Source organism: Mycolicibacterium austroafricanum (assembly GCF_000612725.1).
GTDB lineage: Bacteria > Actinomycetota > Actinomycetes > Mycobacteriales > Mycobacteriaceae > Mycobacterium > Mycobacterium austroafricanum.
Genome location: NZ_HG964451.1, coordinates 1 through 230,686, shown reverse-complemented (window position 1 = coordinate 230,686; position 230,686 = coordinate 1). Strand labels below are relative to the sequence as shown.

Sequence of the window (230,686 nt, the reverse complement as noted above, 5' to 3'; positions counted from 1 at the left end):
CGAAAAGGGCACGTCACACCGCATGCTGGCCTACGATCTTGATGTGGTGGCGGGGGACTGGCTGCCGCAGGTTCCTGCCGCGACGATCGGTCGGCCCAGGATCGCCGACCGCGTCGTGCAACGGCCGGGGGTGCTGCGGCGGCTGAAGGCAGCAGGTCATGGCGATCTGGTGGTGATTTCCGCGCCCGCCGGATACGGCAAGACGACGGCGGCGGCGCTGTGGGATTTCGAGGACGACCGCCCGTTCGCCTGGGTGCGGATCGACCATCTCGACAACGACCCCGCCCACCTGTTGCTGCACGTGGCGACGGCCGTCGTCCGGCTCACGGAGACCGACAGCGATCTGCTGCGCTATCTGCGCGGACCGGGACGACCCCCGCTCACCCACCTGGTCCCCGCCGTGGTGCAGGTCCTTGAGGACTGCGGACCGCTGGTACTCGTGCTCGACGACGTGCACAAGCTGTCGGCTCCCGACGCGGTGGCCGCGCTGCAGATGTTGCTCGACGAGGCCCCGGCCACGACAACGTCGGCGCTGCTGGGTCGGCACATGCTGCCGGTGGGGCTGGCAAGACGTCGGCTGCAGCGCACCGTCGTCGAGATCGACCAGGAGGTGCTGCGGCTCTCCGCCGGGGAGGCCGCCGAGGCCCTCGGCTCGGTCAGCGGCCCGCACAGCGACGCGACGGTCGCGGCCGTCGTCGACCTGTGTGAGGGCTGGGCCGCCGGGGTGATCCTGACCGCGATGGCGCTACGGGACGGCACCGCGCTCGAAGCCCTCGCCGGACGCAACAACCTGGTGGTCGACTACGTGGTCGAGGAGGTCATCGACCGGCTCGACGACGACACCGCCACCTTCCTGGTCGAATCGTCGGTGCTCGACCGCTTCACCGCCGAGCAGCTCGACACGGTGCTGGGCCGCAGCGACTCCGCGCACATGCTCGAATCGCTGTCCGGCTCCGGTAATCCGTTCCTTATCGCGCTCGATCACCAACGGGTGTGGTACCGCTATCACCATCTGTTCGGGGACGTGCTCCGCGGCAGGCTGCGCGACTTCGCGCCGGCGCGATTCCGTGAGTTGGCCACGCGTGCAGCGGATCTGCTTGAACGCGACGGTGACATCGACGGTGCCCTGCTGCAGGCGCTGGCCGCCGGGCACCGGGCCCGCGCGGCTGCCCTGGTGGGCCGTGAGGCGGTCCGGCTGGGCTTCGACGGCCGCGCCGGTGTGCTGGCCCGCCGGCTCGCCCTGCTCGACGCGCGCACGTTCGCCGAGCACCCCGACGCGGCGGTGGCGCGCGCCTGGCTCGGTGTCACCACGGCCGACGCCGAGCTGATCCACCGCTCGCTGATGCTCGCCACCCGCAGCGATCACGGGCAGCCGCTGTCGGATGGCACGCCGTCGGTCAAAGTGGCTGTGGCACTCATTAGTTCGCTCGTTGGCGCGGGCGGGGTCAACGACGTCATCCGGCAGGCGGACGTGGTCCGCGTGGCCGGGGACAGACTGGTGAACCCGTGGTGGGGAGCGGCCACCGTGATGAAGGGTGCCGCCGAAGCCATGCGCGGGCAGGTGGCGCGGGCCCGCGTGCTGCTGGAGTCGGCGCTTCCGGTCACCGGTGACCTGCCGGGTTTTCAGGCGGCGGCACTGGCACATCTGGCGTTGCTCGATCTGGGCGCCGGCGACGACGACGGCGCGGTGGCGCGCAGTGAGGCCGCCAGGATGCTGGTGGACAAATACGATCTGTGCGACGTGGTCCCGATGATCGTGGTGTACGCGACGAGCGCGGTGATGGCGGCACGTGTCGGCGACGAGGCGGGCGCCCGGCGCGCGGTGGCGGTGTCGGAGACGCTGTTGGGCCGGTTGGGTCATCTGTCCGCGCGTACAGCGCTTCTGGGTCACGGGCTGCTTGCGTGGACGGCCGCGGTGATCCAGGATTCGGAACTGCTCGGCAGGCATCTGGGCGCGGCGGAACGCACCTGCCACCGCGAGCCCGACGCCGTGGCGTTGGTGCAGCGGGTCGATCGTGTCAAGGCCATGGCGGCGGGCGGTACCCGCCCGCTGACCGCTGCCGAACTGCGCCTGCTGCCGCATCTGGCCGGGCACCTGTCGCTGCAACGGATCGCCGAGGAATTGGTGATCGGCCGCGAGACCGTCAAGAGTCAGGCGACGTCGATCTACCGCAAGCTCGGGGTGTCCTCACGCAGCGAGGCCGTCGCCGAGGCGAAAAGGGTTGGCCTGATTTCTGATTGAGGTTCAGCCGCGAGTCATCGTCGCGAGATTGCGCCACAGGTTGCGCAGGCTGTCGGTGCCGCCGAACAGCGTTGTGAAATGGGTGGAGTCGATCAGCACGATGTCACCGGCCCTGTCACCGTCGGGCGGCATCCAGATCACCGCGTTGAACGCGGTATTCCCGGCGTCGGTGAACGGATGAGGTCGGTTCATGTCGATCGGCTGGCGCGCCAGCACACGCAGGCTCGCGCCTTCCGGCGCCGTCAGTTCGTAGTGGGGCAGGTGCTGGTGGAAACTCAACGTCGGCACGTCGGCCAGCAGGCCTAGCTCGTCGAACTCCTGAAATGTGGTCAACGCAACCGGTTCCCGTGTTCCGGGCGGCACGGCGGGTCGCAGGCCCCAGATGTTGTGCACCGGAACGCCGAGGGCACGCATCAGGGCGCGGGTGTAGCGGGTGAATCGTTGCTGGCGCGGTACCAGCCGGTCACCGTGGTGTTCGTATTCGACCTGCCGCTGGGCGAGATCGTCGGTGAATCCGACGTCGTGGTGGGGTGCGAGCAGCAGGCAGGTGCCCTCTCGGCGCAGCCATTGGCGGATCGCTTCCACTTCTTCCCGAGCAGGTTCGAGCTCGGAGTCGAGGTGGTCGAGACCGAACACCATCAGGGTGTCGGTGTCGGCCAGGATCCGCTCGTCGATGAGTTGCGGATAGCCGGCCTGGTCGACCCGCTGGTATACCGCGACCGGGTGCCCGGTCACCTCGCCGGCCAGGTTCTGGAATGTCACGGTGGAGCGGTGGAACAGTTCCAGGGTTCCGGCGATGCCCTGGAGGAAGTTCGCCGCCTCGAACTCCGGTGTCTCGTAGGCGGGATACACGACGTTACGGACCTCGGTCAGGGTCGAGAACCGGTTGCTCATCGCCGCGGGATCACGTTGCGCCTCCCAGGGATAACTCCACGTCCAGTAGATGCTGATGCGGCGCCGGCCGTCGTGCGGACGGGGGATGTGGTTCTGGTTGTAGGTCCGGGCGGGTCGAACGGTCATCGACGGTCCTCATCGTCGAGAGTGGTCAGATAGCGCAGCGCGGTGAGCCTCGGCAGGAAGAAGTAGGGGCCCCCGCGAAGGGTGGTGAAGGCCGGAATTCCCTTGTGAACCCTGCGGATCGGCCGCTTCGGGACCCTCTTTCACCTTGGCGATGATCGAGAAGCCGTGACAGGCGGGGGTGCGGGGATAGGTCGGTCCGTAGCGGCCGCGCTCCAACTCGAAGTAGCCCTCGGGGGGAATCGCCACCGCCGCGGGCCTCGACCAATCATCCTCGTGTACCGCCATGGCCGGCCTCCCGATCGCTGTCGATCGGAACGTAAAGCGACCCAGCGGACCTGTCGTCCCCCTATCTGGGGGAACCTGGAGGCCTGGGGTCATGCCGGGCGGCGTGGCTGCTAGGGACAGCCGGGTGGCGTGACCCCAGGCGTATCGGACACTACGCGCGGCGCGGCGATAGTCCAGCGGTTGCAGTCGTTTTCACCCGTTGTGGGGGATGTCCCGACCTGGCGCCGCTGCCTACGCTCACCGCAGCCGGCCGTGAATCCATGTGGCTGTGCACGAACCAACGCAGTAGGAGTGAGCGATGCGCTTGGTTTACCTGTGCGTGGTGCCGGTGGTGGTGTCCACCGGGATCGCGCTCGCTCCGCCTGCCGTGGCGGACTGCACCAGCGCCGGCGGCACGACCATCTGTTCCCAAGGTGAGGTGCGCGGGGCAACCGGAGGGGGCGGGCCGTCGGGGCCCTACGTCCCGTACCCGTGCGACCTCGACTGGTACGACTGCGACGAGTGGTGGAACGTCGACTTCGACGTCGACGTCGATCCTGGTCCGCCCGGCATCGGAGGCCCCGGTCGTCCCGATATCGGCGGGCCGGGCCGCCCAGGCGGCGGTCGTCCCGGCGGCGGCGGAGGCATCGGCGGAGGCCGCGGACGATGACTACAGAGGAGAAGCACATGTCGCTCCATCCCCTCGGCCCGCTGACCGCTGCGCTGGCGTGCGCGGCGGTGCTGTGCGCGGCGCCGGCCGCGGCCCAGCCGCCACCGCCGAACTGCTCCTCGGCCGATCTGACCGGGGTGATGACCGGGGTGATGGCGGCGACGTCGGCGTACCTGTTCACCCACCCGCCGGTCAACGACTTCTTCACCGGCCTCAAGGGTCGCCCGCCGGACGAACGCCGGGCGGCGCTGGAGACGTTCATGAACGCCAACCCGCAGGTGCAGGCCGAGCTTCGGGGCATTCGTCAACCGATGGTGGATTTCCGCAACCGCTGCGGCGGTTGACGGGCCTACGATCCCTGTGTGACTTCCCACATCGCGCGGCGGATGGTCGCCGCGGCCGTCGGTGCTGCCGGCGTCCTCTCAGCCGTCGTCCCCGCCCACGCCCAGCCGCCGAACTGCACGGCGGCCGACCTCGCCGGCATTATGACCGGCGTCAGTGCGGCCACCTCGGCGTACCTGTTCACCCATCCTCCGGTCAACGAGTTCTACACGTCGATCAAGGACATGGCGCCGGAGCAGAGGAAGGCCGCGGTGGTCGCGTTCGCCGACGCCAACCCGCAGGTGGCCGCAGAGATGCGCGGCATCCGGCAACCTCTTGTGGATTTCCGTAACCGCTGCAATCCCGCCTGACCTCAACGCCGTTCGACGGCCTGAGCTCAACGCCGTTCGGGGGAGACGGCCTCGGCCAGCGCGGCGGGGATCCCCGGCACCCGTCCCACGGCGTCCATCAGGCCGTGCGCACACAGGTCGGCGATGACGTCGGCGTCCAGCGACGCGTCCATCAGTCGCTGCCGGCACATCTCGAATGTGAACGCCAGCCAGCCGTAGACGGTTGCGCGCAGGTCGCGTTCCAGCTTGGAGTCGATGCCGCCCCCGACAGCGGTGGTGATGCGGTCGATGATCCGGTTGGCCTGACGGTCGTTGTCGATGTCCTCGATGCCGCGCAGAAGCGGATCTGACCGCCCCATCCCGAGGTAGGCCGCCCAGGCCTCGTGCGGATGATGCTCGTCGTACTGCAGATAGGCCAGCACACCGGCGCGAAGCTGTGCGAACAGCGTCTGCCCGGGCTGCGGAGGGGTGTTCGTCGCAAGGAACAGCCGCTCGGTCTCGGCGCGCACGACCGCGGCGAAAAACGTCCGCTTGTCAGGAAAGTAGTGGTACATCAACGCGCGCGACACGCCGGCGCGCTCGGCGATCTCGTCGATGCGCACCTCGTCATACGGCCGCTGGCCGAACACCTCGGCGCCGAGGGTCAGCAGTTCGGTACGGCGCTCGTCGGGGGACAGTCTGCGCCGTGGTCCAGCCATGGACCGATACTACTTGGCACATGTACAACAGCTGCGTCGGCATCGCGGGCGAGTCGCTTTTCGCGGAATCCACCTATCAGGTGCTGCGAATCGCCTGCAGTAGAAGCGTTTCCATGCCCGCCTCCGCACACGCCGCCCTGATTACTTTGGACTCTTTCCGCACCGGTCACCGGCGGACACACTGAGGTCATGGATGGTGAACAGCATTACCACGACGTACTCGCCGAGCTGAGGCCAGAGCATCGCGCCCTGCGCCAGATGATTCCTGGGGTCTATCAGGGCTTCAACGCGATCAGCGAGGCCTCGCTCGCCGACGGCGCGCTGAGCCGAAAGGTCAAGGAGTTGATCGCGATGACGATCGGCATCGTCCAGGGCTGCGACGGCTGCATCGCGTCGCACGCCAGGGGAGCTGCCCGCGCCGGGGCCACCCTGGAAGAGGCGGCCGAGGCGATCGGTGTGAGCATCATGATGCACGGCGGCCCGGCCACGATCTACGGCGCGCGGGCGTTCTCCGCGTTCACCGAGTTCGCCGGCAAGCCGGCGGCCACCTGAGGTCCGTCAGAGCGCGCGCAGTGTCCGCTGATACCTGCGCATCCCGCTGATCCAGCGGTCGTAGTCGCCGCCCTTGTTCCGGTACATCTCGAGCAGTTCGGGGTGCGGCAACACCAGGAACCGGTCGGTGCGGATGGCCTCGACCGTCACGGCCGCGACGTCGGCCGCGCTGATGACGCTCCCCGACTGCTCGATCGACGACGCGCCGAGCCGCGAGTCGGGGTCGTCGGTGCTGCGAATCGCTTGCAGCAGAGGGGTATCCACGCCGAGTGGGCACACGCAGCTGACACCGATGCCGTCGTCGCCGTAGGTGATCGCCAGCCACTCGGCGAACCCCACCGCGGCGTGCTTGTCACCGCGTAGCCGGCGGCACCCAACTGCGTCAGCAATCCGGCGGCCGAGGCCACCGACACGAAGTGCCCCGACCCGCGCGACTGCCAGTGCGGCACCACCAGCCGGGCCGCGCGGATATGTGCGCGCAGGTTCACGTCGAGGATGACGTCCCAGTCGGATTCGGTTCCCAGGCCGGGCTTTCCGGTGATTCCGGCATTGGCGACGTAGATGTCGACGGGGGTGAACTCGCGGGCGGCGAGCGTGATCAGGCCCTCGATGTCGGCAATGTCGGACGCGTCGGCGCGCAGGGCCGCGGCCGCACCACCGGAGTCCCGGATCGCCGAGGCGGTGGCGTGCGCACCGGACTCGTCGAGGTCACCGACGACCACCCTGACGCCGTGCGACGCGAGTTCGGTGGCTATCGCGGCGCCGATCCCCGAGGCGCCTCCGGTGACGATCGCTGTCTTGCGTGCAAGTTCCATGCCCCGAGTGTGCCGCGAGCGTGCGCAAAGTAGGCCTCAAAGGCGGCGTGTCGGCCGCAGACACGCACGCTCGCGCTTGATGGCGCTTGATGGCGCCCACACGCGGCTCAGCCGAAGTGGACGCCCTGGGCCAGCGGCAGCTCGGTCGAGTAGTTGACGGTGTTGGTCGCGCGCCGCATGTAGGCCTTCCACGCATCCGAGCCGGACTCGCGGCCGCCGCCGGTCTCCTTCTCCCCGCCGAACGCGCCGCCGATCTCCGCACCGGATGTGCCGATGTTGACGTTGGCGATTCCGCAGTCCGAGCCGTCGGCGGCCAGGAATCGTTCCGCCTCCCGCATGTCGAGCGTGAAGATCGACGACGAAAGCCCCTGTGGCACCGCATTGTTCAATGCGATGGCCTCGTCCAGCGTCTCGTAGGTCATCACATAGAGGATCGGCGCGAACGTCTCCTTGTGCACCACCGCGCTCTGCGCGGGCATCCGCACCACCGCGGGCGTGACGTAGAACGCGCCCTCGTCGCCGACGTCGACGCGCTCGCCGCCGGTCACCGTCCCGCCTTCGGCCGCCGCCTGCTGCAGGGCCAGCACCATGTCCCGGTAGGACGCCGTGTGGATCAGCGGGCCCACCAGCGTTCCGTCGGCGAACGGGTCGCCGACCGGCAACTGCTTGTAGGCCGCCACGATCCGCGACACCAGCTCGTCGGCCACCGAGGAGTGCACGATCAGCCGGCGCAGCGTGGTGCACCGCTGACCGGCCGTGCCCGCCGCCGAGAACACGATGCCCCGCACCGCGAGATCGAGATCGGCCGCCGGGGTGACGATCGCAGCGTTGTTGCCGCCCAGTTCCAGCAGCGCGCGACCGAAGCGAGCAGCCACCCGCGGGCCCACCTCGCGGCCCATCCGCACCGAACCGGTCGCCGACACCAGCGCCACCCGCGGATCGTCGACCAGCTTTTCGCCGACCTCCCGCTCACCCAGCACCAGCCGGCCGACCGCCGCGGGCGCGCCGACGTCCGCGCAGGCCCGCTCCAGCAGCGCCTGACACGCCACGGCGGTCAGCGGGGTCAGCTCCGAGGGTTTCCACACCACGGTGTCACCGCATACCAGCGCGACACCGGTGTTCCACGCCCACACGGCGACGGGGAAGTTGAACGCGGTGATGACGCCGACCACGCCGAGCGGATGCCAGTTCTCCATCAGCCGGTGCCCGGGGCGTTCGGAGGCGATCGTGCGGCCGTACAGCTGCCGCGACAGCCCGACCGCGAACTCGCAGATGTCGATCATCTCCTGCACTTCGCCCAGCGCCTCGGAATTGATCTTGCCGGCCTCGATGGTCACCAGTGAAGCCAGTGCGGCCTTGTGCTCGACGAGCAGCTGTCCCAGCCGCGCCACCAGCGCGCCGCGCACCGGGGCGGGTGTGGTCCGCCACGTCGAAAATGCCTCCGCCGCAGCGGCAACCGCTGCGTCGGCGTCCGCCGCCGACGCCTGCGGCACGCTGAACAGCACGTCCCCGGTGATCGGCGTGCTGGCGGGCAGCCCCTCCGCGCCGGGCGCGCCGAGGGGCACCGTGGCGCCGACGGCGGCCAGCGCGTCCCGGACACGGGTGCGCAGCGCATCCGCGGTGGGCAGGACGGGGGTCACAACAGTGGTCATGAGGACGCGACTTTCTCGTAGAGGTCGTAGGGGTCGTGGATGTGATGGCCGATCTGCCCGGCCATCCAGTCGAGGCTGTAGTCGGTGGTGTCGCCGCCCGCGCCGGCCACGGCGTCGGTGTCCAGGTTGGAGCGGAAGATCCCGGCCGCCGAGGCGGGCAGAAAGTCTTCGTACACAACAGGTCTCGACGGGTTGCCGCCGTAATAGTAGGCCAGCCCGGACGCGGCCATCTCGGCGTCGGTGGCGGGGAAGTGCTCACCCCACACCGCCGAAGGGTCGGCGCACGCCATCGCCGCGTCGTAACGTGAACGGCCCAGCGGCGTAAGCGCGATCCCGCGTTGCTCGACCTCGCCGAACCGCACCCGCAGCGTGCCGTCGACCACCTCGCCGGAGGGCGTGCGGAACCGCCGCGGTTCGGCCAGCGCCCGAAATGACGTCTGCCGCAACAGCACCTGAGGACCTGGCGTTCGCGGTGGCCCCTGGATGTGGTCGATCATCGTGACGCCGCGCTCGGTCATGGCGTGCTGCAGCTCGTCGATGTCGAGGACCCGTGGGGTCAGGTGGTTGATGTGGGTGGAGGTGACGCCCGCGATGTCGGCGGCGACGGCCGAGACCGCAGCGAGTTCGTCATACCAGGCGCGGTCGATCGGCTCGCGGGACAGCGCGAACGCCGACACCGCGGCGGCGACGAACTCGGCAGCCTCATCCGGCGGACAGCCGCCCGAGGCGGCGATGCGGCGCGCCGAGGCGATCAACGCAGGGTCGAACAACTGTCGCCCGGCCACGAACCGTTCGACCCGCCCGCGCAGGTCCGCGCTGAAGAATCGGGTGTCGGCGCTGGCCAGCATCGAGGTGAACACCCGAAAGGGGTTGCGGGCCAGTTCCTCCGGATCGACCGGCCGGAACGCCGTGGACACCACGGGCACCGGGGACGCGGCCTCGCGCAGGTCGTAGAAGCCGACGGGGTACATCCCGAACGCCGAGAACAGGTCGGCCACCTGTGCCAGCTCGGCGGCGGAGCCGACCCGGATGGCGCCGTGGCGTTCGGCGGTGACGCGCTCCAGCGATCCCAGCCGCAGCGCCGGCGAGGCCGCGGCGTACGCGGCGTTCACCGCGGAGCTGACGTCGACCAGGGTGTGGTAGGCGGGCACCTCGGCGCCGTACATCTGTGACAGCCCGGCGGCGAATTGCGCCCGCAACTGCCAGGTTTCGACGCTACGCATTCGCCCTCCGATACAGTGCGGCCATGACCGAACCCGCAGATCCGCAGCCGCTCGACGAGATCGATCGCGTGCTGGCCCGCGAGCTGGTCGCCGACGGTCGGGCGACGCTGGCGCACCTGGCCGCGACGGCCGGTCTGTCGGTGTCGGCGGTGCAGTCGCGGGTCCGCCGGCTGGAATCGCGCGGGGTGGTGTGCGGATACACCGCCCGCATCGACCCCGAGGCCGTCGGCAGCAAGCTGTCGGCGTTCGTCGCCATCACCCCTCTCGATCCTTCCCAACCCGATGATGCACCCGCGCGGCTGGAACACATCCCGGAAATCGAGGCGTGTTATTCGGTGGCCGGCGAGGACAACTACATGCTGCTGGTTCACGTCGAGTCGGCGCGGGCCCTGGAAGGTCTGTTGCAGCGAATCCGCACCGCGGCCGACGTGAAGACCCGCAGCACGATCATCCTACAGAAGTTTTACAGCGGTCGGCGACACATACCGGACTAATTACGATTACGGGCGTCGCGGCGGCTGAAGTTTACGACAGAGTGGGCTTTGCGTCGGAATCGACCCGATCGAGAGCCACGCGTCCCCCGGGCCACACTTCGAGTGCTGATTGAGCGGGGCGAAGGCGGGCGAATATCCGTTAGGTAAGCCTTTCCTATTTCCTCCTGGGCCGCTACTCTCACCGCCGTGAGCGACATTCTGCGCGACTTCGGCACTGACAACCTCGTCGACGCCGGAGTCCGGCTGGTCAGGCCCGTCGTCGAGCACGTCTACACCGTTCTCGTGCGCGCCGGCGTCCTCGTCATCGACGACTGACGTCAGCAGGTCGGCGTGTAGCCGGACGACAAAGTCACGACTTGGGGCTGCTGCCGCCCGCCTTCTTCGCGGGAGCCTTTTTCGCCGGTGCCTTCTTGGCCGGTGCCTTCTTCGCGGCGGCCTTCTTCGCCGCGACCTTCGCCGGGGCCTTTGCCGCGATCTTCGCCGGGGCCTTTGCCGTGACGGCCTTGCGCGGCGGGGCCGCAGAAGGCTTCTCGGCGTCGGGCTTCGAGTCGCTGAAATGCCGCGAAACCACGACCTGCCCGACGCCGATGGCCGCTGCCACCGGCCATTCGATCGCACCGAGGGCGGCCAGCGCGCCCAGCACGCCGAAGAACGCGAGCTGATCGGGCGGTGGGACCGCGATCCGCCCCACTATCGGGAGCCGGATCGAGAACTTCTCCGCCTCCTTGACGAGTTCGGAGGCGTCATGGTGGGAAGCGACGAACGACCGCGCCTTATCGAACATTTCGTCCCCCGTTCAACTGAAGGTCCCCGAATGCACCCACTGCCGAGGCTACCTTTCGGGCGTGTCTGACTTCTCGCGTTCTGCCGGCCCCGACACGCTAATCACTGCCGGTGTCCATCTGCTGACGCCGCCGATCCGTGCCCTCTACGCCGTCCTCGTCCAGGTCGGCATCGTCGTCGTCGACGATCAGGACTGACTCGTCGTCGTCGACGATCAGGACTGACTCGTCGTCCACGACGGTGACTGATTCGTCGTCCACGACGGGGACTGACTCGACGACGTCGGCCACGCGCTTGCGCACGGCGTCGGTGGCGCGGTGCAGCAGCTCCGGCGCCGTCGCCGACAGCAGCGATGCCACCGCCGTGGCCGAGAACGCCTGACCCCATCCGACCGGGCCCACCGGCGTGCATCCGAAGACCTGGCTGACGCCGGGGGTGCTGATGACCCCGGCCAGGGTGGCGAACGAACCCAGCGCCGTCGCCACCACCAGCGGGCTGCGGGAGTCGATCAGGGTCTGCGCCAACTGTGACGACACCAATCCGATCAGCGCGACGGTCGAGGCGCGCTGCGGCGTGCCCGTCATACTCGCCATCGCCCAGGCCGAGGTGGCCCCGACGGTCGTCGCCGCGCCGCGGACGCCGATCGCCCGCCACATCGCCGCCTCGTCCAGGTCCACCTGCCCGGTGGTGTCGGTCTGGCGGCTGACGGCCAGCGCCGCGGCAGGCAGCGCGTCGGTCAGCATGTTGACCAGCAGCATCTGCCGGGCGTTGAGTACGGAGCGCCCGGTCAGCACGCTGGTGACGAGCGCGAACGCGATCTCGCCGGTGTTGCCGCCCAGCAGCATCGACACCGCGGACTGGACCCGAAGCCACAGCTGCTTGCCCTCGTCGAGGGCGTCGAGCAGTGCCTCGATCCGTCCGTCCAGCAGCACCACGTCGGCGGCGGTGCGGGCCGGATCGCTGCCGCGTGCGGCCACCCCGAACCCCACACTCGCCGCCCGGATCGCCGCGGCGTCGTTGGCGCCGTCGCCCACCATGGCCGTCACCATGCCGATACGCTCCAGCGTCTGCACCACGTCGATCTTGTGCTCGGGTGACATCCGGGCGTAGACGATCCGTGACACCACCGCCTCGGCGCGCTGCTCGGCCGACAGGCCCTCCCACTCGACACCGGTCATCACCTGATCGGCGGTGACGTCGAGGCCGAGTTCGCCGGCGATGACCATCGCCGTCACCGGATGGTCGCCGGTGATCAGCCGGACTCCGATGCCACGGTTGCCGAGCTCCTTGAGGACGTCCTGCGCACTCGCCCGCGGGGTGTCGGCCAGCCCGAGCAGGCCGATGGGGGTCAGCTCCGACCGGCACAAGTCCTCGAACGCGGCGGCATCGGCGCCCGCGGCGGCGGCCTGTTCCGGGGTGAGCTGACGCTCGCCCACCGCGATCACCCGCAGGCCCTTGGCGGCCATGTCGTCGATCGCGGCCACCGCCGGGCCGTTGGCCTGGGCCAGCGCGGACGCGAGCACCTCGGGCGCGCCCTTGATGGTGAGCCGGGTGCCGACGATCGCGGCCGCGAACGGCCGGCCGGCCTGGAACGGCAGGAACGCGTCGCGTTCGATCGCCGTCGTGTCCGCTGCGTCCTCGTCACCGTGGACGGCACGACGGATCGCGTCGTCGGTGGCATGGTGGGCGCGATGACCCGGCCGGACGAAGATCGTGCTCAGGGCCGCGTCGAGCGCCTGTTCCTCGGTGAAGCCGTCGACGGGGTGTACCGCCTTCACCCGCAGCCGGTTCTCGCTGAGCGTCCCGGTCTTGTCGAAGCACACCACCTGCAGGCGCGCCATCGCCTCGATCGACTGCGCGTTGCGAATCAGCACCGACTCACCGGTGAGGCGCCGGGCCGAGGCCAGCTGGGCCAGCGTGGCGACCAGCGGCAACCCCTCCGGCACAGCGGCCACGGTCAACGCGACGGCACTGCCGACGGCCTCGCGCAGCGGGGTGCCGCGGGCCAGGCTGAGCAACCCCACCAGGGCACCGCCACCCACGCTGAAGGGCAAGGCACGCTTGGTGATTCGGCTCAGCTGGCGCTGCAGGCCGATCTCACGCGACTTGTCCGGCGCCATCGCCAACGCGCGGCGCATCTCGGTGCGCGACCCGACGGTGGTGACGACCGCCACCGCGGTGCCTGCCACCAGCGTGCTGCCCGCGTAGAGCATGCACGCCCGCTCCGCCAGCGGGGTTCCCGGTGTGGGATCGGTTTGCTTGGGCACCGGCAGCGACTCGCCAGTCAGCGACGACTCGTCGACCTCGACGCTGGTGGCCTCGATCAGTCGCGCGTCGGCGGGGACGACCTCGTCGGCGTGCACCTCGATGATGTCGCCCGGCCGCAGCCGGCTCGCCGGCACTCTCTCGTGGCCGCCCCGATCGAGCGGACCCACGAGCCTGCGGGCCAGCGGCTCCTCGACGGCCATCAACCGCTGCAGGATGCGTTCGGCGTGCAACTGCTGCTCGGCCGACAGCGCGGCGTTGGCCAGCAGCACACCGCCGACCAGCGCGGCGTCCAGCGGTGAACCCAGCAGGGCGCTGGCCACCGCCCCGGTGGCCAGCAGCGGCGTGATCGGGTCGGCGAGATTCGTCCGCATCTCGGCGACGAAATCGCGGGTCAGATGCCACGACCAGGTGCCGGCGCGCCCGAGCGCGCGAAGCGGCGGCAGATCGGTCAAACCTGTTGAATCATCATCGGGTATTTCGTCGGGCGGCCGAGGTAACAGGCGCTGCACCTCCGCGACCGGGAGGGCGTGCCAGTCGTGCGCGGTCTCCGGCTCCGGCGGGGGGGTCCCGGAACACCTTGCTGCCCGCGGTGAACCCCGACCACAGCGCGCCGACCACGCCGACGTTGACCGACTCCGGACCGCTGCCGGGAACGCTGGGGATGAGCATCAGCGCGCCGAGCGCGGTGGCGGACACCGACAGCCGGACACCCCTGGCGGTGACGGCACGCGCGGTCGGCAGCGAGTGCAGGATGCGCCACACCGACAGCAGGTCGGGCACGAACACGTCGGCCCCCCACGGCGGCGGCCAGCCGGGACGTTCCAGCCCGATCGTCAGGTCGGCGTCCTGGTTCGCCGACAAATCCGGCGTGGTCAAAATCGCGACGGTGGCGCCGTCGGCTCTCAGTTCGTCGACCGCCGCGACCAGCGCGTCGTCGATCGAGCCGTCGACGGGATACAACCGGTCGAAGCCCTGGGCCAGCGAGCGCAACCCATCGTCGGCGATCGACACCACCCGCGGTTTGGTGCGTCGCGCCTCGGTGACCACGGCGTTGGCGAGGGGATCGCGCACCGGGCTGACCAGCGCCTTGCCCGCCCGGCCGGCTCCCGGGATGGTGGAGAGCTTGTGCCAGCCGGGCGACAGGCCGTCGGATTCGAGCGCCGCCCGGACGGCTTCCCAGGCATGGGCGCGCCGCGAATTCGTCACTCCCACAACGCGAGTCACCGTGAGCTTGTCGGTGTAGAGCGCGCGGGGGTCGATGACGATCGCATCGATCCGGTCCAGATGGCGCAGCGCTCGCGGTCGGACGACGACGACGTCATGCTGGTGGGTCAGCCCCCGGGTCATCGCGGCGCCGAACGCCTCGCGCGCGGCGCGCGACGGCTTGGCCGCGGTCACCAGGGCGGCACTGCCCGCGATCGTGGGGTTGCGGGTGACCGCGCCGATGATCGTCGCGGCGGCCAGGCCGGCTTCGCCGATCCGTTCCGCATAGCGCTCACTGGGACCGTAGTCCCACTCCAGGGTGCCGCGGTCGGGCAGGCCGCCCTCCGGCGGGTAGGCGGCCAGCCTCGGTTCGTGGCGGCGCCAGGCCACCCGGGCATCCCACGCCTCCGCGGCGAGCATGGTGCGCGTGGCGGCCTCGGCGGCCGCGGACGTCGGCGAGGCGGTCAGTGCCGAGGCTGCGGCGTTCATCAGGCTCAGCAGCAGGTCGGTGCTGTCGCGGCCGAGCCTGTGCTCTAACTGACGGCGCAACTGCGGGACGTTGGCGGCCATGGTGGGAACGACCGACAACAGCTCGGTCACCCTCGGCACGCGCAGCGCGTTGCCGGTCACCGACAGGCCGAGGCCGGCGACGGCAGCCAGCGCGCCGAGCGTCCGGGCGGCCAGCAGCGCGTCGTCTCCGGGCAGGGTGAGCGGGCGGTGCCGGTCGCCGCAGGGCCCGGTCCGGACGCGACGCTCGGCATCGGCCACCACCTGTGCCAGGTCTTCCGCGGGTCCTTCGGGATGGGTGGTGACTATGACGCGCGCCACCGAGCGGTTGATCTCGGCGTGCTTGACGCCGGCGACGGCGTGCACGGCGGCGAGCACCTCGTCGGCGATCGCGTCGGCGTCGGGTCCGCTCAGACCGCAGATCTCGATCCAGTGGTGCGAGTTCAGTCGGCTGCTGCGCTTGACGGGGTGACCGCCGAGGGCCTCGGCGGTGATGGCGGCCGCGGTCTGCACTGCCGTCGGTGCACCGGCCGCCGCGTCCTGGACCAGCCCGGCCGCCGCGCGGGCGGTCGACGCCGCGCCTGCCGCGACATCGGTGACCACTCCGGCGGCGGTGCCCGCGACGGCCCGCCCGGCGCCGATGGCGGCGTCGCCCGCCAGAAGCGCTGTCCCCCCGGCGATTTGGATGAGCTTCAGTGGCGCGCCGAGCAGGCTCATGACGGCCGCCCTGCACTGCGCCACGGCATCGTCGGGTGCATTGCCCGCCTGGATCGCGTCACCTCGACCACCCACCGTAGGACCAATTCACCGGCGACCATCTGCCGGTCCGACCGCTTCGCGATGAGTGCCCTTCCCTTCGTGGTGCCACACCGACAAGTCGTCACTCGCCGCGACGACGTGCCAGATGTTCAATCGTAGGCGCGCAAAGACCGCGGTGACGGTCGAAGCAGTCGGCACGACCACCTCGCTGGGCAGTCGATCCTCGCCATGTTCGCCGGATCCGGTGAACGGCGACTTGCGGTCGTGTGGATCGGAGGTGAACACCGGCGAGTGTGTGCCGGGAGACACAGTCGGGCGGCACACCGATAGCCGGATGATTATCGGTTCAGTGGGCTGCTGTGCCGTAAAAAATGAGCTAAAATCGGCGTGTGACCGACATTTGTATGCCACTCCATGCTTCCGTGCGGCCGGAGGCGGACGCCGAAACCCACCGCGTGGGTCCCGATGACGTGCATCACGTGCTGGCCCGCAGCATTCTGGCCGACGGCCTGGACCTGGTGCTCGACATCGACCGCTCGCACGGCTCACATCTTGTCGACGCCCGCACCGGGCGCAGCTATCTCGACATGTTCACGTTCTTCGCGTCGTCGGCGCTGGGCATGAACCATCCCGGGCTGGCCGGTGACCCCGAGTTCCGCGCCGAACTGGCCGCCGCCGCGCTGAACAAGCCGAGCAACTCCGACGTCTACAGCGTTCCGATGGCCCGCTTCGTCGACACCTTCGCCCGCGTGCTGGGTGATCCCGACCTGCCGCACCTGTTCTTCGTCGACGGCGGCGCGCTGGCCGTCGAGAACGCGTTGAAGGTCGCCTTCGACTGGAAGAGCCGGCTCAACGAGGCCAGGGGCCTCGATCCTGCGTTGGGCACCAAGGTTCTTCACCTCAAGGGAGCCTTCCACGGCCGCAGCGGTTACACGATGTCGCTGACCAACACCGACCCCAACAAGGTGGCGCGCTTCCCGAAGTTCGACTGGCCGCGCATCGACGCGCCGTATGTGCGGCCCGGCGCCGATGTCGACGCGCTCGAGGCCGAGTCGCTGCGCCAGGCGCGCGCCGCGTTCGAGGCCAACCCGCACGACATCGCGTGCTTCATCGCCGAACCGATCCAGGGGGAGGGCGGCGACCGTCACTTCCGTCCCCAGTTCTTCGCCGCGATGCGGCAGCTGTGCGACGAGTTCGACGCGCTGCTGATCTTCGACGAGGTGCAGACCGGCTGCGGGATCACCGGAACCCCTTGGGCCTACCAGCAATTGGGGGTGTGGCCCGATGTCGTCGCGTTCGGCAAGAAGACCCAGGTGTGCGGTGTGATGGCCGGCGGCCGCGTGGACGAGGTGCCGGGAAACGTCTTCCACACCAGCTCGCGGATCAACTCCACGTGGGGCGGCAACCTCGCCGACATGGTGCGTGCGCGCCGGATCCTCGAGGTCATCGAGGTCGACGGACTCTTCGACCGCGCCGCCGAGAGCGGACGGTATCTGCGCGACGGGCTCGACGGGCTGGCCGCCGAGTTCCCGGCGCTGGTGCGTGACGTGCGCGGCCGTGGCCTGATGTGTGCGTTCAGCATGCCCAGCGCCGCGCAGCGCGACGCGCTGATCGCCGGGCTCTGGGAGTGCGGTGTGATCATGCTGGGCTCCGGCCCGGACAGCGTGCGGTTCCGGCCGGCGCTGACGGTGTCGGCGGCCGAACTGGACGCCGCGCTCGACGCGGTGCGCGCGGTGCTCAGGACGATGTGAGATCCGCCGAAATTGCATTCCGCGCGGGGAAAACCGCGAAATGGCAACGTGGAATGCAATTTCGGCGCCTAGGACGATGTGAGCCTGCGGATCGTCGAGCGCAGCCGCGGCAGGTCCGCGCCGCCGACCAGCTCGCATCCGTGCAGTTCGGCCAGTTTCCGTGCCGCCGGGGTGAATTCGTGATTGGTGACGACCATCGTCTGAGTGCAGTCCTGCATCGGCGCGCCGGCGACAACCTCCTGCACCGCGCCTGAGCCGACCGGCCGTGACTGCCGTTTGCACTGCACGGCCAGCCGGTGGGGCCGATGGCCGACGATCAGGTCGACGCCCCAGTCGCCGGTCAGCGGCGTCATGATCACCGGAACCCCGCAGCTGCGCGCGATCCGCGCGATGTGGTCCTCGAATTCGGTGCCCGACATGTCCGCGTCGACGGCCCGTTCGCGGGCGCCCGGGGTGGTCGCCCCGACGACGGCGGCGCGGACGAATCGCGGCGTCGCGACCGTGGCCATCGGGGCCAGCAACGCCACCAGCACACTCCACCCGGGTCCGGCGCCGGCCAGGTAGGCAGTGCTGCCCGCGGCGAGACCCCACGCCATGAACAGCTTCCACCGCAGCCTTGTCACGGCCGCATCGTAGGCAACGGCCCCGACAGGTCGGGTTTACCCGCGCAGGTCGGGTTCACCTGCGGAGGCCGGGTTTACCTGCGCAGGTGGGGTTTACCTGCGGAGGTCCGGTTTACCTGCGCAGGTGGGGTTTACCTGCGCATGTCGGGTTTACCCGCGCAGGCGCCGGGGAACTCCCGGCAAACCACCTGCCTGCTTGAACCGGAGACCACGCGATGACGGATCTGTCCCACCACAGTCGCGAGCTGCGCCGTGGTGCCGACTATTCCGAGCCCGGCGTGCGCGACGCGGTCCGGACCGGGCTGGGCTTCGCGGCCGCAGGCGCGACGTTCCTCTTCGTCGCGATGGTGTGGATCGGGACATGCACCGGGTCGCTCGCCCAGGCCGCCGGTTGCGGCGCGTCGCAGCGGGCGATGCTCGCGCTCGGTGCGCCGGCCATCCTGCTCGTCGGTGGTCTGTGGTCGATCGTGCGCAGCTTCCGGCGTCGCGAGCACAGCGCCCGGTGGGCCCGGCAGACCGCCGGGTGGATCCTTCTGGCTCTGATGGTGCTCAGCGCCGTTTTGAGTCTTCCTTCGCTGCCCTGGCGGTAGCACACTGGAGGGGTAGTTCTAAGGAGTTACCGATGAAGGGTCCCAACGATCCCGTCGACCATGTGCGGACTACGCGCCCGCACGCAGGTGAGTCGATGAAGGACAACAAGATCATGCCGGGGCTCGTGGTGATCGGTCTCGCGCTCGTCAGTTTCGTCTCTGCCCTCGCGGCGTTCGCCACGGTCAATCACGACGTCGGCGTCATGCTCGGCGCGCTCGGCTTGGCGGGCTTCGTGGTGGGCGGCGGCTGGCTGATGATCGAGCACCACCGCGTCCGCCACCTCGAAGACCTCTGGTACGCCCAGCATCCCGGTGTGCCGCGGCAGCGGCCCAACAGCTGAGCGGCTTAGGCCACGTGCGGCTTAGGTCGCGAGCGGCTTAGGCCGCGAGATTGCGCTGAGGGCCGTGGCTGCTCGGTTGTCCACAGCCCTGGCCGCAATCTCGAGGCCTAACGCCGCAACTTGTCTGCGCCGTCGACGAATATCCGCCGCATGGGCAGGGTGTTCATCGGTAGCGAGGCGTTGGCCGCGGGCGCGCTGACGCGGTCGGCATTGCGGTGGAATTACCGCCGCATCTTTCCGGACGTGTACGTGCCCGCCGCGTCCCAATTGTCCTTGCGGGACCGCACGATCGCTGCGTGGCTGTGGTCGGGTCGTGGTGCCGTGATCGCCGGCGCCGCGGCAGCGGCTCTGCACGGCGCCAAATGGGTCGACGCCGAGGTGCCGATCGAATTGATTTGGCGGTGCGGTCGCCCGCCGCCGGGGGTCGTCGTCCGCAACGAGCGGATCGACGGCGACGAGGTCACCGGTATCGCAGGCATGTTGGTGACGACGCCGGAGCGCACCGCGTTCGACCTGGCCCGGCACCTGAGGCGGAACCCGGCGGTGGCACGGCTCGACGCGCTGGCCAACGCGACCGACGTCAAGGCCGTCGACGTGTTGACCCTGGCGCAGCGCTACCCCGGGGCGCGCGGGATGCGCAGGGCCGTCAAGTCGCTGAGTCTGATGGACGGTGGCGCGCAGTCGCCACGGGAGTCCCGGCTGCGGTTGCTTCTTGTCGACACCTGGCTCGATCCGGTGCGGACTCAGATCAAGGTGGGGGAAGGCCGCGACGTGGCCTACCTCGACATGGGCTACGACGAGCCGATGATCGGCCTCGACTACGAGGGTGCCCACCACAACGAGGACCGCAAGACGTACGTGTACGACATCGGCCGCGCCGAGCGCATCGAGAGTCGGGGCTGGATCGACATCAAGGTCGTCAAAGAGCATTCGCCGGAATTCATCCAAGCCCGGGTCACTGAGGCCTTCGCCCGGCGCGGTTACACGCCGAGATTGCGGCCGTTGCCGCGGAAGCGACGGCGGCGACGGCCCTGATGGCAATCTCGCGGCCTAAGCCCAAGCGGCCTAAGCCCGGGTCACTGAGGCCTTCGCCCGGCGCGGTTACACGCCGAGATTGCGGCCACGGCCGCGGAAGCGACGGCGGCCACGGCCCTGAAGGCAATCTCGCGGCCTAAGCCAAAACGCCAACGCCAACGCCCAAGCCCAGGCCCGGGTCAGTGAGGCCTTCGCCCGGCGCGGTTACACGCCGAGATTGCGGCCGTTGCCGCGGAAGCGACGGCGGCGACGGCCCTGATGGCAATCTCGCGGCCTAAGCCCAAGCCGAGGCCGGGTCACTGAGGCCTTTCGCCCGGCGCGGTTACACGCCGAGATTGCGGCCATGGCCGCGGAGGCGACGGCGGCCACGGCCCTGATGGCAATCTCGCGGCCTAAGCCCAAACGCCCACGCCCAAGCCCAGGCCAGTCAAGACCAAGCCAGCCAAGCCCAAGCCAAGCCAACGCCCAAGCCAAGCCAGGCCAGGCCAGGCCAGCCACGCCGAGCAGCGGCCCCACCGCCAAACAACAACGGGCCCAACCGGTTTCCCGGCTGGACCCGTCGAGGAGGAGGCTCTACTGGTTGGCTTCCTGGCGCTTCTCGGCAGCGGCGGCGCCGGCGCGGGCCGACTCGGCCTCGGCTTCCTTCTTGGCGGCGTCCTGCTGCGCGTCGGCCTTGTCCTGCTGGGCCTTGCCCTCGCGGACCATGTCGTCACGACCCGTGACGGTACCGACCGTTTCCTTGGCCTTACCCTTCACGTCCTCGACGATGCCCTTGATGCCTTCTTCGGGGCCACTGTTCTTCTCGGTCATGATTGCCTTTCGCTCGATCGGTGAATGGGGCTTCGGTGCCCCTTCGGTGAGCCACTCCAAGGCTTCCCGGCCCGATCGAGCGCTAAACGGTGACCGGAACCACGCTCAACCGCAACGCGCAGAGGGTTTGGCCGACACCGCTGGTGGGGTATGACAGCGGCACCATGAAGACAACCCGAGCGGCCGCGTCACTGCATCATCGGCGCCAAGATCAGGAATGCGGCGGTATAAAGCGCCACGCCCGCCAGCAGAAGGACCGCGAGAACGATCCCCACGATCACCAGGATGCGGCGCAACGGGTCGGTGTTCTGGTCCATGGTCCTCGGTTACCCCGCACCGGTCGGCAGCTAACGGAAGCCCGGAGCGTCCATGGATAACGGCCGATCAGGCTGGGGTAATCTCGCTGGGAAGCTTTTGGGAGGTCAGATGGCCGATGTTGCGAGCCACATCAACGGGCGGCGTCAAGGCGCGCAGTCGGTAGAACTGCGCGTCGCGGCAACGCTGGAGAATCTGGCGGTGCTGCGCACGCTGGTGGCCGCGATCGGCACCTTCGAAGATCTCGATTTCGACGCCGTCGCCGATCTGCGGCTGGCTGTCGACGAGGCATGCACCCGGCTGATCCGGTCCGCGGTGCCCGACTCCACCCTGCTGGTGGTGGTGGACCCGCAGCCCGACGCGCTGGTGGTGCACGCGTCGACGACCTGCGACAGCACCGACATCCTGGCGCCGGGCAGCTTCAGCTGGCATGTGCTGAGTTCGCTGACCGATGACGTCAAGACGTTCTCAGACGGCCGGTCGGTGGGTGACGGTGAGGTCTTCGGCATCTCCATGACGACAAGGCGAGCGAGTTCGTTGCAGTGACCCGGTCGTCGTCCCAGGGTTCGTCGTCACGATCGGGCTCGGAGTACGCGGACGTTGCCCCGATGTTCCGCGAGCTGGCCGAGCTCGAGGAGGGGACGGCGGCGTTTCAGCGTCAGCGTGACCGCATCGTGGAGCGCTGCCTGCCGTTGGCCGATCACATCGCCCGCCGTTTCGACGGCCGCGGCGAGCCGCGTGACGACCTCGTTCAGGTCGCACGCGTCGGGCTGGTCAACGCCGTGATCCGGTTCGATGTCAACGCCGGTTCGGATTTCGTGTCGTTCGCGGTGCCGACCATCATGGGTGAGGTTCGCAGGCACTTCCGTGACAACAGCTGGTCGGTGAAGGTGCCGCGCCGGCTCAAGGAGCTGCATCTGCGGCTGGGCGCGGCGACGGCCGAGCTGTCGCAGCGGCTGGGGCGGGCGCCGACGGCCACCGAGCTGGCCGCCGAGCTGGAGATGGACCGCGACGAGGTGGTCGAGGGCCTGGTCGCGGGCAGCTCCTACAACACGTTGTCTATCGACAGCGGCGGCAGCGGCAACGAGGATGCGCCCGCGATCGCCGACACGCTCGGCGACGTCGACCTGTCCCTGGATCAGATCGAGAACCGCGAGGCGCTGCGGCCGCTGCTGGCGGCGCTGCCCGAGCGCGAACGCACCGTGCTGGCGCTGCGGTTCTTCGAGTCGATGACGCAGACTCAGATCGCCGAGCGGGTCGGCATCTCGCAGATGCACGTGTCCCGGCTGCTGGCCAAGTCCCTAGCGCGACTCCGCGACCAGTTGGAGTGAGCGCGGAGGCTCCTGCTGTACCACGGTGAGCGCGGTGGGCACGTCGGCGCACGTCGGCAACGCGTGGTCCGGGTCGCAGATGCGCAGCAGGCGGTCGACGGCCTTGCTGGGCACCAGCGCCCACCGGATGTCCTCGCTGACGCATTGCACGTTGAGCGTGTGCAGCGCCGAGAAGCCGGCGGTGGAGAAGAACGTCAACCCGGAGAGGTCGACGACGAGCCAGTGCGCTCTGTCGGAATGGCGAAGCGCGTAGCCGACGAAGTCGATGCCGTTGGCCGCGTCGAGCTCGCCGAGTCCGGACACGATCGCCGTGTCCGGTTGCGGCCAGCGCGTTTCGAAGCGCGCCGTGTGGCAGACGACGTTGTCGGAGACGGGGGCCGGCGGCGCCGGGTGTTGATCTGGGACGTGAGGCACGGTTGGGCTCCAATCTGGAGTGCGGATTTCGTGCTGGGGTTCACGTCAAGTGGGCCCTAGATTCTCAAAGCCTGCGTGACCGTTCGGTCGCGTGTGACGATGACGTTTCCAAAGGCTGTGAATTCAACCTGTTCGCCACCCTACGCCCCTGCGATGATCGTGGACAACGATTGATGGAGGTTATTAACAAATCCTCAGCCGAGCCTGACGCCCGCGTCATCAGTTATCGAGAGTAGGGCCAAAGCTACTGTGACACAGGAACTTTCGACGGGGGTGGTGCTCGCCGCCGGTGCGGGCACCCGGTTCGGGATGCCGAAGGTGCTGGCCGGTGACGGCGACTGGTTGCGTCGTAGCGTCGCCGCGCTGCACGACGGCGGCTGCGGCGACGTGGTGGTGGTGCTGGGCGCCGCGGTCGTCGACGTCCCCGCTCCCGCGCGTGCCGTGTTGGCCGCCGACTGGGCCGACGGGCTCAGCGCGTCGGTGCGCGCCGGGGTCCGTGCGGCAGGCGATGCTGCGGATTTCGTTGTGCTCACCACCGTCGACACCCCGGACGTGGGGGCGGCGGCGGTGCGGCGGGTGCTGGCGGCGGCACGCACGTCGACGTCCGGCCTGGCCCGCGCCTACTACGACGGGCGCCCCGGGCATCCGGTGGTCATCGCGCGCAGGCACTGGCCTGCTCTGCTGGACGCGCTGACCGGCGACGTCGGCGCGGGGCCGTTTCTCGTCGGGCGCGACGACGTCGTCGCGGTGGAATGCGCGGATCTGGGCAGCGGACGCGACATCGACGCCCGCTGACGGGCGAACCCGGCGCAGGAGTGGGGGAGGGTCAGCCGAGCATCGCCGCGGCGAAGCGCTCGACGGCTTCCGTCCCGGTCCGGGCGGCCTGCTCGTGCCCGGGGCGCGCGCGGGTGGCGATCGCCCCGGTCGACGGGTCCAGCGTCACCTCGGCGAGCAGCTCACCGGTCGTCGGCTCGCACACCGCCCAGGAGTACAGCGTCTCCGAAGACCATTGCGCGGCAAGGTGATCGACGTAGTCGGCACGATGCTCGCCGAGGTCGGCGAGCGCGGGCCGGTCGTCGACGCGGTCGTCGGCGCGCAGCCCGCGGAGATACCAGGCGCCGGCGTTGATCTCGACGGGTTCCACCGGGACAGCTTGCCATGCCGCGGAAAGACCGCGGAAAGACCGCGGAAAGACCGCCGGAAAGGCCGCGGAAAGGCCGCGGAAAGGCCGCGGAAAGGCCGCGGAAAGACCGCGAAAGGCCGCGGAAAGACCGCGAAAGACCGCGAAAGACCGCGGGAAGGGCGCGGCCCCGCTCCCGTGGCAGTCGCCGTGGCAGCGGGGCCGGTCCCACCCCTCGTTCGTGGGTTCTGGGGCAGACCCTAGCGAACGCGGCGCCACCGCATGGTTCTTTGACCGATGCAACAAAAAACGGGGCGTCATCGCAAAGATGACGCCCCGTTTTCGGGAAAGCTATTCGGCGCTCTTGAGCTCGCAGACCACGGTGCCCTGGGTGATGGCCGCGCCCGCCTCGACGGACAGGCCGGTCACCACACCGTCCTTGTGCGCGGTCACCGGGTTCTCCATCTTCATGGCCTCCAGCACCACCACGAGGTCGCCGGCCGCCACGGTCTGGCCCTCTTCGACGGCCACCTTGACGACGGTGCCCTGCATCGGAGCCGTCACCGCGTCACCGGAGGCCGCGGTGGCGCCGCCGCCGCCACGCTTGCGCGGCTTGGGCTTCTTGCGCAGGGCGCCGTGTGCGGGCGCGCCGCCGCCGCCGAGCGCGAGGTCGCCGGGCAGCGACACCTCGAGGCGACGGCCGCCGACCTCGACCACGACGGTCTGGCGGGGGATGGTGTCTTCCTCGTCGATCGGGTCACCGCCGGTGAACGGCTCGACAGTGTTGTCCCACTCGGTCTCGATCCAGCGGGTGTGCACGTCGAACTTCTCGCCGTCACCGATGAACGCGGGGTCGGCGACCACGGCGCGGTGGAACGGGATGACGGTCGCCAGGCCCTCGACGTTGAACTCGGCCAGGGCGCGCCGCGAGCGGGCCAGGGCCTCGTCTCGGGTGGCGCCGGTGACGATCAGCTTGGCCAGCATCGAGTCGAACTGCCCGCCGATGACGGAGCCCGTCTCGACGCCGGAGTCCATCCGCACGCCGGGGCCGGTGGGGGCCTCGAACTTCGAGACCGGGCCGGGGGCGGGCAGGAAGCCGCGGCCGGCGTCTTCGCCGTTGATGCGGAATTCGAAGGAGTGGCCGCGCGGGGTGGGGTCCTCGGTGATGTCGAGGGCTTCCCCGTTGGCGATCTTGAACTGCTGCAGCACCAGGTCGATGCCGGAGGTCTCCTCGGTGACCGGGTGTTCCACCTGCAGGCGGGTGTTGACCTCGAGGAACGAGATCAGGCCGTCCTGGCCGACCAGGTACTCGACGGTGCCTGCGCCGTAGTAGCCGGCTTCCTTGCAGATCCGCTTGGCGGACTCGTGGATCTCCTTGCGCTGCGCGTCGGTCAGGAACGGCGCGGGCGCCTCCTCGACGAGCTTCTGGAAGCGGCGCTGCAGCGAGCAGTCGCGGGTGCCCGCGACGATGACGTTGCCGTGCATGTCGGCGATGACCTGGGCCTCGACGTGGCGCGGCTTGTCCAGGTAGCGCTCGACGAAGCACTCGCCGCGGCCGAACGCGGCGACGGCCTCACGGGTGGCCGAGTCGAACAGCTCGGGGATTTCCTCGATGGTGCGGGCGACCTTCATGCCGCGGCCGCCGCCGCCGAACGCGGCCTTGATGGCCACGGGCACGCCGTACTCCTTGGCGAAGGCGACGACCTCGTCGGCGTCCTTGACCGGGTCGGGGGTGCCGGGCACCAGCGGGGCCTCGGCGCGCGCGGCGATGTGGCGGGCGGTGACCTTGTCGCCGAGGTCGCGGATGGACTGCGGGCTGGGCCCGATCCAGATCAGCCCGGCGTCGAGGACGGCCTGGGCGAAGTCGGCGTTCTCGGACAGGAATCCGTAGCCGGGGTGGATCGCGTTGGCGCCGGACTTCGCGGCGGCGTCGAGCAGCTTCTCGAACACCAGATACGACTCGGCCGAGGTCTGCCCGCCCAGGGCGAACGCCTCGTCGGCGAGACGGACGTGGGGTGCGTCGGCGTCGGGCTCGGCGTACACCGCCACGCTCTGCAGTCCGGCGTCTTTGGCTGCGCGAATCACCCGGACGGCGATTTCTCCCCGGTTGGCGACAAGCACCTTGGAGATCTTCGAGCTGGCGTGACTGGCCACTGGCGCCTCCTGATGGCGTGGTTCTGTTGGCCGAAAACGGCCATCTCTAAGAAACGTCTTTAAGAATCTATCGGGCAGTTTAAGCGCCAGCACAGCGCCCCCGCCAAGCGGTGCCGGTTACCGCCGAGTAGGGACGGTCCACGTGCGGTTGCGGTACCCAGCCTTGGGTTCACGGTCGCTGCGGCGCGTCTTCGCGGGAGCTGTCCTCGTCACGCCGGCCGGGCGTGTGGTGTCGCACCCCGTTGCCGCCGGCGCGCTTGGCGGTGTACATCGCGACGTCGGCCTGGGCGGTCAGCCAGTGCATCGAGTCGACGATGTTGCCCGCGTCGAGCGCGTCGACCGCGATGCTGGCGGTGCCGACGCTCGTCGTCAGGCCGTACGGCGTGAAGGTGACCGCCTCCCTGGCCCGCTCGCCGAGGTCTTCGGGCACCGCGGCGGTGACGACGTCGGCGATCAGGAATTCCTCGCCGCCGACACGGCCGATGATCGCCGAGTCCGGCAGGTTGGCGGTGAGGGCCTGGGCGACGGACACCAGCGCGTCGTCGCCTGCGCTGTGCCCCAGGGTGTCGTTGAGCACCTTGAACCGGTCCAGGTCGAGCATCGCGAAGGCCAGGTAGCCGCCGCTGCGCTGGCCGTCGAGCACCGCGGCGACCACGGCGCGCTGGAAGGAGCGACGGTTGAGCAGGCCGGTGAGCGGGTCGCGGTCGGACTTGATCAGGTCGATGCCCAGCGCGTGCACCATGATCTGGATGGCCAGCGGAACACCGGCGTTGAGTTCGACGACGAGGAACAGCATCGACACGGCCAGCACCGCCTGGCCGTCGGCGACGAGCCGCGGCACGTGCACCGCGGCCACGGCCAGCGCGACCACGAGGTTGGCGGTCACCAGCCGGGCCGAGTGGAAGAACGCCAGATAGCCGCCGGACACGGCCAGCGCCGCGCTGGCCATCAGCCCGATCGCGGGGTCGGCGGCGGTGAAGCTGCCGAGGGCGATGCAGACGCAGATGGTCAGGGCGAACCCGATGGACTGGTTGCGGGTGGGCCAGCGCGACAGCCACAGCACCAGGTACGCCAGGCCGGCCGCGCCGGCGACCACCCCGAGCGCGAGGAGCAGGGCGTGGCTGGTCGCGGCCGGGCCCCACAGCGCGTTGGCGGGCACCAGGACGCCTGAGGCGGCGATGACGGCCATGAAGATCTGCGCTGGGCGGGTGAAACCGCGGGCATGCATGTAACTGGACAGCCAGTCGTACTGGTCTGGCTGTCGCCACCAGCGCCCAATCGCGCCCACCGAGCCCCCGCTCAGGTCATCGAACCGACCAACCCCGGTGCCTTCCATACGGATTGCGGGGTTTGCTCAAGCGTAGTGGCAGCTACACCCGGTCGGGCGCAGAAGGTGAATTCGGTTCGCTAGGCGGACAGTGGGCGGGGGCCACTCACCAGCTGCCCATGCCGGGGCCGGGCTTCCAGCCCGGGTGGAACGGCCGGGCGCGGGTGCCGGGAATCCGGTCCGGGACGGCCTTCTTCGAGTCTTTGATTTCGCCCTGGGCAAGGATGACGCCGTCGGGGCCGCGGACCTCGCCGAACGTCGCGTCGCCGGACACCGATCCGGCCTGGCGGCTGCTGACGGTGCGGTCGACGCCGATCTCGTCGGCCGACGCGGTAGCCGACGACAGTACGGCGAGCGCGGCCGGCGCCGCGAACACGGCGCTCCATGCCACGAGTTTGCGTGCGCGAGCGCGCCTGCTGGTGGTCTTCGGCATCCGGGCCCCTCCCTGAACACCCCGTGGTGGGGGTGCTGTCGAGACCTGGATGTGGTCGAGCGCAACCGGCGGAGCCGACCGCGCCAGGCCGTTCGCGGTCACTGGCGATATCGCGTGCGGGGCGGAAGCGTTACGCGCCGGGCAGCCGGTCGAGCAGGCTGCGGGCGGCGGTCGCCACGCGTTCGCGGTCGAAGGTGATGACGACCTCGAAGCGCCGGTCCGTGCCGGGAAGCTCGCGGGCGATCAGGCCGACGCAGTTGTCGGAGCCGATGACGACGATGATCCACTCCTTCGCGAGCGGATCCGCGGGATCCAGCGGCACCCCGCGGATTCCGGATCCGAGATCCTCGGGGATGTCCACGCCGAACACCGCCACCAGCGGCGAGCGTTCGGCGATCGCGGTGTACATGGCGCTTGTCGCGGACTGGAAGAAGTCGTGCTTCTGCACGGTGGTCAGCACGATCGGCGGGCTGTCGGCGGTGATGGTGCGGCGCTCGAGGTGCCGGGACAGCTCCAGCAGGTTCCGTTTGCGCACGACGCGGCGCGCAATGCCTGCTGTCGACGCCTCGAAGACCGAGCGCGTGCCGGGTTTCGCGGGCGAGGCCGCAGAGGTGGGCAGCCGTACGTGGGCGGGCTCGGCGGCGCGCGCTCCGCGGTAGCCGAACAGGTAGCCCTGGCCCAGCGTGGCGCCGTAGGCCAGGGCCTGCTCGAGGTGCGCGTCGTTTTCGATGCCCTCGGCGAGAATCGTTGCGCCCGTGCGTTCTTGGTGGGCCAGGACGGCGGCGATGGTGCGGGCCTGGTGTTGGTCGGCCTGAGCCTGGATCATCGCGAGGTCGAGCTTGAGGATGTCCGGGGCGACGATGTCGAGCACGGCCAGTGAGTCCCGGTGCGCGCCGATGTCGTCGAGGGCGATCGCGAAGCCGTGCGAGCGCAGCGCCGCCACCTTGCGCAGCATGGCCTGGGGGTTGGCCAGCAGTCCGCGTTCGGTCAGCTCGAAGACGACGCGGAATTTGTCGGCGGCTGCGGCCAGCGCCGCGTCGCAGGACGGGTCGGCGAGTGCGGTGGCGGGTTCGCAGTTGAGCAGCAGCAGCATCCCGTCGGTGGACGGGCCGTCCAGCGCGCCGCGCGCGGCGGCGCCGATGCATTCGCAGTCGAGCAGGTCGAGGGTGCCGATCCGCTGCGCGCGATCGAAGACCTCCTCCGGGTTCATGCCGTTCAGGGCCGGCCAGCGGGCGAGTGCCTCGTATCCGACGACGGTCTCGCCGGGAAGGGAGACCACGCTCTGGAAGACGGGGACGAGCCCGGCGCCGGTCGCGGCGTCATCGAGATGGTCCGTCATCGCCAGCCCTACTACGAGTCGGGGAGGGTTGCTCCAATGCGACGATGGTAGGCGTTCAGTCGGGCCTAAAAGGCTATTTCAAGCGGTTTTTGATGCGGGCGAGCATCGCCGACATGCCGCGCAACCTTAGCGGGCTGATCAGTTTGGCCAGTCCGAGGTCGGTGTAGAAGTCGTCGGGTACGGCGAGGATGTCCTCGGCGGACTGCCCGTCGAGGCCGGTGGCCAGGATCGCGGCGAATCCGCGGGTGGTGGGCGCCTCGGCGGGTGCGCTGAAGTACAGCCGCACGTGTGCGCGGTCGTCGGCGTCGACGTGCAGGAACAGCGGCGACTGGCATTCGGGCACCGGTTCCATCGCGGCCTCTTCGAGCTCGTCGGGCAGCGGTGGCAGCTCGCCGGCGAACTCCAGCAGCAGCGCCAGCTTGTCTTGTCCCTCAACCTCTTTGAAGTCGGAGACCACTTCGGCCAGCGGCGCCGGCATGGCGCTCATGCGGTGCCGGGCTCTTCCCCGACCGCGACGGGCACCCGCACCGCGTTGCCCCATTCGGTCCAGGAGCCGTCGTAGTTGCGTACGCCGGGCTTTCCGAGCAGGTGGGTGAGTACGAACCAGGTGTGGCTGGAGCGCTCGCCGATGCGGCAGTACACGACGGTCTTGTCCTCGGGCTTGAGGAAGCCGTACAGCTCCTCCAGCTCGGCGCGGCTGCGGAACTTGCCGTTGTCCAGGGCGGCCTTGGCCCACGGGATGGACACCGCGGTGGGGATATGGCCGCCGCGCAGCGCGCCCTCTTCGGGGTAGTCGGGCATGTGGGTGCGTTCGCCGGTGTACTCCTGCGGGGAGCGCACGTCGATCAGCGGCTGCGTGCCGAGGATGGCGAGGACGTCGTCCTTGTAGGCGCGGATCGGGGCGTCATCGCGTTCGACGACGGGGTAGCCGGTGGTCTGCTTGCTCGGCACATCGAGGGTGGTGTCGCGGCCGTCGGAGATCCACAGGTTGCGGCCGCCGTCGAGCAGGCGGACGTCGGGGTGGCCGAACAGCGTGAAGACCCACAGCGCGTAGGCGGCCCACCAGTTGCTCTTGTCGCCGTAGATGACGACGGTGTCGTCGCGGGAGATGCCCTTGCGGTTCATCAGGTCGGCGAACTGCTCGCCGGTGATGTAGTCGCGCACGTGGGGGTCGTTGAGGTCGGTGTGCCAGTCGATCTTGACGGCGCCGGGGATGTGGCCCGTGTCGTAGAGCAGCACGTCCTCGTCGGACTCCACGATGGCCAGACCGGGCCGGCCGAGGTTGCCCGACAGCCAGTCGGCGGTGACGAGCCGTTCCGGGTGGGCGTAGGACTGCAGGGCGGGGCTGGGGTCAGCGGGTAGCGGCACGTGGACGAGCCTACCGGGGAGGTGGGGCCTGGTTTTGGCCGACGGCGTGTCCAATTTTTCAGCGTTGTCGACGTCAGTCCGTGGGATGGCTCCATGTCCGCAGTTGCTCGGCGATTGCCTCCAGGTCGCTGATCGTTCCCGCCGTCACGCCGATGACGAAGTCGAACCGGTCGTCCTCCGGCGCGTTGATCCGTAAGCCGTTGAGAGCAAGAAAGGTCCGGCACGCAGTCCACGCGAGCCGTTTGTTTCCGTCGACCAGCGCATGATTGCGCGCCAACGAATGCACCAGTGCAGCAGCTTTTCCGAACAGCTCCGGGTAGGCGTCTTCGCCGAGTACCGACGTGCGGGGCCGCGCCTGTGCCGACTCAAGCAGGCCGTAGTCCCTGACGGACACGTCGGGCCCGACGGCCGCGCGTGCGATCTCCAGTAGGTCCTCGAGGTCGAGGTATTCGATCACGCGTCCTTCAGGCGTTCCAGGAGACCGGCTTCCTCACGCAGCACCCGCCGCAGCGCCGTCGCGACGCGCGCCTTGTGGGCGTGCCGATCGATGTACTCGTCGATGGCCGACAGGGCAACCGCCTGCATCGAGCGCCCCTCGGCGGCGGCCTGACGACGCAGCGCTTCTGCCTGTTCGTCGCTGGGGCGCAGGGTCATTCCCATGAACGAAAATGATACCGGTGTGATACCACGGCGGCCTAGGGGCTGACGCTGGTCGTGTCCGTCTGCGCAGGGGCTGTGTGGTGAAGCGCGTCGGGGCCCATCGCGAAGCTGATGACGCTGAGGGTGATCAGGACCAACGCCGCGACGCCGGCGATCTTGGTCGACAGCTCGACGTGAAAGAGGCCGTGCCGCATGTCTTCCCGGGCCTGCCGCAGCGCGTCGAAGCTGGCGTAGCGCAGCGGGTTCTCGACGAAGTGGTGGCACGCGACCGCAAGGCCGAGCGTCAGGGTGAGCACGCTGGCGTAGAAGTGCACGTTCGGCGCCATGACGACGGCGAGCAGCACGATCACCGGCCAGTGCACCAGGTACAGCGCGTAGGAGAGGTCGCCGAGGTAGGTGCTGGCGCGGTTGCGCAGCAGGCCCTGGAAGCCGGGTTCGCGTCCGACGCCGGCGGCGACGACGAGCGCGGTGCCGGCCACCGGCAGCAGCGCCCATGGGGCGGGGAACCCGACCGAGCCGTCGATGAGGAACATGGCGGCGACCACCAGGGCGACGCCCGCCCAGGACAGCACGGGCCGCACCAGGTCGGGGATGCGGGCGAAGGTGCCGACGGCGGTGGCCAGCAGGGCGCCGACGCCGAGTTCCCAGGCGCGGGTGGCGGTGCTGAGGTACGCCCACTCCGGAGACGACGAGGTTTCGTGGAGCGCCCAGCCCAGGGATGCGGCGACGACGACCCCCATCACGACGGCGGTGGTGGTCAGCCACCGGGCATGACTCCATGCGCCGCGCACGGCGATCAGCGTGATCGCGACGATCAGCACCGGCCAGACGAGCAGGAACTGTTCCTCGATCGACAGCGGCCAGTAGTGCAGCAGCGGCGATACCGAATCGATGGTCGCGGGGACGTCGGTGCCGGAGGCGGCGAAATGCCAGTTGGCGACGAAGAAGAACGCGAACAGCGCGTCGAAGGTGATGTCGCGGACCGCGGGTTGCGGGAGGAGGTACGCCGAGGCGACGACGGTGAGCACCAGCACGACGGTGGCGGCCGGGACGATGCGGCGCAGCCGGACTGAGTAGAACTGCGGCAATGACGGGTCACCGTGCTCGGCCGAAGCTTTCAGCAAATTCTCAGTGACGAAGTATCCGGTGATCACGAAGAACACGTCGATGCCGACGAAGCCGCCCTGCGGAACGCCCCACAAGTGGTGGGCGATGACGGCCAGCACGGCGACGGCGCGCAGCCCCTGAATGTCGAGCCGATAGTTTGCTCGTTCTGCACGTCGGCGACGGCGACCCGACGCTTCACGCCATCGATCAACCCGTGTAACCATGCGATCTCCCCCGGGTGGCAATAGTGACTGCGTTGCTTCGGTTTTTCGCTATTCTCCTCGCTTCGCGCGCATCGGCAACACGAAGGTGCGCCACGTCACGCGTGACGATCCAGGAAGTCATCCGAACGTACGACGCTGCGCGCTTCCTGCGCGGTTTCTGTTGATGTACTGGGGATTCGGGCATCGGCGCCGCGGCGGCCCTACTGTGTTCAGTGCACCAACAGAAACGTCCAGCAAAGTCGCAGCGACGGAAACCCCGCCGGGGTGTCCCCGGCGGAATCGGGCTCTGTTGGGCAACTTTCGAGTGACAGCAAGGGGCTGGCAGTGAACAAAGCAATTGTCGGGGCGACGGTGACGACGTGCGCCGTGTTGGCGGGGGCGGTCGCCGCGGCGGGGCCGGCGGCCGCGCACGCCGATGACGCGCAGATCCAGTACAAAGAGCCGAACGCGATGTGGGTGATGCCCAATCTGAAGAACGAGGTGCTGTTCCGGGCGGAGCAGGATGTCGAAGCCGTCGTCGAGCAGCTGCCGCTGACGTTCAAGACCGTGGCCCCCAACCACGAGGCGGTGTACAACCTGGAGGACTGGGTGGTGTGCGGGGAGTCGCCGAAGGCGGGCACCGCGCTGTCGAAGCAGAAGACGAAGTCGGTGACGCTGTTGGTGGAGCGCCCGGGCGGGCAGCACTGCGGCGCGTAGGCACAGCACCCGGCGAATCGTCGTCAATAGCTTTGGCTGTACATCCAGCTACCTCTAAGCTTTTGGCATGGAGCTCAAGGGGTTCAAGAGACAGCAGCGAAAGCTCGCGGTTGCAGCGGCAGCCGCCGGTGTGTTCGCGGCAGGGATCGGCATCAGCGCGCCTATTGCGGCGGCGGCGCCCACCGAGGGGGAGACCTGGACGATGGGCAGCTACCGCGGCGAAGTCCTGCAGCGCGCAATCGATGACGTCATCGCCAATGCCGGCGAGCAGAACGTCCGATTCAACCTCTACAACCGGGACCTGACAAGCCAGGTGATTTACAACTACACCAACTGGGTGGTGTGCGGGCAGGCCCCGCGGGCGGACAGCACCATCGAGGTCGGCGCGAAACCGCGGACGGTGACGTTTGCGTTGGCGCGGCGGTACGTCGGCTGCTAATCGCCGTGGCCGTGGCGTAACCGCGGTTCGCGCTACACCCTGTCAATCGCGCTGTAGCGCGAGTCAACTCATCGTGGGCCACTCCTGGCTTTGAGGCTAGGAGTGGCCCATCGCTTTTGTTCGGGTTGCAGACGTGCCTGATGGCACACCGACTGGCACACCCCGTTATGACGCCGGTGTTTTGCCTGTCCTGCTACCTGGCGTCGACTTTCCTGGTCCGCGGGTGGTGGCTGCCCCCAAGGGTCGGTTGCTGCAGCGTGGGGTAACGGCCCATTCAGGCCGTGGCAAACCAGAATGCCAGCGCACTGCGCGTCTCGCCGCGCCTAGCGCTCGCCGTGGCAGGCGTTATCCGCTCATAGTAGTTTCGATCGAAAATACCTGGTAGAGCCTGCATTTTTCCCGCATCCCCCGCGCGCCTCGGGTAGCAGTTGTGGTTGACACCACATCCCTGCGGTGGGATGCTGTCAGCTAACGCAATCTGGGGGAAGGGGTGCGGGGGATATGTCAACAATCACCGCAAAACTGTCGAACGCTGGAACCAGGCTTCAAGTGGGGACCGCGGCATGCGCGGTGGCTGCCGCTGCGGTGCTGACGCCTGCGGTAGCCGCTCAGGCCGATCTCACACTGCCCGCGCCCACGGCGCCCGCTTTGTCCGAGATCGCGTTGGCGCCGGCGCTCACCTCGGTGGGTATCGCCCAGCAGGGCTCGTGGATCTGGTTCGGGCCGACCAAGGATGACGGGCCGACCTACAACCCGGTCGTCGAGTTCTTTCCGCTGGCTTTGGTCCCGAACTTCCTGAAGCCGTTCTTCTCGTGGTTCGCGAACATCAACTTCACCGCGTGCTTCTTCGGCCTCAATGCCCGGATCGGGCCGTACGGCAGCTTGTCGGTCGGGTTCAGCCGAGGCTGCTGAGTTCGTTCGCAGAGGGGACTGCCCGCCGGGGCAGTCCCTTTCTGTATGTGCAGCTACCGCTGCCAGAGATCCGAGATGGACAGCCCGGTGCGGCGCACCAGCCGGTGCACCAGCGGCAGGCTGAGGCCGATGACATTGGATGGGTCGCCCTCGATGCGGTCGACGAACCATCCGCCGAGCCCGTCCAGCGTGAACGCGCCCGCGACGTGCAGCGGTTCGCCGCTGTCGATGTAGCGGGCGATCTCGTCCTCGGTGGGTTCGCCGAAGTGGACCTTGGTACTGCGGGTGTCGGCCTCGGTGTGGGTGATGACGCCACCGGTGATGCGCAGCAGCGCATGCCCGGTGAGCAGATGGCCCGCCGAGCCGGCCATCGACTTCCATTGCGCCCCAGCGGCTTCCGCGGAACCCGGCTTTCCCCGCAACGTGCCGTCGAGGAACAGCATCGAATCGCAGCCGATCACCACGCAGTCGGCGAGCAGCTCGTCCGGCAGTTCCGCGGCGACGCTGAGCGCCTTGGCGGTGGCGAGCTTGGCCACCACCGCCTCCGGCGGGAGATCCGGGTCCAGCGCGGCGAGCAACGCGTCCTCGTCGACGGCGGACACGATCACCTGCGGGTCGATGCCGGCCTGGCGCAGCACGCCCAGCCGGCCTTTGGATGCCGACGCCAGCACCACCCGCGTCATCGCTTCTCCTCGCTGATCACCTCGCGACTCTATCGGTGCCTGAAGATGCGGCGTGTTAAGCGCTGGTAGACCCGTCCCGCCCGTATGTCTCGACATCGACGGGATGGTCGAATCTCCTTGACTCAGGAAACAGATTAATTGTTGGTTTCGCGGGATTAACATTCGGATTCACCGCGGCGAGTTCCGGCCCGATATAGCGCTTTCCAGCCGGGGCGTATCGCCGCAGAAGCGCTATCGGTGCTGGTAGAGCCGCATGATTGGCAATTTCGTGACGCGGGTCACCGTCCCGAATTCTGCTTTTGACACCCGATTTGGGGTCTGCGATATTGCGAACAACAAATCCGGGACAAAGGAAGCAGGGCGGGCGGATATGTCTACTGTTGCCGCGAAATTCGCGACTGTCGGCACGAGATTTCAGGTGGGCGCCGCCGCGTGCGCCATTGCGGGGGCGGCGGTGTTGACGCCCGCGGTCGCCGCTCAGGCGGACATCGTCGCGCTGCCCGTACCCGCGGCACCGGCCTTCTCCGATGTCCTGGCGTCCCCGGTGATCACGGACTTCATGGCCGCGCCGGCACTGGGCGCCGGCACCGCTGCCGAGCAGGGTTGGTGGTGGTTTTGGGGCCCCGGTCCCGGGGAGGACGGCCCGACGACGTTCTTCGAATTCACCCCGCTGGCGCTGATCCCCAACTGGATCAAGCCGCTCTACAGCTGGTTCACCCAGAACATCGACTTCTCGACGTGCGTCTTCGGAATCACGCTGTCGATCGGTCCGTACGGGACGACCAAGCTCGGCTACAGCACCGGCTGCTGATTCTCCTTCTGCCACAAACGAATAGCTCCAGGCCCGGATTCGCGGCCTGGAGCTATTCGTGTGTCTTTCGCGCAAGCGACTCGGCAGGACTGATGTTCTACGCGCAAGCGGCTCATCAACGCCGCATGTGCATGCGTTCCCAGAGGGTTGTGCGCTGCCAGCTGGTGACGTCGTAGCGCAGCTTGTCCACCGGGTGGCCCCACATGTTGAGTTCCTGCGGGCCGGGGTCGCCGGCGGCGCCACCGCCGGCGCCGGCGAGCACGGTCACCACTGCGGCCAGCTCTTCGAGGGTGGGCTCGCCCTTGACGACGTTGAAGTGCGGATCCGGTTGCGGCGGGTCATCGATCGTCATATCCCGCGGGTCGGAGACCTCGACGATGTCGGCGTCATGGTTCATGGCTGAAAGTCCTTGTCTGAGAAGCGGGTTCGCTGTGGATCAGAGTGGGATGTTGCCGTGCTTCTTCGGCGGGGTCTGAACCACCTTGCGCTCCAACAGCTTCAGCGCGGTGGCGACGTAGCCGCGGGTGTGCGACGGTAGGATTACCGCGTCGACGTAGCCGCGCTCAGCGGCGATGTACGGGTTGACCAGGGTGTCCTCGTACTCCTGCTGCAGCTGCAGGCGCAGCGCGTCGACATCGTCGCCATTGGCGGCGGCCTCGCGCAGCTGCTGGCGGTAGACGAAGCCGACCGCGCCGGAGGCGCCCATCACCGCAATCTGCGCGGTGGGCCAGGCCACGACGACATCGGCGCCCATGTCCTTGGAGCCCATTACGCAGTAGGCGCCGCCGTAGGACTTGCGGGTGATGACGGTGACCTTGGCGACGGTGGCCTCGCCGTAGGCGTAAAGCAGCTTGGCGCCGCGGCGGATGATGCCGTTGTACTCCTGATCGGTACCGGGCAGGAAGCCGGGCACGTCGACCAGCAGCACGATCGGGATGTTGAAGCAGTCGCAGGTGCGGATGAACCGGGCGGCCTTCTCCGAGGCGTTGATGTCCAGGCAGCCGGCGAACTGGGTGGGCTGGTTGGCCACGATGCCGACCGGGCGACCGTCGACCCGGCCGAAGCCGACCACAATGTTGCCCGCGTACCCGGCCTGCACCTCGAGGAACTCGTCGTCGTCGAGGATGCGGGTGATGACCTCGTGCATGTCATACGGCTGGTTCGGCGAGTCCGGGATCAGCGTGTCGAGCTCGAGGTCCTCGTCGGTGAGGCTCTCCTCGATCGGGGCATCGGCGTGCGGGGCCGGGTAACGCGGCGGCTCGGCGTAGTTGTTCGGGGGCAGGTAGGACAGCAGGTCCCGGACGTAGTCCAGCGCGTCCTGCTCGCCGGAGGCCACGTAGTGCACGGTGCCCGACTTGGCCATGTGGGTGTGGGCGCCGCCGAGTTCTTCCATGGTGACGTCCTCACCGGTGACGGTCTTGATGACGTCGGGGCCGGTGATGAACATCTGGCTGGTCTGGTCGACCATGATCACAAAGTCGGTCAGCGCGGGGGAGTAGACGTGCCCGCCGGCCGCGGCGCCCATGATCAGCGAGATCTGCGGGATGACACCGGAGGCCTTGATGTTGTTGTGGAAGATCCGGCTGTAGAGACCGAGGGAGACCACACCCTCCTGGATACGGGCGCCGGCACCGTCGTTGATGCCGATCAGCGGGCGGCCGGTCTTGATGGCCAGCTCCTGGACCTTGACGATCTTCTCGCCGTAGACCTCGCCGAGGCTGCCGCCGAACACGGTGGCGTCCTGGCTGAACACGCAGACGTCGCGGCCGTCGATGGTGCCGTACCCGGTCACGACACCGTCGCCGGTGGGCCGGTTGTGCTCCAGGCCGAAGTTCTTGCTGCGGTGCTTGGCCAGCGCGTCGAGCTCGACGAACGAGCCCTCGTCCAGCAGCGCCAGGATGCGCTCGCGGGCGGTGAGCTTGCCCTTGGCGTGCACCTTCTCCACGGCGGTCTCACCGACCGGGTGCTGCGCCTCCGCGGCGCGCTTACGCAGGTCGGCCAGCTTCCCGGCAGTGGTGTGGATGTCGATCTCGTGGGAGGCCGCAGGCTCAGTCACGCTGGTCATAGGTTCCGATGCTAACGGCGTCGACTCGAGGTGTCGCGGGTGGCCCTTACTAGTCCCTTAGAAAGTCTGCCGGCGGCCGTCGCGACGTGGCCGACGTTGGTAGCCTGCGGTGAGTTGCGGGGGCAACGTAGGGGAGGGCTCGCCTTATCTTGTCCGGCAGGCACCGGGTGCGTTCCCGCAGATTCCGCGCCGTGCTGGTCATCGTCGCGCTGGGCTTCGCGGTAGCCACGCTCGTCATCCGCGCGCTGCCGCTGCCCAACAACCTTGCCTTGGTCATCGCTGTCGGTTCGCCGTACGTCGTGCTGGTGGCGCTGCTCGGCTTGGTGGTGGCGGTGCTGAATCGGCTGATGGTGCTGTCGATCGTCGCGGTGGTGGTGACCGCGGCCAGCGTCGCGGTGCAGATGCACTGGTATTACGGCGGGCGACCGGGCGGCGGAGCTGCTGAGCACGTGGATGTGCGGGTGTTGTCGGCGAATCTCCGCTACGGGCGGGCCGATCCTGCGAAATTTGTGGAACTGGCTAGGAACAGCGCGGATGTCATCACGGTGACGGAGCTGACCGCCGAAGCCGTTCAGCGGTTCTACAGCGCCGGCATCGGCGAGGTATTTCCGCATTCCATTCTGTTTCCCGCCCCGAATGCCGGCGGGAACGGGATCTGGAGCCGCTTCCCGCTCACCCCGCTGTCGCCGACGCGGTACTGGAACTCGGGCATGGTTGCGGCACGGGCGCACATTCCGGGAGTGTCGATCGACCCCGCGGTGGCCAGCGTCCACATCACCTCGCCGATGGGATCCTTCGCGAGCTGGCGAAACGGGGTAACGGCAACCAAGTCTCGATTGGCAGGCCTAGCGGAGGCCGTCGGGCAAGGTGCGGTGATCGCCGCGGGTGATTTCAACAGCACACCCGACATGCGACAGTTCCGCGATCTCATCGCGGACGGGTATCGCGACGCCGTCCAACACACCGGCGAGGGCTTCACGCCAACCTTTCCGTCGGACACGGTACTCCCCCCGGTGATCACCATCGACCACGTACTGACACGTCAGGCGAACGTGACCTCGATCCGGTCCGTCGACATCGATGGCACCGATCACCGTGCGCTGCTAGCCACCGTGGAAGTTCCCATCGCAAGCAGTCGATCCTGAGAAAAGATAAAACAACTGCGATGCCAGCAAATACGCGAGCCGCCCCCAAATGCGGCCAATAGAGGTGCGCCGAAAGTTCGTCGCAAGCTGCTTTCGGCGCGGGGCTGCCAATTCAGGAGACGCGCAGGTCGCAGCCTGTTTTCGCGGGTGCGGAAGTTTGTTTCGCAACAATCCGCGTTTCGGTTGACAGGCCCCCCGGAGTCTGACATATTTTCAGCTAACTCAACCGGAGGGAAATGAGGGGGACATGTCTACTGTTGCCGCAAAACTGTCGAGCGTGAGCACCAAGTTCCAGGTCGCCACCGCGGCCACCGCCATCGCAACCGCCGCGGCGCTGACGCCGGCAGTGGCCGCCAACGCGGACATCGCGCTGACAGCGCCCGCCGCGCCGGCAATGTCTGAGCTGGCCAACATCGCAGCCGCACCCGCCTTGGGTGCGGCATCCATCGCGCAGCAGGCCGGCTGGGTCTGGTTTGGGCCCGCGGACCGCGAAGGCGCGCCGGAGCGGACCACCATCTTCCAATTCAACACCGCGGCGCTGATCCCCGGCTTCATCAAGCAATGGTTCGGCTGGCTCGGGCAGCTCAACTTCCAGGCGTGCATCTTCGGTATCAGCGCGGTGATCGGGCCCTACGGCACCTTCAGCGCCACGATCAGCCGAGGCTGCTGATCCTCCGTTCTTGCGCTTTCGCTAGGTGGGACTGCCTACAATGGCAGTCCCACCTGCGTATTGACGCCATGTTCGAGGATCCGCCTACCACGGGAATCTACTGAGTGAATAAGTTTTCGCGACGTCCGTCCGGGGATGAGCCGAGCGGCGATGACGATGCTGAACTGTTGGGAGCCGAGGACGCGCAGCGGCATCGCTGGCTCCACCATAGGCACGGAGCCATGTGGACCGCGGTGGTTTTGCTCGTCGTTGTCGGCGCGTTTGGCTTGTGGCTAGGGGTTCGGGCCTTCGACGCAAAGTCAAGTTTGGAGCAAGCGCGCGACAGCGCCCAGCAGGCCAAAGATGCGCTGCTTGAGGGGAACACCGAGGACGCATCGCGGTTCGCTGACGACGCACAGCACCATGCCGAGGCGGCTCGGGACGCGACGCGTTCGGTGCCGTGGAGCGTCGCTTCGGTTCTTCCGTGGTTGGGCAGCCCCTTCAAGACCGGACAGCAGATATCCGACGTTGTCCTCGGTTTGGCGACCGACGTGCTGAAACCTTCGACAGATGTTGGTGTCTCGATCTCACCGGATCGGCTATATGCGAATGGGCGCGTCGATGTGCAACTCCTCCGTAGCGAGGAACCACAGCTGAGCAAGCTGTCTGAGGATGCGGCTCGGCTGAACTCCGAGGCAAACGCCATATCGGACCCAGGGTACATTTCGATTCTGGGCGATGCGCGGTCGCAACTGCAGGAACAAACTTCTGACATCGCCGGGCTCCTGGAAAACACCGCACTTGCCGCACGCCTCGTACCTTCGATGATGGGTGCTGACGGTCCGCGAACATACTTCATGGGATTCCAGACCAACGCCGAAGCCCGTGGCACAGGAGGCTTGTTGGGCGGCTTCGGAATTTTGCGGTTCGATAACGGCGTTCCCGTGGTCGATGAACTCGGCCCAAATACAGAACTTGACAAGCAGTTCACAGTTCTCGATTTAGGGCCAGAGTTTCGGCAGGCTTATGGGTTCACCAATGCAACCACCGACTATCGCAACAGCAACCTGAGCTCGCATTTTCCTTACGCGGCGGAGATATGGAAGTCGATGTGGGCACAACAGTCGGGGATGAATGTCGACGGCGTTGTCGCGATCGATCCCATCGCGCTTAGTTATATCCTGGGGGCTGTTGGCCCCATCACGATGCCTGATGGTGAAGTTATCACTAAAGACAACATCGTCGAATTGACGGAATCGACCGCTTACATCAGGTTTCCACGCGACCCTGAAGATCAGCCCGCTCGTAAGAAATACCTTCAAGACATCGCTCAGCAAGTGGTCACTAAGATGACGGGGCCGATAGAGTCGCCGCGGGCCCTACTGGATGCGCTTGGCAAGGCGGTCAGCGAACGCAGGATTGCGGTCTGGAGTGTGAGTGCCGTGGACCAAGAGCTGCTCGAGAAATCTCCGCTTGCGCATATTGTTCCTGATAACGCTGCTCCGTACGCGGGGGTGGTAATTAACAATCTGGGCGGTAACAAGATGGATTACTACCTCGAGCGCGAGATTGAGTACGTGGCTGACGGATGCAGCGGAGACACGCGGATGTCGACGGTTACGGTGCGATTGAAGAACACGCTGGCACCGGAGACTCCTCTGCCAGATTTCGTCGCAGGACTGGCGGGGATAAATCGCGACGTTCCCTTCGAAGTGCCCAAGGGGACTATGGTTTCATCGGTCAAGCTACTTGCTACGGCAAATGCATCGATGGTGAGCGTCCTCGCGAATGGAGAACGAGTACCGGTGTTTGACGGCACCGAGCGGGGACACCCCACCTACGAAGTCCAAGTACTCATACCGCCAGGCCAATCCGGTGAGCTGAGTTTCCGGATGTCCGAACCGACAGTCCCGGGGGCGGCGCGTGTTCCTATACAACCCTTGGTGGACAACGTTGTTCCCGTAGTATCGGTGCCCGAATGCTCTTAGTGAGCTGGGACATCACATCGGATAAAGGAGCGGCACAGGAGCCGAAGCAATCAGCAGTGGAGGAGTGGCTTTGAACTTGCAGGACTTCCTAAAACTGCTGCGCGCTCGATGGATCACTGTCTGCGTGACGGTTCTGGTCGGAGCGCTTGGAGCCATAGCCATCACTTTGCTAACGACCCCGCTTTACGAGGCATCAACAAGGCTCTTTGTGAGTACCACAGCTGGGTCCTCGGTCTCTGAGATATACCAGGGCAACCGTTTCTCCCAAGAGCGCGTCATCTCGTACTCGGAGCTGCTCATGGGTCAAACGCTCGCTCAGCGAACGATTGACAAACTCGGCCTCGACATGGATGCCGAGGAACTGCAAGAAAATGTCAAAGCGAGCGCTAAACTCGATACGGTCTTGATAAACGTTGACGTACTTGATCCGTCACCCGTTCGCGCCCGTGATATCGCCAATACCCTTTCCGACGAGTTCGTTGCGATGGTGCGGGAACTCGAGACTCCCGAGAACGGCGCAGCCCCCGATGCGCGGGTAATTGTTGAGCAGCGTGCGTCCATACCTGACGAACCTATAATCCCTAAGACCGCACGTAATATTGCGATCGGTCTATTGTTGGGTGCGCTGTTAGGGACTGGCTTTGCAATTCTTCGCGATATGCTCGATAACACCGTGAAGGACCGAGAGGTTCTCGAAGAGATCACTGGTGCTGGAATTGTCGGCAGCGTCCCACTAGACAAGGATCGGCGAAAGCAGGCCGCAATCTCATTTGATCGGGACAACTCGGGAATTGCTGAAGCTTTTCGTAAACTTCGAACCAACCTGCAATTTCTCGCGGTCGATAACCCCCCACGGGTCATTGTTGTCACCAGCTCTATGCCAAGTGAGGGTAAATCTACGACGGCGATAAACATCGCGTTGGCGCTCGCAGAAGCCGAACACAACGTCGTTCTTGTAGACGGGGATATGCGTCGTCCAACGTTGCACAAGTACCTCGACCTCGTCGGTGCTGTCGGTTTCAGCACTGTGTTGAGCGGCGGAGCTGCCCTTGAGGAAGCCCTACAGAAGACCCGCTTCCCCGGGCTGACAGTTCTTACCTCGGGAGCGATACCGCCCAATCCAAGTGAGTTGCTCGGTTCGTTGTCGGCGCGCAAGTTGCTTAGCGAGCTGCGTGCTCAGTTCGACTACGTAATCGTGGATTCGACCCCACTCCTTGCAGTTACGGATGCGGCAATCTTGGCTGCGGGTGCTGATGGCGTACTCATCATGGCCCGATTTGGGCAGACCAAACGTGAACAGCTGACGCATGCGGTAGGCAATCTCGAAGGTGTGGGGGCGCCGCTGCTCGGCGCGGTGTTCACGATGGTGCCGACGCGGGGGAGCTCATCTTACAGCTACAACTACAGTTATTACGGCACCGACGGTCCGCAACGGTCAGTTCGAAGCGGTCTAGCCGCGCTGGACTCTGCGCCTTCCGATGCAAATGTGTCGAAGTCAGCTGGGACGGACGCGCAGCATGCTGGTAGAAGGCGGAGACGAGCAACCGATTAAGTTGTGGCGGGGTCGATTGAAGTGGTCGAGATAATATCGTTGCCACTGGCCTGATTTGTCCCCGTCGGAGTGCGATGAGTTCCTGTCTCCGGTATTGTCCGGATCTGGGTGGATATGGGGAGACGAGTTTATGCGCACCACTCATGGTGAGCGGTCTTTGGACGCTGGATGGATCCACGAACAGTGAGTGAGATCGATCCTCGGCGCCAGGTATCGGCCGTTATTAGGGCGTATAACGAAGGCCGGCACATCGGTCGGTTACTGAAGGGGCTTGAGGAGCAAACTGTCAAGCTCGACGAGGTCATTTTGGTCGACTCGGGCTCTACCGATGACACCGTGGCTATTGCCGAGGCGGCCGGTTGCACAATCGTGCGTATCGGGAAAGACGAGTTCTCGTTCGGCAGAGCGCTGAACCTCGGCTGCGCCGCAGCGCGGGGGGATGTTTTACTCTTCGCGTCCGCGCACGTCTACCCCGTGTACGACACGTATGTCGAGCACATCGTCAGCGCATTTGACCGGGAAGGCGTAGCGATTGCCTATGGTCGGCAAGTGGGCGATGAACGAACGAAATTTTCTGAATCGCGGGTGATGCTGAAGTGGTTTCCCACTGACAACATCTGGGATCAGGGTCACCCTTTTAGTAACAACGCCAACGCCGCGGTACTTAAGTCGGTGTGGGAGGACTCGCCATATGACGAGTCGCTTACCGGTCTGGAGGATCTCGACTTTGCACAAAAGGCTATCGACAAGGGCCACCGAATCGCGTATGTCGCAGATGCTCCCGTCGTTCACGTTCATGAAGAGACTTGGAGCGTTACCCGAAATAGATATCGCAGAGAGGCCATTGCCTACGCGCGCATCGTTGAGGGGTCGGAGATGTCCCTGCCGAAGGCCATAGGGCTCGCCGTATCGAACATCGTCGGTGATTACGTTGACGCCACGAAGGCGAAGCGACTTCGCGGCAACGTGTTAGGAATTCCGCTCTTCCGTTCTGCGCAGTTCATCGGGGCGTGGGAAGGATTCCGGCAGCCCAACAACCTGTCGGCTCGGTTGCTCGAACGCTTTTACTATCCAGCCGATTCAAAGAGCTACGAATTGCCGCCAGCGCCCGGTCGAAAAATCGTTTATTCCGAAGACATCTCGATTACTCACAAGTAGCAAGTAGAGAGCAATGAGCCGCACCGTCGCGATCGTCCCCATGCGTCACAATAGTGAGCGTGTACCCGGCAAGAACTACCGATTGCTGGCCGGAAAACCGCTGTATCACCACGTCGTCACCATGCTGGACTCGGTAGCCGAAATAGACGTCGTCGTCATCGACACAGATAGCGATTTCATTATTGATGATTGCGCCGAGAACTTCCCCTCAGTGCAGGTGCTCCTGCGCCCGGAGCACCTTCGAGACGGCGCCATTGCAATGAATGATGTGTTACTCAATACCCTTGACCAAGTCGAGGCCGAAGTTGTCCTCCAGACGCACTCAACCAATCCGTTCCTCAGAGCTGAAACCGTCTCTTCGGCTCTTCGGCTGTTCAGTAAGCCTGATCGCGAGTTCGACTCAGTTTTCAGCGTCACGCGTCTGCAGGCTCGTCTCTGGGACGCCGAGACACGACCGGTCAATCACGATCCTTCAGTGCTGCTTCGGACACAGGATCTGCAGCCCCTGTTCATCGAGAACTCGTGCTTCTTCATCTTCACGCCCGAGTTGCTTCGCCAGCGCGGCAACAGGATTGGTGCACGTCCGTTGATGATCGAAATGGCGGCTCTAGAGGCGGTGGACATCGATGTCGAGGACGACTTCTCGTTAGCCGCCGCGATCGCCGAGCGCAGTGGGATCGGCATATGAGTCCGCCGCTGATATTGGTGACGTGTCGACAGATGCAGGTCGAGCTTCCGCGCCACCGCAAACGTATCGAAAGCCTCGGATATGAGGTGGTTGCTCCGGAACTCGGTGGGCGCCAGCAGTTTACCGCCGCCGAACTCCTCGAGTACGGCAGTCGTCTGGTGGGCATTGTCGCGGGCGACGATGAACTAAGCCGGGAGTTCTTCGAGGGCGCAACGCGGTTGAAAACAGTGATCCGATGGGGTATCGGAATGGACTCCGTAGACCACGACGCTGCGCGCGAACGGGGAGTAACGGTACGAAATACACCAGGCGTTTTCGGCTATGAGGTCGCTGACGCGGCGTTCGGATACATCCTGAACCTCGTGCGGGGCTTCATCGAGGTTGACGCCGCCGTTCGCCGCGGCGATTGGCCGAAGGTCGAGGGCCTGACGCTGGCTGGTGCCCGACTGGGGATTGTGGGCTTCGGCGCCATCGGACGTGAGATTGCTAAGCGCGGATCAGGATTCGGTATGGACGTGGTCGCGTTTGATCCATTCGTTGACGTTGAACCCGCAGGTGCGTCGATGGTCGACTTGGATACGCTGTTGTCCACTAGTCGATTCATCGTCCTGGCGTGTCCGCTTACGTCGGAGACGCACCATCTGATCGACGCCGACACCTTAGCCTTGGTGAGCCAAGACGCCTATATCGTGAACGTTGCAAGGGGTCCGGTCGTACTCGAAGCCGATCTGATCGACGCTCTGAAAAACGGCAGACTTGCGGGCGCTGCCCTCGACGTGTTCGAAGTCGAGCCGCTTCCTCTCGATAGTCAACTAAGAGCGCTGCCGAATGTTGTTCTTGGAGCGCATAATGCGTCGAACACGCGTGAGGGTGTCGTGCGTGCGAGCAACACCGCCGTCGAGTTTCTGATTGAAGAGCTCGCCAGGTGACTGGCGCGGTCATCGTGACGGGAGCTGCGGGAGGTGTCGGGGCGGCGTTGTGTAAGCGCTTGCGCGATGATGGTTATCTTGCGATCGGCATCGACCGCTACGCTGCCGATGAAGCTGACGTGGACCTAAGATGCGATCTGCGTGAGTCCGACCAACTTGTCGAGTTGGGTCGAAAGCTGGCCAGCGACTATGAGCTGAAGGCGGTCGTGCATAACGCCGCGACCCAGCCGATCGCCGGCGCGGGCGAGACATCGTTCGCCGAGTGGGTAGATGCATTTCGGGTCAATGTCATCGCAGCCGATGCATTGGTTTCCGGCACGCGGGAAGGCCTAGCGTCTAACGACGGCTCAGTTGTGGTGGTGAGTAGTGTGCATGGGCGTGCCACGACTGGTGGCGTCACTGCCTACGCAACGACAAAGGCAGGGCTGGAGGGGTGGGTGCGATCAGCGGCGTTGGATCTGGGCCCATACATCCGCGTAAACGCCGTCGCACCGGGAGCCATTGACACCGCGAAGCTTCGTGAGGGGTTCGCGCGCTGGGGCACGGAATCAGCTGAGGCACGCAGAGAAGTTCTACGCCAGCGCACGGCGCTGCGGCGTATCGGGGAGCCAAGTGATGTCGCGGGGGCGGTGTCCTTCTTGATTGGTGATGACGCCCGATTCGTCACCGGTGCCGTGCTGGTCGTCGACGGTGGAGCGACTGCACGTCTCGGGTCCGAATAGGTGGCTAGTACATGGCTGAATTAGCGGGGCAGCGCAACAGCCTTCACTCGCGGGTGGGATAGTCGTGGCTCGACTGGGAACCACCGGTAGAGCCGCGGTCACTTATGTTCTGCTCGCTGGCCTACAGCGAGCTATTTCGCTGCTGGTCCTCCCATTCATTTCGCACGCGATGAGTCCCGAAGAGTTCGGTGCAGCGTCGATGCTCACTGCAGCGTCGATGCTTGTTACTGCAGTGATCGCCGCTCCGCTCATCCAACTGGTTATTCGTGCTGCGGCTCGAAGCGACGGCAATGGTCCTGCTCTGCTTCGCGTGGCTGGCAGCTACTGCTATTTCCTGCTGCCGGTTGGCGTCGGGCTAGCGGCTACGGCGGCTGCATTGCTAGTGCCTGAATTTCTCGGTGTGGCGGGCTCCATCTGGGGTATAGAGCTTCTCGCGATCGGCTTCCAACCTGCGATGGCGACATTTGCGCTATGGGTCGTACAGGCCCGGGAGGATCTCCGCCGGTTCGTGTGGCTTTCGTCAACGTTTGTACTGGCGACCGCTGTATCCAAGTTAGTCCTGGTTGTTGCGCTGCATTTGGGTGTGTTGGGGTGGGCTCTTTCTGACCTGTTCAGCGCGGCTTTGTCTGCAGCACTGGCCATTTCACTAGTTCGCTTGCCCCATGCCCGAGTTACCTCCGAACATGTTCGGACGACGATAAGGTTCACATTTCCGCTAATTCCCCACACCGCATCAATTTGGGCACTCAATTCGCTCAGTCGGCCCGCGATGGCTGCGGTGTCGTCCCTCGATCAGGTCGGTCTCCTATCGTTTGGGTTGAGTCTCGCATCGGTCGCGAGTCTCATTCTTGCGGAGATCAACCGGGCTGTTCTTCCCCGGTTTTCCCGTGAGACGTTCAGAGCGCCGACTAGTGAAACAATGGCGCCAGTTGGTTGGCAATTGACTGCGGCCTTTGTCATACCCGCGATAGTTGCTGCTGGGATAGCCGCCGCTGGTCGGTGGGTCTTCGCAGAGCCGTACTGGCCTTCATTTTTCCTGACAGGTGTGCTGTTGGTCGGTCAAGCCGCTTACGGGCTCTACCTCATACCGATGAACTACCTGACTCAAACAGCTGGACTTCCTAAGTACAGTTGGCTCGCGTCCGGCGCGGGAGCGATCCTCATCTTCGTCTGGATTCTCGTTCTCGGCGATAGATTTGGCGCGGCCGGCGTCGCATACGCAACCGCGGCTGGATATGTCGCGATGGCCGCTGTTGCAATGATGGTTGTCTACGTACTCAAGCTGGATATTGCTTGGAGTTCGTGGCTCAGACACTGGCCGCAGGTCGCCCTCGGTGCGGCAGGTCTGGCCTGTAGCGTGGCCGCGCTAGCGTCGCCGTTGGGTTCGGCGCTGGCGTGGATATTGACAGGGGGTTGTCTCCTATTCGTACTAGGTGCGGTGGTCCTCGCGGCACGGAAAAGGTCTGGATGAGGTCGGGGCTTTTCAACCATGCCTGGCCCATAACGATTAGGGTCGTTGACATCACGGGGGAGGTAAGCGAATGATTGTGAGCTGCGACAAGGGGGGATTACGTGCGGTCGTGCTCTCGACTGCGTTAGAAGCAGCAGCTGGATTACGACGGTCGATCGACACGAGCATAAGATAATGGCCGCGACGACCGGAGCCGGGCAGCACCATCTTATGCTTCACCGAGCGGACGCTGTCCGTCCGGATTGGATTGTGATACTCCTGCCGACTGTGATCGGGATACGCACGTTCGGTGCGGGAGCATCAGTGGTCATCACGGGCCTTTTGGCCGCGGTCGCTTTTCTGCGAAAGCCGGATGGTAGGTTCCGCCTGCAGGCTGGCCCACTATTGTTATTCGGCCTAGCCTTAGCGATTGTCTACAGTCGGCCCGCGAACATCGGGCCCTTGCTTACGCTTGTGCTGGTGGCGACGATCGTAGTGCGCCTGGTAATGACTACCGACGCCCGTAGAATCATTGGCTCCTTAATCGACGGATGCGGATTATATTTGTTCGCGAACGTCTTGCTATATGCGGCGGGTATGCAGTCCCCTACTGCAAGCAACCGCATCGGCGGCTTGGTCGAATCTACTGGGTTCGTTCGAACCGTATTTCCGCTGTCATGGTCGATCAATATTCCGCCGATTATCGCTGCGGTGTATATAGCTTCTTCGCTCTTCCTGCTACGTGAAGCTGGCTGGCCGCGCCGTACCGTTCGGCTGATCTTCCTGCTGGCTGCCGTGTTCGTATTGCTCGGGGCGGGCACTCGAGTTCCAATGGCTATCGCTTTTGTACTAGCGGCTGCGGTGGCGTGCTTTCCGCTAATTACGCGCTGGATTGCGCAGGTAGCAACCCTATTAGCGGCAGTTTCTGCTTTTGTCCTGCCGGCTATAATTGGCTCTATTCAGTTTATCGTAGGACCGCTTATGTCGTTGATTCCGGGGCGGAAGTATGACGCTGAATTGATCGGATCCCTGAATGGTCGGGATTACATCTGGGATCGTTCGATCAGCTTCTGGCTCGAATGGGTGAGCGATCTTTCGAGTATTTTGGTTGGGTTCGGGGTGAATGGTCAGTATAAATCAGGCGCTTCGCTCACCTACCGCGAATGGATTGCGTCAATCGTAAGAAATCCCGAACTTGCATACGTGCACAATTCTTTCCTGCAACAGTTGTTCGATGGCGGAGTTTTGGGCTGGCTTCTCCTTGTAATTGCCATATATTGGACGAGTGTAAGATTATCTAGGCGTCGAATTGCTTGGGGCTATCTGGGCATCAGTGCTATTGTCGCGCTCGCGGTTCTACTATTATGTGGCATGACAGAGGTGGCAATAGCGCCGGGAGCGGCGCAGGAGAGTTTTTGGCTGCTAGTAGTTCTCGTTGGAGTTGCGTGTCAATGGGATGGGAGTGCCGCTGATGGCGGTGCCGCAAAGGCCGATGACGACTTACAGGCGCAAGGAAACTCGATGCCGCGATGATTCCGCGAATCAGGTGCCAGGCGTTTGACGCAGGCCGCACTTAACCTCGATCGGTTGGCAGATCGGAGTACCGTTTCTGCAGCGTGGGAGTCCATGATTTGTGCAGCATCCGGAACTGAAAACCGCGGTTCTCTGCGTCGCGTAAGCGGTCGTCCAACAAGTCGCCGTGGACTTGTTTTACATACCGGACCTCATCGCCAGCGGGCACGAGGTCGGAAAAGAACGCCGGGTGTGCATCGCGTATCGATTGCATGAGTTCCGGGTAAGTGTGGCGGTCTGAGTTCGCCCAGAAGCCGGTGTCACTGGGCGCACGTCCGTCGAACCCCCACAGTCGGACATCGCTGCTTAATGTGCAACCCAACGGAAGCAGTGCGTTGTTCAGGACATTTCCCAGCCGGGGAAGACCGAACTGCTTCGTAAGATCCACTGAGATGTCTGTGTGCTCGCCCCAAGGGACTGGTGCCAAGAGCGACTCGACGTCCCGAAATTCAGAGCGGACGACCACATCGAACATAGCCGGATACACGAACACTGTGCGGCCATTCGATTCTAGTAGTCGCCGCAAAGCATCCCTACGAAAGGCGAGGGCGTGCGGAGTGTGTCCGAAATGATAGATCGCATCCCCTGCGGTGAGAAAAGCTGGGGAAAGGTGGTGCCAAAGCTCTGGATCCCGAACAATCGTGTTGCAGACCACGACGATTCCGTCGTCAAAAGAGCGCTCGTTAGCTAGCTGTAGCGATGGGCCAGTTCCAAAGAGATAAACGGGTTTAGGGCCACTACTCTGTTGTTTTCGAACATGGTGCACAAAAGTCCTGCGAGAGGCACGGAGGATGTCACGTCGGGGGGTGCCGGTAATCGCAGCACCAAGGTCCATCAGTGTCCAACCATCTGTGGGGTTCGTCTGATAATCGAGGTCCGCGACCCACCGTATGTGTTGCACAGCAAAGCTCCCGATGGCCGTTGAATCAGCCGCGACGACCGCTGTGTAACGCAGGTACGAAAGAGGAGCTGCTCTAGATGTTCGTCGGATCTTGAGTGGCTTATTGATATGGCTGAACAGAAACCGCAGACGTGACTCGACTTCGCCCGCCTTAGAAGGCGACGCTCCTCCGGTTACGACCAAGACTTCAGGTCGGCGGATGGGGGTTCGGACGATGTCCAATCCGGAGTTGACGAACTTTCTCAAGACACGGAGAAGCCGCACACGAGGCGGCGATGAATAGCGGGGGCTCATCGCATCAGTGGCAGAAAATATCGCAATAGAGTGATCGCCAATTTAATCTCTCAGTCAGCTCAACGGTAGGTTCGTCAACCTGCGGGAAGCGCACAACACTCTGGCCCTTTCAGGCACGGCCACACCGATGGAAGAACCGTGACGAGCGGGTGGCGAACTTCTGTAAACACAACTCAGCGTCGGCCTCTATGTGAAAACCCAAAATATTTCCCCAACAATCAGCTACGTCCGATGGCGGATTGCGGAAGAGTCCACGCCAGCGGTGGCGGGTGCCGTACTCGACGATTGGTTCCCAAACTGAGTACACTAGGTGATATCCGTGTTCGGCCACATACGAACTACTGTCGGTCAATGAGTAGCCAAGGGGAACGGTTTTCCGGTTCTCGAACTCGTAGAGAACGAACCGTGGTGCGTAACTCCAGTCGAAGCCCTGTAGCGCGAAAAAATCGAATCCCTCAATGTCGACCTTCAAGAAATCTACGCGATCGATACCGCGTGCAGGGAGATCTGCGGCCAGGGTGACGACGTCTACGATCGCTGTAGGTTCATGTGACTCATCAAACGCAGCGAGAGTGCTGATGCCGGTCGACACTGATGATGTAAAGAGGGATGCAGATCCCGTGGATTTGTCTGACACCGCGGCAGTCGATAGTTGAACCCGGCTGTCGGTGCCGACAACATGCTCGAATTGCGCACGGTTGTTGGGGTCCGGCTCGTATGCGACTACAGACCACCCTTTTTCCAAGAACATAGTAGTAACGGCACCGTGGTGGGCGCCAACGTCGACCAGCACTGAACCGGGCCCGGTGGGGGCGAGTTTGGCGATTATCTCGGCCTCGTCGACCCAATTCCGCATTAACAAACGCTTCATAGCGCGCAGCCGCGTGGCGACATGATGTGGGAGGTGGGATATTAAGGCTGACCGCATCGACGACACCCGTGAAATCTAACACGTTGATCTTGAGTCCAACTGTTGCAGATCGCGCCTGGGATTCAGATCGAAGGCACGGGCAGAAAACGGAACGCGCGGACGAACCGCAACGTGACCCGATGGATGCGAACCGCTGTGGGTATCATCGGAGCCAACGAGATACCACAGGGGATTTCCATGCGCTGCGCTGAACGGTTGACAGAATCGTTCGCCTATCACGGTGAGGGGCCTTTCTGGGATTCTCGTAGTGGTCGGCTCCTCTGTATGGATGTTCTCGCGCCCGCTGTGGTCGCGGTCGGTGGTGACGGTGTGGTGGAGCGCTACGCGGTGCCCGGTCGGGTTGCCACTGTCATTAGGCGTCGAGTGCAGGCGGGCTTCATCGTGGCAACCGAGCACGGGCTTGCCGTCGTAGACGATTCACTCTCGAATTTCGAGAGCATCGCGGAGGTGGTCGATGATCCCACGGTAAGGACCAACGACGGTGGATGTGACCCATTGGGCAACTTCATTATTGGCACGATGGCGCACGATGGTCGACCAGGAGCGGGTGCTGTCTACCGCGTGACACCGGATCGGGAGGTCACGCCGCTCCTCTCCCCAGTCTCTATCTCGAACGGGGTCCAATGGTCTGCGGATGGGACACGCGTCTTCTACGTCGATTCCCCGACGCGTCGCGTCGACTTGTTTACCGTTGATCCTCAGTCTGGGGCATGGCTAGACCGTAGGACACACATAGATCTTGGCGATGTCGTGCAAGGTGTTCCTGACGGGATGGCGATTGATGAGGCCGGCGGCCTATGGATAGCGCTATGGGGTGCTGGCGCTGTCAACCACTATGACGAGTTTGGTCGACTCGTAGAGACGATCGTTATACCTGGTGTAAGTCAGCCAAGTTCGTGCGCTTTCGGGGGTGATGATTACCGCGTCCTCTTCGTTACAACGTCGCGTCAAGGGCTACCGCGTGCTCACGAACCAGACGCTGGCGCGGTGTTCGTAATCGGTGCAGGGATCCGCGGGGCTACCCAAGGTGAGTTCGGCGGTTAGCCCAGCCTAGGTTTGGCGGTCGAGAATTTTTGACCACCCATGACCAGTACTTGTGCGTACTTCGTCGACGCGTTTCTCAAGGCTCCTCCGGTCAGCTGCTAGCACACGCAGAATCGCTTCGTACCAATCATTTTCGTTATCCACCAACCCGGGCCAGTCGGAGCCGTACAGCTCGACGATATGTTCGTGCCTTGGTGCGACAACAGGCACGCCGTGCTCCAAGCTGCGAACGGCGACACCGCTCTGGAAGAACGAATCATAGGGAATGACAACGCAGTTCGATGATTGGAGCAGTGAGTCGAAAGCTCCCTCGGATACGAATCTGTCGGATACCGCCCAGCCTTTTACTGGAGGCCACCCTCTTCCGTGAATCTCCAGACGGAACCCTCTGGCATTGTCTCTGGCGATTGCTTCGAGGGCTCCGACAGCCCGCGTCTGTTTGTACTGTCCGAGAACCCTAATTGTGTGGTTACCTACGGATACAATTGTGGGCGAATTGTGTTTGGTTGGGCTGGTGAGGATCGGGTGCGGTGCAATGACGCCCGAGATGCCACACAGCAGTTGCCCGGTCTTCTGCGCCAACTCCGTGTGATAGATAACCTGACTGTGCGTGGTTATGATCGCCAATTTGAACAGATGTCGCGACAGGCGTGAGTGGCCGAGTTCGTGGCGAAGTGGCGTCGGGTCATGCAGGATAAAGTGAACTCTATTACGTCGGCATAGAATCCAGAGCGAAAGCGGGTCGAGGTATCCGAACATCGGCCAAGTAACAATGATCAATTGGCCTCGGATGGATAAACCGAGGCGAGTGCGCTCAATCAGACTGGCGGCCGCAATCCGCAGTCTCTCTTTTATGCCAGATACTCCATCAGCTTGGACGACGGGGATCATGCTGACGGAGTGATAACCCGCGACCTTTAGCGTGTTGACAAGTTCACGTTCGTAGTGCCTTAGAGTCGATTTCAGCGGGTTTAGGATTAGTATCTCGTTGTCGCTCATACGAAAGGCCAATGAGTGCTTTCTTAAGAGGTCGGCCAGTACTTCTTGACCAGTTCGGCCGTGGACTCGATATTGGCCCGGCTCGATGCGCCGAAGACGATCGATTCGATGTTGGGTAGATTCGCCACCCATTCGATCGCCTCATCGGGGCGGATGGCCCCGGAGGCGAACACGGACATCGCCACCGCCCGGAACTTTCGATTGCTCAGGGCGTCGATGTAACTGTCGATACCCCCGGACATGCGGAACCCGATTTTGTTGATGTTTGAGCAGACGATCGGGTTTTCGACCCCGACGGTGTCTAGAGCGTCGAGTAGGCGCGGCATGTTCATCGTGATGAAGCCTGGGTCCGCGTCGTATTTCTTTGTTACGTGCTCGGCGAAGATCCGGAAGGCCTCGGTGAAACCCATACCGAGTAGGAAATCGACCACGACGTTCTGCAGGAACACGACCGGAGTCTTGAGGTCTACGAACATCTTCATCTCGGCGTCGATCAGAAGTGTGATCACGCCTTCGATATCCTTGCGGGCAAACGACTTTCCACCGCGCATAGCCGCATCGAGGAAGCCGCCATCGGGAAGGAACTGGCGGATCGCACCGAAGGTGCCGACCTCGGCCATCGCGTTTGCGTACTTATGGGCATAGGGCATACAAGGAAAGAACTGCTGCTTGTCGTAGCGTTCGGGGTTTGCCCGGATTCGGTCGGCCACATCGGCGATTCGGTCATGCGTAGTGCACATGAACGTCGTCACCCCGGCGTCGTAGGCGGCGTCGAGCACCGAAATGATGGCGTCGGTCGACTGGAACCGCATTGCCTGGGCGCGTGCCTTCTCTTCTGACATATGGTTAACGCCGAAGAACTGGTTGTCACCAAAAAGGAGGCGATCCATTGTTCATCTGTTCCTTCCGACGCGCGTGCCACCTGCACGACGGCGGTGCCTGAACCAACTCAGCACCCGCGGAATCTTCTCGGGCGGCCGGTCACGATCGTCGCTTTGACTGCCGAGGGTGCGAACGCTGCCGTCCACGCTGTGGAGGATTGCATACAGCAGTTCGTCGGTGATGCACGCCTCGGTGAAATCCGAAGAACCGGACACGGCGTGCTCGCTGACCCGCTTCAACCACGTGTCCAGTTGGGCTGAGTATTCCTCGCCGCGAACGTAAAAGTCGACGTCGTTGGTAAGTTCGGTCGTGTAGCGAACCGTCCAACCCTTCCCGTACCCGTTTGGTGCCAGCGCGTCGTCGCGTAGATACACCTGGACTTCCTGGCGGTCAGCGAAGATCTTGCCGTTAGTGCCCCAGATCGACACCCGCGTCGTCATCTTTCGGTGCGATTCGTCCGACCAACTGACCGACAACTGGCCGCTCACGCCGCTCGGCCATCTCACTGTTGTGAACACTTCGTCTTCAGTCTCCGAGGAAAAGACCTGTCCGAGAACGGTTCCGGAAACAGACATGGGGCGCCCGAAGTACCAAGTCATCAAGTCGGCCGGATGCGCCGCGTAGTCATAGAGTGCGCCACCGCCTTCGTCCTTCTTGCTCCGCCATGTGCTGCCTTTGGGTTTAAGAACTACCGGTCCGTACGCCTCACCGAGAACGTGCGTCACACGTCCTAGGACACCAAGGTCGAGCAGTCTCTTGACCTCGGCGAATGCTCCAACATGGCGGTTGTGGTAGCCAACCTGAGTGACCAGACTCTTCCGGCGCGCTAGGTCAGCCAGGGCGGCTGAATCCGCTGGATCGAGGCAAAACGGTTTCTCGCAGAACACGTGGATGCCGCGCTCGAGGCAGTCGCGCACCATCGGCGCGTGGAACTTCGACGGCGTGGAGATCACCGCGGCATCCATATTGGTCGACTGCAACATCTTCTCGAGGTCGGTATAGGTGTCTACGCCGGTGTACTTGCCAAGAATGTCAAGAATGTAACTGCTTGAATCGCATACGCCGACGACCTTGACGTCATGATGTGCATTGATGATCGAGAACTGAGACAAACCCATTTTCCCGAGGCCGATGATTCCGACGTTGACCATTTTCCCCTTCAGACTCGTTCTTTGCGCAGCCGACGCCGCCGTAGGCTCTTTCGCAGCAACGCTTCGTACTGCCCCGCCACATGGTCCCAGGTGAATTCACTTTCGAATCGACTGAGCGCGTTCCGGCTCTTGGCCTCGGCTAGATCCCGGTCGCCCAGCAGGACGTCGATGCACCTCTCGGCGTCCGCGGCGGAGCTGAAGAAGAGCCCGGCATCTCCCGCCACCCAGGTGTTGTACTTGTTGTCGTGGGCAATTACCGGATTGCCAGCGGCCAGTGCTTCGACGAGAGAGGGATTGGTTCCGCCCACGGTGTGCCCGTGTAAATATCCGAGCGAGTGGTAGCGAAGGGCTTGCACTGTCGCCGGATCGTAGATGGCGCCTAGGAAAGCAACTTCGTCGCTGGCGACATCGAGTACCTTCTGATGATACGGGTCAGAATCACCGTCATAGTCCCCGAGGATGGCGAGCTGGACTCCGCGCTTCTTCGCTGAGAAACCTTGAACGAGTTCAAGTATCGAGTTCTCCGGGATTGGGCGAGCGATGAGCGTGAGGTAGTTGTTTGGTCTCAGGCCCACGGCTTCGACCGAAACTGTTGGCGCGTCGTCGATTCGATATCCGCCGTACGTAATCGTCGTGATCTTTCGAGCAGGAGCGCGGGTCCGCAGGTAGGTGTTAAGTTCCGGGTGATCGGCGATCAGTTCGTTGCCGAAGAGGGCCGCAAATCGCTCGTTCACGTAGAGGATGGCCTGCCGAAAGAGGCCCCATCGTTTGCGCGACCATTCGATTCCATCCATGTTGATAACATTTGGAACTCGGTACACGCGCTGCAGGATGTTAAAGATTCCGGTGTTGTAGCCGAAGGTCAGGCACACGTCGCGGTGCTTGACGGCGTGACGGATCGAAAGCCAGTCGAATTTGGCGGTGCCGGTCCAGCCGAGATCCGGCACGGAGATGTTCACTCGGTCGATGCCGTTCCATTCGTCCTCGTAAATGGGGCCGCCGTGGTCCGTTTGGCAATACACGATGGCGCGCCAGCCGTGGTCGACAAGGTAGCGTGCGACATTCTCTGCCGCGGTTTCGAACCCACCGTAGTTCGCCGGCACGCCGTGTGTTCCGAGTATCCGGACAGTCGGGCGGTCATCGGTCAGGCTGGGCATGAATCCTCATTGCAGGAAGTGATACACGCGCGAGCACAAATTGTGCGGCGTTGCACCAAGAGATAGTTGGTCGAATATCGAGTGGGAATGCTGATGTATTGCGTGGTTGATCAGTCCCTACGCTTATGCACGAATACTTGGGCGTCGTAAACATGGATACTTTCGATTCGATTATCGACGGAGACTTTTCCTCGGTCGATTGAACCAATCGATACCGCATCAACGAGTTGTTTGACGACCCCCGCCATGCCGTAGTCGTGACTTTTAAATCGTGTCTGGATCGCAGCACCCTCCACGCGCATATAAAGCTTCTCCAGGGTCGGACGATACTTCGGCGGAACTTTGGCTGCGATCGGGCGTGCAGCGCCCCGCACAGAACGGCGGACACGCTCGCGAATACCTGCCTCGCGAGGATCAGTGACCTGGTCAGTCCCGAAATCGCCAATCGCTTCGCGACGCCCAGTGTAGCGATGCCCGTCCGCCCAATCGCTCCAATAGGCGCAACCCCAATCGTCGATGACGTATATACCGCCAGGCTTTAGATGATGACGGAACAGATGCCAAAAAGAGTCGCGGGTGTACTCGCCAAGGTGCGAGGCATCATCAATGATGATGTCGAAGCCCTTAGGCGCCACTTCAGAGCCGATGCGGTTAAGAACCGCCGTGTCCTGCTGGAATCCTTGATATACGTGGATGCGCCCAGAGTCATCATCGACAGGAATGTGGTTTAAGTCCAGCCCTGCTATCTGCCCGTACGGAAACAGATCTCGCCAGAGATACATTGAGCCACCGCGTTGAACGCCCAGCTCGAGAAGTGCAACCTCTTCTCCGAACAGGTGCCCGAACTCCCGCGTATAGCGGTCGAGGTAGAGCTCTGACTTGTCGGTGTCGTATTCCCCCAGATCGATCACGACTTTAGGCTAGCCCCAATGTGCGTTACCCGCCACGGCCGGGCGGAGTTGGACATGCGGCGAGGCTAGATCGCGGATCCGAGAGTGACACGTGACCAGATGTCGGTCGCGGTGCTGCACACGTCGGGGCCGCATCGGGTGCCGAACGAACCTTCAGGTTGATGCCCAACCTGTATGGCCCCACGTTTTGCGTGGATAGCGAATCCGTCGCACGGTGTTTTGTTTAGATTGTTGCGGTCGGCGCTCGTCACACAGCAGTATGCGGCCCTGAATTCACCCGCGTCGGAAGCTGCGAAAGAAGGCTTGACTGGGGTGCGTTGTTCCTGACCGCCTTGGAAGGAGTGCGCTAGGGCCACGCAGGAGATGACGTAAGCAGCTCGACCTTGCGGCAGTCTCGGGACAAGCCACAGGCTGGCGTAGCCGATTTGTGGCGACGGGCAGACTCGCGAAGACTAGACGCAAGTTGACTATGGACTACGCGATCTATGACCCCGACATCACCACGACCATGGTGGTGAACCCCTATGACGACCCGAGCGGCCTCACGTACGTTTCGAACTCGTCTCTCGCGTACTACGGCGGGAAGTTCTGGGCGGTGATGGATGGCACCACTGAGGGCATGACTGAAGGCTCTCCGGGCCAGCAGATCTATCTCACCACGTCAACCAATGGGATTGAGTGGACGCCGGCAATCAGACCGTTTGGGGACAGTGCGTACTGTGAGAATCCGATCGGCGGTCCCGCCCTGCAATGGCAGCCGAACTTAGTAGTCGTGGGCGAAGAACTTTGGTGCACTTGGACTGCTGCAGACGGGTATGTGTCGAAACTCGCTTCGCCAATGGGCAAGTGGACGAACTTTCGCTTCGAGTTCGATGGATTGGCGGCGATCACTTCTCAAATAGCGTCGGGCGACCTCACTCCCGGGCGGAGCGCGCGTGCGAGCTATGGCGGGATATCCGACTGGTTGCCATTCTTCAGTCAGAACCCCATCTTTCTGGCTGATGGTGTTCTGGTCTGCCCGCTCACCATTTACAGCCGAACGGAGTCGAATCAGACGCCTGCGGCAGACAGTTTCCTACGCTCGCTGAAGTTCAATGCACTCATGAGCACCACCGATGGCAGTACTTGGTCGATGACTTTGATCGATACATCGGCCTTCGGGGATTTTTGTGCATGGGAGCCCTTCGTGGTGCAGAGCCGGGCTGGCCATGTCTACGTGTACAGCCGCAACCTGAACACCCTCGCTGCGGATCCCGACTTCCTATTGGTCGCCGAGAGCAAGGACGGAGGTAACACCTTTTCATCCTCGGTGTCGACGAAGCTGCTGGTGCCGTCCTCGCGTGGTTTTGCCCGCCGTATCTCGGCGAGTCGGTGGGTGATGGTGCATGCGGATCATCCACAGAGATCTGACCAAACACCTAACCAGAGGTTGTCGCTGACTGGCCGGCGTAACGGCTCCCTGTTTGTGAGCAGACAGGGAGTTGATGATTTCGTACCAGGGGTCAACTTCTCTGGCAAGGACACCTCAATGAACTACCCGCAGTTCATAGCGGGACCAGACGATGCCTTGTACATCAACTACACCAGTGGAGTAGGTGTGGACATTCGTCGGTCATTGCGAGTTGTCAGGGTGTCACCGTTGCCTAGGGATGACCTTGCCTACGTCCATCCCCGAAGCGTGAACATCTATGCCGACCGTTCTCCGACCCGTCCTGCCCGTCAATCAGACAGTGCCGGAATGTATTACGACTTCGACGCGCGTAGCCAAGTTTTGTCACGGATCTCGCTCGTCGCGTCATCAGGCGTGACATATACAGCTTGGCTGGAATGGGACACAGGTGGCGACGCCATCATGGATAGCCGTGCAGCTGGTGCTGAGACGTTTGGCCAGGTTCTACATCTTGATGGGCTTGCGATTCGTTCGCTCAATTTTCGACACGGATTTACGCTGAAGCCCGAAACGCCAACCTTCGTTGCGGCTACTGTTGATAACTCCGCTCAGACAGTGCACCTGTACGTGGGAAGCGGGGGCGATATCCTCATGTCGACAAGAGGCCATTTCAGGTCTGTTCGCTTCACCAACCAGCCAGCAGATGGTGACACCATGAACCACCCCGGGTTTGATGCACACCTTCTTTCGAGGGAAGGTTGTTCGCATTATGCCGAGGAAGTACGACGACGAGTTCAAGGCCCGGGCGGTGCGGTTGGTCACCGACCATGCCGAGGAGTACGACAGCCGCACGGCCTGTATCAGCGCGGTGGCCAAGCGGTTGGGGGTGTCCTACGAATCGCTGCGCCGCTGGGTGAACCAGGCCGAGGTGGATACCGGGGTCCGTGACGGTGTGCCCACCGATACGGTGCGCGAGTTGCGCGAGCTCAAGCGTAAGAATCGTGAGCTTGAGGAAACCATCGAAATCCTCAAGGCGGCAACAAGTTTCTTCGTGCGGGAGAGCGACCCGCGACACCACTGATCTGTGCGTTCATCGCCGAGCATCGTGCTCGGTTCGGGGTCGCTCCGATCTGCCGCGTGCTCACCGAGCACGGCTGCCAGATTGCCCCGAGAACCTTCTATGCCTGGCTGACCCGACCCCCGTCAGCGCGGACCCTCTGGGACACCGTGATCACCGAAGTGCTGGCCGGCTTCTACGAACCTGACGAGCACGGCCGCCGGAAACCTGAGTCGTTGTACGGCGCCACCAAGATGTGGGCTCACCTGCAACGCCAGGGCATCGCCGTGGCCCGTTGCACCGTGGAACGCCTGATGCGGGCCAACGGCTGGCGTGGGGTCACCCGCCGCAAAAAGGTTCGCACCACGATCGCTGACCCGGCCGCGGCGCGGGCAGCCGATCTGGTCAAACGCCAGTTCCGGGTGCCCGCCCCCAACGTACTGCTGGTGGCGGACTTCACTTACGTCCGCCTGGCCAGCGGAGCGTTCGTATACACCGCGTTCGCCATCGACGCCTTCGCGGGCCGGATCGTCGGGTGGACCTGCTCAGCCAGCAAGGAAGACAGGTTCGCGCGCCAGGCGATCCACCATGCCGCACAACTCCGAATAAACGAAGGTAATCCGTTGTTGGGCAATACTATTCACCACAGCGATGCAGGCTCGCAATACACCTCCGTGCGGTTCGGCGAGACCCTGGCGCTGTCCGGACTGGTGGCGTCGATCGGCACAGTCGGGGATGCCTTCGACAACGCTCTGGCCGAGACGACGATAGGGCTCTACAAGACCGAAGCCGTCCGCGACGACTCACCGTTCCGGCGAGGTCCGCTGCACCGCCTGACCGACGTCGAACTGCTCACCGCTGAGTGGGTGCACTGGTACAACACCGACCGGCTCATGCACCGCCTGGGCCGCATCCCACCGACCGAGTACGAGACCATCCACTACGCTACAAACACAGCCCAGCCAGAGGCTGCACACCAGTAACCAGGTGTGCATCAAACCCGGGGCGATTCACCATCACGATCGATGGCGTCATATACACCTTTAGTCTGAGCCCTGAACGGGACAACGACGTGGCGATCGGCGCTTTTGTGGGAGGAACGATTGTCAACCTCTGCAGCAAGCTGGTGGCGAACTCGGTAATGAGTACAGCTCCGGGTGCCAATCGTTTGATCATGGCGCGCAGGGATATTGCCGAGTTCACAGTAACTTGCGGATCGCCGCACATTAATAACGAGACGTCAATCCCCCTGAGCGGAGGTCACGTTGGCTTCGGTAGCCCCGTCGGCCAGTCGAAGCTTCGTAGCTACGCTGGGAAGATGTATGACGCGCGAATATATGACAAGCCGTTATCGGCTGAGAATTTGTCGTACGTATACAACAAGTGGGCTGCGCGATTTGGATTGAGTCTCTTGCATGACGCCGGCATCGACCCCGGTGGTCCAGTGTTGTGCCTCGATCCCGGCAACCCCGATCCGCAGATGTTCGTCATGCCGGGAGGGGCCGGACCGGCGCGTTGCGAGCGGTTGGGCGCGAACCTCCTGCGCATTCATGGCGAAGGGTCTGCGGGAGTCGAATTGCCCTATGAAACAACTCAATTGAGAATTCGATACAAGTTGTCCGGCATTCCTGTCCGGGGGGAGAGGTACGTGATTGCAACGTTCGGTAGCGTGGCGCAACCCTTGCGGCTGCATATCGACGCGGCGAATCCCAGAAATCTCTACGCCAACGATGTCCTGGTGGCTGCAGTAGACAAACCGACATCCTTCAACAACCTGATAATCACCTTGTCCAACAACAAGGTTGCCGTTGGCAGTCTCAATTTCAATTTTCCCGCCATGCCCCGCTGCTATCTGGGCAGCGCATTCCCTGAGAACTCACTGCCTGCTTCGAGGAGCATCGATTACGATGTCTCGGCGATGAAGGCTGTGCAACCGCGGAATCCAGATCCATGAGTTTGTGCGGGCAGGCCTCGGCATTCGACGGGCTAATCCGCTTTCTCCTAGCGCAGCGCCAAGCCATTGTGGCGCAACCGCTCCGGTCACTCGATCCGTGCAGTTGGCCGCTGTCCCGCCGAGCCTACAGCCGACTGGACATAGGCGGCTAGGAACTTGTCGACGTCTACCGGGCCGTAGCCTGTGGATTCGATCTTGCTTAGATCCAGAGCACTGTTGCGTGGGCGGGGCGCTACGGAACCATTTGCAGATGCGAAGTACTCCTCAGTGCTAATTCCCTTCACCCTGTTCGCGTCCTGGCCGGCAAGGCTGAATACCTGCCGCGCGATATCCGCCCATGTGGTGGGTTCGCCGGACCCGGTCACGTTATATGTCCCGTATGGGGCGCGCGTCTCGAGAAGGTGCCGTATTGCCCGGGCCAAGTCCGAACTGGAGGTCAACCGCCCCCACTGGTCGTTGACTACGGATGGATTGATCCCTCGTTGAGCTAGCGACAGCATCGTACGTACGAAATTGCTGCCGTCGCCGATCACCCACGAGGTGCGAACAATGTAGTGGTGCGGCACCGTGGCCACGACGTGATCCCCGGCAGCCTTCGTCTGCCCATAGACTCCCAGCGGAGACAACGGGTCGTTCTCCTTGTACGCTCGGGTGGTGGTGCCGTCAAACACATAGTCGCTGGAGATGTGTACAAAGATGATTCCTTTTGCAGCAGCGATTTTCGCGAGCTTGGAGACGCCGGTAACGTTGGTAGCCCATGCAGCTTCGCGTCCCTCCGGCGTCTCTGCCGCATCTACCGCGGTGTAAGCCGCGGCGTTAATCACGACGTCGTACTCGCCCCATCGTCGAGCCGATGCGATGTCCGACGTGGTCAGGTCAAGATCGTAACGCCCAGCGAATTCGACGTGTGAAGCAGCGCCGTACACTTCGCGCAGGGCTCGCCCCAACTGTCCATTGGCGCCAAGGATCAGGATCTTCCGCGGTGGAAGTGGGGCAACGTCTGCCAGTCGTGGATGGGCTCGATCCTTGGCGGATAGTTCCGCCCGATCCAGGGGGATCGGCCAATTGATTGCAACGGTCTCATCGGCAAGATTGAGGAATGTGTACACCGCGTCGGGGGAGTAGTGATCGTTGACTAAGTAGATGTAGGCGGTGTCCGGTTCCAGCGTTTGGAACGCGTTGCCGACTCCGCGGGGGACGAACACTGCGCGGGATGGATCGAGTTGGGCGGTAAACACCGTCCCGAATTCCGGCCCTGTCCGTAGATCAACCCATGCACCGAAGATGCGGCCGGTTGCGACCGAGACGAACTTATCCCACGGCTCGGCGTGGATACCGCGCGTTGTCCCGACCACGTCGTTGAACGACACGTTGTTTTGGACGGGCTCGAACTCCGGCAATCCGGCGGCGATCATCTTCTCGCGCTGCCAGTTCTCTTTGAACCAACCACGGTTGTCGCCGTGTACCGGTAGCTCGACAACCACCAATCCCGGGATCGGGGTCGCCTCCACGCGTAACACTTTGCCGTACAACGTCACCAGGCGCTTCCTCTGCTCACTGCCCGAGCCTGGCGTAGAAGGCCTCAGTGGCGTCCTTAGTAGGAGCCCACCATTCTTCGTTGTCCTGATACCACGCGATGGTCGCCGTCAGGCCATCCTCGAAGTCGCGGTAACGCGGCTGCCAGCCGAGCTCCTCACGCAGTTTGCTGGGGTTGATGGCATATCGCAGGTCATGGCCGGCGCGGTCCGTGACGTGGTCGTAGGCATCCGCCGGTTGGCCCATTATGGTGAGTATCAATTCGACGACTGTCTTGTTGTCCTTCTCGCCGTCCGCGCCGATCAAGTACGTCTCACCGATGCGCCCGCTGTCCAAGATGGCCAGCACCGCTGAGGAGTGGTCGTCGGCATGAATCCAGTCGCGCACATTGCGCCCTTGGCCATACAACTTTGGTCGAAGCCCCCGAAGCACATTGGTGATCTGGCGGGGGATGAACTTTTCGACGTGTTGATAAGGGCCGTAGTTGTTGGAGCAGTTCGAGATCGTCGCAGGTACGCCGAATGACCGCACCCACGCCCGGACCAACAGGTCGCTGCCAGCCTTTGTCGCCGAATATGGCGACGACGGGTTGTACGGCGTCTCTTCGGTGAAACGATGAGGATCACCCAGTTTCAGGTCGCCGTACACCTCGTCGGTTGAGATGTGGTGGAAGCGGGTGCCGTGCCTGCGTGCGGCCTCCAGCAGGGTGAACGTGCCAACCAAGTTGGTGCGCAGGAACGGACGCGGATCATCTAGGGAGTTGTCGTTGTGGGACTCGGCGGCATAGTGGACAACCGCGTCGGCGCTGCTCATTAGGTCGTCGACCAGTTGGCCATTGCTGATATCCCCGTGAACGAACTGGACACGGTCGTCGGGCAAACCGGCCAACGAGGCCCGGTTACCGGCGTAGGTCAGTTTGTCGAGGACAATCACGGTGTGGTCGGTGTGGTTAACCACGAAGTGGGCGAAATTCGAGCCGATGAAACCTGCACCCCCGGTCACGAGCAGTCGTGCCACTAGCGGCGCCTGTCCAGCAGATCCAGGAGGTAGGCGCCATAGCCCGATTTGATCAGCATCTCCGCTCGCTTACGCAGCTCGTCGTCACTGAGATACCCTTGCCGCCAAGCGATTTCCTCGGGCGCCCCGATCTTCAGGCCGGTGCGCCGTTCCATCGTGCGCACGTACTCGGCGGCGTCGGTCATCTGGTCGAACGTCCCAGTATCCAACCATGCGGTGCCCCGCGGCAGCATCTGAACCTGCAATCGGCCCTGCTCGAGGTAGGTGCGGTTGACGTCGGTGATCTCGTATTCTCCACGGTCACTCGGAGTAAGTGCCGCCGCGATGGCGACGACATCATTGTCGTAGAAGTAGAGCCCTGGCACGGCGTAGTTGCTCTTTGGCTTCTTGGGCTTCTCCTCCAGTGACACCGCCAGACCGCTGGCGTCGAACTCGATCACTCCGTAGGCCGAAGGTTCAGCCACCCAGTAGGCGAAGATTGCACCGCCATGGACGGTGTTGAAGCATCTGAGTTGTGTCCCCAGCCCTGGGCCGTACAGCAGATTGTCTCCCAGAATAAGTGCGACACTGTCGGAACCGATGAAATCCGCGCCGATCGTGAACGCTTGGGCGAGGCCATCCGGTGAGGGCTGCTGGGCATAGGTCAGCGAGATCCCGAATTGGGAGCCGTCGCCGAGCAACCGCTTGAAGCTGGCGGCGTCGTGTGGCGTCGTAATCACCAGAATGTCGCGGATGCCCGCCAGCATTAGTGTCGACAACGGGTAGTAAACCATCGGTTTGTCGTAGACAGGTATCAGCTGCTTTGAAACCCCGAGCGTGATCGGATGCAGACGCGTGCCTGCACCTCCTGCCAAGATTATCCCCCGCACCGCGCCATCGTCGCATATCGGTCACTATGGGGCCTTCCGTGTGCGGCCGAACGCCCGTGTCGCGTGAGAAGGTCACTATCGCCAACTACTATTCGGTCGCGCAATAATCGCGCATCTTGTGGGGAGCGGCCTATTCGCGACCTCCGCACCGGTTGTCCGGCGACATGTACTGCACGTGCCGAAATGGCAGTGAGGGGACTGCTCTGCACATTCTTTTTGTCTGTACGGGAAACATCTGTCGATCGCCGATTGCGGAGCGGCTCGCGGCTGCTCATGGGCGAAGGCTGCAGATTCCGGGGTTCACCGTGTCTAGTGCAGGAACTCGGGCGGTGATTGGCCACGAGGTGCACCGGGAGGCGGCTCTCGTGCTTGAGCAGCTGGGTGGTGATGCCTCCGGCTTCGCTGCCCGGCAACTCACGTCCAGAGTCGCTTCGGGTGCTGACCTCATAGTCACCATGACGAAGGCGCATCGAGACGGTGTGCTGGAACTCGTTCCGAACAGACTGCACCAAACCTTTACGTTGAGCGAAGTATCCCTGCTCGTTTCCAATTGCGGCGCGGAGACGGTCGCAGACCTCTCGGCAATGCGCCCCGAGCTGACCAACAGTGAGCTGCTGGACATCCCCGACCCAATTGGTCAGAGCTCCGAGGTTTTCGCGGCTGTCGGGTTGCGGATTGCGGAATTGTTGGTCGCTGTCGTTGACCTCTGTTGGCGGTCGTCTCCTCGCGTCGAATGATGATCGCTGCGCAGGGCGGCAGTGGCCCGCTCCAGAACGACGAGCGGTCGGGTCTCGCCGACTCTTGTGCGTGAGCCACCGTGGCCTCGTTGCTGCACGGCTTTCGGACGTAACGCGTACGTGAATTTTGGGAGTCTGAACGGGCTCTCCGTGTTACGTTGCTGAGCGAACTATCCATACGCCTTGAGAAGTGCGGTCGCGTTGGGATAAAGTTCCTGCGCAAGGGGGAAAACGTGTGGGGGAATACGTGACGGCGGTTAATGATCGGCTGGCAGTCGCAGCAAACATCGTTCCGATACCGAACAGGCTGCCAGCGTGGCAGCAAGGTTACGCGCGGCGCCTCGTAGCGATCGATTTGTTGGGCGTTCTGCTAGCGGTGGGGTTGGCGCAGTGGCTTCGGTTCGGTGGGCTGAGCGGCGAGGTATCGGCTTATCGATACATCGATTACACCGTTGTCTCCGCTGCGATCGCGGCCCTCTGGATGCTAGCCCTGTCCATTAACCGTTCTCGTTCACCGCGCGTGATCGGAGCCGGCGCCGAGGAGTACCGCCGCGTCTGGTTGGCCACGTTGTCGGTGTTCGGCGGCGTCGCCATCATCTCGATGCTTTTCAAACTCGAGATCGCCCGCGGTTACCTCGTGATCGCGCTGCCCGCCGGCCTTATGTTCCTCGCCCTCGGTCGCTGGTTCGCTCGTCAGGTCGTCGTCAGGGCTCGCAAGAAGAATGGCAGTTGTATCACCCGCGTTCTGGTAGTCGGCAGCCCATCTGCAGTGCGTGACCTCACCAAGTCTTTGGCTCGAGAACCGGGGTCCGAGTACCAGGTGGTCGGCGCATGCCTGCCCGGCCCTATGCGGCGCGACCGGGTCGACGTCCCGGGCGTCGGAGCTGTGCCCACCTATGGCGACGAATCCGACGTCGTCGACGCGGTCCGCATCACCGGCAGCCATGCCGTCGCCGTCACCGCCACCGAGCGCCTCGACGGCCGCGGCATCCGCGACCTGTCCTGGGAGCTCGAAAGCCTCGACATCGACCTACTCGTCTCACCCGGTGTTGTCGATATCGCAGGCCCACGCTTGCAGATGCGCCCGGTCGCCGGACTGCCACTGATCCACGTCGAAAAGCCGCAATACAACGGTGCCAAGCGTTTTCAGAAGCGGTTCTTCGACATTGTGTTTTCCAGCACCGTGTTGCTCTTCGGGCTACCCGTCCTGCTCGCGGTCGGCGTCGCGGTGAAGTTTACTAGCCGGGGGCCGGTCTTCTATCGTCAGGAGCGAATCGGCCTGGATGGCAAGCCGTTCCAGATGATCAAGTTCCGCACCATGGTCGATGGTGCGGACAAGATGGTCGACAAACTCGCGGCTCAGAACGAGAGTGAAGGCGGCGTGCTCTTCAAGATCCGCCAAGACCCCCGCGTCACCCCAGTGGGGCGGCTCCTGCGCAAGTACAGCATCGATGAGCTGCCCCAGTTCATCAACGTGCTCAAGCGCGACATGAGTGTCGTCGGGCCGCGCCCGCCGCTGGCGCGCGAAGTCGAGACCTACGACGACCACGCGATGAAGCGCCTCCTCGTCCGGCCCGGCATCACCGGCCTGTGGCAGGTCAGTGGACGATCCGATCTCTCCTGGGAAGATTCGGTTCGTCTGGACCTGTTCTACGTCGAGAACTGGTCGATGATCTCTGACTTGATCATCGCGATCAAGACAGTCAGGGCGATGCTCAGCCATTCAGGCGCGTATTGAGGTAGGCCATCCGGCGAGTCCGCGGTGTGCGACAGAGTGCGTTCCGCAGCTTTTCCATGTCGGGGACGCGCCCTATCAAAGTGGATGATCCCCCCGGCGGCGCCGAAAGCTGCTGGCACCCGAAGCGTTGGAACACTGACGGCGCCATTAAGGGATGACAACCCGCCACCCGTGCCGGTCAGGCGGGACAGTGGGCTGGTTGGAGCGGAAGGGGCTAACCCTTACTTTGCCGTCGCCGCATCAGCGTAGCGCGACACTTAGCCCGGTCCACTCGCGTGATTCCGGAGTAGCACGGACCAGACAAGAATCATGAAGCAAATATGACGCCCGCGTAATCCGCTGCACCGCCACCCACAGCGTCCCTACAGTTTCTTCCAGAATCTGTCCGGGGGGCTGGAGTATGCAGGCGAATTTCGACGCGGCGGCCCGCGCGCCCAGCGATAGCCCCACGGTGCCGCGGTTGAATGCCGAGACATCGCCGGCACGCGGCGATACCCCGAACTCGTCCCGATGGTTCAAAGATCTGCGCAAGGAGCCCGGGCACCGGACTGTCACCGTCGTCTTGGACCTCGCGGCAGCCGCGTGCTCCGTGGTGCTGGCCCTGTGGTGGACCTCCGGCCCGATCTTCGAGCGCCACATTGCGATGTGGGTCTGGGAGTTCGTCCCGATCCTCGTGCTTGTCCTCGCCTCCCGGCGGCTGTACCGGCACAGGCTCAGTCCCCACTTCCTCGACGAGCTGGAACCCGTGCTGACGTCAGTGTCGGTGGCCGCACTTGTGACCCTGGCCTTGGTGCTTCTGGAGGAACCCCGCCTCGCCGCGGGCGAGGCGCCCGGCGACTACGTGCGCCCCGGCGAGGTCGCAGTGAAGCTGTGGGTGTGTGCAGCCGTGCTGGTACCCGGTGTCCGTCTCGTCAGGTCACTGACGCAGCGCTACCTGCGCCGTCGTTTCCGGTTCGGAACCAATGCCATCGTCATCGGCACCGGGCCGCTCACCCGTCAGCTCATCCATCGGATGCGCCAGTCGCCGGAGTACGGGCTGCACCCGGTCGGGGTGCTTGACGACACGCCGCCGGGCGGCGGCCTGCCCGACGTGCCCTACTTGGGAACCACCGCCGATCTCGAGAACGCAGTGCGCCGCACGCACGCTGACGACCTCATCGTCGCGCCGTCGTCGACGCCCGATGAGCGGCTGGCGCTGACCGCCCAGCACGCCGAGGAGCTCGGCCTGCGGGTCCGGGTGGTGCCCCGGCTGATGGATGCCGTCGGCGTCAACGCCCGCGTCGAACACCTGGGCGGCATCCCGCTGCTGGTGCTCAACCGCGCCGATCCGAAAGGGTGGCAGTTCGCCGTCAAGCACGCGTTGGACCGCTCACTGGCCGCGCTCGGTCTGCTGCTCATCTCGCCGCTGTTCCTCACGCTCGCGTTGCTGGTCAGACTCAGCTCGCCGGGCCCCGTGTTCTTCGGCCAGGACCGCATCGGCCGCGACGGCAAGGTCTTTCGCTGCCTGAAATTCCGCACCATGCGGCCCCCGGATCCCGCCGACGCGGGCTTCACCCCCGACGCGGGCGCCGCGCCCGGGGGAGTGGAGGGAGACGACCGACGCACCCGCATCGGCAGGTCATGCGCAAGACGTCGATGGACGAACTGCCTCAACTGATCAACGTGGTGCGCGGCGACATGAGCCTGGTCGGGCCGCGACCCGAGCGGCCGCAGTTCGTCGAAATGTTCGACATACAGATCCGGCGCTACGGCCAGCGGCATGGCGGCAAAGCCGGGATGACGGGCTGGGGGCAAGCGCACGGCCTGCGCGGGCAGACCTCGATCGCCGACCGCGCCGAGTTCGGCAACTACCACATCGAGAACTGGTCGCTGCTGCTCGATTTCTGGATCCCGATCCTGATTGTCCTGGCCGTGCTGCGGCCTGCCGAGGACTGACGTCGCCGCCATCGCTTCTGGCATCCGGCGTAGCGAGGCGGCCCCGCTCCCGCCCCGGATTCATGATCAACGTCATGCTCCCGCGCAGGATCGCCGGATTGATGATCGGGAGACCATAACTCCGGTTAGATTTGCTGGCAGCGGTCGCGACGTTTGGGGGGTGGTTTCGCCATGAAGCCGGCTCATGTGGGCCTGATCCCCGACGGTCTGCGGCGGTGGGCCCGCGCCAACAACACGACGTTGACCGACGCCTATCGACGCGGCGCGGAGACCGTCGTCGAGCTCCTGCTCGCGCTGCACCGCAACCAGGTGCAGACCGCCACGGTGTACAACCTCAGCCGCGCCAACCTGGCGCGTCCCAGCGACGAACTGGACGCGGTGTACGCCGCCTCCACCTACTTCCTGTCCACGCTGATCCCCGCCCGCTTCGACCCCGCCGAATGCGGTGTCCGCGTCCACGGCGACCGCAGCCTGCTGCCCGACGCATTCGTCGCCGCGGCCCGCGACATCGAAACCGCGATGACCGGCGACGGGTTCCGCGTCAACGTGCTGGCCGGCTACGACGCCGCCGACGAACTGCGCGCCGCCCACCAGCGGGCCCTGCGCGACGGCTGCGACATCAACGACGCCTTCGAGATCGGCGAGGTCGACCTCGTCATCCGCACCACCGCGGAGCCGCTGCTCAGCGGATTCCTGCCGATGCAGAGCCAGTACGCTCAGCTGCTGTTCCTCACCACCCCGCTCAACGAGCTGACCGCGCAGCACATCGACGGCTTCATCGAGGACTACCGGCACTCCCCGCAGCTGCGCGGACGGTGAGGCCGCGATGACGTCCCCCCGCAGCCCGCTGATCATCGGCGCAGGCCCCGCCGGCCTGACCGCCGCCCTGGAGCTGATGAACCGGGGCGTGACACCGCGCCTCTACGAAGCCTCGGCCGAAGTCGGTGGCCTGGCCCGCACCCCGACCGACGGCGACTGGCGCATCGACCCCGGCGGGCACCGGTTCTTCACCCGCAACGAAGACATCATGGACCTGTGGAAGTGCCTGCTGCCGCACGACCAGTGGCTGGTGGTCGGGCGCCGCTCGGCCATGCTTGTCGGCGGGCACTACGTGCGCTACCCGCTGCTCGGCCGAGACCTGTTGACCCAGATGGGATATCGGCGCGGTCTGCGCGGTCTCAGCAGCCTGGCGTGGTCGCGGCTCAAGCGCAACTTCCGGCTCAACGACCGCGACGAGAACTTCCGGCAATGGGGTGTCGGCGAATTCGGCAGGCACTGGTACGAGATGTTCTTCGACGGCTACGTCCGCAAGACCTGGCTCACCGAACCCGAACACCTCACCAGTGACTGGGCCAACCAGCGCATCAAGCCGATCGGCTGGCGCCGCAGCCACGACTCCGACCCGGCGTCGCGCGACGTGTTCCGTTATCCACGGCTCGGACCCGGCCAGCTGTGGGAAGCCGCCGCCGGCACCCTGGCCCACAACGGCGTCGTCCCCCGGCTGAACTCGCCGGTCACCAAGCTCGGCTTCGACGGCGCCACCTGGACCCTCGAGCTCGCCGACGGTGACACCGCCACCGGCGACGCGGTGTTCTCCAGCATGCCGCTGCGGCTGCTCGTCGATGCGCTGGAACCCGCGCCGCCCAAGCACATTCGCGCGGTGGCCGCCGCCCTGCGGCACCGGTCGTTGATCACCGTCGCCGTCGGCGTCGACACCCGCCGCGACATCCCGTTCAACTGGGTCTACACCCCCGGCAAGGACTTCCACTGCGGCCGGATCCAGAACTACCGCCGCTGGTCCAACGACCTGGCCCCCCGCGGCTTCGACGGCGCCTTCCTCGGATTCGAGTACTTCATCGCCCCCAACGGTGACCTGTGGAACGCCGACGACGAACACCTCACCGAGCTGGTCACCCAGGATCTGCGCACCCTCGGCTTCGGCGGCGCGGCCGTCGCACGCGTCATGATCGTCCGCTGCGAGTTCGCCTACCCGATCTACGACCCGGTACGCGACCGCAGCGTCGTCCGCATCCGCGACTACCTGCGGCAGCAGTACCCGTCGCTGTATCCGATGGGCCGCAACGGCATGCACCACTACGACAACCAGGACCACGCCATGCTCAGCGCCATGCGCAGCGTCGCGCGGGCCTTCGGCGAGAACGTCGACCCGTGGCAGGTCAACACCGATATCGGCTACCACGAATACGGCCTGCTGCGAAAGTAGGGCCCGCCCCGGGCCCGGCCCCGCCGTCCCGCAGACGCCGCCGCGAATCCCCAGTACAGTGCTGCCGTGTTGCGTCCTGAAAGTTGGACTGGACTAGCGGGTGGAAGTCCCGTCCCGGTAGGTACCGGAGCGCCGGGTAGCAGGCCCCGGTTCGTCGTGGAGACGCGGCGGGCTGAGCGGGGTGTCGAGAGCCTCTTCGGAGGGAGCAAGTGTGCGGGCCGTAGCGTTAAGCGAACTCTGCAGCCTCGTCAAACTCACAACGGGAGAGCTGAGCCGCTCATGTCACGGCGAAGGCCATGTCCGGCGAGCCCTGGTCCGGGGTTAGCTCGTCGGGTCTCTCCGGGGTACGGGAGATGGCACGTGCACACAGTCTGGTTCGGAACAGGAGAGACCCGTCTGCCCCGCCTTCGTCGGGCAAAGACCAAGGGTATAAGCCGATGGTGAAATCCCTTGGAGGGCAGCGGGAGTCCGATGGGGTCGTAGTACCGCTGATCGGCGTGCAACATAACGCGCCGGGAGGGAAGGGCCCTGACTTTGATCACGCGGGTGAAGCGGGTAAGTGCGAGGGCATGACCGGGATGTCTCGGTCCAACCACCCCGGCAGGCGATTGCCTGTCGTAGCCGACGAGGAGCCGCTTGCGGTGTCGCCGGTGAAAGTGCGACAACTGCAACGCACGCTATGGGCTGCGGCCAAGCAGTCGCAGGGTCGGCGTTTCCACGCCCTGTATGACCGTGTCTACAGGGGTGACGTCCTGTGGGAGGCGTGGGAGCGGGTGCGTAAGAACAGGGGTGCGGCCGGGGTGGATCGTGTCACCTTGGTCGCGGTGGAGGAGTACGGCGTGGACCGCATGTTGCGTGAGTTGCGCCATGACCTCCGCGAGGGTGTGTACTGTCCGGCGCCGGCGCGTCGGGTGGAGATCCCGAAACCACGGGGCGGTACGCGGCCGTTGGGGATTCCGACGGTGCGGGACCGGGTGGCCCAGGCGGCGGCCAAGATCGTGCTGGAACCGATCTTCGAGGCGGACTTCATGTCGTGCTCGTATGGGTTTCGGCCGAAACGGTCGGCCACGCAGGCGATGGAACGGCTTCGTGTCGGCTTCATCGAGGGCTCCCAGTTTGTGGTCGAGTTCGACATCGCCAATTTCTTCGGCGAGATCGACCACGACCGGCTACTGGCTGAGGTCAGCAGACGGGTCTCGGACCGGCGGGTGCTCAAACTGCTGCGGTTGTGGCTGCAGGCGGGAGTGATGGTGGACGGGGTGGTGTCGCGGACGGTCGCGGGCACTCCGCAGGGCGGGGTGATCTCGCCGTTGTTGGCCAACATCTATCTGCATGTGCTCGACACCGAACTCGCTCGACGCAATGTGGGTGAGTTGGTGCGCTACGCCGATGACGGTGTGGTGTTGTGCCGCAGCGCGGCCCAAGCTGAGCACGCTCTGGCGGCGGTGGGGGAGATCCTGGCGTCGTTGGGGTTGCGGCTACATCCGGACAAGACGAAGGTGGTCGACCTGCGTGAGGGCGGTGAGGGCCTGGACTTTCTGGGTTGTCACTTCCGGGCACGTATGTCGGGGCGGTTGTGGGAACAGAGGCGCATCGTGCGCTACTACCTGCACCGCTGGCCCAGCCAAACGGCGATGGTTCGCTTGCGGGAGAAGGTTCGTGAGCGCACCGGCCGTAACCGGGTCGGATTCGACATCCGTGATGTGATCGCGGTGTTGAATCCGATCTTGCGTGGCTGGGGCAACTACTTTCGCACCGGCAACGCCGCCGACAAGTTCCGCCAGATCGACCACTACGTCACGCGGCGCCTGAAGGAGCTTCTGATCAAGAAGCGCGGTCGGAACCTGCGTGCTGGACAAGCCGATCAGTGGACTGAAGAGTGGTTCAACGGGCACGGCCTGCACCGCCTGCGCGGCACTATCCGCTACCCGAAGGCAGCGTAACCATGCACAGAAGATCATCGGTAAGCCGTGTGCGGGAAAACCGCACGCACGGATTGAAAGGGGGATGGGGAAACGGATCCGCTCTGCGGACACCGCGCCCCTGACTACCAATGGGCTACCCGGAAAATGTGCTGGCCACCGACGAACACGTCGTCCTGCACCGCCACCCGCACTGGGGGAGACTGACCATCCCGGCGCTGATCCTGATCATCGCGTCGGCGGCGGCCGCGTTCCTGGCCGGCTACGTCAACACCCTGAACTGGGAGCAGAACGCCAAGACCATCGTGTTCGCCGTCATCGCGGCGGTCTGGCTCATCCTGGTCGGCTGGCTGTCGGTCTGGCCGTTCCTGAACTGGTGGACCACCCACTTCGTCATCACCGACCGCCGCGTCATGTACCGGCACGGCCTGCTCACCCGCTCGGGCATCGACATCCCGCTGGCCCGAATCAACAGCGTGGAATTCCGGCACGGCCTCGTCGACCGGATGTTCCGCACCGGGACGCTGATCATCGAGTCCGCGTCGCAGGATCCGCTGGAGTTCCAGGACATTCCGCGCGTCGAGCACGTCCACTCGCTGCTCTACCACGAGGTGTTCGACACCCTGGGCTCGGAGGAGTCGCCGAGCTGAACCCGCTTCTCTAGTCTGGGGGAGGTGTTCGACGGTCGGCGGTGCGTGTGATCCGGCGTCGTCACCTTCTGATCCCGGGGGCGACGGCGGCGCTGGTGCTGCTGCTGTTCCTCAACGGCCTCACCGGAACGTTCCTGTTCGCGCATTCGAAGGTGGACCCGCTGGCCCGCGCCGACGCGATCGTCGTGCTCGGCGGTGAACACGACGGCCGCGAAACCTACGGCCTCAAGCTGGCCGAGCAGGGCTACGCGCCCGTCGTGCTGCTGTCGAATCCGTACCACGCCAAGGACAAGGTGATGACGAAGGCGTGCGCGCCGCGCACCGACATCCGGGTGATCTGCCGGGCGCCGGAGCCGTCCACCACCCGCGGCGAGGCGATGATGACCCGCGAACTTGCCGACAAGTACGGCTGGACCACCGTGATCGTCGTCAGCTGGCGCTACCACCTGCCGCGCGCCCGCCGGATCTTCGACCAGTGCTTCACGTCCCCGACCCGCCACGTGATCATGCGCGACGTGCCCCGCAAGTACCCGTTCTCCGTCGCTCAGTGGCAGTACACCTACCTCTACCAGTACGGAGGATGGGTGAAGGCCGAGATCCTCGGCTGTCCCTGATATCACGCTATCATTGGCTAATGGCTCAGATTCTGATCCGCCAGCTCGACGAAGATACGAAATCCAAATTGCAGCGCATGGCCCGTCGGCACGGCCGCAGCACTGAAGAAGAGGTTCGCGAGATCTTGCGAAACGCTGTTCGTGGCGTCGACGAGGCGCCCAGTCGGCTCGGATCCCGCATTGCGGCTCGGTTCAGCGGAAGGGGACTTGACGTCGACATCCCCGAACTGCGTGGCAACCCCGTGCGCCCCGCACAGTTCGACTGATGATTCTGCTCGACACCAATGTGCTTTCGGCACTGATGAGGGACAGGCCCGATCCCGTAGTCGTGGACTGGCTCGACAGCGAGCCGGCGGAATCCATCTGGACCACCTCGATCACGATCTTCGAAATCCGTACCGGAATAAGCGTTCTCGCGCAGGGGCGGCGCCGGAGTGCGCTTGACCACAGCTTCACGCAGCTACTCGCCGAGGATCTCGACGGCCGCGTGCAAGTCTTCGATCTCGCCGCCGCGGTCGCTGCTGGTGAGCTCGCGGCAGAACAGCAGCGAAACGGCAGAACCGTCGAGATTCGCGACGTCCAGATCGCGGGAATCGCCGCATCCCGGCGGGCGGTGCTCGCGACCCGGAATACGCGGCACTTCGAAGCGGCGGGGATCGAACTCATCAATCCGTGGGCGTGATGACGGCGATGTACTACTAGAACTTGTAGTACGCCGTCACGCCCGCCCGCAGCGCCAGGTATCCGGCCAGCGCACACGTCACCCCCACCGCGCAGTACACCGCAAGTCGCTTGGTGACCCGCAGCGCGGTCGGCAGGATCGCGCCGCGGTCCAGCCAGATCGGCGGCGCTACGCCGAGCGCGACCATGCTCGCCGCCGACCCCAGCACCCCGAAACTCACCAGCGCGGTCAGCGACGCCGAATGCTTCTGCGCGCCAAAGGCACCCATCAGCGCGCACACCGCCGCCGTCCACGCCAGCCGGCGGCCCTGCCGCTGTGCCACGAACGTCCCGAGCGCGGCCCCCGCGGCGCCGCCGAGCGCGACCAGCATCCACGTCACCGCGCCACCAGCCTGGCCGCCGCCAGCCCGCACAGCAGGCCGGCGATCGCCGCGGCCGGCGTCAACGTCAGGAACGCGATCGACAGCCGCGGCGGCTGACTCACCGTCGCCACCGCGTAGGCGCTGAGGCTGGCCGCGCTGGCACACACCCCGACCGCGACGCTGTGCAGCGCCGACGTCACCCCCACCGCCATCAGGTAGGTCGCCACCAGGAACGCCAGCCCGACCGTCACGATCGTGGAGATCAACAGCTGTTTCGGCTGCGGCCAGGCCTGGGCGAGGGCGTAGCGGATCAGGGCGCCGAGCGCGCCGCCGATGACGAGGGCCCACGGCGGCGCTTGGAAGCGGCGGTGTCGACCCGGCACGTAGTCAGGCTATGCAAAGACCGTCGGTCCGGCAGCGCCGGTTTACGAGGTCTTCGACACCCTGGGCTCGGAGGGATCGCTCGGGCGCTGCTTCCAGCGCCGACGGCTGGGCCGCATCGGGGTGACGTTGTCCGGGCCGTTCGGGTGCCGCAGCTCGTACTCGTCCTCGAGCACCTCGGCGAACCCGCCGCCGGTGAGCGTGGACTCCAGCGCCTTCTCCGGGTTGCGCGCGAACTCGTCCGGGAACACGAAGCGACGGAACGCCCAGAACCGGAACGCCATCTGCAGCAGGTTGCCGATGATGTAGGCCGAGACGAAGTCGGCGACGTTCTCGGCGGCCAGCGACACCATCGGCACCCGCAGCATCAGCACATAGCTGGACACCCACAGCGGGGCCATGCTCAGCAGCACCCCCACGCCGCTGACCCCGAAGAACAGCAGCGCCTCGTGGTGGCGTTCGCGGCCGCCGCGGTCGCGGAAGCTCCATTCCCGGTTCAGGATGTAGGACGCGATCACCGCGACGATGCCGGCGATGATCTTCGCCGTCACCGGCTTGGGCTCCAGGATCGTCAGCTTGAGCGTGAAGAAGATCGCGGAGTCGATGACGAAAGTCGTCGCGCCGACGATGGCGAACTTGATCAGCTCGTGGTGCCGTTCGGCGTAGGGACGGATCGGGCCGGGAAGTCGGCGGATCGTCGCATCGGCAAAGGACACAAGGAGCCAGTTTACGGAACCGGGTGCCCAGATGCCGCATCGCGCCGTCACCGCAGGTCAACGGTGTGGTGTCGGGCGTGGCACCATGTACGCCGTGTCACGAACCCCCGCCTCGCCTCCCGTCGTCGCCATGATCGGCGGCGGTCAACTGGCCCGGATGACCGCCCAGGCCGCTATCGCGCTCGGTCAGACGTTGCGCGTGCTGGCGGTCCGCAGTGATGAGTCCGCCGCCCAGGTCACCCCGGACGTCGTCCTCGGCTCGCACACCGACCTCGATGCGCTGCGCCGCGTCGCCGACGGGGCGACGGCGTTCACGTTCGACCACGAGCACGTGCCACCGGCGTTGTTGGAGCAGTTGGTGGCCGACGGGGTCAACGTGCTGCCGCCGCCGTCGGCGCTGGTGCACGCGCAGGACAAGCTGCTGATGCGTCAGCGGCTGTCGTCGCTCGGGGTTCCGGTGCCGCGCTATACCGCGGTCGGGTCGGTGGACGACGCGGTCGCGTTCTGCGCGTCGGTGGGCGGGCCCGTCGTCATCAAGACGGCGCGCGGCGGTTACGACGGGCGCGGCGTCATCATGGCGTCTTCGGTCGCGGAGGTTCGCTCCGTGGTCGCGCAGTATCTGGACGACGGCGTGCAGCTGCTGATCGAGGAGCGGGTCGCGATGCGCCGTGAGCTGGCCGCGCTGGTGGCGCGGTCGCCGTTCGGGCAGGGCGCGGCGTGGCCGGTGGTCGAAACCGTGCAGCGCGACGGGATCTGCGTCACGGTGCTGGCGCCGGCGCCCGGGCTGTCCGACGAGTTGGGTTCTGCCGCTTCGGAATTGGCGCTGTCGGTGGCTTCGGCGCTCGGGGTGGTCGGGGTGCTGGCCGTCGAGCTGTTCGAGACCGTGTCCGGCGGCCTGCTGGTCAACGAGCTCGCGATGCGCCCGCACAACTCCGGGCACTGGACCATGGACGGCGCGCGCACGTCGCAGTTCGAGCAGCACCTGCGCGCGGTGCTGGACTACCCGCTGGGCGACACGTCGGCGTTGGCGCCGACGGTGATGGGCAACGTGCTGGGTGCTTCGGTCACGCCCTCGATGTCGATGGACGAGCGGGTGCACCACCTGTTCGCGCGGATGCCCGACGCCAAGGTGCATCTCTACGGCAAGGAAGAGCGGCCGGGACGCAAGATCGGGCACGTCAACATCGTCGGCGGCGCCGAGTCGGTGGAGTCGCTGCGGGAGCGTGCGGAGCGGGCGGCACACTGGTTGTCGCACGCAGAGTGGACCGACGGATGGGATCCTCACGCATGACGCCTCGGGTGGGCCTGATCATGGGCAGCGACAGCGACTGGCCGGTGATGTCGGAGGCCGCCGAGGCGCTGGCCGAATTCGACGTGCCGTTCGAGGTCGGCGTGGTCTCGGCGCACCGCACACCGGCCCGCATGCTGTCGTATGCCGCCGAGGCCGCGGGCCGCGGTCTTGAGGTGATCATCGCCGGCGCGGGCGGGGCGGCGCACCTGCCGGGCATGGTCGCGTCCGCGACGCCGCTGCCGGTGATCGGGGTGCCGGTGCCGCTGGCGCGGCTGGACGGCCTGGACTCGCTGCTGTCGATCGTGCAGATGCCGGCCGGGGTGCCGGTGGCCACGGTGTCGATCGGCGGCGCGCGCAACGCCGGGTTGCTGGCGGTGCGGATCCTCGGCGCTGCCGATGGTGCGCTGCGGGATCGGATGGCCGCGTATCAGGTCTCGCTGGAGCAGATGGTTTTGCAGAAGGACGAGGCGCTGCGGCAGAAGCTATTGGGGGACTGAGCTTCTCCTGCGCTGCTGCTCGCGTTGGGCCTGCTGCTGCGTTGAGTCTGCGGTGAGGGCGGGGAAGTGCGGGTGAGGGCCGCCGCTGGTGCAGTCTCAATGCAGCCTGTGGATAGCTTCAGCGCCGTCAGCGCCAACCGTGCCACGCTGCGGCTGTGGGGGTGTTCATCGGCAGTGTGGCGCTGAGCCGTGGCGCGGTCAGCCGTCATGAGCTGCGCGCGCACTACCGCAGGATCTTCCCCGATGTCTACGGGCCCAGATATCGCGCGCTCACCCTGGCTGACCGGACGACGGCGGCGTGGCTGTGGTCGCACCGGCAGGGCGTGGTCTCGGGGCTTGCGGCGTCTGCGATGCACGGTGCGAAATGGGTAAAAGACGATGTACCAATCGAATTGAACTGGCCGAACCACCGCGCGCCAACGGGGATCGTCACCCGCGATGATTCGCTGCTCGACGACGAGATCACCCGTATCCGGGGCGTGGCCGTGACGACGCCGGAACGGACCGCGTTCGACCTCGCCCGAAGGGGAAAGGTTGGCGAAGCCGTCGCGAGGCTCGACGCGCTGGCGCGTGCCACGCACTTCAAGGTCGACGACGTGCGCGAGCTCGCCGGCCGTCACCCACACAATCGCGGCCTCCGGCGGCTTGACGGCGTGCTCGATCTGGTCGACGCGGGCGCGGAGTCACCGCAGGAAACGTGGCTGCGACTCTTCCTGATCGAGGAGGAGTTTCCGCGGCCGAGCACGCAGATCCCTGTCCTGGGGCCTTCCGGTTATCCGAAGTACTACCTCGATATGGGCTGGGAGGACATCAATGTGGCCGTCGAGTACGACGGCGAGCACCATCGGAACGATCAGGCCAGCTACCGCAACGACATTCTGCGGCTGGAGTACATCCAGTCGGTGGGCTGGGTTGTCGTCAGGGTCGTGGCGAAAACCAAGCCAGAGGACATCAAGGCCCGCGTCGCGGCCGCCCGTGCATCGAGACTGCGCTGACAGCGGCAAAGTCCGAGTGGGGCGCGCCCTCAGCGCAGTCTCAAATGCCGTCAGCGGACGAATACGCCCGTTTGGACGACAAGCCCGTCCGGCCGCCGATGCGGGTCCGGTCTCACTGACACCGTAGAGGCTGCCTCGGGCGGGTCGATGTAGCACAAATGGTGCTACGCTGTGGTGTGGAGCGAATCGGAGTCAGGGAGCTACGACAGCACGCCAGCACGTGGGTGGCCAAAGCGCAGGCAGGTGAGACGATCGAAATCACCAGTCGCGGCCGCTTGGTGGCGCGCTTGACACCCGTGGCGGATGCTCTGGTCACTCGAGAAGCACTTATCGACTCCGGCCAACTTGTGCCCGCGGCAAGCCCTCGTCGAATGTTCGATCGCGCACGGCTTGTCGACGCCGCGCCGCTTTCAGCCCTCCTCGATGAGCAACGCGCGGACCGGTGATCTATCTCGACACTTCAGCGATGGTCAAACTCGTTGTGGCCGAGCCGGAATCCGAGGAACTGATCGATTGGCTCAACGAGCGTCTCACGCACGCCCCGATAGTCACCAGCATCATCGGTCGCGTCGAGCTGCATCGGGCCGCGTTGCGTGCCGGGGCGGAAGCGATGGCTGCGGCTCGTGAGGTGCTCGATGGCGTCGACACGCTCGTGCTGACCGAACCCATTGCAGCGTTGGCGGGCACCATGGTGCCTGCCGAGTTGCGCACACTCGATGCTCTGCACCTGGCGACGGCCGAGATTCACCGGGAAGGCCTTACCGCGATCTGCGCATACGACCGTCGTCTCGTCGATGCCGCCCGAGCCCGCAAGCTCCCGGTGGTAGCGCCGGGAGTTTCGGTGTAGGACCAGGTTCAGACATCCTCGGTGCGGCCGCTCGGCAACTTGCGCGCCCACACCCTCTCTAGTGGAACGCTCCGCCTCGTACGTAGACGATGCTGTGATCGAGGGTTGCCTCCGCGACGTAGCGGCGCGTGCCCGAATAGCTCACGTATGAGAGCCAGTAATAGCCGTTCCCGATCACCCAGCTGTCGTAGTTGAACGTCTGGCCCGGGCTGTACTGCGCGATGACCGGCCCGTTCGTGCTGGGGTCGTTGCGGACGTTGACCAGGGTGACGACGGTCCCGGTGCCGCTCTTGGTCCCGCTCGTGGCGCCGCCACCCCCGCCGCCGCCTGAGGTGCCGGACTTGCGCCAGTAGCCGAGGTAGCCCTGGGAGAAGAACTGCGAGTAGCCCGACTGTCGTTCTCCGACGTCGCGGTGCCAGCCGCTGTTCTGGTCGAACGTCTTGCCGTTGTGCCAGATGCCGATGTGACCATAGCTGGTGGTGTAGGTGCCCCCACCCCAGACCAGGATGTCACCGTTCTGGAAGTTCTTGTCGGTGTGCCAGGTGAAGCCACGCGCCGCCAACTGGGCGCCACCGGTGCCGCCGGCGCGGTAGTCCACCGCATTGCCCCACGCTGCGGTGGTGATGTTGTGGACCTGCCGGAGGAACTGGCTCACCAGCGAGACGCACTCACCGGCGTACGTCCCCTGCGCGTTGGCCACCGTCTTGCCGTAGTTGTTCGACACGAAGGAGGCGACCCGCTGGGCGAAGGTCGGGTCGGAGGGCGGTGGGGGCGGCGGCGGGGTCGGCGCCTTGGCGCTGATCGGTGCCGCGATTTGGACTGTGGCGCTGGCCAATCCGTCGCTGGCGGCGACGGTGAAGCGGACGGTGTCTTCGCCCGGGGTGCCGTGGGCGTTTTCCCGGGCCTGGGTGGTGGGGGTGAAGGAGAACGCACCGGTGGTGGCGTCGACGGTGACGGTGCCGACGTTGGAGTCGACGCCGGCGGCCAGGCCGTAGGTCAGTGCGAAGCCGTCGGGATCGGTGACGTTGACGCGCCCGGTGACCTGGCCGTTGGCGTCGGCGACGCCGGTGATGGTGTATGCGGGGCTGCCGGCCTTCGGGGCACGGTTGCCCTCCGGGGTGACGATCCGGACCCGCACCGTGACGGTGTCGGTACCGCCGTGGCCGTCGTTGACGGTCACGGTGAAGCGGTCAGATCGCTTGAACGGGCTGCTCGCTGCGTCGCGCGCGGCGGCGGTGGGGGTGTAGACGAAGCTGCCGTCGGCCTTGACGACGACATTCCCGCGCGGGGTTGCGCCCGGCCCGGTGAAGGTGAGCGCGTCGCCGTCCCGGTCGGTGGCGCTGATTTTGCCGGTCACCACACTGTTCGATGGATTGCCTTTTCCGACAATCGCTTTCGCTCTCGGTGCGGAGTTGGCGGGGCGGATCGTGACGTTCAGGTAGGTGGTGATCGAGCCGCCGTAGCCGTCGCTGACGGTGATGGCGACCGTGTCCCGGTCCTCGCCGCTGGTGGCTGCCGCGGCGTGGCGGGCCGCCGCGCTGGGGGTGTAGGTGAACGAGCCCCGCGAGTTGACGGTGACGTTGCCGGAGCCGACCGGCGCGGCGGTGAAGGTGAGTTTGTCGCGGTCGGGGTCGGTGGCGCGGACCTGGCCGGTGACCTTGGCGGTGAACCACCCCGGCGAGCTGACCCGAGTCGAGGTGATCGACGGCTGGCTGTTGGGCACGGCCGCGGTGAGGGCCGATGTTCCGGCGGCCGCGGACTTCTGGGACGCGGCCGACTCGGACGGGCGACGTGCCGCGGCCCACAGTGCGAGCACCAGCGGCGAGTCAGTGGGCGCGTCCGGATTCGGCGGGACAAGGGGCGCCAACACGGTCGCCAACAGGCCGGTGACGGTCGTGGACTCCGTGGTCGGCGTCGCGGCTGCGACGTCGGAGATCACCGCCACCGGTGCGGCCAACGGTGTCACCGTCGTGGCGTCGACGACGGGTTCGACGTCGAGCGCATCGGTCGGCACGGCCTGCGCCTCAGCCTCGGCATCGTCCAGCTCCGACAGATCCACCGCCACGGGTTCGTCGTCCTCGGCGTCCCCGGACTTGTCCTCGGCGGTGCGCGTCAGCGATGACACCGCGGTGTCGCGGTCCGACGAAGCCGGGGCATCGTCGTCCGTCGGTGGTGCCTCGGTGTCGTCTTCGGATTCAGTGAGGACGTCGTCAGTCGGCTCGTCACCGTCCTCGTTGTCGGACAGCGACTCCTTTTCAGTGTCGGTCTCCGCATCAGTTCGCGTCGGAGTGACGGACTGCCCGGCGTCGGCCGGCGAAGCCGTGGCAGTGTCCGTGCTCGGCGATGATGACGTGTCCGGATCGGCCCACGCGATGCCCGGCGACGAGGCCACCGCGGCGCCGATCCCCAATGCCACCGCTAAAGCACCGACTCTGCCGATATACCGACCACCGCCCACGACTGTTCCCCCTGAGAGAAGGCGCGGAGATTGCCGAGCTTTGCCACTGCCGTCACGAGGTGCGGTATCGAACCACGGTACAGGCCTTTGATTAGCGCAATTCGGTTTCCCGCGGCTATTTGCTGATGCACGAGGAAACTACCATCGCAGGCGTCAATATCGGCGCAACGAATCGAAAGTTCGGCCGTTCGGAGGACAAGCCGTCCTGCCGAAATCGCTTTCCACGCGCGTCAAGTCGACAAACTCCGCGTGGAATGCGATTGCGGCGGAAGTTCGGTCGAGTTATGACGCCCGCAGCACCACGACCGGCTCGGCGGACTGCACCGGAGCGGCGACCTGAATGTGTCCGGTCTGCGCGGCGTGCGTCCCGGCGTCGACGACGGCGGAAGCGCGCAGCCAGCGGGGAGTAGCGTTCCAACCACACTCACAATGCGCGGTACGGCGGAAGGCTGGGCCCTCGATGTACACCTGCATGACATCGAAATTACCCACCGACGCTGAGAGCGAACCAACCCTGGGACTGAGCTTTCCCTGAGAGCCCGGATTCCCACCGCAAGGTGAGCGCGCTAAAGTTACTGGCGAGTAGCAAGGAGATGATGATGGCTAGTTGGGCCGGGAATCCGTCGTTCGATCTTTTCCAGTTGCCGGAAGAGCATCAGGAGCTGCGGGCGGCGATCCGGGCGTTGGCGGAGAAGGAGATCGCTCCCCATGCCGCCGACGTCGACGAGAACTCGCGCTTCCCGCAGGAGGCGTTGGACGCGCTGAATGCGTCCGGGTTCCACGCGGTGCACGTCCCCGAGGAGTTCGGCGGTCAGGGCGCGGACTCGGTGGCGGCGTGCATCGTCATCGAGGAGGTCGCCCGGGTCGACGCGTCGGCGTCGCTGATCCCGGCGGTCAACAAGCTGGGCACCATGGGGCTGATCCTGCGCGGCTCCGATGAGCTGAAGAAGAAGGTGCTGCCCTCGATCGCCTCCGGTGAGGCGATGGCCTCGTATGCGCTGTCCGAGCGGGAAGCCGGCAGCGACGCCGCGGCCATGCGCACCCGCGCCAAGGCCGACGGCGACGACTGGATCCTCAACGGCGCCAAGTGCTGGATCACCAACGGCGGCAAGTCGTCCTGGTACACGGTGATGGCGGTGACCGACCCGGACAAGGGCGCCAACGGCATCTCCGCGTTCATGGTGCACATCGACGACGAGGGCTTCACGATCGGCCCCAAGGAGCGCAAGCTCGGCATCAAGGGCTCACCGACCACGGAGCTGTACTTCGAGAACTGCCGCATCCCCGGTGACCGCATCATCGGTGAGCCGGGCACCGGCTTCAAGACCGCGCTCGCGACGCTGGACCACACCCGCCCGACCATCGGGGCGCAGGCCGTCGGCATCGCGCAGGGCGCACTCGATGCGTCGTTGGAGTATGTGAAGGACCGCAAGCAGTTCGGCAAGTCGATCAGCGAATTCCAGGCCGTGCAGTTCATGCTCGCCGACATGGCGATGAAGGTGGAGGCCGCCCGGCTGATGGTGTACTCCGCCGCCGCCCGCGCCGAGCGTGGCGAAGGCAACCTCGGGTTCATCTCCGCGGCGTCGAAGTGTCTGGCCTCCGATGTCGCGATGGAGGTGACCACCGACGCGGTGCAGCTGTTCGGCGGCGCCGGCTACACGGTGGACTTCCCGGTCGAGCGGATGATGCGCGACGCCAAGATCACCCAGATCTACGAGGGCACCAACCAGATCCAGCGCGTCGTGATGAGCCGCGCCCTGCTCAAGTGAGCTGACCGCGGAATAGCGTTCCCGGTTGCGACTGTGGGCTTTTCGGCAGCCAGGAACGCTATTCTGCGGGAAACGGGCTCAGGCGTGGCGAAGCTGTCCGGCGACCTATCCGGCAGGGCTGAGAACATGCTCGGCTTTGCCGAGATCGCACCGTACGGTGCTGGCGACTAAAACCTTTCGACGCTTCGTCAAAGACGCGGCCCCGGCTATTCATCATGGGCGCAAGGATGGGCTGCTCCTCGAGCGTGCGCTCAATTCGAGCAACCTCCTCCATGGGCCTCCATGGACATGGCTCCAGCCAACCTGTCGAAGCGACGAACAGCGAGCCCGATCCGGCACCCTGCTCGTCATTGCGACCCACTGGGTACCACATGGCTGCTTCGGTGTGGCGCATCCGATCAACCACCTTGCTGACAGGGCACCCGCAGCCGGCTTTCCAGCCGGTGAGAGGTGTGCACGCCGGTTTTCATGGATGTGTCGGGCGTGTGAACGTCACGTGCTGCAGATGGCCGGGAAGTCAGTGAACTGATAAGGCGACCGCATTGATTCTGCCTTCCGCCGCTGGCCGAGCCGCGCTCTGATCCTCACTCCATTCGCTTCCTGCATACGGTGTGTTGGTAAGGCCAGGTGAAGAGGTTAAAAAACCTCGACTTGTAGTTTGCGAAAATTGTCATACAATGACACGAGGTCCTTCACCGGTGACGGTTCACGGCGGGACTTGTGTCGGATTAAGTGATTCTGGCAAACGGATTGGTCGTGTTCGGGGGGCTCAAGATGTCGGTGTTATCCACGTCCGTGGGTCGAGTGGCGGAGCGCGGTACGCGGTGGGAGCGCACGTATGCAGTACGACTGCTCATCACCGACGTCGCTGTCGTAACGACAGCCGTCCTGCTCGCGCAGTTTGTACGCTTCGGCTATACCCCAATGCCTGAGAATTCGGCCAGTGCACGCTCGACGGCGTTTTCTGCGCTCTTCATCGTGCTCTGGCTGGCCGCCTTGACCATCTTCCGATCTCGTGCCAGCCGAGTTGTCGGATCGGGCATCGACGAATACCGACGCGTCATCAGCGCGTCGTTCTGGACTTTTGGCGCGATCGCGATCGTCACCCTGCTGCTGAGCCTGGAAGTCGCTCGCGGTTACTTGGCGGTAGCTTTGCCGGTGGGAGCCCTGGGGTTGTTGGTGACCCGAAGTCTGTGGCGATCAGAGCTGGCCAAGGCCCGTATGCGCGGCGAGATGCAGACTTCAGTCGTCGCAATTGGGAGAAAGCGCGAGGTTACGCTCCTGGCTGCTGAGCTGACCAAGAACCCCGTGCACGGATACCGCATCGTGGCCATCGGTATCCCGGGATACGGAAGCCCGTGCGGCGAGACCATTGAGGTCAATGGTCAAATCATCCCTGTCGTGGGCGACGAGTCGGCGGCCATGGCCGCCATCACCGACTGCGCTGCCGATTCGGTGGCCATCACCGATCCGGAGCACTTCGGCGTCGAGGGCATCAGCAATCTGACCTGGACTCTCGACGCGCTGGACGTCGACCTGGTGGTGTCCCCCGGCGCCATGGACGTTGCCGGCGCTCGGCTGCTGATGAGGCCGGTGGCCGACTTCCCGTTGATCCACGTCGAGAAGCCCCAGTATCGCGGGACGGCTCGATTCACCAAGCGAGCCTTCGATTTCGCATTTGCGTTGGCTGCGCTGATTGCTCTTTCTCCGCTGATGTTGGCCGTGGCGTTGGCGATCAAACTGACAAGCCGAGGTCCGGTCTTCTATAGAGCCGAACGGATCGGCAAAGACGGCCGGCCTTTTCCGATGATCAAATTCAGGACCATGGTCCAGGATGCCGATACGCGGGTGGATGAATTGTTGGCGCACAACGAAGTTGCCGGCGGTGTGTTGTTCAAAATGCGAGATGACCCGCGGGTCACGCGGATCGGGCGTTGGCTGCGTCGACTGAGTATCGACGAGTTGCCTCAATTCATCAACGTACTTCGGCAAGACATGAGCGTCGTCGGGCCGCGTCCACCGCTACGACGCGAAGTAGAAACTTATGACGGCAAGATCAGCCGCCGCCTCCTGGTCAAGCCGGGCATCACCGGGCTATGGCAGGTGAGCGGACGGTCCACGTTGTCATGGGAAGAGTCGGTCCGGCTCGACTTGTCTTACATCGAGAATTGGTCTATGGCAGTGGATTTGGTGATCATCTTCAAGACCGCGCGTGCTGTGGTCGCCGGCCACGGCGCCTTCTGATGGCGAAGAGCGCAGCAGTGATCGAAATCCGTATCCCCGATGCAACCCGTTAATGATGCCGAGTTGCTCCCCCAATGTTGTTGTCCTCAGGAGGGAAAAGTGAAGAAAGCACTAATCACCGGCATCACCGGTCAAGACGGTTCATATCTCGCTGAATTGCTGCTGAACAAGGGGTACGAGGTACACGGTTTGATCCGTCGATCGTCAAGCATCAATACCTCACGCATCGATCACCTGTACGTCGATCCGCACGAGCCGGATGCTCGACTGTTCCTCCATTACGGTGATCTGACCGACGGCACGCGCCTGGTGACGCTTTTACAGAGCATCGAACCTGACGAGGTTTACAACCTCGCCGCACAGTCACACGTCCGCGTGAGCTTCGATGAGCCAGAACACACCGGCGACGCCACCGGTATGGGCAGCACCCGACTCCTTGAGGCGGTACGCATCGGACGCGTTGACTGCCGGTTCTATCAAGCCTCCAGCTCCGAAATGTTCGGCGCGACGCCGCCTCCCCAGAACGAGGAGACGCCGTTTTATCCGCGATCGCCGTACGGTGCGGCCAAGGTGTACTCCTATTGGATGACGCGCAACTACCGTGAGGCCTATGACATGTATGCCGTGAACGGAATCTTGTTCAACCACGAATCCCCGCGGCGCGGCGAGACTTTCGTGACTCGCAAGATCACCCGTGCGGTGGCCCGGATCAAGGCCGGCATCGACCAGCACCTGTATTTGGGCAATCTGGACGCAGTTCGCGACTGGGGATATGCCCCGGATTACGTGGAGGGTATGTGGCAGATGTTGCAGGCCGACGAGCCGACCGACTACGTGTTGGCAACCGGTGACCGTTACACGGTGCGAGATTTCCTGCAGGCCGCATTCGCACACGCTGGTATGGACTGGCGCAGGCATGTCCGCTTCGACGAGCGGTATCTGCGACCCACCGAGGTTCACGCGCTGGTGGGCGACGCGTCGAAGGCCGAGCGCATCCTGGGCTGGAAGCCTGCTGTTCGCACACCCGAGCTCGCGCGAATCATGGTTGACGCCGACATCGCTCAGCTGGAGTGCGAGGGAACGACGTGGATCGACCAGCCGGCGTTGAGCGCGTAGGAGCTACGGCCACGTGACGTCCATCGACTTTAGTCCGGGGCGATTGGATCGCTCGACTCCGACCTTTGTCGCCGGTCATAGGGGCATGGTCGGATCGGCGATCCGCCGGAAACTCGAGGCTGAAGGATTCTCCAACCTCTTGCTTCGTTCGCGCGACGAACTCGATCTGACCGATCGAGCCGCCACGTTCGATTTCTTCCGGCGTACGCGACCTCGACTCGTGGTGTTGGCTGCCGCCAAAGTCGGCGGGATCGTGGCGAACAACACGTCGCCTGTGCAGTTTCTGTCTGAAAATCTGCAGATTCAAGTCAACACTCTCGACGCTGCGCTGGAGGTGGGAGTTCCGCGGCTACTGTTCCTCGGATCGTCGTGCATCTACCCGAAATTCGCCCCCCAGCCCATTCCCGAGACGTCACTGCTCACAGGAACGCTGGAACCCACCAATGATGCCTATGCAATCGCCAAGATCGCCGGCATCCTTCAGGTCCAGGCGGTGCGGCGGCAGTATCGGCTGCCCTGGATCTCCGTCATGCCAACGAATCTGTACGGACCGGAAGACAACTTCTCGACCACCACATCGCATGTTTTACCGGCGTTGATCAGGCGATACGACGAAGCTGTGGTCGCCGGTAGTTCGTCTGTGACCAACTGGGGTACGGGGAGCCCGAGGCGTGAGTTCCTTCACGTGGACGACATGGCGTCAGCATGTCTGCATCTGCTCGAGAACTACGATGGCCCGCAACAAGTTAACGCGGGCACCGGGGAAGACCACACCATTCGCGAGATTGCAGACATGGTTTCGGACGCGACCGGATTCGCCGGCGAAACGTTTTGGGATCCCGCCAAGCCGGACGGGACGCCACGCAAGTTGCTCGATGTGTCGCTGCTCCAGAGCACGGGTTGGAAGCCGTCGATACAGCTGGCGGACGGCATCACCGATACGGTGCGATGGTTCCGATCGCACCGATCCATGCTTCGTTGCTAGATTCCGTTGATGCACGCCACGCAATCAACACGTCTGTGGCAGGTCGTCGTATGCGCGATCTCTGCGCTGTGTGTCGTCTCGTGTAGTGATGCGAGCGAAAGCGAGCTGGCCACAACGGACTACCCGCCTATCGTCGTGCCGCCCGCGCCTATGGCGGAGCAGACTTGGCAGCAGCGAGGCCACATCGTAAGCGAAACGTCTTTGAGTGACCTCAAACCTATTTTGGCTGGATCCCAGGGTCGCGCATGGCGGGCCACCTATAAGTCAGTTAATGCGACAACGGGACAGCAGACCGAAGTCATGGGTGCGTTCTTCATACCCGTCGGCGATCCGCCGGAAGCCGGGTGGCCAGTAATTGCGTTGGCCCACGGCACTACAGGGGCGACCAATAACTGCGGCCCCTCGACAGAAGCCGATCTGCGCGGCGACGCCAATGTGGCGGCAGGGTTCTTACAGGCTGGTTACGCAGTGACGGTTACCGACTACGAGGGGCTGGGTAGTAGTGGTCAGCATCCCTATCTCGAGCCGCGGACCGCTGCGTTCAATCTGATCGACTCAGTACGCGCGCTACGCGCGCTCGACCCGGCAACTTCTGATCGATGGCTCGCCTATGGCGTTTCGCAAGGCGGCCAGGCAGCTTGGGCGGCAGCTGAATTCGCCGGCTGGTACGGCACAGGTCTCACTCTCAAAGGCGCCGTGGCGCTGGCACCCGCCGCAAATATCGTAGGATTTTCCGAATTGTCCTTCCGGCATGAACTCACACGCGACCAACTGATGATCGCGCCCATGGTCATCGCGGGTTTGGCTCGGTACGACTCGACGGTCGACTTGCCGCAATTTCTGAGGGGAGATTCGCTCGACGATTTAGGTTCCCTGACTGGCTGCTCCACAGTTGACGCGGTCGCGCGTGCGGCCACCATCTCACCCCAGGACGTCGGCCCGACTACTGCAGTGCAGATGCAGGTCCTCACTGACGCTCTGCGCAGAATCGCGCTCCCGCAACGGCCGACACAGGTGCCGCTGCTAGTGATGAACGGAATGCAGGACCGACTGGTATTCCCTCAATGGGTCGCCGACGCTGTGGCACGCAGTTGCGATCTCGGCGAAAGGATTCAGCATCGAGAGATCGCCGAGGCAGGGCATTCCGACCTGAAAGTGGATGACACCGTGCGTGACTGGATCAACGATCGATTCGCCGGCACGCCGGCTCCCACCAACTGCTCTGAGGACGCTGGATGAGAATCACTGTCGTGGGTATCAACTATGCCCCCGAAGTCACCGGAATCGCTCCCTACACGACCGGCTTCGTCGAAGGAATGGTCCGCGCAGGACACGATGTTTTTGTTCTCACCGCGCCTCCCCATTACCCGGAATGGCGGATCTCGCCCGGGTATGAGCACGTGCGGCAAGCGGAGGAGATCAACGGAGCACTCGTTCGCCGTGTCCGGCTAGGGGCTCCAGTAAGGCCCGGAGCGCGCGGTAGGTTGATGCTGGAAGCCGGTTTTGCCCAGGGGGTGGTCAGAGCCCGGTGGCGGCGGCCGGACCTCGTGGTCACGGTCAGCCCCACCTTGCTCTCCGCTGCGGCCGTCATTGCCAGGGCGCGGTTGACAGGTGTGCCGTGCGGCGTTGTCGTCCAGGACCTCTACGGTAAGGGAGTCGTGGAAACCGGCGCGATGAGCGGGCCACTCGCCAAGGCGGCGGCACGCTTCGAGGGAACGGCACTCAATGGCGCGAACGGCGTGGCGGTGATCCACGAGCGATTCGTCGACAACGTGGTCGCTCTCGGAGTGGACCGATCCAAAGTCGAGGTCATCCGCAACTGGACTCATATCGCACCTGAGGTCGAGGTGGCGCCCGCAGCTGACATCCGCGCCTCTCTCGGGTGGCAACCCAACGAGATCGTCGCTGTTCACACCGGCAACATGGGCGTGAAGCAGGGTCTGGACAACGTCATCGAGGCGGCCAAGCTTGCTAGCGCCGCAGGCGGGCCCCGCGTCCGGTTCGTCCTCGTCGGCGACGGAAATCAACGGGCGCGACTTCAAGAGCGGGCCCGCAACGTGGCACAAGTGGAATTCGTCGACCCGCTTCCAGAGAGCGAATTCCGACGCGTCCTGAGCGCAGCCGATGTGCTTCTGGTCAATGAGAAGCCGGGCGTGGGAGAGATGGCAGTGCCTTCCAAACTCACGTCGTATTTCGTCAGCGGTAGACCAGTGGTTGCGGCAACCGATCCTTCGAGCGGAGCGGCACATGAGATCAACGCCTCGGGTGCAGGGCACCTCGTGGCCGCCGGTGATCCCGCAGCACTACTGTCGGCAGTGATCACCGTCGGTAGTGACAGCGAGGCTGCTGCCCGGCTGGCGGCCAACGGACGGACTTATGCGCTGAGCACCCTGAGTGCAGCCAAAGCTGTCGACCACTACGACGAATGGTGCCAGTCACTGGTCGCGCGGTAACGCGCTGACCGAGTATCCGTACCGAGTATCCGGACTCGCCAGCACACTCAGCCCGACATGCCGGATCGCCGGCTACAGCGCGCTGAGAAGGTTGTCAATCCGTAGGGCGAAGCCGCACATTGCTTCACGCCCGGTGCGCACGCGCGTCCCCGCGCCGCGGAAGTTAGCTGTATTAGCGGTGCGGTGTCCTAAGTGCAGCAGAGGTCTTCTGGTGCCGCCCCGCAGTAGATTTGCCATTTGCCGCTGAATTGGTAAAAGTTCGCTTGACGCATGTTTGCTTACGAAACAACATGGTCCTAGCTGCTGAAAAGTGGCTCGTCATTTCACTGTGTGTATGTGCTGACGACGGTGTATGAATTTGCGGTAGAACCCATCTGATCTTGCGGCACCTGCTGACGACGAGGTGATTGGCCATGAGTTTGCAGAAGTCGGACACCCGGGCGCTGGTGCCCATCAATTGCCGCAGCGGCGTGCACGAATTGTCTGTCGCCCTTGCGCCGCAGCGCGCCACGACGGTTGCCGCCCTCGCGGTCACCATGGGTGTGCTCGCCGCAGTCGTCCACGCGCCGATTGCTTCCGCTGCGCCGGATGACACCGCGTCGGCTAGCGAATCCGGCGAAACGTCCACAGGGCCGGCGCGAACGAGCCTAGTCGGCAAACGGGTGGATAGGGGCACCCTTACCGGGCCGTCGAACGAGAACAAAAGCGTAAGCTCCGAGACCCGCAAGAGTCGGTGGGATCGTTCCAGCAAGGTCACCACCCGAGACGCAAACGACAACGACGCTGCGGGCAAACCCGATGACGCGAGTCCCGACGTGTTGCACGACGAGTCTGATTCCGCTCTCGTGCAGTCGAATACCCCCGGTACTCCCGGTTCTTCCGATCTGGTCGGGGATCAGAATGACATCGCATTCCGCGCCGGTCACGTGAATACCGGGAGCGAAGACTCCCGCGAGATCGCGACCGAGACCGAGACCGAGGCCGAGATCGAGACCGAGACCGAGGCCGAGACCGAGACCGAGACCGAGGCCGAGATCGAGGCCGAGACCGAGACCGAGGCCGAGATCGAGGCCGAGACCGAGATCGAGATCGAGACCCAGGCCGAGACTGAGACCGAGATCGAGACCGAGATCGAGACCCAGGCCGAGACTGAGATCGAGGTCGGGCCCGCTTCTACGGAGACAGTCGCGATACCGGTGAGCGTGCCGGACGACACTCTCGCGAAGTCGACCCCGTCGGGCCCTGCGCCGAAGACCCCTGCCGAATCGCCGCTGCTACTAGCGATTCTGGCGTGGGTTCGGCGGCAATTTGGTGTGCCAGATCCCGCCGCCGTGAAACCGGTTGGTCACAGCATCGTCAGTACATCGACACCGAGCGCTTCGGCTTTGACAGCAGCGCCGGTCGGTGACGCTACGGCTTACCTACAGAACTTGTTCGACTCTCTGGCCCCGGGCCAGACGCTGACACTTCCGCCAAGCGTCTACCAACACAGCGGAAATCTCTACGTGCGGGTGCCAGGCGTAACTATCGACGGCGCCGGGTCGGTGCTCGAGGCAACTAATCCCGCCACCTCCGCGGTCGTTGTCATTGCAGACAACGTCACCTTCACCAACTTCGACATCCGGCAAGCCACCGGTCAAGCTCGTAATGACAATCCGTATCGGGCGGGGCTTGTCGTCGGCAACCGGGGCGTGACGATCCGCAATGTTTCAGTCACCGGCGGGTCGACCGTGGGTATCTTCGTCATCGGCGCCAGTTACTTCCTTCTGGACAAAGTTACGGTGCAGGACACCGCGTCCGATGGCATCCAGATGTACGCGGGTGCGAACAACGGCGTTGTGAAAGACGCCAGAGTGCTGCGGACCGGTGACGACGGAATCGCCGTGGTGTCCTATCTGGGCGATCCCATCTGTACGAACATCAGGATCATCTCGCCCTACGTGGACGGTGCTTGGAACACGCGCGGTCTGGTGGTGTCGGGCGGTTCGAATATCACGTTCTCCGATATCACCGTCAAAAACACCGCCTTGTCCGGTGTTTTCGTCGGATCGCAGAAGGGGACACTGCCGACGGCAGCGGTGAGCAACATTGTCGTCGACGGCGGCACGATTACCAACGGGAACTACTCCATGGGCTACGCGACGGGCGCGGTGACGGTCTACAACGACAACCCCCTCACCACTGTGCGCGGTGTACGAGTGACAAACCTCACCATCATTGACACCCCGCAGCAGGCGCGCAGCCACATCCTTCATCTGAACAACGGTGGTGGCGGGATCAGCAGCGTCGTCTATTCGAACATCACCGTGCAGGGACGTACCGACCTGCCGGTGATCCTGACGAACATGAAATCCGGTTACACGCTCATTAGCCCGGATTTTTCGTGAAGTGTTGTGATTTTCGGGGTGTAGATACGCGAAAGTGCCTGTCCTGCAAGGAATAATTGGACTTCTCTACGGTTCAATCGTTCCTACGGGAAGGCACCTCGCAGGTGAAGAATATCGTGGCCGCAGCGCGGGTGAAAGTGTCCGCCGATGGGCAGGGCGTGGTGTCGCATGCCGGGATGGGCTTGCTTCGTGAGCTTGCCGATCTGACGGGGTTATCGTCGCAGGTCACCGCCGTGCTGGCTGACACCTACCGGGGCCCGTGGGTGTACGCACCCGGTGAGGTGTTCGCCGATCTGGCCGCAGCGGTCGCCGACGGGGCCGATTGCATCGATGCGGTCGGCCAGTTGTGTGGGGACCGTGAACATGTGTTCGGCGCGAAGGCCTCGACAACCACGATGTGGCGGTTGATCGATGAGCGCATCGACGCCGCCCACCTGCCCGGGGTGCGGGCTGCACGAGCCGGCGCACGGGCCGCAGCATGGGCGGCTGGAGCCGCCCCCACTGGTGAGGGCTGGCTGCACATCGACCTCGATGCCACCCTGGTCATCGATCACTCCGACAACAAGACCGGCGCCACCCCGACCTGGAAGAAAACCTATGGTCACCATCCGTTGCTGGCGTTTCTGGATCGTCCCGAGATCGCCGGTGGGGAAGCGCTGGCCGGGCTGCTGCGCACCGGTAACGCCGGCTCCAACACCGCCAGCGACCACATCATCGTCTTGCACCACGCGCTGGCCTCGCTGCCGCCGCGATGGCGGCCCCGCCCAGGTAGTCCACCAGATTCGGATGCCTGCCGGGTGCTGGTGCGCTGCGATACCGCTGGAGCCACCCACAAGTTCGCCGACGCCTGCCGCACCGCCGGGGTGGGATTTTCCTTCGGATACCCCGTCGATGCGCGGGTCCAGGACGCGGTCGACACCCTCAACCTCGGCCAAGCCTGGTATCCGGCGATCGACACCGACGGCGGCATCCGTGACGGCGCCTGGGTCGCCGAAGCCACCGGCCTGGTCAACCTGAGCAACTGGCCCGCTGGCACCCGGCTGATCCTGCGCAAAGAGAGGCCCCACCCGGGTGCGCAGCTGCGGTTCACCGATGCCGACGGGATGCGGGTCACCGCATTCATCACCGACACCGAACCCGGCGTCATTGCCGGTCAGGTCGCCGGATTGGAGCTGCGGCACCGCCAGCACGCCCGCGTCGAAGACCGCATCCGCGAACTGAAAGCCACCGGGCTACGCAACCTGCCCTGCCAGTCGTTTTGGGCCAACGCCGCCTGGCTGGAAATCGTGCTGGCCGCCGCCGATCTGGTCACCTGGGCCCGGCTGATCGGCTTCGGTGACCACCCCGCACTGGCCCGCGCCGAGATCGCCACCTTCCGCTACCGGATCCTGCACGTCGCTGCCCGTATCACTCGCAGCGCCCGCCAGGTTCGCCTCCGTATCGACGCCACCTGGCGATGGGCATCAGCGATCGCGACCGCCTGGCAACACCTACGCACCGCTTTCGGATAACCAGCAAATCACTCGACCCACCGACCACGAAAGACCAGGCCCTGGGAAAGCCCGCCCCACCCGGCGACACGGGACACCCCACCACGCCCGCCACCCGACAACGACCACCCAGCAACACAATTCAGTGACCGAGCGGACCCGTCATCAACTCGATGCAAAATCGAGGTTAACATCCGCCTCAACGGCGTCTCTGTCACAACAAGCAAAATCACTGCGGCGTCTCTGCCCAGCGTGGGTTCTTGCTCGATTTTGAGCCGCCTTCTGGGCATATGTAAGACGTCGAATCGACTTTACGGCGTGCAGGTCGACACGACATTGCGATTCTGATTCAGCTCAAGACTCAGGCGATGACACCGTTGTATTGTCGTGCCGTCTGCGCCTGATGCTCCTCGAATGCCACACGCACGCGATCGGACAAAGCGGCAAAAGTCGTTTCATCCAGTGAGACGATGGCCGCCACAGCGGCGGCGACCCCGTCGATGTCGCCCACCGTAAAAACGTTGTCTTTCAGGCCGATTCGAACCATCTGTTCGCCCACCCAGCCGGCGTTCCAAGCCAGAGGCACACAGCCGACGCTCATGGCCTCGTAAAGGACCAGCGGCTGTGCCTCATGCTGGTAGGAGGACAAGAACAGAAAACAGCGCGCCCGCATCAATTCCTGCATTTTCTCATCGCCGTAACGGGGTCCGACTGCGTCGAAAGGGATATCGAGCTCTCGTGCCCTGGCCAGCGTCTCCTCAGCTTCAGCGGACACCGTGCCGATCAAACGGATAGGAATAGCCGTCTTCTCGGCGACTTCCAGTACCGCATTCAGTCCTTTAGCAGCCGACAAGTTGGAAAGATGGACGACGCCGGCGCGGTCTTGCTGCCTCGCGGAAGGTGGAACGCGGGGCATAAGACCTGCATTGTCCACAACAAAGACACGCCGAGGATCGATGCGCCACATCGCGGATAATTCGCGTCCCATGGTGTCATCGAGTACCGCGTGACGCAGCCCCGTTCCCGCCGCGGCGAGCGTCCACCTGAACAGCCGGGACCGTTCCCGGATGTAGCGGGCCGAATGGTGAGTCATCGTCGTCGGCAGCCGCCGTATACGTGCCGCCAGGAGCGGAGGGCATTCGAGTAACAGGCCGGAGCCGCCGGAGGCGACGACAACGACACGATCTACCCGCGCGCACAACAGGATTGCTGCGGCGGCACACAGGCATCGTACTCCTTTAATGAAAGCGCCTGTGTGAGTGTTGAATACGATGAGCGCATGGTTGTCATTGCGCAGTGCATCGATGAGCCAAGAAGTAGCCTGGGCGCGTCCGTCGACGGGTGGCGGCTTCGGACCGACCACCATTACCTTCACGTTGCGCTACCGCCTCTCGAACAGCAGATCCGCCTGCTGCAGCCCCCATGCTCGGCTGGCGCCGGGAACCCGTGCCACGCCTGTGAGCTCAAATCCGGCCGCGAGCAAATGTGCCACCACTGCCGAAGGGTCAGCCTGCCCGTCGTAGAGGTGGGCGAACGAGACTTCCACCAGGACCGCGTCGGTCTCTGCGAGAAGTTGCGGTATACCTGCCAGGACGTCCAGTTCGAAGCCCTGGACGTCGATCTTCACGAGCACCGGTCCCGCGAACGGGCCGGTCAGCACTTCGTCGCCGACGCAGACGCTCACCGTGTGGGTGGCGATCTCTTTGAGAGGTCCGACGGCCGCTGCCGTCGCCGGGGGGAGCAGTGACGAACTGTCAGAAGCGGCGGTCACGTGCAACGCCATGCTGCCCGGCGCGGATCCAAGCGCGACGTTCAGGATGTCGAGTCTGCACGGCGCCAAAAGGGGGGCGAGGCCGGCAAGTCGTTCCCCGGAATCTGGCAATGGTTCTACGCAGACCACTTGCTCGGCACCCAGACTGCCGGAGGCCCAAACTGCGAACTGTCCAAGATTCGCTCCGATGTCGATGACGGTCGTGAACCGTCGTCCGGCAAACAGATCCGAATGTTCTATCGACGGTGCGACGCGCTTGCGCAGCAAAGGCCATCGAGTTCGTCGGCGGGCAAGCCAAAGCAATTTGCGAGCTCGCAAGGCCAAGAGGTCGGCGTCTGGACGGCTTCGGACACTCATGGCGATGATCGTATGGGTAACGGGCCGCGCTTTTCTTGCCGTCGTATGCAACAGTTGCCGTTGACCGGTTGGATCCGCAACGGGGGAGGACTTTGCCAGCGGCGGAGTCGTGCTCGGTCACTCGTTCGTCGACGGTCAGTTGCGACGGTCTGTGCTCGGTGCGGAACTGAGGATTGAAAGGGGTCGCCATGGCCATGCGCATCTCAGTACCGATGAGGTTCGCCCAACTCATTGACCGCTTTGACCAGGACAAATATATGTCTGTGGTGAGTCGGATTCTGGTGCGCGGTGGTGTGATCGTTGAAGGCCGACCGCTGTGGATTGCGCCGGACGTGTTCTGGGATTGCGACTGGCCAGGGGCCATCACCGTCGGGGATCGCTGCGTGATCAGCAGGCAAGTCGTTCTATTGACTCACGACTTCAGCTTAGACCGCGTGGCAGAGGCCAGGCTCGGGGTTTCCAACCGTGAACTGACCTATCGTGGGGCGGTTTCGATCGGCGCTCTGGCGTTTCTTGGCTTGGGAGCCATCCTGATGCCGGGTGTGTCGGTAGGCAGAGGGGCAATCGTGGGAGCCGGATCGGTAGTCACCAAGGATGTGCCACCCGACACGGTCGTCGCCGGCAATCCTGCACGGGTCATCGGAAGCACAGAGGATTACTGGACCCGCAGCTTCAGCAGATTTCAATGGCAAGACAGGCGGTAGGAATGTGCCCGGGCGCAATATCATCAAGTCTGTGGGAGCAGGCACGTGTCGCGTCGGGCGACTCGACGCGCACGCAGCGGGATTCCCCGTTTGGATTCTCCTCGGGCCGCTCGTTCCTGCTTCAACCGAAGACATCTCCGCCACGTTGGCCGCAATGGCCGCTTGCGGCCCCATGTTCCGGGTCGGATTGCGACCGAGGCCATCGTCGCTGTGTTGGAGAGTCACCGACGAATTGGCCGATCACGGCTTGCACACCACAACGCTGGACGAGCGCGGCTCAGTCGAGGAGATGGTCGCATCGCTGCGCTGCGGCAGCGATGCTGTTCACATCGGTGTCCGCGTGTTGTCGAGCGGCCACTACCTTGTGCGCATCGACCACGGAATCGGTGATGCTGCGGTCATAGTGGAGATTTTAGCGGCGTTGTCGCAGGCCAGCCGGCGGACAGGTTTCGTCGAACCGCGCCCAGTGGTCACCACCAACCACCCGTTCTATCCCGCCATTGCCAACGCGCTCAAAAAGCCTTCGGCGCTGTACCGTGGGTTCCGGCGCGCCGTGGTCGGTCATGCGGCAAAGCCCGACCGCGCACCTGCACAGGCTCCGCCGGGGCTGGGCCACCACCCCTCCGCCCGGGCCGATGGCGCCAGCCATGTCTTCGTTAAAAGCGATGACGATTTCGTCGCGCAACTCAAGGACTACCGACGGCGTGCTGCCACCAAAGTTTCGCTTGCGGCCATTCTGATCGCGTCGATTTCCGAGGCCATGCGCGCTCAGGGAGTCGACATCGGCGATGACGTCGAAGTAGTCGCAGATTTACGAAAATACCTACCTTCCGGCCAAGCCACGCTCGCCAACTTTGTGTCCGTCGTCGCGGTGCCATGCCCGAAGGGTGCATCGCCTCACGACGTCGGAATAGCCCTGGCCGCCGAGGTCGACTCGACGACTCCGTTGGCGAAGGCAATTGGCGCACTCGGCGTCGGAGCCCTTGGCCGGTTCCGACGGCGAGGACGAGGAAAACCCGCAGAGGCTGAACCGATCCCAGGGCAACGCGTCATGCTGAGCTTTTCCGACGTGACGAAGTTGCCAATGGACACGCGAATCCGCTGGTCTGATCCGGACACGGCCGAGATGGCGGTCATGTTGCCGTTCACTAGCCCAGAACGTGTCTCGTTGTGTCTCGTCTCTTTGCGCGGCCGGCTTCAAGTCACGGCGGTGTTCTCGGCGCGGCTGGTGGACCCTGCCAGGGTGCGGACCGCCCTCGAGCGTGCGCTCTCGATGGATCACATCGAGAGTTTGAACTGAACCGCGAGTACGTACCGAGTGCGGCCATGCGGTGATCTGGCAAGCAGCTATATAGCTGAGATAGGGCTCTCATCAGAGCTTTGTCATTTGCGGTGTGGACTCCGCTAACCTACATTTGGTTCAGGGGGTGGAGGCTGTGGGAGTCATTAGAGAAGCGGCACCGACGTGGTGCTGACGGTGTCCATCGGGATTCGGAGCTCATGAGCGCAGAAGGCCTCTTCCTGCGCTCGCGGCTCTCTGCCTTGCTTGTCGGGTTCGCTGCTGGTGCGTTGTGTGCAGCGTTGGTGATGGTAGGCGGCTCGCGGCTTTTCGGTGAGCCGGCCGAGTCAGTTCCGACCCTTCACCAGGATTTTGGAGCCGCGGGCTCGTCAGGAGTGCGACAGGCTGACAGTGGTCAGCGATGGGCTGCGGCCAGTAACGACGTCACGGGCGCGGCGCTGCAGACCATCGATGGGAGGCTGACCAACTCTGCCGAGTCTGCAAGTCCGGCAGCAGGTTATCTGTCGGCGGACCTAGGCGTGCCGGTCACCGAGATGGCGGGCACATTCGAGTTCAGTGAAGGCTCAACGCGAGATGGATCTGTGGCGTTCGCCGTGTTCTTGGACCCGATGCCCGAGACACCGGTGGGGCGTTCGACATTCACTTCGCCATGTCATCTTGTGATCACACCGCTGAAATTCGATTTCGGCGTAGCCAACGACGGCGTGATCACCGTGCTGAGCAGCGAGCAGTTCTCCGAGCCTTTGGACTTCGGAAAGCCATATCACGCCGGGGTAGAACTCGACTACACCAATTCGCTCGCGCGCATCAACGCCCCTGACGGGCGTAGCTATGTGGTGTCCGATCCGCGGATCGCCCTCAATCGAGCGAACGTGGCGACATTCGAGGTGTACCAACAGAATGCGAATACGGACGATCGGGCCAGCTTTCGCACCGTTTCAGCATCCTAATCCGGTCGTCGCGATCGCGACTCAACCACACGGAGGGCCTGCGTGGAGATCCAAGAATTATGGCGGGTGATGACTCACCGATGGCGCGTGGTGTTGACCACAGTCCTGGTCTGCGTCAGCGTCGCGCTGGCTTGGGCGCTGGCGGGGCCTGTCACCTACACCGCTGCCGGGAATGTCGTCATCTCCACATACGGCAGCTTGGGTACCGCCAACGACGCTTTCGCGGGTGAACAGGTCTCCCAGCAACGCGCTCCAACATATGCTCAGTTGCTGCGCGGACCCGAGATTGCCGCCCGCGCCTCTGCCTTGCTCAACGGAGAGATCTCGCCGAAGACCATCGATGACGCCGTTGACGCGCGCATCGTCTCGCGTATACCGCTTGTGACCGTGACCGCCACTATGCCTTCTCCCAACGATGCGGTGCGGGTGGTAGTAGCGGTGGAACGGGCATTTCAGCAGTACGTGAACGAGATAGAACGCCCTGGTCGTGATGGATCTCTGACGGCGGTCCGGCTCAGTGGCGATCCCCCCTCGGTCGTGCGCAACGGAAACCCAGTTCGGGATGCGCTGCTGTCTGTCCTGCTCGGCCTCATTCTGGGAACGGTGCTCGCGGTGTACAGGGACAGGACCGATCCGATTGTGCGCAGCCCGGGTCAGATCGCCGGGCTAGGCTTCCGGCACCTGGGCTCGATCGATGTCTGTCAAGGTCATCCTGTGGCCGGGGATGCGTTTCGCAGGCTGGCGGTGGAGTGTGCTCGATTGGATTGCAGCGCCGACATGGCCGCACGGGTCATCCTCGTCACCGGTTGCGAACCCGGCGACGATTCGCCGTCACTGATAGCGGCCGGCCTAGCCAAGGGCATAACCGATTGCGGTCGGCCGGCTGCACTGGTGAGCGCTTCGCCTGGCGATGGCACGTCCCGTGGGGGGCTGTCGGATGTGCTGGAAGGAGAGCAGTCTTGGTCTGACTGCGTTTCGGTCGGGCCGGCGGGCGTTGCCGTCATGGATTCGGGAACCAAGGGCGGCGCCCTGGATCGAATAGTCTTGGCGATGGGTCCAAAGGCTCGCCTGCCGGAGCCTTCCAAACCGGGCGTTTGCACCGTCATCGAGGGCCCGTCCATCGTGCACTCGTCGATCACTGTCGCGTTGACGGCTGTCGTCGACCGCGCGCTCATCGTGGCGACCCGCGGCCGAACCAAAGTTGATGACCTCCTCGAAGCAAAGTTGACGCTGGAAGCAATGAACACGCCGATCGCTGGGCTCGTTCTGGCCAGACCGGTGAAGCCGCGCCCCGAATGGCGGCCTTCCCCGGTCACCCGCAGGGAGCCTGCTCAGGTGACGGATCCACAGAACTACCACCAGGCACCGACAGCGGCCAGGCAGTGACCGAGAACACGTCAGTGCAATCTGCGTCGACGTCACCGGGTCACGCTTCGTCACCCGTGCAGAACGGCGGGTCGAGCGCCCTCCTCACGTCCCTTGACCAGGTACTCTCCAGCGGCAGCAATGCACTGATGGTGTTCTCGCTGGCGAGAATTTCTTCCGTTGAACAGTTCGGTGTGGTGGCGCTGCTCGTGGCGGGTGTGGCGGCGGTGCTCGGGTTCAACCGGGGGGCGCTCGGTACCCCGTTGCTGCTGACGAGCAATCTGCAGCGGCACTGGGTGGTGGCCGAGGCGCGCTATGCGTCCAGCTGGGCTTTAGGTAGTGGCGTGCTCGCCGCGGCCGCGGTTGCGACGGTCGGAGTCGCGTTCGGCCAATCCGGTATCGGTCTGGCATTCGCCGCGTGCATCCCCGTCGTTCTAGTGCAGGACGTCCTCCGATTCGCTTCAATTGCGGTGGGACAACCGATGATCGCGGTCCGTAGCGATGCGTTCTGGGCAGCCACGATGACGGTTGTCTTCGTGGTTACGCTGTTCGAGTCCCTGGGCACGTCGCCGCTTCTCGTCATTTGTGCGTGGGGCACCGGCGCAGTGGCGTCGACTTTGTTCATCGCTATCCCGCTGCAGGTGACGTTGCCCCGCGAACGGCTTGGCGAGTGGTGGCGGAGGTACCGACGCGCACGATTGCGGTTCGGGGCGCTTTACACAGCGATTCAGGCCAGCGCTTTTTTCGTCACGTTGATCGTGACGGTGTTCATCGGGAGTGCGGCCGCCGCGGGAGTCCGTGGCGCGGCAGCGATTTTCGGTCCGATAGCAATGCTAGTCTCCGCGCTACCGTTGGTCTTCATCCCTCATGCCCGGCGCACAGCCGGTCCTGCGGCCAGTCAATGGCGAGTACTCATGCTGGCGTCGATTGTGTCGTCCGGCTTCACCCTACTCGTCACGGTGATGCTGGTGTTGACGCCATCCTGGCTGGGTTCCGCATTATTGGGGGACACCTGGGGTCTGGCGCACTCACTCATTCCAATGATTGGAGTTGAGTCCGCCGCAATGTGCTGGATCGTCAGCGTGTACAGCTTCTTTCAGGCTCAAGGCGATAGTCGACGGGTGGTCCACCTCAACGTCGTTCAGTGCCTACTCCAGTTGACCCTTTGCCTGGGCGCGGCGTTGTTTGTCGGTACGGCGGCCGGAATCGCTGCTGCGCTCGCGGTTTCGGGTTTGGCAAGCACGCTGATAGGGGTGGCGTTTGTCGTCGGGCCGGTTCGCGCCGGACGCAGCTCCGCGGCATGTGGCCCGAAGCTCTCGGCAACTTCGGAAGTGACAGCGTCGTGAAAGTCAGACCGAGGGACACGTTGATTGTGCTGCTTGCTGGAGTAGTGGGCGTGTTGTCGGTAGCGGTGTTACAGAAATCGGACCGGACCGCGGTGAATGCCGGTGCTGTCGAGCCCGTGGCCGCAGGCGGCCCGACGAGCGTCACGAGGCAACAAACGGCCGTGCCGACGCTGGTTTTCGTGGGTGATTTCACCAACGGTTCGAATGAGGGCGGGGAGGGCGCGCAGAACTGGACAGCTCTCGTCGGACAGAAGATCAGCCGGAGTACGCCGTTACGCATCGTGGCTGACAGCAGCGGGGGCGGAGCGGGCTACGTGGTCCGCGGTCTGAGTCCTACGTTCGCAGATCAGGTGAAGCGTCTGGTGACAGCCGATGCGAAAGTCGTAGTTGTATCGGGAAGTAGAAGTGATGTCGTGGCCAGCCCGGCTGATGTCGCGGCGGCGGCGCTGGAGACCTTTGCGTTGGTGCATGAGCTCGCACCGCGGGCGAACCTCATCGTGGTGGGACCTACCTGGGGTACAAGTGAGCCGTCCGAAGACGTGTTACGGATTCGCGACGCAGTTCGCGATGCGGCGGCGGTATCCATGGGCTACTTCGTCGATCCGCTGCAGGATCGGTGGTTCACCAGTGGATTACCCGGACTCATCGGCTCCAACGGCGTTCATCCGACTGACGCGGGTAACGCGCACATGGCCGAGCTGATGGAGCCTGTCGTCAGCGCTGCACTGATGCAGGCACGGTGACCCCGCATGCGAGCGCGCATCGAACGACATCGTCAGAGAGGGGAATAGCCTTGACCGTCAAGAGAATTGTGCTCGGCAGGTCGTCCAAGGCGTGGACGATCGTGCTCGGGGTGGCCGCGGTCGGCGCGCTGATCGGCGCGCTGATCGGGTTTGGCGGTCAGACGGTGTACACCGCCCACGCGTCGATGTACGTCACGCCGCCGGCCAGCAGCACTCCGACCGACGCCGTGATGGCCGGTCAGTACGCGGCCAACAGGACGCAGCTGTATCTAGAGTTGATAGGAAGCAACGAGCTGGCGCGCCGCGTTGCCAGTAACCTGGGCATATCCGAGTCGCCGCTCTCTCTGGCTGGCAGTGTTTCAGCGACGAGCGTGCACCAAACCTCGATCTTGGCTTTGGAGGCACGTGGATCAAGTCCCGACGAGGCCCGGTCTTTGGCGAACGCCTACGTCAAGGAGTTGCCGGCGTATGCGCAAGCGGTAGAACGGAACAGCGGTCTTCGTGAAGAACCACCGATGGCGCCGGTGGTCTTGCCGATGTCTGTTTCGTCTAACAAGTCGGGGATCACGCCATGGCTGCCGGTGCTCGGCGGCGCCGCCCTACTCGGCATTCCCGCAGTGTTGACCGTATGGTCGCTGCGCCGACGCCACCCGGTGGTCCGCGACGTCAAATCCGTGAGGGCCGCGCTGTCGGTGCCCTTCGTCGAGGCGGTCGGTGATGAAGCTGAAATCAACCGCGTGATGACCATGCTTCTGACCACCATGGGCTCCACACGTCTTCTACTTATCGCCAGTCCCCGCAACAAAGTGTCCACAGCACGTTTCGTCACACGGATCGGTGAAGCGCTCGACCATGCCGGAATCTCCTACGATCTGATTTCAGTTTCGGACTTGGCCGATTTCACAATCGGTAACCACTCGCAGAACCTGGTCGTTGTCGATGTGCCCGGAATGTTGGACCAGTCGCCACGCCTCGAGAATCTGACCAATCGCCCGGTATCGGCCGTCATCGTCGCCCGGCGCGGTCAAACACTCCTCGAAGACGTCGTCGACTTGCAGCGCCACTTCGCTGTGCTCAAGTTCGAGGATGTTAAGGGAGTGGTGGTCGAGCGGTTTTCGAAAACGACCCGGGCGGCCCGCGGACCCACCGAAGTCGGCGCACGCGTCGATGGTCAACCGTGGCCGACTATCGACGTCCTCGAGGAGGACTCGATCAGGCAAAGCGGCAGAAGGCGCAGTTCAAGATGACGAGCACGGCTCTGCTGGTCCTCGCCGCCGTCGCCGCCGCCGTCGCTTTGTGGTGCAGTTTCGCCCGCACCAGTGCTGCGCTGCCGCCGACCGTGCTCGGGATCATTTTTCTGGTCATTTCGGTCGGTGGCCCGGTATGGGAGTGGAGCAAGTGGGCAGAAGGTGCCGGCCTACCGCCCAACGTACCGGCACCGGCATTCGGCGAGGCCGTCGCCGCACAGGCGTTCTTATGGGCGTCTATCGGCGCATCGCTGTCGGCCCTGCTGATCCCACAATCGCGTCGCGCCTCGGTGCCCACGGGCACGGCTGGCTCGACATGGGCGCCGCCCAGATCGCTGTCGATCGGACTGCTGATCCTCTCGAGTCTGTCGTTCGTCGGCTGGGTGATCGGCAGTGGACCCAGTTTCTTCCGCCGAGAGGTCTACACGCAATCCGACGGCAACGACTTTCTGCTGCGAGCTAGCTTTCCCTTCGGCGTCATCGTGGGTCTTATCGCCCTTACTGTGGTAGCTGTCGAGAAAGACCGCCTGCTGCGAGCGCTGCTGATCGCCGTTGCAACCCTGGAATTCGTCGGCTTGATCGGAATCGGCTCCCGCACCGCTCTGGCATTCCCGATTATTGGGGCGGTACTGGTGATTCGCAATGAGGTCAAACGGCGCAGAATCCACCCACTCGCCGTCCTCTCCGCGACGTTCCTCCTCTTGCTTCCGATCGCAGGTTTCGGCGTGGTGAAACAGGCTAGATCCATGCCTCATGGGATGTTCAACATCCCCACCGTGGCTCACGCCTACTTTTCTGACGCGCTGGCGTCAACAGATTCGTTCCTACTGCCCCTCAAACAGCTCACCGCATCGATCTTCGCGGCCTTCCCCATAGGTGAACAGTCCGCGACCTACGGCGTCGGCCTCAACGTTCTGGTTGCCAACGCCAACGTCTTGCCGGGAACGGGGCAGGCGATGGAATTAGAACGTTACTGGCCATACGAGTGGATCCCGCTGTGCTTCGCGGGAACATGGTATGGCGCGGCTGGGTGGGCGGGGCAACTCATCTTGTTTGCTGCAGTGGGATGGATGACCGGATACACCGCCTATAACCTGCAGCGTGGTCGTTTTCGCTTCCTATCAGTTCTGCCTCTAGGAATGGCTATCCTGATCGGACTGCTGTCGATTCAATACCCCTCGCGAATGGTGTGGCGAGTGATCTCCTTGGCCGCAACAGTTTTGGTGATGTCGTACCTCACGCGCGACCGTCGCCAAAACCACCCGCCCGGCATCCCCAATTTCGATCTCATCACGTCGTCTCTCAGAGTGCACCAGTCCCGTCCCGAAGTGAAGGCATGACATGCGAAACGTCGAGTCGGCCAAGGCCTGGGCGATAGCGGGTACGGTCGCCGCCGTCGCAGCTGTGTCCCTACTGGCTACTTCCATCGGTGTCGCGATCGCACGCGACGACGCACTCCAGCCACCGCCGCTCGCCGTGTCGGCGTTCGACACGCCGAAGAAGGTGGTGGTCTTCGGCGACTCACTGACGGCAGGCAGTGTCGAGGGCGGACTCGGTCAGCGAGGCTGGCCGGAACTGGTCTGGCAGCAACTGCGGGAGGAGGGGATCGACGTCCTCCCCGAGGTCTCGGGTCGCGGGGGATCGGGTTACGTCAAGCGCGGTGCGGCCGGTACGACCATCAAGGAAGAGGCCGCGCGACTAGTGAGCCCCGACGACGACGTGATCGTTTTCTTCGGTGGTAATAATGATTTCGGTGAGGAGGGCGAAGCTGAAGCCATACACGAGACGTTGACGAAGGCGCGAGCTACTGCGCCTGATGCCGAGATTGTCGTAGTCGGCCCAATCTTGCCGATCAAGATCGAACAGACACCCCAGACAATGTTCGCCTTCGAGAATCTGCTCACCATTCGTGACACTCTGCGCCGGGAAGCTGAGTCTCTGGGCGCGGTTTTCGTGGATCCAATCGAAGAAAGGTGGTTCGTCGATGCGCCTGAGTTGATCGGAGCCGACAACGTACACCCGACCGACGCCGGCCATGAGTTTATGTATGACCACTTGCTGCCGGCTGTGCGTTCAGCTCTGAAGGACGGCTGACCTCAATCGTGCACCACCAAGTCGGGTAGAGGCGCCGTACTGGACGTGGCGCGGAGCAAAGGGCCGAACTGGTTGCTGGCGCCACCGTTGACCAACGCGTTTATGCTCGAGAACACTGGAGCGCCACGGCTTCCGGCGAGAGTGATCGGGCCGTAGCGTCCCCCCACCACGTTGGCCGTAGTCGACCGGATCAGCGGAATCGTCACCGAGTCACCGATCCCGTTGACGAAGACCTCCGAAACCGAGTGCCCAGCGATCCACTGAGCTGACGGCTGGTCCAGCACCGGCCAGCGTTCTGAGATCAGCGAACCGGTCCCCTGGTCCGCGTAGACGATCCGCAGGTCTGCCGGATCCAAATTCTCGTTGCCGAACTTGCACCGGGTGATCACCATTCCGCCGCCGGCGTTGGTGTCCGAAGGAGCCGGGACGAACCAGACGTCGATACGAGGGGAGCCGTCGGGCGGGCCGAAACGGAGGAAGTCGTTGTTCTGGATATAAGTGTTGTTTCCGCCCATCGACAGCTTCACATGCACGCGATTGGCCAGAAAAGCGTTGTCGGATATGGTCGTCCCGTCAGATAGGCCTGACATTGCTATCCCGATGGTGCCGACGTAATCGACGCCGTGGAACACGTTGTTGCTGATCTTCCAATACGGATGGTCCACGCTGTTGGTCGAGATCGAACACCCCCGGTACCCGATGAACGCACAATCGTGGACTTGGTGTAGATCGGCCACATTCGCGCCGGCGTGAGAATTGCGCACATGGCCCCTGCCGCCATCGAAACGAATCCCGCCGAGTTCCAGCGAATTCCACCTCTGATTGGAGTCGATGAAGTAGGTTTCCGGCCCAAGGCCAACAGTCGTTGTACCCTGTCCTGCGCCAAGTATCACGGGGTTGGGGTGATCAATGCCGTGGCCTAGGTAGAGGTACCGTCCGGGCGGGATATACACCGGCTTGCCCGACGCGACTGCAGCCCGAATCGCCTCAGACGAGTCTGTGTGCTGCGTGGGATCCGCACCTCCGGCAAAAGCCGGATCGGTGGCAATGGCGAAACCGTAGATGGGTATTCCCGTCCGGCGGTCGACGGTTGGGCACCGCGCTGAGAGGGCGCCCTCATCCGGATCGACGTCAGGCGACCGATCCGACCCAGGTGGGCTGCACGCCGACGCGACACCGACCCCGGAGGCGGCAAGGAGGAGTCCGCGGACGAAACCGCGACGGGAGGGAGCCGGGGGGCTGTCGTCGTCTGCGCCGTGAATCCTGGCCGCTACCACGATCATGGACTCTAGCGGCCGTTGCCGCCTACCGAATACGGGTCAGCCATCTGGCAAGGCGGTCACAGTGGGTCACCTCCCACAGTTGTGGCTCTACCGGCCAGGGCCCAATTCCTGACGGCAACCCACGCTCACATGTGGTGAGGCCCAGCCTCCCCACACCGTCGATTCCGCGGAATTGCCGCCTCCCGAGACTCGCGGTCGGCGGTAGGCTTCCATCCGTGGCGCAAGACGATCTCGAACCCCGCGTGAGCGCGCTCGAGGAGCAGGTGCGCGATCTGACCGGTCGCGTGCGTGGCACCGAGCAAGATGCCGCAGCCGCTCGCGTGCTGGCCGGTGCGGCGGACCGCGATGTCAGCGAGATCCGGGGAGAGCTTCGGGACTTTCGTCAGGCCACCACGACAAGCTTCAATGCCCTCCGGCAGGACTTCGTCGAGCTCCGGCAGGACTTCGGCCACCTGCGCCGGGAGTTCGGCGACCTCCGCGGACATGTCGATCAGGGCTTTGCCGAGATGCGTGGCCGACTCGACGCCGCCGCAGCCGGCCAGCAGCAGATTGTGGATCTGCTCACCACGATCATCAACGAACCCGGCTCACGCGCGGAATAGCGTTCCTGGCTGTCGATCGGCCCGCGATCGCAGCCAGGAACGCTATTCCGCGGGAAACGGACTCAGGCGTGACGCAGGTGCGTGATGTCGCCCGCCGACACCGTCACCGTCGTGCCGTCGTCGTCGATCAGCAGCCGTCCGTCATCGTCGATACCCGTTGCGACGCCGACGATTTCGGTGTCGCCGGGTAGCACCGCCCGCACCTGCGCGCCGATCGTCGTGCTGGCGTTGCGGTAGTCGGCGGCCAGCCCGGGATCGCCTGAGCGCCAGCGATGCAGCTGCCTGCTCAGCTCCTGCAGCACCGTCGCGGCCAGCGCGGTGCGATCAGCGTCATGGCCGAGCATCATCAGCGACACCGCGTTCGGGTCGGGCAGTTCGTCGGCGGTGAAGCCGACGTTGAGACCCAGGCCGACGACGATCACCGGCGCCGACACCTCGGCGAGAATGCCCGCCAGCTTCGCGGTGCCGACCAGAATGTCGTTGGGCCACTTCACTCCTGCGTCGACGCCGTAGTTCTCCCGCACGACGTGCGCGACCGCCAGCCCGGTCAGCAGCGGCAGCCAGCCCCACCGTTCCGCCGGAACACCCGTGGCGTTCACGCCGACCGACATGGAGATCTGCGAACGCGGCGGCGCCGACCAGCTGCGGCCGTGCCGGCCCCGGCCCGCGGTCTGATGCTCGGCCAGCAGCACCGCGCCGGCGATGTCCTCGCCGGCGGCGGCGCGTGCGATCAGGTCGGCGTTCGTCGAGCCGGTCTCCTCGACGACGTCTACGCGCCGCCACTCGGTGTCCGAGATGGCGGCGCGCAGCCGGTCGATGTTCAGTTCTGGACGGTCAGGTGCAGGCACGTGCCCGAGCGTAACGGTGCCGGATCACCGGTAGTTGAAGCTGGTCGTGCCGTCGTCGAGGTAGGTGACGTAGATGGCGTCCTGCGAGAACGGCACGAAGCCCGAATTGAACAGCGACCCTGTCGACAGGCTGGGAGTATTGGCCCTGGTGGTGCGGTAGGAGTAGATCAGCGTCTCCCCGTCGGCGGTGTACACCTCGATGAGCGTGCCCGGTGCGATCGAATCCTCCGGCCACAGCCAGTCGGGCACCTCGCCGAGAATGCCGCCGGAATCGAACGAACCGTCCACTTCTTCGGCGTCTCGGCCCCCCACACTCACCTTCAGCGGCATGTCCGGCGACGCATCCAGCGTGAGACGCGCGGGATACGGGTTCGGCCCGAGGATGATGCGGCGGCGGCGCTCGTCGATCATCACGCCCTTGTTCAGCTGGCCGGGGAGGTCGAGCATCGGATTGGTATCCCACGGTTCGGTGGAGGTGTTCGCGCCGATGCCGAGAACCCCCACATAGCCGCCGGCCTTGTTGTAGTCCTCGAAACCTGCCGCGGAGTACAGCGCGACCACCTTGACGTCTGTCTCGTCGATGACGAGATCGTCGCCGAAGTCGATGGACGTGCGGTAGACGTTGAAGTCGTAGGTGAACGATTCGCCGTACCCGCCTTCGTGAGTGGGCCCGGGCAGGCCGAGATCCTCGAGTCCGATGTACCGCGGGTCGATGACCAGGCCGACCGATCCGGTGTCGAGGAGGACGGGAACGCGGGGTCCACCGTTGACCGACAGATAGACGATCGGCTCGGTCTTGACGCTTCCGCCGTGTCGCCACATCTGGATCGGGAGAATCTCGTACACGGTGCCGTTGTCGCCGGCGTCCTTGACCAGGTCGATGATGTCGTCGGCCGCCGCCCGGGGCCCGAACCATCCGACAACGACAATCAGCTTCTCCGCGGACTCCATGGCGTCGCCGGCCCGGATGGGCAGCCGAATGCTGTTCTCCAACCGGATGCGGGCGATGGCATGGGCGAACGGCTGATCGGCGGTCGCAGCGAACTCATCCTGCAGGCGGGCGTGATTGTCCATCCACTGCTGCAGATTCGTCTGTGCGCCAGCGAGCATCATCTGCGGAAGAATCGCGGCGAGGCCCGCCAGGATGTTGCCGTCGCCCCAGGTGGCGGCGTAAAGATCATCGCGTGCGTCGGCCAGCTGGTCGATCGCCAACTCAACGGTGTCGGTGTCCTCATCCTCGTCAGGCTCGGCACCGTCCTCATCGACGGGTTCCTGGTCGACGGGTTCCTGGTCGACGGGCTCCTCGAGCTCTTCGTCCACCACCGCCGCGGTGTCGACGGTGACCAGGTTCTCGGCGCTGGACTCCCGGACGCTGGACGGCACGTAGTGCGGTCCCGACGTCGCCCCGTCCTCGGTGACGTCCGGGCCGTCGTCCTCGGAGGCCTCGGAGGCGTCGGCGACCTCGTGTTCGTCTTCGTCGTCCTCGATGGCGCCCGGGTCGTCGCCATCGACCTCGAGGTCGGCGTCAGCCGTGTGATCGGCATTGTCCGCGTCGTCGGCGCGGTCCTTGTCCGGCTCCGGTTCAGAACGCGACGACGTTTCCTCGGACGTGGAGGCGGCGGTGCTTTCACTGCTGCTCGCACCGGTGTCGTCGGGCGCCGCCTGGGCGACGGCAGGTGCGACGAGAAGGATTCCCGCGGCGATAGCGGGGGAGGCGACTACAGTCAGAGCCCAGCTACTGAAGTTCATGCGCGAAAGTAGACCACGGCGCAGAATGAATTTATGACGCCTCCGCTATTTTCCGATGGAGATCGATGATATGTCGGACTTGGCAGAATAATTCTCCAGGATGAGGGCGCATATCCGATGAATCTTCGGCAGCGCTCGACGCTGCGAACCCCAGCCTCACCTAACAGCGGTGGGAACGCCGGTGACGGTCCAGCAAACAACTCTTGAATGATTCGGTGGGCCGATCCGCATTGCTGCAGCAACTATCCAGATAGCGAAAACGACCATGTCGTCAGCCTGACAAAGGCGCCTTTGGGGATTCGAATCGGGCCGGGGTCGGCCGCCGGGGCATTCGTTGTGCGGACCGTTCGGTTAGCCTGAGCTACCGCGCGGTCGCCGGCGGCAGATCACCTTCGGAGATTGCCGCGTTTGTGAGTTCCACGGTCTCGAAGTCCTGCGCGCGTTCGCCATGCTGGACCGTCGCGCGGTTGAGCGCATCGAATCCCAGCACAAACGCGACCATCGCCACAAGCCGCCCACGCATTGCCGAACGCCCACTCCCAGGTGGTTGCCGCAGGTGCCGTCACGAGCCAGTACGCAGCGACGGTGACCAGCGGATACCCGCACAGCACATAGAATCGACCGTCGTTGCTGGCCAGCCACCCGGGGTGACGGCGGTTGTGCAGATGCCAACCCGTGAGCAACACGATCAGCAACACTGCGGTGATGGTCGACTCCATTGACGCCCCCTGCCCGGCGAGCTCTTGAAATTTCATTTTGCAAGAGCTTCTGTTTGCCAGATCTGAAGACGGCCGACGCGCAGCCGATAGTTGCGCCTGAGTCGAGAACAGCCTGGTAAGAACAAACGATAAGGTCAGAGTGACGTTCTCGTCAACAATTGGCAGAATGTGTCGGCACCAATTTGGAACCACCAGAGTTTCGCTACAACAGCATCTCGGTGTCGAGTTTTAATTAACGGTGCCCGTGTGACGGTTGTGGCAGGAAACTCACAGAGATTCAGAAACGAATGCTGCCGGTGGCCGGCTCGATGGTCTCCATCTGTACAGCCGCCCTGGCGTGCTCGGCGGTGACGCCGTTGAGCGCGGTGAACCCGGCCACGAAGGACATCACCGCGGCCAGCGCCCACGCGTTGCCCATCGCCCATTCCCACGCGGTAGCGGTCGGCGCGGTGGTCAGCCAGTACGCGGCGACGGCGACCAGGGGATACCCGCACAGAATGTAGAAACGGCCGTTGGCGCTGGCCTGCCAGCCTGCGTGGCGCCGGTTGTGCAGATGCCATGCGCCCAGCACGACGATGACCGCGATTGCGGCGGTGGTCGACAGCATCTGCGGCCCTCCTCGCGCTGTGGCTCCTCTGCTGGCTGAAAGGGCCCGGCTTAGCCAAAATATTCCGCACCCGGCACAAAAAGTGTGCGTGAGCAACCTGTGAACAGTGTGTGGCTTCGGAAACGATATGGTCACAGAGTCGTGCGCGTCAATTTCTCGGTCTCGCGCCGACGCTCCACCTGAGCCGGGTCGGGATTTGCCACAAGTACCAGAGACGCGCCTACCGCGTACAGCGCGAGTAGCTGGTCGACCACGTCGTCGGCGGTGTCCCAGCGTGCCGCCGACATCACCCGGTCCGCCGCCGTGAGCCCCTGCGAGGCCGCCGACGCCCGCGCGGCGGCGAGCACCTCGTCGGCCGACCGTCCCTCCAGCGCCGGCCCTGGCTGCCGCTCCGGCACGATCTGGTCGCCGTGCACCCGCACCGCCGTCGCATAGTCCGTCAACCCGACCGGCAGGTCGGGCACAGGCTTGCCGAACGGGTCCAGCGACAGCACCGCGATCTCACCGGAACCGACACTGGCGTCGGCGTCAGCCAGACGGTCGGCCGTGCACATGGCGATGTCGGCATCGCCGGACAGCACGGCCTCGGCGCCGATCCACCAGATCCCGAACAGCACCGCCGCGGTCTGCCAGTGCGCGGGCAGCAGCACCGCCACCCGGCTGCCCGGCATCGCCCCGAGCTCGTCGCGCAGCAGGTTGCCGGTCTTGGCCGCCCAGTTGGCCAGCGTCGCCGTCGACAACTCGATGCGCTCGCCGGTGGCGTCGTCGTAGTAGGTGATGCGCGGGCCGGCCGGATTGGCCGCCATCAACGGGTCGAGGATCGCCGAGCTGAGGTTGGTCACGTCAGTTGACGCACTCGGGGTCGTTCGAGCCCGCCGTCAGGATCGGCGGCGGCGCGGGCACCGTCGCACCGGTATCGGTGACCACACCCGACGTCGACGGATCGGCGCCCATCAGCGTCACGTCGCTGCCGTCCAGGCCTGCGCCGGGACCGGTGTAGTCGGCGGCCAGCACCACCCGCACCGAGCCCTGCGGCACCTGCGCGTTCTCGACCACCGGCAGCCCGCCCAGCTCCTGCGCGACGGCCTGCGCCCCGAGGTCGTCGGTCTTGGCGGCCTGCACCTGGCTGGCGGTCACCTTGGCGCCGTCGTTGTTGCCGACGTTGCCCTTGGTGAAACCCTTGCCCGACAACACATGTGACACCGCGGCGGCCAGACCGTTGATGTCGGTGTCGTTGACGACCTCGACCGTGGTCTTGTCGTTGCTGTAGGTCAGCTCCTCGGTCTTGCCCTCGTCCTGGTCGTGCAGCAGGCCCGTCACCCAGTCCTTGACCGCCGCCGGGTCGACGCGCACCACGCTCTGCATACCGTCGTCGCTCCAGCCCGCCTCCTCCACGATCGGGATGGTCGCGAACGCGATGTTCCCGCCGGCCAGCTTCTGCAGCTGCTCGACGAAATCCATGATGTTCCAACCGTCGGAGAGCACCACCGACCGCTGGACCGCGTCCTCCAGGTTGTTCAGCGTGGTCGGGCTCGACAGCGTCTTGCTGGAGATCACCTCGTGCGCCATCGACGCCATCACCGCCTGCTGGCGGGCCACCCGGTCCAGGTCGCCGCGCGGAAGGTCGTGCCGCTGACGCACGAAGCTCAGCGCCTGCGTCCCGTTCAGCTTCTGCCAGCCCGCGGGGAAGTCGGCACCCGAAAGCGGTTCGTAGACAGGCGCGTTCAGGCAGACGTTGACACCGCCGAGGGCGTCGGTGATCAGCGCGAAACCGAGCAGCCCGATCTCTGCATAGTGGTCGACGGTGACGCCGGTCAGGTTCGCGACCGTCTTGATCAGTTGCTCGCGGCCGGCCGCCTGCGCCTCCGGCTCGGCCACCGCCGGATCCACGCCCTGCTCCTCGACGAGTTCCTTCATCTTCTCCAGGTGCACCGAGCCGTACACGCCGTTGATCTTCAACTTCCCGATCCCCGGCGACTCGACGTAGGAATCGCGCGGGATCGAGATGGCCGTCGCCGACTGCCCGTTGTTCGGGATGCGGATCAGGATGATCGTGTCGGTGTTGGTGGACACCTCGTCGCCGGCGCGCAGCATCGCGCGCTCCTCGTCGCTCAACGGGTTGCCGTGCGCGTCGGTGCGGCTGTCGGAACCGACCAGCAGGATGTCGATCGCGCCGTCCTCGCCACCCTCGCCCAGGGCCACCGGGTTGATGTGGTTAATCCCCGATTCGAACGAGCGGATCTTGCCCCACGCGATGCCGGTCCCGAGCACGACGACGACTGCCATGGCCACAGAAATGGCGCGGACCAGGTGAGCAGCAGGCATTTGCCCAGGCTACTTGCGAGCGGCCCGCATTCGTTGCAGCCGGCATCGGCGTGCCAAACTCGTGACGTGACCGGCCGAATCGTGATCTCAGGAGCGGGCGGCCTGGTGGGACGCGTGTTGGCAGGTCAGGCCCGCCGTGCCGGCCGTGACGTGGTGGCGCTCACATCGGCGCAGTGGGACATCACGGATCGGGCGCAGGCCGAGCGTGTCATCGCCGCCGGCGACGTGGTCGTCAACTGCGCCGCGTTCACCAAGGTCGACGCCGCCGAAGCCGAGCCCGACCGCGCGCACGCGGTCAACGCCGTCGGCGCCGGGAACGTCGCGCAGGCCTGCGCCCGCGCCGGGGCGTCGCTGATCCACCTGTCCACCGACTACGTGTTCAGCGGCTCCCGCCGCCGGCCGTATGAGATCGACGACGAGACCGGCCCGCTTTCGGTGTACGGGCGCACCAAACTGGCCGGTGAGCAGGCGGTCCTGGCCGCGCTGCCCGACGCGTACGTGGTGCGCACCGCGTGGATCTACGAGGGCGGCGCCGGCACCGACTTCGCCGCGGTGATGCGACGGGCGGCCGAGGGTGACGGCACGGTCGAGGTGGTCGCCGACCAGATCGGCTCGCCCACCTACGTCGGCGACCTGTGCCGGGCGCTGCTGCAGATCGCCGACGGCGGCGTCCGCGGGCCGGTGCTGCACGCCGCCAACCTCGGCGCGGTCAGCCGATTCGACCAGGCGCAGGCCGTGTTCGCCGAGCTCGGCGCGGACCCGTCGCGGGTGCGGCCGGTCGGCAGCGATCGGCATCCGCGTCCGGCGCCGCGCCCGGCCTACTCGGCGTTGTCGTCGGTGAAGTCCGCCGAGGCGGGGTTGACCCCGCTGCGGCCCTGGCGCGACGCGTTGGCTGAGGCGCTCGCCACAGTGGCCGGGTAGTTACTCTCTACGCCGTGGAACTGGTGATGCCTGCGTGAGCGACGAACTGTTTGTCGTGACGGTGACGTACTCGCCGGGCCCGCACCTGGATCGGTTCCTGGCCACCCTTTCTCTTGCGACCGACCGCCCGGTGACCGTGATCATGGCCGACAACGGCTCCACCGACGGCGCACCCGAAGAGGCCGTCGAGCGCTACCGCAACGTCAACCTGTTCCGCACCGGCGACAACCTGGGGTACGGCACCGCCGTCAACCGCGCCGTCGCCGAATACGGGCTGACGTCGCGCTCCGACTTCTTCATCGTCGCCAACCCCGACGTGCAGTGGGGGCCGCGCAGCATCGACCTCCTGCTGGAAGCCGCGGCGCGCTGGCCGCGCGCCGGCGCGCTGGGCCCGCTGATCCGCGACCCCGACGGCGCGGTGTATCCGTCGGCGCGGCACCTGCCGTCGATCATCCGCGGCGGCATGCACGCCGTCGTCGGGCCGGTGTGGCCGTCGAATCCGTGGACGACCGCCTACCGTCAGGAGCACGCCGACCCCAGCGAACGCGAAGTCGGCTGGTTGTCGGGATCCTGTCTGCTGCTTCGCAGTTCGGCCTACTCGGAGATCGCCGGCTTCGACGAGCGCTACTTCATGTACATGGAGGACGTCGACCTGGGCGACCGGCTCGGCCGCGCGGGCTGGCAGAACGTGTACGTGCCGTCGGCGGAGGTGTTGCACGACAAGGGCCATTCCACCGGCCGCGACCCCGCCCGCAACCTGGCCGCCCACCATGTCAGCACCTACACTTTCCTGGCAGATAGGTACCCGAGATGGTGGCAGGCGCCGCTACGCTGGGCGTTCCGCGGCGCACTGGGGGCGCGGGCGAGTCTGGTCGTGCGCAACTCGCGCCGTAAGACTCGTCGGACATGATCGGGTGCAGGGGAAAGGGCGACGCTTGTGGTCAATCCAGCTGAGGTCGATGCGGTCGTGTTGGTCGGCGGCATGGGCACGCGCCTGCGTCCGCTGACGTTGTCGGCGCCCAAGCCGATGCTGCCGACTGCCGGGTTGCCGTTCCTGACGCATCTGCTGTCGCGGATCGCCGACGCCGGCATCGAGCACGTGGTGCTCGGCACGTCGTACAAGGCCAACGTGTTCGAGTCCGAGTTCGGGGACGGCTCCAAGCTCGGTCTGCAGATCGACTACGTCGTCGAGGACGAACCGCTTGGCACCGGCGGCGGCATCGCCAACGTCGCCTCGAAGCTGCGCTACGACACCGCGGTGGTGTTCAACGGCGACGTGTTGTCCGGCTGCGACCTGCGCGCGCTGCTGGACTCGCACGCTTCCCGCGACGCCGATGTCACGCTGCACCTGGTGCGTGTCGGGGACCCGCGCGCATTCGGTTGTGTGCCAACCGATTCCGACGGCAATGTGACCGCGTTCCTGGAGAAGACGCAGGACCCGCCGACCGATCAGATCAACGCAGGCTGCTACGTGTTCAAGCGGTCGGTGATCGACGCCATCCCCAAAGGCCGTGCGCTGTCGGTGGAACGCGAGATCTTCCCGCAGCTGCTGTCCGACGGTAAGCGGGTGTGCGGCTACGTCGACGCCACCTACTGGCGCGACATGGGTACCCCTGAGGATTTCGTGCGCGGCTCGGCGGATCTGGTGCGTGGCATCGCACCGTCGCCGGCGCTGCATGGCCATCGCGGGGAAAGCCTTGTGCACGACGGTGCTTCGGTGGCCCCCGGCGCGCTGCTGATCGGTGGCACGGTGGTCGGGCGCGGCGCGGAGGTCGCCGGCGGGGCCCGGCTGGACGGCGCCGTGATCTTCGACGGCGTGAAAATCGGTGCGGGCGCGGTGATCGAGCGCTCGATCATCGGCTTCGGTGCACGCATCGGGCCTCGGGCGCTGATCCGCGACGGCGTGATCGGTGACGGCGCGGACATCGGCGCGCGCTGCGAGCTGCTGCGTGGTGCACGTGTGTGGCCGGGCATCACGATCCCCGACGGCGGCATCCGCTTCTCGACCGACATCTAGTTCCCGAGCCGCGAACGTGCATTGACGGTAGTGGCTTCGGCCTACCGGCTACCGTGAGTGCACGCTCGCGGGTGCCCGGCTGTGGATAACTTCGCGCTCAGGTCCACCGATTGTCGGTGGCACTCCAGAGGCTCGGTTCATGGGTGGGGTGATTCTGGGCAGCGAAGCAATAGCGGACGGTCTCGTCACGTCGGGCCGGCTCCGATATGGGTACAGCCGGCTGTACCCGAATGTGTATGTGCCTCGGGGGCAACCGCAGTCGCTGATAGACAACACCGTCGGTGCGTGGCTGTGGTCAGGGCGACGCGCAATCGTCACCGGCCGAGCCGCGGCAGCGTTGCACGGCGCGCGGTGGGTCAGCGAAAAGGCGCGTGTCGAATTGAACTACAACTGCCGGCGCCCGCCGAAGGGAATCGTCTGCCGCGACGAACGCATCGGGTGTGACGAGGTGATACAGGTCGGCGAACTCGCGGTGGCCGCAGCGCACCGCACCGCATTCGATCTCGGCCTGCATCTGCCGCTCAACAGTGCCGTCGTGCACCTGGACGCGCTTGCCAACGCGACGGGGCTCACGCGCGAGCGAGTGCTGCCTCTGCTCGACGAGTACCGCGGCGCGCGTGGGATGAAGAAGCTGCGCACCGCACTCGATCTGATGGATGGTGGGGCGCAATCGCCGCGGGAGACGTGGCTTCGGCTGTTGTTGACGAAGGATTTCCCTCGGCCCACCACGCAGATCCCGCTGTTCAACAGCCGCGGTGTGCCGTTCGCCTACCTCGACATGGGTTGGGAGGACCTGAAGATCGCGGTCGAGTACGACGGCGAACATCATCAGAAGAACAGGGACCAGTACATCTGGGACGAGCAGCGGCTGCGGTTGATCCGGGCGCGTGACTGGCTGCACATCAAGGTGATCAAGGAAGACGAGCCGGATGACGTCACCGCCCGGGTCAAACGGGCGTGGGCGCTCCGCGAACGTGCATTCGCGGTAGCAGAACGCGTGTCGTAGCTACGGTGGGTGCACGTTCGCGGGAGATTAGCCAGCCGCGGCGGCGGCCAGCTGGGTGAGGCCGAAATCGCAATCCCGCGGCAACTCGTCGATCGGCCACCACCGCAGATCCAGTGACTCGTCGCTGCGGGTGATCTCCGCACCCTCGGGCGCCCGCACCACGAACTGCACGTCGAGGTGACGGGTCGGCACACCCAGCGAGCACGTCACCGGATGCACGTGCAGCGCCGCCGGTTCCGAAGTGATCGTCAGCCCGTCGATGCCCGACTCCTCGGTCGCTTCCCGCAGCGCCGCCGCCACGATCGTCTCGTCCTCGGGCTCGCAGTGACCGCCGAGCTGCAACCAGCGCCCGATCCGCGGATGCAGGGTCAGCAGCGCGTGCCGCCCGCTGTGGTCGAGCACCAGCGCCGAACCCGTGATGTGGCCCGGCACGCAGTCGCGGAGGCACGCGTCCTCGCGGGCCGCCAGGAACGCCAACACCGCGTGCCGCAGCGAATCCTGCGCGGGGTCGGCCGGCCGCCAGGTGGTCAACGTGTCGACCGTCGATTGGTGCAGACTCATCCGGTCCCTCCGCGAGCAGACGTGAACTCGCATGCCTTCGGCCCAAATAGTGCGAATTTGTGTCTGCTCGCCGAAGAGCTCACCGCCGCACCAGCAGGTCATCGGTCGGCACCGGGTCGCGCGGGGCCACCGGCGCCTCGGGGTAGCCGATCGCGATGGCGCCCAACGGTTCCCAATCGTCGGGCACACCCAGCTCGGCGCGCACCAGATCCGGCGCGAAGATCGTCGAGCCGATCCAGCAGCTGCCCACCGAGCGCGCGGCCAGGGCGACCAGCAGCCCCTGCACCGCGGCGCCCGCCGCGACCGTGAACATCGTGTGCTCGGCCGCGGTCCGCCGCGCGTCGGGGTAGGAGTGCGCGCCGTCGGGAACCATGAACGGGATGACCAGTTCCGGTGCGTCGTAGAGGATCTGGCCGCGGTTGACCCGACGTTCCACGGACTCCGGGTCGCGGCCGTCGCCGAGCAGGTCGGCGCGCCAGCGGTCCTTCATCTTGTCCAGCAACCCGACCCGCACCGACGCGTCCTGCACCCACACGAAACGCACCGGCCGCGTGTGGTGCGGCGCGGGAGCCGTCAGCGCCTCACCGACCGCGGCCTCGATCACGTCGCCCGGCACCGGCTCGGAGTTGAAGGTGCGCACCGACCGTCGCAGCAGCTGTGCCTGCGAGCGACCCAGCGCCAACGCCTCCTCGGTACCCAGCCAGAACAGGTCCTCCTCGCCGGCGCGCACCAGATTGCGCGCCGACGACCCGTCGTCGCGCAGCGACAGCCCGCGCACCACCGCGACCGGGACCGCGGTCAGCTTGCCCTTCACCAGATCCGCGGCCGCGGCGATCTCGTCGGCGACCGCGATCTCGGTGACGATCAACTCGTTGCCGTGCTGATCGCGTTCGCCCGCATAGGCGTGCAGTACCGTCAGCCCGGCCGCGCCGATCGCGACGTCGGTCTGGCCGGTGCGCCATGCCCGCCCCATCGTGTCGGTGACGACGACCCCGACGCGCACCCCGAGCCGTTCCCGCAGCGCCGCGACCAAGGCGGCCGCGCTGCCGTCGGGATCGACCGGCAGCAGCGCCAATTCGTTGGACTCGACGTTGGAACCGTCCACCCCGGCGGCGGCCTGCACCAGCCCCAGCGCGTTCTCGGTGATCAGCGTGCGGCCCTTGCGCGCCAGCACCCGCACTGCCTCGCTGTCGATCAGCTTGCGCCGCAGCGCATCCCGCTCTTCGGGATCCGCCGGCGCGGCGACCATGCGGCCCTCGGTCTTTGACAGCACCTTGCTGGTGACGACGAGCACGTCGTCGTCCTGTAGCCACGGCGCGGCCTCGGCGATGGCCGCGGACAGGTCGTCACCCGGCCGGAACTCCGGCAGCCCCGGGACGGGCAGCAGTTCCACCCGCGCCGACGTGCCGTGATCGGTCACGGCGACACCCCGGCCAGTTCCATTCCGGCGCGGACCATCTCGGCGGTGGCGGCGGGATCGGTCATCAGCAGCGGAATCGAGCGCACGGCGACCCCGTCGACGGACGCGTGATCACCGGAGTGCACGAGCCAGCCGTCGAGGATGCCGGTCGACGAGCGCGCACCGAAATGGTTGCCGACCGCTTCGGAGGTGCTCGGCACCCCGATCACCGTCAGGCATGCGTCGGCCATGCCGCGCAACGGCTTGCCGCCGATGATGGGGGAGTAGCCGATCACCGGGGCCTTCGTCGACCGCAACGCACCGCGGATACCGCCGACCGCAAGGATCGCGCCGACACTCACCACCGGATTCGATGGCGCGATCAACACGATGTCGGCATCTTCGATCGCGTCGGTGACGCCCGGTGCCGCGGTCGCCTTGTCGGCGCCGACGAACGCGAAACTCTCCGTGGGGATCTGCGCGCGATGGCGCACCCACCACTCCTGAAAGTGGATGGCGCGCTTCTCGCCGTCCTCCGGATCGGTGACCACGACGTGGGTTTCGCTGCGGTCGTCGCTGGCCGGAAGCAGCCGTGCGCCGGGGGACCACCGGCGGCACAACGCCTGCGTGACATCGGAGAGCGGATAGCCCGCCCGCAGCATCTGGGTGCGCACCAGATGGGTGGCCAGATCGCGGTCGCCGAGGCCGAACCAGTCCGGCTGCACTCCGTAGGCCGCGAGTTCCTCCTTGGCATGCCAGGTTTCGTTCTTGTGGCCCCAGCCGCGTTCGGGGTCGATGCCGCCGCCGAGGGTGTACATGCACGTGTCGAGATCGGGACAGATTCGTACCCCGAACATCCACGCGTCATCACCGACATTGACCACAGCTGTCACTTCATGCTCATTGGTATCGTCAGTGCCGAACTGCCCCAACCCCAACAGATGTTGGACACCGAGCAAGAAGCGCGCACCGCCGACGCCACCGACCAGAACCGCCACCTTCACAACGAACGAGACTAGGCGGTGGAAGAGAGCAACGGCGTCGCGGGAGGGAACGTGATAGACACGCCACAGCGCGACGCGCCGAAAACAAGTCACGGAATGGTATGAATTCCTGTTCTACCGCTTGACCGAGGCAGCTAACGCGTGTGTAATCACACCAGTGTCATTTCGCGGTTCTCCGGCCGGTTTCGGTGCAGCAGACCGAGATTCGATCACTTGTTCGAAATGGGATGGCTGCACACCAATTGTGCGGCTGGCAGATACGGATCTACGAGACCTGTGGAGGAGGGGAACATGGCATTTGAACAGGCCGATTTCGGTGATTCGATTCGGTTCGACAGCAGGCTCCTCGGCTCGGTGGGAAGTGCGCCGCACATCCAGACCGGACCGGCACCAAGTGGAGCAGGCGGGCGCCCGCAATTGAGTTTGGTACCCGATCATATTGAGCAATTCGGTGACGATTCCGGTATTCCGGACGAGGATCAATGGCAGGAGCGCGCATTGTGCGCCCAGACCGATCCCGAGGCCTTCTTTCCGGAGAAGGGCGGCTCCACCCGCGAGGCCAAGCGAATCTGCCTGGGCTGCGAAGTGAAGGACGCCTGCCTGGAATACGCACTGGCCAACGACGAGCGCTTCGGCATCTGGGGCGGTCTGTCCGAGCGTGAGCGCCGTCGCCTCAAGCGCGGCATCATCTGAACTTCGAGCGCGCCCCGCGCGCTCAGCAGCCGCTAGTCGTCGTCCAGGGTCGGATCGATGACGGACGGCTCCACCCCCAGATAGGTGGCCACCTGAGCCACCAGCAATTCATGCAGCAACTCGGTCAGCTCGTCGGTGTCTTTGGCCCGACGCTCGATCGGCTTGCGGAACAACACAATTCGCGCGCGAGTGGAGTCACCTCGCACGTCCACCCCCGCAGGGATGAGTCGGGCCAGCGCGATCGGGCCGTCCGCCACCACCTCGGCCGGCCACTGCACACTGTCGGGATCCTTCGGCGCGATGCGCGGGATCTCGTCGACCGCCACATCGAGCGTCGACACCCGCTCATGCCAGCGCCGCTCGATGGGTTCGTAGGCTTCCAGCACCGCCATGTCGAAGCGTTCGGCGCGGCTGCGCCACCCCGGGACGGTCGGAGGGAGCAGCGGTCCGCGCATCTCCCGGCCCCGCCGCGACCCCCGATGGTGGCGCCTCGTCACGAGAAAGATCGTAACGGTTGGGCTTCGGGCGCCCTGTGGCTGCGCGTGTCCGCAGTGGCGCGGACGAAATTGCACGATAACCTTCCGCTGTGAATGTTCCCCGTCGCTGCTGCCGGCCTGGGTGCCCGCACTATGCGGTCGCGACGCTCACCTTCGTCTATTCAGATTCGACGGCTGTCGTCGGCCCGTTGGCCACCGTGTCCGAGCCGCACTCGTGGGATCTGTGCGTCATGCACGCCGGCCGGATCACCGCGCCCCGCGGCTGGGAGCTGGTCCGGCACGCGGGCCCGCTGCCGTCGCACCCCGACGATGACGACCTGGTGGCGTTGGCCGACGCGGTCCGAGAAGGACGCGATGCCGCGCCCGTCGCAGGCTTCACCGTGGGCTTCAGCGATCCGGTGACCGGTGCCCACGGTGGCGCGCTGATGGCGCCGCCGGCCCGTCGCCCCGAGACCAACGGCCGCCGCCGCGGCCACCTGCGGGTGCTGCCCGACCCGACCGACTGACGACCCGCCGCCAAAACTGCATTCCACGCGGGGTCTCCCCGGTTTTGACACCCGTTGAACGCGATTTCGGCGGGAAGGAGCCTGGCGTGGCGGCCGCCGTCGACGGCTAGGCTGAACACCAACAGTCTCTTCGGCCAAGGAGCTCTATGTCTCGTCCCGCCGCGGCGGTGCAGCGCGTCATCAAGGCATATGACGTGCGTGGACTTGTCGGCGAGGAAATCGACGAGAGTTTCGTGCGCGACGTCGGCGCCGCGTTCGCGCGGCTGGTGCGCGACGCCGCCCAACCCGCCTCGCAGATCGTCATCGGCCACGACATGAGGGCCAGCTCGCCGACGTTGTCGGCGGCCTTCGCCGACGGTGTCACCGCCCAGGGACTCGACGTCGTGCGCATCGGCCTGGCCTCCACCGATCAGCTGTACTTCGCCTCCGGGCTGCTCGACTGCCCCGGCGCGATGTTCACCGCCAGCCACAACCCCGCCGCCTACAACGGGATCAAGCTGTGCCGGGCCGGCGCCAAACCCGTCGGCAAGGACACCGGCCTGACCGTGATCAGCGACGAGGTGATCGCCGGCGTCCCGGACTACGACGGCCCGCGCGGCCGCGTCTCCGACCGCGACGTCCTCGCCGACTACGGCGAGTTCCTACGTTCGCTCGTCGACATCTCCGCGGCACGCCCGCTGCACGTGGCCGTCGACGCCGGCAACGGAATGGCCGGCCACACCGCACCGGCCGTGCTGGGCCCGATCTCCTCGATCACGCTGTCACCGCTGTACTTCGAACTCGACGGTGACTTCCCCAACCACGAAGCCAACCCGCTGAATCCGGCCAACCTGGTCGACCTGCAGAACTTCGTGCGCGAAACAGGCGCAGACATCGGGCTCGCCTTCGACGGCGACGCCGACCGGTGTTTCGTCGTCGACGAGACCGGCGCGGCCGTGTCGCCGTCGGCGGTGACCGCGCTGGTGGCCGCGCGCGAACTCCAGCGCGAGATCGGCGCGACCGTCATCCACAACCTGATCACCTCACGCGCGGTACCCGAGCTGGTGACCGAGCGCGGCGGCACGCCGGTGCGCTCGCGCGTCGGCCACTCCTATATCAAGGGGCTGATGGCCGAAACCGGGGCCATCTTCGGCGGCGAGCACTCCGCGCACTACTACTTCCGCGACTTCTGGGGCGCCGACTCCGGCATGCTGGCCGCGCTGCACGTGCTGGCGGCCCTCGGCGAACAGGACCGTCCGCTGTCGGAGATGATGGCCGACTACCAGCGCTACGAAGCCTCCGGCGAGATCAACTACACCGTCGCCGACGCTCCCGCGATCGTCGACTCCGTGCTGCAGGAGTTCGCGTCCCGCATCTACGCGATCGACCACCTCGACGGGGTGACCGTCGACCTCGGTGAAGGCCGCTGGTTCAACCTGCGGATGTCCAACACCGAGCCGCTGCTCCGGCTCAACGTCGAGGCCCGCAGCGCCGACGAAGTCACCGAACTCGTCGACGAGATCGGCGGCTACATCACCTCGGGCGTCAAGGAATCGACGTGAGCCCGAGCCCGCTGTCGGCGGCCGACGTGGACCTCGACGACACCGACGGCCTGCTGGCCGCCGATCGTCAGGGTTTGTTGCGTGCGGCGTCGATGGCGGGCGCGCAGGTTCGCGCCACCGCCGCCGCGCTCGACGAGGGTGACCTCGACGCGGTCCGCTCCGACGCCCCGCCGCGCACGATCGTGTGGGTGGCCGGGCACGGCAACGCCGAGACCGCGGGCAGCATGCTGGCCGCCCTGCTCGGCGGATCGATCGGCACGCCGATCGTCGTCGTCGCCGAAGCGCCGCCCTGGATCGGGACCCTCGACGTGGTGATCCTCGCCGGCGACGACGCCGGTGACGCTGTGCTGGTGTCGGCCGCGGCCACCGCCGTGCGCCGCGGCGCACGGGTGATCGTGGTGGCCCCACAGGAGGGACCGCTGCGCGACGCGACCGCCGGACGCTCGGTGGCGCTGCCGCCGCGGATGCCCGTGCCCGACCACTTCACCTTCGCCCGCTACCTGGCCGCCGGGCTGGCCGTCCTGCAGGCGGTCGCCCCCGGCTACTCCGTCGACCTCACCGCGCTGGCCGACGCACTCGACGCCGAAGCGCTCCGAAACAGCGCTGCCCGTGAGCTTTTCACCAACCCCGCCAAGGGGCTGGCCGACCGGATGCAGAACCGCGACGTGGTTGTCGCCGGTGACTCGGCCGCGACGGTGGCCCTGGCACGCCATGCGTCGGTGGTGATGTTGCGCGTCGCGCAGCGGACGGTGGCCGCGGCGGAGCTGGCCGACGCCCTGGTGGCGCTGGGGTCGGGGTGGGGCCGCGGAGGCGATACCGGCGCGGCGTCGATCTTCCACGACGAGGAGATCGACGGCCCCCTACCGCAACGCACCCGCACCATCGTGTTAACTTCCGATGCCGAACGGTCTGCGGTCGCGGCGCGACTGCAGGGGTTCGACGATACTCAGATCGTTACCGCCAACGACGTCCCCGACGTCGCGGCGACAGGGGGGGATGGCGAGCCGGGCTCAGCAACGACGCCCGGATCCACGCGTCCCGAACAACAATTGGCGCTGCTGGCCCTCCGCCTGGAGATGGCGGCGGTCTATCAGCGCCTGGTTCGAGGTTGAGACGAGTGCATCTGCTCAAAGGCGCGGTACGGACCTATGCATGGGGTTCGAGGACTGCGATCGCCGAATTCGTGGGGGCGCCAAGCCCCACCGCGCATCCGGAGGCCGAGCTGTGGTTCGGCGCCCATCCGGGGGACCCGGCATACCTGAAGACCGATGACGGAGACCGGTCTCTGCTCGACGCGCTGCGCGCCGACCCGGAAGGCGAGCTGGGCGCCGCGGTCCGCGGACGCTTCGGCGACACGCTGCCGTTCCTGGTGAAGGTGCTCGCCGCCGACGAACCGTTGTCGCTGCAGGCGCATCCGAGCACCGAGCAGGCCGTCGAGGGCTTCGCCCGGGAGGACCGGCTGGGCATCCCGATCTCGGCGCCCGACCGCAACTACCGCGACCGCAGCCACAAGCCCGAGATCATCGTCGCGCTCAGCCAATTCGAGGCACTGGCCGGATTCCGGCCGGCCGCACGGTCCGTCGAGCTGATGCGTGCACTCGGCGTCGCCGACCTCGACCCGTTCATCAGCCTGCTGCACGGTCAGCGCGATGAGGACGGCCTGCGGGCGCTGTTCACCACGTGGATCACGTTCCCGCAGCCCGATCTCGACGTGCTGGTGCCCGCGGTGATCGACGGGGCCATCGGCTATGTGCGTTCCGGTGAGCGCGAATTCGCGCGCGAGGCCAAGACCGTGCTCGAGCTCGGTGAGCGCTATCCCGGGGATGCCGGCGTGCTGTGCTCGATGCTGTTGAACCGGCTGTCGCTGGCGCCGGGAGAGGCGCTGTATCTGCCCGCCGGCAACCTGCACGCCTACCTGCACGGGATCGGTGTCGAGGTGATGGCCAACTCCGACAACGTGTTGCGGGGCGGCCTGACACCCAAACACGTCGACGTGCCCGAGCTGTTGCGGGTGCTGGACTTCACCCCGGCCGAAGACGTGTACGTCCGGCCCGAAACCGTGCGCGACGGAACGGAAATCGTCTACCCGACGCCTGCGCCGGAGTTCTCGGTGTCGGTGCTCGGCATCGAGGGTGAGCGCCTGGGGCACGAGATCGACGCGCCCACCTGTCACGACGGCCCGCAGATCCTGCTCTGCACGCAGGGCGCGGCCACCGTGCACGCCAAAGCCGATGCCGTGGTACTGGAAAAGGGCGCGGCGGCTTGGGTTTCCGCCGACGACGGGCCGATCAGGTTGGTCGCGCAGGAGCCCACCCGGCTGTTCCGGGTGACCGTCGGGATCTAGCCCAGGCCGTCATATTGTGCCGGACCGCACGCCCGACCAGCCGCGCCGGCACACCGGGCAGGTGGTCACGTTCGTACACCGTGACGCGGTCACAGACGTCCGACAGCACGCGGGCCGCGCACAACCCGCCGAGGCTCGCGCCGATCACGATCGCGTGTTTGGCGGTCTCAGTCATTGAAATCCACGGTAATGGGTAGATTCCGCTGAGGCGATGACGACGAGAGGGCGGTCGATGGTTCAGGAGCCGGGGGCGCAGACGGTCGGCAGGCGACGGACGAAATCGGTGGAGCAGTCGATCGCCGACACCGACGAGCCCAGCACCAGGTTGCGCAAGGAACTGAACTGGTGGGACCTGACCGTCTTCGGGGTGTCGGTGGTGATCGGCGCCGGCATCTTCACGATCACCGCGTCCACTGCCGCCAACATCACCGGCCCGGCGATCTCGCTGTCGTTCATCATCGCGGCGATCGCGTGCGGGCTCGCCGCGCTGTGCTACGCCGAGTTCGCCTCGACCGTGCCGGTCGCGGGCAGCGCGTACACGTTCTCGTATGCGACGTTCGGGGAGTTCGTCGCGTGGATCATCGGCTGGGACCTGATCCTCGAGTTCGCCGTCGCCGCCGCCGTCGTCGCCAAAGGCTGGTCCAGCTACCTCGGCACCGTCTTCGGTTTTGCCGGCGGTACCACGGAAGTGGCTGGTTTCCAACTGGATTGGGGTGCGCTGGTGATCATCGCGCTCGTCACCCTGATTCTGGTCATGGGCACCAAGCTGTCGGCGGGCGTCAGCCTGGCTATCACCGCGGTCAAGGTCTCGGTGGTGCTGCTGGTGGTCATCGTCGGCGCCTTCTACATCAAGGCGGAGAACTTCTCGCCGTTCGTTCCGGCACCGGAGGAGGGCGGCTCGGGCGGAACGGGCACCGAGCAGTCGTTGTTCTCGCTGCTGACCGGCGCCGAGGGCAGCCACTACGGGTGGTACGGCGTGCTGGCCGGCGCCTCGATCGTGTTCTTCGCGTTCATCGGGTTCGACATCGTCGCGACCACCGCCGAAGAGACCAGGAACCCGCAGCGCGACGTCCCGCGCGGCATCCTGGCCTCGCTGGCCATCGTCACCGTGCTCTACGTCGCCGTCGCGGTGGTGTTGACCGGGATGGTGAGCTACACCGAACTGCGCGACGCCGAGACGCAGAACCTGGCCACCGCGTTCTCGCTGAACGGGGTGGACTGGGCCGCGAAGGTGATCTCGATCGGCGCGCTGGCGGGGCTGACGACGGTTGTGATCGTGCTGGTGCTGGGGCAGACACGGGTGCTGTTCGCGATGTCGCGCGACGGGCTGCTGCCCCGTCAGCTGGCCAAGACCGGCGAGCACGGGACGCCGGTGCGGATCACGCTGATCGTCGGCGCCGTGGTGGCGGTGACCGCGACGGTCTTCCCGATCGGCAAGCTCGAGGAGATGGTGAACATCGGCACGCTGTTCGCGTTCGTGCTGGTGTCGGCGGGCGTGCTCGTGCTGCGGCGCACCCGCCCGGATCTGAAGCGGGGATTCCGTACGCCGTGGGTGCCGCTGCTGCCGATCCTGGCGATCGCCGCATGTGTGTGGCTGATGCTCAACCTCACCGGGTTGACCTGGATCCGCTTCCTGATCTGGATGGCGATCGGCGTGGTCGTGTACTTCCTCTACGGCCGTCGGCACTCGCTGGTCGGCCGCCGAATGGGCTGAGCCTTCGGAGGTCAGCGGCACCGCTTCGCCGACCGCACCTGCCCGCGTCTTTGGGCCAGGGACCTTGGTCACATCAGCGAACGACGTTTGGTCACTGTCCATCGCGACGGGCGTCAGTACATTGCAGTGGGGGCAGTTTGGTACAGCGGTGGCGCCACCCGTCGCGGGTGGAGCGTGCCGGCGGGGTAGTGGTCCGCCCTTGACGTCGTCCGCGGCACCACAGGGGGTTTTACGTGAGCGTTTCTGGAGCTGAAGTCGGCGAGGACCGCTACGCATGGGTGTCGAAGGCCCGGTGCGCCTCCGCAGATCCTGAGGGTCTTTTCGTTCGCGGTGCCGCGCAGAAGGATGCAGCGAAGATCTGCCGGGGCTGCCCCGTCATCGCCGAGTGCGCCGCCGATGCGCTCGACCACCGCGTGGAGTACGGCGTGTGGGGCGGCATGACGGAGCGCCAGCGTCGAGCATTGCTGAAGGCACACCCCGAGGTGGTCTCCTGGGCCGCCTTCCTGGCCGAACAGAAGCGGCGCGCGGAAGCGGGGTGACGCTGACGGCAGGGCATCGGCTCGAGGATCTCCCGGCCGCTGCGGGCCCGCCGCCGCGGGCCCGCGCCGTCAGCGTCCAGCGCCGCCGTCAGCGGGCCGCCAGCGTGCTGAATCCTGATCACTGGTGTCGAGCCTCGATCGCCGGCGTGCGCATTTGTTCCGCCGAGCGTGCGCTTCGTTCGCCAAAAATCGGCATGTCGCGCCGCAGACTCGCACGCTCGCACTCCAATGGCGTTTACAAAACAGCTGTCTGTGTCTAGACAGGCGACAAAATGCGCTCTATAGTCAACGGCACGAGGTGACCGTACTCACAAAGCAAGGAGGCATTGGGGTGACCGCACCAGAAATGTCCAAGCCCGACGTCGAGCAGTGGCGCGACAAGAAGCGCTACCTGTGGCTGATGGGCCTGATCGCACCGACCGCGCTGTTCGTGATGCTGCCGCTGATCTGGGCGCTCAACCAGTTCGGCTGGCACGTCGCCGCGCAGGTGCCGCTGTGGATCGGCCCGATCCTGCTCTACATCCTGCTGCCCGCCCTGGACCTCAAGTTCGGTCCCGACGGCCAGAACCCGCCCGACGAGGTGATGGAGCGGCTGGAAAACGACAAGTACTACCGCTACTGCACCTACCTCTACATCCCGTTCCAGTACGCCAGCGTGATCCTGGGTGCCTACCTGTTCACCGCATCCGATCTCGGCTGGCTCGGCTTCGAGGGTGGCCTCAGCTGGCCCGCGAAGATCGGCCTGGCGCTGTCGGTCGGTCTGCTCGGCGGAGTCGGGATCAACACCGCGCACGAGATGGGGCACAAGAAGGACTCTTTGGAGCGCTGGCTGGCCAAAATCACTCTGGCGCAGACCCTTTACGGGCACTTCTACATCGAGCACAACCGCGGCCACCACGTCCGCGTCGCCACCCCGGAAGATCCCGCGTCGGCACGCTTCGGTGAGACGTTCTGGGAGTTCCTGCCACGCAGCGTCTTCGGCAGCCTGAAGTCTTCCTGGGAGCTGGAGGCCAAGCGACTGGAGCGGGCCGGCAAGAGCAAGTGGCACTGGTCCAACGACGTGCTCAACGCGTGGGCGATGTCGGCGGTGCTCTACGGCGCATTGATCGCAGTGTTCGGCTGGGCGCTGATCCCGTACATCCTGATCTCGGCCGTCTTCGGCTTCACGCTGCTGGAGGCCGTCAACTACCTGGAGCATTACGGCCTGCTGCGCAAGAAGCTCGACAGCGGCCGCTACGAGCGGTGCGCGCCGGTGCACAGCTGGAACTCCGACCACATCGTCACCAACCTGTTCCTGTACCACCTGCAGCGCCACAGCGACCACCACGCCAACCCGACGCGTCGCTACCAGACGCTGCGCAGCATGGAGGGCGCCCCGAATCTGCCCAGCGGCTACGCGTCGATGATCGGGCTGACCTACTTCCCGCCGCTGTGGCGCCGGATGATGGACCACCGGGTGCTCGCGCACTACGGCGGCGACATCACCCAGGTCAACATCCAGCCGAGGGTGCGGGACAAGGTTCTGGCCCGGTACGGAGCGGCGGCCGACGAGCGCTCGCGCGAGGAGAAGAAGGCAGCCGACGAGCGCTCGCGCGAGGAGCAAGGAGGCAAGGCGTGACCGCCTTCCGTTGCCCCGGCTGCGATTACGTCTACGACGAGTCCAAAGGTGAACCCCGCGAAGGGTTTCCGGCAGGCACCGCGTGGGCCGAGGTGCCCGACGAATGGTGCTGCCCGGACTGCGCGGTACGCGAGAAGATCGACTTCGAAGAGATTGGAGTTAAGAAGTGATGAGCGCTGGCGCGAAGAACCAACAGGAAACGAGTGACTACAAGCTGTTCATCTGCGTGCAATGCGGATTCGAGTACGACGAGGCCAAGGGGTGGCCCGAGGACGGGATCGAACCCGGCACCCGATGGGACGACATCCCCGACGACTGGAGCTGCCCGGACTGCGGCGCGGCCAAGTCGGACTTCGAGATGGTGGAAGTCGCCCGGCCGTGAACGCTCCTTCGTCCTCCGCGAGCGCGCGCCGATGCGCGCGACGCACCGAGCGGAGCCGTGCAGACACGCGCGCTCGCGGAACACGGCGAGCCAGGGGACCGCAGTGACGGCGAGCGCGGGGCCCGGAACCATTACAGTCGCGCGTGTGGGCCTCTCCAACGACAAGCGCGTCAGCTACGCCGAGGCCTCGCGGGTGCTGCTGCGGGACTCCATCCTCGACGGGATGCGGGAGATGCTCCTCACCCGCGACTGGTCGGCGATCACGCTGTCCGACGTCGCCAAGGCCGCCGGCATCAGCCGCCAGACCATCTACAACGAGTTCGGCTCACGCCAGGGCCTGGCGCAGGGCTACGCGATGCGGCTGGCCGACCGGCTCGTCGACCAGATCCACGGCGCCATCAACGGCAACGCCGGTGATGTCTACGCCGCGTTCCTGCAGGGCTTCCGCGACTTCTTCGTCGAGTCCGCCGCCGACCCGCTGGTGATCTCACTGCTGACCGGGACGTCCAAGCCCGATCTGCTGCAGCTCATCACCACCGACAGCGCACCGATCATCAACCACTGCTCGTCGCGGCTCACCGAGTCCTTCATGAGCAGCTGGGTGCGCGTCAGCCAGGAGGACGCGGGCGTGCTGGCCAGGGCCATCGTCCGGCTGGCGATGAGCTACATCTCGATGCCGCCCGAGGCCGACCACGACGTGGCCCGCGACCTGGCCCGACTGATGACGCCGTTCGCCGAGCGCTACGGAGTGATCGACCCCTAGATCGCCGGGTGAGCGACGGCCGTGACCTGCCGTCGCACCGGAGGCGCTACGGTGTCATAGACGCCCCTGGCCGGCAGAGCGCCGTAGCGCCTGTCCCGCGAGCCCGCAGGCCGGGGTTGTTCGCATGGATGTCGCATGCGCGAATCCGTGCGCTCACACGCAATTGACGAACCACAAAGGGGCTCTACATGACTGCTCTGACCGCCGATGTCCGCAACGGTCTGGACTACAAGGTCGCCGACCTGTCGCTGGCCGAATTCGGGCGCAAGGAGATCCGCCTCGCCGAGCACGAGATGCCCGGCCTGATGGCGCTGCGCCACGAATACGCCGAGGTCCAGCCGCTCAAGGGCGCGCGGATCTCGGGCTCGCTGCACATGACCGTGCAGACCGCGGTGCTGATCGAGACGCTGGTGGCCCTCGGTGCCGAGGTGCGCTGGGCGAGCTGCAACATTTTCTCCACCCAGGACCACGCCGCCGCGGCCGTCGTCGTCGGCCCCAACGGAACCCCCGAGGAGCCCAAGGGCACCCCGGTCTTCGCCTGGAAGGGCGAGACGCTCGAGGAGTACTGGTGGGCCGCCGAGCAGATGCTCACCTGGGAGGGCAAGCCGGCGAACATGATCCTCGACGACGGTGGCGACGCCACCATGCTGGTGCTGCGCGGCGCGCAGTACGAGAAGGCCGGCGTGGTGCCGCCCGCCGAGGACGACGACCCGGCCGAATGGAAGGTCTTCCTGTCGCTGGTCCGTGAGGGCTTCGAGAAGGACAAGACCAAATGGACGAAGATCGCCGAGTCGGTCAAGGGCGTCACCGAGGAGACCACCACCGGTGTGCTGCGGCTGTACCAGTTCGCCGCCGCCGGTGAGCTGGCCTTCCCGGCCATCAACGTCAACGACTCGGTCACCAAGTCCAAGTTCGACAACAAGTACGGCACCCGGCACTCGCTGATCGACGGCATCAACCGCGGCACCGACGTGCTGATCGGCGGCAAGAAGGTGCTGATCTGCGGCTACGGCGACGTGGGCAAGGGCTGCGCGGAGTCGCTGGCCGGCCAGGGCGCGCGCGTCGCGGTCACCGAGATCGACCCGATCAACGCGCTGCAGGCGCTGATGGACGGCTTCGACGTGGTCACCGTCGAGCAGGGCATCGCAGAGGCCGACATCGTCATCACCTCGACCGGCAACAAGGACATCATCACCCTCGACCACATGAAGGCGATGAAGAACCAGGCCATCCTCGGCAACATCGGCCACTTCGACAACGAGATCGACATGGCCGCGCTGGAGCGCTCCGGTGCCACCCGCATCAACATCAAGCCGCAGGTCGACCAGTGGATCTTCGAGAGCGGCAAGTCGATCATCGTGCTGTCCGAGGGGCGCCTGCTCAACCTGGGCAACGCGACGGGCCACCCGTCGTTCGTGATGAGCAACAGCTTCTCCAACCAGGTCATCGCGCAGATCGAGCTGTGGACCAAGAACGACGAATACGACAACGAGGTGTACCGGCTGGCCAAGCACCTCGACGAGAAGGTGGCGCGCATCCACGTCGAGGCGCTCGGCGGCACGCTGACCAAGCTCACCAAGGAGCAGGCCGAGTACATCGGCGTCGACGTCGAAGGCCCGTACAAGCCGGAGCACTACCGCTACTGACGTGGCAAAACTGCTGAGAGCGGTGACGCTCGGTGTCGCGCTGGCCCTGACGGCATGCCAGGGCCAGCCGGTCTCCGACGAGGCCGGCGAGTCCGGCGTCACCGCGTCTCGGCCGGCCCCGCAGGTCCGGCACGACACCGAGGAACTGGCCAAGACGTTTCCCGCGCTCGGCGTGCCGGTGTCGGCGTCGTGGATCACATGGGACAACAGCGGCGAGGCGGAGAAGCCGAGAACCAAGGTGGTGTGGATCGACGCCGTCGTCGAGGTGGTGCCCGAGACGATGAATTCGCTTGTCGCGAAGAACTATCCCGAGGACAGCGGGTACGTGCCCGCGGTGCAGAAGGTGCTCGAGCCCGACTTGCCGCCGGGGCCGTTCCTCACCGGCATCGAGCTCAACATGGCGTTCGCCGGCGACCGCAGGAGCACCCGGGTGTTCCTGGATCCGCCGCACAACGCCGTGGTGCTGCAGTCCTACCGCATCGGGGCATGAGGGATTTCGTCGCCGGTGGGCGACGATCGCCACGCCGGAATCGCTGGGTGGTGGCGCTGGTCGCGGCATGCGCGGTGGCGTGCTCACCGGCCCCCGCTGTCGACGTCCCGAGTGAGATCCACAGCGATACAGCGCCTTTGACGAGACGCTTCCCGGCGATCGGCGTGCCGGAGGCGGTCGCCTGGGTGACGTGGACGAACGCGAGCCGCGACGTGCCCGGCCCGACGACCTACTGGATCGACGCGGTGATCACGCTGCACCCGCAGGCCGCCGCCGCGCTGGCCCGCGACACCACCGCCGAGGGCAGGATGCCCGACGTCGCCGAGGCGCTGCGGTCCGCGGTGGGGCCGGGCCCGTTCGTCACCGGCGCCGCGCTGAACGAGGCGCTGAGCACCGACGGCTGGACGGCGACCGGCTACCTCGACCGCCGGCGAAACCAGCTGGTCCTCAACGCCGTCGACGACTAGCGATCCCGTCGCCGGGCGACGACTGTCACGCCGGAATCGCCGAGAGACCCAGCTGGCGGTAGACGTTGGCGCGCCAGATGGGCGCCTGCGAGTTCACCACGATGCCGCCCAGAGCCCACCCGTGCAGCTGCCCGTCGCCGATCACGACCGTCAGATCGGCCTGGGGGTCCTGGGACAACACCTTGTCGCGGAACGCGATCACGCCGGGGAGCAGCTTCTCCACCGTCCCGATGTACACGGTCGTCGGCGGCAGGCCGGTCAGGTCGGCGCCTGCGATCGGGTTGACCCGCGGATCGTCCATGTCCCAGTCGCCGTTCCAGCGCGGGCCCTCGCCGGGTGGCGCCGGCCGCGGCAGAATCGGGTCGTCGATCGCGTCGATCTGCGGCCCCCGCAACGTCAGATGCAGCGCAGGCGAGACCAGCACCATCCGCGACGGCTGCGCCTCGGACACCACGCAGTGCACGTCAATCCTGCAGCGGCGCAACATCTCCTGCACCGCCAGCACCGCATACGAGCCACCCGACGAGTCCCCGTACAGGCTGACGTTGTCCACGCCGTGCGCGTCGATGAGCATCTTCAGGTAGTCGGCCATCGGCGGCACCAGCGTCGCTGCGGTGCCGGTGCTCTTCGGCGGCGCCATCGGATAGATCGGCACCAGCACCGTGGCGCCGGTCTCGCGCGCCATCTGCGCGTAGTCCGACCAGTGCAGCACGGTGGCCTCGGCCTCGAACCCGCCGCCGTGCAACGCCACCACGAATTCCCCCGACGGGTCCGGCGAGGCCAGCTCCCACACCGTCCACCCGTTGTAGGTGCGCTCGGTGACGGCCAGCCCGCGTACCAGCTGCGGCGGGGGAGCGATGCTCGTGGACCCACCCGCGATGCCGCTGAGGATCTTGATGCCGGTCTCCTCGTTGATCCAGCGCAGCGTGCGCAGCAGCCCGACGACGAACGTGTCGCCGAACGACGGTGGGCCCGTCGTGATGGTGCGAGGACCCGAAGCGACGTCGTCGAGCCCGAGTCGGCGGTAGATGTCGGGGCGCACCTTCGGCCCCTGCGAGTTCGCGGCGATGCCGCCCAGCGCCCAGTCGTGGACCTGCCCGCGCCCGATGACGGTGGACACCGCCCCGCCTGCGGCCGACCACTTGTCGTGCAGCAGCAGCGTGTCGGGCAGTGCCCATTCCAGCTCGCCCACATAGAGCGTCGTCGGCGGGAGCGCGGCCAACACGGCGTCCTCGAAGAACAGCGGGCTGACCATCGGATCCTGCGGGTCGAGGCCGTCGCTCCAATGGTTCACGTCGGTGTAGAAGTCGAGGTTGCGGACATCGATGATGGGGTCGTCGACGTCGTCGATGTCCGGATTCGACAGCGAGCTGTCCGGCGCGAGCGACAGCAGCACCATGCTCGCCGGGACGGGCCGGCCGTCGAGAACCAGCTCGCGCACCGCCGCCATCGCCAGTGCCGACCCGGCCGAATCGGCGTAGACGCCGACGTTGCCGGCACCGTGGATCGCGATCTGCCCGGAGATGAACCGCGCCATCGCGGGCACCACCTTGACCGCCGTCCCGGCCGCGGTGGTCGCCAGCGGATACATCGGCACGATCACGGTGGCGCCGGTGTCGCGGGCCATCGCCGCATAGTCGAGCCAGTGGGTCACCAGGGGTTCGAGGATGAACCCGCCGCCGTGCACCGCGATGACGGTGTTGCCGGTCGGGTTCGGCGGGTGGAACTCCCACACCCGCCAGAAGTCGTCCTCGGACACCTCGTACTCGGTGCGCCGCACGTCGAGCCCGTACTTCACGAACCAGGGCGGATTCGGGCTCTCCAGCGCCTGCCCGATCAGGCCGTAGATATCGATGCCGATGAGGCTGGAGAAGCCGCGCAGCACCCGCAGGCCGACGACGGTGACCTGATCGAAGAAGCTCGGCGGGGCGGTGTAGACGATCTCGTCGGCCGCGGCGGCGACGGGCGCGGTCGTCTCGGTGTGCGTGTCGCGCCGCGCGGCGCCCGTCACGGCCAGTTGCGCCGCGACGGCCGGGGCGGGCCCGGGCTCGGTGTCGGCGGGCGGGTCCAGCTCCGCCGGGTCGCTGTCGACGACCGTCGTGATCGTCTCGGAGTAACCGGAAGGCTCGTCGTCGTCGTCCTCGACGACCTCGTCGGAAGCGACGTCGTCGGAAGCGACGTCGGTGACGTCCCCGACGGACTCGTCCGGGGCGGGCTCGTCGGCAACGGGCTCGTCCGGGGCGGGATCGGTCGCCTCGCCGGGATCGGTCGCCGCGGTGTCGGTCGTGTCGTCGTCGCGCGCCGGCCCGGCCTCGCCCTGCGACGACGCGGTGCCGGCGCCGCCCGTGTCGTCGGCCGCGGCGACCCCGCCACCCAGTCCCATGAACACCGCCGCGCCGACCCCCGCCGCGACGGCCAAACCCGCACCTTTGCCAACCCTTTTAGGTCCCCGCACTTGTAGAACTATGGGTGGACAATTCAGGGTCGTCAATGTTTGCCTGCGGATCGGTCGACGGCGTTGGTCTAGGCTCGCCGGGTGCTCATCGTGATCGAGGGAGTGGACGGCGCAGGCAAGCGCACCCTGACCAACGGTCTGCGCGCCGCGTTCGAGTCCGACGGCCGCTCCGTCGCCACCCTGGCGTTCCCGCGGTACGGGGTGTCGGTGCCCGCCGACCTGGCCGCCGAGGCGCTGCACGGCGCGCACGGTGACCTCGCAGAGTCGGTGTACGCGATGGCCGTCCTGTTCGCAATGGACCGCGCCGGAGCCCGCGACGAGATCGACCACCTCAAGTCGGCCTATGACGTCGTGCTGCTCGATCGCTACGTCGCCTCCAACGCCGCCTACAGCGCGGCGCGTCTGCACCAGGGTGTCGACGGCGACGTGGCGGCCTGGGTCGGCGACCTCGAGTACGGACGGCTGCGCCTGCCGAAGCCGGATTGGCAAGTGCTACTGGATGTTCCGACGGAGCTGGCGGCCCAGCGGGCGGTGAGCCGGGCCGCCCGGGAAGCGGACCGGGCCCGCGACGCCTACGAGCGCGACGACGGGCTGCAGCGCCGCACGTCGGCCGTCTACGCCGAACTGGCGGCAGCGAACTGGGGCGGCCCGTGGGTGGTGGTGCCCCCCGATGTCGACGCCGCCGCGCTCGCCGACAGGCTCGTGTCTTCCCGCTGAACGCCCGGTAACGGCGCGAACTTTCGCGTGAGCAGATAAGCTTCGACCCCGGGGGAAGCCGCCTCGGCGGCAGGTCGCAAAGGGGGAGTTCTTGCGCGTTCAAACTCGTACACGGGCCGAGTCACTGCAAACCGTCGATGATCTTCTCTCCTGCCTCCGCTCGGCCAGCCAACGCTACGACCGGGGGCGCCCCGAGGCGGCGAGGTCGTTGGCGCGATACCTGCGCGCGTTGCTGGGCCGCGCGGACGGCTCCGATGCACTGGACGGCTTGCGCGACAAGCTGACCTGGGTCGACACCGCCGGTGTGGCCAACCCGAAGACGCCGTGCTCGATCTCCCGGCTGACCCTGATGAGCATCCGCAGCAGGCACCACGGCGCCGAGGAATACGTCCCGAAGTTGGCCATGTACCCGCCGGTGCCGATCCGCACCAGAAGCGGTGACCAGATCTTCAGCGGATCCCGGATCCCGTTCCAGGACTGGTGGACCAACCCCGTCGTCACCGATGCCGACGGATCCCGGTATTCGCGCAAGCAACTGGTGCTCGCGATGAGTGGCGAAGACGACCCCGAGGCCGAAGCCGCCCGCATGTCGTTGGAACACAGCGAGTCGCTGGGTTGGGTGCTCGGCGAGCCCGGTTCGAGGCCGCTGTGCGGCAGTCCCGTCGTCGCCAGCATCCGACAGATCGCCTACGAAGTGCTGCAGTCGATCGCCGAGCAGCGCGACGTCATCGACGCGAGCGGCTAGATACCGCTCAACACGCAAAACGCCCGGTGTGGTAGCCGCGGTTTATCGCAATCTGGTGACACCATGGACACCATGAGGCAAAGGATCCTGGTAGTCGACGACGACCCTTCGCTCGCCGAGATGCTCACCATCGTGCTGCGCGGGGAGGGATTCGACACCGCGGTCATCGGTGACGGCACCCAGGCGTTGACCGCCGTGCGCGAGCTGCGGCCCGATCTGGTGCTGCTCGATCTCATGCTGCCCGGCATGAACGGCATCGATGTGTGCCGTGTGCTGCGTGCGGACTCCGGCGTGCCGATCGTGATGCTGACCGCCAAGACCGACACCGTCGACGTGGTGCTGGGCCTGGAGTCCGGCGCCGACGACTACGTGATGAAGCCGTTCAAACCCAAGGAACTGGTGGCCCGCGTGCGCGCCCGGCTGCGGCGCAACGAGGACGAGCCGGCCGAGATGCTGTCGATCGCAGACATCGACATCGACGTCCCGGCCCACAAGGTCACCCGGCAGGGCGAACAGATCTCGCTCACGCCGCTGGAGTTCGACCTGCTGGTGGCGCTGGCACGGAAACCGCGCCAGGTGTTTACTCGTGATGTGCTGCTCGAACAGGTGTGGGGTTACCGCCACCCCGCGGACACCCGTTTGGTGAACGTGCATGTCCAGCGACTGCGGGCCAAGGTTGAGAAAGACCCGGAGAACCCGCAGGTGGTGCTGACCGTTCGAGGAGTGGGATACAAGGCCGGACCTCCGTGATTGGACGGCTCGCCGTCGTCGTGATTGGACGGCTCGCCTTGCTGGGGCGGCGGTCGTGATCGACTGGCAGTCGTCGTGATCTTCGGTTCGCGGCGACGCATCCACCGCCGGTCGGCCCCGCTGATCCGCGGACTGGGTGCGCTCGGTCGTGCGCTGAGCCTGGCGTGGCGACGGTCACTGCAGCTGCGGGTGGTCTCGTTGACGCTCGGGCTGTCGCTGGCCGTGATCCTGGTCCTCGGCTTCGTGCTGACCAGCCAGATCACCGACCGCATCCTCGAAGTGAAGGTGGGCGCCGCCATCGAGGAGATCGAGCGGGCCCGCACCACCGTCAGCGGCATCGTCGGCGGCGAGGAGACCCGCTCCCTCGACAGCAGCCTGCAGCTGGCCCGCAACACGCTGATCGACCGCAAGGCCGACGCCGGCGCGGGGCTCGCGGGCACGTTCGACGCGGTGCTCGTCGTCCCCGGTGACGGCCCCCGCGCCGCCACCGCCGCCGGGCCCGTCGACCAGATCCCCGCCGCGCTGCGCGACTTCGTCAAGGCCGGACAGGTCAGCTACCAGTACGCCACCGTGCACACCGACGGCTTCTCCGGACCGGCGCTGATCATCGGCAGCCCGACGTCGTCCCCGGTGACCAACCTCGAGCTGTACCTGATCTTCCCGCTGAACAACGAGGACTCCACGATCGCGCTGGTGCGCGGCACCATGGCCACCGGCGGCGTGGTGCTGCTCGGGCTGCTGGCCGCGATCGCCCTGCTGGTCGCCCGCCAGATCGTGCTGCCGGTGCGGTCGGCGTCGCGGATCGCCGAGCGGTTCGCCGAAGGGCATCTGACCGAACGCATGCCGGTGCGCGGCGAGGACGACATGGCGCGGCTGGCGGTGTCGTTCAACGACATGGCCGAAAGCCTGCACCGCCAGATCACCCAACTCGAGGAGTTCGGAAACCTGCAGCGCCGGTTCACCTCCGACGTCAGCCACGAACTGCGGACCCCGCTGACCACCGTGCGGATGGCCGCCGACCTGATCCACGACCACGCCGAGGACCTCGACCCGGCGTTGCGGCGCTCCACCGAGCTGATGGTCAACGAACTCGACCGGTTCGAGTCGCTGCTCAACGACCTGCTGGAGATCTCCCGCCACGACGCCGGCGTCGCCGAGCTGGCCGTCGATGCCGTCGACCTGCGTTCCATCGTGCAACGCGCACTGGACAACGTCGGACACCTGGCCGAGGAGGCCGGTGTGGAGTTGATCGTCGACCTGCCCGCCGACGAGGTGATCGCCGAGGTCGACGCGCGCCGGGTCGAGCGGATCCTGCGCAACCTCATCGCCAACGCCATCGATCACGCCGAGCACAAGCCGGTGCGGATCCGGATGGCCGCCGACGTCGACACCGTCGCCGTCACCGTCCGCGACTACGGCGTCGGTCTGCGCCCCGGTGAGGAGAAGCTGGTGTTCAGCAGGTTCTGGCGCGCGGACCCGTCGCGGGTGCGCCGCTCCGGAGGAACCGGCCTGGGCCTGGCCATCAGCATCGAGGACGCGCGGCTGCACCAGGGCCGGCTCGAAGCGTGGGGTGAACCCGGCAAGGGCGCCTGCTTCCGGTTGACGCTTCCGCTGGTGCGCGGGCACAAGGTCACCAGCAGCCCGCTGCCGGTCAAGCCGATCGACGTATCCGGCGCGCCGAGCCGCCGGGTCCGTGAAACGGCAGGGGAGAGCGTGTGAGACGCATTGCCGCGCTGTGGCTCTGCGCGCTCATGGCTTTCGCGGTCGGCTGCGCCGGAGTGCCCAGCTCGTCGTCGCCGCAGGCGATCGGAACCGTCGACCGGCCCGCGCCGCCCAGCCTCCCCAAACCGACCCCGGCCATGGACCCCGACGTCCTGCTGCGCGAATTCCTCAAAGCCACAGCCGATCCGGCGAACCGGCACCTGGCGGCGCGCCAGTTCCTCACCGAGTCGGCGTCCAGCACCTGGGACGACGCCGGCAGCGCGCTGCTGATCGACAACGTGGTGTTCGTCGAAACGCGGGCACCCGAACGGGTTTCGGTGACCATGCGCGCCGATATCCTCGGGTCGCTGTCCGACATGGGCGTCTTCGAGACCGGTGCAGGCGCGCTGCCCGACCCCGGCCCGATCGAACTCGTCAAGACGCCGGACGGCTGGCGCATCGACCGGTTGCCCAACGGCGTCTTCCTGGACTGGCAGCAGTTCCAGGCCACCTACAAGCGGCACACGCTGTACTTCGCCGACCCGACCGGCAAGACCGTCGTACCCGACCCACGCTACGTCGCGGTGTCCGAACCCGACCAGCTGGCAACCGAATTGGTGAGCAAGCTGGTGGCAGGACCCCGACCCGAGATGGACAAGACGGTGCGCAACCTGCTCGGCTCGCCGCTGCGGCTGCGTGGCCCGGTGACCCGGGCCGACGGCGGCAAGACCGGGGTGGGCCGCGGCTACGGCGGCGCCCGCGTCGACCTGGAGAACCTGTCCACCACCGATCCGCACAGCAGGCAGTTGCTTGCCGCGCAGCTGATCTGGACGCTGTCGCGGTCCGGGATCAACGGGCCGTACGTGCTCAACGCCGACGGCGCCGCCCTCGACGACCGGTTCGCCGAAGGGTGGGACACCGCCGACGTCGCGGCGACCGATCCCGGTGCCGCCGACGGCGCGCCGGCCGGCCTGCACGCTCTGGTCGGTGGATCGCTGGTCCGCCTCGACGGGCAACGGGCGCCGCGGGTTTCGGGCCAGTTCGGCCAGATGCCGGGGCAGACCGCGGCGTCGCTGTCGCGGACCGGGCAGGAGGTCGCATCGATCGTCACGCTGCGCCCCGGCGCGCCCGACATGGCGTCGTCGCTGTGGGTGGGGCCGTTGGGCGGCAACGCATCCCAGGTGTTGGACGGCCGCAGCCTGACCAGGCCGAGCTGGTCGCTCGACGACGCGATCTGGACGGTCGTCGACGGCAACAACGTGGTGCGCGTGATCCAGGACGCGTCGGGGCAGCCTGCCCGCATCCCGGTCGATGCGAGCGCAGTCGTCACGCGTTTCCCGGGTGCGATCGCCGAACTGCAGCTCTCGCGCGACGGCACCCGCGCCGCCATGGTGATCGAAGGCAAGATCGTCCTCGCCGGGGTCGAGCAGACCGCAGGCGGAAACTACGCGCTGACCTACCCGCGGCGACTGGGTTACGGGCTGGGGGAGACGGCGGTGTCGCTGTCGTGGCGCACGGGCGACGACATCGTCGTCACGCGCACCGTTGCGCAGAGCCCGGTGTCCTACGTCAACCTCGACGGGGTGAACTCCGACGGGCCCAGCCGCAACCTGCTGATGCCGGTCAAGACGGTGGCCGCCAACCCGTCGGCGGTGTACGTCGCCGACGGCCGCGGGATACTGCAGCTGTCCGGTTCGGCCGCCGAAGACCCGGGGTGGTCGGAGGTGCGGCCGTTGATGTCGGCAGGCGCGCTGCCGGTGCTGCCGGGCTGACGTGGAACGTGTTGCCCGAACGGAGAGGTGCAGATGGCTGTAGAGATTCCCCGGAAGACGGTGCTGGCGGGCGCGGGGCTCGGGCTGGCGGCGGCCGCGGTGGCGGCGTGCTCGGGCGGGACGTCGAAACGTCCGGCGGGTGAGGAGCTGACCTCGACCGCCGATGTGCCGGTGGGGTCCGGGGTGATCCTCGGCGATGTGCTGGTGACCCAGCCGGTGGCCGGCGAGTACAAAGGCCTGTCTGCGGTCTGTACGCACAACGGGTGCCTGGTCAACGAGATCGCCGACGAGACGATCTACTGCCCCTGCCACGGCAGCATGTTCAGCCTCGACGGCGAGGTGGTCGCCGGTCCGGCGGAGCGGCCGCTGGAGCCGGTGGCCATTCACGTGCAGGGGGAATCGATCGTCCTCGGGACCTAGCTCGGCTTTCGCTTGGCTCTGGCTCTGGCTCTGGCTCGCGGGCTTGCTCCGCGAGCGTGCACTGACGGTCGTGCCCAGCCGAAGATCACGACCGTGGGAGCACTCTCGCGAGTCTCGGGCGGCAAACGGGCGCTGGGGGAGTGTGGCGGTGGCATCGTGCGGCTCGTTTTGCCGTTTGATGCTGGTCCCGGGGCGCCAGCTACTGCCAGGAACGAAACGATGCTGTGGCGAGCGGAGAAACGTTGATCCAGGATGTGCTGGTACTGGCCCATTCGAGGAACTGACGGTGTGGGAGCTGCCGGCGATCAGTAGAACGTCGAGGTGACATTGGAGATACGGGGCGGCGCGTTATCGGCCGACACTGCCCTAGTGCTTGCCCGCGGTACCCGCAAGATGCAGTTTCGCGGAACGCGCAGAACCGCTTAGTGGAGGCTCCTAACAACCGCGGTGCCGTTCAACGCGGTTTGGTTCGGATGTCAGACTTCGTCCATTTCACGGTGTGCTGGAATTGATGCGGAGTATGGGGTCGGACCGACGGTAGCATCGCGGTACATGGGGTGTGCACTCGCTTCGACGGTTGCCGACGTGGGCCGATGACAATGCCGCCGATTCCGCCGCCCGGTGGCCACCTGTCGTGGCGGCCAAACGACACGCCGCCTCCTCCTCGTGTCGGGATGGCGTCGGCTCGGAGTCGAAAACCATGGATTCTGATTGGTGTTTCGGTGTCGGTTGTGCTGGTGCTGATCCTTGGACTACTTGTTTGGCAGGAGACTTCGCGCGAAAGTGGCTCGGGTACCGGCGATCCATCACGCATGGCCGATGACCGAATTGATCGGAGTGTTGGGTTGCTGCGTGAGAAGGACCCTGTGTGCGATCACTGGCATCAGGCCGCCGATGAACTGAATGCCCGCACCGAGGTGTGGAGCGAGGTCGATGATTTGACTCCCGCCTCTCGTTGGACTCCCGAGCAGAAGCGCATTTATGCAGATGTCGGTGAGGCGATGACCGCGTCATCTGATCGTTTTGAGTCAATATTGCCACAGGCGCGAAACGTCACTATCCAGGAGCTCATCGCCCAAGTTATCGTTTATCTGCGCAAGTACGTCCAGGCACTTCCGGAATACGTCGAATCCGATCGTCGGTATGCGAGCATTGCGATGAATTTCGTCAACGCAGTGACCTACTCGTGTAGTGCAGTGCCGCTGGTGGAGGATATGGCGGACGATGAAATTCTGGTGTCGACGGTAGCGCAGCCAGCGTTGCTCGAGGACTTCATGCCCAGCCCAGACCAGATCTGTGCTGAATATCTATCGGTCGTTGAGTTGCAGAATACCGTGCTCAGCGGATGGGCGGAAACGGATGCGACTGTAGCTGCTGCGCAATGGACTGAGAAGGAGCGTGCTCTCAATAATGCAGCGCGCGAAGTCCTCTTGACGGACTCAACTCGGGTGCGGGAGATTGCGCGCAACGCCGAAGGACGCGTGATTGGGGACCTGATTGCGCTGCAAAGCTCATATATGAGGGCTTTTGCAGACGCGATTCCTACCTACGCGCCGGACGATGTCTGGCTATGGAGAGTATCCACCGGCATCGGCGGTGGACTGGGTGCAGCTTGTGGGGCCAACACATGAGTTGGTGGAACACCGAACCGCATAACGGTGAGTACGGCTCCCAGACTGTTTCGCCTCCAGCGTGGCCGTGCGTCGACGAAGAATTACTGTCGAATGCGGCGGCTGGTTTTGAATCACTCGCAACCTATTTGCGGACGTCAGTCATTCCCGAGCTTCAGAGGCAAATGATGGCGCTCTCGGATGCTTGGGATGGAGCGGGTTCGGAGGCTGCACGGAACGAGGCGAGCGCGATTATCGATGGGCATGAAGCTAACGCCGCTATCGCTGACACGCTCGCGAAAAAGCTGCGAAACATGGAATCCTCGGTGATTAAGACCAAGGTAGCAGCCAATGCGAATGCAGACACCACCCAGCAGGCATGTGAGGAAATCCGAGATTCATACAGCGACAAACCAGGTGTCGCTCAACCCCTGATCGAAGCACGAATTGGAGAGGGATACCGCGACAACGTCGATCTGGTTGCGGCCAATACGACCGAGTTGGCGCGAAATATCGGCGTGCCCGAAGGCACTCCTGGCGCAGATGGAAAAATGCCTGCCAGTCAGGGAGAGGCGTCCGCACCGGAGCCGTCGGAGACGTTGGGCGGCAATAACTTCGGGCTTCGAAGGCCTGATGTTCAGCCGATCTCTTATTACGCGCCTCGGAACAGTGGCGGGATTGGCCCGGGCGGCAATGCTCCAGCGCAGGGCTATCCTCCGCCCCAGCCGAAAAACCCCGGCGCCTCACTGACTACTCCGGGGGAACAGGCCGTGCCTCCCGCCGCTGTAAACCCAAGCTCAAGCGGTACCCCTTCGATGGGTGGCGGTAGCCCGTCCAGCGGAGGGGGTGGATCTGCCGGCGGTAGTTCGTTGGGGTCGGCCTCCGGCTCCGGCTCAGGAACGGCGCCTGGCTCGGGCTCTGGTTCCGGCTCAGGATCCGGTTCCGGTTCCGGTTCCCCGACCGCCGGAGCATCCAGCCAGCCCACAGCGGCATCAGCTGCTGGGGGAGACAAGGTGGCTGCCGCGGCCGGCCGGTCACCAGCCGGCGGCTTCACTTCACAATCCATGGTTTCCCAGCCGTCTGCACCGCTGGGCGCTCCAGCTCCTGCTGCCCAACCGGCGCCGCCACCCGCACCAGCGCAGCCCTCGGTGCCGGCGGCGGCTTCGTCGGCAACAGCCGGTCCCGGTCTCTCGGGCGGCGGGTTCGGAGGCGCCGCTGCCGGCGGTCCACCCGCAGGTTCCGCACCGACGAGTCCTCCCGTGCCCCTTGGTCCTCCGACAACGCCAGCCCCTCCGGCGCCCTTGAATCCCGGGGCCAACGCGGCGCCGCTGGCTGCCGGTAGCCCGGGCGTCGCACCCATGGCGGCCAGTGCAACCTCCGGCGCCGCCGCACCTGCGCCGATCCCGGTATCGGCAGCGCGTGCGGAACGTGAGGCCATCGCCGCCGCCGCGACGGCGGGAGCACTCCGCCGTCGCAACCAGGGCAACGATCCGACGCAGATGGCGCGCCGAATCGCGGCGGCGCTCAATGTCGGAATCTGGGACTTTGGCTTCTACTGGATCACGGCGGTCACCAACGATGGCCCCATCGTCGTCGCCAATAGCTACGGCATCGGGTACATACCGGAGAAGGTCTTCCTGCCGGACAACGTCCGCATGGCAACCGCGGACGAGTCGATCACCGCGGGCGAACGCGGTCGATGGGCGACATATCCAATCCTGGCGGTGCAAGGTTGGGCACAGCATTACGGCCAGAGCCTGCGGTGCGTCATCGCGACGGAAGACCAGTTCCAGGGATTCGATCCCGGGGCGCCGAAGATAGTTCTGCTGCCCGACGACATCCCCGACAGTGGCACGATGCAAGGCCGTTCGCGGTTGGAGGTTATTGCCCCCGCCCCCGCCGCCAAGCTCGCTGCAACAAGCGATGAGCACCTCATGGAGCTCTTGCCGCCCCCGCAAACAGATGAGTCGCCACCCGAAACCGACTTGGCGGTCGCGTGGTTCGAGGTATCCAAGCCGATGATGAGCAGGTCGACTGGTCGAGGTGAGGCCCACCTGAAGGCGATGCTGACCTACGCCGCGAGCGCGATGGAAGACGCTCTGTAGGCGGAACCACCGGCATCGGCGGAACTGTTACCACGGCGGGGTCCCAGTTCAGGGCCGATGTCTCAACGCGCAATGGAGGCGGATTACCCACTCGTCGCCTTTCTGCCGCACCTTGAAATCGAGGCTACCGGACCTGCGACACCCCTCGGTGCACTGAAATATGGCCTCCGCGAGCGTGAAGCCAGGGCTGTCAATCACCCTGGAATCACAGCCAGGAACGCTATTCCGCGGGAACTCGCGCACGACTCGCGGCAACGACACCCAAAAGACTGTCGGAGGCCGGCTCCACACTGGCGGGCATGCTCGATCTCGTCCTACCGCTGGAGTGCGGCGGGTGCGACGCCGCCGCCACCGCGTGGTGCCCGGCGTGCGCGCGGGAGCTCACCGTCAAACCCGACCAGCCGCACCTCATCACCCCTCGGCTCGACCCCGGGGTGCCCGTGCTGTCGCTCGGGCGCTACGCCGGCCCGCGCCGGAAAGCCATCGTCGCGCTCAAGGAGCACGGCCGCACCGACCTGCAGGCACCCCTCGCGGCAGCCCTCGCTGAAGCCCTCGACCATCTGCTGACCTGGGGCGTGCTCGACGTCCCGGTCACGCTGGTGCCCGCACCGACCCGGCGCATGTCCGCCCGCCGCCGCGGCGGCGACCCCGTCACCCGCATCGCCCGTACCGCCGCGGCCGGGCTCCCCGGCGTCGCGGTCGCGCCCGTCCTGCGCTTCAAGGCGTTCACCCGCGACTCCGTCGGCCTCTCGCTGGCCGCCAGGCAACGCAACGTCACCGGCCGGGTGCGCCTCGCCGGGCGCGTCGCAAACCCCATCTCAGACCCCGTCGTGGTGGTCGACGACGTCGTCACCACCGGTGCGACCGCCACGGAATCCGTCCGTGTCCTGCAAACGTCCGGAGCCCACGTCGTCGCTGTGCTCGCGCTGGCGAACGCCTGACCGCCGGAACCCGATTACCCCGAGGTCAATCGCACGTGAAGAACTGAGAACAGGTCGGGCGAATTAGTGGCACGCCAGGTGAACAGCGACTACCGTCGGCACCAATCAACCGTGAACAGCTCACGGCGGCGCTCAGAACGCGAGGCGCCGGTATCGCGGCAGCGATAGGAGGTGAGTAGTCGACACCTTGCACCGGCGAGCGGCGAGACCAGGTATGCCACGTCGGTGCGTTGCCTCATCAGTCGGGCACGCGAGGGCGTGCGATCGCGCGAGAGAATCGAGTTGCCAAGAATGTCAAGTTATTCCGTGGACGCCGACAGCACGATGTTGATGGACGAACAGTCGTCCGAACCCACTCCGAAAGCCGAGGTGGCGGTCACCGGTCGCAACGTCGAGGTACCCGATCACTTCCGCTCCTACGTCGCCGAGAAACTGTCCCGCCTGGAACGCTTCGACCGCACCCTCTACCTCTTCGACGTCGAGCTCTACCACGAGAAGAACCGGCGTCAGCGCAAGAACTGTCAACACGTCGAGATCACCGCCAAAGGCCGCGGCCCCGTGGTCCGTGGCGAAGCATGTGCCGACAGCTTCTACGCGGCTCTGGAATCGGCGGTGAGCAAACTCGAGGGCAGGCTGCGCAAGAGCAAGGATCGCCGCAAGATCCACTACGGCGACAAGACGCCGAGATCGCTGCGCGAGGCCTGCTCGCCCGAGCAACTGGAAGGCGTGTTCACCCCGCCCGCCGAAGCCTCTCTGCCACTGGACGGCCAGTCGGCGCAGCCCCTCGACGAGCATGAACCGGGCCGGATCGTGCGCGTCAAGGAGCACCCCGCCACCCCGATGACCGTCGACGACGCCCTCTACGAGATGGAGCTCGTGGGCCACGACTTCTTCCTGTTCCACGACAAGGAGAGCGACCGGCCCTGCGTGGTCTACCGCCGGCACGCCTACGACTACGGATTGATCAAGCTCGCCTGAGCCCCTGAGCAGCCGGAATCCCCCGCGACCGCCCTCGCGGGGGATTTTCGTCTCCACTCGCGGCGCGACGGAGACGGATAACCTGGGATTTCGGCGCGTCACCTACGATGGTCACCGTCTATTGCGAAACGCATCCGGCGAGGAAAAAGGGTATTCAGCGTGCTGTCGAAGTTGCTGCGTCTCGGCGAAGGCCGCATGGTCAAACGCCTCAAGGGGGTGGCTGACTATGTCAACACCCTGTCCGACGACATCGAGAAGCTCTCCGACGCCGAACTGCGGGGAAAGACCGACGAGTTCCGGGCCCGCCTGGCGGGCGGCAAAGAGGACCTCGACGACGTCATGCCGGAGGCGTTCGCCGTCGTCCGCGAGGCGGCCTGGCGGGTGCTCAACCAGCGTCACTTCGACGTGCAGATCATGGGCGGCGCCGCACTGCACTTCGGCAACGTCGCGGAGATGAAGACCGGTGAGGGCAAGACCCTGACCTCGGTGCTTCCCGCCTACCTCAACGCGCTGCCCGGCAAGGGCGTGCACATCGTCACGGTCAACGAATACCTGGCCAAACGCGACGCCGAACAGATGGGCCGCGTGCACCGTTTCCTCGGCCTCGACGTCGACGTGATCCTGGGGACGTTGACGCCCGACCAGCGGCGCGCCGCCTACAACGCCGACATCACCTACGGCACCAACTGGGAACTCGGCTTCGACTACCTGCGCGACAACATGGCGCTGCGCCTCGAAGACTGCGTGCAGCGCGGCCACCACTTCGCGATCGTCGACGAGGTCGACTCGATCCTGATCGACGAGGCCCGCACCCCGCTGATCATCTCCGGGCCCGCCGACGGCGGCTCGAACTGGTACACCGAGTTCGCCCGCCTGGCGCCGCTGATGAAACCCGACGTGCACTACGAGGTCGACATCAAGAAGCGCGTCGTCGGCATCAACGAGGCCGGTGTCGAGTTCGTCGAGGACCAGCTGGGCATCGAGAACCTCTACGAGGCCGCCAACTCCCCGCTGATCAGCTACCTGAACAACGCGATCAAGGCCAAGGAGCTCTTCGAGCGCGACAAGCACTACATCGTCCGCAACGGTGAGGTGTTCATCGTCGACGAGTTCACCGGCCGCATGCTGGTGGGCCGCCGCTACAACGAGGGTCTGCACCAGGCCATCGAGGCGAAGGAACACGTCGAGATCAAGGCCGAGAACCAGACGGTTGCCCAGGTCACGCTGCAGAACTACTTCCGCATGTACGAAAAGCTCGCCGGTATGACCGGTACGGCCGAGACCGAGGCCGCCGAGCTGCACGAGATCTACAAGCTGGGCGTGGTGCCGATCCCCACCAACCGGCCGATGGTCCGCAAGGACCAGTCCGATCTGATCTACAAGACCGAAGAGGCCAAGTACATCGCGGTCGTCGACGACGTCGCCGAGCGCTACGAGAAGGGCCAACCGGTCCTGATCGGCACCACCAGCGTGGAGCGCTCCGAGTTCCTGTCGCGCCAGTTCGAGAAGCGCCGCATCCCGCACAACGTGCTCAACGCGAAGTACCACGAGCAGGAGGCCGGCATCGTCGCCGAGGCCGGCCGGCTCGGCGCGATCACTGTGGCCACCAACATGGCCGGCCGCGGCACCGACATCGTGCTCGGCGGCAACGTCGACTACCTGCTGGACCGGCGCCTGCGTCAGCGCGGCCTCGACCCGATCGAGACCCCCGAGGAGTACGAGCAGGGCTGGCACGAGGAGCTTCCGCACATCAAGGCGGAGGTGGCGGCCGAAGCCAAGGACGTGATCGCCGCCGGCGGCCTGTACGTGCTGGGCACCGAACGTCACGAGTCACGCCGCATCGACAACCAGCTGCGTGGCCGCTCCGGCCGTCAGGGTGACCCGGGTGAATCCCGCTTCTACCTGTCGCTGGCCGACGAGCTGATGCGCCGCTTCAACGGCGCCACGCTGGAGACGCTGCTGACGCGGCTGAACCTGCCCGACGACGTGCCGATCGAGGCCAAGATGGTCTCCCGCGCCATCAAGAGCGCGCAGACCCAGGTCGAGCAGCAGAACTTCGACATCCGCAAGGAAGTCCTCAAGTACGACGAGGTGATGAACCAGCAGCGCAAGGTCGTCTACGCCGAGCGCCGCCGCATTCTGGAGGGCGAGAACCTCGCCGGCCAGGCACACCAGATCCTCGTCGACGTGATCACCGCCTACGTCGACGGCGCGACCGCCGAGGGCTACTCCGAGGACTGGGACCTGGAGAAGCTGTGGGAAGGACTCAGGCAGCTCTACCCGGTGGGCATCGATCATCACGACCTGATCGACTCCGACGCCGTCGGCGAGCCCGGCGAGCTCACCCGCGAGGAGCTGCTGCAGGCGTTGATCGCCGACGCCGAGCGGGCCTACGCCGCGCGGGAGGCCGAGATCGAGGAGATCGCCGGCGAGGGCGCGATGCGGCAGCTGGAGCGCAACGTGTTGCTCAACGTGCTCGACCGCAAGTGGCGCGAACACCTCTACGAGATGGACTACCTGCGTGAGGGCATCGGGCTGCGTGGCCTGGCCCAGCAGCGGCCCGAGGTCGAGTACGCCCGCGAGGGTTACGACATGTTCATCGCAATGCTCGACGGCATGAAGGAAGAGTCGGTCGGCTTCCTGTTCAACGTCCAGGTCGAACGGGCCCCGTCCGCTCCGACGGTCGCCGCGCAGGCCGCCCCCGCCGGGCTGGCCGCGTTCGCGGCCGCCGCTGCGGAGCAGGCTCAGGCGCAGACCGGTGGAGTGGCCACCAAGGAGCGGCCGGCCGTCGGCGGGTTGCGCGCCAAGGGCATCGATGACAAGGCCCAGCCGTTGACCTACACCGGCCCGTCCGAGGACGGCGGCGTCGAGGTCAAGCGTTCCGGTGGTGGTACGCCGTCGACCGGTGGCACCCGCAAGGAGCGACGCGAGGCCGCCCGCCAGCAGAAGACGGGCCGGCACGCCAAGCGCCGCTAGTTCTTCAGTGATTTCGGTGTCGTTGGTCAACGTCAGCGGGACCAACGACACCGAAATCACCCGATCTGCAGGGCGACCAGGCGCCAGCTGTCGCGGTGCCGGTCGATCCGGCCCGCGACGGCGTGCACCCGGCCGCTGCGGCTGAACGATGCGAACACCTCCGCGGCGGTGACCTCGCCGCCGCCGGTGTCCACCGACCGCACCCGGACCCGCCGCAACGTCGCACTGCCGGTGCGCGGCGCCGCGGCCCGCGCGATCACACATTCGACGAGCACCGGCGTCATCAGCGGGCGCAGCTGCGCCACCGGCCTGCGCCGGTCGATGACCTCGATGACCTGACGCAGCGCCGTCTCGGCGAACACCACGGCCGACCGGGGCGGCGGCGGTTCGTGCGGATGCGGCGGTCGGTGCGCGCGCAACGCGCGCGGGGACGGACGGTGCAGCGCGGCGCTCGACGGCGTCGGACACGGCTGCGGCGCCGGTTCGTAGTCGATGACCGGCGAGGTCTTCCACACGGGAGACGACACAGGGGGCGACGCCGGGTCGGACGGGATACGGGATGCGGTCATGCGGGCTCTCCAGCGGACGACGGAAATCTGCCGGAGAGTTGCAGACCGCTCAATGATCCCACGCACGGCATGCGCCGGAGAGCACCCGTTGTGCGCGGGCTTACAAAATGCCGATAACGTGGCAGGGTCTGACGCTTGTTGGCGAGTGAGCGAGGGAGGCGGCGCCGCACATGGTGACCAGGTTGTCGGCGTCGGATGCGTCCTTCTACCGCCTGGAGAATTCGTCGACGCCGATGTACGTCGGCTCGCTGCAGATCCTGCGCAAGCCCCGTAACGGTCTGAGCTACGAAACCCTGCTGGCGACCGTCGAGCAGCGGCTCCCGCTGATTCCGCGCTACCGGCAGAAGGTGCGGGAGGTGAGCTTCGGGCTGGCGCGACCGGTCTGGGTCGACGACCGCGACTTCGACATCACCTATCACGTACGGCGCTCGGCGCTGCCGTCCCCGGGCAGCGACGCCCAGCTGCACGAGCTGGTGGCCCGGCTCGGATCGCGACCGTTGGACAAGTCCCGACCGCTGTGGGAGATGTATCTCGTCGAGGGACTGGCCAAGAACCGCATCGCGATCTACACGAAGTCGCACCAGGCGCTCGTCAACGGCATGAGCGCGCTGGAGATCGGGCACGTGATCGCCGACCGCACACAGAAACCGCCCGCGTTCGGCGAGGACATCTGGATTCCGGGCCGCGAACCCAGCGATCGGCAGCTGCTGTTCGGTGCTTTCGGGGAGTGGATCACGCGGCCGACCGCGCAGGCCGCCGCCCTCCGCTCGGCGGTGACCGAGGCCGTCACCAACACCGGCCAGCTGGTCGAACTCGGACGGCGCGCCACCGAGGTGGCCCGCACCGTGGCCCGGGGTGCGGCCCCGAGCAGCCCGCTGAACACCACCGTGTCACGCAACCGGCGATTCTCGGTGGCCTCGGGCAGCCTCGACGAATTCCGCGCCGTGCGTGCGCGTTACGAATGCGACGTCAACGACGTGGTGCTCGCGGTGGTCGCCGGGGCGCTTCGCAACTGGCTTCTGTCACGGGGGGAGCCGGTGCGTGCGACGACCACCGTGCGCGCCATGGCGCCCATGTCGGTGTATCCCGACGCCGAGATCGACTCCTCAAGCCCGGGCCAGGCCATCAGCGAGGTCGTTCCGTTTCTGGTGGATCTTCCCGTCGGAGAAGCCAATCCGGTGGTGAGGCTGTCCCAGATCTCGCACGCCACCGAGACGCATCCGACCGCACCCAGCCTGGTCGACGCGCGCACCATCATCACGCTGTCGGGCTTCGCGCCGCCGACACTGCACGCCATGGGTATCCGGGTCGCGACGAGCTTCTCGGCCCGACTGTTCAACCTGCTGATCACCAACGCGCCCGGCGCGCAGAACCAGATGTACATCGCCGGAACCAAACTGCTGGAGACCTATGCGGTCCCCCCGCTGCTGCACAATCAGGCCCTGGCGATCGGCGTCACCTCCTACAACGGGATGCTGTACTTCGGCATCAACGCCGACCGCGACGCGATGAGCGATGTCGAGATGCTGCCCAGTCTGCTGCGCGAAAGTCTCGATGAACTGGTGGAAGCCGCACGGTGACCCGTTCGTGGCGGTCCGGGATTGACGTGGCCACCTCGCCAGGGTCGAATGAATCGAATGACTGACATCTGCGAGCGCGACCCGACCGTAGTACCCACCGAGGCTGATCGCGGGGCCAGCCGGCACGGCCACGATTTCGTCGTTGCCTAGAGAAGAACCCGAGGTGACCCGGATGGCAAAGAAGGTCGGCAAGCTTCCCGACACGTCTTACGAGACCGAACTGTTCCGTCTGCAAACGGAACTGGTGAGGCTGCAGGAATGGGTCAAAGCGACCGGTGCCCGTGTGGTCATCGTGTTCGAAGGGCGCGATGCCGCAGGGAAGGGCGGCACGATCAAGCGGATCACCGAGTACCTGAGCCCGCGGGTCGCGCGGATCGCGGCGCTGCCCGCACCTTCGGATCGTGAACGGGGACAATGGTATTACCAGCGCTACATCGCACACCTGCCGGCCAGGGGCGAGATCGTGCTGTTCGACCGGTCCTGGTACAACCGCGCCGGCGTGGAGAAGGTGATGGGGTTCTGCACCCCGGCCGAGCACTCGCTGTTCATGCGCCAGACACCGATTTTCGAGCAGATGCTGATCGATGACGGTGTGCTGCTGCGCAAGTACTGGTTCTCGGTGTCTGACGAGGAACAGTTGCGACGTTTCCGTTCCCGGCTCAAAGATCCGGTTCGGCAGTGGAAGCTGTCGCCGATGGACCTCGAAGCGGTGTACCGGTGGGAGGAGTATTCGCGGGCGAAGGACGAGGTGATGGTGCACACCGACACCGCGCTGAGCCCGTGGTTCATCGTCGAGTCGGACAACAAGAAACACGCGCGGCTCAACATGATCGCGCACCTGCTGGCCAGCATCGACTACCACGATGTCGAGCGCGCCAAGGTGAAGCTTCCCAAGAGGCCGGTGGTCAGTGGTGACTACCAGCGACCACCGCGGGAGCTGTCGACCTATGTTGACGATCACGTGGCGACGTTGCTGGGCGATACCGAGTAACGGGCTACCCTCACCTCGTGCGCGTCTTCGTCCCCGCAACGCTGGCCATGCTGCAGCGCCTGGTCGCCGCCGAATCCTTCCGTCCCGTCAACGGGACCGCGTTCGCGGTGACGCCGGCGCTGCGCGAGGCCTATGCCGAAGGTGACGAGGACGAGCTGGCCGACGTCGCGCTGCGCGAGGCGGCACTGGCGTCGCTGCGACTGCTCGACGACGAACCCGCCGAGGGACTGCCGCCGCGCCGGGCGGTGGTGGAGCTCGATCTCGACGACGCCGACGGAATCACGTTCCGGCCTGACCTCGACGACGCCGTGGTGCGGATCGCCGGCGACGTCCCCATCGGCCGGGTGGTCGCGGCCTACGTCGACAACGCGGCCGCCGAACCTGCGGTGCTGGCCGCCGTGGAGGTCATCGACTCCGCCGATCTGGGGGACGAGGACGCCGAGCTGACGGTCGGTGACGCACAAGACCACGACCTGGCGTGGTACGCGCCGCAGGAGCTGAATTTCCTACTGGACCTGCTCTAACGCCTACGCTACCGTAAGTTACGGTACCGTAGGTAGAGGCGTCGCGCGGATGGGAAGCCCCATCGCCGCCCCCAAGCCGGAGGAGCCGTCATGGCCAAGAACACCATCAAGAACACCGCCAAGGTCGCCGACACCGTGCGCCCCACCATCGCCGGCGCCAAGGAGAATCCCGGCTGGCACCTTCTGCGCACCATCGCCGGCCGGATTACCACACCGCTGCTTCCCGACGACTACCTCAAGCTGGCCAACCCACTGTGGTCGGCGCGCGAGCTGCGCGGCAGGGTGCTCGAAGTGCGCCGCGAGACCGAGGACTCGGCCACCCTGGTCATCAAGCCGGGCTGGGGTTTCTCCTTCGACTACGAGCCCGGCCAGTACATCGGGATCGGCCTGCTGGTGGAGGGACGCTGGCGCTGGCGCTCCTACTCGCTGACCAGCAGCCCGGTCACCAGCAAGGGTTCGCGCACCATCACGATCACCGTCAAGGCCATGCCCGAAGGCTTCCTGTCGACGCATCTGGTCGGCGGGGTCGCGCCCGGAACCATCGTCAGACTTGCTGCGCCGCAAGGCAATTTCGTGATGCCCGACCCCGCTCCGGCGTCGGTGCTGTTCCTCACCGCAGGCTCGGGCATCACGCCGGTGATGTCGATGCTGCGCACCCTGGTGCGCCGCGGGCAGCTCGGCGATGTGGCGCATGTGCACTCGTCGCCGACCGAGGACGACGTGATGTTCGCCGCCGAACTGTCCGAGTTGGCGGACCGACACGAGGGTTACCGGCTGCGCGTTCGGGCTACCCGTACCGAGGGTCGGCTCGACCTGGACCGTCTCGATGAGGTGGTGCCGGACTGGCGGGAACGCCAGACGTGGGCGTGCGGGCCCGAGGCCATGCTGGAGGCCGCCGAGCGGACATGGAAGGCGGCCGGCATCGCCGACCGACTGCACCTGGAGCGGTTCGCGGTGGCGCGGGCGGCCCACGGCAGCGGCGGCACCGTCGAGTTCTCCCGGTCGGGCAAGGCCGCCACGGTGGACGGCGCTACGTCGTTGATGGACGCGGGGGAGGCCGCAGGCATCCAGATGCCGTTCGGCTGCCGGATGGGCATCTGCCAGTCCTGTGTGGTGGGTCTGCTCGACGGGCATGTGCGCGATCTGCGCACCGGTGTCGAGCACGAACCGGGTACCCGGGTACAGACCTGTGTGTCAGCGGCGTCGGGGGATTGTGTGCTCGACGTCTAGGCTTTACTGGGTAGTAACCTACGGCGACGTAGGTTACGGTAGCGTAGGTAGCGAGAGGAGGGTTGAAACATGGCAATCACAGATGTTCCCCAGTTTGCGCACCTCACTGAGGCAGACGTCGAGAACCTGGGACGCGAACTGGACGCTATCCGCCAGGATATCGAGGATTCCCGCGGTGAGCGGGACGCGCGGTACATCCGTCGCACCATCGCCATCCAGCGGGGGCTGGAAGTCACCGGCCGACTGCTGCTGGCGGGCAGCGCGAAGCGCAGGTTCTGGTGGGCGGGCACCGCGACACTGGGCGTGGCCAAGATCATCGAGAACATGGAGATCGGCCACAACGTCATGCACGGTCAATGGGATTGGATGAACGATCCCGAGATCCATTCCTCCTCGTGGGAATGGGACATGAGCGGCGCCTCCAAGCACTGGCGCTTCACCCACAACTTCATGCACCACAAGTACACGAACATCCTCGGGATGGACGACGACGTGGGCTACGGCGTCATCCGCGTCACGCGCGATCAGCGCTGGCGACCGATGAACCTGCTGAACCTGTTTTTCAACACGCTGCTTTCGGTCGCCTTCGAGTGGGGTGTGGGCCTGCAGCATCTGGAGCTCGGCAAGATCTTCAAGGGCCGCGACGACCGCAAGGCCACGATGGGCCGGGTCAAGGAGTTCGGCGTGAAGGCCGGCCAGCAGGTGGTCAAGGACTATGTCGCCTACCCGGCGATCACGTCCCTGTCCCCGCGCGCGACGTTCAGGTCGACGCTGACGGCCAACGCGGTCGCCAACGTCATCCGCAACGTCTGGGCCAACGCGGTCATCTTCTGCGGCCACTTTCCGGACGGCGCCGAGAAGTTCACCAAAACCGACATGGTCGGCGAGTCGCGGGGCCAGTGGTACCTGCGACAGATGCTGGGAAGCGCGAACTTCGAGGGCGGCCCGTTGCTGCGGTTCATGAGCGGCAACCTCAGCCAGCAGATCGAGCATCACCTGTTCCCGGACCTACCGAGCAACCGGTATTACGAGATCTCGCTGCGGGTCCGCGAGCTGTGCGACAAATACGACCTGCCCTACACCACCGGGAACTTCCTGGTGCAGTACGGCAAGTCCTGGCGCACGATCGCGAAACTGTCGCTGCCGGACCGGTTCCTGACCGATACCGCCGACGATGCCCCGGAGACACGCAGCGAGCGGATGTTCGACGGGCTGGAGCCGTCCGAGCGGCGCGGCCTGAGGTCGGCCATCGCCGCGGTGCGCAAGCGCCGGCGTGCGAAAGCCGCCGAGAAGGCGGCCGTCAAGCTGGCTGCCTGAGCGCCCAGAAGGCATAAAATCGCCCGCTATCGCTTGATAGCGGGCGATTTTGTGTCTGCTCGCGGCCTTACGGGATGTAGTCGAAGGTGTCGGGGTTCGGGCCGATGCGCCCGGCCTCGCCCTGGTCCAGGCCGGAGATCGCGGCGAAGTCGTCGGCGCCGAGCTCGAAGTCGAACAGCGCGAAGTTGTCCTTGATGCGCTGCAGCGTCACCGATTTCGGGAACACGATGTCGCCGCGCTGAATGTGCCAGCGCAGCACGACCTGTGCCGGCGACTTGCCGACCGTCTCGGCGATGCGGGTCACCACCGGGTCGTCGAGCACCTTGCCCTGCGCGATGGGCGACCACGCCTCCGTGGCGATGCCGTGCTCGCGGCCGTAGGCGCGGACCTCGTCGTTGGCGAAGTACGGGTGCACCTCGATCTGGTTCACCGCGGGCACGGTGTCGGTCTCCTCGGCCAGCCGCTGCAGGTGCGCCACCTGAAAGTTGGAGACACCGATGCTGCGGGCGCGGCCGTCTTTCTTGAACTCCTCCAACGTCTTCCACGTCGAGACAAAGTCGCCGTCGTACAGCGTGGGCAGCGGCCAGTGGATCAGGAACAGGTCGACGTAGTCGAAGTCCAACGCCTTGAGCGTGGCGTCGAACGCCCGCCGTGCGTCGTCGGGCTTGTGGAACCCGTTGTTGAGCTTGCTGGTGACGTATACCTCGGCGCGGTCGATGCCGGCGTCGCGGATGCCCTGCCCCACGCCCCGCTCGTTCTGGTACATCTCGGCGGTGTCGATGTGGCGGTAGCCGATCTCCAGAGCCGACCTGACCGCGGCGGCCGTGTCGTCCGGCGGGATCTGGAACACGCCGAACCCCAGCTGCGGGATGCCGGTGCCGTCGTTCAGTTCGATCGTGGGTGTGTTGCTCAAGATCTCTCTCCTCCTCGTTTGCCGACAGCGTGCCCGGCGGGCCTGCGCTGCAAACACCTTCCCCGGACACAACGTGCCCCCAGGGCGTCAGCCTTCCCGAAGCGCGGCAAGCAGTCTGCGCGCCGCCTGCACCCGGCCCTGCGCCGCGCCGGTCAACTCGTCCAGCGCACACTCAGGATCGGCGGGCGGGCCCATGTGGCCGCAGCCCCTCGGACAGTCGTCGATCGCCTCGGCCAGGTCGGAGAACGCCAGCACCACGTCGTCGGGTTCGATGTGGGCCAGCCCGAACGACCGGATGCCCGGTGTGTCGATCACCCAGCCGCCCAGCCGCAACGGCAATGCCACCGACTGGGTCGACGTGTGCCTGCCCTTGCCGACATCGGTCACCTCGCCGGTGGCCCGTTCCGCTTCGGGGACAAGGCGATTCACCAGGGTTGACTTGCCGACCCCGGAGTGGCCCAGCAGTGCGGTGACCTTGTCGGCCAGCAGGGAACCGACCGCTTCGAGCGGGTCGTCGCGGCCCGCGGTGACGATGACCAGGTCAAGATCGCGGAACTGGGCGGCGAACGGCTCCGCCGGCGCCAGGTCGGTCTTGGTCAGGCACAGGATCGGGACGAGGCCACCGGCGTACGCGGCGATCAGCGCACGCTCGACCAGACCGGTGCGTGGCGGCGGGTCGGCCAGCGCCACCACGATCAGCAGTTGGTCGGCGTTGGCGACGACCACCCGCTCGGCGGGGTCGGTGTCATCGGCGGTGCGCCGCAACACCGTTCGGCGTTCACCGCGGCGCACGATGCGTGCCAGCGTGTCGGTGCGGCCGGACAGGTCGCCGACCACGTCGACGTCGTCGCCCACGACGATCGGGGTTCGGCCCAGCTCGCGGGCCCGCATCGCCGTCACCCGGCGGTCGGGGTCACGGCCCAGGACACACCCCCACCGGCCCCGGTCGACGGTGACCACCATCGCCTGTTGGGCGTCCGCGTGCTCGGGGCGGGTCTTGGTGCGCGGGCGAGAGCCGCGTCCGGGGCGGATCCGGACATCGGACTCGTCGTACTCGCGCGGGCTCAACGGCCTTGATTCCTCCCCGCGTGCGGGGCGCCGGCCTGAAGGTCCGTCTGGCCGGCCAGCATGTCGGCCCACAGTTGCGGGAAGTCGGGCAGCGTCTTGGCGGTGGTGCCGATGTCTTCCACCTCGACGCCCGGCACCCGCAGCCCGACGATCGCGCCCGCGGTGGCCATCCGGTGGTCGGCGTAGGACCGCCACACCCCGCCGTGCATCTGCCGGGCGGTGATGACCAGGCCGTCGTCGGTCTCCTCGCACTGGCCGCCGAGGCGGTTCAGCTCGGCGCTCAGCGCCGCCAGCCGGTCGGTCTCGTGCCCGCGCAGATGCGCGATGCCGCGCAGCCGCGACACCGAACCGGGGGAGGCCAGCGCCGCCATCGCCGCGACCGAGGGCGCGAGCTCGCCGACATCGCGCAGGTCGACGTCGATGCCGCCGTAGCTCGTCGCACCCTGAACGTCGAGATGCGAATTGCCTTGCCGCACCTCGGATCCCAGGCTTGTCAGGAGCGAGAGGATGGTGGCGGCGGGCTGCGTGCTGACGGTCGGCCAGCCGGTGACGCGCACGGTGCCGCCGCTGATCACCGCGGCGGCCAGGAACGGCACCGCGTTGGACAGGTCGGGTTCGACGGCCCAGTGCCGCGCGGCGATCGGTCCGGGCGCCACCCGCCACCGGTCGGCGGCGGAGTCGTCGACCTCGACCCCGGCGTCGCGCAGCATCGACACCGTCATCGCGATGTGCGGCGCGGACGGCACCGCGCCCCCGGTGTGCACCACGGTCAGCCCCTCGGTGAACGCGGCACCGGAGAGCAGCAGGCCGGACACGAACTGAGACGAGCCCGACGCGTCGATCTCGACGGTGCCGCCGCGCACCGAGCCCTGACCGCGCACCGAGAACGGCAGGCCGTCGCCGTCGATGGCGACACCCAGGGCGCGCAGACCGTCGAGCAGCGGGGCGATCGGGCGCGCCCGCGCCTGCTCGTCACCGTCGAAGGTGACCGTCTCGGTGGTCAGCGCCGCGACCGGCGGCACGAACCGCAGCACCGTCCCGGCCAGGCCGCAGTCGATGCGGGCGCCGGCCTTCGGCGCCAACGCACCGCTGACCGTCAACTCGGTGCCGTCGCTGCCGTCGGTGTCTGGGGCCTCCACGACCACACCGAGGCCCTGCAGGGCGGAGATCATCAGGTCGGTGTCGCGGCTGCGCAGCGCGCCGCTGATCGTCGAGGAACCCTGCGGCACCGCGAGCGCGGCCAGCACCAGGGCCCTGTTGGTCTGTGACTTCGAGCCGGGCACGGTGACGGTCGCGTGTACGGGGGTCGCCGTCGACGGCGCCGGCCATGTGCTCACGGGTTCAGCTTTCCAGCAGCCGATCCGGCGCGCAAAGGCGCCCTGAGCGTCGCGTTTCGCGCCGGATTCGCCGGGTCTGGGACCATGGACACCATGTGCGGGCGATTCGCGGTGACGACCGATCCGGCGCTGCTGGCCGAGAAGATCAAGGCGATCGACGAAACGGCGGCCGCCAAAACCGACGGGCCGAACTACAACGTGGCGCCCACGACCAGCGTCGCGACCGTCGTCAAACGCCACACCGAACCCGACGACGAGTCCACCCGCCGGATCCGGCTGATGCGCTGGGGGCTGGTGCCGCCCTGGGCCAAGGCCGGCGACGACGGCAGCCCCGACACCAAGAGCGGTCCGCTGCTGATCAACGCCCGCTCCGACAAGGTCACGTCCTCTCCGGCGTTCCGCAGCTCCGCGAAGGCCAAGCGCTGCCTGGTGCCGATGGACGGCTGGTACGAGTGGAAGGGCCAGAAGGGCGCCAAGACGCCGTACTACATGCACACCCGCGACGGGGAGCCGCTGTTCATGGCCGGATTGTGGTCGACGTGGCGGCCCAAAGGCGCGGACAAGGACGTCAAACCGCTGCTGAGCTGCACGATCATCACCACCGACGCGGTCGGCCCCCTTGCCGACATCCACGACCGGATGCCGCTGACCATCAGTGCGCCGGACTGGGATCGCTGGCTCGACCCGGACGCACCGGTCGACGAAGGGCTGCTGCGCGGCCACGGTGACCTCGACCGCATCGAGGTCCGGGAGGTGTCGCGGTTGGTCAACAGCGTGCGCAACAACGGACCGGAACTCATCGAGCCGGTCACACCGCAGGCCGAGCAAGGCACCCTGCTTTGAGTCACCCGCTGCAGTCCGGCGCGGTCGTCGACGCGTTGGCCGCCGATCTGCGCTCGGCGCAGTACACCACCGACGGGGTGGCCGAACTGCTCGGCGCCGACGCCGGCGCCGCGTTCAGCCGCGGCCTGTGGTGGTCGGCGCTGCGCGCCACCGACCGCGCCGACGCCGGCCATCAGCGGCTGGCCACCCTGGTCCGGCTGTTCCTGCTCGGCACCGACGAACCGCGTGAGCGGGTCGGGCACGCCATGCCCGGCGCGGGCGTGGACGCGCTGGTCGACAACGGCGTCGTCGAACCGGCCGGGCCGGACTCGGTGCGCGCCGCCGTCGACATTCGCCCGCACAGCGACGGCGCACGCGACTTCCTGGTGGTGTCCGACCAGGACTCGGCGCTGCGCTCCGGCCCGGTACGCCACGACCATGTCCTGGGCATCGGTGGCGCATCCGTCTCGCTGGCCCACGCGGTGGTGCGCAGCCCGGTCGGCCGCGCGCTCGACCTCGGCACCGGGTGCGGTATCCAGGCGCTGCACCTCGATGCGCACTGCGATGAGGTGGTGGCCACCGACACCAACCCGCGGGCACTGGCGTTGGCCGCGGCGACCGCGCGTCTCAACGGCATGTCGTGGGATCTGCGCTGCGGCAGTCTGTTCGAACCGGTGGCCGGTGAGCGTTTCGACCTGATCGTGTCCAACCCGCCGTTCGTGGTGGGGACCGGCTCCTTGGACTACATCTACCGCGACTCTGGCATGGCCGGAGATGCGTTGTGCCAGAGCATGATCGAGCAGGTTGCCGACCATCTGGAGCCGGGTGGCACCGCGCAGATCATGGCGAACTGGATCGTGCGCGACGGCGAGGAGGACGGGGGCTGGCGCGACCGGGTCCGTGGCTGGCTGGCCGGGACCGGCCTGCACGCGTGGGTGGTGCAGCGCGAGTTCGCCGACCCGATCAGCTATGTCTCGCTGTGGACCTCCGACGCCGGTGAGTCGCCGGAGCAGGCGGCGCGCCGCGGCGGGCAGTGGCTGGACTGGTTCGACGCCGAGGGCATTGCCGGGGTGGGTATGGGCATGGTCACGCTGCGTGCGCCGCGCGTGGGCGAGACGCGGCCTCCCGACCAGGTCCTGGAGGAGATCACCGGCGCCGACGAGGCGCTGACCGGGCCCGAAGTCGAGGCGTTCCTGGCCCGCCGCGAATACCTGCACGACACCGGCGACGAGCAACTGTTGGCCGCCCGGTTGTCCACCGCGCCGGTCTTCCTGGAGGAGCAGTCCCTGCCCGGCCCCGACGGGTGGCAGGTGATCGGCGCCGCGGTGCGCCGCCCCGGCGGCCCGGGTGCGGTCATCGGTGTCGACGAGGTCTCGCGGGCGTTGTTCGCCGGCTGCCGGGGCGAGGTTCCGCTGGGCACGCTGATCGAGCTGCTCGCCAGCTTCCACGGTGTCGACGCCGACGCGCTGGCGACCGCGGCGCTGCCGGTGGTGCGCGAGGCGATCGGGCGCGGAATCCTCTACCAGGCGCAGTGAGGACTCACGCTCGCAACGTCGCGCTGACCACCACGTAGGGGGCGGTGAACGCCACCGCGCCGGACGGCTCGAGATGGCGGCGCAGAGCGATCTCGAACTCCGCGGCCAGCCGGTCCTGCTGCGCCGGGTCGGCGCGCCGGAAGGTCGCCACGTGCATGGGCGACTCCGAGCGCAGGAAGTGCAGCGCCGCGGCCATCGACTCGAACTCCCACCGGTGCCGGGCGCGCTGAACGTCGATGTCGTCGAAGAACGGCGCCAGGCGGGTGGTCAGCGTGTCGGTATCGCCCCATTGGTCGGGGGAGAAGCCCGTCGCCGGCGGCGGTCCGAGCACCGCGACGACGGGGTCGAAGAACGGATTGTCGGCATCGCGCGCCCACGCCGAAAAGGCAAGTCGGCCAGCGGGTTTCAGTAGCCGCGTGATCTCGGCGACCTGGCTGTCGGGATCGACGAAGATGATGCCCATGTTCGACACCGCCGCGTCGAACGCACCCGTGGGCAGGCCGGTGTCGGAGGCGTCGGCGGTGTGCCAGGTGACCGCGTCGGCGCCGTCGCGCACCGCGGCTATGGCGATCAACTCCGGGGTGAGGTCGACACCGGTCACCTGTGCCCCGCGGGCCGCGGCCGCCAGGGCGGCGCTGCCGGTGCCGCAGGCGAGGTCGACCACCGCGGCGCCGCGCAGCGGGTGCCGCCGATCGAGGGCGTCGACGACCTGCTCGGCGATCGGGGCGATGCGTTGCCCGACGGCGTCGTAGCGCCCGGCGGACCAGAGACTCGGCGATGACACGGACACAGCCTGCCACTATGACAGCGTGGATGGTGAGCTCGGTTCGTTCGCGGTGGACGCCCCGCCGTTGCCGCGTCCCGTCCTGTTCGACCAGTTCTGGGCCGATCTCACGTTCCTGCATTGGCCGGTCGACCCCGGCGGTGTCGCGCATCTGTTCCCGCCCGGCACCCGCCCGGACGTTTTCGCCGACGGACTGACCTACGTCGGCCTGGTGCCGTTCGTGATGCGGCACACCAAGCTGGGCACCAGGTGGCCGCTGCCGTATTTGGGCGCGTTCGCCGAAACCAACGTCCGACTGTATTCGGTGGACGACGCCGGCCGGCATGGCGTGCTGTTCCGGTCGCTGGAGACCCAGCGGCTGGCCGTCGTGGCCGTGACCCGTCTCGGGCTCGGCGTGCCGTACACGTGGGCCGCGATGCGGGTGACCCGCAGCGCTGACCGGCTCCGCTATTCGAGTGTCCGGCGCTGGCCCGACCGCGGCCTGCGCAGCCACGTCGCGGTAACCGTCGGCGGGGTCGTCGCACCCACGCCGCTGGAGGTGTGGCTGACCGCGCGGTGGGGTGCGCACACCCGGAAGGCGGGGCGGACGTGGTGGGTGCCCAACGAGCATGTGACGTGGCCGTTGCACAGCGCCGAGGTCGACGAGCTCGACGACGACCTGGTGGCCGCCGCGGGCATCGCATGTGCCGGACCGATGCTGCGCCCGGTGTTCTCCCCGGGCGTGCACGCCCGGTTCGGCAGACCCGCGAGCGTGCGTCCGCGGTAGCCGGCAGGCGCGCGCCGCTACCGTGACTGCACGTTCGTGCAGGCCTCTAGGGACCGGTGTAGCCCGGCGGGTTGGCGCCCTCGACCCAGAAGTCCACGCCGAGGTCGGAGCCCGGCACGCAGTCGTACACCGACAGATCGGTGACGCCGGACTCCAACAGCACGTCCTCACACAGCAGCGTGTGGCCGGTGAAGCTCGACGGCTTGGTCAGGACGGCGTACGCGGCGTCGGAGTACACCTCCGGCTTGCGGGACCGCGCCATCGACTCGTCCCCGCCCAGCAGGTTCTGCACGGCGGCGGTGGCCACCATGGTGCGCGGCCACAGCGTGTTCGACGCGATGCCGGCGTCACGCATCTCTTCGGCGATTCCCAACGCGCACAATGTCATCCCGAACTTCGCCATCATGTACGGCGTGGGCCGCAACCACTTGGACTCCAGCAGGATAGGCGGTGACAACGTCAGGATGTGCGGGTTGTCCCGGCCCTTCATGTGCGGGATGCAGGCCTGCGACACCGCATACGTGCCGCGCACCTGGATGCCGTTCATCAGGTCGAAACGCTTGAGCGGAACCTCCTCGATGGAGCCGAGATTGATCGCCGAGGCGTTGTTGACGCACATGTCGATGCCGCCGAACTGCTCGACGGTCTTGGCCACCGCGGCGGCCACCGAGTCACCGTCGCGGACATCGCCGACGATGGGCAGCGCCTGCCCGCCGGCCTCCTCGATCTCTTTGGCCGCGGTGTAGACCGTGCCGGGCAGCTTCGGATGGGGTTCGGCGGTCTTGGCCACCAGAGCGATGTTGGCGCCGTCCGCCGCGGCGCGTTTGGCGATCGCCAGCCCGATACCGCGGCTGGCGCCCGAAATGAACATGGCCTTACCCGCAAGAGACATGGACCCACCCTAGGGCGCGCAGATGTCCGCGGTCACGGCATTGGTCAGCCGCACCAGATCCCGGGGATCCAGCGCGACGTCCCAGCCGCGTTTCCCGGCGCTGCACAGCACCCGCTCCCACTGCAGAGCCGACGAGTCCACCACGGTGGGCAAGGCCTTGCGCTGGCCGAGAGGGGAGATGCCGCCGACGACGTAGCCCGACGAACGCTGCGCGTCGGCAGGGTCGGCCATCGTCGCCTTTGCCGCCCCGAGCGCCGCTGCGGCGGCCTTCAGCGACAGCTTCGACGGCACCGGCAGGACTGCGACGCCGAGCCCCTTGGGCAGCGCGACGACGAGCGTCTTCAGGATCTGCGCCGGCGCCAGCCCGCCGGCCTGTGCCAACTCCTTGACCGCTTCCTCGCCGAACGACTCACTGCGCGGGTCATGGCGGTACTGGAGGACCTCGTGCGGGACGCCCGCAGCCACCAGCGCCGCGACCGCCGGTGTTGCTGCGCGTGCCACCGGCACAGCGTAATCAGGTCAGCGTGGACCGGTATGCCAGGTGATCCGCGGTGGGGCGTCGGTGCCGGTGCGGGCAAGCCGGCGATAGCAGAGCCCGCCGATCACCGCGATCGTCACGGCCAGCGTGCCGTTGAGGACGGCCCATGCGAACACTGCCCGGCCGGTGTGTTCGGCGGCGGGGACGTATCCGTGGAGGAAGGTGGTGACGTCACCGGCGGCGACGATGCGCACGTCAGCGAGACCGGTGTAGGACGTCGTGCCTCCGCCCAGACCTCCTCGGAGGTCACCCCACACCACCACACGGTCGCCGCGGCGCAGCACGCATTCCCCGGTGTCGGACGGCCAGTTCCACGCCTGGGTGCCGGAGTCGATGCCCTCGACCACGACTGGCGGTCCGCCGGGGAAGTCGACCACGTAGCGGTGGGGCAGCCGGCTCCCGGGCATCGTGAATCGCCGCGAGCCGACAGCGAGACACGAATGCGAGGCGACGACGCCGCGCGGCGGATCCAACTCGACGGTGTGCCCGCTGATGGTCCCCGCGAGCAGCACACCGCCGGGCTGCTGCGGTCCGTCTCGCCAGGCGATGAACTCTGCGCGCTCGCGTAGCACGGGCAGGTCCGCTGCGCGCGTCCCTTCGTCGGCGACGACGGCAAGGAACACCGCCACCGCGGCGTACATCACCGAAAGCGCACCGCATACCACCGCGACGCCGTGGCGGTCCCTCCTGCTGACCAGCTGCGGGAGCCCGCGCCCGACGAGCAGCACCGTCACCACCGACAGGGCCACTGTGGCGACCAGGATCCTGGCGCCCCGCACCAGCAGGTCGGATGCGATCTCACCGGTGAAGACAACAGCCAGGATCAACACGGGCGCCGAAGCCACCACCAACAGGCACGCCGGCAGCACTCTTCGGCGCCGGCGAATCGTCAGCACCGTGACGATCAGTGCAAGCGCGGCCGACGCCGGGACCAGGGTCACGATCGCCCGAGAGCGCCGCGACAGCGCATCCCGAGGTTGACGAAGGCGTCGGCGAGCTCGACGGACGCCAGCACATCGGTGCGCACCCGGACCGATATTCCGGACCGATCGAGCGTCAGCACCGGCTGTTCGCGTTCCGCATCGAACGCCGAACACCATTCACAGATGGCGTCCGCCACGGCGCGCAGGGTTCCCGTCGGTCCGATCCCGTCCGTCGCGAACACCAGCAGCCGGTCATCCATGGCCGGCAGCGGCTGTAGCGCGCGGCCGCCGCCGACACGATCCAGACCCAGCCACCGGGCCATCGCCGCGGGCGCGGAACCGATGAGGTCGGTGGCCAACACGCGCAGCTCCGGCGGGGGCGCCGGGCCGACGACCAGCACGGCCCCGAGGGTGGCGGGCATGGGACAGGTCCAGATGCTGGTGACCACGTGGGTGCTGGGCGGCGACATCTGCCCCGCGAACGAACGGCTCATGGTCAGCTTCCAGTCGCCGGTGGCCGGGACGACGACAGTGTCGTCACCGTTGGTGCTGACTCGCCACCCCCGCTGCTGCATCGCCGATTGGAACGAAGCGCGGCGGCGCAGCCACCAGGTCAGCGCCGTGACGGAGACAAGTAGCGCCACAGCGACGACGACAAGGGTGGTTGACGCGTTCATCGGGACTCTGAGTATTCCCGACCTGCGGCGTCCGTGCCGGCAGTACCGCAGAGCACGGGAACACCACACGTGCCGACGCTGTTCTTGACGACAGCTGTGGCGGACCTTTCAGCCGCTCAGGGTCACTTGTCGGGGTCAGCCTTTAGGATCAGCAGAAGGGGATTGACGGTGCCAGTTGTCATGGCCATGGAGGCCCCATCGCGTTCGGTGCATGTGTTGGACGTGATCGGTGGCGCCGCTAAAGAAGGGACGGTGTTCCCCACGATGACAGACATCACCGGGTCGGCCGCTGAGGCGACCCTGGACGGTGAGGCCCCGGCGCGGGAGGAAACCGACGCCGAGCTGACCGCGCGTTTCGAACGCGATGCCATTCCAATGCTCGACCAGCTCTACGGCGGCGCGCTGCGCATGACGCGCAATCCCGCGGACGCCGAGGACCTGCTGCAGGAGACGATGGTCAAGGCCTACTCCGGCTTCCGCTCGTTCCGTGAGGGCACCAACCTCAAGGCCTGGCTGTACCGGATCCTGACCAACACCTACATCAACAGCTACCGCAAGAAGCAGCGCCAGCCGGCGGAGTATCCGACCGAGGAGATCACCGACTGGCAGTTGGCGGCCAACGCCGAACACTCCTCGACGGGGCTGCGGTCCGCCGAGGTCGAAGCCCTCGAACTGCTGCCCGACAACGAGATCAAGGAAGCGCTGCAGGCTCTGCCCGACGAGTTCCGGATGGCGGTGTACTACGCCGACGTCGAAGGCTTCCCGTACAAGGAGATCGCCGAGATCATGGACACGCCGATCGGAACGGTGATGTCGCGGCTGCACCGCGGCAGGCGCCAACTGCGCGAGTTGCTGGCCGGGGTGGCCCGTGACCGCGGTTTCATCCGGGGTGAGCAGGTCGACGCTCCCGAGGAGGTCACGTCATGAGCGGCACCGAGACGCCGGAAAACGAGACACCCGGCAACAGCGAAGACACTTGGACCCCGCCGATCGGCCCGATCGACCCGGAGCACCCCGAGTGCGCGGCCGTCATCGCCGAGGTGTGGACGCTGCTCGACGGTGAATGCACCGTGGAGACCCGCGACAAGCTGCGCCAGCATCTCGAGGAATGCCCGACCTGCCTGCGGTACTACGGCGTCGAGGAACGGGTCAAGAAGCTGATCGCCGCCAAATGCAGCGGCGAGCGGGCCCCCGAGGGGCTTCGGGAGCGGCTGCGCATCCAGATCAGCCAGACCACCATCATCCGCCGGGGCTGAGCCCCGATTCCGGCAGCAGACACAAAGCCGCCCGGCCTCCTGAGGGAGTGCCGGGCGGTTCTGCGTTACGAGCAGCTGGTCAGCGGCCGACTGACTTCGAGCCGGCGTTGGGCCGCTTGCCGTGGTTGGCTTTCGAGTGCTTACGGTCGCGCTTCTTACGGCCACGCTTGGCCATGGTGTACCTCCAGGTCGTTCGATGAAAACCGCCCGGCGAGCGGGCCGCGTTGGCCCTATTGTCGCACGCTCTGTCGGCACCGAATCCGCCACGGGCCCTGACCGGCGACATCACCGAGGCGCGGTGTGGTTCGATATACCCCGTCAGGCACCAGCGGGAAGCGGAGTGGGGTGAAGATGGCCGAGGATGTTCGCGCGGAAATCGTGGCCAGTGTGCTCGAGGTCGTGGTTCGCGAGGGCGATCAGATCGGTGAAGGCGACACCCTGGTGCTGCTCGAGTCGATGAAGATGGAGATTCCGGTGCTCGCCGAGGTGGCCGGGACCATCAGCAAGGTCAGTGTCTCGGTCGGTGATGTCATCCAGGCCGGCGACCTCATCGCGATCATCAGCTAGCGCCTGACCGGCCGGGTCAGAGTTGCTCCTCGCGTGCGCAGGCACACCCTGAAACCCGTCGGCGTGGGCCATGTCGACCCTCGGTGACCTGCTCGCCGAGCACACCGTGCTGCCCGGCAACGCGGTGGACCACCTGCACGCCGTCGTGGGCGAGTGGCAGCTGCTGGCAGATCTGTCGTTCGCCGACTACCTGATGTGGGTGCGCCGCGACGACGGGATGCTGGTGTGCGTCGCCCAGGTGCGCCCCAACACCGCGGCGACGGTGCTGCTGGCCGACGCCGTCGGAACCCTGGCCGAGGCCGAGGACCTCCCGATCGTGGCCGAGGCGTTCCAGTCCGGCACCATCGGCCGCGCCACAGTCGAAGGCGAATTCGGCTCTCCGGGCCTCAACGTCGAGGCCGTGCCGGTGCGCTACCGCAACGACGTGGTCGCCGTGCTGACCCATCAGACGTCGCTGGCGCCGCGACAGGCCAGCCCGCTGGAAGCGGCGTACGTCGACTGCGCCGGTGACCTGCTGCACATGCTCTCCGAAGGCACCTTCCCCAACGTCGGCGATCTCGCGATGTCGCGGTCGAGTCCCCGGGCCGGCGACGGGTTCATCCGCCTCGACGAGGCGGGTGTGGTGACGTTCGCCAGCCCGAACGCGATCTCGGCCTACCACCGGATGGGGCTGACGGCGGACCTGGAGGGCCACAATCTGGTCAGCATCACCCGGCCGCTGATCTCGGACCCGTTCGAGGCGCAGGAACTCGCCAACCACGTCCGTGATTCGCTCACCGGCGGCTCCAGCATGCGGATGGAGGTCGACGCAGGCGGGGCGACGGTTCTGCTGCGTACGTTGCCGCTGGGGGTGCACGGAGTGGCCATGGGCGCCGCCGTGCTGATCCGCGACGTCACGGAGGTCAAGCGCCGGGACCGGGCGCTGCTGTCGAAGGACGCGACGATCCGCGAGATCCACCACCGGGTCAAGAACAATCTGCAGACCGTCGCCGCGCTGCTGCGACTGCAGGCGCGCAGGACGAACAACCCGGAGGGACGTGAGGCGCTGATGGAATCGGTGCGCCGGGTGTCGTCCATCGCCCTCGTCCACGACGCGCTGTCGATGTCGGTGGACGAGGAGGTGAACCTCGACCAGGTCATCGACCGCATCCTGCCGATCATGAATGACGTTGCGGCAGTTGACTCGCCGATCCGGATCAACCGTGTCGGCGACCTCGGCGTGCTGGATGCCGACCGGGCGACCGCGCTGATCATGGTCATCACCGAACTGGTGCAGAACGCCATCGAGCACGCCTTCGACGCCACCACACCGCAAGGCTGCGTGACCATCCGCGCCCAGCGGTCGGCCCGCTGGCTCGACGTCGTGGTGCACGACGACGGTCGCGGGCTGCCCGACGGTTTCAGCCTGGAGAAGTCCGACCGGCTCGGTCTGCAGATCGTCCGCACGCTGGTGTCCGCGGAGCTGGACGGCTCACTGGGGATGCACGCCGGGGCGGCAGGCGGGACGGATGTGATTCTGCGGGTGCCGATAGGCAGACGGGCGCGCCCGAGCCAATACTGACGGGCCATGCCATTTCTGCAAAATGCAATTCAATGAAATTTCGATTGCAGATAGTTACGGCCCCGACTTTCGTCGGGGCCGTCGCTGCGTCTGCGCGGAGGAGGATCAGACTCCGGTGCGAGCCTTGGTCCTGGCGTTGCGACGCTTGAGCGCGCGACGCTCGTCCTCGCTCATGCCGCCCCACACGCCCGCGTCCTGTCCGGACTCCAAAGCCCAGCTCAGGCACTCCGCCGTCACGGGGCAGCGGTTGCAGACGAGCTTCGCGTCGGCAATCTGGGCGAGCGCCGGGCCGCTGTTTCCCACGGGGAAGAACAGCTCCGGATCTTCGTCGCGACAGACGGCCTTATGGCGCCAATCCATGGTCTAACTCCTTATCGTGTGCGCGACAACGCGCACGAGCTTAACTTCGGCTGTTAACGCAAGCGCACCAAATGTTTCTGCGCTGTTGCATCGATGCTTTCACAGGCTGAACAGATGTCAATAGAAGTTCGTTAACTCGTGGGCTATCTCACTACGGAGGTCCGTTATCGGACCCCTTACTCCCTTGTACTACGCTCTACCCATCTGCGCTCTAAATCTGGCCTGTCAGAAGTCTGACGATATAGGTTTTCCCAGCTCAGGGCCGGTCAGCGGCCCATTTTCGGTGCGGGTGCCACCACGGCGAGCGCGTTGGGCACGGCAGTGAACTGCATCATGTTCCGCTTCCCGATGTAATCTCCGTCGATCTGGCAGGCGACCGGGGTGTCGCTGGTCACCTTGAGCCACTTGAGGTCGTCCTCACGGATCAGATGCTTGGCCTCCAGCCGGGGTGTGCGCGAGATCATCTGCCGCACCAGCCGCAGATTGGCCCATACGTTCATGCTCGTCGTCGCGAACACGCCCAGGCCCGTCTCGAACGTCGTATCCGGGTTCGTCCACACCGGTCGGGCATTGGCATAGGTCCACGGGCTGGCGTTGGACACGAACGCGAAATGGACGCCGGAGACCGGCTCGCGGTCGGGCAGGTGCAGTGTCAGCGCCGGCTCCTTGCGCGCACTGGCGAGCACTTCGCGGATCGCGACCCGGATGTAGCGCGACGCGGTCACCTTGCGGCCCTTGGCGCGCTGGGCTTCCACCGCGGCGACCACCTCCCCGTCGACACCCATCCCCGCGGTGAAGATCCCCCAGCGCTCCCCGCAGTCCATCAGCCCGATCCGTCGCCAGGTCCTGCCCTGCCGGTACGCGCCGAGCAGATCGACCAGCTGGTTCGTCGCCTCGATGGGGTCGGCGCTGATGCCGAGCGCGCGGGCGAACACGTTGGCCGACCCGCCGGGCACCACGCCGACCGCGGGTCCGGCGCCTCCCGGCCCGCACTCACCGAGGATGCCGTTGACCACCTCGTTCACCGTGCCGTCGCCGCCGTGCACGATCAGCACGTCGACGCCGCTGCGGGCGGCCTGCTGTGCGATCTCGATGGCATGGCCGCGGTGGTCGGTGTGGGTGACGGTCAGCCGCACCCGGCTTTCCAGCGCGTGGGCCAGCAGGTCCCGGCCGGCCGGCGTGGTCGAGGTCGCATTCGGGTTCACGATCAGCACGGCGCGCACGGGGCTTGAGCCTAGCGCTCATGCAGCACTGCGCCGGTACCGTACAACGGTGACCGAACGCCGACTGCTACTCGTCAACGGGCCCAACCTGAACCTGCTCGGCACCCGGCAGCCCGAGGTGTACGGCGCGACGACCCTGGCCGAGATCGAGGCGCGGGTGGCCGAGGTGGCCGCCGAGGCCGGCCTGCAGGTGCGGTCGGTGCAGAGCAATCACGAGGGCGTCCTCGTCGATGCCATCCACGCGGCGCGCACGGACTGCGCGGGCATCATCATCAACCCGGCGGCCTACAGCCACACCTCGGTGGCGATCGCCGACGCGTTGCGTTCGGTGGGACTGCCCGTCGCCGAGGTGCATCTGAGCAACATCCACGCGCGGGAGGAGTTCAGGCACCACTCCTATGTGTCGGCCGTCGCCGACATGGTGGTCGCCGGGGCCGGTCCGCTGGGCTACGAGATGGCGGTGCGGTTCCTGGCGGACAGGTTGCGTCGGTGACCCCCCGAGGCGTGCGCATCGCCGGCGCAATCGCCGCGCTGGAGGGCGCCCTGGGGCTCGTGATGGCCGTGGTGCTGGTCGTGCGCGAGGCCGCGGGCCACCATGAGGCCGCGATCAGCGGCTACGGCACGGCGGCCTGGTTCGCGATCATGGGTTCCGGGGTGGCTGCGGCGGGCTGGGCGCTGCTGACCGGGCGTCGCTGGGGCCGCGGTATCGCCGTGTTCGCCAACCTGGTGCTGCTCGGGGTCGCCTGGTACGTCTTCAGCTCCGGTCAACTGCGCTACGCGGTCGCGGTGGCCGCCGCGGCGATCACGGTGCTGGGGCTGCTGTTCAGCCCGTCGGCGTTGCACTGGCTGACTCAGTCGCGGGACTCGGCGGCCAACTCCGACAGACGCGGACCCGACACCCGGTAGGTGATCCATTCGCTCTGCGGCGCGCCGCCGACGCTGTCGTAGAGCGCGATCGCGTTGACGTTCCAGTCCAGCACCGCCCAGCTCAGCCGCGAGTAGCCGCGCTCGACGCACTCGCGGGCCAACGTGGACAGCAGCTTGCGGGCCAGCCCGCGCCTGCGGAACTGCGGACGCACGAACAGGTCTTCGAGGTAGACGCCCGCCACCCCGTCCCAAGTCGAGAAGTTGCGGAACCACAGCGCCGTGGCGGCGGCCTGACCGTCGACCTCGACCAGGTGCCCGTACAGCGTGGGATTCGGGCCGAAAAGCGCTGCGGCCAATTGGGTTTCGGTTACCGTGCACTCCGCTGCGGCGTGCTCGAACTCGGCGAGTTCATGGATCATCGCGGTCAGCTCGGCCTCGTCGCCGGGGCGTACCGCGCGGACGATCTCGCTCATTGCTCTACTCCCAGTGCCGACAGGATGGTGCGGAATTTCGTTGTGGTCTCGTCGACTTCGTCGTCCGGGTCGGATTCGGCGACGATCCCGCCCCCGGAGTGCGCGACCGCGGTGCGGCGGTCGGCGGACAGCTGCGCGCACCGGATCGAGACCACCCAGCGTCCGTCCCCGCGCTGGTCGCACCAGCCGACCGCGCCCGCGTAGAAACCGCGGTCGCCCTCGACGTCGTTGATGAACGCGACGGCCTGGTCGGTGGGGGAGCCGCCGACCGCCGGGGTCGGATGCAGCGCCACGGCGAGATCCAAAGCGGTGAGCGACTTCTCGCGCAGCACACCAGACATCGGGGTGTACAGATGCCACACCGCGGCGGTCTTGCTCAGCTGGGGCCGGTCGGCGATCTGCAGGTCGGTGCACAGCGGTTCCAGCGCCGAGCGCAGCGCGTCGACGACCAGTTGATGTTCGTGACGGTTCTTCTCCGAATCGGCCAGCGCGGCGCCGTTGGCGGCGTCGGCGGCCGGGTCGTCCAGCCGTGGCGCCGAGCCTGCGAAGGGGCGGCAGATCACCTGCCGGCCGTGGCGGGCCACCAGCAGCTCGGGGCTCGCGCCGATCAGCGCGGCGCCCGAGTAGCCCTCACCGGCCGCCGACAGATCCACCAGGTACTTGGTGGCCTGCGCGTCGTTGGCGGCCAGCCGGTTGAGCAACGTCCTGGCGTCGAGCCGGCCGTCGGCGGTCAGCCGCAGCGCGCGGGCCAGCACCACCTTCTGCAGGGCGTCGTCGGGATCGCGCAGCCGGGCCAGCGCCATGCCGATGCGGCGGCGATGCTCGTCGGCGTCGGGCGTCGTCCCGGTGATCTGCGCCGTGGACATCTCGCGCGGCGGCCACACCGGCAGCGCGTCGGTGAATCGCACCGACTGCGGGCGGATCAGCGCCGCGGGCTTGGTGATGTCAAAAGGCAAGGCGCCCACAATGATCGGTGTGCTGTGCGAGGCCAGCGCGGCCCGTGCATCGGCGATGCGCGGGAACGCGGTGTGTACGCCCTCGCCCACGATGACGCCGTCGGGTCCCGCGAAGACGAATGCCGGTTCGCGGGTCACGTCGACACCGCCGGGTTGGGGCGGCCGGTCTGGGCCAGTGCGCTGAGCTGACGCACGCCGTGTTCGAAACCGCACACCGCAATGGAGGCGGCCGGCATGGCGAACCGGATCCCTTCGTAGACCGGCTGCTCGATCCACCGGGTCATCACCGCGCGGGAGAAGTGGCCGTGCCCGACGAACACCACGTCGCGCGACTGCATGTGCTGCAAGGCCACCGCGATGGCGCGGTCGGCGCGCTCGCAGACCTGCGCGGAGGTCTCCCCGCCCGGGCAGCCGTGGGTCCACACCAGCCAGTTGGGCACGGCCTTGCGGATGTCCGCGGTGGTGGTGCCCTCGTAATCGCCGTAATCCCATTCGGCGATCAGGTCGTCGACCTCGTCGATGACCAGGCCCGCGAGTTCGGCGGTCGTCCTGGCCCGGATCCGGGGGCTGGTCACCACGAACGGGTCCTGCAGTTGCATCTGCTTGAGCGTGTCTGCCGCCGCGAGCGCCTGTTCGCGGCCATGCTCGGTGAGCTCAAGTTCGGTGCGGCTCGTATGCTTGCCCGATTTCGACCACTCGGTTTCGCCGTGGCGGAGCAGGATCAGTCGGTGCTGCAGGAGGCCCACAGTTTCCGATTCTGCCGCACGTCGCCGTTTCGCCGGCGCGCGCGGGGGAAGATGTAGGGAGGACCAACCAATGTCAGGATGGGGAATGTGACGCGGGTACTTGCGGTCGCCAATCAAAAGGGTGGGGTAGCCAAGACGACGACGGTGGCGTCGCTGGGTGCGGCCATGGTGGAACTGGGCAAGAAGGTGTTGCTCGTCGACCTGGATCCGCAGGGCTGCCTGACGTTCTCGCTGGGGCAGGACCCCGACAAATTGCCCGTCTCGGTGCACGAAGTGTTGCTGGGCGACGTCGAACCCGAGGCGGCGCTGGTCGAGACGTCGGAGGGAATGACGTTGCTGCCCGCCAACATCGACCTCGCCGGAGCCGAGGCGATGCTGCTGATGCGGGCCGGGCGTGAATACGCGCTCAAACGCGCGCTCGCCAAGATCAGCGACGCCTTCGACGTGATCCTCATCGACTGCCCGCCGTCGCTGGGTGTGCTCACGCTCAACGGCCTGACCGCAGCCGACGACGTGATCGTGCCGCTGCAGTGCGAGACGCTCGCGCACCGCGGTGTCGGTCAGTTCCTGCGCACCATCAACGACGTCCAGCAGATCACCAACGCCGACCTCAAGCTGCTCGGTGCGCTCCCGACGCTGTACGACTCGCGCACCACCCACAGCCGGGACGTGCTGTTCGACGTCGTCGACCGCTACAACCTTCCGGTGCTGGCACCGCCGATTCCGCGCACCGTGCGCTTCGCCGAGGCCACCGCGTCGGGTTGCTCGGTGCTCGCCGGCCGCAAGAACAAGGGCGCCATGGCGTACCGGGAGTTCGCGGCTGCGCTGCTGAAGCACTGGAAGAACGGGAAGCCGCTGGAGACCTTCACCCCCGAGGTCTAGCCCAACGCCACCAGTTCGTCGCCCCGCTGTTCCAGCACCGTCGACCCCGCCACCGCGGGCACCACGGGTCCGGCCACCTGCGGGCGCTGCACCGGGATGTGCTTGTCACCGGTGCCCGTCATCGGATCGAACACGTCGTAGCCGGTGGTGACGGGCACCAGCAACTGGCCCGCCATGATCGTCGCGGGCCCCACCGGCGCGTCGGAGCCCGACGCGGCCACGGTGTACTTGTACTGAAGGTTGTTGGCGGAGAACACCATCAGCGCGTCACCGGTCCACCAGGTGACGAGGTCACCGACCCGCGACGCGGTGGCGTCGGGGGAGGGCGGGGCAGGCACCACGGTGGAGTCGATCACCGAGCCGGTGTCGTCGATGATGTCGATCCGCGGCTTCGGGGTGGGAACGTAGAGCGCGGTCGCCGAGTCGGTCACCGCCACAACCCGGGCGCCGGAGCCGTCGGCGACCCCCTTCTGCTGCACATACTTCAGCTCCGGGGTGTCTTCTTCGTCGGACGGGCGCAGCAGCGTCAACCGAAGATCGGCCTGGCTCTCGCAGGATTCCAGCACCGACACCGAGCTGGCACTGGCGCCCGCGGACACGAATCGGCACAGCGGCGACGCCGGCACGCCCGGTTTGATCGGGGCGTCGAGTGCGCCGTAGCTGAGCATCCGGACCATGTCCGACCGCCACATCTCCAGCCGGGTCGCCCCGGCCGACAGCACCGTGGTGCCGTCAGCGGACAACGTGACCTCGCGGTCGGCGTAACTGGTGCGCGACGGACCCCGCAGGCCGGTCTTGGCATCCACCGTGCTGACCTGGCCGCAGCCGCGCACGTCCGGGTAGACGGCCACCGCGTAGCTGTAGACCCAGGTGACCCCGCACAGCTCGAGATCGCGGGCGTAGCGCCACAGCGTGGCGCCGGTGGCGGGATCGCGGCCCTCCATCGCCTGTCCGTCGCCGGTGACGACGGCACCGCCGACCACCACCGGCAGGGTGGTCTTGGCGCTGCCGGTCGTCCACCGCTGCTCGAGTGAATCCGGCACCGCCGCAGCAGGTTTGAGACTCGGGACCGGCTCTGCGGCTGGACGGCTCTCGGTGGCCCTGGCGTCGCTCGTCCACCAGACCACGGCCGCCACCAGCGCGATGACGCCGGCGATGGCCGCGGCGGCCACCAGATCCGCCCGAGTGCGGCGTTCGGGTTTGACCAAGGGAGTCGGTGGGAGTCGGCTAGTTGCTGCCCGCGGCAGCAGCCTTGCTGGGCCGACGCCGACGGCGCCGCCGGGCGGGGCTTGCGGCGCCCTCGGGCGCCTCGGCGCCAGAGTTGTCGGCTTCCGGTGCCGCCTGCTCGGTCGTGCCTTCGGGATGGCCGCCGGCCGCCTTGCCGCCCCGGGTGCGACGCCGGCTGCGGTTACTGGTGGGCTTTTCGCGACGCTCGCGCGGTTCGCGCGGTTCCTTGTCGGCGGTGCGCTTCGGCCTGCCGATCGAGCCACCGGCCTCTGCCGGGATGTTCAGCTCCTCGTACAGGTGAGGCGAGTTGGAGTACGTCTCGGCCGGGTCGGGGGTGTCCAGCCCCAGCGCCTTGTCGATCATCGACCAGCGCGGCAGCTCGTCCCAGTCGACCAGCGTGACCGCGATACCGGTCTTGCCCGCGCGGCCGGTGCGGCCGATGCGGTGCACGTAGGCCTGCTCGTCCTCGGGGATCTGGAAGTTGATCACGTGGGTGATGTCGTCGATGTCGATACCCCGAGCTGCCACGTCGGTGGCCACCAGGACGTCGACCTCCCCGGTGCGAAATGACTTCAGCGCCTTCTCACGCGCGGCCTGGCCCAGGTCGCCGTGCACGGCGCCCACCTTGAACCCGCGCTCGCCGAGTTCGTCGGCGACCTTCTGGGCGGTGCGCTTGGTGCGGGTGAAGATCATCGTGGCGCCGCGGCCCTCGGCCTGCAGGATTCGGGCAACCATCTCGACCTTGTCGAGGGCGTGCGCACGGTAGGCGAACTGCTCGGTGCTGTCGTGGGTGGCCGACGAGTGCGGCGCTTCGGCGCGGATGTGCGTCGGCTGGGTCATGAACGTGCGCGCCAGCGTGATGATCGGGTCCGGCATGGTGGCCGAGAACAGCATGGCCTGGCGCTTCGCCGGGATCTGCTTGAGGATCCGCTCGATGTCAGGCAGGAAGCCCAGGTCGAGCATCTCGTCGGCCTCGTCGAGGACCAGCACGCTGAGTCCACCGAGCTGCAGGTGGCCCTGCTGGGCGAGGTCGAGCAGGCGGCCCGGGGTGCCGACGACGACATCGACGCCCTTCTGCAGCGCCTCGATCTGCGGCTCGTAGGGGCGTCCACCGTAGATCGCGGTCACCGTCAGCTTGCGGGTCTCGTCCGCCATCAGGTACTTCGACGCGCCGACGAGGTCTTCGTAGACCTGGATGCACAGCTCGCGGGTCGGGACGACGATCAGAGCGCGCGGAATGCCGGTCAGCGGCCGCTCGGTGTCTGTGGTGATGCGGTGCAGAAGCGGCACGCCGAACGCGAAGGTCTTGCCCATGCCGGTACGGGCCTGACCGATGAGGTCGTCACCGGCCAGAGCCAGGGGCAGCGTCAGCTCCTGGATCGCGAAAGCGTGTTCAATGCCGTTCTCGGCGAGCGCGCGGACGATCTCGTCGCGCACTCCGAGCTGGGCAAATGTCGGGCTGGGATGTGTTGTTACGGGTGTCATGCTCGGGAAACGAAGCCTTTCACTTATTCCTCATGCGTTCCACGCGCGCACGAGTTGTGAAGAGAACTTCGCGGGCCCTGCTCTGAGGTGGCGGGCCGCCGCGTGCACGCACATTTCCAAGGTGTCTGCGGCGAGTGACTGCCGGCGTGACCTGGTTCGATCCGTCGGCACATGCGCCGACACCGAGTCCATGGTAGCTGGTGGGTCCCGCTCAAGCCGCATCGCCGCGGCCGGAGTCTAGAGTTGGGCCATGTCTTCGACGCCTTCAGCGGCCGCTGCATCCGCCCGCGCGGGCGAACCGGAGGGATCGGAAAGCCCGGCCGTCGCCTCGGGCCACCCCGGCATCGACGAGTTGTTCGCGCTGCTCGCCTACGGCGAGGTGGCGGCGTTCTACCGCCTCACCGAGGAAGCCAAGATGGCGCCGAATCTCAACGGCCGAATCAACATGGCGGCCATGGCGGCCGCCGAGATGAACCACTACGAGGTGCTGCGGGACGCGCTGGCGCGTCGCGGCATCGACATCGTGCCCGCGATGACGAAGTACGCGTCGGCGCTGGAGAACTATCACCGCCTGACCACCCCGAGCACGTGGCTGGAGGCTCTGGTCAAGACGTATGTCGGGGACGCGCTGGCGGCCGATTTCTACCTGGAGATCGCCGACGCGTTGCCTGCTGAGGCCGCTGACGTGGTCCGGTTGGTGCTGTCGGAGACGGGTCACTCCCAGTTCGTCGTGGCCGAGGTCCGGGCCGCGGTGACGGCCAGTGACCGGCAGCGGCACCGGTTGGCGCTGTGGTCGCGGCGGCTGCTCGGCGAGGCGATCACGCAGGCCCAGTTCGTGCTGGCCGACCACGATGAACTCGTCGACCTGGTGATGGCCGGCGGCGGCCTGTCGCACATGACGGACTTCTTCGACCGGCTGCAGAAGACCCACGCCAGCCGCATGCAGGAGCTCGGCCTGGCCTGAGGCCCGCCGAAATTGCATTCCAGCAGATGGTCACTCGAACTTTCGCTGCTGGAATGCAATTTCGGCGAGTGATCGTCAGCGCGTGCAGTTGGTGATGATCGAGTTGTTGTTCTGCGCCGCGATCAGCGATCCGTTCGCGTCGAGGATGGCGCAGTTGAGCTGACCCGACATGCTGGTCGCGGTGACCGAGCTCAGCGTCACCCCCGGGTTCAGCACGATCGTCTTCGACCAGGGCAGCGCCGCGTTCACATCGGTCTGCAGCGCGCCCTGCGCATCGGTGTAGATCACCGTCACCAGGTCGAGAAGCGCGCGGTTGCCGGTGATCCGGTAGGTGACCGTGCCCGGAGCGGCCGAGGCCGGCGGCGGAGCCGCCTGGGGCGCGGGCAGCAGCGGCGCAGGCGTGGTGGGCGCAGGCGTCGGGATCTCTGCGGTCGGCGTCACCGTGGTGACGGTTTCGGCGGGCAGAGACGGAACTGCCGGCGCGGCGACCCGGGGCGCCGGGGCGGCGGAGGGCTCCGGCGCGGAGCTGGACGGCAGCGGGGAGGCGACGGTCGCCGACACCGAACCGCTGTCGCCGCCGCCCAGGATCATGCTCGCGGTGATCACGGCGACGAACAGGATCGCGCCTGCCACCCCGGCGATCCACATCCACCGGCGGTCGAGCCGCTCCTCGTCGATGTATCCGTCGTAGTCCTCGGCGTCGTAGTCGTCGCCGGGGAAGGGCGGGAGCGCGTCGGTGTCCAGATCGCCGTAGCGGTCCGGATCGTCGTCATAGCTGCCGTAACGGCCTCGCGGGCTGCGGATCCGCTCGGTCGGCGTCAGAGAATACGGTGATTGCGCGGTGTATGGCTTGTTCATCCAACTGTCCCAAGTCGTCTCTTCGCGTTGCGGGCCCGATGCTACTGAGGCGAAAGTGACGGATGGGGCGGACGCGGCCTTCTTGGCGGTCACGGTCGGGACTCGGTTCGGTCGCCGCGGCGTTATGGCGTCGTCGCCACCGGGTGCGCGCGTTCGCCGACTGCGAAAACTCGTCCCGTCGCTGGGTGCACGGGTCCCGCCGCCGCCCAGCCGGGCCGATGTCCACTAGCCTCCTTGGGGTAGACGAGCACACGACAGAAGGGTTCTCACCGTGGAGGTCAAGATCGGTGTCACCGACAGCCCGCGCGAACTGGTTTTCGCCAGCGCGCAGACGCCGGCCGAGGTGGAGAAGTTGGTCACCGATGCCCTGAGCGGCGATCCGGGCGTCCTGGGTCTCACCGACGAGAAGGGCCGCCGCTTCCTGGTGCAGTCCGCGCGCATCGCCTATGTCGAGATCGGCGCCGCGGACTCCCGCAGGGTCGGATTCGGTGTGGGCGTCGTCGGCGCGGAAGCCACCAAGTAGTTCGCATCGAAATTGCGTTCCGCGTGGGCTTTTCGCGGAAAACGCGCGGAATGCAATTTCGGCGGGATCAGGAACGTGTCATGGGCACGTGGGACAGCCCGCCCCAGATGAACTGGACCGTGCCTTCCACGGCGTCATCCTTGTCGATCGGGCGGTCGTTGTTGAGCCAGTAGCGCGCCGAGTCGACGCTGATGCTGACCAGGCCGACGGCGATCATCCGGGCACGGTGCGGCTCCAGCCCGGAATCGTGGCTGATGAGGTCGAACACCGCATCGGTGCACGATTCGGTGGCGACCTTGACCTGCGCGGCGACCTGCGGCTCGGTCACGTAGTCGTTTTCGAAGATCAGCCGGTAACCCTGGCCGTCGTGCTCGATGAAATCGAAGAACGCCTGCACGGCGGCGCGCACCCGCTGCCGGTTGTCGGTGGTGGTGCGCAGCGCCTGCCGGACGCCGGAGACCAGATTGTCGACGTGCCGTTGCAGCACCGCCAGGTAGAGCTCGACCTTCGACGTGAAGTGTTGGTAGAGCACGGGTTTGCTGACGCCGGCGCGGTCGGCGATCTCGTCCATGCCCGCGGCGTGATAGCCGCGGTCGACGAACACTTCACTGGCCGCGATCAACAACTGCCCGCGCCGTTCGTCACGGGGCATGCGGTTGCCACGCCGGGCTGCGCCGGAAGGGCTGGCGCCGTTGGCCGGCTGCCCCCCTCGTCGCTGCGCCGTCCTGGCCACTTCGCTCATCACAACCTCAAGATCCAGCGCCGGAGCGACCGGCGTCTTCGAATTCGCTCGCATTGACACTACTACCGTTGGAGGACCATACGCCTCAGGACAGGTGTCACGTCGTGCGGCGGCGCGAGGGCGTCGCTCAGGCACTTCGGTGGCGTGCCGGAACGGCAAGTGTCCTCTGACCTGTGTCATCCTGTTTCGGTGACCTACGACTCCCGCATGCGAGGAGGACAGCAGGGTCAAGAGCGTCGGGCGCCGGTGCTCCGCGACGAGTGGCGAGAGCCGCTGCGCGCGCAACGCGACCCGCTGGCCGAGCACCCGGGCCGGGTCCGATCCAACCGGGAGGACCACAAGCGCTGGCGCAAGCAGACCTGGATCGGGCGGTTCGTCTCCACCTACGGGTGGCGGGCGTACGCGCTGCCGCTGCTGGTCGCGCTGACGGCGGTGGTGATCTTCCAGACCATCACCGGCACCAGCGCGCCGCAGGCGGTCGAGGACGAGGGGCCGGTGCAGGGGCCGCCGACGATCGGCGTCCCGAGCACCGCGATCGTCGGCGCCCCACCCAAGGGTCTGACGCAGTTCGACGCCAACCTGCCGACCGGGATCCTGCCCGCCGGCGGGCCGTTCACCGAGGCCGGCGCCCGCACCTGGCGCGTCGTCCCGGGCAGCGCACCGCAGGTCGGCCAGGGCACCACCAAGGTGTTCACCTACAGCGTCGAGATCGAGGACGGCATCGACACCACCGCCTTCGGCGGGGACGACGGCTTCGCCCGCATGGTCAGCGAGACGTTGGCCAACCCGAAGAGCTGGACCCACAATCCCCAGTTCGCGTTCACCCGCGTCGACGCCGCATCCGGCGTCACACCGGACTTCCGGGTGTCGCTCACGTCGCCGATGACGATCCGCGACGGCTGCGGATACGACATCCAGCTCGAGGCGTCCTGCTACAACCCCGCCTTCGAGGGGCAGCCCCGGGTGTTCATCAACGAGGCCCGCTGGGTACGCGGCGCGGTCCCGTTCCAGGGCGACATCGGCTCGTACCGGCAGTACCTGATCAACCACGAGGTCGGACACGCCATCGGCTACCAGCGCCACGAGCAGTGCACCGCCAACGGCGAACTGGCGCCGATCATGATGCAGCAGACGTTCTCCACCAACAACAACGACGCGGCCAAGTTCGACCCCGGCACCGTCACCCCGGACGGGCTGACGTGCCGTTTCAATCCCTGGCCGTACCCGATCGCCTAGGCGCCGCGAACACGCGCTCGTCGCCTGCGACCGGCCGGGAAGGCGCGGGCCCTCTTTGCTGTTGACAGCGGTACCTGCTGAGATGGGTCTTACAGCCAAACCAAGGAGATTTTCGGTGTCGACACCGTTGCCGCCGCTGGTCGAGCCAGCGGCTGAACTCACCCGTGAAGAGGTCGCGCGCTACAGCCGTCACCTCATCATTCCCGACGTCGGCCTGGACGGGCAGAAACGGCTGAAGAACGCCCGAGTGCTGGTCATCGGTGCCGGCGGCCTGGGCTCACCGACCCTGCTCTACCTGGCCGCCGCCGGTGTGGGCACCATCGGCATCGTCGAGTTCGACCTCGTCGACGAATCCAACCTGCAGCGCCAGATCATCCACGGCCAATCCGACATCGGCCGGTCGAAGGCGCAGAGCGCCAAGGACTCCATCGCCGAGATCAACCCGCTCGTCAACGTGGTGTTGCACGAGTTCCGGCTCGAGCCCGACAACGCCGTCGACCTGTTCGCGCAGTACGACCTCATCCTCGACGGCACCGACAACTTCGCGACGCGGTACCTGGTCAACGACGCCGCCGTGCTGGCGGGCAAGCCGTATGTGTGGGGTTCGATCTACCGCTTCGAAGGTCAGATCTCGGTGTTCTGGGAGGACGCGCCGGCCGATGAGGCCGGCAACGAGCGGGGCCTGAACTACCGCGACCTCTATCCCGAGCCGCCGCCACCGGGGATGGTGCCGTCGTGCGCCGAGGGTGGTGTGCTGGGAATCCTGTGCGCCTCCGTCGGCTCGGTGATGGGCACCGAGGCGATCAAGCTGATCACCGGCATCGGTGAAACGCTGCTGGGCCGGCTCATGGTCTACGACGCGCTCGACATGACCTACCGCACCATCAAGATCCGCAAGGATCCGTCGACGCCCAAGATCACCGAGCTCATCGATTACGAGGCGTTCTGCGGCGTGGTGTCCGACGCCGCGGCGGAGGCGGCGGCCGAGTCGACCATCACCCCCCGGGAGCTTCGCGAGCTGATGGACTCCGGGAAGCCGTTGGCGCTCATCGACGTCCGGGAACCGGTCGAGTGGGACATCAACCACATCGAGGGCGCGGAGCTGATCCCCAAGGGCGCGTTCGAATCCGGCGAGGCGCTGTCCAAGCTGAAGGTCGACCGCACCCCGGTGTTCTACTGCAAGACCGGGATCCGCTCGGCGGAGGTGCTGGCCATCGTCAAGAAGGCCGGATTCTCCGACGCGATGCACGTGCAGGGCGGGATCGTGGCCTGGGGTAAGCAACTCGAACCCGACATGGTCATGTACTAACGCGGGGTTTGCGGTCACGGCAATTAGGCTGTGGCGGTGACCGCCGAGCGCCCTCCAGAGCACGTACTCGCAGCTTTCGGGCTGTCCGGGGTGCAACCGGCGCCGCTCGGATCCAGCTGGGAGGGCGGCTGGCGCTGCGGCGAGGTGGTGTTGTCCATGGTGGCCGACCACGCGCGCGCCGCCTGGTCGGCGAAGGTGCGCGAGACGCTGTTCGTCGACGGGGTGCGCCTGGCCCGGCCGGTGCGCTCGACCGACGGGCGCTACGTCGTGGCGGGCTGGCGCGCCGACACCTACGTCGCCGGTATGCCCGAACCCCGACACGACGAGGTCGTCTCGGCTGCGGTGCGGCTGCACGAGGCCACCGCCAAACTCGAGCGGCCGCGGTTCCTGACGCAGCCGCCGATCGCCCCGTGGGGTGACGTCGACGTGTTCATCGCCGCCGACCGGGCGGCGTGGGAGGACCGGCCGCTGCACTCGCTGCCGCCCGGGGCCAGGGTGGCACCGGGCACCAGCGACGGGCAGAAGTCGATCGAGTTGATCAACCAGCTCGCGACGCTGCGCAGGCCCACCAAGAGCCCCAGCCAGCTGGTGCACGGAGACCTCTACGGCACAGTGCTTTTCGCCGGCACCGCGGCACCCGGCATCACCGACATCACCCCCTACTGGCGACCGCCGGCGTGGGCCGCCGGTGTGGTCGTGGTGGACGCGCTGGCCTGGGGGGAGGCCGACGACGCGCTCATCGAGCGGTGGTCGGCGCTGCCGGAGTGGCCGCAGATGTTGCTGCGCGCGTTGATGTTCCGGTTGGCCGTGCACGCACTGCACCCGAGGTCGACGGCCGCGGCGTTCCCCGGCCTGGCCCGCACCGCGGCGCTGGTGCGGCTGACACTCTGACCGTCGCTGCCCCGGCCGCGGAACAGCATTCCTGGCTGCGATCCAGCCCGCGGTCGCAGCCGTGACTACTCACCCGCTGGCTCAGAACGTGTGCCGGTACTCCCGCAGCGGCACCCGACCGTCGACGGCCAGCACCCCCTCGGCGCGCAGCCGCTCCAGCTGACGGGTGGCCAGGTGCACCGCCGGCCTGCCCGAGGCGGCGATCACCCGATGCCAGGGCAGATCCGAGGAATCCGTGCGCATGATCCAGCCGACGATCCTGGGACTGGAAAGGCCTGCGGCATCGGCGATGTCGCCGTAGGTGGTGACACGGCCGGGCGGAACGGAGGCGACCAGCCCGCGCACCGTCTCCACTTGTTCCTCGGTGACCGCCGCCATGGTCAGACCAGGCGGTCCCGAATCGCCGCGGCCGTCTCGGCAGGCTTGGCCAGCGGCACCATGTGGTCGCAATCCCACTCCAACACCGTCAGACTCGCCCCCAGCCCGGCATCCAGCGTGGCGATCAGTTCGTCGCTGGCATACGGCGGATCGGTGTGGGTGGCGCGCACCAGCGTCGTCGGTGTCCCGTCCCGCGGTACCGGTACGGCACGCGTCAGCTCGCTCCAATAGGACAGCGTCGCGGGGATGCTGATGCGCCAGCCGACCCGGCCGTCGGTTTGCTCGACGAGGTGCTCGTCGAGTTCGCGGTCCAGTTCGTCCTCGGCGACCTCACCCCACGATCCGCCGATCTTCTCCTGGCGGGCCTCCTCGCGGTCGGTGTAATCGGGGGAGTTGTACATGTCGTCGGCGACCTCGCGCATCCAGCGTCCGTCCAGTGCCACCGCCGGATCCAGCAGCACGAGCCCGGCCACCAGATCCGGCCGCACCGCGGCGAGGTTCAACGCGATGGCGCCGCCGAACGAGTGCCCGACGACCACCACGGGGCCGTCGGCCTCGGCGTCGACCAGCGCGGCCAGCGCCGCCACGTTGGCATCGATGGTCCACGGCGCATCCCATGACGACCGGCCGTGGCCCAGCAGGTCGGGGGCGAGCGCGGTGACGTCGGGCAGATGACGGGTGAACAGGGTCTCCCAGCGCTTGCCGTGTCCGGTCAGCCCGTGGATCGCCAGCACCCGGGCAGGCCCGGGCGGTCCGAATCGGTAGGTGCACAACAGGTCGGTCACAGATGCTGATGCTGCCAGGCCCGCGGGCGCGTGGCCCGTCGGGGCATACTTGTCGGACCCCCGTGATGTCATGCGTGCATGTCCGCGCCGCACACCGAACTCAGCCCCGAGGCCCTGAGCCGACGGGACGTCCGAGGCACAGTCCGGGTGCTGGGCGGGCCCGGCACCGGTAAGAGCAGCCTGCTCGTCGACACCGCCGCGGCCCACATCGCGGCCGGCTGTGATCCGGAATCGGTTCTGCTGCTGACGGGTTCGTCGCGGCTGAGCGCCCAGGCCAGGGCGGCGATCACGACGGCGCTGCTGGGCGCGGGTGCGCGCAGCGCCGTGCGGGAGCCGCTGGTGCGCACCGTGCACTCGTACGCCTTCGCGGTGTTGCGCCTGGCCGCGCAGCGCAACGGGAGCCCGCCGCCGCGCCTGATCACCAGCGCCGAGCAGGACGGGATCATCCGTGAGCTGCTGGCCGGCGATGTCGAGGACGGCGACGCGTCGCCGGTGCGGTGGCCGGAGCGGCTGCGGCCCGCGCTGAGCACCGTCGGTTTCGCCACCGAGCTGCGCGACCTGATGGCCCGCTGCAGCGAGCGTGGTGTCGATCCGCTTGCGCTGCAACGCATCGGCCGGGCGGCCGGCCGGCCGGAATGGCAGGCCGCAGGCCGGTTCGCGCAGGCCTACGAGCAGGTGATGCTGCTGCGCGCGGCGGTGGGCATGGCCGCCCCGCAGGCCACGGTTCCCGCGCTGGGTGCCGCCGAGTTGGTCGGGGCGGCGCTGGAGGCGTTCGCCACCGACGCCGATCTGCTGGCCGCCGAACGGGCCCGGGTGCAGCTGCTGCTGGTCGACGACGCCCAGCATCTCGACCCGCAGGCGGCCCGCCTGGTCGAGGTGCTGGCCACCGGGGCCGAGCTGGCGGTGATCGCCGGGGACCCACACCAGACGGTGTTCGGTTACCGGGGCGCCGATCCGGCCCTGCTGCGCGGGGAGGGGCCGGCACTGACGCTGACCCGTTCGCACCGCTGCGCGAACCCGGTCGCCGACGCGATCGGCGCGGTCGGCCGGCGGCTCCCCGGCGCCGAGGCCACCCGGGAGTTCACCGGCAGCGACGCGCCGGGGTCGGTCACGGTGCAGATCGCGGCGTCACCGCACGCCGAGTCCGCGCTGATCGCCGATGCGCTGCGGCGCGCGCACCTCGTCGACGGCGTGCCCTGGTCGCAGATGGCGGTGATCGTCCGGTCGGTTCCGCGGATGGGCGCCGCGCTGGGGCGCGCGTTGACCGCGGCGGGGGTGCCGCTGGACCTGCCGCAACCCGAGGTGCCGCTCGCCGAGCAGCCCGCGGTGCGGGCGCTGCTGACGGTGTTGGAGGCCACCGCCGACGGCCTCGACGGTGAGCGGGCGCTGGCCCTGGTCACCGGGCCGATCGGGCGCGTCGACCCGATCTCGCTGCGGCAGTTGCGCCGCGCGCTGCGCCGCGCGGCGCCCGAATCACCCGGGGGGTTCTCCGACCTTCTGGTCGACGCGCTGCAACGCGACACCCCCGCACTTGCCGACGGGCAGGCGCGGGCGCTGCGGCGCGTGTGCGCCGTGCTGACCGCGGCCCGGCGCAGTGCCCGCGAGGGCAGCGACCCGCGGCACACGCTGTGGCAGGCGTGGCACCGGTCGGGGCTGCAGAAGCGTTGGCTGGCCGCCAGCGAGCGCGGTGGGCCCGCCGGTGCCCAGGCCGACCGTGACCTCGACGCGGTCACCGCGATGTTCGACGTCGCCGAGCAGTACGTCGCCCGTACCGCCGGGGCGTCGCTGCGCGGCCTGGTGGACCACATCACGGCGCTGGCACTGCCTCCGGCGCGCCGCGATGAAGCCGCGCCGGACGCGGTGGCTCTGCTCAGCGCGCACTCGGCCCTCGGCCACGAGTGGGAATTCGTGGTGCTCGCCGGTGTACAGGAAGGGCTGTGGCCCAATGTCTCTCCGCGCGGTGGGGTTCTGGCCACCCAGCAGCTGGTGGACGTGATCGACGGGGTCTGCGCCCCGGGGCAACACACGTTGTCCAGCAGGGCTCCGCTGCTCGCCGAGGAGTGGCGGCTGCTCATCGCCGCCATGGGCCGGGCCCGCAGCCGGCTGCTGGTGACCGCGGTCGACAGCGACTGCGGTGACGACGCGATGTTGCCGTCGTCGTTCTGTCACGAACTCGCCGCGCTGGCCACCGAGCCGCAGTCGCAGCCGGCTCCTCCGGTCCGGGCGCCCCGGGTGCTGGCGCCGTCGGCCCTGGTGGGTCGGCTGAGATCGGTGGTGTGCGCCGCACCCGGTGCCGTCGACGACGTCGAGAGGGATTGTGCGGCAGCGCAGTTGGCCCGGCTTGCCGAAGCGGGGGTGCACGGCGCCGATCCCGCGTCGTGGTACGGGTCGCGGGAGTTGTCCAGCGCCGAGCCGCTGTGGGAGGACGGCGAGCAGGTGGTGACACTGTCGCCGTCAACCCTGCAGATGCTGTCGGACTGCCCGCTGCGCTGGCTGCTCGAACGCCACGGGGGCTCCCGCGGCCGCGACGTGCGGTCCACCCTGGGCTCACTGGTGCACGCCCTGGTCTCCGAATCGGGGCGGACCGAGTCGCAGTTGCTCAACGGGCTCGAGAAGGTCTGGGAGGAGCTCCCTTTCGACGCGCAGTGGTACTCCGACAACGAGCGGGTCCGGCATCTGGAGATGCTCAGCACATTCCTGAGGTGGCGCGAAGGCACCCGGGGCGAGCTCACCGAGGTCGGCACGGAGATCGAGGTCGACGGTCAGATCGCCGCGCCCGACGGGGAACTGCCCGCGGTCCGGCTGCGTGGGCGCCTCGACCGGCTCGAGCGCGACTCCGAGGGCCGACTCGTGGTGATCGACCTCAAGACCGGCAAGAGTCCGGTCAGCAAGGACGATGCGCAGAGCCACGCACAGCTGGCGATGTACCAGTTGGCCGTGGCCGCAGGCCTGCTCGCCGACGGTGACGAGCCCGGCGGAGGCCGGCTGGTCTACCTCGGCAAGACCACCGGTGGTGGGGCGACCGAACGCCACCAGGACGCGCTGACCCCCGACGGCCGCGCCGAATGGGACGAGCAGGTGCACCGGGCCGCGGCGGCGACGCAGGGCCCGCAGTTCACCGCGCGCGTCAACGACGGGTGCGCACACTGTCCTGTCCGCGCCATGTGCCCGGCCCAGAACAGGAGTGACACATGACAACGCCACGCTACAGCCCCGCCGAACTGTCCAGGGCGCTGGGCCTTTTCGAACCCACCGACGAGCAGGCCGCCGTGATCGCCGCGGAACCGGGGCCGCTGGTGGTGATCGCCGGCGCCGGGGCGGGCAAGACCGAGACCATGGCGGCGCGGGTGGTGTGGCTGGTCGCCAACGGTTACGCGCGCCCGGGCGAGGTACTCGGCCTGACGTTCACCCGTAAGGCCGCGGGCCAGCTGTTGCGCCGGGTGCGGGCGCGGCTGGCGCGGCTGGCAGGCGCAGGTCTGATGATTCCGACGGGCGGCGCCGACTTCGCCGACGACCCCGTCACCATCAGCACCTACCACGCCTTCGCCGGCAATCTGCTGCGCGAGTTCGGCCTGTTGTTGCCGGTTGAGCCAGACACCCGACTGCTCGGCGAAACAGAGTTGTGGCAGTTGGCCTTCCGGGTGGTGTGCGCACACCCCGCGGCGCTGGACACCGAGAAGTCGCCGGCGTCGATCACCGACATGGTGCTGCGGCTGGCCGGCCAGCTGTCCGAACACCTCGTCGACACCGCCGCGCTGCGCGACACCCACGTCGAACTCGAGCGGCTCGTGCTGAACCTGCCCGCAGGCAGATACCAGCGTGACCGCGGGCCCAGCCAGTGGCTGCTGCGCATGCTGGCCACCCAGACCGAGCGCACCATGCTCGTGCCGCTCGTCGATGCGCTGCACCGGCGGATGCGCGAGGAACGGGTCATGGACTTCGGTATGCAGATGGCTTCGGCCGCCCGGCTGGCCGCCCAGTTCCCGCAGGTCGGTGCGCAGCTGCGGCAGCGCTACCGCGTGGTGCTGCTCGACGAGTACCAGGACACCGGGCACGCCCAGCGGGTGGCGCTGTCCTCGCTGTTCGGTGGCGGCGCCGACGACGGGCTCGCCCTGACCGCCGTCGGCGACCCGATCCAGTCCATCTACGGCTGGCGGGGCGCCTCGGCGACCAACCTGCCGCGCTTCACCACCGATTTCCCGCTCTCGGATGGCACCCCGGCGCCGACGCTGGAACTGCGCACCAGTTGGCGCAATCCGCCCGAGGTGCTGCACCTGGCCAACGAGGTGTCGGTGGATGCCCGCCGGCGCTCGGTGGCCGTGCGCGCGCTGCAACCCCGTCCAGGCGCCGAGCCGGGGTCGGTGCGGTGCGCGTTGCTGTCCGACGTCGAACGTGAACGCGACTGGGTCGCCGACCAGATCGCGCGCCGGTGGCACGCCGGCATCGAGGCCGACGGGGCGGCGCCGACGGCCGCGGTCCTGGTGCGCCGCAACGCCGACGCCGCCCCGATGGCCGACGCGCTGACCCGCCGGGGCGTGGCGGTGGAGGTGGTCGGCCTGGCGGGCCTGCTGGCCGTCCCTGAGGTCGCCGATGTGGTCGCGATGCTGAGGCTGGCGGCCGACCCGACCGCAGGCGCCGCCGCGGTGCGGGTGCTCACCGGGCCGCGGTGGCGCCTGGGCGCGCGCGACGTGGCGGCGTTGTGGCGGCGTGCGGTCGCGCTGGTCGAGCCGGGCGCCTCCTCGGACGGGGAGTCGGCGACCGCGGGGATCGTCGCGCAGCTGGGGCCCGACGCCGACGCCGCCTGCCTGGCCGACGCGATCTGCGACCCCGGGCCCGCCACGGCGTACTCCGAGGCGGGGCACGCCAGGATCGTCGCGCTGGGCCGGGAGCTGACCGGGCTGCGGGCGCACCTGCAGAGCCCACTGCCGGACCTGCTCGCCGAGGTGCGTCGCGTCCTGGGGATCGACACCGAAGTGCGTGCGGCGCAACCGGTCTCGGCGGGATGGTCGGGCACCGAGCATCTCGACGCGTTCGGGGACGTCGTCGCGGACTTCGCGGCCCGTGGCGGGGCGACCGTTTCGGCGCTGCTCGGCTACCTCGACATCGCGGAGCAAGTGGAGAACGGTCTGGCGCCGGCCGAGGTGACCGTGTCCGCCGACCGTGTGCAGATCCTGACCGTGCACGCCGCCAAGGGCCTGGAGTGGCAGATCGTCGCCGTGCCGCACCTGTCCGGGCGGGTGTTCCCGTCCACCGCGTCCCCACGCACCTGGCTCACCGACGCTGCCGACCTGCCGCCACTGCTGCGCGGCGACTGCGCGACGGTGTCCGAGCATGGGGTTCCGGTGCTCGACACGTCCGATGTCAGCGACCGAAAAGGGCTGTCCGACAAGATCTACGACCACAAACGCAGCCTGGAACAGCGGCGCACCGACGAAGAGCGCCGGCTGCTGTATGTGGCGATCACCCGCGCCGAGCACACCTTGTTGGTGTCGGGCCACCACTGGGGTGCCACCGAGTCGAAGCCGAGGGGGCCGTCGACGTTCCTGTGCGAGCTCAAGGACGTCATCGACGCGTCGGTGCAGTCGGGCTCGCCCTGCGGTGCCGTCGACGTCTGGGCTGACGCGCCCGCCGACGGGGAACCGAACCCGCTGCGTGACCGCGTCGTCGAGGCCGTGTGGCCCGAGGACCCGTTGGCGGGCCGCCGCGCACACACCGACCATGGGGCACGGCTGGTGACCACTGCGATGTCCACCGCCGGCGGGGCCGGTCCACAGCCCGACGTGCACGGCTGGACCGCCGATGTCGACGCGCTGCTGGCCGAACGGGAACTGGCGGCGCAGCGACCCGTGCCGCCGCTGCCCCTGCAACTGTCGGTCAGTGCGATGGTCGAACTCGGCCGTGATCCCGAGGCGGTCGCACAGCGGCTGCAGCGGCGGCTACCCCGGCGCCCCGATGCACAGGCGTTGCTGGGCACGGCATTTCACGAATGGGTGCAGCGGTACTTCCAGGCGGAGAAGCTGTTCGATCTCGATGACCTACCGGGGGCCGTCGACGCCGACCGGCAGGACCGAGGCGAGCTGGAGGAATTGCAGGCCGCGTTCGCGCTGTCCCCGTGGGCCGCCCGCACCCCGATCGATGTCGAGGTGCCGTTCGACATGATGATCGCGGGGCGGGTGGTACGCGGCCGCATCGACGCCGTGTTCGCCGACGGCGACGGGGTCATGGTGGTGGACTGGAAGACCGGCGAGCCGCCGGCAACCGAAGAAGAGTTGCAGCACAACGCTGTTCAGCTTGCGGTGTATCGCCTGGCGTGGGCGCGGCTGCACGACTGCCCCGTGTCGTCGGTGCGTGCTGCCTTCCACTACGTTCGGTCGGGGCGCACGGTCGTGCCCGACGGGCTGCCCGATGCCGACGACCTGGCCGCGCTGCTGGCCGACCCGCCCGCCGCCTGAGCGTCAGCTTTCCCGGTAGACCTTCCAGGCCTGCATGATCATCGGGACCTGCAGCGGCAGCCGGGCGACCGCGGCGACGCGCATGGGCAGTGACTTGGTCGGATCGTTGAACCACAGCCGCACCATGTTCACATTGCCGGGAAACACCCCCACGAACAGCGCGATGGCCGACAGTGCGCCCGCCCTGCGGGTCCTGGGTGCCAGCAGCAGGGCGCCGACACCGATCTCGGCGACGCCGGAGGCGTAGGTGTAGAAGCGCTGGGTCCCCGGCAGCTCCTCGGGGACGATGCTGTCGAACGGCTTGGGGGCGGCGAAATGCAGGATGCCCATCCCGACCAGCCAGGCGCCCATTCTGGCGCCGCGGGAGGACTTGGGGATCTGCTGCAGTGCGGTCTGGGACGTGGTCATGATTACATTGTGCTGGTGCGGCTGCCTCACTCCCTGACCGACCATCGTGGCTGAAGGACGCCTGCGCCGACGGCTGAGTCGGTTCGACCAGTCACTGGCGGAGATGCCGGTCCATTCGCTCACCGACCGTGTGCAGATTCCGACCGAGACGGTCAGCCCCGCCCGTCGCATCACCGTCCGGGTCATCTACGCGCTGGCGGCGTTGTTCGCCGCGGTCCTGATCGTCTACATGGACCGCGACGGCTACCGGGACAGCCAGGAGAACCAGCTGTCTTTCCTGGACTGCCTGTACTACGCCACGGTGTCGTTGTCGACCACCGGCTACGGCGACATCACCCCGATCACACCGACAGCGCGCCTCGTCAACGTCCTGGTGATCACGCCGCTGCGGGTGGCGTTCCTGATCGTTCTGATCGGTACCACCGTCGAGACCCTCACCACGCAGTCGCGGCAGGTCTATCAAATCCAGCGCTGGAGGAGCAGATTGCGTAACCACATCATCATCGTCGGCTACGGCACCAAGGGCCGCACCGCCGCCGCGGCGATGGTCGGCGACGAGGTCGCTCCCGCCGACATCGTCGTGGTCGACGAGGACGCCGCAGCCCTGGAACGGGCCAAGAGCGCCGGCCTGGTCACCGTCCGGGGCAGCGCCACCGACTCCGAAGTGCTGCGCCTGGCCGGCGCCCAGCATGCGAAATCGATCATCGTCGCCACCAACCGCGACGACACCGCGGTGCTGGTCACGCTGACCGCACGCGAGCTCGCCCCGAACGCCAAGATCATCGCGGCCGTGCGCGAGGCCGAGAATCAGCACCTGCTCGAGCAGTCCGGCGCGGACTCGACCGTCGTGACGTCCGAGACCGCGGGACGGCTGCTCGGCATAGCGGTGCAGACGCCGAGCGTCGTGGAGATGATGGAGGACCTGCTCACCCCGGACCGCGGCTTCGCGATCGCCGAACGCGAGGTCAGCCCGAAGGAGGCCGGCAGCTCGCCGCGGCATCAGACCGACATCGTGTTGGGCGTGGTGCGCGACAACAAGCTGATCCGGGTCGACGAACCCGAGGTCGACGCACTCGAGCTGGGCGATCGGCTGTTGTACATCCGTTCCGCGGACGAGGAGCGGTGACGGCCTTCCGGCTACGCAACGTTCCGCTGCTGTCCCGGGTGGGGGCCGACCGGGCCGACACGTTGCGCACCGACATCGACGCCGCCGTCGCGGGCTGGCCCGACGCCCTGCTGCTGCGGGTGGACCGTCGTAACCAGGTGCTGATCTCCGGTGGCCGCGCCGTGCTGAACAGCGCCTCCTCGGCCGGGGCCGCACCTCCGGAGGACGCCGTGTTCCTCGGCAGGCTCGACGACGGCCGCCACGTGTGGGCGGTGCGCTCCGAGCTCGAGCCCCCGGAGGATCCCGACGCCGCGACCGAGGTGCTCGATCTGCGCCGCACCGGCGACGTCTTCGACGACGTCAGCGCCCAGCTGGTCGCCACCGCGACCGCGCTGCTGAACTGGCACGACCACGCCCGGTTCAGCCCCGTCGACGGGGCGCCGACCAGGCCGGTCAAGAGCGGCTGGGCGCGGATCAACCCGGTCACCGGCCACGAGGAGTTCCCGAGGATCGACCCCGCGGTCATCTGCCTGGTGCACGACGGCCACGACCGCGCTGTGCTGGCCCGTCAGACGGCGTGGCCGCCGCGGCTGTTCTCGATCCTGGCCGGCTTCGTCGAGGCGGGGGAGTCCTTCGAGTCCTGCGTGGTCCGCGAGATCGCCGAGGAGATCGGGCTGACCGTCACCGACGTCGAGTACCTCGGCTCCCAGCCGTGGCCGTTCCCGCGGTCGCTGATGGTCGGTTTCCACGCCATCGGCGACCCCGAGCAGCCGTTCGCCTTCAACGACGGCGAGATCGCCGAGGCGGCGTGGTTCACCCGCGCCGAGATCCGCGAGGCGCTCGCGCAGGGCGATTGGGGTTCCGGCGGCACGTCCCGGCTGCTGCTGCCCGGGTCGATCTCGATCGCGCGGGAGATCATCGAATCCTGGGTGGAGCGGGACTGACTCGTCCGCGAGCAGACACCAACTCGCACGAATTCGACCGAGCGCGTGCGATTTTGTGTCTGCTCGCCGGATCAACCGGCCAGCTTGGCCTTGACCTGCTTGATGCTCGGGTTGGTCAGCGTGGAGCCGTCGGCGAACTTCACCGTGGGCACGACGTGGTTCCCGCCGTTCACCGATCCGACGAACTCCGCGGCGGCCGGCTCGGCCTCGATGTCGACCTCGTTCCAGCGGATACCCTCGGACTTCAGTGCCATCTTGAGGCGAGTGCAGTAGCCGCACCACGTCGTGGTGTACATCGTCAAGGTGGCCTCGTCAGCGCTCATAAGCCCTTCAACGTAGTCGACGCGCCGTCCAAGCCCGGCCCCGAGGCCCGCGCTTGTCGGGCCGCGCTGACATGATGGAGGCCATGTCCCCGACGGCCTCCCGCGACCGGCTGCTCGGTGACCTCGACGACGAACAGCGTGAGGCTGTGCTCGCACCCCGCGGCCCGGTCTGCGTGCTCGCCGGCGCCGGTACCGGCAAGACGCGCACAATCACCCGCCGCATCGCCCATCTGGTGACGGCCGGGCACGTCGCCCCAGGACAGGTGCTGGCGGTCACCTTCACCCAGCGCGCGGCGGGTGAGATGCGGGGCCGGTTGCGCGCACTCGGCGGCGACGAGGCAGGGGCGTCCACTGCGGCGGTGCAGGCGCAGACGTTCCACGCCGCCGCGCGGCGCCAGCTGTCGTACTTCTGGCCGAGGGTCGTCGGCACCACCGACTGGCAGCTGATGGACAGCAAGTTCGCCGTCGTCGCGCAGGCCGCCAACCGGGCCGGGCTGCCCACCGGCACCGACAACGTCCGCGACCTCGCCGGTGAAATCGAATGGGCCAAGGCGTCTTTGATCACGCCTGAGGGCTATCCGCAGGCCGTCGCCGACGTCGGCCGCGACATCCCGTTCGACGCCGCCAAGGTCGCCGCCGTCTACGGCAACTACGAGTCGCTCAAGTCCCGCCGTAACGATGTCATGCTTCTAGACTTTGACGACCTGCTGCTGCACACCGCCGCCGCGATCGAGAACGACCCCGCGGTGGCCCAGGAGTTCCGGGACCGGTACCGCTGCTTCGTGGTCGACGAGTACCAGGACGTCACCCCGCTGCAGCAGCGGGTGCTCGACGCCTGGCTCGGCGGCCGCGACGACCTGACCGTCGTCGGCGACGCGAACCAGACCATCTACTCGTTCACCGGCGCCTCGCCGCGCTACCTGCTCGACTTCTCGCGTCGCTTCCCCGACGCCGCGGTGGTCCGGCTGGAACGCGACTACCGCTCCACCCCGCAGGTGGTGTCGCTGGCCAACCGCGTCATCGCCGCCGCGCGCGGCCGCATGGCGGGCAGCAGGCTGCACCTGGTCGGTCAACGCCCGCCGGGACCCGACCCGGTGTTCAAGGAGTACCCCGACGAGGTCGCCGAGGCCACGGCCGTCGCCCGCAGCATCGCCAAGCTCGTCGAATCCGGAACCGCCGCTTCGGAAATCGCGGTGCTCTACCGCATCAACGCCCAATCGGAGGTCTACGAGGAGGCGCTCACCGAGGCCGGCATCGCCTTCCAGGTCCGCGGCGGTGAAGGGTTCTTCAGCCGTCAGGAGATCCGGCAGGCGCTGCTGGCGTTGCAGCGGCTCGCCGAGCGCGGCCTGCAGGACACGGCAGATTCGCTGCCGGAGTTCGTGCGCGCGGCGCTCGAACCCCTCGGCCTGACCGCCGAGCCGCCGCCGGGCGCGCAGGCCAGGGATCGCTGGGAGGCGCTGGTCGCGCTCGCCGAGCTGGTCGACGACGAGGTGGCGCAGCGCCCGCAGCTGGACCTGCACGGCCTGCTCGCCGAGTTGCGGCAGCGCGCCGATTCCCGGCACCCACCCGTCGTGCAGGGCGTCACGCTGGCGTCGCTGCACGCCGCGAAGGGCCTGGAGTGGGATGCGGTGTTCCTCGTCGGGCTCGCCGACGGCACACTGCCGATCTCGCATGCGCTTGCCCATGGCCCCGACAGTGAACCGGTCGAGGAGGAACGTCGGCTGCTCTATGTCGGCGTCACCAGGGCGCGCGTGCATTTGACGTTGAGTTGGGCGCTGGCCCGCAAGCCGGGCGGCAGGCAGGGTCGCCGTCCGTCGCGGTTCCTCAACGGCATCGCGCCGCAGTCCCAGCGCGACGACGGCCCCAGCAAGCCCCGCAAGCCGCGCGGGCCGGCCCCGCGCTGCCGGGTGTGCAACGCGGCGCTCACCTCGCCGCCGGCCATCATGTTGCGCCGCTGCGAAACCTGCCCGTCCGACATCGACGAGCAACTTCTCGCCGACCTCAAGGACTGGCGGCTGCGGATCGCCAAAGAGATGAACGTGCCGGCCTATGTGGTGTTCACCGACAACACGCTGATCGCGATCGCCGAATCGCTGCCGTCCGACGACGCGGCGCTCGTGGCGATCCCCGGAATCGGCGCCCGCAAGCTCGAACAGTTCGGCCCCGACGTGCTCGCACTGGTCAAAGGCCGCCAAAAATCGTAAAGATCGCGCCAAAATCGCTGGTCAAAAATGTGTTGTGCGGTTTTGCTGCTAGCGTTTAGCCTCGAAACACACAGACGACGGCCATGTGCGAAAGGAGGGTGCCCGACCATGAACAGCAACGATTTCGAATTCTTCGGCGTAGCTGCCGGCATGTCGCGGACCCTCGACGCCCAGTTCTGGGCGCATCCCGCGCATCCCATTCCCGCCGCCGCCGCCGCTGCTGCGCCGCGTAAGCGCGCCGCCGCCGCCGGCACGATTGCCGCGTCCGTGAGGGGTCACCTCTAGGTAAACCCCGAACCGCCTCCCAGGCCACGGACCCGCAATCACCGGATCCGTGGCCTTTGTCTTTCCCGAAGACCTGGTCGCAGATCCCTCGAAAAGAGTTCACAGAAATCCGAACACCAACGACCAGGAAGAAGAGGACCGGACATGTCTTCGCCGACTTGCGAGAAGACGAAGCTTGAGGTGCCGTGTCATGTCGAGGACCCAGATCTGTGGTTCGCCGAAGACCCGCGGGATCTGGAACGCGCCAAGGCGCTGTGCGCCGACTGCCCGCTCCGGCGGGAATGCCTGAACGCTGCGCTGCAGCGCCAGGAGCCGTGGGGCGTCTGGGGCGGCGAGATCTTGGAGCGGGGATCGGTCATCGCCCGCAAGCGGCCCAGGGGCCGTCCGCGTAAGGACGCGAAAGAGCCTGTCGCCGCGTGAGATTCAGCCGGCCCCGGCGCTAGACGGCGTCGGGGTCGGCGAATCCGGGCACCTTCTCCATGGCGATGCGTCGCGTGTCGACGTGCGCGTCGAGTTGGCAGGAGATCGCGACGATCGACGCGATCACCCGCATCGGGATCGCCAGCTTCGGCGGGATGTCCATCTGCCGGGCCGCCTTGATCTGGCCTGCGGCCTTGTCCAGCTCGATCGCCGTCATCTTCTGCAGCCACCGGCGGGTGTAGTGGAAGACGGGAACCTCCAGCGGTTCGACGTACTGCTTGAGCATGTCGTCGATCTCGCGGGTGGACGGTCTCTGGCCCTTCTGGATGAAGCCGGCCTTCTCCATCGTGGGCAGCAGCTTCTCGTAGTTCTTGTCGACCGCGTACCGCAGGATCTGGCCCAGTTCGACGGGCCAGCCGCCCGGCATCGGCGCGACCGCGCCGAAGTCGATGACGCCCATCTTGTCGTCGGGCATCAGCATGAAGTTGCCGGGGTGCGCGTCGCCGTGCACCATCTCCAGCCGGGTCGGCGCGTCGTCGCAGAACTCGAAGAGCCGGGTGGCCATCAGGTCGCGCTGCTCCTGAGTCCCGTCCCGGATGATGTGCGACAGCGGGATGCCCTCGATCCACTCCTGGATGACGACCTTCGGCGCGCTGGCGACGACGTGCGGCACGACGAAATGCGGGTCACCGGCGTAGGCCTTGGCGAACGCGCGCTGGTTGTCGGCTTCCAGCCGGTAGTCGAGTTCCATCTCGGTGCGCTCGATCAACTCGTCGACCACACCCTGCACGTCGGCACCGGGGGAGAGTTGCTTGAGCACACCGACCAGGCGCTGCATGGTCTTCAGGTCCGCGCGCAGCGCCTCGTCCGCGCCGGGGTACTGGATCTTGACCGCGACCTCCCGGCCGTCGGACCACACCGCCTTGTGCACCTGGCCGATGCTGGCCGAAGCCACCGCCGTGTCGTCGAACGACGCGAACCGCTCCCGCCACTTGGTGCCGAGCTGCTGATCGAGCACCCGGTGCACCTTCGGCGCGGGCAGGGGCGGCGCCTCGCGCTGCAGTTTGGTCAGCGCCTCCCGGTACGGCTTGCCGTACTGCTCGGGGATCGCGGCTTCCATCACCGACAGAGCCTGGCCGACCTTCATCGCGCCGCCCTTGAGTTCACCGAGCACGGTGAACAGCTGTTGGGCCGCCTTGTCCATCAGCTCGGCGTTGACCTCGTCCTTCGACTTACCGGTCAGACGTTTGCCGAAGCCGAGCGCGGCACGTCCCGCCATGCCGACCGGCAGCGACGCCAGCTTTGCGTTGCGCGCTGCGCGACCCCGCTTGATGTCACTCACCAGACCATCATCCACGACACTCCTGAATTTCGACCAACCAGTTGGCAACGAGCGATGTCAACAGCCGCAGCTCGGGTGCCGCGACCATCGGCGTGCGGTGCTGGTACCGGTCGCGACCTCGAATTCCAGGGTGGTGTCCAGCGTCGACGGGCTGTCGGTCCCAGCGCCGCGCACCGCCCGCAGCACGTGCTCGATCTCGCGCAGTGCCAGCGCGGCGGTCGCCAATATCGTCGGGCGGTCGGCGCTGCCGACGGTGCGGCACAGTTGCGCGGCCACGGCAGGCCAGGCGGGGTCGCGGTCACTGCGGTGCAGATCGCCGCAGCGCAGGCACGACGTCACACCGGGGATCACCAGCGGGCCGATCAGACCGGTGCCGTCGCGGACCCGCACCGGCAGGTGCGCGACCCCGGCGTCGTGGAGTTCGCGCACCACCCGCGGATCGGCGACCAGGTAGTCGGTCAGCACGACGAGGTCGGCGCCTGCCGTCGACGCATGGGTTCTGGTGCTCTGGCTGATCCGCACGTTCGAGCAGCGCAGCGACGCGGTGAGCAGATCGGTCAGCGGGCCGCTGCCGTGCACCCGCACCGCCGGCGAACGGTCTACGCCCGGAGGGGTCGGCACGACGACGCCGGCGTCCACAAGGTGGGAGAGCAGACCCGCGACGACCGTCGCTGCGACACCGTGACCGGCGGCCACCTTCTGCAACTCCGGGGCGGTGGCCGCACCCTGCAAGGCGCGCAGCAGTTCAGCCAGGACCGCGGCAGGCAGCCCGGCGGGTGGGTGCACGACGACCGCGCGGCGCGGATCCCACCCGACCTGGACGGTGCCGTCGGGTCGGGACAGCACCGGGGTGGCGGAGCTCACCGCGTACCGCGTCATGGCTCGACAGTGTCACGCCGCGACGTCGTCCGGCACAGTTATCCACAGGGGCGCCGTCGCCGGCGGTGCCTGCGACGGGATCCACAGGGGCCCGTCGTCGCCGGTGCTGCCTGCGACAGGAACACGTCGCCCTGGAAGTCGCTCGTGTACTGAGGTGACTGACGTCGCGCCGGACTCAGTCCCTGGGTTCGTCAGGCCCGGTGTCTCCTCGCCTCAAGTCGCGCTCGAGGTCGGCGATCGCATTGTCGAGGTCGCTGGTGTCCCCGCCGATCATGCGGTCGATGAACGCGGCGGGCTCGTCCAGGTCGCCTGCGCTCGGTAGCAGGTCGGGGTGCTGCCAGACGCTGTCGCGGGTGTCCGCGCCGACGGCCTCGGTCAGCTTGCGCCACAGGTCGGCGGCTTCGCGCATCTTGCGGGGCCGCAACTCCAGCCCGACCAGGGTGGCGAACGTCTGCTCGGCCGGTCCGCCGGTCGCGCGCCGTCGGCGCAGCATCTCACTCAACGCGGGCGTGCCGGGGATACGGTCGCCGAGTGCGTCGGAAACGACGGTCTGCACCCAGCCCTCGATCAACGCCAGCGTGGTCTCCAGTCGCTCCAGGGCCGCCGTCTGCTCCGGGGTGGCCTTTGGTTCGAAGATGCCCTGATTGAGCAGCTGCTCCATCTCCGACGGATCGGTCAGCGACGCCGGGTTGAAGCCGCGGGCGAACTCCTCGATGCCGCTCATGTCGATCTTGGTGCCCCTGGCGAACGCCTCGACCGCGTTGAGCAGCTGGCCGGGCAGCCACGGCACATGGCTGAACAGCCGGTGGTGGGCGGCCTCGCGGGCGGCCAGGAACGTGACGATCTCGCTGCGCGGCTGCTCCAGCCCCTCGGTCAGCGCCTCGATCGCCTCGGGCATCAGCGCGGCGATCCCCTTGGGGCCCAACGGAAGACCGATATCGGTGGACGTCAGCACCTCCTTCGACAGCGTGCCCAGCGCCTGCCCCAGCTGGGAGCCGAACGCCATCCCGCCCATCTGCGACATCATCGCCAGCAGCGGACCGGCCATCGCCTTGGCCTCCTCGGGCAACGCCTGCGCCCACACAGTCGAGATCTGCTGGGCCACCGGGTCGCACAGCCGCTTCCAGGTGTCCATGGTGTTGTCGATCCAGTCCGTCGGCGTCCATGCGACAGCCCTGGTGGTGCCGGCCGGTAACGGGGTGACACCGTCGAGCCAGGTCTCGGCCAGCCGCACCGCATCGGAGATGGCGGTGGCGGTCTGCTCGGGTATCGGCGCCACGAATCCGATCGAGCTCGACGCCAGCTGACGCGCCAGGTCGTAGTTCACCGGTCCGGCGGACGTGCCGCCGGCCATCGACGTGCCCGCCCCGCTGAACATCTCGCCGAGCTTGGAGAAGATCTGGCCCAGCTGCGACATGTCGAACTCGCCGCCGGGGAAACCCGAGCCGAACGGGTCCCCACCCGATCCTGGTCCTGAGTCGGGGTTGTCGTTCTTGCGTTTGTCGCGGTCGGGGTCGTCCCCGGCGGAGAAGCCGAAAGGCAGGTCAGCCATGCCCCCAACGGTACTCACCATGGGCACGGCCCGCGGGTGCGCGGGTCACGCTGAGAGTGAACTCAGGTGGTCTTCGCGGTTCGCCACGGGCGTTGACCTCTACTGTGGGCCGCGTGAACAGGCGGATTTCCACGATGGTCGTCGCACTGGTGCCCATCCTGGTCTTCGGAGTGCTGCTGACCGTGGTGACCGTGCCCTACGTCGCGCTCGGACCGGGACCGACGTTCGACACGCTGGGCGAGGTGGACGGCAAACAGGTCGTCGACATCGAGGGCGCCCACGTGCACAAGACCTCGGGACATCTCAACATGACCACGGTGTCGCAGCGCGACGGTCTGACGCTGGGGCAGGCCCTGGTGTTCTGGGCGTCGGGCCGCGACCAGCTGGTCCCCCGGGAACTGGTCTATCCGCCGGACAAGAGCAGGGAAGAGATCGACGAGGCCAACACCAGAGACTTCCGCGACTCCGAGGACAGCGCCGAATACGCCGCGCTGCAGTACCTGAAGTACCCGATGGCCGTCACCGTCGAGAGCATCGACGAGAAGGGTCCGTCGAAGGGCAAGCTGCAGGCCGGTGACGCGATCGACGCGGTCAACAACACGCCCGTCGCCTCCCTGGCCCAGTTCCAGGAACTGCTCAAGAGCACCAAGCCCGGCGACACGATCATCGTCGACTACCGGCGCAAGAACGCCCCGATGGGCACGACCGAAATCACGCTCGGCAGCCATCCGGATCGTCCCCAGGGTGTCGTCGGGGTGAACGTGCTCGACGCGCCGTGGGCGCCGTTCACCATCGACTTCAACCTGGCCAACATCGGCGGGCCGTCGGCCGGGCTGATGTTCAGCTTGGCCGTCGTCGACAAGCTGACCACCGGAGACGTCAACGGCGGCAAGTTCGTCGCGGGCACCGGCACCATCAGCGGCGACGGCAAGGTCGGCTCCATCGGCGGCATCACCCACAAGATCGTCGCCGCCAGGGACGCCGGCGCCACCGCGTTCCTGGTGCCCGCCGACAACTGCGCGGAGGCCAAGACCGCCGACGCCGACGGCATCGAGTTGCTCAAGGTGGACACCCTCGAACACGCCGTCGACGGATTGCGCACCCTTTCCGCTGGTGGCGAACCTCCCCGCTGCTGAGTCAGCGGTCACAGGCCGGTGCGTACAGTTACTCGGAGAGTTTCACACCTGAACGTCTGCTGGGAATTTCCGAGAGTGGAGTGATCGAGTGGGTATGCGGCCCGCGGCGAGAATGCCGAATCTGACGCGTCGAAGCCGGGTAATGATCGCCGTCGCCCTGGCCGTCGTGGTGCTGTTGCTGTTGGGCCCGCGGCTCGTCGACACCTACGTCAACTGGTTGTGGTTCGGGGAGCTCGGCTACCGATCGGTGTTCACCACCCAGATCGTGACCCGGTTGCTCCTGTTCCTGGCGGTGGCCGTCGTCTTCGGTGCCGTCGTGTTCGCCGCAATGGCGTTGGCCTACCGCACCCGGCCGGTGTTCGTGCCGACCGCCGGGCCCAACGATCCGATCGCGCGCTACCGCACCGCGGTGATGGCCCGGCTGCGGCTGGTCGGCATCGGGGTTCCGGTCGCCGTCGGCCTGCTGGCCGGCCTGATCGCCCAGAACTACTGGCAGCGTGTGCAGCTGTTCCTGCACGGCGGCAGCTTCGGGGTGTCCGACCCGCAGTTCGGCATCGACCTCGGCTTCTACGCGTTCGACCTGCCGTTCTACCGCTTGATGCTGACGTACCTGTTCGCCGCGACGTTCCTGGCGTTCATCGCGAATCTGCTGGGTCACTACCTGTTCGGGGGCATCCGGCTGGCCGGGCGCAGCGGCGCGCTGAGCCGGGCGGCCCGCATCCAGCTGATCGCTCTGGTCGGGTTCCTGATGCTGCTGAAGGCGGTCGCCTACTGGCTAGACCGCTACGAGTTGCTCAGCCATACCCGCGGCGGCAAGCCGTTCACCGGAGCCGGGTACACCGACATCAACGCGGTGCTGCCGGCCAAGCTGATCCTGATGGTCATCGCGGTGATCTGCGCCGCGGCGGTGTTCTCCGCGATCGTGCTGCGCGACTTGCGGATTCCCGCGATCGGTGTGGTGCTGCTGCTGCTGTCCTCGCTGATCGTGGGTGCGGGCTGGCCGCTGGTGGTGGAACAGATCAGCGTGCGCCCCAACGCCGCGCAGAAGGAAAGCGAATACATCAGCCGAAGTATCACCGCCACCAGACAGGCCTACGGGCTGACCGACGAGGCGGTGGAGTACCGCGACTACCCCGGTAACGCCACGGCGACGGCGCAGCAGGTGGCCGCCGACCGCGCCACGACGTCCAACATCCGGGTGCTCGACCCGAACATCGTCAGCCCGGCGTTCACCCAGTTCCAGCAGGGTAAGAACTTCTACTTCTTCCCCGACCAGCTGAACATGGACCGCTACCGCGACGAGGACGGCAATCTGCGTGATTACGTGGTGGCCGCCCGCGAGCTCAACCCGGACCGACTGATCGACAACCAGCGTGACTGGATCAACCGGCACTCGGTGTACACCCACGGCAACGGCTTCATCGCCTCGCCGGCCAACACCGTGCGCGGAATCGCCAACGACCCCAACCAGAACGGCGGTTACCCGGAGTTTCTGGCCAGCGTCGTGGGCGCCAACGGTGAGGTCGTCTCGCCCGGGCCGGCCCCGCTGGATCAGCCGCGCATCTACTTCGGCCCGGTGATCGCCAACACCCCCGCCGACTACGCGATCGTCGGCGAGAGCGGCACCCCGCGCGAGTACGACTACGAGACCAACACCGCCACCCGCAACTACACCTACACCGGCAGCGGCGGCGTGCCGATCGGCAACTGGCTGACCCGCAGCGTGTTCGCCGCCAAGTACGCCGAGCGGAACTTCCTGTTCTCCAACGTCATCGGCGAGAACAGCAAGATCCTGTTCAACCGTGACCCTGCCGACCGGGTGGAGGCGGTCGCGCCGTGGCTGACCACCGACACCGCGGTCTACCCTGCGATCGTCAACAAGCGCATCGTCTGGATCGTCGACGGGTACACCACGCTGGACAACTACCCGTACTCGGAGTTGATGTCGTTGTCGTCGGCCACCACCGACTCCAACGAGGTGGCGCTGAACCGGCTGCAGCCCGACAAGCAGGTGTCCTACATCCGCAACTCGGTCAAGGCCACCGTCGACGCCTACGACGGCACCGTGACGCTGTACGCCCAGGACGAGCAGGACCCGGTGCTGCAGGCGTGGATGAAGGTGTTCCCGGACACCGTCAAGCCCAAGGCTGACATCACCCCCGAACTGCAGGAGCACCTGCGCTATCCGGAGGACCTGTTCAAGGTGCAGCGCGCGCTGCTGGCCAAGTACCACGTCGACGACCCGGTGACGTTCTTCTCGACGTCGGACTTCTGGGATGTCCCGCTCGACCCGAACCCGACGGCCAGCAGCTACCAGCCGCCGTACTACATCGTCGCCAAAGACCTTGCCGAGAACAACAATTCGTCGTCGTTCCAGCTGACCAGTGCGATGAACCGGTTCCGGCGCGACTTCCTGGCCGCCTACATCAGCGCCAGCTCGGATCCCGAGACGTACGGCAAGCTCACCGTGCTGACCATTCCCGGTCAGGTCAACGGGCCCAAGCTGGCGTTCAACGCGATCAGCACCGACACCGCCGTCAGCCAGGACCTCGGTGTCATCGGCCGTGACAACCAGAACCGGATCCGCTGGGGCAATCTGCTGACGCTGCCGATGGGGCAGGGCGGATTGCTTTATGTCGCACCGGTTTACGCCTCACCGGGCGCCAGCGACGCGGCATCGTCGTATCCGCGTCTGATCCGCGTCGCGATGATGTACAACGACCAGATCGGTTACGGGCCGACCGTGCGCGACGCGCTGACCGACCTGTTCGGCCCCGGCGCGGATGCCACCGCGACAGGACCTGCGGCGACGGAACCGCCCGCCGGTCAGGCGCCGCAACCGCAGGGGAACAACCAGCCGCCTGCCGCGGCACCGCCGAACCGGCCGGGACAGGCCCCGACGCCGCAACAGCCGGAGGTGCCGGTGGCGGTGCCGCCGACCGGGCCGACCCAGCTGTCCGCCGGGAAAGCTGCTGCGCTGCAGGACGTCAACGCGGCACTGGACGCGCTGCAGGACGCGCAACGCAGCGGTGATTTCGCGCAGTACGGTGAGGCGCTGCAACGCCTCGACGACGCGGTGAACAAGTACCAGGCGACGAACTAGCCGTCCACGCCGGTGCGGTATCGGTTGCTCGGGCCACTCCAGGTGGTCCACGGGGAGACCGTGATCGATGTGGGTCCGCGCAAGCAGCGGGCGGTGTTGGCGGTGCTGCTGCTCGCGCAGGGCCGGGTGGTGTCCACCGACCGACTCGCCGACGCGGTGTGGGGAGACGACGTCCCGGCCAGCGTGACGGCCAGCCTGCAGGTCTACATCTCGAATCTGCGGCGGGCACTGCGGGACTCGCAGATGGCCTCGCCCATCGTGCGCCAGCCGCCCGGCTACTTTCTCGACGTCGGCCCCGACGAGGTGGACGTCTCGGCGTTCACGGCGGGCTGTGCGCGGGCGGCCGCGGCGATCGACGCCGAGCGCTGGGAGGAGGCGCTCACCGAAGCCGACACGGCGCTGGGCCTGGTGCGGGGTGAGCTGCTCGAAGACATGGCCGACGCCGATTGGGTGCGCGAGGCCGCCGCCCGGGTGGCCGAGATGCGCACGGAATGTCTGGCGAACAAGGTGATGGCGCTGCTGGCGCTCGGCAAGGTGCCCGCGGCGCTGACCGAGGTGTCGCGGCTGCGCGAGGTCGACCCGCTGGGCGATCGCAGCTGCAAGCTGCAGATGCTCACGCTGTACCGCGCAGGACGGGCCGCCGAAGCGCTGGAGGCCTACACCCGGCACGCCCGGCTGCTCGATGCCGAGCTCGGCCTGGAGCCGGGACCCGAACTGCGGGAACTGCAGACCGCCGTGCTGCGGCAGGCGCCCGAACTGGCCGGCTGGCCGCGCTCACCGGAGTGGACCGGCGCGGCGGCGCTGCCCCAGCCCCAGCCCGAGCCGGCGACGGTGCCGCCCGCCGCGATGGAGGCCGTGTCGCACCGCGCGCCCCTGGTCGGGCGTGAGCGTGAATTGGCGAGGGCCGCAGATGTATTGGCCCGGGCGGCGGCGGGGGCGACACGCTGGCTGGTGTTGTCCGGGCCGCCGGGGATCGGTAAGACCCGGTTGGCCGAGGAGATCGCCGGCCTGGTGGGCGCCAGGGGTGGTGAGGTGGCGTGGGTCAGCTGCCCCGACGAGCGTGCGACCCCGCCGTGGTGGCCGATGCGCCGTCTGGTCCGGGCGTTGGGAGCCGACGCCGACGAGGTGCTGGAGATCCCGGCGCACGCCGACCCGGACACCGCGAGATTCCTCGTCTACGAACGCATTCAGGCGTTGCTGGAAGCGGCGCCCCGGCTGCTGGCCGTCGTCGTCGACGACGTGCAGTGGTCGGATACCGCCTCGGCGGCCTGCCTGGCCTACATCGCCGGTGCGTTGCGCGACCACCCGGTGCTGGTCATCGCCACCGTCCGCGACGGTGAGCACGCCCCCGAGGTCGCCCGGCTGCTGAGCACCGTCGCCCGCGGCGAGGACAACAGGCACATCGAGGTGCCCGCGTTGTCGTCGGCCGACGTCGCCACGTTGGCCAACGAGGTCGCCGAGGAGACGGTCACCGCGGCCGAGGCCGCCGAGCTCGCCGCCCGCACCGGCGGGAACCCGTTCTTCGTGTCCGAGTACGCGCGGCTGCCCCGAGAGGAGCGGGCCGGCAACGAGATTCCGCGCGCGGTGCGGTCGGTGCTCGACCGCCGGCTGGCCGCGCTGGACCCCGCGGTCGTGCAGGTGCTGCGCGCGGCGGCCGTCATCGGTGACGTGATCGACGCGTCCGCGGTGCCGGTGCTGGCGCAGGCCACCCGGCTGGATCTGGACACGCTCGCCGATTACCTCGACGAGGCCGCCGACGAACGCATCGTCGTGGCCGCCCACGCCGGCGACGGATATGCGTTCGCGCACGGCCTGCTGCGCGAGCAGTTGCTGGCCAGCATGCCTGCGCTGCGGCGGCAGCGCATGCACGCCAAGGTGGCCGAGGTGCTCGCCGACAGCACGGCGCCCGATGCGCCGACGCGTCGCGCGCAGCATCTCATCGCGGCACAGCCGCTCGTCGAGCCGGCCGCCGTCGTGCAGGCCTGCCGACTGGCGGCCGAACAGGCCACTGCGCAATGGAGTTCGGACATCGCGGCGGGATGGTGGCAGGCCGCACTGGACGCCTACGACCGGTTGCCGGCGTCCGAACGTGACGACACCGAGCGCGACGCGCTGACCGTCGAGCTGCTGGAGGCGCATTCGCGGGCGGGACGCGGCCAGTTGGTGCTCGACAGCGTGCAGCGCTATCTGGGCGAGGCGCTGCGCACCGGCCGCGCCGCCAGCGCGGGCCGGGTGGCGAGCGCGCTGTTGCGGGCCAGTGGTGGATGGCCCTGGCTGGCACCGGGACACGACCCCGGGGAGCTGCTCGCCCTGCTGGGCCGGGCGGCGACGCTTTCCGAGGGCCAGCCCGCCTCGGCCGCCCGGGTGCTGCCCGCGCTCGCGGTCGGGCACTGCTACCACCCCGATCGCCGCGTCGCCGAAGACCTGCTGGATCGCGCCGAGCGGCTGGCCGAGGAAACCGGGGATCCCGACGTCCTCGCCGACGTGCTGATGGGGCGGCTCATCACGTTCTCCGGGGTCGCGACGGTCAGTCATGAGACGTTGCAGTGGGTGGAGCGCCTGAACGCTTTGGGCCACAAGCGATCCCGTGAAGACTCCGTGATCGCCCATTCGGTGGCGACGATGGCGGCGATGAACCTCGGCGACGTGGCCGCCACCCGACGGCACGTCGAGGCCGGGATCGCGGGCAGCGAGGAGTTGCAGCTGCCGGTGCTGCGCGCCCAGTTGCGGTGGATGGAAGCGGTTCTGGCGATGTGGATCGGTGACTTCGCCGAGGCCGCTCGGCACCACGCCATCGCCGCGCACGTGCACGAGCAGACCGAGCTGTACGAGGCGGGCAGCGGCCTGCTGGCGACGGCATCGTTGGTGCGGGAGAGGGGCGGACCGGTCGATGCGGGCTGGGCCGCGGTGCAGGCCAGCAAGGAGACCGGCGGCCAGGACATGGTGGGTGTGGTGCGGACCGCGCTGCTGACTCTGGAGTCCGGTCCGCAGGCCCGTGCGGAGGCGGTTGCCCGGCTCCGGAAGTGGGCACGCACCAGCACCGGCCGCGGCGACATCTGGACGACGCTCGGGCACCACGCGCTGCTGGCGCACATGGCGGCCGACCACGGGCTGGACGAGTTCGCCGAGCCGCTGCTGGCCGAACTGGACCCGTTCCGCGACCGGATCGCGGTGCTCGGCCAGGTCGGGATGGCGGGCCCGGTGGCGCTGGCGACCGCGCGGCTGCATGCCCTTCGCGGGGACACCCGGCACGCGCTCGCCGACGTCGCGGTGGCCCGCCAGATCGCCGAACGCAGCGCCGGGGTGCCCACCCTGCTGCGGTGCCGGCTGTTGGTGTGCCAGCTGGCCGAGCCGTCCGCCGATCGCGCGGCCGACGCGGCCGCGCTGGCGACAGAGGCCGACAGCGTCGGCATGGCCGCCGTCGCCGCCGCGGCGCGCAGACTGGCCTGAGTCGCCGCCGCGGCGCGCAGATTGGCCTGAGTCGCCGCCGCGGCGCGCAGATTGGCCTGAGTCGCCGCCGCGGCGCGCAGATTGGCCTGAGTCGCGGTTGCCCCGCTGGGACGCGAACGTGCCGCCACGGTAGCCGGCGGAGCCGTCTCGCTACCGCTGATGCACGGTCGCGGCGCGGTGTAGCCCGCTTGGACATTTCTAAAATCGCGCTTCCAAGGCGCGTCCAAGCCCGTTCGGTGATGATTCTGCGGAGCAAGGCATCCGAGAAAGGACCCCGATGACGATTCCGACCGACCTGACGCGCGACGACGCGCTGCGCATCCTGCGCGAGGAGGTCGCGACCCCCGTGGCGCTGCCCGGTGAGCCGGGCTACGAACGCTGCGTGCCGTGGAATGTGGCGGCGCCCGTCACCCCGGCCGCAGTGGTGCTGGCCACCTCGGCGGAGGACGTCGCCGGCACGGTCAGGTTCGCCGCCGCACACGGTTTCACCGTCACCGTGCAGGCGACCGGGCACGGTGCCGTCGGCGTGGGCGCCGACACGATCCTGGTGCTGACCGCGGCGATGAAGCACTGTGAGGTGGACAGTCTCAACCGCACCGCGAGGGTGGGCGCGGGTGCACGGTGGCAGGACGTGATCGACGTCGCCGCCCCGCACGGGCTTGCGCCGCTGTGCGGTTCGTCGCCCGGGGTCGGGGTGGTGGGGTTTCTCACCGGGGGCGGGATCGGTCCGCTGGTGCGGACGGTCGGGCTGTCTTCGGATTACGTGCGGGCGTTCGACGTGGTGACCGGCGAGGGACGGTTGTTGCGCGCCACGCCCGACGAGAACGCCGATCTGTTCTGGGGGCTGCGCGGCGGAAAGGCGACGCTCGGCATCGTCACCGCGGTCGAGATCGACCTGCCGCCGATCCCTGAGTTCTACGGCGGTGCAGTCTATTTCGACGGAGCCGACACGGCCGCGGTGCTGCACGCATGGCGGAGCTGGAGTGTGGAGCTTCCGGAGACGGTGAACACGTCGATCGCGGTGCAGCAGCTGCCCCCGCTGTCCGGGGTGCCGGAGCCGCTGGCCGGACGGATGACGGTGGCGGTGCGCTACACGGCGGTGGGCGATTTCGCCGAGGCTGAACGGCTGCTGGCCCCGATGCGGGCGGTCGCGACGCCGGTGATGGACACCGTCGGGGTGCTGCCGTACGCCGCGATCGGGGCGGTGCACGCCGACCCGGTGGACCCGATGCCGACCAACGAGGACCAGGCGCTGCTGTCCGAGCTTCCCGCCGAGGCCGTCGACGCGCTGCTGGCGGTCGCGGGCCCGGGTTCGGGGTCCCCGCAGGTGATCGTCGACCTGCGGCTGCTCGGGGGAGCGTTGGCCCGGGAGCCGCAGCACCGCAGCGCGTTCTGCCACCGCGACGCCGCGTTCTCGCTGGCGGTGATCGGGGCGCCGACGCCCGAGAACGCGGCCATGGTGGCCGAGCACGCCCGCGCGGTGACCGGGGCTGTCGCGCCGTGGGCCACCGGCGGGCAGATGCCGAACTTCGCGCCGTCCTACGACCCGGCCCGCCCGGCGCGCGCGTACGCGCCCGACACGCTGCACTGGCTGGCCGCGCTGGCCGACCGCTACGACCCGTCCCGGGTGCTGGCCACCGGCCAGGTCGTCCGCACCTAGCACCCTCCCTTCCTTCCTCCCTCCCTCCTCCCCGCGAGCGTGCGTGTCTGCAGCCAACACGCCGTGAAAAAGCCCGAGAATGCGCACGCTCGCGGGTGCGAGTGCGCATGCTCGCGGGTGCGAGTGCGCACGCTCGCGGGTGCGAGTGCGCACGCTCGCCGCGTCAACTGCGGGCATTCGGTGCGCGTCCGAGGACGCTGGCCTCAGCCGAACCTGCCGCCGCCCGGCTCGCCTCCCGCGCAGGCTCGCTAATATTCCCCCCGGCATCCGAAGTCGTTTGTCGAAGGGGAAAGCACATGGCCGCGCACGTCGAGCAGCTCGAATTTCAAGCGGAGGCACGCCAACTGCTGGATCTGATGATCCACTCCGTCTACAGCAACAAGGATTCGTTTCTGCGCGAGCTCGTCTCGAACGCCTCTGATGCACTCGACAAGCTGCGTCTCGAATCGTTCCGGAACAAGGACCTCGACGTCGACACCTCCGATCTGCACATCGAGATCGACGTCGACAAGGAGGCCCGCACCCTCACCGTTCGCGACAACGGCATCGGGATGACCCGCGACGAGGTCGTGAGCCTGATCGGAACGCTGGCGAAGTCGGGAACGGGTGAACTGCGTCAACAGCTTCGTGAGGCCAAAGACAAAGACACCTCCGAGGAACTGATCGGCCAGTTCGGGATCGGCTTCTACGCGAGCTTCATGGTGGCCGACCGCGTCGAGCTGCTCACCCGCAAGGCCGGCGAGAGCGAGGCGACCCGGTGGGAGTCCAGCGGGGAGGGCACCTACACCATCGAGACCGTCGACCAAGCCGGCGGCGAGGTACCGCAGGGCACCTCGGTGACGTTGCACCTCAAACCCGAAGACCGCGAGGACGAGCTGCACGACTACACCTCGGAGTGGAAGATCCGGGAGCTCGTCAAGCAGTACTCGGACTTCATCGCCTGGCCCATCCGGATGGAGGTCGAGCGCCGGACGCCGGCACCCGAGGACGGTGGCGAGGAGTCGGTCACCGTCGAGACCGAGACCCTGAACTCGATGAAGGCGCTGTGGGCCAGGCCCCGCGACGAGGTCTCCGACGAGGAGTACACGGAGTTCTACAAGCACGTCGCCCACGCCTGGGACGAGCCGCTCGAGGTCATTGCGATGAAGGCGGAGGGCACTTTCGAGTACCAGGCGTTGCTGTTCATCCCGTCGCATGCCCCGTTCGACCTGTTCAACCAGAACGCCGCGGTCGGGGTTCAGCTCTATGTGAAGCGGGTCTTCATCATGGGTGACTGCGACCAGCTGATGCCGCCGTATCTGCGCTTCGTCAAGGGCGTCGTCGACGCACAGGACATGTCGCTCAACGTCTCCCGCGAAATCCTGCAGCAGGACCGGCAGATCAGGGCGATCCGGCGCCGGCTGACCAAGAAACTGCTCTCGACGATCACCGAGATGCAGACCGAGCGTCCGGAGAAGTACGGCACGTTCTGGACCCAGTTCGGCAGAGTCCTCAAGGAGGGCCTGCTGACCGACATCGAGAACCAGGAGACGCTGCTGCGCGTGTGTTCGTTCGCCTCGACGCACAGCGAGGACGAGCCGACCACGTTGGCCGAGTACGTCGAACGCATGCCGGACGGGCAGAGCCAGATCTTCTACGCCGCAGGCGAATCGCGTCAGCAGTTGCTGCACTCACCGCACCTCGAGGCGTTCAAGGCCAAGGGCTACGAGGTGCTGCTTCTCACCGACCCCGTGGACGAAGTCTGGGTGGAGTCTGTTCACGAGTTCGACGGCAAGCCGCTGCAGTCGGTGGCCAAGGGTGAGGTGGATCTTGACTCCGATGCCGACAACGACGGGCAGGACGCCGAACGTCAGGAGCGGGAGCAGGGATTCGCCGATCTGATCGCCTGGCTCAAGGAGGCGTTGAGCGACCACGTCAAGGAAGTACGGCTGTCCACCCGCCTGACCGATTCCCCTGCGTGTCTGATCACCGACACCTTCGGCATCACGCCCGCGCTGGCACGCATGTACCGGGCTTCTGGGCAGCCGGTTCCGGTCGAGAAGCGGATCCTCGAGCTGAACCCGAACCATCCGCTCATCACCGGTCTGCGGGAGGCGCACAAGAGCCGCGGCGCCGACGCCGACTTGGTCGGCACCGCCGAATTGCTCTACGGCACCGCACTTCTCGCCGAGGGGGGAGTGCTCGAGGATCCGGCGAGGTTCGCCGGCATCCTCGCCGACCGGCTGACACGCACGGTGGGGGACCAGACGTAGACGCGACGAATCCCCGGTAACCGCGCAAGCCAAGGTCTTGTGCGGGAGGGATATTCGCGGTCCGCCGCGCCGGGTGACAAGGGCCGCCGGGGCGGCTCGAGCACTGGACTGAGCCCGGGCCGCGCCCCCAGAGCCGGGCCGCGGAGGACGGTGGAGTGGTTCCGCGGCGGCATTACGTCGTCGCCGACGCTGCGGACAGGCCGTGTGCGCGTAAGCCCACCAACGCGTAAGCCCACCAAGTTCGCCCGGGACCTCGGCGATCTTCAACGGTGTGTCCGCCTACAGCCAGCTAGGGCCGCTTGTCGCTCACCGTCAAGCCGGCCGCCCGGGCTGTGGGCCGTAACTCCGGTCTGCCGGTCGGAGGAGGCGAACGAAGCGCAGCCGGCGCGTTGGACACGCTCGAAAAGGCAACCGTCCGGGGTGCCGGTGTCGAGATCCTCGACGGATGCGAGTTCGATCCGGGGTCGTTCGAGGGCGCTGAACAGGCGATTTGGAGGCTGACCGGCCGCCCCGGTAACCTAGCGTTCACCCGTCGCGGGGTGGAGCAGCTCGGTAGCTCGCTGGGCTCATAACCCAGAGGTCGCAGGTTCGAATCCTGTCCCCGCTACTAGGTAAAACGGCCCTCGGAGGAAACTCCGGGGGCCGTTTTCATCGGGTCATGCCGCGGTCCGTCAGTCTCAGGATCGCAGCCCGCGGGCTGACAATCGAGCAGGCGGCATCTGCAGAACTAGCCGAGTCGCGTCACCACACCTCGGTCGCCGTCCACGCGCACCCGGTCGCCGGTCCTGAGCACCTGGGTGCCCACCAGGGTGTTCACGACGCAGGGCAGGCCGTACTCGCGCGCGACCACCGCGCCGTGTGACACCGAACTGCCGATATCGGTGATCAGCGCGGCGATCACGGTGAAGTACGGCGTCCACCCGACGTCGGTGACCGGCGCGACCAGAATCTCACCGCGCTGCACATCGCGCGCATCCTGAATCGTCTTGGCCACGCGCACAGTGCCTTCCACCGTCCCGCGACTGGCAGGACGGCCGACGACCTGGTCGGCGGTCGACGTGATCACCGGCGGGGCGACCACGGGCCGCGGCCGTCCCACCGAGACATCCTCGAACTCAAGCGAATCCTGGTACGCCAGTGCCTCACGACGCTTCACAGCGCTCTGCACCAGCTCGCTGATGTCGTCGTCGCCGACGACCCGGGGCAGCTCACTGCGGTCGAAGAAGAAGACCAGATCGGCGTCGGGGAGCCGTCCTGAGCGGGCGAGCACCTCGCCCAGGTGGCGATAGCCGCGCTTGAGGGCATGCGCCATCAGCGCCATCTTCGATTTCGTCTCCTCACGGCCGCGTGCGCCGCCCTGCGCGAGACGGGCCAGGAATCTGATGGCCGGCGAGGTCGGTGCCTCGGTCGGGCTGTGCGCCGGCTGCCGATCAGACGATGCTGCCCGCACCATGACTTGCATCATCGCACCCAGTCCGCCCGCGTCCTGGGCCCAGGACGGATCGCGCATGCACAGCTCACGGTATCCCCGGTGGCCGTGCCGGAGCAGGAACTGCCGCAGCGCCTCGCCGCTCGCATTGTCCGCGCTCTGCAACTCCACGACGGCCACGTCGGGCGCAGCGGCCAGGAATCGTGTGGCGACGCCAGAGTCGGCGGCGATGGCGCGCACCACCGACTGAAGCTGGTCGAGCATCATTGCGCTCTCGACGTCGGACGCACCTGCCATCAGCCGGGCCGCCTCCGCTTGGCCCTCCTCCTCGCTGCGCCCATTCTTGAGGGCCTGCCTGACGAGGGTGCTTTCCAGGATGTTGGCGGCCACCGCGGCGCGGGACGACGACCGCACATGGGTCAGCGTCACGTCGCAATACAGCTCTACGCCGCATTCCAACTGTCGCAGAACGAGTCTCGCGTCTTCACGGGAGGGGATCGGCCAGCCGGCGATCTGGTCTGCAAGCCGGCGGATGGCCGGGCCGGCGGACAACGCGTGCGACGTGAGCCGGACCGTGTTGACGAGCTTGCGGGCGAACGGCCGTGGCGGTTTGGCCTCCAATTCGTCAACCACCCGGCCGCAGATCGACATCGAGAACTGCTCCCGGGAGTTTCCGAGGATGCCGGAACTCAGCGCCGTGCCCTCAGTGAGATTCAGAAACATGTGCCCGTAGAAGTAGCCGACCTGAAGCCACGGCTTCTCGTAGCGCGGCTGGGCCCGTGCCACCACCTGCGTCATCTGCATCGCGTAGTCGATGGCGTATCCCGACACCGATGCGGTGAGCGGGCAGAACGCACCCGGCATCATCTCGCCGATGTTGCAGCGGGTATAGACGTGGTCGGAACCTGCGACGGGCGAGTCCATTTCGTTCAGATCACCGGGCAGGGTGGTGATCGGGCGCGCCTGCAGCCACCACAGCTTGCCGGTGCCGTCGATCGCCCACTCGAGGTCCAGCGGGCGGCCCCAGTGTCGCGCGGCGCGCAAGGCTCCGGACCGGATCTCGGCGACGTCGTCGGACGACAGCACCGGTGCCGTGCCGACTTCACGCACCGCGGTGCTGCCGTCGGCGTTGAGCACGACGTGGTCGGGGGACGCGGAACCGTCCACGAGGGCTTCGCCGAGGCCGGCGATGGCGTCGATCACCATCAGGTCGCGCCGGCCCGTCGCGGGGTCCGCGGTGAACACCACACCGGCGGCTCGCGCGTCGACCATCTGCTGGACGACCACATGCATGGTTGCAGGGGAGTGTCCGCTGTAGGACGAGGCGCGTTGAGAGGCAACGGAACCAGCGCAACGGCGCACAGCCGCGGTGAAGTCGTCGACGGAGGCGACGCCCAGCACGGTGTCGTACTGCCCGGCGAAGGACTGGTCCTCACCGTCCTCGCCCACGGCCGAGGACCGGACCGCCACCGGGGTCACCCCTTCGGCGGCCATCTGGCAGAACCGGTCCACGGCGGCGTCGAGAGCGCCGTGCGCGGACGCGTCGGCGATCACGAATCCCACGGGCACAGAGAGCCCGATGCGCCGCAGTTCGGCGAGGCCGGCGGCCTTGCCGCCGAAGCGGTCGTCGGTGACGTCGTCGAACTCGATCGTTGCGGGTGCCATGGCGTCAGCTCAACGCGTCCACGATCTCGGCGAGCGCGTCGACCGCGATCGGTCCCGGCTGATACAGGCAGAGCCGGTCCGACACGCCGTCGACGCGATCTCGGATGTGGTCGGCCACCTCGGCCGGGCTGCCGCAGGCCGCGATGGTGTGCAGGATCTCGTCGTCGATCAACGTGGCCATCTCCTGCCAGCGGCCCTGCTTGGACATCGCGTTGAGCTCCGGCTGCAGATCGCCCCACCCATGCGCATCGAGCACCGGGCGATAGGCCGGTGTGGAACCGTAGAACGCCAACAGCATTCGCGTCGAGGCGTGGTCGTCGTCTGACCCGGTGGCCACCGACACGATGATCTCGGGCACCACCTCGAAGTCGTCCTCGCTGCGACCCGCCGCGGCCAGCCCGTCACGCACCGCCGGCATGGTCGTGCCGTGCAGGAAACGCTTGGATCCGAACGGCATCACCAGCAGGCCGTCGGCGACCTCCGCGGTGGCCCGGGTCAGGCGCGGACCCAGCGCCCCGAGGTAGATCGGCGGCGGACCGAACGGATTCGGTCCGGGGACGAACGTCGGCGTCATCAGGGTGTGACGGTAGAACTCCCCGCGGAAGTCCAGACGTTCTCCTTCGTTCCACGCGGCGAAAATCGCCCGCAGCGCCCCCACCATCTCCTTCATCCGCTCGACAGGTCTGTCGAACGCGGCCCCGTAGCGCTTCTCGATCTGTGCGCGCACCTGTGTGCCCAAGCCCAGTATGAAGCGACCCTCGGTGAGCAGCTGCAGGTCGTTGGCTTGATGGGCGAGCTGGATCGGGTTGCGGGGGAAGGCGATCGCGACATTGGACATCGAGTCGAGGCCCTTCACCGTCGATGCCAGCACCAGCGGCGTGAAGACGTCGAAGGGGCCCTCGAAGGTGAAGACGCCGGACGCGCCGGCTTCGCGCAGAAGTGCTGCCCGCTCGATCGCATCGGTCGGCCCGAACAGGGCCGTCATGATCTTCATGTGTCGTCCTAGTCCGCTACGTCGGTCCAGTCGGAGAATCCCGACGGGTGGTGGGGCCCGATGACGCCGTGCTCGAACAGTCCGGCGCCCTCACTGGTGCGGCCGTCTGATTCGGTGCACACGGCCGTGCCGACGTGGTCGATCAGGCTGAACGGCGCTCGCGCCATCACCGCGGGGTCGGTCAGGTCGAAGCTGACGCGTTCGGAGAACGGACCCCCTTTCCAGGTGCCGTGTGCCCAGGACGAGTCTCCGCCGTAGCCGGAGCCGAAAGCGATGGGTGCGAACAACTTTGATTCGACATCGAGCTGAATGCGGTCACCGGCGCGGTTCATGAACTCGACGTGGGCGCCGTAAGGGATCCGTGTTCCCGGCGTGTAGTGGATGGTGGCGCGCACACCGTCGAGTTGCTCGACCCTGCCGTCGCGCCACCGCCGGGTGCAGTCGTAGAGGCTCCGGTGGCCGTCCGGGTCCTCCTGCAGGATCAGGAACAGCTGGTAGTCGTCGAATGCCAGAGGCAGGTAGAGCCACCACATCCCGCCGAAGGCCGCGTCGGGCCGGCCGGCGGGTTCGGGCTCTCCGACGGGGCGGATGCCCCATGACCGGTCGCGGCTGCCGACGCTGGTGGTGTGGTCGACGGTCAACCGGTCGCCGTCGATTTCGATCCAGCCCTGCCAGGAGCCGACCTGGGCGAAGCGGCACGCCTGCAATGTCACTCGCCGCTCGGTGAGCATCTCGTGCGGTCGTTCCAGGGCGGCGGGGTACAGTCCGCGCCAGGTCAGGTCCGCGGAGACGCCCTCGGTCTCGGCGAGTGTCAGGTGCAGCTCCTGTAAGGGTTCGACGACGTCGAGACGGTAGCCGTTGACGTTCTGGTGGAACCGGTCGTCGTCGAGCGCGTCGCTGAGGTGCACGGCGGTCTGAGTGTCGCCGCGCCGGACGAGGAAATAGGCGTCCTTGACGCCGAGGCGGGGGTAGTAGCCGATACCGGTGAGCGCCATGAAGCGGCCGTCCCGGTCGAGCACATTGAAATACGACCGGTCATAGAAGTTGCGATCCGACGTGGCCGGTGACGTGATCGGCGCAGGCACCTGGTGGATCGGGTACTCGTCGAGCGGGCTGAGGTTCACATATTCTCCAACAATACGATGCGTGCCGTATCGAAACTACACTTGCGGACATGACAGCAGATCGTCGTGGAGATGGCAAGACGCCCGCCCGCGCGGCGCCGGGGCGCCCACGCGACGGGAGAATCGACGCCGCGATCATCGCGGCCACCCGCGAGTTGATCCTGCAGACGGGTTACTCGGCGCTGTCGTTGTCCGCGATCGCCGCGCGCGCCGGGACGACCACCGCCGCGATCTACCGGCGCTGGTCGGGCAAGGTCCACCTCGTCCACGAAGCGGTGTTGTCGGACGCTGGTATCTCCGTGCCGGATGACTCCGGCGACATTCGCGGCGACATCCGGGCACTGGTGGAGACTGTCCGCGCGATGTTCGACAGGCCGGAAGTGCGGGTCGCGCTGCCGGGTCTGATCGCCGACACGGTCGCCGACCCGCAACTGCACAGCATGATGATCGCCCGGCTGGCCGGCAATCTCGCCGAGTTCGAGACACGCTTCGGTCAGCAGCGGCGCAGCGACGATGAACTGCCCATGCTCGCCGAAATCGTCGCGGGCAGTGCCATTTTCCGCATCCTCGTCCGACGTGACGCCGCCCTTGACGACGCGTGGGTGGATGCGGTGACCGAGATGATCACCGAGCGCTGGCCCGCGGGGTGATGACGACACATCTTTGCGCACCGTGAGCGATCCCGCCGACACCGTAGTTGCGGATCAAGTGCTTTGGTCGCCCTGGGTCCCGCACGATGTTCGCGCAATTTTTCCCATTGATTGAGCGGTCGCTCAGCAGTTAACGTAAGTGCGAGCGGCCGCCGAGAGCTCACATCCACCTTCATGCCAGAAGCGGTCTTTCACAACCTCGATGGGGAGGCCGGCCCGCGATGGCTGATCGGAACAAGTTGGTGGTGGCGCGCGTGGGAGGTCTGGCCATCGCGGCTGGAGCAGGCGCAGTGATCGCCTGCAGCGCCCCGGCGCCGGCATTCGCATCTGCCGAGGACGTCGGCTCCAGCGCCAACGTCTCGACGTCGGAGCCGTCACGACCGCAGTCGACGAAAGCGCCCAGCCGGCAGGACAACGCCGACGAATCCGCTGCGTCAGGCACCTCCGACGATAACGACCTCGGCGACGACCGCTCCGACGAAGCGGAAGAGCCACGACACTCGGACGAAACGGTGACCGACGAGGAAGAAGCGGTGGCCGACCAAGAGGTCGCGACACCCGACCTCGGTCCTGTCGACAAGCCCGCCGGCGTCCCGTCGGTGCACACCATCGACGATGGATTCGCTCCCGCGGGCGGCGACCACGCCACCCCGCCGGCAGGGCCGAATTTGTCTCCGGCCGCGTGGACGCTTCTGGGATCCGCCCGCCGGGACACCGAGGCTGCTGCCGTCCCGCCATCCCAGCCTGACACGACGAGCGAAACCGTCAACACAGATGCAGCAGCGGCGACTGATCCCGCCACAGCAGTGGCCTCACTGAAGGACCCACTCGGAGAAGACGAGTCGCGGTACACCGGGAAGCCGTCCTTCGTCCACGACGTGGTCACCTTCGGGCTCTACGTACTCAAGGCGGTGCTGAAACCGTTTGGCGGTCTGCTCGCGTTCACCGGTCTCAAGGTTCCGTTCTTCACCGACGGTATCCCGCCGTTCTTTCTCACACCCGGGCTCGACGTCGAACGCTCCGAGTTCGAGGGCATGAAGGTGTGGACCTTGACCCCTCGAAAGAACGCCACCGAGAAGACCGTCGTCGCACTGCACGGCGGCGCCTACGTAGCGACGGCGAGCATCTTTCACTGGTGGACCTACGCCGACATGGCCCGCGATACCGGAGCGACGGTCATCGTGCCGCTGCAGACCCTCGTCCCGGCAGGTGGCACCGCCGCCAGCGAGGTTCCGCGAACCGCCAACTTCATCAGCAAGGTGATCGAGGACCACGGCGCCGACAACGTCAGCGTCATCGGCGATTCCGCCGGCGGCGGCCTGGCTTTGGCTGCGATACAAGAGCTGGCCCGACGCAATTCCAGGAATCCGTCACGGCTGGTTCTCATCTCGCCGTGGCTCGACGTATCGATGAGCGATCCCCGCAGCGCCGAAATAAGGGACCCGCTGCTCGACCTCGCCAACCCCACCAAATCGGGCGCCAAGTGGGCCGGCGAAGCCGGAACCGCTGACCCTCAGGCCAGCCCGCTGTTCGGATCGCTGAAAGGGCTGCCACCGACCTACGTGTACAGCTCGTCGCTCGACCTCCTCACCGTGGACACCCTGAGGCTGCGCGATCGTGTTCTCGCCGAACAAGTCCCAGACGTGGAATTCCGACTCCGCAAAAACCTGATCCACGACTGGTTCACCTTCCCGTTCCTGCCCGAAGCCCACGAGGACCGACCCGGCGTCTATCGCGACCTGCTGGGCAGCGCTGGATCACGCGCGGTCGGGCTCGCGCGGTAACGCATCAGGCGTCAGCGGGTCTGCAACCCGGTGAGCGCATCGCAGCAGTCCCGGCCGACAGATTTCGAACGGCGCCACCGGCGGGAACCCCAAGGTGCCTGCCGATGGCGATCCGGTCAGACCACGTACTCGTCGGCGACGCTCAGCGCGGCGTCGAGAATCCGAAGGCCTTCGGCCACTTCGTCGTCGGTGACGTTGCACGGCGGCACCGCGTGGATGCGGTTGAAGTTCGCGAACGGCAGCAGGCCACCCGACTTGCACGCCGCCAGCACCGCCGCCATCGCCGGGCTGGACCCGCCGTAGGGGGCCAGCGGCTCGCGGGTCTCCCGGTTGGCGACCAGCTCGATCGCCCAGAACACCCCGAGGCCGCGGACCTCGCCGACGGAGCGGTGCCGGGCGGCGAGCTCGCGCAGGCCGGGGCCGAGCACCCGCTCGCCGATCCGGGCCGCGTTCGCGACCATGCCCTCGTCCTCCATCGCGTTGATCGTCGCGACGGCGCACGCGGATGCCAGCGGGTGCCCGGAGTAGGTCAGGCCGCCGGGATAGGCGCGGTCGGCGAACGTCGAGTAGATCGCGTGGTTGATCGCGACGCCGCCGAGCGGGACATAACCGGACGTGATGCCCTTGGCGAACGTGATCAGATCCGGCACCACGTCGAAGTTCTCGATCGCGAACCACGTTCCGGTGCGCCCGAACCCGGCCATCACCTCGTCGGCGATGAACACGATGCCGTGGCGGTCGCAGATCTCGCGTACTCCGGCCATGTAGCCGGGCGGCGGCACCATGATGCCGGCCGTGCCGGGAACCGACTCGAGAATGATGGCCGCGATCGTCGACGGCCCTTCCATCTGAACCAGGCGGTCGAGATGTTCCAGCGCGCGCTGGGTTTCCTGTTCCTCGGTGTCGGCGTGGAACGCCGAGCGGTACAGGAACGGTCCGTTGAAGTGCACGATGCCGGCGTTGCCGTGGTCGTTGGGCCAGCGCCGCGGGTCGCCGGTGAGGTTGATCGCGGTCTCGGTGCCGCCGTGGTAGGAGCGGTAGCGCGACAGCACCTTGTAGCGGCCGGTGTGCAGCCGGGCCATCCGCACTGCGTGCTCGACGGCGTCCGCGCCGCCGTTGGTGAAGAACACCCGGTTCAGATCGCCGGGGGTGCGCTCGGCGACCAGCCGGGCCGCCTCCGAGCGGGCGTCGTTGACGTGCTGCGGCGCGATCGTGCACAGCGTTGCGGCCTGTTCGGCAATGGCGGCAACGACTTTCGGGTGCTGATGGCCGATGTTGGTGTTCACCAGCTGCGAGGAGAAGTCGAGCAGCTTGTTGCCCTCACCGTCCCAGACGTAGGACCCCTGCGCCGCCAACACCGTCATCGGATTGATCTGCGCCTGCGCCGACCAGGAATGGAAAACGTGCTTGCGGTCCAACTCGTAGGCGCGCTTGCCGCGCGCGATCGCCGCGTCGATGTCCTCGCCGGTGGGCAGTGCGGTGCTGTCGGTGGGCTGTTCGGTGATGGTCACTGTCGATCCTTTGGCGAGAAGTCGGGGCGGGAAGCGTGGGCGCGAGCGTGCGCGTTTGCACGGTCAGACACGGCGTGTCGGGTGCAGACACGCACGCTCGCGGGGGAAGGGCGCGGGGAGGGTGGGAGGGGTTGCAGCTCAGCCGTTTTGGGGGAAACCGAGGTTGATGCCGCCGTGGCTGGGATCCAGCCATCTCTGGGTGATGGCCTTCTGGCGGGTGAAGAACTGCACACCGTCCATGCCGTGGGCGTGGGAGTCGCCGAACAGGGAGGCCTTCCAGCCACCGAAGCTGAAGTAGGCCATCGGCACCGGGATGGGCACGTTGATGCCGACCATGCCGACCTCGACCTCGTTCTGGAAGCGCCGGGCGGCGCCGCCGTCGTTGGTGAAGATCGCCGTGCCGTTGCCGTAGGGGTTGGTGTTGATCAACTCCAGGGCCTGGTCGTAGCTCTCCACGCGCAGCACCGACAGCACGGGGCCGAAGATCTCGTCGGTGTACACGCTCATCTCGGGGGTGACGTTGTCGAGCAGCGTCGGCCCGAGCCAGAAGCCGTTCTCGCCGCCGTCGGCCGAGACGCTGCGCCCGTCGACGACGACCTTGGCGCCGTCGGCTTCGCCGGCGTCGATGTAGGAGGCGACCTTGTCGCGGTGAGCCTTGGTGACCAGTGGGCCCATGTCGGAGTCCTTGGTGCCGTCACCGATCTTCAAACCGACGGTGCGCTCGCGGATTTTGGCCACCAGGTCATCGGCGATGGGGCCGACGGCCACGCACGCGCTGATGGCCATGCAGCGTTCCCCGGCCGAGCCGAAGCCGGCGTTGACCATCGCATCGGCGGCCAGGTCGAGGTCGGCGTCGGGCAGGATCACGGCGTGGTTCTTCGCGCCGCCGAGGGCCTGGACGCGCTTGCCCGCCGCGGTGCCGGTGGCGTAGACGTACTGCGCGATCGGGGTCGACCCGACGAACGACACGGACTTGATCTTGGGGTTGGACAGCAGTTCGTCGACGGCGGTCTTGTCGCCCTGGAGCACGTTGAACACCCCGTCGGGCAGCCCGGCTTCCTTCCACAACGCGGCCAGCCACAGCGAGGCCGACGGATCCTTCTCCGACGGCTTCAGCACCACGGTGTTGCCGGTGGCGATGGCAATCGGGAAGAACCACATCGGGACCATGGCCGGGAAGTTGAACGGGGAGATGACCGCGACCGGCCCCAGCGGCTGACGGATGGAGTAGACGTCGACCTTGGTCGACGCGTTCTCGGTGAATCCGCCCTTGAGCAAATGGGGGATGCCGCAGGCGAACTCGACCACTTCCTGGCCGCGCGACACTTCACCCAACGCATCCGAGACGACCTTGCCGTGCTCGGCGGTGATGATCTCGGCCAGTTCGCCCTTGCGCTCGTTGAGAAGCTCTCTGAATCGAAAGAGCACCGAAGTCCTTTTGGCCAGTGAGGCGTCACGCCAGGCCGGGAACGCCGCGGCCGCCGCGTCGATCACCGCACGCGCGTCGTCCACCGAGGCCAGCGCGACCTGTCCGGTCACCGTGCCGGTGGCCGGGTTGGTCACCGGCGCAGAAGCGCTGCTGGTGCCGGTGAAAACCTCGCCGTTGACCCAATGGGAAATTGTGGCGGTCATGTAGCCCCTTCTCGCGTCGACGGCGCACTCGCGCCTGCTCCCAGCGTGACCGCAAAGCCGGCCGCCGTGGAGATGCAGAATGTCTCTGAAACCTGGATGGGATTTACACTGTGTAAATGTCGCTGACCGTCGGTGAGGTGATCGGCCTCGATGTAGTCCAGCGGGGCCGGCCGCAGGTGCTCAGCAGTGGTCGGTGGGACGAGCCGATCCGCTGGGTTCATGTCGGCGACGTCCCCGACATGTCGGCGCTGCTGCTGGGTGGCGAGCTCGTGCTGACCACCGGAACCGCATTGAACACCGCCCCCGAGGTGTACCTGCGCGGCCTCGCCGACGCGGGCGCCCTCGGCGTGGTCGTCGAACTCGGCACCGCGATGCACGAGGTACCGCAGTCGGTGACGGATCTGGCGCGCTCCCTCGGCCTGGCGCTCGTCGCGTTGCGCCGGCAGATCAAGTTCGTCGACGTCACCGAGGCGGTGCATCGACAGATCGTGGCCGCGCAGTTCGACGAGGTGGCCCTCGACCGGAAGGTGCACGAGACCTTCACCGAGTTGAGCGTCAGGAGAGCGTCGGTGTCGAGCATCGTCGATGCCGCAGCTCGCATTCTCGACCAGCCCGTCGTTCTGGAGGATCTGGCCCACCAGGCCCTCGCGGTGTCAGCCAGAGGCGAACCGGCCGCCGAACTCCTCAAGAACTGGGAGCGCAGGTCGCGCCGGAACCCCACCGAGGGCGGGGGAGCCGAGCCCTGGGTCATCACCTCCGTCGGACTTCGGGGCGAAGAGTGGGGACGGCTGTTGATCCCCTCGCCGCCCGCCGAACCCGGTCGCGCAAGGATGGTGCTCGAGCGCGCGGCGACCGCACTCGCGCTGCACCGGATGATCGAGCAGAACCGCACGGGGCTGCATCAGCAGGCGCAGAGTGGCCTGATCGACGACGTCCTCCAGGGCCGGATCGCCGACGAGCGCGAGATCGCGGCGCGCGCACACGCTCTGGGCCTACGCAAGGTGCCCCGGTTCCTGCCGATGGTGGTCAGGGTCGGCGGACTCGCCAGCGGCGTCGATCCGGTTGCGGCGCAACGTCTCAACGTCAATCTGCTGGAAACGGTCGTCCACACCGTCAACGCGTCCGGCCATACCGGGCTGTTCTCGGTGCGCGGTCCCGGCGAGATCGGGGGACTGGTGGCGCTCAACCCCGGTCGGGTTAGTGCCGACAAGGCGTTGAGTGAGATCGGTCAGCGGTTGCGTCGCGACATCGGCCGGTCCACCGGCGGTAAACGCTCGGTCTGCGCGGTCGCGCAACCCGGCGTCGAGATCGCCGACTCGATCCGCGGGCTGGCCGAGGCGGCCCACATCGCCGAGGTCGCGCTGGCCATGGGCGACGCGGAAGCCCGCGATTTCTATCGGGCCGCCGATGTCCGGCTGCGGGGACTGATCAGCCTGCTGCGCGATGATCCCCGGGTCCAGCAGTTCGCCGAGACCGAGCTCAAGGCGATGCTCGCCGAGGACCCCGCGGCGAACACCGGGCTGACGGACCTGGAGGTACTCCGCGCATACCTTCAGCTGGGCGGCAACAAGGTCGCTCTGGCGAAGCGCCTGCACGTCAGCCGACCGGCGCTGTACAAGCGGCTGGCCGCCATCTCCGACAAGCTCGGCGTGCCGCTCGACGACGCAGAATCGATGACCTCACTGCATGTCGCGATGATGGTGCAAGACGCCCGGCGCCGAAGGGAATCTCCAGCGCCGAGCGGCTGATCCGACTACCGTCTGTCGGCGGCTTCCAGGGCTTCGATCGCGGCCTTCAGCTTGGCTGCGGCTTCGTCGGCGACCTCGCGCAGGCCCGGCGCGTCGGAGACCTGGACCATCACCTGTGGATCCATCGCATCGACGATCACCGCGTCACCACCCGCGGACGTGTCGGCGCGCACCGCCACATTGCACGGCAACAGCAGACCGATCTGACGGTCGGCGGTCACCGCGCGGTGGGCCAGCGGCGGGTTGCAGGCACCGAGGATCAGGTAATCCTCCATGTCCTCGCCGAGCTTGGCCTTCAGGGTGGCCTTCATGTCGATCTCGGTCAGCACCCCGAAACCCTGATCCGCCAAAGCCTTTCGGGTCCGGTCCACCGCGTCTTCAAACGTGGTGTGCAGCGTCGTCGACAATGCGTAGCTCACAGCGTCCTCCTCGGGTCACGGCCGGGTCAGGCCAGCGCCAGGAACAGCTTCTCCAACTCGGCTTCGGACATCGGCTCCTGGCCGTCGGCGGCCTCTCCGGTCAGGCATTCCCGCAATCCGGTCGCGACAATCTTGAAACCGGCCTTGTCGAGCGCCCGGGACACCGCCGCCAGCTGCGTGACGACGTCTTTGCAGTCGCGGCCCTGTTCGATCATGGAGATCACCCCGGCGAGCTGTCCCTGCGCCCTGCGCAGCCTGTTGAGCACCGCGGCGATCGCGTCCTCGTCACCAACCATGGCGCATCTCCTTTCGACGGAACCTACAGCGATGGTACCGGCGGGGGTATTCCCGGTGCTGGTCATGCG

Annotated in this window: 210 protein-coding genes, 1 tRNA gene and 4 pseudogenes; 130 read left to right on the top strand and 85 right to left on the bottom strand. The window is 66.7% G+C overall.

The genetic code is table 11. The features are described from left to right. Nucleotides 1–22 precede the first annotated feature (22 nt). The gene (locus BN976_RS07765; RefSeq protein ID WP_235622007.1) at nt 23–2,242 is read left to right on the top strand and encodes a winged helix-turn-helix domain-containing protein; all 2,220 of its coding nucleotides are present in this window, start codon (nt 23–25) and stop codon (nt 2,240–2,242) included. 3 nt (nt 2,243–2,245) lie between these two features. On the opposite strand, the gene BN976_RS07760 is transcribed toward BN976_RS07765, so the two are convergent. Then, nucleotides 2,246–3,262, bottom strand: coding sequence for a hypothetical protein (locus tag BN976_RS07760; protein WP_036369736.1), 1,017 nt, complete (start codon nt 3,260–3,262; stop codon nt 2,246–2,248). Between the two features lie 583 nt (nt 3,263–3,845). Here BN976_RS07760 and BN976_RS33750 point away from each other — a divergent pair. From BN976_RS33750 to BN976_RS07745, 3 genes are read left to right on the top strand one after another with little or no spacing between them, the layout of a single operon-like run. Further along, nucleotides 3,846–4,196, top strand: a complete 351-nt coding sequence (locus BN976_RS33750) for a hypothetical protein (protein ID WP_036369735.1) — start codon at nt 3,846–3,848, stop codon at nt 4,194–4,196. A 17-nt stretch (nt 4,197–4,213) separates the two neighbouring features. Next, nucleotides 4,214–4,540 carry a heme-binding protein gene (locus tag BN976_RS07750; protein WP_036369734.1) on the top strand — a complete coding sequence of 109 codons (327 nt, stop codon included), beginning with the start codon at nt 4,214–4,216 and terminating at the stop codon, nt 4,538–4,540. Between the two features lie 42 nt (nt 4,541–4,582). Continuing rightward, nucleotides 4,583–4,888: a heme-binding protein gene (locus tag BN976_RS07745; RefSeq protein WP_036369733.1), complete on the top strand. Its 306-nt coding sequence runs from the start codon at nt 4,583–4,585 to the stop codon at nt 4,886–4,888. Between the two features lie 26 nt (nt 4,889–4,914). On the opposite strand, the gene BN976_RS07740 is transcribed toward BN976_RS07745, so the two are convergent. Next, on the bottom strand, nt 4,915–5,565 hold the full coding sequence (locus BN976_RS07740; RefSeq protein WP_036369730.1) for a TetR/AcrR family transcriptional regulator: 651 nt from the start codon (nt 5,563–5,565) through the stop codon (nt 4,915–4,917). 189 nt (nt 5,566–5,754) lie between these two features. Between BN976_RS07740 and BN976_RS07735 the strand changes: the two genes are divergently transcribed. Continuing rightward, nucleotides 5,755–6,117: a carboxymuconolactone decarboxylase family protein gene (locus BN976_RS07735; protein WP_036369729.1), complete on the top strand. Its 363-nt coding sequence runs from the start codon at nt 5,755–5,757 to the stop codon at nt 6,115–6,117. A gap of 6 nt (nt 6,118–6,123) precedes the next feature. On the opposite strand, the pseudogene BN976_RS07730 reads toward BN976_RS07735, so the two are convergent. The 3 genes and pseudogenes from BN976_RS07730 to hglS form a co-directional block, all read right to left on the bottom strand. Beyond that, nucleotides 6,124–6,932: pseudogene (locus BN976_RS07730) on the bottom strand (SDR family NAD(P)-dependent oxidoreductase). A 107-nt stretch (nt 6,933–7,039) separates the two neighbouring features. Beyond that, nucleotides 7,040–8,584 (bottom strand): L-piperidine-6-carboxylate dehydrogenase, encoded by a 1,545-nt coding sequence (amaB, locus tag BN976_RS07725; RefSeq protein WP_036369728.1) that lies wholly within the window; start codon nt 8,582–8,584, stop codon nt 7,040–7,042. Continuing rightward, nucleotides 8,581–9,807, bottom strand: coding sequence for a 2-oxoadipate dioxygenase/decarboxylase (gene hglS / locus BN976_RS07720; protein ID WP_036369727.1), 1,227 nt, complete (start codon nt 9,805–9,807; stop codon nt 8,581–8,583). The genes amaB and hglS overlap by 4 nt, the downstream gene beginning before the upstream one ends. A 23-nt stretch (nt 9,808–9,830) precedes the next feature. Between hglS and BN976_RS07715 the strand changes: the two genes are divergently transcribed. Then, the gene (locus BN976_RS07715; protein ID WP_036369726.1) at nt 9,831–10,301 is read left to right on the top strand and encodes an Lrp/AsnC family transcriptional regulator; all 471 of its coding nucleotides are present in this window, start codon (nt 9,831–9,833) and stop codon (nt 10,299–10,301) included. Nucleotides 10,302–10,487: 186 nt separating this feature from the next. Next, nucleotides 10,488–10,616, top strand: coding sequence for a hypothetical protein (locus BN976_RS34585; RefSeq protein WP_268748844.1), 129 nt, complete (start codon nt 10,488–10,490; stop codon nt 10,614–10,616). Nucleotides 10,617–10,650: 34 nt separating this feature from the next. Here BN976_RS34585 and BN976_RS07710 read toward each other — a convergent pair whose 3' ends face one another. Beyond that, entirely contained in the window at nt 10,651–11,085 is a 435-nt protein-coding gene (locus BN976_RS07710) for a hypothetical protein (RefSeq protein ID WP_036369725.1), read from the bottom strand. A 97-nt stretch (nt 11,086–11,182) separates the two neighbouring features. Beyond that, nucleotides 11,183–15,779, bottom strand: a pseudogene (locus tag BN976_RS34755) (HAD-IC family P-type ATPase). A gap of 446 nt (nt 15,780–16,225) precedes the next feature. Here BN976_RS34755 and lat point away from each other — a divergent pair. Then, on the top strand, nt 16,226–17,572 hold the full coding sequence (gene lat, locus BN976_RS07695; RefSeq protein WP_051558361.1) for an L-lysine 6-transaminase: 1,347 nt from the start codon (nt 16,226–16,228) through the stop codon (nt 17,570–17,572). 68 nt (nt 17,573–17,640) lie between these two features. On the opposite strand, the gene BN976_RS07690 is transcribed toward lat, so the two are convergent. Then, the gene (locus BN976_RS07690; RefSeq protein WP_084182248.1) at nt 17,641–18,195 is read right to left on the bottom strand and encodes a restriction endonuclease; all 555 of its coding nucleotides are present in this window, start codon (nt 18,193–18,195) and stop codon (nt 17,641–17,643) included. A gap of 215 nt (nt 18,196–18,410) precedes the next feature. Here BN976_RS07690 and BN976_RS07685 point away from each other — a divergent pair, with 215 nt between their 5' ends. The 3 genes from BN976_RS07685 (at nt 18,411) to BN976_RS07675 (ending at nt 20,161) form a co-directional block, all read left to right on the top strand. Beyond that, nucleotides 18,411–18,785 carry a hypothetical protein gene (locus BN976_RS07685; RefSeq protein WP_036369710.1) on the top strand — a complete coding sequence of 125 codons (375 nt, stop codon included), beginning with the start codon at nt 18,411–18,413 and terminating at the stop codon, nt 18,783–18,785. A gap of 32 nt (nt 18,786–18,817) precedes the next feature. Next, complete coding sequence (usfY, locus tag BN976_RS07680; protein ID WP_036369704.1) at nt 18,818–19,126, top strand: protein UsfY; 309 nt, start codon at nt 18,818–18,820, stop codon at nt 19,124–19,126. Nucleotides 19,127–19,276: 150 nt separating this feature from the next. Further along, on the top strand, nt 19,277–20,161 hold the full coding sequence (locus tag BN976_RS07675; protein WP_036369702.1) for a type IV toxin-antitoxin system AbiEi family antitoxin: 885 nt from the start codon (nt 19,277–19,279) through the stop codon (nt 20,159–20,161). A gap of 573 nt (nt 20,162–20,734) precedes the next feature. Here the strand turns inward: BN976_RS07675 and mbp1 are convergent. Together mbp1 and BN976_RS34580 are read right to left on the bottom strand one after the other, a co-directional pair. Beyond that, on the bottom strand, nt 20,735–20,971 hold the full coding sequence (mbp1, locus tag BN976_RS07670; protein WP_036370411.1) for a microaggregate-binding protein 1: 237 nt from the start codon (nt 20,969–20,971) through the stop codon (nt 20,735–20,737). A 188-nt stretch (nt 20,972–21,159) separates the two neighbouring features. Then, nucleotides 21,160–21,288 (bottom strand): hypothetical protein, encoded by a 129-nt coding sequence (locus BN976_RS34580; RefSeq protein ID WP_264000134.1) that lies wholly within the window; start codon nt 21,286–21,288, stop codon nt 21,160–21,162. Nucleotides 21,289–21,397: 109 nt separating this feature from the next. Here BN976_RS34580 and BN976_RS07665 point away from each other — a divergent pair, with 109 nt between their 5' ends. Then, the gene (locus tag BN976_RS07665) at nt 21,398–21,832 is read left to right on the top strand and encodes an ATP-binding protein (RefSeq protein WP_036370409.1); all 435 of its coding nucleotides are present in this window, start codon (nt 21,398–21,400) and stop codon (nt 21,830–21,832) included. Beyond that, on the top strand, nt 21,829–22,617 hold the full coding sequence (locus tag BN976_RS07660) for an RNA polymerase sigma factor SigF (RefSeq protein ID WP_011778914.1): 789 nt from the start codon (nt 21,829–21,831) through the stop codon (nt 22,615–22,617). Before BN976_RS07665 ends, BN976_RS07660 begins: the two co-directional genes overlap by 4 nt. Here BN976_RS07660 and BN976_RS07655 read toward each other — a convergent pair. Continuing rightward, nucleotides 22,588–23,031: an STAS domain-containing protein gene (locus BN976_RS07655; protein ID WP_011778915.1), complete on the bottom strand. Its 444-nt coding sequence runs from the start codon at nt 23,029–23,031 to the stop codon at nt 22,588–22,590. The two genes, BN976_RS07660 and BN976_RS07655, sit on opposite strands and share 30 nt — an antisense overlap. A gap of 249 nt (nt 23,032–23,280) precedes the next feature. On the opposite strand from BN976_RS07655, the gene BN976_RS07650 reads away from it, so the two are divergent. Next, entirely contained in the window at nt 23,281–23,826 is a 546-nt protein-coding gene (locus tag BN976_RS07650) for a nucleotidyltransferase family protein (RefSeq protein ID WP_036369700.1), read from the top strand. A 31-nt stretch (nt 23,827–23,857) separates the two neighbouring features. On the opposite strand, the gene BN976_RS07645 is transcribed toward BN976_RS07650, so the two are convergent. The 10 genes from BN976_RS07645 to BN976_RS07600 all read right to left on the bottom strand — a co-directional run bounded on the left by BN976_RS07645 (nt 23,858) and on the right by BN976_RS07600 (nt 32,763). After that, nucleotides 23,858–24,175 (bottom strand): hypothetical protein, encoded by a 318-nt coding sequence (locus tag BN976_RS07645; RefSeq protein WP_011778917.1) that lies wholly within the window; start codon nt 24,173–24,175, stop codon nt 23,858–23,860. A gap of 327 nt (nt 24,176–24,502) precedes the next feature. Then, nucleotides 24,503–26,305, bottom strand: a complete 1,803-nt coding sequence (locus BN976_RS07640; RefSeq protein WP_011778918.1) for an acetyl-CoA carboxylase biotin carboxylase subunit — start codon at nt 26,303–26,305, stop codon at nt 24,503–24,505. A gap of 169 nt (nt 26,306–26,474) precedes the next feature. Further along, complete coding sequence (locus tag BN976_RS07635; protein WP_036370407.1) at nt 26,475–27,593, bottom strand: GGDEF domain-containing protein; 1,119 nt, start codon at nt 27,591–27,593, stop codon at nt 26,475–26,477. 145 nt (nt 27,594–27,738) lie between these two features. After that, nucleotides 27,739–28,065 (bottom strand): hypothetical protein, encoded by a 327-nt coding sequence (locus tag BN976_RS07630; RefSeq protein WP_036369697.1) that lies wholly within the window; start codon nt 28,063–28,065, stop codon nt 27,739–27,741. A gap of 130 nt (nt 28,066–28,195) precedes the next feature. Further along, nucleotides 28,196–29,404: an EAL domain-containing protein gene (locus tag BN976_RS07625; RefSeq protein WP_036369694.1), complete on the bottom strand. Its 1,209-nt coding sequence runs from the start codon at nt 29,402–29,404 to the stop codon at nt 28,196–28,198. A gap of 73 nt (nt 29,405–29,477) precedes the next feature. Next, the gene (locus tag BN976_RS07620) at nt 29,478–29,891 is read right to left on the bottom strand and encodes a SufE family protein (RefSeq protein WP_011778922.1); all 414 of its coding nucleotides are present in this window, start codon (nt 29,889–29,891) and stop codon (nt 29,478–29,480) included. Continuing rightward, nucleotides 29,888–30,772, bottom strand: coding sequence for a sulfurtransferase (locus tag BN976_RS07615; protein ID WP_036369692.1), 885 nt, complete (start codon nt 30,770–30,772; stop codon nt 29,888–29,890). Before BN976_RS07615 ends, BN976_RS07620 begins: the two co-directional genes overlap by 4 nt. A 73-nt stretch (nt 30,773–30,845) precedes the next feature. Further along, on the bottom strand, nt 30,846–31,229 hold the full coding sequence (locus tag BN976_RS07610; protein WP_036369683.1) for a type II toxin-antitoxin system death-on-curing family toxin: 384 nt from the start codon (nt 31,227–31,229) through the stop codon (nt 30,846–30,848). Beyond that, nucleotides 31,226–31,432 carry a hypothetical protein gene (locus BN976_RS07605; RefSeq protein ID WP_036369679.1) on the bottom strand — a complete coding sequence of 69 codons (207 nt, stop codon included), beginning with the start codon at nt 31,430–31,432 and terminating at the stop codon, nt 31,226–31,228. Before BN976_RS07605 ends, BN976_RS07610 begins: the two co-directional genes overlap by 4 nt. Nucleotides 31,433–31,467: 35 nt before the next feature. Further along, the gene (locus tag BN976_RS07600; protein WP_036369677.1) at nt 31,468–32,763 is read right to left on the bottom strand and encodes an acyltransferase family protein; all 1,296 of its coding nucleotides are present in this window, start codon (nt 32,761–32,763) and stop codon (nt 31,468–31,470) included. A gap of 324 nt (nt 32,764–33,087) precedes the next feature. On the opposite strand from BN976_RS07600, the gene BN976_RS07595 reads away from it, so the two are divergent. The 3 genes from BN976_RS07595 (at nt 33,088) to BN976_RS07585 (ending at nt 34,810) form a co-directional block, all read left to right on the top strand. Beyond that, on the top strand, nt 33,088–33,459 hold the full coding sequence (locus BN976_RS07595) for a hypothetical protein (protein WP_036369675.1): 372 nt from the start codon (nt 33,088–33,090) through the stop codon (nt 33,457–33,459). Nucleotides 33,460–33,526: 67 nt separating this feature from the next. Continuing rightward, a complete protein-coding gene (locus BN976_RS07590; protein WP_036369673.1) occupies nt 33,527–33,898 on the top strand; it encodes a hypothetical protein in 372 nt (123 codons plus the stop codon). Between the two features lie 549 nt (nt 33,899–34,447). After that, nucleotides 34,448–34,810, top strand: a complete 363-nt coding sequence (locus BN976_RS07585) for a hypothetical protein (RefSeq protein WP_234935487.1) — start codon at nt 34,448–34,450, stop codon at nt 34,808–34,810. A 53-nt stretch (nt 34,811–34,863) separates the two neighbouring features. Here the strand turns inward: BN976_RS07585 and BN976_RS07580 are convergent, their stop codons facing one another. Then, on the bottom strand, nt 34,864–35,493 hold the full coding sequence (locus BN976_RS07580) for a Maf family protein (protein WP_036369671.1): 630 nt from the start codon (nt 35,491–35,493) through the stop codon (nt 34,864–34,866). Nucleotides 35,494–35,863: 370 nt separating this feature from the next. On the opposite strand from BN976_RS07580, the gene BN976_RS07575 reads away from it, so the two are divergent. Further along, nucleotides 35,864–36,304, top strand: a complete 441-nt coding sequence (locus BN976_RS07575; protein WP_011778929.1) for a hypothetical protein — start codon at nt 35,864–35,866, stop codon at nt 36,302–36,304. Nucleotides 36,305–36,419: 115 nt separating this feature from the next. Here BN976_RS07575 and BN976_RS07570 read toward each other — a convergent pair whose 3' ends face one another. Both BN976_RS07570 and BN976_RS07565 read right to left on the bottom strand, forming a co-directional pair. After that, nucleotides 36,420–36,701, bottom strand: coding sequence for an acyl-CoA carboxylase subunit epsilon (locus BN976_RS07570; protein WP_036369669.1), 282 nt, complete (start codon nt 36,699–36,701; stop codon nt 36,420–36,422). Nucleotides 36,702–36,740: 39 nt separating this feature from the next. After that, nucleotides 36,741–38,369: an acyl-CoA carboxylase subunit beta gene (locus tag BN976_RS07565; RefSeq protein WP_036369667.1), complete on the bottom strand. Its 1,629-nt coding sequence runs from the start codon at nt 38,367–38,369 to the stop codon at nt 36,741–36,743. A 299-nt stretch (nt 38,370–38,668) separates the two neighbouring features. On the opposite strand from BN976_RS07565, the gene BN976_RS07560 reads away from it, so the two are divergent. From BN976_RS07560 to BN976_RS33160, 10 genes are all read left to right on the top strand, one after another. Next, nucleotides 38,669–39,514 carry an endonuclease/exonuclease/phosphatase family protein gene (locus tag BN976_RS07560; protein WP_235622004.1) on the top strand — a complete coding sequence of 282 codons (846 nt, stop codon included), beginning with the start codon at nt 38,669–38,671 and terminating at the stop codon, nt 39,512–39,514. A gap of 277 nt (nt 39,515–39,791) precedes the next feature. Next, the gene (locus BN976_RS07555; RefSeq protein WP_235622003.1) at nt 39,792–40,184 is read left to right on the top strand and encodes a hypothetical protein; all 393 of its coding nucleotides are present in this window, start codon (nt 39,792–39,794) and stop codon (nt 40,182–40,184) included. A 221-nt stretch (nt 40,185–40,405) separates the two neighbouring features. After that, entirely contained in the window at nt 40,406–42,151 is a 1,746-nt protein-coding gene (locus BN976_RS07550; protein WP_036369659.1) for a DUF4012 domain-containing protein, read from the top strand. Between the two features lie 70 nt (nt 42,152–42,221). Next, nucleotides 42,222–43,703, top strand: a complete 1,482-nt coding sequence (locus tag BN976_RS07545; RefSeq protein ID WP_036370406.1) for a tyrosine-protein kinase domain-containing protein — start codon at nt 42,222–42,224, stop codon at nt 43,701–43,703. A 183-nt stretch (nt 43,704–43,886) separates the two neighbouring features. Next, complete coding sequence (locus tag BN976_RS07540; RefSeq protein ID WP_036369658.1) at nt 43,887–44,861, top strand: glycosyltransferase family 2 protein; 975 nt, start codon at nt 43,887–43,889, stop codon at nt 44,859–44,861. Nucleotides 44,862–44,874: 13 nt separating this feature from the next. After that, complete coding sequence (locus BN976_RS07535; RefSeq protein WP_036369655.1) at nt 44,875–45,549, top strand: acylneuraminate cytidylyltransferase family protein; 675 nt, start codon at nt 44,875–44,877, stop codon at nt 45,547–45,549. Nucleotides 45,550–45,581: 32 nt separating this feature from the next. After that, nucleotides 45,582–46,478 carry a phosphoglycerate dehydrogenase gene (locus BN976_RS07530; protein WP_235622002.1) on the top strand — a complete coding sequence of 299 codons (897 nt, stop codon included), beginning with the start codon at nt 45,582–45,584 and terminating at the stop codon, nt 46,476–46,478. Next, nucleotides 46,475–47,200 (top strand): SDR family NAD(P)-dependent oxidoreductase, encoded by a 726-nt coding sequence (locus tag BN976_RS07525; RefSeq protein ID WP_036369643.1) that lies wholly within the window; start codon nt 46,475–46,477, stop codon nt 47,198–47,200. The genes BN976_RS07530 and BN976_RS07525 overlap by 4 nt, the downstream gene beginning before the upstream one ends. 64 nt (nt 47,201–47,264) lie before the next feature. Then, nucleotides 47,265–48,671 (top strand): lipopolysaccharide biosynthesis protein, encoded by a 1,407-nt coding sequence (locus BN976_RS32500; protein ID WP_158498012.1) that lies wholly within the window; start codon nt 47,265–47,267, stop codon nt 48,669–48,671. Between the two features lie 459 nt (nt 48,672–49,130). Continuing rightward, complete coding sequence (locus BN976_RS33160; protein ID WP_158498011.1) at nt 49,131–50,183, top strand: O-antigen ligase family protein; 1,053 nt, start codon at nt 49,131–49,133, stop codon at nt 50,181–50,183. Between the two features lie 1,343 nt (nt 50,184–51,526). Here BN976_RS33160 and BN976_RS32495 read toward each other — a convergent pair. After that, the gene (locus BN976_RS32495; protein WP_158498010.1) at nt 51,527–52,288 is read right to left on the bottom strand and encodes an FkbM family methyltransferase; all 762 of its coding nucleotides are present in this window, start codon (nt 52,286–52,288) and stop codon (nt 51,527–51,529) included. 183 nt (nt 52,289–52,471) lie between these two features. Here BN976_RS32495 and BN976_RS32490 point away from each other — a divergent pair, with 183 nt between their 5' ends. Continuing rightward, nucleotides 52,472–53,392 (top strand): SMP-30/gluconolactonase/LRE family protein, encoded by a 921-nt coding sequence (locus BN976_RS32490; RefSeq protein ID WP_322787916.1) that lies wholly within the window; start codon nt 52,472–52,474, stop codon nt 53,390–53,392. A gap of 6 nt (nt 53,393–53,398) precedes the next feature. On the opposite strand, the gene BN976_RS33545 is transcribed toward BN976_RS32490, so the two are convergent. The 5 genes from BN976_RS33545 to BN976_RS07500 form a co-directional block, all read right to left on the bottom strand. Next, complete coding sequence (locus tag BN976_RS33545; RefSeq protein ID WP_145977929.1) at nt 53,399–54,391, bottom strand: glycosyltransferase; 993 nt, start codon at nt 54,389–54,391, stop codon at nt 53,399–53,401. Nucleotides 54,392–54,414: 23 nt separating this feature from the next. Beyond that, nucleotides 54,415–55,281 carry a hypothetical protein gene (locus BN976_RS07515; protein WP_036369640.1) on the bottom strand — a complete coding sequence of 289 codons (867 nt, stop codon included), beginning with the start codon at nt 55,279–55,281 and terminating at the stop codon, nt 54,415–54,417. Between the two features lie 3 nt (nt 55,282–55,284). Beyond that, a complete protein-coding gene (locus BN976_RS07510) occupies nt 55,285–56,424 on the bottom strand; it encodes a Gfo/Idh/MocA family protein (RefSeq protein WP_084182244.1) in 1,140 nt (379 codons plus the stop codon). Nucleotides 56,425–56,432: 8 nt separating this feature from the next. Then, complete coding sequence (locus BN976_RS07505) at nt 56,433–57,581, bottom strand: DUF1972 domain-containing protein (RefSeq protein WP_036369637.1); 1,149 nt, start codon at nt 57,579–57,581, stop codon at nt 56,433–56,435. 110 nt (nt 57,582–57,691) lie between these two features. Next, nucleotides 57,692–58,492, bottom strand: a complete 801-nt coding sequence (locus BN976_RS07500; protein ID WP_051558358.1) for a class I SAM-dependent methyltransferase — start codon at nt 58,490–58,492, stop codon at nt 57,692–57,694. Between the two features lie 469 nt (nt 58,493–58,961). Between BN976_RS07500 and BN976_RS34305 the strand changes: the two are divergent. The 3 genes and pseudogenes from BN976_RS34305 to BN976_RS33540 form a co-directional block, all read left to right on the top strand. Beyond that, a pseudogene (locus tag BN976_RS34305) lies at nt 58,962–60,053 on the top strand (sialidase family protein); the annotation flags it as partial. Between the two features lie 598 nt (nt 60,054–60,651). Beyond that, nucleotides 60,652–61,922, top strand: a protein-coding gene (locus BN976_RS07490) for an IS3 family transposase (RefSeq protein ID WP_109489571.1) whose coding sequence is annotated in 2 segments (ribosomal slippage) — nt 60,652–60,925 and nt 60,925–61,922 — 1,272 coding nt in all. Because the reading frame shifts where the segments join, the coding sequence is not laid out codon by codon here. A gap of 89 nt (nt 61,923–62,011) precedes the next feature. Beyond that, complete coding sequence (locus BN976_RS33540) at nt 62,012–62,893, top strand: hypothetical protein (RefSeq protein ID WP_145977928.1); 882 nt, start codon at nt 62,012–62,014, stop codon at nt 62,891–62,893. Between the two features lie 86 nt (nt 62,894–62,979). On the opposite strand, the gene rfbD (BN976_RS07485) is transcribed toward BN976_RS33540, so the two are convergent. Genes rfbD (BN976_RS07485) through rfbA form a run of 3 tightly spaced genes read right to left on the bottom strand, consistent with a single transcriptional unit; the run spans nt 62,980 to nt 66,315 of the window. Then, entirely contained in the window at nt 62,980–64,431 is a 1,452-nt protein-coding gene (gene rfbD / locus BN976_RS07485) for a dTDP-4-dehydrorhamnose reductase (RefSeq protein WP_036369627.1), read from the bottom strand. Between the two features lie 16 nt (nt 64,432–64,447). Further along, nucleotides 64,448–65,446, bottom strand: coding sequence for a dTDP-glucose 4,6-dehydratase (gene rfbB, locus BN976_RS07480; protein ID WP_036369615.1), 999 nt, complete (start codon nt 65,444–65,446; stop codon nt 64,448–64,450). Beyond that, nucleotides 65,446–66,315 (bottom strand): glucose-1-phosphate thymidylyltransferase RfbA, encoded by an 870-nt coding sequence (gene rfbA / locus BN976_RS07475; protein ID WP_036369612.1) that lies wholly within the window; start codon nt 66,313–66,315, stop codon nt 65,446–65,448. Before rfbA ends, rfbB begins: the two co-directional genes overlap by 1 nt. A gap of 164 nt (nt 66,316–66,479) precedes the next feature. Between rfbA and BN976_RS07470 the strand changes: the two genes are divergently transcribed. The 10 genes and pseudogenes from BN976_RS07470 to BN976_RS07425 all read left to right on the top strand — a co-directional run bounded on the left by BN976_RS07470 (nt 66,480) and on the right by BN976_RS07425 (nt 76,817). Continuing rightward, the gene (locus BN976_RS07470) at nt 66,480–67,052 is read left to right on the top strand and encodes an arsenate reductase/protein-tyrosine-phosphatase family protein (protein WP_051558357.1); all 573 of its coding nucleotides are present in this window, start codon (nt 66,480–66,482) and stop codon (nt 67,050–67,052) included. A gap of 247 nt (nt 67,053–67,299) precedes the next feature. After that, nucleotides 67,300–68,790, top strand: a complete 1,491-nt coding sequence (locus tag BN976_RS07465) for a sugar transferase (protein ID WP_036370396.1) — start codon at nt 67,300–67,302, stop codon at nt 68,788–68,790. Between the two features lie 400 nt (nt 68,791–69,190). After that, nucleotides 69,191–70,725 (top strand): annotated as a pseudogene (locus tag BN976_RS07460) (sugar transferase). A 171-nt stretch (nt 70,726–70,896) separates the two neighbouring features. Next, nucleotides 70,897–71,544 carry an undecaprenyl diphosphate synthase family protein gene (locus BN976_RS07455; protein ID WP_199558913.1) on the top strand — a complete coding sequence of 216 codons (648 nt, stop codon included), beginning with the start codon at nt 70,897–70,899 and terminating at the stop codon, nt 71,542–71,544. Between the two features lie 7 nt (nt 71,545–71,551). Next, nucleotides 71,552–72,949: an NAD(P)/FAD-dependent oxidoreductase gene (locus tag BN976_RS07450; RefSeq protein ID WP_036369609.1), complete on the top strand. Its 1,398-nt coding sequence runs from the start codon at nt 71,552–71,554 to the stop codon at nt 72,947–72,949. Nucleotides 72,950–73,518: 569 nt separating this feature from the next. Further along, nucleotides 73,519–74,892 (top strand): group II intron reverse transcriptase/maturase, encoded by a 1,374-nt coding sequence (ltrA, locus tag BN976_RS07445; RefSeq protein WP_199558912.1) that lies wholly within the window; start codon nt 73,519–73,521, stop codon nt 74,890–74,892. A gap of 110 nt (nt 74,893–75,002) precedes the next feature. Then, the gene (locus BN976_RS07440; RefSeq protein ID WP_036369606.1) at nt 75,003–75,521 is read left to right on the top strand and encodes a PH domain-containing protein; all 519 of its coding nucleotides are present in this window, start codon (nt 75,003–75,005) and stop codon (nt 75,519–75,521) included. A 41-nt stretch (nt 75,522–75,562) separates the two neighbouring features. Then, on the top strand, nt 75,563–76,135 hold the full coding sequence (locus BN976_RS07435; RefSeq protein ID WP_084182242.1) for a YdcF family protein: 573 nt from the start codon (nt 75,563–75,565) through the stop codon (nt 76,133–76,135). Nucleotides 76,136–76,155: 20 nt separating this feature from the next. After that, nucleotides 76,156–76,401 (top strand): FitA-like ribbon-helix-helix domain-containing protein, encoded by a 246-nt coding sequence (locus BN976_RS07430; protein WP_036369604.1) that lies wholly within the window; start codon nt 76,156–76,158, stop codon nt 76,399–76,401. After that, nucleotides 76,401–76,817, top strand: a complete 417-nt coding sequence (locus BN976_RS07425) for a type II toxin-antitoxin system VapC family toxin (protein ID WP_036369602.1) — start codon at nt 76,401–76,403, stop codon at nt 76,815–76,817. The genes BN976_RS07430 and BN976_RS07425 overlap by 1 nt, the downstream gene beginning before the upstream one ends. Nucleotides 76,818–76,833: 16 nt before the next feature. On the opposite strand, the gene BN976_RS07420 is transcribed toward BN976_RS07425, so the two are convergent. The 3 genes from BN976_RS07420 to BN976_RS07410 are packed head-to-tail and all read right to left on the bottom strand — an operon-like array spanning nt 76,834 to nt 78,275. Further along, a complete protein-coding gene (locus tag BN976_RS07420; RefSeq protein WP_235622026.1) occupies nt 76,834–77,187 on the bottom strand; it encodes a hypothetical protein in 354 nt (117 codons plus the stop codon). A 5-nt stretch (nt 77,188–77,192) separates the two neighbouring features. After that, the gene (locus BN976_RS07415) at nt 77,193–77,561 is read right to left on the bottom strand and encodes a chromosome condensation protein CrcB (protein WP_036369601.1); all 369 of its coding nucleotides are present in this window, start codon (nt 77,559–77,561) and stop codon (nt 77,193–77,195) included. A gap of 42 nt (nt 77,562–77,603) precedes the next feature. After that, on the bottom strand, nt 77,604–78,275 hold the full coding sequence (locus tag BN976_RS07410; protein ID WP_036369597.1) for a GtrA family protein: 672 nt from the start codon (nt 78,273–78,275) through the stop codon (nt 77,604–77,606). 130 nt (nt 78,276–78,405) lie between these two features. Here BN976_RS07410 and BN976_RS07405 point away from each other — a divergent pair, with 130 nt between their 5' ends. The 5 genes from BN976_RS07405 (at nt 78,406) to BN976_RS07390 (ending at nt 81,905) form a co-directional block, all read left to right on the top strand. Beyond that, nucleotides 78,406–79,566 (top strand): 5-(carboxyamino)imidazole ribonucleotide synthase, encoded by a 1,161-nt coding sequence (locus tag BN976_RS07405; RefSeq protein ID WP_036369595.1) that lies wholly within the window; start codon nt 78,406–78,408, stop codon nt 79,564–79,566. Next, entirely contained in the window at nt 79,563–80,063 is a 501-nt protein-coding gene (purE, locus tag BN976_RS07400) for a 5-(carboxyamino)imidazole ribonucleotide mutase (protein WP_036369585.1), read from the top strand. The genes BN976_RS07405 and purE overlap by 4 nt, the downstream gene beginning before the upstream one ends. Nucleotides 80,064–80,218: 155 nt before the next feature. Then, the gene (locus BN976_RS07395) at nt 80,219–81,058 is read left to right on the top strand and encodes a type IV toxin-antitoxin system AbiEi family antitoxin (protein WP_036369583.1); all 840 of its coding nucleotides are present in this window, start codon (nt 80,219–80,221) and stop codon (nt 81,056–81,058) included. Between the two features lie 158 nt (nt 81,059–81,216). Continuing rightward, nucleotides 81,217–81,504, top strand: coding sequence for a type II toxin-antitoxin system Phd/YefM family antitoxin (locus BN976_RS32480; protein WP_084182240.1), 288 nt, complete (start codon nt 81,217–81,219; stop codon nt 81,502–81,504). Continuing rightward, complete coding sequence (locus BN976_RS07390; RefSeq protein WP_051558355.1) at nt 81,501–81,905, top strand: type II toxin-antitoxin system VapC family toxin; 405 nt, start codon at nt 81,501–81,503, stop codon at nt 81,903–81,905. Before BN976_RS32480 ends, BN976_RS07390 begins: the two co-directional genes overlap by 4 nt. Nucleotides 81,906–81,963: 58 nt before the next feature. On the opposite strand, the gene BN976_RS32015 is transcribed toward BN976_RS07390, so the two are convergent. Next, nucleotides 81,964–84,321, bottom strand: coding sequence for a cadherin-like domain-containing protein (locus BN976_RS32015; RefSeq protein ID WP_049778060.1), 2,358 nt, complete (start codon nt 84,319–84,321; stop codon nt 81,964–81,966). A gap of 324 nt (nt 84,322–84,645) precedes the next feature. Then, nucleotides 84,646–84,837: a hypothetical protein gene (locus BN976_RS07380; protein WP_036369580.1), complete on the bottom strand. Its 192-nt coding sequence runs from the start codon at nt 84,835–84,837 to the stop codon at nt 84,646–84,648. Between the two features lie 125 nt (nt 84,838–84,962). Here BN976_RS07380 and BN976_RS07375 point away from each other — a divergent pair, with 125 nt between their 5' ends. The 8 genes from BN976_RS07375 (at nt 84,963) to BN976_RS07340 (ending at nt 96,828) form a co-directional block, all read left to right on the top strand. Then, nucleotides 84,963–86,132, top strand: coding sequence for an acyl-CoA dehydrogenase (locus BN976_RS07375; protein ID WP_036370383.1), 1,170 nt, complete (start codon nt 84,963–84,965; stop codon nt 86,130–86,132). A gap of 774 nt (nt 86,133–86,906) precedes the next feature. Further along, complete coding sequence (locus BN976_RS07370) at nt 86,907–88,376, top strand: sugar transferase (protein ID WP_036370381.1); 1,470 nt, start codon at nt 86,907–86,909, stop codon at nt 88,374–88,376. Between the two features lie 99 nt (nt 88,377–88,475). Beyond that, nucleotides 88,476–89,492, top strand: coding sequence for a GDP-mannose 4,6-dehydratase (gene gmd, locus BN976_RS07365; RefSeq protein ID WP_036369578.1), 1,017 nt, complete (start codon nt 88,476–88,478; stop codon nt 89,490–89,492). A 13-nt stretch (nt 89,493–89,505) separates the two neighbouring features. Next, nucleotides 89,506–90,477 (top strand): GDP-L-fucose synthase family protein, encoded by a 972-nt coding sequence (locus tag BN976_RS07360; protein WP_051558354.1) that lies wholly within the window; start codon nt 89,506–89,508, stop codon nt 90,475–90,477. Between the two features lie 9 nt (nt 90,478–90,486). Next, complete coding sequence (locus tag BN976_RS32475; RefSeq protein ID WP_109489570.1) at nt 90,487–91,716, top strand: lipase family protein; 1,230 nt, start codon at nt 90,487–90,489, stop codon at nt 91,714–91,716. Next, nucleotides 91,713–92,930, top strand: a complete 1,218-nt coding sequence (locus BN976_RS07350) for a glycosyltransferase family 4 protein (protein WP_036369576.1) — start codon at nt 91,713–91,715, stop codon at nt 92,928–92,930. The genes BN976_RS32475 and BN976_RS07350 overlap by 4 nt, the downstream gene beginning before the upstream one ends. 413 nt (nt 92,931–93,343) lie before the next feature. Continuing rightward, nucleotides 93,344–95,317, top strand: coding sequence for a right-handed parallel beta-helix repeat-containing protein (locus BN976_RS07345; protein ID WP_036369574.1), 1,974 nt, complete (start codon nt 93,344–93,346; stop codon nt 95,315–95,317). 104 nt (nt 95,318–95,421) lie between these two features. Continuing rightward, entirely contained in the window at nt 95,422–96,828 is a 1,407-nt protein-coding gene (locus tag BN976_RS07340; RefSeq protein WP_036367445.1) for an IS1380 family transposase, read from the top strand. 340 nt (nt 96,829–97,168) lie between these two features. Here BN976_RS07340 and BN976_RS07335 read toward each other — a convergent pair whose 3' ends face one another. Beyond that, nucleotides 97,169–98,173, bottom strand: a complete 1,005-nt coding sequence (locus BN976_RS07335; RefSeq protein ID WP_084182239.1) for a glycosyltransferase — start codon at nt 98,171–98,173, stop codon at nt 97,169–97,171. Nucleotides 98,174–98,188: 15 nt separating this feature from the next. Next, on the bottom strand, nt 98,189–98,935 hold the full coding sequence (locus tag BN976_RS32470) for an FkbM family methyltransferase (RefSeq protein WP_084182238.1): 747 nt from the start codon (nt 98,933–98,935) through the stop codon (nt 98,189–98,191). Nucleotides 98,936–99,123: 188 nt separating this feature from the next. Between BN976_RS32470 and BN976_RS34575 the strand changes: the two genes are divergently transcribed. The 9 genes from BN976_RS34575 (at nt 99,124) to BN976_RS07285 (ending at nt 108,684) form a co-directional block, all read left to right on the top strand. Next, nucleotides 99,124–99,639 (top strand): acyltransferase, encoded by a 516-nt coding sequence (locus BN976_RS34575; RefSeq protein ID WP_199558911.1) that lies wholly within the window; start codon nt 99,124–99,126, stop codon nt 99,637–99,639. A gap of 232 nt (nt 99,640–99,871) precedes the next feature. Then, complete coding sequence (locus BN976_RS07320) at nt 99,872–100,939, top strand: hypothetical protein (protein ID WP_036369566.1); 1,068 nt, start codon at nt 99,872–99,874, stop codon at nt 100,937–100,939. Between the two features lie 200 nt (nt 100,940–101,139). Continuing rightward, on the top strand, nt 101,140–101,889 hold the full coding sequence (locus tag BN976_RS33535; RefSeq protein WP_145977927.1) for a hypothetical protein: 750 nt from the start codon (nt 101,140–101,142) through the stop codon (nt 101,887–101,889). A gap of 42 nt (nt 101,890–101,931) precedes the next feature. Then, nucleotides 101,932–103,275 carry a hypothetical protein gene (locus tag BN976_RS07310; protein ID WP_145977926.1) on the top strand — a complete coding sequence of 448 codons (1,344 nt, stop codon included), beginning with the start codon at nt 101,932–101,934 and terminating at the stop codon, nt 103,273–103,275. Nucleotides 103,276–103,331: 56 nt separating this feature from the next. After that, nucleotides 103,332–104,600 (top strand): MATE family efflux transporter, encoded by a 1,269-nt coding sequence (locus tag BN976_RS07305; RefSeq protein ID WP_036369559.1) that lies wholly within the window; start codon nt 103,332–103,334, stop codon nt 104,598–104,600. A 50-nt stretch (nt 104,601–104,650) separates the two neighbouring features. Then, on the top strand, nt 104,651–105,343 hold the full coding sequence (locus BN976_RS07300; RefSeq protein WP_158498008.1) for an SGNH/GDSL hydrolase family protein: 693 nt from the start codon (nt 104,651–104,653) through the stop codon (nt 105,341–105,343). 50 nt (nt 105,344–105,393) lie between these two features. Beyond that, complete coding sequence (locus tag BN976_RS07295) at nt 105,394–106,590, top strand: YveK family protein (RefSeq protein WP_158498007.1); 1,197 nt, start codon at nt 105,394–105,396, stop codon at nt 106,588–106,590. Then, nucleotides 106,521–107,930, top strand: coding sequence for a hypothetical protein (locus tag BN976_RS07290; RefSeq protein ID WP_158498006.1), 1,410 nt, complete (start codon nt 106,521–106,523; stop codon nt 107,928–107,930). The genes BN976_RS07295 and BN976_RS07290 overlap by 70 nt, the downstream gene beginning before the upstream one ends. 1 nt (nt 107,931) lies before the next feature. Beyond that, entirely contained in the window at nt 107,932–108,684 is a 753-nt protein-coding gene (locus BN976_RS07285; protein ID WP_051558350.1) for an SGNH/GDSL hydrolase family protein, read from the top strand. A 2-nt stretch (nt 108,685–108,686) separates the two neighbouring features. Here BN976_RS07285 and BN976_RS07280 read toward each other — a convergent pair whose 3' ends face one another. After that, on the bottom strand, nt 108,687–109,577 hold the full coding sequence (locus BN976_RS07280) for a hypothetical protein (protein WP_145977925.1): 891 nt from the start codon (nt 109,575–109,577) through the stop codon (nt 108,687–108,689). A 605-nt stretch (nt 109,578–110,182) separates the two neighbouring features. Between BN976_RS07280 and BN976_RS07275 the strand changes: the two genes are divergently transcribed. Next, complete coding sequence (locus BN976_RS07275) at nt 110,183–110,569, top strand: hypothetical protein (protein WP_036369549.1); 387 nt, start codon at nt 110,183–110,185, stop codon at nt 110,567–110,569. Nucleotides 110,570–110,631: 62 nt separating this feature from the next. On the opposite strand, the gene BN976_RS07270 is transcribed toward BN976_RS07275, so the two are convergent. From BN976_RS07270 to BN976_RS07245, 6 genes are all read right to left on the bottom strand, one after another. Continuing rightward, the gene (locus tag BN976_RS07270; protein ID WP_036369546.1) at nt 110,632–111,417 is read right to left on the bottom strand and encodes a biotin--[acetyl-CoA-carboxylase] ligase; all 786 of its coding nucleotides are present in this window, start codon (nt 111,415–111,417) and stop codon (nt 110,632–110,634) included. 24 nt (nt 111,418–111,441) lie between these two features. Next, nucleotides 111,442–113,166: a PecA family PE domain-processing aspartic protease gene (locus BN976_RS32005; protein ID WP_051558349.1), complete on the bottom strand. Its 1,725-nt coding sequence runs from the start codon at nt 113,164–113,166 to the stop codon at nt 111,442–111,444. Nucleotides 113,167–113,527: 361 nt separating this feature from the next. Continuing rightward, nucleotides 113,528–113,656, bottom strand: coding sequence for a hypothetical protein (locus BN976_RS34665; protein ID WP_322787912.1), 129 nt, complete (start codon nt 113,654–113,656; stop codon nt 113,528–113,530). 506 nt (nt 113,657–114,162) lie between these two features. Then, nucleotides 114,163–114,492 carry a hypothetical protein gene (locus BN976_RS07255; RefSeq protein WP_036369545.1) on the bottom strand — a complete coding sequence of 110 codons (330 nt, stop codon included), beginning with the start codon at nt 114,490–114,492 and terminating at the stop codon, nt 114,163–114,165. Between the two features lie 131 nt (nt 114,493–114,623). Continuing rightward, complete coding sequence (locus tag BN976_RS07250) at nt 114,624–115,334, bottom strand: TIGR03089 family protein (protein ID WP_036369544.1); 711 nt, start codon at nt 115,332–115,334, stop codon at nt 114,624–114,626. A gap of 1 nt (nt 115,335) precedes the next feature. Then, the gene (locus tag BN976_RS07245; protein WP_011778969.1) at nt 115,336–116,817 is read right to left on the bottom strand and encodes an LCP family protein; all 1,482 of its coding nucleotides are present in this window, start codon (nt 116,815–116,817) and stop codon (nt 115,336–115,338) included. Nucleotides 116,818–116,883: 66 nt separating this feature from the next. Between BN976_RS07245 and rfbD (BN976_RS07240) the strand changes: the two genes are divergently transcribed. The 4 genes from rfbD (BN976_RS07240) (at nt 116,884) to BN976_RS07225 (ending at nt 120,761) form a co-directional block, all read left to right on the top strand. Beyond that, entirely contained in the window at nt 116,884–117,738 is an 855-nt protein-coding gene (rfbD, locus tag BN976_RS07240) for a dTDP-4-dehydrorhamnose reductase (RefSeq protein WP_036369543.1), read from the top strand. A gap of 34 nt (nt 117,739–117,772) precedes the next feature. Next, nucleotides 117,773–118,648, top strand: a complete 876-nt coding sequence (locus BN976_RS07235) for a glycosyltransferase family 2 protein (RefSeq protein ID WP_036369540.1) — start codon at nt 117,773–117,775, stop codon at nt 118,646–118,648. A gap of 27 nt (nt 118,649–118,675) precedes the next feature. Continuing rightward, nucleotides 118,676–119,755, top strand: coding sequence for a mannose-1-phosphate guanylyltransferase ManB (gene manB, locus BN976_RS07230; protein ID WP_036369538.1), 1,080 nt, complete (start codon nt 118,676–118,678; stop codon nt 119,753–119,755). A gap of 139 nt (nt 119,756–119,894) precedes the next feature. Beyond that, on the top strand, nt 119,895–120,761 hold the full coding sequence (locus BN976_RS07225; protein WP_036369535.1) for a putative endonuclease domain-containing protein: 867 nt from the start codon (nt 119,895–119,897) through the stop codon (nt 120,759–120,761). Between the two features lie 27 nt (nt 120,762–120,788). On the opposite strand, the gene BN976_RS07220 is transcribed toward BN976_RS07225, so the two are convergent. The 3 genes from BN976_RS07220 to cofD all read right to left on the bottom strand — a co-directional run bounded on the left by BN976_RS07220 (nt 120,789) and on the right by cofD (nt 123,725). Beyond that, the gene (locus tag BN976_RS07220) at nt 120,789–121,322 is read right to left on the bottom strand and encodes an NUDIX hydrolase (protein WP_036369533.1); all 534 of its coding nucleotides are present in this window, start codon (nt 121,320–121,322) and stop codon (nt 120,789–120,791) included. Between the two features lie 79 nt (nt 121,323–121,401). Beyond that, the gene (locus BN976_RS07215) at nt 121,402–122,742 is read right to left on the bottom strand and encodes a coenzyme F420-0:L-glutamate ligase (protein ID WP_036369530.1); all 1,341 of its coding nucleotides are present in this window, start codon (nt 122,740–122,742) and stop codon (nt 121,402–121,404) included. Beyond that, the gene (gene cofD / locus BN976_RS07210) at nt 122,739–123,725 is read right to left on the bottom strand and encodes a 2-phospho-L-lactate transferase (RefSeq protein WP_036369527.1); all 987 of its coding nucleotides are present in this window, start codon (nt 123,723–123,725) and stop codon (nt 122,739–122,741) included. Before cofD ends, BN976_RS07215 begins: the two co-directional genes overlap by 4 nt. 423 nt (nt 123,726–124,148) lie before the next feature. Between cofD and BN976_RS34030 the strand changes: the two genes are divergently transcribed. Then, nucleotides 124,149–124,418, top strand: a complete 270-nt coding sequence (locus BN976_RS34030) for a WhiB family transcriptional regulator (protein WP_275995919.1) — start codon at nt 124,149–124,151, stop codon at nt 124,416–124,418. Nucleotides 124,419–124,450: 32 nt separating this feature from the next. On the opposite strand, the gene BN976_RS07200 is transcribed toward BN976_RS34030, so the two are convergent. Further along, complete coding sequence (locus BN976_RS07200) at nt 124,451–124,873, bottom strand: metallopeptidase family protein (RefSeq protein ID WP_011778978.1); 423 nt, start codon at nt 124,871–124,873, stop codon at nt 124,451–124,453. A 131-nt stretch (nt 124,874–125,004) separates the two neighbouring features. Between BN976_RS07200 and BN976_RS07195 the strand changes: the two genes are divergently transcribed. The 13 genes from BN976_RS07195 (at nt 125,005) to BN976_RS33525 (ending at nt 136,925) form a co-directional block, all read left to right on the top strand. After that, nucleotides 125,005–125,421, top strand: coding sequence for a DUF3499 domain-containing protein (locus tag BN976_RS07195; RefSeq protein WP_011778979.1), 417 nt, complete (start codon nt 125,005–125,007; stop codon nt 125,419–125,421). 146 nt (nt 125,422–125,567) lie between these two features. After that, nucleotides 125,568–126,962: a phosphomannomutase/phosphoglucomutase gene (locus BN976_RS07190; RefSeq protein ID WP_011778980.1), complete on the top strand. Its 1,395-nt coding sequence runs from the start codon at nt 125,568–125,570 to the stop codon at nt 126,960–126,962. After that, nucleotides 126,959–128,074 (top strand): TobH protein, encoded by a 1,116-nt coding sequence (locus BN976_RS07185; RefSeq protein WP_234935491.1) that lies wholly within the window; start codon nt 126,959–126,961, stop codon nt 128,072–128,074. Before BN976_RS07190 ends, BN976_RS07185 begins: the two co-directional genes overlap by 4 nt. Nucleotides 128,075–128,079: 5 nt before the next feature. After that, nucleotides 128,080–129,306, top strand: coding sequence for a mannose-6-phosphate isomerase, class I (manA, locus tag BN976_RS07180; RefSeq protein WP_011778982.1), 1,227 nt, complete (start codon nt 128,080–128,082; stop codon nt 129,304–129,306). 232 nt (nt 129,307–129,538) lie between these two features. After that, nucleotides 129,539–131,020: an APC family permease gene (locus tag BN976_RS07175; protein ID WP_011778983.1), complete on the top strand. Its 1,482-nt coding sequence runs from the start codon at nt 129,539–129,541 to the stop codon at nt 131,018–131,020. Between the two features lie 233 nt (nt 131,021–131,253). Continuing rightward, nucleotides 131,254–131,559, top strand: coding sequence for a WhiB family transcriptional regulator (locus tag BN976_RS07170; RefSeq protein ID WP_036369524.1), 306 nt, complete (start codon nt 131,254–131,256; stop codon nt 131,557–131,559). A gap of 346 nt (nt 131,560–131,905) precedes the next feature. Next, nucleotides 131,906–133,177, top strand: a complete 1,272-nt coding sequence (locus tag BN976_RS07165) for an alkane 1-monooxygenase (protein WP_036369523.1) — start codon at nt 131,906–131,908, stop codon at nt 133,175–133,177. Next, nucleotides 133,174–133,347 carry a rubredoxin gene (locus BN976_RS07160; protein WP_036369521.1) on the top strand — a complete coding sequence of 58 codons (174 nt, stop codon included), beginning with the start codon at nt 133,174–133,176 and terminating at the stop codon, nt 133,345–133,347. Before BN976_RS07165 ends, BN976_RS07160 begins: the two co-directional genes overlap by 4 nt. Then, a complete protein-coding gene (locus BN976_RS07155) occupies nt 133,347–133,559 on the top strand; it encodes a rubredoxin (RefSeq protein ID WP_036369518.1) in 213 nt (70 codons plus the stop codon). Before BN976_RS07160 ends, BN976_RS07155 begins: the two co-directional genes overlap by 1 nt. Nucleotides 133,560–133,590: 31 nt before the next feature. Next, complete coding sequence (locus tag BN976_RS07150; protein ID WP_011778988.1) at nt 133,591–134,322, top strand: TetR/AcrR family transcriptional regulator; 732 nt, start codon at nt 133,591–133,593, stop codon at nt 134,320–134,322. A 188-nt stretch (nt 134,323–134,510) separates the two neighbouring features. Next, nucleotides 134,511–135,968 carry an adenosylhomocysteinase gene (gene ahcY, locus BN976_RS07145; RefSeq protein WP_011778989.1) on the top strand — a complete coding sequence of 486 codons (1,458 nt, stop codon included), beginning with the start codon at nt 134,511–134,513 and terminating at the stop codon, nt 135,966–135,968. A gap of 1 nt (nt 135,969) precedes the next feature. Next, complete coding sequence (locus BN976_RS07140) at nt 135,970–136,458, top strand: hypothetical protein (RefSeq protein ID WP_036369511.1); 489 nt, start codon at nt 135,970–135,972, stop codon at nt 136,456–136,458. Then, nucleotides 136,455–136,925, top strand: a complete 471-nt coding sequence (locus BN976_RS33525; RefSeq protein ID WP_145977924.1) for a hypothetical protein — start codon at nt 136,455–136,457, stop codon at nt 136,923–136,925. Before BN976_RS07140 ends, BN976_RS33525 begins: the two co-directional genes overlap by 4 nt. 25 nt (nt 136,926–136,950) lie before the next feature. Here the strand turns inward: BN976_RS33525 and BN976_RS07130 are convergent, their stop codons facing one another. Continuing rightward, complete coding sequence (locus BN976_RS07130; protein WP_235622000.1) at nt 136,951–139,344, bottom strand: alpha/beta hydrolase; 2,394 nt, start codon at nt 139,342–139,344, stop codon at nt 136,951–136,953. A gap of 117 nt (nt 139,345–139,461) precedes the next feature. Here BN976_RS07130 and BN976_RS07125 point away from each other — a divergent pair, with 117 nt between their 5' ends. The 11 genes from BN976_RS07125 (at nt 139,462) to secA (ending at nt 154,095) form a co-directional block, all read left to right on the top strand. Continuing rightward, on the top strand, nt 139,462–140,097 hold the full coding sequence (locus BN976_RS07125) for a dTMP kinase (protein ID WP_011778993.1): 636 nt from the start codon (nt 139,462–139,464) through the stop codon (nt 140,095–140,097). A 208-nt stretch (nt 140,098–140,305) separates the two neighbouring features. Next, nucleotides 140,306–140,842, top strand: coding sequence for a hypothetical protein (locus BN976_RS07120; RefSeq protein ID WP_235621999.1), 537 nt, complete (start codon nt 140,306–140,308; stop codon nt 140,840–140,842). Between the two features lie 63 nt (nt 140,843–140,905). Further along, nucleotides 140,906–141,592: a two-component system response regulator MtrA gene (gene mtrA / locus BN976_RS07115; protein WP_011778995.1), complete on the top strand. Its 687-nt coding sequence runs from the start codon at nt 140,906–140,908 to the stop codon at nt 141,590–141,592. Nucleotides 141,593–141,667: 75 nt separating this feature from the next. Continuing rightward, on the top strand, nt 141,668–143,311 hold the full coding sequence (gene mtrB, locus BN976_RS07110; RefSeq protein ID WP_011778996.1) for an MtrAB system histidine kinase MtrB: 1,644 nt from the start codon (nt 141,668–141,670) through the stop codon (nt 143,309–143,311). Then, a complete protein-coding gene (gene lpqB, locus BN976_RS07105; protein ID WP_036369505.1) occupies nt 143,308–145,065 on the top strand; it encodes an MtrAB system accessory lipoprotein LpqB in 1,758 nt (585 codons plus the stop codon). The genes mtrB and lpqB overlap by 4 nt, the downstream gene beginning before the upstream one ends. A 33-nt stretch (nt 145,066–145,098) precedes the next feature. Next, the gene (locus BN976_RS07100) at nt 145,099–145,485 is read left to right on the top strand and encodes a QcrA and Rieske domain-containing protein (RefSeq protein WP_036370360.1); all 387 of its coding nucleotides are present in this window, start codon (nt 145,099–145,101) and stop codon (nt 145,483–145,485) included. A gap of 722 nt (nt 145,486–146,207) precedes the next feature. Then, nucleotides 146,208–147,116 (top strand): ESX-1 system-associated protein, encoded by a 909-nt coding sequence (locus BN976_RS07095; protein ID WP_145977923.1) that lies wholly within the window; start codon nt 146,208–146,210, stop codon nt 147,114–147,116. 1,337 nt (nt 147,117–148,453) lie between these two features. Next, nucleotides 148,454–149,200 carry an EspK C-terminal domain-containing protein gene (locus tag BN976_RS32000; RefSeq protein WP_051558347.1) on the top strand — a complete coding sequence of 249 codons (747 nt, stop codon included), beginning with the start codon at nt 148,454–148,456 and terminating at the stop codon, nt 149,198–149,200. A 299-nt stretch (nt 149,201–149,499) separates the two neighbouring features. Further along, nucleotides 149,500–150,141 carry a ComF family protein gene (locus BN976_RS07085; protein ID WP_036369500.1) on the top strand — a complete coding sequence of 214 codons (642 nt, stop codon included), beginning with the start codon at nt 149,500–149,502 and terminating at the stop codon, nt 150,139–150,141. A gap of 291 nt (nt 150,142–150,432) precedes the next feature. Next, on the top strand, nt 150,433–151,119 hold the full coding sequence (gene hpf, locus BN976_RS07080; protein WP_036369497.1) for a ribosome hibernation-promoting factor, HPF/YfiA family: 687 nt from the start codon (nt 150,433–150,435) through the stop codon (nt 151,117–151,119). A gap of 159 nt (nt 151,120–151,278) precedes the next feature. Beyond that, nucleotides 151,279–154,095 carry a preprotein translocase subunit SecA gene (gene secA / locus BN976_RS07075; RefSeq protein WP_011779003.1) on the top strand — a complete coding sequence of 939 codons (2,817 nt, stop codon included), beginning with the start codon at nt 151,279–151,281 and terminating at the stop codon, nt 154,093–154,095. A gap of 56 nt (nt 154,096–154,151) precedes the next feature. On the opposite strand, the gene BN976_RS07070 is transcribed toward secA, so the two are convergent. Next, nucleotides 154,152–154,664 (bottom strand): Rv3235 family protein, encoded by a 513-nt coding sequence (locus BN976_RS07070; RefSeq protein ID WP_011779004.1) that lies wholly within the window; start codon nt 154,662–154,664, stop codon nt 154,152–154,154. A gap of 170 nt (nt 154,665–154,834) precedes the next feature. Here BN976_RS07070 and BN976_RS07065 point away from each other — a divergent pair, with 170 nt between their 5' ends. The 5 genes from BN976_RS07065 (at nt 154,835) to BN976_RS07045 (ending at nt 160,306) form a co-directional block, all read left to right on the top strand. Further along, nucleotides 154,835–156,244 (top strand): WS/DGAT/MGAT family O-acyltransferase, encoded by a 1,410-nt coding sequence (locus tag BN976_RS07065; RefSeq protein WP_036369494.1) that lies wholly within the window; start codon nt 154,835–154,837, stop codon nt 156,242–156,244. A 172-nt stretch (nt 156,245–156,416) separates the two neighbouring features. Further along, nucleotides 156,417–157,235 (top strand): polyphosphate kinase 2, encoded by an 819-nt coding sequence (gene ppk2, locus BN976_RS07060; RefSeq protein WP_051558346.1) that lies wholly within the window; start codon nt 156,417–156,419, stop codon nt 157,233–157,235. Nucleotides 157,236–157,252: 17 nt separating this feature from the next. Beyond that, complete coding sequence (locus tag BN976_RS07055; RefSeq protein ID WP_372923956.1) at nt 157,253–157,759, top strand: DUF6912 family protein; 507 nt, start codon at nt 157,253–157,255, stop codon at nt 157,757–157,759. A 90-nt stretch (nt 157,760–157,849) separates the two neighbouring features. Next, on the top strand, nt 157,850–158,989 hold the full coding sequence (locus BN976_RS07050) for a ferredoxin reductase (RefSeq protein WP_011779008.1): 1,140 nt from the start codon (nt 157,850–157,852) through the stop codon (nt 158,987–158,989). A gap of 69 nt (nt 158,990–159,058) precedes the next feature. Further along, nucleotides 159,059–160,306, top strand: a complete 1,248-nt coding sequence (locus BN976_RS07045) for a fatty acid desaturase family protein (protein ID WP_011779009.1) — start codon at nt 159,059–159,061, stop codon at nt 160,304–160,306. Between the two features lie 67 nt (nt 160,307–160,373). Here BN976_RS07045 and BN976_RS07040 read toward each other — a convergent pair whose 3' ends face one another. From BN976_RS07040 to aroA, 3 genes are all read right to left on the bottom strand, one after another. Continuing rightward, nucleotides 160,374–161,219 (bottom strand): aldo/keto reductase, encoded by an 846-nt coding sequence (locus tag BN976_RS07040; RefSeq protein WP_011779010.1) that lies wholly within the window; start codon nt 161,217–161,219, stop codon nt 160,374–160,376. Between the two features lie 87 nt (nt 161,220–161,306). Further along, entirely contained in the window at nt 161,307–162,287 is a 981-nt protein-coding gene (rsgA, locus tag BN976_RS07035) for a ribosome small subunit-dependent GTPase A (protein ID WP_011779011.1), read from the bottom strand. Continuing rightward, on the bottom strand, nt 162,284–163,624 hold the full coding sequence (aroA, locus tag BN976_RS07030; RefSeq protein WP_036369490.1) for a 3-phosphoshikimate 1-carboxyvinyltransferase: 1,341 nt from the start codon (nt 163,622–163,624) through the stop codon (nt 162,284–162,286). The genes rsgA and aroA overlap by 4 nt, the downstream gene beginning before the upstream one ends. Before the next feature lie 93 nt (nt 163,625–163,717). On the opposite strand from aroA, the gene BN976_RS07025 reads away from it, so the two are divergent. Further along, a complete protein-coding gene (locus BN976_RS07025) occupies nt 163,718–164,467 on the top strand; it encodes an SOS response-associated peptidase (RefSeq protein WP_036370354.1) in 750 nt (249 codons plus the stop codon). Then, nucleotides 164,464–165,981, top strand: a complete 1,518-nt coding sequence (locus BN976_RS07020) for a DUF7782 domain-containing protein (protein WP_036369487.1) — start codon at nt 164,464–164,466, stop codon at nt 165,979–165,981. Before BN976_RS07025 ends, BN976_RS07020 begins: the two co-directional genes overlap by 4 nt. 4 nt (nt 165,982–165,985) lie before the next feature. On the opposite strand, the gene BN976_RS07015 is transcribed toward BN976_RS07020, so the two are convergent. Continuing rightward, on the bottom strand, nt 165,986–166,771 hold the full coding sequence (locus tag BN976_RS07015) for a class I SAM-dependent methyltransferase (protein WP_109489568.1): 786 nt from the start codon (nt 166,769–166,771) through the stop codon (nt 165,986–165,988). Nucleotides 166,772–166,790: 19 nt separating this feature from the next. Between BN976_RS07015 and BN976_RS07010 the strand changes: the two genes are divergently transcribed. After that, nucleotides 166,791–167,531: a YqjF family protein gene (locus BN976_RS07010; protein ID WP_051558345.1), complete on the top strand. Its 741-nt coding sequence runs from the start codon at nt 166,791–166,793 to the stop codon at nt 167,529–167,531. Between the two features lie 46 nt (nt 167,532–167,577). Here BN976_RS07010 and BN976_RS07005 read toward each other — a convergent pair whose 3' ends face one another. From BN976_RS07005 to BN976_RS06990, 4 genes are read right to left on the bottom strand one after another with little or no spacing between them, the layout of a single operon-like run. After that, nucleotides 167,578–168,423 carry an SDR family oxidoreductase gene (locus tag BN976_RS07005; RefSeq protein WP_036369482.1) on the bottom strand — a complete coding sequence of 282 codons (846 nt, stop codon included), beginning with the start codon at nt 168,421–168,423 and terminating at the stop codon, nt 167,578–167,580. Nucleotides 168,424–168,432: 9 nt separating this feature from the next. Next, nucleotides 168,433–168,924: a Cys-tRNA(Pro) deacylase gene (gene ybaK / locus BN976_RS07000; protein WP_036370347.1), complete on the bottom strand. Its 492-nt coding sequence runs from the start codon at nt 168,922–168,924 to the stop codon at nt 168,433–168,435. Nucleotides 168,925–168,942: 18 nt separating this feature from the next. Continuing rightward, nucleotides 168,943–169,902 carry a hypothetical protein gene (locus BN976_RS06995; RefSeq protein WP_036369479.1) on the bottom strand — a complete coding sequence of 320 codons (960 nt, stop codon included), beginning with the start codon at nt 169,900–169,902 and terminating at the stop codon, nt 168,943–168,945. Beyond that, nucleotides 169,899–170,561, bottom strand: coding sequence for a hypothetical protein (locus BN976_RS06990; RefSeq protein WP_036369478.1), 663 nt, complete (start codon nt 170,559–170,561; stop codon nt 169,899–169,901). Before BN976_RS06990 ends, BN976_RS06995 begins: the two co-directional genes overlap by 4 nt. A 264-nt stretch (nt 170,562–170,825) precedes the next feature. On the opposite strand from BN976_RS06990, the gene BN976_RS06985 reads away from it, so the two are divergent. Beyond that, on the top strand, nt 170,826–171,488 hold the full coding sequence (locus BN976_RS06985) for a sigma-70 family RNA polymerase sigma factor (RefSeq protein WP_109489582.1): 663 nt from the start codon (nt 170,826–170,828) through the stop codon (nt 171,486–171,488). Then, nucleotides 171,485–171,817, top strand: a complete 333-nt coding sequence (rsrA, locus tag BN976_RS06980) for a mycothiol system anti-sigma-R factor (protein WP_036369474.1) — start codon at nt 171,485–171,487, stop codon at nt 171,815–171,817. The genes BN976_RS06985 and rsrA overlap by 4 nt, the downstream gene beginning before the upstream one ends. Nucleotides 171,818–171,896: 79 nt before the next feature. On the opposite strand, the gene BN976_RS34750 is transcribed toward rsrA, so the two are convergent. Continuing rightward, a complete protein-coding gene (locus tag BN976_RS34750) occupies nt 171,897–171,992 on the bottom strand; it encodes a 50S ribosomal protein bL37 (protein ID WP_006245863.1) in 96 nt (31 codons plus the stop codon). Between the two features lie 176 nt (nt 171,993–172,168). Between BN976_RS34750 and BN976_RS06975 the strand changes: the two genes are divergently transcribed. Then, the gene (locus BN976_RS06975; RefSeq protein ID WP_011779021.1) at nt 172,169–172,384 is read left to right on the top strand and encodes a biotin/lipoyl-binding carrier protein; all 216 of its coding nucleotides are present in this window, start codon (nt 172,169–172,171) and stop codon (nt 172,382–172,384) included. 70 nt (nt 172,385–172,454) lie between these two features. Further along, nucleotides 172,455–173,945: a two-component system sensor histidine kinase PdtaS gene (locus tag BN976_RS06970; protein WP_011779022.1), complete on the top strand. Its 1,491-nt coding sequence runs from the start codon at nt 172,455–172,457 to the stop codon at nt 173,943–173,945. A gap of 105 nt (nt 173,946–174,050) precedes the next feature. Here the strand turns inward: BN976_RS06970 and whiB1 are convergent, their stop codons facing one another. Both whiB1 and BN976_RS06960 read right to left on the bottom strand, forming a co-directional pair. Further along, nucleotides 174,051–174,305: a transcriptional regulator WhiB1 gene (gene whiB1, locus BN976_RS06965; protein WP_003929142.1), complete on the bottom strand. Its 255-nt coding sequence runs from the start codon at nt 174,303–174,305 to the stop codon at nt 174,051–174,053. A 266-nt stretch (nt 174,306–174,571) separates the two neighbouring features. Next, a complete protein-coding gene (locus tag BN976_RS06960; RefSeq protein WP_011779023.1) occupies nt 174,572–175,528 on the bottom strand; it encodes a diacylglycerol/lipid kinase family protein in 957 nt (318 codons plus the stop codon). A gap of 49 nt (nt 175,529–175,577) precedes the next feature. Here BN976_RS06960 and aroQ point away from each other — a divergent pair, with 49 nt between their 5' ends. Continuing rightward, a complete protein-coding gene (gene aroQ, locus BN976_RS06955; RefSeq protein WP_036369469.1) occupies nt 175,578–176,021 on the top strand; it encodes a type II 3-dehydroquinate dehydratase in 444 nt (147 codons plus the stop codon). Then, complete coding sequence (locus BN976_RS06950) at nt 176,018–176,434, top strand: hypothetical protein (RefSeq protein WP_036369467.1); 417 nt, start codon at nt 176,018–176,020, stop codon at nt 176,432–176,434. Before aroQ ends, BN976_RS06950 begins: the two co-directional genes overlap by 4 nt. On the opposite strand, the gene BN976_RS06945 is transcribed toward BN976_RS06950, so the two are convergent. The 3 genes from BN976_RS06945 to BN976_RS06935 are packed head-to-tail and all read right to left on the bottom strand — an operon-like array spanning nt 176,380 to nt 178,570. Next, on the bottom strand, nt 176,380–176,868 hold the full coding sequence (locus tag BN976_RS06945) for a GNAT family N-acetyltransferase (protein ID WP_036369465.1): 489 nt from the start codon (nt 176,866–176,868) through the stop codon (nt 176,380–176,382). The two genes, BN976_RS06950 and BN976_RS06945, sit on opposite strands and share 55 nt — an antisense overlap. Then, nucleotides 176,865–177,962: an isochorismate synthase gene (locus BN976_RS06940; RefSeq protein ID WP_036369463.1), complete on the bottom strand. Its 1,098-nt coding sequence runs from the start codon at nt 177,960–177,962 to the stop codon at nt 176,865–176,867. Before BN976_RS06940 ends, BN976_RS06945 begins: the two co-directional genes overlap by 4 nt. After that, on the bottom strand, nt 177,959–178,570 hold the full coding sequence (locus BN976_RS06935) for an acid phosphatase (protein ID WP_036369459.1): 612 nt from the start codon (nt 178,568–178,570) through the stop codon (nt 177,959–177,961). Before BN976_RS06935 ends, BN976_RS06940 begins: the two co-directional genes overlap by 4 nt. Before the next feature lie 78 nt (nt 178,571–178,648). On the opposite strand from BN976_RS06935, the gene BN976_RS06930 reads away from it, so the two are divergent. Next, nucleotides 178,649–179,452, top strand: a complete 804-nt coding sequence (locus tag BN976_RS06930; protein ID WP_036369456.1) for a ParA family protein — start codon at nt 178,649–178,651, stop codon at nt 179,450–179,452. On the opposite strand, the gene BN976_RS06925 is transcribed toward BN976_RS06930, so the two are convergent. Together BN976_RS06925 and BN976_RS06920 are read right to left on the bottom strand one after the other, a co-directional pair. After that, complete coding sequence (locus tag BN976_RS06925; RefSeq protein ID WP_036369453.1) at nt 179,449–180,660, bottom strand: Rv3212 family protein; 1,212 nt, start codon at nt 180,658–180,660, stop codon at nt 179,449–179,451. The genes BN976_RS06930 and BN976_RS06925 overlap by 4 nt on opposite strands. A gap of 19 nt (nt 180,661–180,679) precedes the next feature. Then, nucleotides 180,680–182,164: a DEAD/DEAH box helicase gene (locus BN976_RS06920; RefSeq protein WP_036369449.1), complete on the bottom strand. Its 1,485-nt coding sequence runs from the start codon at nt 182,162–182,164 to the stop codon at nt 180,680–180,682. 250 nt (nt 182,165–182,414) lie between these two features. Here BN976_RS06920 and BN976_RS06915 point away from each other — a divergent pair, with 250 nt between their 5' ends. Beyond that, on the top strand, nt 182,415–183,128 hold the full coding sequence (locus BN976_RS06915; RefSeq protein ID WP_011779032.1) for a ferritin-like fold-containing protein: 714 nt from the start codon (nt 182,415–182,417) through the stop codon (nt 183,126–183,128). Between the two features lie 75 nt (nt 183,129–183,203). Here the strand turns inward: BN976_RS06915 and BN976_RS06910 are convergent, their stop codons facing one another. Further along, nucleotides 183,204–183,986: an MmpS family transport accessory protein gene (locus tag BN976_RS06910; protein WP_011779033.1), complete on the bottom strand. Its 783-nt coding sequence runs from the start codon at nt 183,984–183,986 to the stop codon at nt 183,204–183,206. A gap of 271 nt (nt 183,987–184,257) precedes the next feature. Here BN976_RS06910 and BN976_RS06905 point away from each other — a divergent pair, with 271 nt between their 5' ends. Next, entirely contained in the window at nt 184,258–184,509 is a 252-nt protein-coding gene (locus BN976_RS06905) for a DUF3107 domain-containing protein (RefSeq protein WP_011779034.1), read from the top strand. A gap of 67 nt (nt 184,510–184,576) precedes the next feature. Here BN976_RS06905 and BN976_RS06900 read toward each other — a convergent pair whose 3' ends face one another. Next, nucleotides 184,577–185,251, bottom strand: a complete 675-nt coding sequence (locus tag BN976_RS06900) for an HTH-type transcriptional activator FasR (RefSeq protein ID WP_011779035.1) — start codon at nt 185,249–185,251, stop codon at nt 184,577–184,579. Between the two features lie 207 nt (nt 185,252–185,458). On the opposite strand from BN976_RS06900, the gene BN976_RS06895 reads away from it, so the two are divergent. From BN976_RS06895 to BN976_RS06885, 3 genes are all read left to right on the top strand, one after another. Beyond that, on the top strand, nt 185,459–186,487 hold the full coding sequence (locus BN976_RS06895) for a DUF3152 domain-containing protein (RefSeq protein ID WP_036370345.1): 1,029 nt from the start codon (nt 185,459–185,461) through the stop codon (nt 186,485–186,487). Nucleotides 186,488–186,602: 115 nt separating this feature from the next. Beyond that, entirely contained in the window at nt 186,603–187,796 is a 1,194-nt protein-coding gene (moeZ, locus tag BN976_RS06890; protein ID WP_011779037.1) for an adenylyltransferase/sulfurtransferase MoeZ, read from the top strand. A gap of 36 nt (nt 187,797–187,832) precedes the next feature. Further along, nucleotides 187,833–188,687 (top strand): TIGR02569 family protein, encoded by an 855-nt coding sequence (locus tag BN976_RS06885; RefSeq protein ID WP_036370343.1) that lies wholly within the window; start codon nt 187,833–187,835, stop codon nt 188,685–188,687. An 81-nt stretch (nt 188,688–188,768) separates the two neighbouring features. On the opposite strand, the gene BN976_RS06880 is transcribed toward BN976_RS06885, so the two are convergent. After that, complete coding sequence (locus tag BN976_RS06880; protein WP_011779039.1) at nt 188,769–189,065, bottom strand: MGMT family protein; 297 nt, start codon at nt 189,063–189,065, stop codon at nt 188,769–188,771. 2 nt (nt 189,066–189,067) lie between these two features. Further along, nucleotides 189,068–189,850: an alpha/beta fold hydrolase gene (locus tag BN976_RS06875; RefSeq protein ID WP_011779040.1), complete on the bottom strand. Its 783-nt coding sequence runs from the start codon at nt 189,848–189,850 to the stop codon at nt 189,068–189,070. A 78-nt stretch (nt 189,851–189,928) separates the two neighbouring features. On the opposite strand from BN976_RS06875, the gene BN976_RS06870 reads away from it, so the two are divergent. Together BN976_RS06870 and BN976_RS06865 are read left to right on the top strand one after the other, a co-directional pair. After that, nucleotides 189,929–193,045 (top strand): ATP-dependent helicase, encoded by a 3,117-nt coding sequence (locus BN976_RS06870; RefSeq protein WP_011779041.1) that lies wholly within the window; start codon nt 189,929–189,931, stop codon nt 193,043–193,045. After that, nucleotides 193,042–196,302 (top strand): ATP-dependent helicase, encoded by a 3,261-nt coding sequence (locus tag BN976_RS06865; RefSeq protein WP_011779042.1) that lies wholly within the window; start codon nt 193,042–193,044, stop codon nt 196,300–196,302. Before BN976_RS06870 ends, BN976_RS06865 begins: the two co-directional genes overlap by 4 nt. Before the next feature lie 3 nt (nt 196,303–196,305). Here BN976_RS06865 and BN976_RS06860 read toward each other — a convergent pair whose 3' ends face one another. Then, nucleotides 196,306–196,710, bottom strand: coding sequence for a DoxX family protein (locus tag BN976_RS06860; protein WP_011779043.1), 405 nt, complete (start codon nt 196,708–196,710; stop codon nt 196,306–196,308). 46 nt (nt 196,711–196,756) lie between these two features. Between BN976_RS06860 and BN976_RS06855 the strand changes: the two genes are divergently transcribed. Further along, complete coding sequence (locus tag BN976_RS06855) at nt 196,757–197,836, top strand: potassium channel family protein (protein WP_011779044.1); 1,080 nt, start codon at nt 196,757–196,759, stop codon at nt 197,834–197,836. Continuing rightward, the gene (gene nudC / locus BN976_RS06850; RefSeq protein WP_011779045.1) at nt 197,833–198,759 is read left to right on the top strand and encodes an NAD(+) diphosphatase; all 927 of its coding nucleotides are present in this window, start codon (nt 197,833–197,835) and stop codon (nt 198,757–198,759) included. The genes BN976_RS06855 and nudC overlap by 4 nt, the downstream gene beginning before the upstream one ends. A 71-nt stretch (nt 198,760–198,830) precedes the next feature. Here the strand turns inward: nudC and mrx1 are convergent, their stop codons facing one another. Next, nucleotides 198,831–199,082 (bottom strand): mycoredoxin Mrx1, encoded by a 252-nt coding sequence (gene mrx1, locus BN976_RS06845; protein ID WP_011779046.1) that lies wholly within the window; start codon nt 199,080–199,082, stop codon nt 198,831–198,833. Nucleotides 199,083–199,153: 71 nt separating this feature from the next. Between mrx1 and BN976_RS06840 the strand changes: the two genes are divergently transcribed. From BN976_RS06840 to BN976_RS06835, 3 genes are all read left to right on the top strand, one after another. Next, nucleotides 199,154–201,286: an ATP-dependent DNA helicase UvrD2 gene (locus BN976_RS06840; protein WP_011779047.1), complete on the top strand. Its 2,133-nt coding sequence runs from the start codon at nt 199,154–199,156 to the stop codon at nt 201,284–201,286. Between the two features lie 108 nt (nt 201,287–201,394). Next, nucleotides 201,395–201,571: a hypothetical protein gene (locus tag BN976_RS33745; RefSeq protein ID WP_158013679.1), complete on the top strand. Its 177-nt coding sequence runs from the start codon at nt 201,395–201,397 to the stop codon at nt 201,569–201,571. Between the two features lie 144 nt (nt 201,572–201,715). Further along, a complete protein-coding gene (locus tag BN976_RS06835) occupies nt 201,716–201,991 on the top strand; it encodes a WhiB family transcriptional regulator (protein WP_011779049.1) in 276 nt (91 codons plus the stop codon). A gap of 19 nt (nt 201,992–202,010) precedes the next feature. Here the strand turns inward: BN976_RS06835 and BN976_RS06830 are convergent, their stop codons facing one another. From BN976_RS06830 to BN976_RS06820, 3 genes are all read right to left on the bottom strand, one after another. Next, entirely contained in the window at nt 202,011–203,348 is a 1,338-nt protein-coding gene (locus BN976_RS06830; RefSeq protein WP_011779050.1) for a macrolide-binding ATPase MABP-1, read from the bottom strand. A 42-nt stretch (nt 203,349–203,390) separates the two neighbouring features. Continuing rightward, the gene (locus BN976_RS06825; RefSeq protein ID WP_011779051.1) at nt 203,391–204,212 is read right to left on the bottom strand and encodes a bacteriocin biosynthesis cyclodehydratase domain-containing protein; all 822 of its coding nucleotides are present in this window, start codon (nt 204,210–204,212) and stop codon (nt 203,391–203,393) included. Nucleotides 204,213–204,387: 175 nt separating this feature from the next. Continuing rightward, nucleotides 204,388–205,764 (bottom strand): zinc-dependent metalloprotease, encoded by a 1,377-nt coding sequence (locus BN976_RS06820; RefSeq protein WP_036369444.1) that lies wholly within the window; start codon nt 205,762–205,764, stop codon nt 204,388–204,390. A gap of 113 nt (nt 205,765–205,877) precedes the next feature. Between BN976_RS06820 and BN976_RS06815 the strand changes: the two genes are divergently transcribed. From BN976_RS06815 to BN976_RS06790, 6 genes are all read left to right on the top strand, one after another. Beyond that, nucleotides 205,878–206,900 (top strand): YlbL family protein, encoded by a 1,023-nt coding sequence (locus BN976_RS06815; protein WP_036369441.1) that lies wholly within the window; start codon nt 205,878–205,880, stop codon nt 206,898–206,900. Nucleotides 206,901–206,988: 88 nt separating this feature from the next. Continuing rightward, on the top strand, nt 206,989–210,003 hold the full coding sequence (locus BN976_RS06810) for a UPF0182 family protein (RefSeq protein WP_036369439.1): 3,015 nt from the start codon (nt 206,989–206,991) through the stop codon (nt 210,001–210,003). A 60-nt stretch (nt 210,004–210,063) separates the two neighbouring features. Continuing rightward, a complete protein-coding gene (locus tag BN976_RS06805) occupies nt 210,064–213,453 on the top strand; it encodes an ATP-binding protein (RefSeq protein WP_457920258.1) in 3,390 nt (1,129 codons plus the stop codon). Between the two features lie 277 nt (nt 213,454–213,730). Further along, on the top strand, nt 213,731–215,113 hold the full coding sequence (locus BN976_RS06800) for an FAD-binding oxidoreductase (protein WP_036369436.1): 1,383 nt from the start codon (nt 213,731–213,733) through the stop codon (nt 215,111–215,113). A 296-nt stretch (nt 215,114–215,409) separates the two neighbouring features. Beyond that, a complete protein-coding gene (gene htpG / locus BN976_RS06795) occupies nt 215,410–217,365 on the top strand; it encodes a molecular chaperone HtpG (protein ID WP_036369433.1) in 1,956 nt (651 codons plus the stop codon). Between the two features lie 533 nt (nt 217,366–217,898). Continuing rightward, nucleotides 217,899–217,972: transfer RNA gene (locus BN976_RS06790), tRNA-Met, on the top strand. A 120-nt stretch (nt 217,973–218,092) separates the two neighbouring features. Here the strand turns inward: BN976_RS06790 and BN976_RS06785 are convergent. From BN976_RS06785 to BN976_RS06775, 3 genes are read right to left on the bottom strand one after another with little or no spacing between them, the layout of a single operon-like run. Then, nucleotides 218,093–220,459: a PEP/pyruvate-binding domain-containing protein gene (locus BN976_RS06785; protein WP_036369432.1), complete on the bottom strand. Its 2,367-nt coding sequence runs from the start codon at nt 220,457–220,459 to the stop codon at nt 218,093–218,095. Nucleotides 220,460–220,463: 4 nt separating this feature from the next. Beyond that, a complete protein-coding gene (locus BN976_RS06780; RefSeq protein ID WP_011779059.1) occupies nt 220,464–221,453 on the bottom strand; it encodes a TIGR03617 family F420-dependent LLM class oxidoreductase in 990 nt (329 codons plus the stop codon). 8 nt (nt 221,454–221,461) lie between these two features. Further along, a complete protein-coding gene (locus BN976_RS06775) occupies nt 221,462–222,577 on the bottom strand; it encodes an Rv3169 family protein (protein ID WP_036369430.1) in 1,116 nt (371 codons plus the stop codon). 50 nt (nt 222,578–222,627) lie between these two features. Between BN976_RS06775 and BN976_RS06770 the strand changes: the two genes are divergently transcribed. Further along, on the top strand, nt 222,628–223,227 hold the full coding sequence (locus BN976_RS06770; RefSeq protein WP_011779061.1) for a TetR-like C-terminal domain-containing protein: 600 nt from the start codon (nt 222,628–222,630) through the stop codon (nt 223,225–223,227). Nucleotides 223,228–223,448: 221 nt separating this feature from the next. Next, on the top strand, nt 223,449–225,011 hold the full coding sequence (locus BN976_RS06765) for an alpha/beta hydrolase (RefSeq protein ID WP_036369428.1): 1,563 nt from the start codon (nt 223,449–223,451) through the stop codon (nt 225,009–225,011). A 116-nt stretch (nt 225,012–225,127) separates the two neighbouring features. Here BN976_RS06765 and BN976_RS06760 read toward each other — a convergent pair whose 3' ends face one another. After that, entirely contained in the window at nt 225,128–226,522 is a 1,395-nt protein-coding gene (locus BN976_RS06760; RefSeq protein ID WP_036369425.1) for an aspartate aminotransferase family protein, read from the bottom strand. Between the two features lie 138 nt (nt 226,523–226,660). Continuing rightward, complete coding sequence (locus BN976_RS06755) at nt 226,661–228,154, bottom strand: CoA-acylating methylmalonate-semialdehyde dehydrogenase (RefSeq protein ID WP_036369423.1); 1,494 nt, start codon at nt 228,152–228,154, stop codon at nt 226,661–226,663. Nucleotides 228,155–228,270: 116 nt separating this feature from the next. Between BN976_RS06755 and BN976_RS06750 the strand changes: the two genes are divergently transcribed. After that, nucleotides 228,271–229,902 (top strand): PucR family transcriptional regulator, encoded by a 1,632-nt coding sequence (locus BN976_RS06750; RefSeq protein ID WP_036369421.1) that lies wholly within the window; start codon nt 228,271–228,273, stop codon nt 229,900–229,902. Nucleotides 229,903–229,907: 5 nt separating this feature from the next. On the opposite strand, the gene BN976_RS06745 is transcribed toward BN976_RS06750, so the two are convergent. Further along, entirely contained in the window at nt 229,908–230,321 is a 414-nt protein-coding gene (locus tag BN976_RS06745) for a DUF302 domain-containing protein (protein WP_036369419.1), read from the bottom strand. Between the two features lie 26 nt (nt 230,322–230,347). Beyond that, nucleotides 230,348–230,617: a metal-sensitive transcriptional regulator gene (locus BN976_RS06740; RefSeq protein WP_011779067.1), complete on the bottom strand. Its 270-nt coding sequence runs from the start codon at nt 230,615–230,617 to the stop codon at nt 230,348–230,350. Nucleotides 230,618–230,686 lie beyond the last annotated feature (69 nt).

What these genes read in the sequence shown, in the direction of transcription:
- BN976_RS07380 (WP_036369580.1), bottom strand. Translation starts at nt 84,837, where the DNA reads ATGCAGGTGTACATCGAGGGCCCAGCCTTCCGCCGTACCGCGCATTGT.
- BN976_RS07750 (WP_036369734.1), top strand. Translation starts at nt 4,214, where the DNA reads ATGTCGCTCCATCCCCTCGGCCCGCTGACCGCTGCGCTGGCGTGCGCG.
- BN976_RS07150 (WP_011778988.1), top strand. Translation starts at nt 133,591, where the DNA reads ATGCGCGCGACGCACCGAGCGGAGCCGTGCAGACACGCGCGCTCGCGG.
- rsrA (WP_036369474.1), top strand. Translation starts at nt 171,485, where the DNA reads ATGAGCGGCACCGAGACGCCGGAAAACGAGACACCCGGCAACAGCGAA.
- BN976_RS07590 (WP_036369673.1), top strand. Translation starts at nt 33,527, where the DNA reads ATGGAGCTCAAGGGGTTCAAGAGACAGCAGCGAAAGCTCGCGGTTGCA.
- BN976_RS07455 (WP_199558913.1), top strand. Translation starts at nt 70,897, where the DNA reads ATGAAGCCGGCTCATGTGGGCCTGATCCCCGACGGTCTGCGGCGGTGG.
- BN976_RS33745 (WP_158013679.1), top strand. Translation starts at nt 201,395, where the DNA reads ATGAACAGCAACGATTTCGAATTCTTCGGCGTAGCTGCCGGCATGTCG.
- hglS (WP_036369727.1), bottom strand. Translation starts at nt 9,807, where the DNA reads ATGCGTAGCGTCGAAACCTGGCAGTTGCGGGCGCAATTCGCCGCCGGG.
- BN976_RS33525 (WP_145977924.1), top strand. Translation starts at nt 136,455, where the DNA reads ATGAGGGATTTCGTCGCCGGTGGGCGACGATCGCCACGCCGGAATCGC.
- BN976_RS06985 (WP_109489582.1), top strand. Translation starts at nt 170,826, where the DNA reads ATGACAGACATCACCGGGTCGGCCGCTGAGGCGACCCTGGACGGTGAG.
- mtrA (WP_011778995.1), top strand. Translation starts at nt 140,906, where the DNA reads ATGGACACCATGAGGCAAAGGATCCTGGTAGTCGACGACGACCCTTCG.
- BN976_RS07420 (WP_235622026.1), bottom strand. Translation starts at nt 77,187, where the DNA reads ATGCTGGTCGCGCTCGGCGGCGCCGCGGGGGCCGCGCTCGGGACGTTC.
- BN976_RS07175 (WP_011778983.1), top strand. Translation starts at nt 129,539, where the DNA reads ATGGTTCAGGAGCCGGGGGCGCAGACGGTCGGCAGGCGACGGACGAAA.
- mbp1 (WP_036370411.1), bottom strand. Translation starts at nt 20,971, where the DNA reads ATGACCGAGAAGAACAGTGGCCCCGAAGAAGGCATCAAGGGCATCGTC.
- BN976_RS07605 (WP_036369679.1), bottom strand. Translation starts at nt 31,432, where the DNA reads ATGGGAATGACCCTGCGCCCCAGCGACGAACAGGCAGAAGCGCTGCGT.
- BN976_RS06970 (WP_011779022.1), top strand. Translation starts at nt 172,455, where the DNA reads ATGTCGACCCTCGGTGACCTGCTCGCCGAGCACACCGTGCTGCCCGGC.
- BN976_RS07505 (WP_036369637.1), bottom strand. Translation starts at nt 57,581, where the DNA reads ATGCCCAGCCTGACCGATGACCGCCCGACTGTCCGGATACTCGGAACA.
- BN976_RS07630 (WP_036369697.1), bottom strand. Translation starts at nt 28,065, where the DNA reads ATGCCGAAGACCACCAGCAGGCGCGCTCGCGCACGCAAACTCGTGGCA.
- BN976_RS06975 (WP_011779021.1), top strand. Translation starts at nt 172,169, where the DNA reads ATGGCCGAGGATGTTCGCGCGGAAATCGTGGCCAGTGTGCTCGAGGTC.
- BN976_RS06825 (WP_011779051.1), bottom strand. Translation starts at nt 204,212, where the DNA reads ATGACGCGGTACGCGGTGAGCTCCGCCACCCCGGTGCTGTCCCGACCC.
- BN976_RS06755 (WP_036369423.1), bottom strand. Translation starts at nt 228,154, where the DNA reads ATGACCGCCACAATTTCCCATTGGGTCAACGGCGAGGTTTTCACCGGC.
- BN976_RS34750 (WP_006245863.1), bottom strand. Translation starts at nt 171,992, where the DNA reads ATGGCCAAGCGTGGCCGTAAGAAGCGCGACCGTAAGCACTCGAAAGCC.
- BN976_RS06780 (WP_011779059.1), bottom strand. Translation starts at nt 221,453, where the DNA reads ATGAAGATCATGACGGCCCTGTTCGGGCCGACCGATGCGATCGAGCGG.
- BN976_RS06945 (WP_036369465.1), bottom strand. Translation starts at nt 176,868, where the DNA reads ATGAGCGAGATCGTCCGCGCGGTACGCCCCGGCGACGAGGCCGAGCTG.
- BN976_RS06920 (WP_036369449.1), bottom strand. Translation starts at nt 182,164, where the DNA reads ATGACACCCGTAACAACACATCCCAGCCCGACATTTGCCCAGCTCGGA.
- BN976_RS07440 (WP_036369606.1), top strand. Translation starts at nt 75,003, where the DNA reads ATGGGCTACCCGGAAAATGTGCTGGCCACCGACGAACACGTCGTCCTG.
- BN976_RS07535 (WP_036369655.1), top strand. Translation starts at nt 44,875, where the DNA reads ATGAGCCGCACCGTCGCGATCGTCCCCATGCGTCACAATAGTGAGCGT.
- BN976_RS07335 (WP_084182239.1), bottom strand. Translation starts at nt 98,173, where the DNA reads ATGGTGGTCGGTCCGAAGCCGCCACCCGTCGACGGACGCGCCCAGGCT.
- BN976_RS06765 (WP_036369428.1), top strand. Translation starts at nt 223,449, where the DNA reads ATGGCTGATCGGAACAAGTTGGTGGTGGCGCGCGTGGGAGGTCTGGCC.
- BN976_RS07350 (WP_036369576.1), top strand. Translation starts at nt 91,713, where the DNA reads ATGAGAATCACTGTCGTGGGTATCAACTATGCCCCCGAAGTCACCGGA.
- BN976_RS07580 (WP_036369671.1), bottom strand. Translation starts at nt 35,493, where the DNA reads ATGACGCGGGTGGTGCTGGCGTCGGCATCCAAAGGCCGGCTGGGCGTG.
- BN976_RS07570 (WP_036369669.1), bottom strand. Translation starts at nt 36,701, where the DNA reads ATGAACCATGACGCCGACATCGTCGAGGTCTCCGACCCGCGGGATATG.
- BN976_RS06740 (WP_011779067.1), bottom strand. Translation starts at nt 230,617, where the DNA reads ATGGTTGGTGACGAGGACGCGATCGCCGCGGTGCTCAACAGGCTGCGC.
- BN976_RS06930 (WP_036369456.1), top strand. Translation starts at nt 178,649, where the DNA reads ATGGGGAATGTGACGCGGGTACTTGCGGTCGCCAATCAAAAGGGTGGG.
- BN976_RS07625 (WP_036369694.1), bottom strand. Translation starts at nt 29,404, where the DNA reads ATGACGGACCATCTCGATGACGCCGCGACCGGCGCCGGGCTCGTCCCC.
- BN976_RS07200 (WP_011778978.1), bottom strand. Translation starts at nt 124,873, where the DNA reads ATGCGCGGACCGCTGCTCCCTCCGACCGTCCCGGGGTGGCGCAGCCGC.
- BN976_RS34580 (WP_264000134.1), bottom strand. Translation starts at nt 21,288, where the DNA reads ATGGACCAGAACACCGACCCGTTGCGCCGCATCCTGGTGATCGTGGGG.
- BN976_RS06915 (WP_011779032.1), top strand. Translation starts at nt 182,415, where the DNA reads ATGTCTTCGACGCCTTCAGCGGCCGCTGCATCCGCCCGCGCGGGCGAA.
- BN976_RS07450 (WP_036369609.1), top strand. Translation starts at nt 71,552, where the DNA reads ATGACGTCCCCCCGCAGCCCGCTGATCATCGGCGCAGGCCCCGCCGGC.
- BN976_RS32490 (WP_322787916.1), top strand. Translation starts at nt 52,472, where the DNA reads ATGCGAACCGCTGTGGGTATCATCGGAGCCAACGAGATACCACAGGGG.
- BN976_RS07050 (WP_011779008.1), top strand. Translation starts at nt 157,850, where the DNA reads ATGGCCAAGAACACCATCAAGAACACCGCCAAGGTCGCCGACACCGTG.
- BN976_RS07470 (WP_051558357.1), top strand. Translation starts at nt 66,480, where the DNA reads ATGTACTGCACGTGCCGAAATGGCAGTGAGGGGACTGCTCTGCACATT.
- BN976_RS07675 (WP_036369702.1), top strand. Translation starts at nt 19,277, where the DNA reads ATGGGCAGGGTGTTCATCGGTAGCGAGGCGTTGGCCGCGGGCGCGCTG.
- BN976_RS07510 (WP_084182244.1), bottom strand. Translation starts at nt 56,424, where the DNA reads ATGGTCAACGTCGGAATCATCGGCCTCGGGAAAATGGGTTTGTCTCAG.
- BN976_RS32470 (WP_084182238.1), bottom strand. Translation starts at nt 98,935, where the DNA reads ATGAGTGTCCGAAGCCGTCCAGACGCCGACCTCTTGGCCTTGCGAGCT.
- htpG (WP_036369433.1), top strand. Translation starts at nt 215,410, where the DNA reads ATGGCCGCGCACGTCGAGCAGCTCGAATTTCAAGCGGAGGCACGCCAA.
- BN976_RS07760 (WP_036369736.1), bottom strand. Translation starts at nt 3,262, where the DNA reads ATGACCGTTCGACCCGCCCGGACCTACAACCAGAACCACATCCCCCGT.
- BN976_RS07530 (WP_235622002.1), top strand. Translation starts at nt 45,582, where the DNA reads ATGCAGGTCGAGCTTCCGCGCCACCGCAAACGTATCGAAAGCCTCGGA.
- BN976_RS07715 (WP_036369726.1), top strand. Translation starts at nt 9,831, where the DNA reads ATGACCGAACCCGCAGATCCGCAGCCGCTCGACGAGATCGATCGCGTG.
- BN976_RS06865 (WP_011779042.1), top strand. Translation starts at nt 193,042, where the DNA reads ATGACAACGCCACGCTACAGCCCCGCCGAACTGTCCAGGGCGCTGGGC.
- BN976_RS07225 (WP_036369535.1), top strand. Translation starts at nt 119,895, where the DNA reads ATGGGTGGGGTGATTCTGGGCAGCGAAGCAATAGCGGACGGTCTCGTC.
- ltrA (WP_199558912.1), top strand. Translation starts at nt 73,519, where the DNA reads ATGACCGGGATGTCTCGGTCCAACCACCCCGGCAGGCGATTGCCTGTC.
- BN976_RS07665 (WP_036370409.1), top strand. Translation starts at nt 21,398, where the DNA reads ATGGCCGATGTTGCGAGCCACATCAACGGGCGGCGTCAAGGCGCGCAG.
- BN976_RS07740 (WP_036369730.1), bottom strand. Translation starts at nt 5,565, where the DNA reads ATGGCTGGACCACGGCGCAGACTGTCCCCCGACGAGCGCCGTACCGAA.
- BN976_RS07025 (WP_036370354.1), top strand. Translation starts at nt 163,718, where the DNA reads ATGTGCGGGCGATTCGCGGTGACGACCGATCCGGCGCTGCTGGCCGAG.
- BN976_RS33535 (WP_145977927.1), top strand. Translation starts at nt 101,140, where the DNA reads ATGAGCGCAGAAGGCCTCTTCCTGCGCTCGCGGCTCTCTGCCTTGCTT.
- BN976_RS06910 (WP_011779033.1), bottom strand. Translation starts at nt 183,986, where the DNA reads ATGAACAAGCCATACACCGCGCAATCACCGTATTCTCTGACGCCGACC.
- BN976_RS07745 (WP_036369733.1), top strand. Translation starts at nt 4,583, where the DNA reads ATGGTCGCCGCGGCCGTCGGTGCTGCCGGCGTCCTCTCAGCCGTCGTC.
- BN976_RS32005 (WP_051558349.1), bottom strand. Translation starts at nt 113,166, where the DNA reads ATGAACTTCAGTAGCTGGGCTCTGACTGTAGTCGCCTCCCCCGCTATC.
- BN976_RS06900 (WP_011779035.1), bottom strand. Translation starts at nt 185,251, where the DNA reads ATGAGCGAAGTGGCCAGGACGGCGCAGCGACGAGGGGGGCAGCCGGCC.
- BN976_RS06835 (WP_011779049.1), top strand. Translation starts at nt 201,716, where the DNA reads ATGTCTTCGCCGACTTGCGAGAAGACGAAGCTTGAGGTGCCGTGTCAT.
- BN976_RS07600 (WP_036369677.1), bottom strand. Translation starts at nt 32,763, where the DNA reads ATGGTTACACGGGTTGATCGATGGCGTGAAGCGTCGGGTCGCCGTCGC.
- BN976_RS06870 (WP_011779041.1), top strand. Translation starts at nt 189,929, where the DNA reads ATGTCCGCGCCGCACACCGAACTCAGCCCCGAGGCCCTGAGCCGACGG.
- BN976_RS06820 (WP_036369444.1), bottom strand. Translation starts at nt 205,764, where the DNA reads ATGGCTGACCTGCCTTTCGGCTTCTCCGCCGGGGACGACCCCGACCGC.
- whiB1 (WP_003929142.1), bottom strand. Translation starts at nt 174,305, where the DNA reads ATGGATTGGCGCCATAAGGCCGTCTGTCGCGACGAAGATCCGGAGCTG.
- BN976_RS07155 (WP_036369518.1), top strand. Translation starts at nt 133,347, where the DNA reads ATGAGCGCTGGCGCGAAGAACCAACAGGAAACGAGTGACTACAAGCTG.
- BN976_RS06840 (WP_011779047.1), top strand. Translation starts at nt 199,154, where the DNA reads ATGATGGAGGCCATGTCCCCGACGGCCTCCCGCGACCGGCTGCTCGGT.
- BN976_RS07345 (WP_036369574.1), top strand. Translation starts at nt 93,344, where the DNA reads ATGAGTTTGCAGAAGTCGGACACCCGGGCGCTGGTGCCCATCAATTGC.
- usfY (WP_036369704.1), top strand. Translation starts at nt 18,818, where the DNA reads ATGAAGGGTCCCAACGATCCCGTCGACCATGTGCGGACTACGCGCCCG.
- BN976_RS07765 (WP_235622007.1), top strand. Translation starts at nt 23, where the DNA reads ATGCTGGCCTACGATCTTGATGTGGTGGCGGGGGACTGGCTGCCGCAG.
- BN976_RS07550 (WP_036369659.1), top strand. Translation starts at nt 40,406, where the DNA reads ATGTGGACCGCGGTGGTTTTGCTCGTCGTTGTCGGCGCGTTTGGCTTG.
- BN976_RS07005 (WP_036369482.1), bottom strand. Translation starts at nt 168,423, where the DNA reads ATGTCTCTTGCGGGTAAGGCCATGTTCATTTCGGGCGCCAGCCGCGGT.
- BN976_RS07085 (WP_036369500.1), top strand. Translation starts at nt 149,500, where the DNA reads ATGCTCGATCTCGTCCTACCGCTGGAGTGCGGCGGGTGCGACGCCGCC.
- BN976_RS32475 (WP_109489570.1), top strand. Translation starts at nt 90,487, where the DNA reads ATGCACGCCACGCAATCAACACGTCTGTGGCAGGTCGTCGTATGCGCG.
- BN976_RS06785 (WP_036369432.1), bottom strand. Translation starts at nt 220,459, where the DNA reads ATGGCACCCGCAACGATCGAGTTCGACGACGTCACCGACGACCGCTTC.
- hpf (WP_036369497.1), top strand. Translation starts at nt 150,433, where the DNA reads ATGTCAAGTTATTCCGTGGACGCCGACAGCACGATGTTGATGGACGAA.
- BN976_RS07515 (WP_036369640.1), bottom strand. Translation starts at nt 55,281, where the DNA reads ATGGATCGCCTCCTTTTTGGTGACAACCAGTTCTTCGGCGTTAACCAT.
- BN976_RS07065 (WP_036369494.1), top strand. Translation starts at nt 154,835, where the DNA reads ATGGTGACCAGGTTGTCGGCGTCGGATGCGTCCTTCTACCGCCTGGAG.
- BN976_RS07045 (WP_011779009.1), top strand. Translation starts at nt 159,059, where the DNA reads ATGGCAATCACAGATGTTCCCCAGTTTGCGCACCTCACTGAGGCAGAC.
- BN976_RS07575 (WP_011778929.1), top strand. Translation starts at nt 35,864, where the DNA reads ATGTCTACTGTTGCCGCGAAATTCGCGACTGTCGGCACGAGATTTCAG.
- BN976_RS07405 (WP_036369595.1), top strand. Translation starts at nt 78,406, where the DNA reads ATGATCGGCGGCGGTCAACTGGCCCGGATGACCGCCCAGGCCGCTATC.
- BN976_RS34575 (WP_199558911.1), top strand. Translation starts at nt 99,124, where the DNA reads ATGGCCATGCGCATCTCAGTACCGATGAGGTTCGCCCAACTCATTGAC.
- BN976_RS07220 (WP_036369533.1), bottom strand. Translation starts at nt 121,322, where the DNA reads ATGAGTCTGCACCAATCGACGGTCGACACGTTGACCACCTGGCGGCCG.
- BN976_RS07070 (WP_011779004.1), bottom strand. Translation starts at nt 154,664, where the DNA reads ATGACCGCATCCCGTATCCCGTCCGACCCGGCGTCGCCCCCTGTGTCG.
- BN976_RS32480 (WP_084182240.1), top strand. Translation starts at nt 81,217, where the DNA reads ATGGTGCTACGCTGTGGTGTGGAGCGAATCGGAGTCAGGGAGCTACGA.
- BN976_RS07100 (WP_036370360.1), top strand. Translation starts at nt 145,099, where the DNA reads ATGGCTGTAGAGATTCCCCGGAAGACGGTGCTGGCGGGCGCGGGGCTC.
- BN976_RS06895 (WP_036370345.1), top strand. Translation starts at nt 185,459, where the DNA reads ATGCGAGGAGGACAGCAGGGTCAAGAGCGTCGGGCGCCGGTGCTCCGC.
- BN976_RS07425 (WP_036369602.1), top strand. Translation starts at nt 76,401, where the DNA reads ATGATTCTGCTCGACACCAATGTGCTTTCGGCACTGATGAGGGACAGG.
- BN976_RS06990 (WP_036369478.1), bottom strand. Translation starts at nt 170,561, where the DNA reads ATGAACGCGTCAACCACCCTTGTCGTCGTCGCTGTGGCGCTACTTGTC.
- BN976_RS07370 (WP_036370381.1), top strand. Translation starts at nt 86,907, where the DNA reads ATGTCGGTGTTATCCACGTCCGTGGGTCGAGTGGCGGAGCGCGGTACG.
- BN976_RS06880 (WP_011779039.1), bottom strand. Translation starts at nt 189,065, where the DNA reads ATGGCGGCGGTCACCGAGGAACAAGTGGAGACGGTGCGCGGGCTGGTC.
- lat (WP_051558361.1), top strand. Translation starts at nt 16,226, where the DNA reads ATGCCACTCCATGCTTCCGTGCGGCCGGAGGCGGACGCCGAAACCCAC.
- BN976_RS07710 (WP_036369725.1), bottom strand. Translation starts at nt 11,085, where the DNA reads ATGTTCGATAAGGCGCGGTCGTTCGTCGCTTCCCACCATGACGCCTCC.
- BN976_RS07620 (WP_011778922.1), bottom strand. Translation starts at nt 29,891, where the DNA reads ATGAGCGCCATGCCGGCGCCGCTGGCCGAAGTGGTCTCCGACTTCAAA.
- BN976_RS33545 (WP_145977929.1), bottom strand. Translation starts at nt 54,391, where the DNA reads ATGAGCGACAACGAGATACTAATCCTAAACCCGCTGAAATCGACTCTA.
- amaB (WP_036369728.1), bottom strand. Translation starts at nt 8,584, where the DNA reads ATGACCACTGTTGTGACCCCCGTCCTGCCCACCGCGGATGCGCTGCGC.
- ahcY (WP_011778989.1), top strand. Translation starts at nt 134,511, where the DNA reads ATGACTGCTCTGACCGCCGATGTCCGCAACGGTCTGGACTACAAGGTC.
- BN976_RS06800 (WP_036369436.1), top strand. Translation starts at nt 213,731, where the DNA reads ATGACGATTCCGACCGACCTGACGCGCGACGACGCGCTGCGCATCCTG.
- BN976_RS06860 (WP_011779043.1), bottom strand. Translation starts at nt 196,710, where the DNA reads ATGACCACGTCCCAGACCGCACTGCAGCAGATCCCCAAGTCCTCCCGC.
- BN976_RS07430 (WP_036369604.1), top strand. Translation starts at nt 76,156, where the DNA reads ATGGCTCAGATTCTGATCCGCCAGCTCGACGAAGATACGAAATCCAAA.
- BN976_RS32495 (WP_158498010.1), bottom strand. Translation starts at nt 52,288, where the DNA reads ATGAAGCGTTTGTTAATGCGGAATTGGGTCGACGAGGCCGAGATAATC.
- BN976_RS07165 (WP_036369523.1), top strand. Translation starts at nt 131,906, where the DNA reads ATGTCCAAGCCCGACGTCGAGCAGTGGCGCGACAAGAAGCGCTACCTG.
- BN976_RS33750 (WP_036369735.1), top strand. Translation starts at nt 3,846, where the DNA reads ATGCGCTTGGTTTACCTGTGCGTGGTGCCGGTGGTGGTGTCCACCGGG.
- BN976_RS07255 (WP_036369545.1), bottom strand. Translation starts at nt 114,492, where the DNA reads ATGCTGTCGACCACCGCCGCAATCGCGGTCATCGTCGTGCTGGGCGCA.
- BN976_RS07285 (WP_051558350.1), top strand. Translation starts at nt 107,932, where the DNA reads ATGCGAAACGTCGAGTCGGCCAAGGCCTGGGCGATAGCGGGTACGGTC.
- BN976_RS07735 (WP_036369729.1), top strand. Translation starts at nt 5,755, where the DNA reads ATGGATGGTGAACAGCATTACCACGACGTACTCGCCGAGCTGAGGCCA.
- BN976_RS07685 (WP_036369710.1), top strand. Translation starts at nt 18,411, where the DNA reads ATGACGGATCTGTCCCACCACAGTCGCGAGCTGCGCCGTGGTGCCGAC.
- purE (WP_036369585.1), top strand. Translation starts at nt 79,563, where the DNA reads ATGACGCCTCGGGTGGGCCTGATCATGGGCAGCGACAGCGACTGGCCG.
- BN976_RS07565 (WP_036369667.1), bottom strand. Translation starts at nt 38,369, where the DNA reads ATGACCAGCGTGACTGAGCCTGCGGCCTCCCACGAGATCGACATCCAC.
- BN976_RS06770 (WP_011779061.1), top strand. Translation starts at nt 222,628, where the DNA reads ATGACAGCAGATCGTCGTGGAGATGGCAAGACGCCCGCCCGCGCGGCG.
- BN976_RS32000 (WP_051558347.1), top strand. Translation starts at nt 148,454, where the DNA reads ATGGCGGCCAGTGCAACCTCCGGCGCCGCCGCACCTGCGCCGATCCCG.
- BN976_RS07245 (WP_011778969.1), bottom strand. Translation starts at nt 116,817, where the DNA reads ATGCCTGCTGCTCACCTGGTCCGCGCCATTTCTGTGGCCATGGCAGTC.
- BN976_RS06750 (WP_036369421.1), top strand. Translation starts at nt 228,271, where the DNA reads ATGTCGCTGACCGTCGGTGAGGTGATCGGCCTCGATGTAGTCCAGCGG.
- BN976_RS07190 (WP_011778980.1), top strand. Translation starts at nt 125,568, where the DNA reads ATGTCTCGTCCCGCCGCGGCGGTGCAGCGCGTCATCAAGGCATATGAC.
- BN976_RS07375 (WP_036370383.1), top strand. Translation starts at nt 84,963, where the DNA reads ATGGCTAGTTGGGCCGGGAATCCGTCGTTCGATCTTTTCCAGTTGCCG.
- mrx1 (WP_011779046.1), bottom strand. Translation starts at nt 199,082, where the DNA reads ATGAGCGCTGACGAGGCCACCTTGACGATGTACACCACGACGTGGTGC.
- ppk2 (WP_051558346.1), top strand. Translation starts at nt 156,417, where the DNA reads ATGGCAAAGAAGGTCGGCAAGCTTCCCGACACGTCTTACGAGACCGAA.